Source organism: Bacillus sp. FJAT-28004 (assembly GCF_001280845.1).
Classification (GTDB): Bacteria; Bacillota; Bacilli; order Paenibacillales; family Paenibacillaceae; genus Pristimantibacillus.
Genome location: NZ_LGHP01000001.1, coordinates 4,412,366 through 4,643,051, shown reverse-complemented (window position 1 = coordinate 4,643,051; position 230,686 = coordinate 4,412,366). Strand labels below are relative to the sequence as shown.

General features: G+C 44.7%; 203 protein-coding genes and 1 other annotated feature (2 of these 204 cut by a window edge). Of the genes, 60 read left to right on the top strand and 143 right to left on the bottom strand.

The genetic code is table 11. From position 1 onward, the window contains the following. The 6 genes from AC787_RS20215 to AC787_RS20190 all read right to left on the bottom strand — a co-directional run. Positions 1-370: the start of an ABC transporter substrate-binding protein gene (locus AC787_RS20215; protein ID WP_054026436.1), read on the bottom strand. The gene continues 1,145 nt to the left of window position 1, outside the view; the window shows 370 of its 1,515 coding nt (coding positions 1-370); the start codon lies at positions 368-370; the stop codon falls past the left edge of the window. Between the two features lie 92 nt (positions 371-462). Beyond that, entirely contained in the window at positions 463-1,728 is a 1,266-nt protein-coding gene (locus AC787_RS20210; protein WP_200930754.1) for a glycoside hydrolase family 125 protein, read from the bottom strand. A 245-nt stretch (positions 1,729-1,973) separates the two neighbouring features. Then, positions 1,974-3,635 carry an alpha-amylase family glycosyl hydrolase gene (locus tag AC787_RS20205; RefSeq protein ID WP_054026434.1) on the bottom strand — a complete coding sequence of 554 codons (1,662 nt, stop codon included), beginning with the start codon at positions 3,633-3,635 and terminating at the stop codon, positions 1,974-1,976. Positions 3,636-3,639: 4 nt separating this feature from the next. Further along, positions 3,640-4,479: a sugar ABC transporter permease gene (locus AC787_RS20200; RefSeq protein WP_054027166.1), complete on the bottom strand. Its 840-nt coding sequence runs from the start codon at positions 4,477-4,479 to the stop codon at positions 3,640-3,642. Between the two features lie 2 nt (positions 4,480-4,481). Then, positions 4,482-5,795 (bottom strand): carbohydrate ABC transporter permease, encoded by a 1,314-nt coding sequence (locus AC787_RS20195; protein WP_054026433.1) that lies wholly within the window; start codon positions 5,793-5,795, stop codon positions 4,482-4,484. A gap of 125 nt (positions 5,796-5,920) precedes the next feature. Further along, complete coding sequence (locus AC787_RS20190; RefSeq protein ID WP_054026432.1) at positions 5,921-7,237, bottom strand: maltose ABC transporter substrate-binding protein; 1,317 nt, start codon at positions 7,235-7,237, stop codon at positions 5,921-5,923. A 496-nt stretch (positions 7,238-7,733) separates the two neighbouring features. Here AC787_RS20190 and AC787_RS20185 point away from each other — a divergent pair, with 496 nt between their 5' ends. Then, on the top strand, positions 7,734-8,762 hold the full coding sequence (locus AC787_RS20185; protein ID WP_054026431.1) for a LacI family DNA-binding transcriptional regulator: 1,029 nt from the start codon (positions 7,734-7,736) through the stop codon (positions 8,760-8,762). A gap of 4 nt (positions 8,763-8,766) precedes the next feature. After that, positions 8,767-10,710: a glycoside hydrolase family 15 protein gene (locus tag AC787_RS20180; RefSeq protein WP_054026430.1), complete on the top strand. Its 1,944-nt coding sequence runs from the start codon at positions 8,767-8,769 to the stop codon at positions 10,708-10,710. Positions 10,711-10,792: 82 nt separating this feature from the next. On the opposite strand, the gene AC787_RS20175 is transcribed toward AC787_RS20180, so the two are convergent. Beyond that, a complete protein-coding gene (locus AC787_RS20175; protein ID WP_054026429.1) occupies positions 10,793-13,084 on the bottom strand; it encodes an alpha-amylase family glycosyl hydrolase in 2,292 nt (763 codons plus the stop codon). 148 nt (positions 13,085-13,232) lie between these two features. After that, positions 13,233-14,252: a LacI family DNA-binding transcriptional regulator gene (locus AC787_RS20170; protein ID WP_054026428.1), complete on the bottom strand. Its 1,020-nt coding sequence runs from the start codon at positions 14,250-14,252 to the stop codon at positions 13,233-13,235. Between the two features lie 410 nt (positions 14,253-14,662). On the opposite strand from AC787_RS20170, the gene AC787_RS20165 reads away from it, so the two are divergent. Continuing rightward, positions 14,663-15,109, top strand: coding sequence for a Dps family protein (locus tag AC787_RS20165; protein ID WP_054026427.1), 447 nt, complete (start codon positions 14,663-14,665; stop codon positions 15,107-15,109). A gap of 234 nt (positions 15,110-15,343) precedes the next feature. On the opposite strand, the gene AC787_RS20160 is transcribed toward AC787_RS20165, so the two are convergent. From AC787_RS20160 to AC787_RS20135, 6 genes are all read right to left on the bottom strand, one after another. Further along, on the bottom strand, positions 15,344-15,976 hold the full coding sequence (locus AC787_RS20160; protein WP_054026426.1) for a fumarylacetoacetate hydrolase family protein: 633 nt from the start codon (positions 15,974-15,976) through the stop codon (positions 15,344-15,346). 46 nt (positions 15,977-16,022) lie between these two features. Beyond that, a complete protein-coding gene (locus AC787_RS20155; RefSeq protein ID WP_054026425.1) occupies positions 16,023-17,963 on the bottom strand; it encodes an ABC-F family ATP-binding cassette domain-containing protein in 1,941 nt (646 codons plus the stop codon). A 237-nt stretch (positions 17,964-18,200) separates the two neighbouring features. Beyond that, positions 18,201-19,586 carry a class II fumarate hydratase gene (fumC, locus tag AC787_RS20150; protein ID WP_054026424.1) on the bottom strand — a complete coding sequence of 462 codons (1,386 nt, stop codon included), beginning with the start codon at positions 19,584-19,586 and terminating at the stop codon, positions 18,201-18,203. Between the two features lie 283 nt (positions 19,587-19,869). Then, positions 19,870-20,751 carry a glycoside hydrolase family 43 protein gene (locus AC787_RS20145; protein ID WP_321166135.1) on the bottom strand — a complete coding sequence of 294 codons (882 nt, stop codon included), beginning with the start codon at positions 20,749-20,751 and terminating at the stop codon, positions 19,870-19,872. 88 nt (positions 20,752-20,839) lie between these two features. After that, positions 20,840-21,508, bottom strand: a complete 669-nt coding sequence (locus AC787_RS20140) for a bifunctional 2-keto-4-hydroxyglutarate aldolase/2-keto-3-deoxy-6-phosphogluconate aldolase (protein WP_054026423.1) — start codon at positions 21,506-21,508, stop codon at positions 20,840-20,842. 98 nt (positions 21,509-21,606) lie between these two features. Beyond that, on the bottom strand, positions 21,607-21,918 hold the full coding sequence (locus tag AC787_RS20135; RefSeq protein WP_054026422.1) for a Dabb family protein: 312 nt from the start codon (positions 21,916-21,918) through the stop codon (positions 21,607-21,609). Positions 21,919-22,138: 220 nt separating this feature from the next. Between AC787_RS20135 and AC787_RS20130 the strand changes: the two genes are divergently transcribed. Further along, on the top strand, positions 22,139-22,807 hold the full coding sequence (locus AC787_RS20130) for a hypothetical protein (protein WP_054026421.1): 669 nt from the start codon (positions 22,139-22,141) through the stop codon (positions 22,805-22,807). Positions 22,808-24,428: 1,621 nt separating this feature from the next. Next, positions 24,429-25,559, top strand: a complete 1,131-nt coding sequence (locus AC787_RS20125) for a winged helix DNA-binding domain-containing protein (RefSeq protein ID WP_054026420.1) — start codon at positions 24,429-24,431, stop codon at positions 25,557-25,559. Between the two features lie 128 nt (positions 25,560-25,687). Here the strand turns inward: AC787_RS20125 and AC787_RS20120 are convergent, their stop codons facing one another. Beyond that, entirely contained in the window at positions 25,688-26,902 is a 1,215-nt protein-coding gene (locus AC787_RS20120) for a DUF418 domain-containing protein (RefSeq protein WP_152970660.1), read from the bottom strand. A 131-nt stretch (positions 26,903-27,033) separates the two neighbouring features. On the opposite strand from AC787_RS20120, the gene AC787_RS20115 reads away from it, so the two are divergent. After that, on the top strand, positions 27,034-27,783 hold the full coding sequence (locus AC787_RS20115) for a response regulator transcription factor (protein ID WP_054026419.1): 750 nt from the start codon (positions 27,034-27,036) through the stop codon (positions 27,781-27,783). Further along, on the top strand, positions 27,780-29,516 hold the full coding sequence (locus AC787_RS20110; RefSeq protein WP_054026418.1) for a sensor histidine kinase: 1,737 nt from the start codon (positions 27,780-27,782) through the stop codon (positions 29,514-29,516). Before AC787_RS20115 ends, AC787_RS20110 begins: the two co-directional genes overlap by 4 nt. Before the next feature lie 46 nt (positions 29,517-29,562). On the opposite strand, the gene AC787_RS20105 is transcribed toward AC787_RS20110, so the two are convergent. Continuing rightward, positions 29,563-30,750, bottom strand: a complete 1,188-nt coding sequence (locus AC787_RS20105; RefSeq protein ID WP_054026417.1) for an aminotransferase class I/II-fold pyridoxal phosphate-dependent enzyme — start codon at positions 30,748-30,750, stop codon at positions 29,563-29,565. Positions 30,751-30,802: 52 nt separating this feature from the next. Beyond that, positions 30,803-31,039 (bottom strand) — a binding site (T-box leader). Between the two features lie 244 nt (positions 31,040-31,283). Here AC787_RS20105 and AC787_RS20100 point away from each other — a divergent pair. Together AC787_RS20100 and AC787_RS20095 are read left to right on the top strand one after the other, a co-directional pair. Next, positions 31,284-31,973 (top strand): class I SAM-dependent methyltransferase, encoded by a 690-nt coding sequence (locus AC787_RS20100; protein ID WP_054026416.1) that lies wholly within the window; start codon positions 31,284-31,286, stop codon positions 31,971-31,973. A 103-nt stretch (positions 31,974-32,076) separates the two neighbouring features. Next, complete coding sequence (locus AC787_RS20095; protein ID WP_054026415.1) at positions 32,077-32,415, top strand: hypothetical protein; 339 nt, start codon at positions 32,077-32,079, stop codon at positions 32,413-32,415. Positions 32,416-32,512: 97 nt separating this feature from the next. Here the strand turns inward: AC787_RS20095 and AC787_RS20090 are convergent, their stop codons facing one another. Genes AC787_RS20090 through AC787_RS20075 form a run of 4 tightly spaced genes read right to left on the bottom strand, consistent with a single transcriptional unit; the run spans position 32,513 to position 35,971 of the window. Next, positions 32,513-32,749: an S-layer homology domain-containing protein gene (locus AC787_RS20090; protein ID WP_054026414.1), complete on the bottom strand. Its 237-nt coding sequence runs from the start codon at positions 32,747-32,749 to the stop codon at positions 32,513-32,515. A 35-nt stretch (positions 32,750-32,784) separates the two neighbouring features. Beyond that, the gene (locus AC787_RS20085) at positions 32,785-33,978 is read right to left on the bottom strand and encodes an MFS transporter (RefSeq protein ID WP_054026413.1); all 1,194 of its coding nucleotides are present in this window, start codon (positions 33,976-33,978) and stop codon (positions 32,785-32,787) included. A gap of 39 nt (positions 33,979-34,017) precedes the next feature. Continuing rightward, positions 34,018-35,148: a Gfo/Idh/MocA family oxidoreductase gene (locus AC787_RS20080; RefSeq protein WP_321166134.1), complete on the bottom strand. Its 1,131-nt coding sequence runs from the start codon at positions 35,146-35,148 to the stop codon at positions 34,018-34,020. Further along, positions 35,138-35,971, bottom strand: coding sequence for a sugar phosphate isomerase/epimerase family protein (locus AC787_RS20075; RefSeq protein WP_054026412.1), 834 nt, complete (start codon positions 35,969-35,971; stop codon positions 35,138-35,140). The genes AC787_RS20080 and AC787_RS20075 overlap by 11 nt, the downstream gene beginning before the upstream one ends. A 354-nt stretch (positions 35,972-36,325) precedes the next feature. Here AC787_RS20075 and AC787_RS20070 point away from each other — a divergent pair, with 354 nt between their 5' ends. From AC787_RS20070 to AC787_RS20040, 7 genes are all read left to right on the top strand, one after another. After that, positions 36,326-37,726, top strand: coding sequence for a stalk domain-containing protein (locus AC787_RS20070; RefSeq protein ID WP_054026411.1), 1,401 nt, complete (start codon positions 36,326-36,328; stop codon positions 37,724-37,726). A 19-nt stretch (positions 37,727-37,745) separates the two neighbouring features. Then, positions 37,746-38,609 carry a phosphate ABC transporter substrate-binding protein gene (locus AC787_RS20065; RefSeq protein WP_054026410.1) on the top strand — a complete coding sequence of 288 codons (864 nt, stop codon included), beginning with the start codon at positions 37,746-37,748 and terminating at the stop codon, positions 38,607-38,609. A gap of 223 nt (positions 38,610-38,832) precedes the next feature. Continuing rightward, complete coding sequence (gene pstC / locus AC787_RS20060) at positions 38,833-39,795, top strand: phosphate ABC transporter permease subunit PstC (RefSeq protein ID WP_054026409.1); 963 nt, start codon at positions 38,833-38,835, stop codon at positions 39,793-39,795. Positions 39,796-39,809: 14 nt separating this feature from the next. After that, the gene (gene pstA, locus AC787_RS20055; protein WP_054027162.1) at positions 39,810-40,700 is read left to right on the top strand and encodes a phosphate ABC transporter permease PstA; all 891 of its coding nucleotides are present in this window, start codon (positions 39,810-39,812) and stop codon (positions 40,698-40,700) included. A 173-nt stretch (positions 40,701-40,873) separates the two neighbouring features. Beyond that, positions 40,874-41,365 (top strand): DUF1648 domain-containing protein, encoded by a 492-nt coding sequence (locus AC787_RS20050; protein WP_054026408.1) that lies wholly within the window; start codon positions 40,874-40,876, stop codon positions 41,363-41,365. A gap of 94 nt (positions 41,366-41,459) precedes the next feature. Beyond that, positions 41,460-42,236: a 3'-5' exonuclease gene (locus AC787_RS20045; RefSeq protein WP_054026407.1), complete on the top strand. Its 777-nt coding sequence runs from the start codon at positions 41,460-41,462 to the stop codon at positions 42,234-42,236. Positions 42,237-42,348: 112 nt separating this feature from the next. After that, a complete protein-coding gene (locus AC787_RS20040) occupies positions 42,349-43,227 on the top strand; it encodes a DMT family transporter (protein WP_054027161.1) in 879 nt (292 codons plus the stop codon). A 59-nt stretch (positions 43,228-43,286) separates the two neighbouring features. On the opposite strand, the gene AC787_RS20035 is transcribed toward AC787_RS20040, so the two are convergent. Further along, positions 43,287-43,871, bottom strand: a complete 585-nt coding sequence (locus AC787_RS20035; RefSeq protein ID WP_054026406.1) for a LysE family transporter — start codon at positions 43,869-43,871, stop codon at positions 43,287-43,289. Between the two features lie 114 nt (positions 43,872-43,985). Between AC787_RS20035 and AC787_RS20030 the strand changes: the two genes are divergently transcribed. Beyond that, the gene (locus AC787_RS20030) at positions 43,986-44,540 is read left to right on the top strand and encodes a helix-turn-helix domain-containing protein (RefSeq protein WP_054026405.1); all 555 of its coding nucleotides are present in this window, start codon (positions 43,986-43,988) and stop codon (positions 44,538-44,540) included. Between the two features lie 62 nt (positions 44,541-44,602). Here AC787_RS20030 and AC787_RS20025 read toward each other — a convergent pair whose 3' ends face one another. Next, complete coding sequence (locus tag AC787_RS20025) at positions 44,603-46,252, bottom strand: RNA polymerase sigma factor (RefSeq protein ID WP_054026404.1); 1,650 nt, start codon at positions 46,250-46,252, stop codon at positions 44,603-44,605. A 191-nt stretch (positions 46,253-46,443) separates the two neighbouring features. Between AC787_RS20025 and AC787_RS20020 the strand changes: the two genes are divergently transcribed. Beyond that, the gene (locus AC787_RS20020; RefSeq protein ID WP_054026403.1) at positions 46,444-48,012 is read left to right on the top strand and encodes a class I adenylate-forming enzyme family protein; all 1,569 of its coding nucleotides are present in this window, start codon (positions 46,444-46,446) and stop codon (positions 48,010-48,012) included. A gap of 176 nt (positions 48,013-48,188) precedes the next feature. Here the strand turns inward: AC787_RS20020 and AC787_RS20015 are convergent, their stop codons facing one another. Next, a complete protein-coding gene (locus AC787_RS20015; protein WP_054026402.1) occupies positions 48,189-48,938 on the bottom strand; it encodes a LytR/AlgR family response regulator transcription factor in 750 nt (249 codons plus the stop codon). A 796-nt stretch (positions 48,939-49,734) separates the two neighbouring features. Here AC787_RS20015 and AC787_RS33800 point away from each other — a divergent pair. After that, a complete protein-coding gene (locus tag AC787_RS33800; protein ID WP_152970658.1) occupies positions 49,735-50,229 on the top strand; it encodes a hypothetical protein in 495 nt (164 codons plus the stop codon). A gap of 416 nt (positions 50,230-50,645) precedes the next feature. After that, entirely contained in the window at positions 50,646-50,894 is a 249-nt protein-coding gene (locus AC787_RS20010) for a hypothetical protein (protein WP_054026401.1), read from the top strand. A gap of 122 nt (positions 50,895-51,016) precedes the next feature. Here the strand turns inward: AC787_RS20010 and AC787_RS20005 are convergent, their stop codons facing one another. From AC787_RS20005 to AC787_RS19990, 4 genes are all read right to left on the bottom strand, one after another. Next, a complete protein-coding gene (locus tag AC787_RS20005; protein WP_054026400.1) occupies positions 51,017-51,568 on the bottom strand; it encodes a hypothetical protein in 552 nt (183 codons plus the stop codon). Continuing rightward, positions 51,568-51,984 (bottom strand): MerR family transcriptional regulator, encoded by a 417-nt coding sequence (locus tag AC787_RS20000; protein ID WP_054026399.1) that lies wholly within the window; start codon positions 51,982-51,984, stop codon positions 51,568-51,570. Before AC787_RS20000 ends, AC787_RS20005 begins: the two co-directional genes overlap by 1 nt. A gap of 119 nt (positions 51,985-52,103) precedes the next feature. Further along, complete coding sequence (locus tag AC787_RS19995) at positions 52,104-52,718, bottom strand: hypothetical protein (RefSeq protein WP_054026398.1); 615 nt, start codon at positions 52,716-52,718, stop codon at positions 52,104-52,106. 120 nt (positions 52,719-52,838) lie between these two features. Then, positions 52,839-60,071 (bottom strand): alpha-amylase family glycosyl hydrolase, encoded by a 7,233-nt coding sequence (locus tag AC787_RS19990; protein WP_054026397.1) that lies wholly within the window; start codon positions 60,069-60,071, stop codon positions 52,839-52,841. Positions 60,072-60,533: 462 nt separating this feature from the next. Here AC787_RS19990 and AC787_RS19985 point away from each other — a divergent pair, with 462 nt between their 5' ends. The 6 genes from AC787_RS19985 (at position 60,534) to AC787_RS19960 (ending at position 68,121) form a co-directional block, all read left to right on the top strand. After that, on the top strand, positions 60,534-61,229 hold the full coding sequence (locus AC787_RS19985) for a response regulator transcription factor (RefSeq protein ID WP_054026396.1): 696 nt from the start codon (positions 60,534-60,536) through the stop codon (positions 61,227-61,229). Next, on the top strand, positions 61,222-62,226 hold the full coding sequence (locus AC787_RS19980) for a sensor histidine kinase (RefSeq protein WP_054026395.1): 1,005 nt from the start codon (positions 61,222-61,224) through the stop codon (positions 62,224-62,226). Before AC787_RS19985 ends, AC787_RS19980 begins: the two co-directional genes overlap by 8 nt. Before the next feature lie 103 nt (positions 62,227-62,329). Continuing rightward, positions 62,330-63,091 (top strand): ABC transporter ATP-binding protein, encoded by a 762-nt coding sequence (locus tag AC787_RS19975; protein ID WP_054026394.1) that lies wholly within the window; start codon positions 62,330-62,332, stop codon positions 63,089-63,091. Then, positions 63,081-65,033 carry an FtsX-like permease family protein gene (locus AC787_RS19970; protein WP_054026393.1) on the top strand — a complete coding sequence of 651 codons (1,953 nt, stop codon included), beginning with the start codon at positions 63,081-63,083 and terminating at the stop codon, positions 65,031-65,033. Before AC787_RS19975 ends, AC787_RS19970 begins: the two co-directional genes overlap by 11 nt. A 159-nt stretch (positions 65,034-65,192) precedes the next feature. After that, positions 65,193-66,584: an aldehyde dehydrogenase gene (locus AC787_RS19965; RefSeq protein ID WP_054026392.1), complete on the top strand. Its 1,392-nt coding sequence runs from the start codon at positions 65,193-65,195 to the stop codon at positions 66,582-66,584. Positions 66,585-66,711: 127 nt separating this feature from the next. Beyond that, positions 66,712-68,121: a HEAT repeat domain-containing protein gene (locus tag AC787_RS19960; RefSeq protein ID WP_054026391.1), complete on the top strand. Its 1,410-nt coding sequence runs from the start codon at positions 66,712-66,714 to the stop codon at positions 68,119-68,121. 72 nt (positions 68,122-68,193) lie between these two features. Here AC787_RS19960 and AC787_RS19955 read toward each other — a convergent pair whose 3' ends face one another. The 3 genes from AC787_RS19955 to AC787_RS19945 form a co-directional block, all read right to left on the bottom strand. Continuing rightward, a complete protein-coding gene (locus AC787_RS19955; protein WP_054026390.1) occupies positions 68,194-69,021 on the bottom strand; it encodes an AraC family transcriptional regulator in 828 nt (275 codons plus the stop codon). 128 nt (positions 69,022-69,149) lie between these two features. After that, on the bottom strand, positions 69,150-69,764 hold the full coding sequence (gene wrbA, locus AC787_RS19950; RefSeq protein WP_054026389.1) for an NAD(P)H:quinone oxidoreductase: 615 nt from the start codon (positions 69,762-69,764) through the stop codon (positions 69,150-69,152). Positions 69,765-69,790: 26 nt separating this feature from the next. Beyond that, entirely contained in the window at positions 69,791-70,243 is a 453-nt protein-coding gene (locus AC787_RS19945; protein WP_054026388.1) for a MarR family winged helix-turn-helix transcriptional regulator, read from the bottom strand. 332 nt (positions 70,244-70,575) lie between these two features. On the opposite strand from AC787_RS19945, the gene AC787_RS19940 reads away from it, so the two are divergent. After that, positions 70,576-71,346, top strand: coding sequence for an exodeoxyribonuclease III (locus tag AC787_RS19940; protein WP_054027160.1), 771 nt, complete (start codon positions 70,576-70,578; stop codon positions 71,344-71,346). Between the two features lie 69 nt (positions 71,347-71,415). Here the strand turns inward: AC787_RS19940 and murI are convergent, their stop codons facing one another. The 3 genes from murI to AC787_RS19925 all read right to left on the bottom strand — a co-directional run bounded on the left by murI (position 71,416) and on the right by AC787_RS19925 (position 74,849). Then, positions 71,416-72,213 carry a glutamate racemase gene (gene murI / locus AC787_RS19935; RefSeq protein ID WP_054026387.1) on the bottom strand — a complete coding sequence of 266 codons (798 nt, stop codon included), beginning with the start codon at positions 72,211-72,213 and terminating at the stop codon, positions 71,416-71,418. A gap of 152 nt (positions 72,214-72,365) precedes the next feature. Continuing rightward, positions 72,366-74,252: an LTA synthase family protein gene (locus AC787_RS19930; protein WP_321166133.1), complete on the bottom strand. Its 1,887-nt coding sequence runs from the start codon at positions 74,250-74,252 to the stop codon at positions 72,366-72,368. A gap of 111 nt (positions 74,253-74,363) precedes the next feature. Further along, entirely contained in the window at positions 74,364-74,849 is a 486-nt protein-coding gene (locus AC787_RS19925; protein ID WP_054026386.1) for a RidA family protein, read from the bottom strand. A gap of 130 nt (positions 74,850-74,979) precedes the next feature. Here AC787_RS19925 and AC787_RS19920 point away from each other — a divergent pair, with 130 nt between their 5' ends. Both AC787_RS19920 and AC787_RS19915 read left to right on the top strand, forming a co-directional pair. Continuing rightward, positions 74,980-76,416, top strand: a complete 1,437-nt coding sequence (locus AC787_RS19920; protein ID WP_054026385.1) for a PLP-dependent aminotransferase family protein — start codon at positions 74,980-74,982, stop codon at positions 76,414-76,416. 15 nt (positions 76,417-76,431) lie between these two features. Continuing rightward, positions 76,432-77,277, top strand: coding sequence for a Cof-type HAD-IIB family hydrolase (locus AC787_RS19915; protein ID WP_054026384.1), 846 nt, complete (start codon positions 76,432-76,434; stop codon positions 77,275-77,277). Positions 77,278-77,712: 435 nt separating this feature from the next. Here the strand turns inward: AC787_RS19915 and mglC are convergent, their stop codons facing one another. The 7 genes from mglC to AC787_RS19880 all read right to left on the bottom strand — a co-directional run bounded on the left by mglC (position 77,713) and on the right by AC787_RS19880 (position 86,790). Beyond that, positions 77,713-78,729: a galactose/methyl galactoside ABC transporter permease MglC gene (gene mglC / locus AC787_RS19910; protein WP_054026383.1), complete on the bottom strand. Its 1,017-nt coding sequence runs from the start codon at positions 78,727-78,729 to the stop codon at positions 77,713-77,715. Between the two features lie 30 nt (positions 78,730-78,759). Then, on the bottom strand, positions 78,760-80,277 hold the full coding sequence (locus AC787_RS19905; RefSeq protein ID WP_054026382.1) for a sugar ABC transporter ATP-binding protein: 1,518 nt from the start codon (positions 80,275-80,277) through the stop codon (positions 78,760-78,762). A gap of 108 nt (positions 80,278-80,385) precedes the next feature. Further along, a complete protein-coding gene (locus AC787_RS19900) occupies positions 80,386-81,396 on the bottom strand; it encodes a galactose ABC transporter substrate-binding protein (RefSeq protein WP_054026381.1) in 1,011 nt (336 codons plus the stop codon). Positions 81,397-81,521: 125 nt separating this feature from the next. After that, on the bottom strand, positions 81,522-82,505 hold the full coding sequence (locus tag AC787_RS19895; RefSeq protein ID WP_054026380.1) for a substrate-binding domain-containing protein: 984 nt from the start codon (positions 82,503-82,505) through the stop codon (positions 81,522-81,524). Then, positions 82,498-84,255, bottom strand: a complete 1,758-nt coding sequence (locus AC787_RS19890; protein WP_054026379.1) for a sensor histidine kinase — start codon at positions 84,253-84,255, stop codon at positions 82,498-82,500. Before AC787_RS19890 ends, AC787_RS19895 begins: the two co-directional genes overlap by 8 nt. Then, positions 84,252-85,904 carry a response regulator gene (locus AC787_RS19885; RefSeq protein WP_054026378.1) on the bottom strand — a complete coding sequence of 551 codons (1,653 nt, stop codon included), beginning with the start codon at positions 85,902-85,904 and terminating at the stop codon, positions 84,252-84,254. The genes AC787_RS19890 and AC787_RS19885 overlap by 4 nt, the downstream gene beginning before the upstream one ends. 268 nt (positions 85,905-86,172) lie before the next feature. Then, on the bottom strand, positions 86,173-86,790 hold the full coding sequence (locus AC787_RS19880; RefSeq protein ID WP_054026377.1) for a hypothetical protein: 618 nt from the start codon (positions 86,788-86,790) through the stop codon (positions 86,173-86,175). A gap of 187 nt (positions 86,791-86,977) precedes the next feature. Between AC787_RS19880 and AC787_RS19875 the strand changes: the two genes are divergently transcribed. Next, the gene (locus AC787_RS19875; RefSeq protein ID WP_054026376.1) at positions 86,978-87,367 is read left to right on the top strand and encodes an SET domain-containing protein; all 390 of its coding nucleotides are present in this window, start codon (positions 86,978-86,980) and stop codon (positions 87,365-87,367) included. Positions 87,368-87,484: 117 nt separating this feature from the next. On the opposite strand, the gene AC787_RS19870 is transcribed toward AC787_RS19875, so the two are convergent. The 4 genes from AC787_RS19870 to AC787_RS19855 all read right to left on the bottom strand — a co-directional run bounded on the left by AC787_RS19870 (position 87,485) and on the right by AC787_RS19855 (position 90,837). Beyond that, positions 87,485-88,228, bottom strand: a complete 744-nt coding sequence (locus AC787_RS19870; protein WP_054026375.1) for an SDR family oxidoreductase — start codon at positions 88,226-88,228, stop codon at positions 87,485-87,487. 154 nt (positions 88,229-88,382) lie between these two features. Next, positions 88,383-89,009, bottom strand: a complete 627-nt coding sequence (locus AC787_RS19865) for a TetR family transcriptional regulator (protein ID WP_235561020.1) — start codon at positions 89,007-89,009, stop codon at positions 88,383-88,385. Positions 89,010-89,374: 365 nt separating this feature from the next. Beyond that, entirely contained in the window at positions 89,375-89,818 is a 444-nt protein-coding gene (locus AC787_RS19860; protein ID WP_054026374.1) for an OsmC family protein, read from the bottom strand. Between the two features lie 134 nt (positions 89,819-89,952). Beyond that, complete coding sequence (locus AC787_RS19855; RefSeq protein WP_054026373.1) at positions 89,953-90,837, bottom strand: helix-turn-helix domain-containing protein; 885 nt, start codon at positions 90,835-90,837, stop codon at positions 89,953-89,955. 307 nt (positions 90,838-91,144) lie between these two features. Here AC787_RS19855 and AC787_RS19850 point away from each other — a divergent pair, with 307 nt between their 5' ends. From AC787_RS19850 to AC787_RS19835, 4 genes are all read left to right on the top strand, one after another. Then, complete coding sequence (locus tag AC787_RS19850) at positions 91,145-92,305, top strand: GNAT family N-acetyltransferase (protein WP_054026372.1); 1,161 nt, start codon at positions 91,145-91,147, stop codon at positions 92,303-92,305. A gap of 76 nt (positions 92,306-92,381) precedes the next feature. Further along, positions 92,382-92,606: a hypothetical protein gene (locus AC787_RS19845; RefSeq protein ID WP_054027157.1), complete on the top strand. Its 225-nt coding sequence runs from the start codon at positions 92,382-92,384 to the stop codon at positions 92,604-92,606. Positions 92,607-92,762: 156 nt separating this feature from the next. After that, positions 92,763-94,379 carry an ABC transporter substrate-binding protein gene (locus AC787_RS19840; protein WP_054026371.1) on the top strand — a complete coding sequence of 539 codons (1,617 nt, stop codon included), beginning with the start codon at positions 92,763-92,765 and terminating at the stop codon, positions 94,377-94,379. A gap of 99 nt (positions 94,380-94,478) precedes the next feature. Beyond that, the gene (locus AC787_RS19835; RefSeq protein WP_321166132.1) at positions 94,479-95,471 is read left to right on the top strand and encodes an iron-hydroxamate ABC transporter substrate-binding protein; all 993 of its coding nucleotides are present in this window, start codon (positions 94,479-94,481) and stop codon (positions 95,469-95,471) included. A 66-nt stretch (positions 95,472-95,537) separates the two neighbouring features. Here AC787_RS19835 and AC787_RS19830 read toward each other — a convergent pair whose 3' ends face one another. From AC787_RS19830 to AC787_RS19810, 5 genes are read right to left on the bottom strand one after another with little or no spacing between them, the layout of a single operon-like run. Continuing rightward, complete coding sequence (locus tag AC787_RS19830; protein ID WP_200930721.1) at positions 95,538-97,394, bottom strand: oligopeptide ABC transporter substrate-binding protein; 1,857 nt, start codon at positions 97,392-97,394, stop codon at positions 95,538-95,540. Positions 97,395-97,409: 15 nt separating this feature from the next. Next, entirely contained in the window at positions 97,410-98,315 is a 906-nt protein-coding gene (locus AC787_RS19825) for an ABC transporter permease (protein ID WP_054026370.1), read from the bottom strand. A gap of 26 nt (positions 98,316-98,341) precedes the next feature. After that, complete coding sequence (opp4B, locus tag AC787_RS19820) at positions 98,342-99,304, bottom strand: oligopeptide ABC transporter permease (RefSeq protein WP_054026369.1); 963 nt, start codon at positions 99,302-99,304, stop codon at positions 98,342-98,344. 5 nt (positions 99,305-99,309) lie between these two features. Next, positions 99,310-100,245, bottom strand: coding sequence for an ABC transporter ATP-binding protein (locus tag AC787_RS19815; protein WP_054026368.1), 936 nt, complete (start codon positions 100,243-100,245; stop codon positions 99,310-99,312). Further along, entirely contained in the window at positions 100,232-101,245 is a 1,014-nt protein-coding gene (locus AC787_RS19810) for an ABC transporter ATP-binding protein (RefSeq protein ID WP_054026367.1), read from the bottom strand. The genes AC787_RS19815 and AC787_RS19810 overlap by 14 nt, the downstream gene beginning before the upstream one ends. Positions 101,246-101,800: 555 nt before the next feature. On the opposite strand from AC787_RS19810, the gene AC787_RS19805 reads away from it, so the two are divergent. Beyond that, positions 101,801-102,880: an AI-2E family transporter gene (locus AC787_RS19805; protein WP_054026366.1), complete on the top strand. Its 1,080-nt coding sequence runs from the start codon at positions 101,801-101,803 to the stop codon at positions 102,878-102,880. Positions 102,881-103,129: 249 nt separating this feature from the next. Here AC787_RS19805 and AC787_RS19800 read toward each other — a convergent pair whose 3' ends face one another. From AC787_RS19800 to AC787_RS19755, 10 genes are all read right to left on the bottom strand, one after another. Further along, positions 103,130-103,822 carry an ABC transporter permease gene (locus tag AC787_RS19800; protein WP_054026365.1) on the bottom strand — a complete coding sequence of 231 codons (693 nt, stop codon included), beginning with the start codon at positions 103,820-103,822 and terminating at the stop codon, positions 103,130-103,132. Then, positions 103,819-104,745 (bottom strand): ATP-binding cassette domain-containing protein, encoded by a 927-nt coding sequence (locus AC787_RS19795; RefSeq protein ID WP_054026364.1) that lies wholly within the window; start codon positions 104,743-104,745, stop codon positions 103,819-103,821. Before AC787_RS19795 ends, AC787_RS19800 begins: the two co-directional genes overlap by 4 nt. Positions 104,746-104,843: 98 nt before the next feature. Then, complete coding sequence (locus tag AC787_RS19790) at positions 104,844-105,776, bottom strand: sensor histidine kinase (protein WP_054026363.1); 933 nt, start codon at positions 105,774-105,776, stop codon at positions 104,844-104,846. Position 105,777: 1 nt separating this feature from the next. Further along, complete coding sequence (locus AC787_RS19785; protein WP_082361011.1) at positions 105,778-106,461, bottom strand: response regulator transcription factor; 684 nt, start codon at positions 106,459-106,461, stop codon at positions 105,778-105,780. Positions 106,462-106,623: 162 nt separating this feature from the next. Next, positions 106,624-107,505, bottom strand: a complete 882-nt coding sequence (locus AC787_RS19780; RefSeq protein ID WP_054026362.1) for a hypothetical protein — start codon at positions 107,503-107,505, stop codon at positions 106,624-106,626. 25 nt (positions 107,506-107,530) lie between these two features. Further along, a complete protein-coding gene (locus AC787_RS19775; RefSeq protein ID WP_054027153.1) occupies positions 107,531-109,960 on the bottom strand; it encodes a heavy metal translocating P-type ATPase in 2,430 nt (809 codons plus the stop codon). A 50-nt stretch (positions 109,961-110,010) separates the two neighbouring features. Beyond that, positions 110,011-110,214 (bottom strand): cation transporter, encoded by a 204-nt coding sequence (locus tag AC787_RS19770; protein WP_054026361.1) that lies wholly within the window; start codon positions 110,212-110,214, stop codon positions 110,011-110,013. Between the two features lie 481 nt (positions 110,215-110,695). Next, entirely contained in the window at positions 110,696-111,025 is a 330-nt protein-coding gene (locus AC787_RS19765; protein WP_054026360.1) for a metal-sensitive transcriptional regulator, read from the bottom strand. 117 nt (positions 111,026-111,142) lie between these two features. Continuing rightward, positions 111,143-112,573: an MFS transporter gene (locus tag AC787_RS19760; RefSeq protein ID WP_200930720.1), complete on the bottom strand. Its 1,431-nt coding sequence runs from the start codon at positions 112,571-112,573 to the stop codon at positions 111,143-111,145. A gap of 128 nt (positions 112,574-112,701) precedes the next feature. Beyond that, positions 112,702-113,022 (bottom strand): thioredoxin family protein, encoded by a 321-nt coding sequence (locus tag AC787_RS19755; protein WP_054026359.1) that lies wholly within the window; start codon positions 113,020-113,022, stop codon positions 112,702-112,704. Positions 113,023-113,311: 289 nt separating this feature from the next. Between AC787_RS19755 and AC787_RS19750 the strand changes: the two genes are divergently transcribed. Further along, positions 113,312-113,983, top strand: a complete 672-nt coding sequence (locus tag AC787_RS19750) for a DUF2306 domain-containing protein (protein ID WP_054026358.1) — start codon at positions 113,312-113,314, stop codon at positions 113,981-113,983. 62 nt (positions 113,984-114,045) lie between these two features. Here AC787_RS19750 and AC787_RS19745 read toward each other — a convergent pair whose 3' ends face one another. The 3 genes from AC787_RS19745 to AC787_RS19735 form a co-directional block, all read right to left on the bottom strand. Next, positions 114,046-114,477: a DUF6526 family protein gene (locus AC787_RS19745; RefSeq protein ID WP_054026357.1), complete on the bottom strand. Its 432-nt coding sequence runs from the start codon at positions 114,475-114,477 to the stop codon at positions 114,046-114,048. A gap of 27 nt (positions 114,478-114,504) precedes the next feature. Beyond that, a complete protein-coding gene (locus AC787_RS19740; RefSeq protein ID WP_054026356.1) occupies positions 114,505-114,867 on the bottom strand; it encodes a VOC family protein in 363 nt (120 codons plus the stop codon). 93 nt (positions 114,868-114,960) lie between these two features. Next, entirely contained in the window at positions 114,961-115,794 is an 834-nt protein-coding gene (locus tag AC787_RS19735) for a helix-turn-helix domain-containing protein (protein WP_054026355.1), read from the bottom strand. Positions 115,795-116,003: 209 nt separating this feature from the next. On the opposite strand from AC787_RS19735, the gene AC787_RS19730 reads away from it, so the two are divergent. Next, positions 116,004-117,089 carry a DUF3626 domain-containing protein gene (locus AC787_RS19730; protein WP_054026354.1) on the top strand — a complete coding sequence of 362 codons (1,086 nt, stop codon included), beginning with the start codon at positions 116,004-116,006 and terminating at the stop codon, positions 117,087-117,089. A 61-nt stretch (positions 117,090-117,150) separates the two neighbouring features. Here AC787_RS19730 and AC787_RS19725 read toward each other — a convergent pair whose 3' ends face one another. The 6 genes from AC787_RS19725 to AC787_RS19700 all read right to left on the bottom strand — a co-directional run bounded on the left by AC787_RS19725 (position 117,151) and on the right by AC787_RS19700 (position 126,231). Next, on the bottom strand, positions 117,151-118,749 hold the full coding sequence (locus AC787_RS19725) for a response regulator transcription factor (protein ID WP_054026353.1): 1,599 nt from the start codon (positions 118,747-118,749) through the stop codon (positions 117,151-117,153). Next, positions 118,724-120,676 carry a sensor histidine kinase gene (locus AC787_RS19720; protein ID WP_235561019.1) on the bottom strand — a complete coding sequence of 651 codons (1,953 nt, stop codon included), beginning with the start codon at positions 120,674-120,676 and terminating at the stop codon, positions 118,724-118,726. The genes AC787_RS19725 and AC787_RS19720 overlap by 26 nt, the downstream gene beginning before the upstream one ends. Before the next feature lie 99 nt (positions 120,677-120,775). Then, on the bottom strand, positions 120,776-122,440 hold the full coding sequence (locus AC787_RS19715) for an extracellular solute-binding protein (protein WP_054026351.1): 1,665 nt from the start codon (positions 122,438-122,440) through the stop codon (positions 120,776-120,778). A gap of 79 nt (positions 122,441-122,519) precedes the next feature. Continuing rightward, positions 122,520-123,344, bottom strand: a complete 825-nt coding sequence (locus AC787_RS19710; RefSeq protein ID WP_082361009.1) for a carbohydrate ABC transporter permease — start codon at positions 123,342-123,344, stop codon at positions 122,520-122,522. Positions 123,345-123,425: 81 nt separating this feature from the next. Then, on the bottom strand, positions 123,426-124,361 hold the full coding sequence (locus AC787_RS19705) for an ABC transporter permease (protein ID WP_235561088.1): 936 nt from the start codon (positions 124,359-124,361) through the stop codon (positions 123,426-123,428). A 244-nt stretch (positions 124,362-124,605) separates the two neighbouring features. After that, positions 124,606-126,231, bottom strand: a complete 1,626-nt coding sequence (locus AC787_RS19700) for a cellulase family glycosylhydrolase (RefSeq protein ID WP_054026348.1) — start codon at positions 126,229-126,231, stop codon at positions 124,606-124,608. A 209-nt stretch (positions 126,232-126,440) separates the two neighbouring features. On the opposite strand from AC787_RS19700, the gene AC787_RS19695 reads away from it, so the two are divergent. Beyond that, complete coding sequence (locus AC787_RS19695; protein WP_054026347.1) at positions 126,441-126,893, top strand: hypothetical protein; 453 nt, start codon at positions 126,441-126,443, stop codon at positions 126,891-126,893. On the opposite strand, the gene AC787_RS19690 is transcribed toward AC787_RS19695, so the two are convergent. Beyond that, on the bottom strand, positions 126,880-127,233 hold the full coding sequence (locus AC787_RS19690) for a DUF3221 domain-containing protein (RefSeq protein ID WP_054026346.1): 354 nt from the start codon (positions 127,231-127,233) through the stop codon (positions 126,880-126,882). The two genes, AC787_RS19695 and AC787_RS19690, sit on opposite strands and share 14 nt — an antisense overlap. A gap of 118 nt (positions 127,234-127,351) precedes the next feature. Here AC787_RS19690 and AC787_RS19685 point away from each other — a divergent pair, with 118 nt between their 5' ends. From AC787_RS19685 to AC787_RS19650, 8 genes are all read left to right on the top strand, one after another. Further along, a complete protein-coding gene (locus AC787_RS19685) occupies positions 127,352-128,536 on the top strand; it encodes a carboxylate--amine ligase (protein ID WP_054026345.1) in 1,185 nt (394 codons plus the stop codon). A gap of 225 nt (positions 128,537-128,761) precedes the next feature. Further along, entirely contained in the window at positions 128,762-130,417 is a 1,656-nt protein-coding gene (locus AC787_RS19680) for a M28 family peptidase (protein WP_054026344.1), read from the top strand. Between the two features lie 170 nt (positions 130,418-130,587). Continuing rightward, complete coding sequence (deoC, locus tag AC787_RS19675; protein WP_054026343.1) at positions 130,588-131,256, top strand: deoxyribose-phosphate aldolase; 669 nt, start codon at positions 130,588-130,590, stop codon at positions 131,254-131,256. Between the two features lie 55 nt (positions 131,257-131,311). Then, positions 131,312-131,704 carry a cytidine deaminase gene (locus AC787_RS19670; protein WP_054026342.1) on the top strand — a complete coding sequence of 131 codons (393 nt, stop codon included), beginning with the start codon at positions 131,312-131,314 and terminating at the stop codon, positions 131,702-131,704. A 76-nt stretch (positions 131,705-131,780) separates the two neighbouring features. After that, complete coding sequence (locus tag AC787_RS19665; protein WP_054026341.1) at positions 131,781-132,962, top strand: NupC/NupG family nucleoside CNT transporter; 1,182 nt, start codon at positions 131,781-131,783, stop codon at positions 132,960-132,962. A gap of 17 nt (positions 132,963-132,979) precedes the next feature. Continuing rightward, a complete protein-coding gene (deoB, locus tag AC787_RS19660) occupies positions 132,980-134,161 on the top strand; it encodes a phosphopentomutase (RefSeq protein WP_054026340.1) in 1,182 nt (393 codons plus the stop codon). Between the two features lie 21 nt (positions 134,162-134,182). Further along, entirely contained in the window at positions 134,183-134,890 is a 708-nt protein-coding gene (gene deoD, locus AC787_RS19655; RefSeq protein WP_054026339.1) for a purine-nucleoside phosphorylase, read from the top strand. Between the two features lie 41 nt (positions 134,891-134,931). Then, on the top strand, positions 134,932-136,233 hold the full coding sequence (locus tag AC787_RS19650) for a pyrimidine-nucleoside phosphorylase (RefSeq protein WP_054026338.1): 1,302 nt from the start codon (positions 134,932-134,934) through the stop codon (positions 136,231-136,233). A 97-nt stretch (positions 136,234-136,330) separates the two neighbouring features. On the opposite strand, the gene AC787_RS19645 is transcribed toward AC787_RS19650, so the two are convergent. From AC787_RS19645 to AC787_RS19610, 8 genes are all read right to left on the bottom strand, one after another. Beyond that, the gene (locus AC787_RS19645; protein ID WP_054026337.1) at positions 136,331-137,389 is read right to left on the bottom strand and encodes a serine hydrolase domain-containing protein; all 1,059 of its coding nucleotides are present in this window, start codon (positions 137,387-137,389) and stop codon (positions 136,331-136,333) included. Between the two features lie 126 nt (positions 137,390-137,515). Next, positions 137,516-137,953, bottom strand: a complete 438-nt coding sequence (locus AC787_RS19640) for a rhodanese-like domain-containing protein (protein WP_054026336.1) — start codon at positions 137,951-137,953, stop codon at positions 137,516-137,518. 110 nt (positions 137,954-138,063) lie between these two features. Then, complete coding sequence (locus AC787_RS19635; RefSeq protein WP_054026335.1) at positions 138,064-138,948, bottom strand: LysR family transcriptional regulator; 885 nt, start codon at positions 138,946-138,948, stop codon at positions 138,064-138,066. A 23-nt stretch (positions 138,949-138,971) separates the two neighbouring features. Next, on the bottom strand, positions 138,972-139,559 hold the full coding sequence (locus AC787_RS19630; protein WP_054026334.1) for a hypothetical protein: 588 nt from the start codon (positions 139,557-139,559) through the stop codon (positions 138,972-138,974). Between the two features lie 111 nt (positions 139,560-139,670). Continuing rightward, positions 139,671-140,486 (bottom strand): prephenate dehydratase, encoded by an 816-nt coding sequence (gene pheA, locus AC787_RS19625; RefSeq protein ID WP_082360862.1) that lies wholly within the window; start codon positions 140,484-140,486, stop codon positions 139,671-139,673. Positions 140,487-140,488: 2 nt separating this feature from the next. After that, positions 140,489-140,923, bottom strand: coding sequence for a GNAT family N-acetyltransferase (locus AC787_RS19620; protein WP_054026333.1), 435 nt, complete (start codon positions 140,921-140,923; stop codon positions 140,489-140,491). Beyond that, positions 140,913-141,383, bottom strand: a complete 471-nt coding sequence (locus tag AC787_RS19615) for a hypothetical protein (protein WP_054026332.1) — start codon at positions 141,381-141,383, stop codon at positions 140,913-140,915. Before AC787_RS19615 ends, AC787_RS19620 begins: the two co-directional genes overlap by 11 nt. 78 nt (positions 141,384-141,461) lie before the next feature. Beyond that, positions 141,462-142,397: an AraC family transcriptional regulator gene (locus AC787_RS19610; protein ID WP_054026331.1), complete on the bottom strand. Its 936-nt coding sequence runs from the start codon at positions 142,395-142,397 to the stop codon at positions 141,462-141,464. Between the two features lie 152 nt (positions 142,398-142,549). Here AC787_RS19610 and AC787_RS19605 point away from each other — a divergent pair, with 152 nt between their 5' ends. Beyond that, positions 142,550-144,157 (top strand): glycoside hydrolase family 43 protein, encoded by a 1,608-nt coding sequence (locus tag AC787_RS19605; RefSeq protein ID WP_054026330.1) that lies wholly within the window; start codon positions 142,550-142,552, stop codon positions 144,155-144,157. A 155-nt stretch (positions 144,158-144,312) separates the two neighbouring features. Here AC787_RS19605 and AC787_RS19600 read toward each other — a convergent pair whose 3' ends face one another. From AC787_RS19600 to AC787_RS19580, 5 genes are all read right to left on the bottom strand, one after another. Beyond that, positions 144,313-145,197, bottom strand: a complete 885-nt coding sequence (locus AC787_RS19600) for a carbohydrate ABC transporter permease (RefSeq protein WP_054026329.1) — start codon at positions 145,195-145,197, stop codon at positions 144,313-144,315. Between the two features lie 13 nt (positions 145,198-145,210). Beyond that, entirely contained in the window at positions 145,211-146,092 is an 882-nt protein-coding gene (locus AC787_RS19595; RefSeq protein WP_054026328.1) for a carbohydrate ABC transporter permease, read from the bottom strand. Positions 146,093-146,186: 94 nt separating this feature from the next. Next, positions 146,187-147,518, bottom strand: coding sequence for an extracellular solute-binding protein (locus tag AC787_RS19590; RefSeq protein WP_054026327.1), 1,332 nt, complete (start codon positions 147,516-147,518; stop codon positions 146,187-146,189). A gap of 106 nt (positions 147,519-147,624) precedes the next feature. Continuing rightward, positions 147,625-148,416 (bottom strand): response regulator transcription factor, encoded by a 792-nt coding sequence (locus tag AC787_RS19585; RefSeq protein ID WP_054026326.1) that lies wholly within the window; start codon positions 148,414-148,416, stop codon positions 147,625-147,627. Next, complete coding sequence (locus tag AC787_RS19580) at positions 148,391-150,175, bottom strand: sensor histidine kinase (protein WP_054026325.1); 1,785 nt, start codon at positions 150,173-150,175, stop codon at positions 148,391-148,393. The genes AC787_RS19585 and AC787_RS19580 overlap by 26 nt, the downstream gene beginning before the upstream one ends. A gap of 261 nt (positions 150,176-150,436) precedes the next feature. Between AC787_RS19580 and AC787_RS19575 the strand changes: the two genes are divergently transcribed. Then, on the top strand, positions 150,437-150,829 hold the full coding sequence (locus AC787_RS19575) for a GGDEF domain-containing protein (protein WP_054026324.1): 393 nt from the start codon (positions 150,437-150,439) through the stop codon (positions 150,827-150,829). A gap of 83 nt (positions 150,830-150,912) precedes the next feature. Here AC787_RS19575 and AC787_RS19570 read toward each other — a convergent pair whose 3' ends face one another. Further along, positions 150,913-151,425 carry a GNAT family N-acetyltransferase gene (locus AC787_RS19570; RefSeq protein WP_054026323.1) on the bottom strand — a complete coding sequence of 171 codons (513 nt, stop codon included), beginning with the start codon at positions 151,423-151,425 and terminating at the stop codon, positions 150,913-150,915. Between the two features lie 29 nt (positions 151,426-151,454). Beyond that, on the bottom strand, positions 151,455-152,402 hold the full coding sequence (locus AC787_RS19565) for a phosphotransferase enzyme family protein (RefSeq protein ID WP_414730990.1): 948 nt from the start codon (positions 152,400-152,402) through the stop codon (positions 151,455-151,457). A gap of 184 nt (positions 152,403-152,586) precedes the next feature. Between AC787_RS19565 and AC787_RS19560 the strand changes: the two genes are divergently transcribed. Then, a complete protein-coding gene (locus AC787_RS19560) occupies positions 152,587-153,426 on the top strand; it encodes an ROK family protein (protein WP_054026321.1) in 840 nt (279 codons plus the stop codon). 151 nt (positions 153,427-153,577) lie between these two features. Here the strand turns inward: AC787_RS19560 and AC787_RS19555 are convergent, their stop codons facing one another. The 11 genes from AC787_RS19555 to AC787_RS19505 all read right to left on the bottom strand — a co-directional run bounded on the left by AC787_RS19555 (position 153,578) and on the right by AC787_RS19505 (position 163,465). Next, entirely contained in the window at positions 153,578-153,919 is a 342-nt protein-coding gene (locus AC787_RS19555) for a DUF1801 domain-containing protein (protein WP_054026320.1), read from the bottom strand. A 91-nt stretch (positions 153,920-154,010) separates the two neighbouring features. Next, positions 154,011-154,445: a YciI family protein gene (locus tag AC787_RS19550; protein WP_054026319.1), complete on the bottom strand. Its 435-nt coding sequence runs from the start codon at positions 154,443-154,445 to the stop codon at positions 154,011-154,013. Between the two features lie 92 nt (positions 154,446-154,537). Further along, positions 154,538-155,827, bottom strand: a complete 1,290-nt coding sequence (locus AC787_RS19545; protein ID WP_054026318.1) for an RNA polymerase sigma factor — start codon at positions 155,825-155,827, stop codon at positions 154,538-154,540. Beyond that, entirely contained in the window at positions 155,824-156,258 is a 435-nt protein-coding gene (locus AC787_RS19540; RefSeq protein WP_054026317.1) for a YciI family protein, read from the bottom strand. The genes AC787_RS19545 and AC787_RS19540 overlap by 4 nt, the downstream gene beginning before the upstream one ends. A 370-nt stretch (positions 156,259-156,628) precedes the next feature. Further along, complete coding sequence (locus AC787_RS19535; RefSeq protein ID WP_054026316.1) at positions 156,629-157,387, bottom strand: aminoglycoside adenylyltransferase domain-containing protein; 759 nt, start codon at positions 157,385-157,387, stop codon at positions 156,629-156,631. Next, the gene (locus AC787_RS19530) at positions 157,384-157,968 is read right to left on the bottom strand and encodes a GNAT family N-acetyltransferase (RefSeq protein WP_054026315.1); all 585 of its coding nucleotides are present in this window, start codon (positions 157,966-157,968) and stop codon (positions 157,384-157,386) included. Before AC787_RS19530 ends, AC787_RS19535 begins: the two co-directional genes overlap by 4 nt. Positions 157,969-158,167: 199 nt before the next feature. After that, entirely contained in the window at positions 158,168-159,217 is a 1,050-nt protein-coding gene (locus AC787_RS19525; RefSeq protein WP_054026314.1) for a Gfo/Idh/MocA family protein, read from the bottom strand. Next, positions 159,214-159,966, bottom strand: coding sequence for a ThuA domain-containing protein (locus AC787_RS19520; protein ID WP_054026313.1), 753 nt, complete (start codon positions 159,964-159,966; stop codon positions 159,214-159,216). The genes AC787_RS19525 and AC787_RS19520 overlap by 4 nt, the downstream gene beginning before the upstream one ends. 24 nt (positions 159,967-159,990) lie before the next feature. Further along, positions 159,991-161,580 (bottom strand): extracellular solute-binding protein, encoded by a 1,590-nt coding sequence (locus tag AC787_RS19515; protein ID WP_235561018.1) that lies wholly within the window; start codon positions 161,578-161,580, stop codon positions 159,991-159,993. Positions 161,581-161,623: 43 nt separating this feature from the next. Next, entirely contained in the window at positions 161,624-162,529 is a 906-nt protein-coding gene (locus tag AC787_RS19510; protein ID WP_235561087.1) for a carbohydrate ABC transporter permease, read from the bottom strand. A gap of 27 nt (positions 162,530-162,556) precedes the next feature. Beyond that, the gene (locus AC787_RS19505) at positions 162,557-163,465 is read right to left on the bottom strand and encodes an ABC transporter permease (RefSeq protein ID WP_054027150.1); all 909 of its coding nucleotides are present in this window, start codon (positions 163,463-163,465) and stop codon (positions 162,557-162,559) included. 334 nt (positions 163,466-163,799) lie between these two features. Between AC787_RS19505 and AC787_RS19500 the strand changes: the two genes are divergently transcribed. Beyond that, positions 163,800-165,536, top strand: a complete 1,737-nt coding sequence (locus AC787_RS19500) for a sensor histidine kinase (RefSeq protein WP_321166131.1) — start codon at positions 163,800-163,802, stop codon at positions 165,534-165,536. Positions 165,537-165,551: 15 nt separating this feature from the next. Continuing rightward, positions 165,552-167,138, top strand: coding sequence for a response regulator transcription factor (locus AC787_RS19495; RefSeq protein WP_054026310.1), 1,587 nt, complete (start codon positions 165,552-165,554; stop codon positions 167,136-167,138). Between the two features lie 399 nt (positions 167,139-167,537). On the opposite strand, the gene AC787_RS19490 is transcribed toward AC787_RS19495, so the two are convergent. Genes AC787_RS19490 through AC787_RS19475 form a run of 4 tightly spaced genes read right to left on the bottom strand, consistent with a single transcriptional unit; the run spans position 167,538 to position 171,214 of the window. Beyond that, positions 167,538-167,900: a response regulator gene (locus AC787_RS19490; protein WP_054026309.1), complete on the bottom strand. Its 363-nt coding sequence runs from the start codon at positions 167,898-167,900 to the stop codon at positions 167,538-167,540. Beyond that, entirely contained in the window at positions 167,893-169,602 is a 1,710-nt protein-coding gene (locus AC787_RS19485; RefSeq protein ID WP_054026308.1) for a hybrid sensor histidine kinase/response regulator, read from the bottom strand. Before AC787_RS19485 ends, AC787_RS19490 begins: the two co-directional genes overlap by 8 nt. Positions 169,603-169,610: 8 nt before the next feature. Further along, a complete protein-coding gene (locus AC787_RS19480; protein WP_235561086.1) occupies positions 169,611-170,141 on the bottom strand; it encodes a heme NO-binding domain-containing protein in 531 nt (176 codons plus the stop codon). An 8-nt stretch (positions 170,142-170,149) separates the two neighbouring features. After that, complete coding sequence (locus AC787_RS19475; RefSeq protein WP_054026306.1) at positions 170,150-171,214, bottom strand: HD-GYP domain-containing protein; 1,065 nt, start codon at positions 171,212-171,214, stop codon at positions 170,150-170,152. Positions 171,215-171,408: 194 nt separating this feature from the next. On the opposite strand from AC787_RS19475, the gene AC787_RS19470 reads away from it, so the two are divergent. Next, on the top strand, positions 171,409-172,971 hold the full coding sequence (locus AC787_RS19470) for an MHYT domain-containing protein (RefSeq protein WP_054026305.1): 1,563 nt from the start codon (positions 171,409-171,411) through the stop codon (positions 172,969-172,971). Between the two features lie 100 nt (positions 172,972-173,071). Here the strand turns inward: AC787_RS19470 and AC787_RS19465 are convergent, their stop codons facing one another. The 3 genes from AC787_RS19465 to AC787_RS19455 form a co-directional block, all read right to left on the bottom strand. Then, the gene (locus AC787_RS19465; RefSeq protein WP_054026304.1) at positions 173,072-174,058 is read right to left on the bottom strand and encodes an ABC transporter substrate-binding protein; all 987 of its coding nucleotides are present in this window, start codon (positions 174,056-174,058) and stop codon (positions 173,072-173,074) included. Between the two features lie 124 nt (positions 174,059-174,182). Continuing rightward, positions 174,183-175,820, bottom strand: coding sequence for a helix-turn-helix domain-containing protein (locus AC787_RS19460; protein ID WP_054026303.1), 1,638 nt, complete (start codon positions 175,818-175,820; stop codon positions 174,183-174,185). Between the two features lie 156 nt (positions 175,821-175,976). Then, positions 175,977-176,969 (bottom strand): ABC transporter substrate-binding protein, encoded by a 993-nt coding sequence (locus tag AC787_RS19455; RefSeq protein ID WP_054026302.1) that lies wholly within the window; start codon positions 176,967-176,969, stop codon positions 175,977-175,979. Positions 176,970-177,383: 414 nt separating this feature from the next. On the opposite strand from AC787_RS19455, the gene AC787_RS19450 reads away from it, so the two are divergent. After that, positions 177,384-178,493 (top strand): LysM peptidoglycan-binding domain-containing protein, encoded by a 1,110-nt coding sequence (locus AC787_RS19450; RefSeq protein WP_054026301.1) that lies wholly within the window; start codon positions 177,384-177,386, stop codon positions 178,491-178,493. Positions 178,494-178,617: 124 nt separating this feature from the next. Here AC787_RS19450 and AC787_RS19445 read toward each other — a convergent pair whose 3' ends face one another. The 4 genes from AC787_RS19445 to AC787_RS19430 form a co-directional block, all read right to left on the bottom strand. Further along, a complete protein-coding gene (locus AC787_RS19445; protein WP_054026300.1) occupies positions 178,618-179,373 on the bottom strand; it encodes a YheC/YheD family protein in 756 nt (251 codons plus the stop codon). A gap of 248 nt (positions 179,374-179,621) precedes the next feature. Further along, positions 179,622-181,229 carry a hypothetical protein gene (locus tag AC787_RS19440; protein WP_054026299.1) on the bottom strand — a complete coding sequence of 536 codons (1,608 nt, stop codon included), beginning with the start codon at positions 181,227-181,229 and terminating at the stop codon, positions 179,622-179,624. Then, positions 181,213-181,929 (bottom strand): ATP-binding cassette domain-containing protein, encoded by a 717-nt coding sequence (locus tag AC787_RS19435; protein WP_054027148.1) that lies wholly within the window; start codon positions 181,927-181,929, stop codon positions 181,213-181,215. Before AC787_RS19435 ends, AC787_RS19440 begins: the two co-directional genes overlap by 17 nt. Before the next feature lie 181 nt (positions 181,930-182,110). Beyond that, positions 182,111-183,415, bottom strand: coding sequence for a hypothetical protein (locus AC787_RS19430; RefSeq protein WP_152970656.1), 1,305 nt, complete (start codon positions 183,413-183,415; stop codon positions 182,111-182,113). A gap of 332 nt (positions 183,416-183,747) precedes the next feature. Here AC787_RS19430 and AC787_RS19420 point away from each other — a divergent pair, with 332 nt between their 5' ends. Then, positions 183,748-184,212 (top strand): SRPBCC family protein, encoded by a 465-nt coding sequence (locus tag AC787_RS19420; protein WP_054026296.1) that lies wholly within the window; start codon positions 183,748-183,750, stop codon positions 184,210-184,212. A 173-nt stretch (positions 184,213-184,385) separates the two neighbouring features. Here AC787_RS19420 and AC787_RS19415 read toward each other — a convergent pair whose 3' ends face one another. The 4 genes from AC787_RS19415 to AC787_RS19400 form a co-directional block, all read right to left on the bottom strand. Next, positions 184,386-184,841 (bottom strand): hypothetical protein, encoded by a 456-nt coding sequence (locus tag AC787_RS19415; protein ID WP_054026295.1) that lies wholly within the window; start codon positions 184,839-184,841, stop codon positions 184,386-184,388. A 102-nt stretch (positions 184,842-184,943) separates the two neighbouring features. Then, the gene (locus AC787_RS19410; protein ID WP_054026294.1) at positions 184,944-186,776 is read right to left on the bottom strand and encodes an ABC transporter substrate-binding protein; all 1,833 of its coding nucleotides are present in this window, start codon (positions 186,774-186,776) and stop codon (positions 184,944-184,946) included. A 121-nt stretch (positions 186,777-186,897) separates the two neighbouring features. Continuing rightward, complete coding sequence (locus AC787_RS19405) at positions 186,898-188,406, bottom strand: ABC transporter permease (protein WP_054026293.1); 1,509 nt, start codon at positions 188,404-188,406, stop codon at positions 186,898-186,900. Between the two features lie 14 nt (positions 188,407-188,420). Then, complete coding sequence (locus AC787_RS19400; protein WP_054026292.1) at positions 188,421-189,863, bottom strand: ABC transporter permease; 1,443 nt, start codon at positions 189,861-189,863, stop codon at positions 188,421-188,423. 217 nt (positions 189,864-190,080) lie between these two features. Here AC787_RS19400 and AC787_RS35225 point away from each other — a divergent pair, with 217 nt between their 5' ends. Next, positions 190,081-191,817, top strand: a complete 1,737-nt coding sequence (locus AC787_RS35225; RefSeq protein ID WP_054026291.1) for an ABC transporter ATP-binding protein — start codon at positions 190,081-190,083, stop codon at positions 191,815-191,817. A gap of 272 nt (positions 191,818-192,089) precedes the next feature. Here AC787_RS35225 and AC787_RS19390 read toward each other — a convergent pair whose 3' ends face one another. Further along, positions 192,090-192,476 (bottom strand): hypothetical protein, encoded by a 387-nt coding sequence (locus AC787_RS19390; protein ID WP_054026290.1) that lies wholly within the window; start codon positions 192,474-192,476, stop codon positions 192,090-192,092. A 193-nt stretch (positions 192,477-192,669) separates the two neighbouring features. Here AC787_RS19390 and AC787_RS19385 point away from each other — a divergent pair, with 193 nt between their 5' ends. After that, positions 192,670-192,993, top strand: coding sequence for a 2Fe-2S iron-sulfur cluster-binding protein (locus AC787_RS19385; protein ID WP_054026289.1), 324 nt, complete (start codon positions 192,670-192,672; stop codon positions 192,991-192,993). Between the two features lie 204 nt (positions 192,994-193,197). Here the strand turns inward: AC787_RS19385 and AC787_RS19380 are convergent, their stop codons facing one another. The 18 genes from AC787_RS19380 to AC787_RS34865 form a co-directional block, all read right to left on the bottom strand. Continuing rightward, a complete protein-coding gene (locus tag AC787_RS19380; RefSeq protein ID WP_054026288.1) occupies positions 193,198-193,908 on the bottom strand; it encodes a lysoplasmalogenase in 711 nt (236 codons plus the stop codon). A 312-nt stretch (positions 193,909-194,220) separates the two neighbouring features. Further along, positions 194,221-195,255 carry a substrate-binding domain-containing protein gene (locus tag AC787_RS19375; protein WP_054026287.1) on the bottom strand — a complete coding sequence of 345 codons (1,035 nt, stop codon included), beginning with the start codon at positions 195,253-195,255 and terminating at the stop codon, positions 194,221-194,223. Between the two features lie 54 nt (positions 195,256-195,309). After that, positions 195,310-195,759, bottom strand: coding sequence for a hypothetical protein (locus tag AC787_RS19370; protein WP_054026286.1), 450 nt, complete (start codon positions 195,757-195,759; stop codon positions 195,310-195,312). Positions 195,760-195,765: 6 nt separating this feature from the next. Continuing rightward, the gene (locus AC787_RS19365) at positions 195,766-196,077 is read right to left on the bottom strand and encodes a hypothetical protein (protein WP_054026285.1); all 312 of its coding nucleotides are present in this window, start codon (positions 196,075-196,077) and stop codon (positions 195,766-195,768) included. Next, on the bottom strand, positions 196,074-197,087 hold the full coding sequence (locus AC787_RS19360; RefSeq protein WP_152970716.1) for an ABC transporter ATP-binding protein: 1,014 nt from the start codon (positions 197,085-197,087) through the stop codon (positions 196,074-196,076). Before AC787_RS19360 ends, AC787_RS19365 begins: the two co-directional genes overlap by 4 nt. Then, positions 197,083-198,156, bottom strand: a complete 1,074-nt coding sequence (locus tag AC787_RS19355) for an ABC transporter ATP-binding protein (RefSeq protein WP_054026283.1) — start codon at positions 198,154-198,156, stop codon at positions 197,083-197,085. The genes AC787_RS19360 and AC787_RS19355 overlap by 5 nt, the downstream gene beginning before the upstream one ends. Before the next feature lie 12 nt (positions 198,157-198,168). Then, positions 198,169-199,326, bottom strand: a complete 1,158-nt coding sequence (locus AC787_RS19350) for an ABC transporter permease (protein ID WP_200930719.1) — start codon at positions 199,324-199,326, stop codon at positions 198,169-198,171. Next, entirely contained in the window at positions 199,323-200,321 is a 999-nt protein-coding gene (locus AC787_RS19345) for an ABC transporter permease (RefSeq protein ID WP_054026282.1), read from the bottom strand. Before AC787_RS19345 ends, AC787_RS19350 begins: the two co-directional genes overlap by 4 nt. 93 nt (positions 200,322-200,414) lie before the next feature. Beyond that, a complete protein-coding gene (locus AC787_RS19340; protein WP_054026281.1) occupies positions 200,415-202,415 on the bottom strand; it encodes an ABC transporter substrate-binding protein in 2,001 nt (666 codons plus the stop codon). A 247-nt stretch (positions 202,416-202,662) separates the two neighbouring features. Further along, positions 202,663-203,541: a helix-turn-helix domain-containing protein gene (locus AC787_RS19335; protein WP_054026280.1), complete on the bottom strand. Its 879-nt coding sequence runs from the start codon at positions 203,539-203,541 to the stop codon at positions 202,663-202,665. Positions 203,542-203,730: 189 nt separating this feature from the next. Beyond that, entirely contained in the window at positions 203,731-204,795 is a 1,065-nt protein-coding gene (locus tag AC787_RS19330) for a Gfo/Idh/MocA family protein (protein ID WP_054026279.1), read from the bottom strand. Between the two features lie 292 nt (positions 204,796-205,087). Next, complete coding sequence (locus tag AC787_RS19325; RefSeq protein WP_054026278.1) at positions 205,088-206,347, bottom strand: MFS transporter; 1,260 nt, start codon at positions 206,345-206,347, stop codon at positions 205,088-205,090. Positions 206,348-206,629: 282 nt separating this feature from the next. Beyond that, positions 206,630-208,009: a hypothetical protein gene (locus AC787_RS19320; protein WP_054026277.1), complete on the bottom strand. Its 1,380-nt coding sequence runs from the start codon at positions 208,007-208,009 to the stop codon at positions 206,630-206,632. 457 nt (positions 208,010-208,466) lie between these two features. Continuing rightward, positions 208,467-209,303 (bottom strand): sulfurtransferase, encoded by an 837-nt coding sequence (locus tag AC787_RS19315; RefSeq protein WP_054026276.1) that lies wholly within the window; start codon positions 209,301-209,303, stop codon positions 208,467-208,469. Between the two features lie 265 nt (positions 209,304-209,568). Further along, complete coding sequence (gene trpB / locus AC787_RS19310) at positions 209,569-210,729, bottom strand: tryptophan synthase subunit beta (RefSeq protein ID WP_054026275.1); 1,161 nt, start codon at positions 210,727-210,729, stop codon at positions 209,569-209,571. Between the two features lie 462 nt (positions 210,730-211,191). Next, positions 211,192-211,785, bottom strand: a complete 594-nt coding sequence (locus tag AC787_RS19305) for a DJ-1/PfpI family protein (protein ID WP_054026274.1) — start codon at positions 211,783-211,785, stop codon at positions 211,192-211,194. A gap of 181 nt (positions 211,786-211,966) precedes the next feature. Continuing rightward, positions 211,967-212,233, bottom strand: coding sequence for a hypothetical protein (locus AC787_RS34870; protein WP_235561017.1), 267 nt, complete (start codon positions 212,231-212,233; stop codon positions 211,967-211,969). Next, positions 212,194-212,511: a 50S ribosomal protein L25 gene (locus AC787_RS34865; protein WP_235561016.1), complete on the bottom strand. Its 318-nt coding sequence runs from the start codon at positions 212,509-212,511 to the stop codon at positions 212,194-212,196. The genes AC787_RS34870 and AC787_RS34865 overlap by 40 nt, the downstream gene beginning before the upstream one ends. 662 nt (positions 212,512-213,173) lie before the next feature. On the opposite strand from AC787_RS34865, the gene AC787_RS19295 reads away from it, so the two are divergent. Further along, entirely contained in the window at positions 213,174-214,253 is a 1,080-nt protein-coding gene (locus AC787_RS19295; protein WP_054026273.1) for an NAD(P)/FAD-dependent oxidoreductase, read from the top strand. 379 nt (positions 214,254-214,632) lie between these two features. Here AC787_RS19295 and AC787_RS19290 read toward each other — a convergent pair whose 3' ends face one another. After that, positions 214,633-214,935, bottom strand: coding sequence for an alpha/beta fold hydrolase (locus tag AC787_RS19290; protein ID WP_054026272.1), 303 nt, complete (start codon positions 214,933-214,935; stop codon positions 214,633-214,635). A 141-nt stretch (positions 214,936-215,076) separates the two neighbouring features. Here AC787_RS19290 and AC787_RS19285 point away from each other — a divergent pair, with 141 nt between their 5' ends. Continuing rightward, the gene (locus AC787_RS19285) at positions 215,077-215,280 is read left to right on the top strand and encodes a DUF378 domain-containing protein (protein WP_054026271.1); all 204 of its coding nucleotides are present in this window, start codon (positions 215,077-215,079) and stop codon (positions 215,278-215,280) included. A 480-nt stretch (positions 215,281-215,760) separates the two neighbouring features. Here AC787_RS19285 and AC787_RS19280 read toward each other — a convergent pair whose 3' ends face one another. The 3 genes from AC787_RS19280 to AC787_RS19270 form a co-directional block, all read right to left on the bottom strand. Continuing rightward, positions 215,761-216,600: a phosphotransferase family protein gene (locus tag AC787_RS19280; RefSeq protein WP_054026270.1), complete on the bottom strand. Its 840-nt coding sequence runs from the start codon at positions 216,598-216,600 to the stop codon at positions 215,761-215,763. A gap of 99 nt (positions 216,601-216,699) precedes the next feature. Beyond that, complete coding sequence (locus tag AC787_RS19275; RefSeq protein WP_054026269.1) at positions 216,700-218,310, bottom strand: helix-turn-helix domain-containing protein; 1,611 nt, start codon at positions 218,308-218,310, stop codon at positions 216,700-216,702. 108 nt (positions 218,311-218,418) lie between these two features. Next, complete coding sequence (locus AC787_RS19270) at positions 218,419-219,438, bottom strand: ABC transporter substrate-binding protein (protein ID WP_054026268.1); 1,020 nt, start codon at positions 219,436-219,438, stop codon at positions 218,419-218,421. 1,196 nt (positions 219,439-220,634) lie between these two features. On the opposite strand from AC787_RS19270, the gene AC787_RS19260 reads away from it, so the two are divergent. Together AC787_RS19260 and AC787_RS19255 are read left to right on the top strand one after the other, a co-directional pair. After that, on the top strand, positions 220,635-221,252 hold the full coding sequence (locus AC787_RS19260; protein WP_054026266.1) for a DUF4258 domain-containing protein: 618 nt from the start codon (positions 220,635-220,637) through the stop codon (positions 221,250-221,252). Positions 221,253-221,344: 92 nt separating this feature from the next. Beyond that, complete coding sequence (locus AC787_RS19255; protein ID WP_054026265.1) at positions 221,345-221,746, top strand: hypothetical protein; 402 nt, start codon at positions 221,345-221,347, stop codon at positions 221,744-221,746. 83 nt (positions 221,747-221,829) lie between these two features. On the opposite strand, the gene AC787_RS19250 is transcribed toward AC787_RS19255, so the two are convergent. The 10 genes from AC787_RS19250 to AC787_RS19205 all read right to left on the bottom strand — a co-directional run. After that, complete coding sequence (locus tag AC787_RS19250) at positions 221,830-222,075, bottom strand: hypothetical protein (RefSeq protein ID WP_054026264.1); 246 nt, start codon at positions 222,073-222,075, stop codon at positions 221,830-221,832. Between the two features lie 48 nt (positions 222,076-222,123). Then, positions 222,124-222,981, bottom strand: coding sequence for an alpha/beta hydrolase family protein (locus AC787_RS19245; protein WP_235561014.1), 858 nt, complete (start codon positions 222,979-222,981; stop codon positions 222,124-222,126). Between the two features lie 139 nt (positions 222,982-223,120). Further along, entirely contained in the window at positions 223,121-224,362 is a 1,242-nt protein-coding gene (locus tag AC787_RS19240; RefSeq protein WP_054026263.1) for a molybdopterin-dependent oxidoreductase, read from the bottom strand. Further along, positions 224,359-225,468, bottom strand: coding sequence for a sensor histidine kinase (locus tag AC787_RS19235; protein WP_063847546.1), 1,110 nt, complete (start codon positions 225,466-225,468; stop codon positions 224,359-224,361). Before AC787_RS19235 ends, AC787_RS19240 begins: the two co-directional genes overlap by 4 nt. Then, positions 225,465-226,211, bottom strand: a complete 747-nt coding sequence (locus AC787_RS19230; protein WP_082360857.1) for a response regulator transcription factor — start codon at positions 226,209-226,211, stop codon at positions 225,465-225,467. Before AC787_RS19230 ends, AC787_RS19235 begins: the two co-directional genes overlap by 4 nt. A gap of 284 nt (positions 226,212-226,495) precedes the next feature. Further along, a complete protein-coding gene (locus AC787_RS19225; RefSeq protein ID WP_054026261.1) occupies positions 226,496-226,696 on the bottom strand; it encodes a hypothetical protein in 201 nt (66 codons plus the stop codon). Positions 226,697-227,321: 625 nt separating this feature from the next. Next, positions 227,322-228,608 carry an NCS2 family permease gene (locus tag AC787_RS19220; RefSeq protein WP_152970655.1) on the bottom strand — a complete coding sequence of 429 codons (1,287 nt, stop codon included), beginning with the start codon at positions 228,606-228,608 and terminating at the stop codon, positions 227,322-227,324. 14 nt (positions 228,609-228,622) lie between these two features. After that, on the bottom strand, positions 228,623-229,576 hold the full coding sequence (locus AC787_RS19215; protein ID WP_054026260.1) for an ABC transporter permease: 954 nt from the start codon (positions 229,574-229,576) through the stop codon (positions 228,623-228,625). Between the two features lie 3 nt (positions 229,577-229,579). After that, positions 229,580-230,650 (bottom strand): ABC transporter permease, encoded by a 1,071-nt coding sequence (locus AC787_RS19210; protein ID WP_054026259.1) that lies wholly within the window; start codon positions 230,648-230,650, stop codon positions 229,580-229,582. After that, positions 230,643-230,686, bottom strand: partial view of an ABC transporter ATP-binding protein gene (locus AC787_RS19205; protein WP_054026258.1) — the 3' portion only. 1,492 nt of this gene lie beyond the right edge of the window; only the last 44 of its 1,536 coding nucleotides appear in the window; its start codon lies beyond the right edge, outside the window — the gene reads right to left on this strand; the stop codon is at positions 230,643-230,645. Before AC787_RS19205 ends, AC787_RS19210 begins: the two co-directional genes overlap by 8 nt.

Sequence of the window (230,686 nt, the reverse complement as noted above, 5' to 3'; positions counted from 1 at the left end):
CCGCAGCGCCAAACTCTTCTTCCGAGTGTTTTCTCAGCTCGATTTTCACGTTATACGTTTCTTCTACCCACTTGATACGGTCAATAATAGCGTTGGCGTGATCAGAGCTTCCTTCTGCTGGAAACCATCTGTTTGCATTGTTGTCAGCTACGATAAACTTATAGCCGCCTAGATCTTTTACAGGAGGGGCTCCATTATCTGCTGGAGCTTCTGGGCTCGGCGATGTTGTGTTTCCTGTGTTTTCTGACTTGTTTGTAGGCTCGGTAGTTTCTTTGTTTTTTCCTCCGCCATTATTACTTGAGCATGCACTCGCAATGATGGAAATAATGAGGACACATACTGCCAGCAAATACAATCTTTTTTGTTTCATTTTTTCTGCCCCTTTCAAATCTTATATTTGTCATGCGGGTCTAGCCAGCAATGAAGCTAGATCCGCTCTAACACAAAGGAATGAAAAACCGATTAAAAGAGATGCTGTTTCTTTTCTTCTACGAGCTTATAAATAAGTTCACCGAGTAGGCTGTTGGCCCATGCAAACCACGGCCGTGTGAATTCATTAGGATTATCTACATTGAAGCCCTCATGCATAAAGCCGGTTCCGCCATCTGATTTGATTATCGTTCTTAGGAGCTCTTGTATTTCTGCGTCGTTGTCTGAAGTTAGCGCTTGCATGACAAGGCTTATATGCCATATGTAATTCGTGGGAGTATGCGGACTTCCAATTCCTTTAGCTGCTTTTCCTGCAAAGTAGTAAGGATTCTCATCACTCAAAATAAACCTTCTTGTATTCTGATAGATAATATCCTCTTTGCTTGTATAACCAAGATAAGGAATCGACAATAAGCTAGGTACATTAGCATCATCCATCAGATTGTAATTCCCTAGACCATCTGTTTCGTAAGCGTATATTTCGCCATACGTTTCGTGCTTGTATATGCCAAAAGTTTTTATGCCTGCATCGATTTCGCCGCCTAGTTTTTTTGCAGCGAGTTCCAATGTTTCGTCTTTGTATATGTTTTGGGCGATCTCTTCTACGTATCTCAGAACAACAACTGCAAACATATTCGCGGGAATGAGGTAATGGTATTTGCAGGAATCGTCACTCGGTCTAAATCCCGACCATGTCATGCCTGTATACGCTGTTGTACTCCCTTTTCCATCGTTGCTTAGCGTATCCGACTCTGGACAATTAAATCTTTGGAAGCTATAGCTCGATTGTTCAGCATGTTTCTGTTCAACAGTCCATAGCGCGATAATTTTGTTAACCGCTTCTTTAAAGGCGTCATCAAACATTTCCGTTCTGTTTGTTGCCTTCCAGTAAAGATAAGCGAGCTGTATCGGATAACATAGGGAATCAATTTCATATTTCCTTTCCCATACCCATGGATTCCCCTCGGTTATATCTCCAGTGTGTCCACTGTTATCCGGCCCTTTATTGAATGCGTTTGCATAAGGATCAATCTGGATGTATTGCATCTGCCTTTTGATAAGTCCTTCTATCATTTTCTGATAGTGATTGTCTGAAACCGCCAGCGGAATGTAATGTCGAACCTGAGCAGAGGAATCACGCAGCCACATAGCTGGTATATCACCCGTAAAAACAAAAGTGGTACCATCCTCAAGCCTTTCCGTCGTGGTCTCCAACGTATTGTAAAAGCAGTTTTTATAAAACTTAACGATTTCAGGCCACTGTTCCAGAGATGAAATTACTGCGTCGCTCTTTTTCATATCGGTAATAGACAGATTCATTCGCAAACATTCCCTCCTAATGATGGTCCTCTGCAGGTTGGATAAACTCTCGTGATAAGCGCTTACAAATAGTATATTATAAACAATATGTCAACATGTCAATATACCAACCAGTAATTTCCTTAATTTTTTTTGAAAAAACTTACACAAATCGACTGGAATCGCATTGAAACGCACAAAAAAAAGAGGGAGCAGCACCTAAGGTGCAATTCCCTCTTTACGTATTATTTTAATATAACGGTGCTGTAAGCCGGAAGGAAAAGCTTCCCTTTATCCAGCTTTGATTCATCACTGCTCGAGTGAATGATTCCCTCGAATGGTCCAAAGTTTTTGGATGGCTGCAGATCCGTTGTTTGCTCATCGCCCGATAGATTGTGCACGACAAGCACTCTCTCGTTAGCAATGACGCGAACATATACACTTAACTTCTGATTAGCAGGTTCTAACTTAAACTCCGCTATTCCGCCATTGCGCAAAGCAGGCTCCTCGTTCCGCCACTTGATGAGCTCGCGATAATGATTTAGCAGCGAATTCTCATCTGCCGTCTGTGCCTGAACGGATAGACCATCGGACTTCTCATTGTATCTCGATTTCTCCCAAGTTGTTTGCCCCTCGCCACCAGTTGAAACGCTGTACCAAGGCATTGGCTCGCGAATATACTCGTCCGGCTTGGCCCCTCTCATGCCCAGCTCCTCACCATAATAAAGGTAGGGCGTGCCTGGCAGAGTAAGCAGCATAGCGGCAGCCATCTTGGCATGATCGATATTGCCATTCAAGACCGTCATTACACGATTCTGATCATGATTGCTGAGGAATGGCGCATCAACAAACGCACCGCCGGATGATTTCTCGTAAACACCGTATGCGCGTCCTAGGGAAAAGGCAAGATCAGCATCCTTCTCTGTATCAGCTGCGCTAAGCAAGCGACCAGCTAGATCAAAGTGGAATGCGGAGTTCAGCGCTTGATCGAAATAAGGCGCAATGACCGTCAATGAATCCCATACCTCGCCGATCAGATAAGCATCTGGGTTTACTTTGTTCATGCCTGCACGGAACTCTTGCCACCATGCCTTATTTTTCGCTTGAATCTCAGGCGTACTGGCCGTCGATGCAAAGTCACCGTAAATATGCTTTGCCGCATCAAGGCGGAATCCGTCCAGTCCTTGCTCCAGCCAGTATTGCCCGATCTTAATCATTTCCTCGCGAACCTTCGGCTCATCGAAATTCAGATCCGGCATACCTTCCCAGAAGATCCCTAAATAGTTGAGGCTGCCATAGCTATGCCATGGATCACCGCCAACCGCTCCATCCGCTCTAACCTTCTCACCTTGCTTAGCGAAAGTATACCAGCTTCGGTAAGGGCTATTCTCATCCTTTAATGCTTCCTTAAACCAAAGATGCTCCTTGCTCGAATGATTAACGATAAAATCCATTATGACTTTAATATCGCGCTTATGCGCTTCTTGAAGCAGCTGCTTCAAATCATCCAGCGTACCGTACTCTGGATTAATGGCATAATAATCAGTCGTATCATAACCATGGTAGCTGGGCGAAGTATTAATCGGCATAAGCCAAATACCGCTAACGCCGAGCTCCTGTAAGTAATCGAGCTTAGCCGCAACACCATTCAAATCGCCGATTCCATCTCCGTTCGTATCATAGAAGGAACGAACAAATATTTCATAGTATACGTCGCCAGGCTGCTCATCTACCGTATAAGCTGCAGTGGCAGTTTCCCCGTTCACACCTTCTTTATCAACTTCAGCAGAAGATATAACACTTGGCTTATTATCCTTCGCCACTTCCTCTGAAGAGCAAGCGGCGAGCATAATAAAGATTAGCGAGCATAACAGGACTGTCGCATAACGCAAACGGCTGTGGTTCATTCTCTTATCCTTTCGAAGCGCCAGACATCAGTCCTTGTACAAGGAAGCGCTGCAAGAAGATGAATAGGAGAGTGATCGGAATCGCAATCAACACCGCACCCGCAGCAAACAGCGTGAAGTTGCTGTTCTGATAATTGCTTACCAGATCCCACATCCCTACAGCAAGTGTCCAGTTGTCTTTGCTTCGAAGAACCAATCTCGCAAAGATAAAGTCTACCCATGAACCAGCAAATGTAGTCAGCGCCACATAGGTTAACATTGGACGCGACAGCGGAAGCATGATTTTTATAAACACCTGTAGATGAGTTGCTCCGTCGATCCGAGCCGCTTCATCCAAGCTCCGAGGAATCGTATCGTAAAAGCCTTTAACGACAAAGCCGCCAAGCACTGCACCAGCAGAATATACGATAATGAGCGCCGCATGTGTATCGAGCAGGTTAAGCTGCAATAAGAAAATAAAGATTGCGATCATACTCATGAAGCCAGGGAACATGCCCAGTACAAGCATAATCGTAAGTGTCATCTTACGGCCGCGGAAGCGGAAGCGCGACAACGCGTACATGCTGAGCGTGACCAGAATCGTAGAGAAGATCATCGTCAACGTTGCAATTTTGAGCGTATTCACGTACCAAACACCGTATTGGAAACTTGGATTCGTAAATAACTCCTTATAATGAACAATCGTAAATGTATCAGGAATAAGACTGTCGCTAAACAGAGCCGTGCCCGGGCGAAGCGAGGATAGCAGCACCCAAAGAGCAGGATAGATAGCGCACACAGCTATAAATATCAGAACGACATAGCTAAGCGTCAGGCGCACAATATTGGCGGTTTTCCGGCCCATTTTCATTGAATCATATCCTCCTCTTTAAATGACCGTGAGCGGCGATAGTTATAAATAGAGAACGACGCTACGATCAAGAAAATGATGATACCGATCGCGGATGCCATATTGAACTGACTGTTGTTCAGCGTTAGCTTATACAACCAGGTTACAAGCAAGTCCGTGCTGCCGGCGTACTGGTAATCACCTTTAACCGGGTCACCGTTCGTGAGCAAGAAAATAACGTTAAAGTTATTCATGTTGCCAGCGAACTGTGTAATCAGAATCGGTGCCGTCGAGAACAAAATAAATGGCATCGTAATAATACGGAATTTCTGTATGCCTGTTGCGCCGTCAACATCGGCAGCTTCGTACAGGTCTTTCGGAATTGCAGTCAATACGCCTAGAATAAGTACCATTGAAACCGGGATACCAATCCACATATTAACGATAATAACGGTTACCTTTGCCCAAAATGGATCTGTCAGCCAAGGCAGCTTGCCCATACCAAAAAACTTTAAGTATTGATTGATCGGACCAAATTGTCCATTAAACAAATTTCTCATGACGAGCAAGGAAATCAATTGCGGAATGGCATAAGGAATAATGAACAATGTCCGCCATAGCTTCTTAAAACGAATGCCTTTTTGCTCAATTAGCAGCGCAACTAACAAGCCGCCGAAATACGTCGTTACCGTTGCAATAACAGCCCATACAATCGTCCAAGTAAATACGCCAACGAATGTATGGCTCCACGTTTTCAAAGTCAATAGATTAGCAAACGTTTGGAAGCCTACCCAGTCAACCAGCTTAGCCGGCGGAATATGATCAGGCGATGCGTAGTTGGTGAAAGCAAGCATAACCATGAAGATAATCGGCATGATCGTTAGAAACAATACACCGAGCGCTGGAAGTGTAAGCAGTAAGTGCGGAAAATTACGATCCGTAACATAAGCCCACGTCTTCCGAAAGCTTGCTGGCGCCACTCCTGCGTCTCTTTGCTTGCCGTTCAGATAAGCATCGCGGATATTCATAACATAGATAAAGACAAAAAGCGCGAATAAAATTAACGTAATTAATCCACTAATCAACAGAAAGATCGAATGATCCCCTTCTACACGAACACTGATTTTACCAATTTTCTCAAGCCCTTGCGTTTTCTCTCCGAGCGTTACGACTCCCCAAATTGCTCTTCCTAAATTAGGAATAAAATACATCAGCGCCGCTGCTTCAACAGCGAGCATAATTAAGCCCTTAATAAATTGACGGTTATACAATTGCCCAAGACCCATTACGAGTAACGACAATATAGCCGCGGTGCTGCGATGACGATTCATCCCGCCTGGCTCCCTTCCTCTCATCTAAAAAAAACAACTTGCCGATTCCAATATGGAAATAACGGCTTATAAAACATCGGTTCACCCGCCGAAGGAATTCGGCGGGTGAAACCGTTGATATGATGTTATTTCGATGCCGCTGCGCCGTTGTTAGCGTCTTTAATTTGTTGCACGGCATTGTCCAAAGCTGCTTTTGCATCTTTGCCAGAGTTCCAAACATCAGCAAATGCTGCTCCGATAGGAGTCCATACGTTACCCATCTCAGGGATGGATGGCATTGGTGTTGATTGATTGAATTGCTCTAGGAAGCCTTTAACAATTTCATTTCCTTGCACGGCAGGATCTGCTGCTGCTTCAGTGTTCGCAGGAATAGCACCTGTTAGTTCAAAGTTTTTCAATTGCGCTTCTTTCGTTGATGCGTAGTAAGAGAATAGACGCGCTGCATTCGGATATTTCGAGAACGAGTTAACATACCAAGCTTTAATACCAGAGAAAGAAGAAGCCGGTTGACCGTTAATACTCGGCAATGGTGCTACACCAAAATCAATGCCTGCATTTCTGTAATCGCCGATCGCCCATGGGCCGTTAATATCCATTGCCAGTGTTCCGCCAATGAACAAGCCTTTTTTAATATCGTAGTTGATATCGCCAGAGTTGAGTGGCAAGATGCTGTCTTTTAGTGAACCGTAGTATTTCAAACCAGCAATTGCGCCTTCTGTGTTGAGGCCGATATCTTCTTTGTTCTGACCGTTATCGCCATACACATAACCGCCTGTTGAGATAAACGGATAGCTGAAGTAGAAGTTACCTACATCCCACATTAGACCGTACTTGTTGTTTTTCGTGTCGTTAAACGTTTTTGAGAATGCAACCACCTCATCAAACGTTTTTGGAACTTCAGTGATTAGTGCTTTGTTATAAAATAGTGCGTATGTTTCTACCGAACGCGGGTATCCGTAAAGTACCCCGTCATAGGATACTGCATTTACTGCAATTTCCGAGTTCGCACTTCTTGATTGCTCTTCATAGTAATCATTCGGCAATACCAATCCTGCCGTAACCGCTTTACCAAGGTTGTCATGCGGGAAAAGTACAACGTCTGCGCCAAGACCCGCTGGGCCGTCTGTAACCAGCTTATTTACTTGATCGCCTGCACCGATTTCCTCGAATTTAATTTCGATACCATATTTTGCAGTGAATTCCTTCGCGATTGCTTCAACGAAAGGACGCTCTTCTTTACTTTCCCAAACAAGCAGTGATGCGCCCTCTTCAGGAACGATCTCTTCTGCTGCATTTCCTTCATTGGTGTTAGCCGGTGTATTATTCGTTGGAGCATTTGTTGCGTTCCCAGTTTTCTCTGTGTTCTCTGCCTTATTTGTTCCACCACATGCTGAAACAATAAACAAAGCTGTTATTAATGACATTACAAACCACTTTTTCATGCTAGGTGATCCCCCTCCATAATGTGTTTCATGCCTTTTTTTTGAATTCGCGGCGTTCCAACAATTCCTCAAGCATTTTTCCTAACACGCTGCATTCGCACAAACGCCGTATTCATCGTTCTGAAACGCTTATTTCCATCATAAAATGGTAAGCTCGGCTATGCGCAAACGTTTGTACAAATCGCACTAGAAAATGGTTTGCAAGCGGTATTTATACCGTTTCGCACCTGAAAACATGATAGAATTGTTTTGAAAGCGTTCTATTCGTGGATTCATCATACAACAATGTGCATGGTTTGTTAAAACGTTTGCACAGTTCAATATTCCGGAAAAATATTAAGTTATCTTCTATTTACTTCGATTTACTCTTTCTCATTCAGTTTTTCAATATTTGTGAAACGCTTACTTTAGATATATATTTACTTTTAGGCAACAGTTGCATTAGGATGAAGCATATAAAGCAAGCACGTTTGCGCGGGTGGGGGTTCAACTTAATATGATAACCATTAAAGATATTGCAAAAGCTGCAGGGGTATCTCCTTCCACTGTATCAAGGGTCGTCTCTAATCACCCTAGAATTAGCAAAGCGACCTCTCAGAAGGTTAAACGGTATATGGAAGAAATGGGCTACCATCCCAATGTGATGGCGAAGAGCCTAGTATCAAAAACAACTCAAACATTAGCCATTATGCTGCCTCGTCCAGCTGAAGAGCTCTTTCAGGACTTCTTCTTCGGCGAATTGCTACGCGGAATTCTGACGCAATCGACACGAGCCGGATATGATATGCTCCTTACCGCGGCAACCTCGCCAAGCGACGAGACGGAAACCGTATCACGCCTTGTATTCGGACGAAGAGTTGATGGCGTCATTTTGTTATCTTCTCGGGTAAATGACCCCTTAATCGACCTATTGGACAAACATAAGTTTCCTACCGTATTAATAGGCCGTACAGAAGATCGGCCTAACATTTTATCCGTCGACAATAACAATGAACAAGCAGCCTATGATGCCACACAACATCTCATTGTCCAAGGCCACGAAAGAATCGGCTTCGTTAGCGGACCGCCATCACTTACAGTTGCACATGACCGGATGGAAGGTTACCGCAGAGCTATGTCTGAGGCTCGCTTGCCCGTAAGATCAGAATGGATTGTTGAAGGCGAGTTTCTTCAGCAAAGCGGCTATCGTGCGATGTCGTTCATGATGAGCTTGCCCGAGAGACCTAGCGGCCTAGTTGTGATTGACGATGTAGTCGGATTCGGCGTACTGCGCGGCTTGACTGAGCTTGGGTATAAAGTGCCGGATGACCTCAGCATCGTAAGCTTCAATAACATCGCATTATCCGAGCTTGCCACACCGCCGATCAGCTCCATTGATATCGGAACCTATCAGCTCGGCTATACCGCATCACAAATGCTGATTCGCCTTATTCAAGAAGAAAGCATACACCAGAACAGAATGATTATTCCTCATAGGCTAATCGTACGCGAATCATCTATTCAAACCGTATCCAAAAGGAGTTGACAGCGTGTCAAATAAAAAACCATTTTTAGTGGATGCCATCATCGGCAATTCCAAGTTTCTCGCATCGCTTGGCCGCACAGGCAAAATGTATCGTCTGTGGTGGCCGAACATTGATTTGCCCCAGCATGTAGACGCTATCCGTACAGGAATTCAGTGGGAGCAATCTCCTGTTTCCTGGTTTGATGAAGAAACGAACGGCTTCACTCATGAGACAGCTTATGTTGCAAAAACGAATATTTTGCGAGTCAACGCAAGGTCCGAGCAGCAGCCCGTTCAAGTAGACAGCTTGCATTTTGCTGTTCCTAATCAAGATATTATCGTTCGTGAATATACTTTCACGAACGTAAGCGATCAAGCTGCCTCCTTCTCGTTTATCGTTCATTCCTCGTTCCTAGTAAGCGAGAATAACCTATACAACACAACAATGTTTAATGCCGCTGAAGACTCCTTGGTTCACTTTCGCCATAAGTACTATTTTGCGCTCTCGAGTGCAAACGTATGCACTGGTTACCAATCGGGAATTCATTGGGATACCGTTCAGCAAGGTCAGCTAAATGGCAATAACATTGATATGAGACCAGATGGTGCTTTGAACTGGCGCATTGATGAGCTAGCAGCTGGCGCATCCGTGACCATTCCTGTCTATTTAACAGCCGGCCATGACGAAGAAAGCGTACTGCAACAAATGCGGACTGCAAAAAGCAAATCAAGCGCAGAATGGGTCCAAGAAACAACGACCTACTGGCATGATTTTTTAGCTGCCGCTACCCCTTGCCCTATCGATGACAACGAAATCTCAGATCTATATGACCGCTCCTTGCTTATGTTTAAGCTCATGTCCGATGAGCAAACGGGAAGCATTATTGCCGCTCCCGAATTCGATGAGAATTTCACGCGCTGCGGGGGTTATTCATTCTGTTGGGGCCGAGATGCCGCATTCATTACAACTGCGCTTGATAAAGCAGGTCTTAGTTCACTTTCCGACAGCTTCTACGCATGGACGCTTTCTGCGCAATCACCCGATGGCTCATGGCAGCAGCGCCACTATCATGATGGCAGCTTAGCACCGTCATGGGGTCTGCAAATTGATGAAGGCTCGTCGATTCTTTGGGGAATGTGGCAGCATTATTTGGAGAAAAAGGATAATGATTTTGCCAAGCAGGTATGGCCTGCCGTAGAAAAAGGAGCTTACTTCTTGATCAGCTTCCTCGATGCAGATAGCGGTTTGCCGAAACCGAGCATCGACCTATGGGAAGAACGTGAAGCATCACATACCTACTCTTCTGCTGCTGTATACGGCGGTTTGACGGCTGCTGCGAGCTTTGCAGAGCTTGCAGGTAGACTTGAACTAGCAGCCGAATGGACGGCTGCTGCGGAGCGGATTTCATCAGCTATCAAAGAGCTATGCTGGAATGAAGAAGGCGGTAGATTCTACCGTGGAGTAGACCTAACCGTAAACGCAGGCAAATACGAGCAAGCTTTGGCAGCAGGCTCGACTGGTCATGTGACTGAAAGCAATAAAGGCTACAAGAAGCATGTACTTGACCATGATGCTGTAATCGATATCAGCTTGCTCGGCATCGCTGTACCGTTTGGAGCTGTTCCTGCGGACGACGACACTATGCGTCGCACGGCTGATGCAGTAGAAGCTGCTTTGACTGTACCAGGCGTTGGCGGCATTAAGCGCTATGAGGACGATATCTATATTGGTGGCAATCCATGGATTCTCACTACCTTATGGCTTGCTCACTATCGCATTCAAACCGGAAGCATTAACGAAGCAAAGCAATTGCTGAAATGGGCGATGGATCATCGTACGGAGACTGGCCTCTTGCCTGAGCAAGTAGACAAAAATACAGGCGAAACGGCATGGGTTGTCCCGCTTACTTGGTCGCATGCAATGTTTATCTTGACGATCTTCATGCTTGCGGAAGCTGAAGAAAAGTAATAAATATCAAAACCCGACGGTTGCATGAACCGTCGGGTTTTTTGATGCTTTATTGATGCAAAAATCAAATGGCGTTTTTACATCATGACCAATTGTAAACGGCTGTGTCAGACGTGCCCGTCGAACTTGATGGAGAGGTAAATGAGCGATTCGTTCCACTCTCCCAGATTACATTGCCGAGGCTGTCCTTCTTAATGAACTTGAATTCGAAAGTCATCCCTTTTGGCACGCTTACTGGCAGGAACCATACTGGATAGTTCGGATTCATCATCGCTTCAGTCGATTTAGCCGCATCCCAGCTGCCGAGCTCAGGAATGCTGCCGACGATATGAATATTCTGGCCAACTGCCGTTGTGGCATTGACCTTAAAGATGACCTGAACCTGATCACCTGACAGTACTTCATAAGTAAAGCTATTGCTGACATTCGTCCCTTTTGTCACCGTAATGCTACGTGGGCCGGCTGCTACAGCTGGAACTACTGCTTCGATAAAATTGTCATTGTTAGAAACAATCGTCGCTGCCACCGTACCAAATTTCACGGTAGCCGATCCACCTAAGCCTGTTCCGTAAATATAAACCGTATTTCCAGGACGGCCTGAGGTAGAAACGACATCTCCAATTCTCGGAACGGTTGTGCCCAGCGATGGATTGTATGCCAAAATATTAACTTCGCCGCCTGAGAGCGTGAAGCTGGAAATTTTATTTTGACCAGATACGCTCGTAACCGTATTCGACGCGCCCGTAAGCAAGCCGGACAATGCATCCGTGTATGTTCCTGTCGGCAAAGTTGTATTCATTGCAGGGACCGTATACGAAATATCTGGCTGTCTATTTACAGCCACAATGACTTGCTTGTCGTAGAACTGACGTTGATAAACGAGAACATTGTCTGTGCTGTACAGAATAGAAGTAGTACCATACGCGATTGCTTCATTGGACTGACGCAATGCCGAAAGATTCTTGATCACTTTAAAAGCAGTTGTCGTCTCATCGAAAGCAGCTGCCTTCTGCATAAATGAACGGCCAGCAATATCGCTGCTGTCCGCGGAGGACAAGTACTGCTCCGTGCCGTAATAAATATTCGGTGTTCCTCGTGATGTCAGAAGCGTTGCCAGCGCAGCATGATAAGGCTTATTATTCGACTGAATGTAGCGGAACCGTGTAACATCATGGTTGTCAAGGAATGTTACCGCTTGATTCTCATAGGAATAATCGTTACTCGTTTGTGTTAGCATAGTACCGAAGGTAGACATCGTCTCAGAGAAGTTGCCGAAAGCATTCGTTGCAGAACGGTAAAATTCAAAATCAAGGTTATTCACCCCTGTACGGTCAGGGAAGGTGCGGAATTCATCATATTTTGGATCAGGCCTGCTTATAAAAAATTCACCAAAATGAGTGAGCGGTCCGCCTGCGGCTGAGTCTATCACATCTTTAAGACCTTTCGCAAATGCAGGATTCATATGCAGCGTAGCATCATGCCGGAAGCCATCGACACCTTTTGATTTCCAGAACGTCGCAGCTTTCTCCAAATGTGCTACCACATTGGCATTCTCTTGCGAGAAATCAGCAAGCGAGCCCAGTTCCTTATGACGGAAGCCGTAACGTGAATTGTCGCCAGCGCGATCGCCCAATCCGTGAAACCAGCCGTTCACATCATTGTTAGGATCGGCAATTAGATTTTCTACTTTGCCATCGTTGTTATAATCGTAAGGGTTTCCTGCAGCATCAAATGTATAATTGCCGCTTGCATCTTTATCCGGCTCGTAAAGCTTGCCGTCTTCCGGTGAATTGCCGTTTGTCGGGTTTTTCCAGCGGCTCGTATGATTCGTTACAAAATCAATGACCAGCTTCATTCCTTGATTATGGAGCGCGTCACGAAGATTCTCAAAGTCCTTCATCAGCCCAAAATGCTTATTGGTAGCAAAATAATTGCGGACGTGGTAGCCATGAAAACTCGTCCATTTATCCATGCTGCCGCCAGGCTGGTAATCCTCGATTACGGTGTCCCTATTCCCGTAGGGAGCGGATATCCAAACTGCTGTTATACCCATATTTTTCAAATAAGGAATTTTGTCTATGATCCCTTGCCAATCTCCACCTTGATAAAGCTTTAAATCATTGCCATCCCCTTTTCCATCGCCATTCGCATCATCAAATAAAGCAGCGGAGGAGCCAGAAGGAATATTATTGCTCGTGTTGCCATCATAAAATCGATCCGTAATAATTTGATACACCGTATCCTTTGGCGTAACCGGACTTAGCGCAGACGATGCCGTTAATGCCTCCACCTCTTTTGGATTAACACTAATTGCCGGCAATACGAGCGCTGCTGCTAATACGAGCAAAGCAAAACTTTTCCCTATAATCTTCATCCATTCAACACTCCCCACTATTTTGAAATGCAGATTTATCACCTAGCGCAATAAAGATACTATCCGATAAGACGCATCATTTAACCTAGGCCCCTAGAAGTTTGTCATCACCCCCTTCATAAACTGCTGCTGATCCTTAAGATTCTGTTCATTTCTTTTCTGCTGTACTTTGCCTGATGGTAAGCTCGACTCCGATCACGACCTTCCGGTCTACTTCGGGCTCGTTTTCCATTTGTGCAATTAATAATTTCACAGCCATCTGCCCTTTGAGCACAATATCCTGATGAACGGTCGTTAGACCCGGTACCATATAACGGCTGTTTTGATTATCGTCAAAGCCCATAACCGAGACATCACGCGGCACAACGATGCCGAGATCATGCAAACCCTTAATCAGACCAATGGCAAGCACATCCGACAAAGCAAATACAGCCGTAATATCCTGCCCTCGCGAAACGATTTGCGAAGCCGTACGATAACCGCCTATGGAGGATGTCGGCACCTCGAAAACACGGTCACTATGGTAATTCATGCCTGCTTCCTTTAGCGCTTTCTTGTAGCCAAGCCAACGTCTATGATTAACGCCTTCCTTGAGCAATGCTCCGGTCAATAATGCGATATTCTGATGACCAAGTGATAGTAGATGTTTCGTGCCGATATAGCCACCTAGCTCATCATCCAATCCAACCTGATACAGATCATCGTTTTTCAAATAGCTATCCATAAACACACAAGGTACATTCAGCTGTTGAATTCGCTCATAAATAGGAGAGTCTTCAAATACTCCGATAACAATCAAACCATCCAAATGACGTTCACGAACGAAGGAAAAGTTTTCATCAGGCTCGACGCCAACAAGAAGGACATGAAGCTTTTCATTTCGAGCTCCTTCTTCGATTCCCGTAACAAGCTGCCAATAAAACGGATTATCATGCAGCCTGCCTTTCTCCAAGAAAGGAACAATTACAGCTATTAATGATGATTTCTTATCCTTCAAATTGCGAGCAGACATGCTTGGAGTGAAGTTCATCTCCTCGATAGCTGCACGAACCAACTGAATCGTATTCGGCGCTACTCTGCCCGTTCCGTTCAGTACGTTGGATACTGTAGCAATCGATACTTTTGCGCGTTTTGCAACATCTTTAATCGTTATTCGTTCCTGACTCATGACGAACCACCTTTACAATAATTAAACGTTTCATCTTACTGATTTACTTATTAATAAAGAGTTTATATAAGGAAATAATTAAAGTTACCATCCTATTGATTAAACGTTTCATCTTATAATTCATACTATATTTTATCCTGTATATTTATGTCAATCTTTATTTTGTAAGCGCTATATTTTCTCGAATCAGCTGAATCTTCCACTCCACTAAAGATAAAATTAGCCCCATTTGCAATCTACATGTTTCATTTCTTACAAATTGGTGTATACATATTGACAGACATCAACTAGTTTGTAATAATTATAAACAAGGAGTTAGTCTAATTTAACTCAGTGTTCGAAATCACATTTCCATTTTTGTATTCACAGACTACAAATAGCGCAAACTACCATCAGAAAGGATGATCATTATGACAACACCTACAACTGTACAACAACACTTGAACCGCCAAATCGCCAACTGGAGCGTACTTTACATCAAGCTTCACAATTATCATTGGTATGTGAAGGGCTCCCAGTTTTTCACTTTGCATGCAAAGTTCCAAGAACTTTATGAAGAGGCTGCGCTTCATGTAGATGAAATCGCAGAACGCTTGCTTGCCGTGAAGGGTACGCCTATTGCAACGATGAAAGATTATTTGAAAACCTCGAGCATCGAGGAAGCATCGAATAAAGAAGATGCGACGCAGATGGTTGAGCAGCTAATTAAGGATTTCACAACCATTATCGGTGAACTTAAAGAAGGCATGGAAGCAGCGCAAAAGGCTGGCGACGAAACAACAGCGGACATGCTCCTAGCTATTCATACGACACTTGAGAAACATGTATGGATGCTCACCGCTTTTAATGGCAAATAATTTTAGTTCGTTCTATGCAAAAAAAGGAGCTTCGGCAGTTTATTCGCTGCCGACGCTCCTTTCCTTGTTGAATAAGTGGATAAAATTCTATCGTATAGAACTAACTTTAATCATTGCTCATTTGGGTTACATAAAAAAAACAGTTCTTCCAAGTAGGGAAGAACTGTCTTTTCATACAAATCTATTTATGCTAGCTAAATAATAAAGCTTGAGTGACATTATGCCTTTGTTAACTTAAACAAGCTTTATGCTGCAGCTGCCTGCAGCATTGCCTGCCCATAATGCTTGCAGCTGGTCGCCGTCATGCAAAGCGGCTACTCCTGCTGGAGTTCCTGTAAAGATAAGATCGCCGGCTCCAAGCCCGTAATTTTCTCCTACGAATTGAATTAACTCCGATACAGCGAATAACATATCACTAGCTTTGCCACGCTGAGCCTCTTCTCCATTTCGGATGAGTACAAACTCATTCTCAGCAAGCGCAGCTGCGCCCGGATAAGGCAGCCATTCGCCAAGCGGAGCCGAGTTTTTGAAGCCTTTGGCAGCAAGCCAAGGCTGTCCCTTTGCCTTCAACTTCGACTGGACATCACGAAGCGTCAGATCAAGGCCAAGCGCCATGGCATCAATACATTGCTCCGGATCGATGCCTGTTTCATAAGCACGGCCGATTCGCAGCACGATTTCCAGTTCAAAGTGCACCTCGCCCACATTTCCCGGAAGCGCTACAGCGTTGCCGGACATCGGAACAATAGCATGAGTCGGCTTCGTAAACACAAGCGGCTTATCCGGAACCTCATTTCCAAGCTCCAAGGCGTGAAGCCTATAATTTCGGCCGATACAATAAATATTGCGAATCTCATTGCTGCTCATGAACATTGCCGCCTTTCTATATTCATCTATAATGAATAGGTTTCGTTTACTTCTGGGCAGCGATTTGCTCAGCCAATTCGTTCAGCTCTGCCCAGCGGTCCATCAGCTTCTCCAGCTTTTCTTCCAGCTGCTGCTGCTCTGCTGCCAGCTCAAGCAGCCTTGAAGAATCGCTGCTTGCCTCTTCCATACGCGTGGCAATTTCGCTAATATCGTTTTCGGCAGCCTCAATCCAGCCATCGATTTGCTCAAAATCCTTTTGATCCTTATAGGACATTTTGAGTGTACGTCCTTTGACCGCTGGCTTCGCTGCTGCTTCTGTACTTTTAGCTTCTGCGCCCGCCGATGGTTTAGATGCAGCTGCACCGTTAGATGTCGGCGCTCCAGTGCCAAACTTCTCAACAAACGCTTGGTAATCTGAATAATTGCCCGTGTGATGGTTAATAACACCGTTACCCTCGAAGGCAATAATTTTGTCTACCGTCCGATCCAGGAAGTACCGATCATGAGAGACGACGAACACAACGCCTGGGAAATCATCTAGATAATCCTCCAGCACCGTAAGAGTGGAAATATCCAAATCATTCGTCGGCTCATCCAGCAGCAGTACATTTGGCGCATTCATTAACACGCGCAATAGCTGCAAGCGCCGCTTCTCGCCGCCGGACAGCTTCGAAATCGGCGTCCACTGCATCGTAGGCGAGAATAGGAAACGCTCTAGCATTTGACCCGCCGATATGGTTGAGCCATCAGCCGTCTTCACCTGCTCAGCGCCCTCACGAATGTATTCAATCACCCGCAAGGATTGATCCATTTCCTCATGCTCTTGAGAGAACCAGCCAAGCTTAACCGTTGCACCTAGATCAACTGTTCCTTCATCTGGTGTTAATTGCCCCGTAATCAGCTTCATTAGCGTCGACTTCCCGCTTCCGTTGCGTCCGACGATGCCTACCCGATCCTCTGGAACGGCAATATAACTGAAATCACGAATGAGAGTCCGATCGCCAAAGCTTTTCTTTACATCTTCCATTTCAATGATCTTCCGTCCCAGCCTAGTTGAAGCTACCGATACGTCCATCTTCCCGCCTGCTTGCTTTGGCGCATCTGCCTTAAGCGCTTCGAAGCGATCGATACGCGCCTTCTGCTTCGTCGATCTTGCCTTTGCCCCTCGTCTGATCCACGCAAGTTCATTGCGCAGCAGGTTCTGACGTTTGGACTCCGTCGATGCTTCCCGCTCCTCGCGGTCAAGCTTCAGCTCAAGGAAACGACTGTAGTTCGCTTGATAGAAATGGGCTTGGCCCTTATCAAGCTCGATGACGCGGTTGCTGACACGATCAAGGAAATAGCGATCATGCGTAATCATGAGCAGCGCGCCTCTACGTTTTTGTAACATGCCTTCGAGCCAAGCTACGGAATCATTATCGATATGGTTCGTAGGCTCATCCAGAATGAGCACATCGGAAGGCAGCAGCAATGCAGCAGCCATAGCGACACGCTTGCGCTGACCGCCGGACAATGTCTCTACCTTCGCATCAAAATCATTAATGCCAAGCTTCGACAACGCCATCTTCGCATCACTCTCGAGCTGCCATGCATCCAGCTCATCCATAAGCTGGTTAGCCTTGATCAGCTTATCCTGCAGCGCTACATCGCTCGGCTTCAGCTCGATTGCTTCCATTGCCGCAGCATATGCTTGAACTGCTCTTAGCTGAGGAGAATCTCCACCAAGAACATGCTCCAGCGTCGTTTCGTTTGGAGCAAATACCGGATCCTGCGCCAGCATTCTAACCGTTACACGGTTGCCGATCGACACCATGCCTGAATCAGCCTGTTCCAAGCCGGCAATCACCTTAAGAAAGGTCGATTTCCCCGTGCCGTTCACACCAATGATGCCGACTTTATCGCCATCCTCAACGCCGAATGTTACATTTTCGAACAATAGCTTCTCGCCATAGCTCTTCGTTATATGTTCAACAGACAATAAATGCATGAGACAAACCTACTTTTTTGGAATAGTATTGCTGCGATTGCAGCCCCTCGTATCATACCATAAAAAGCCCGTATCTTCACTTTGCTCGCGCCTTAGCCTCAGCATCGTTTCAATTAAGGAATACAGTGCGCTGCTCAAATGCTGCAAACCGCTCTAACACGAACCCCGGTACACAAAAAAAAGATCAGCACCTTGTCCAATAAGACAAGAGCTGATCCTTTCATATCTAGCTATTTATTAACGTTTTCCGATCATGTTCTCTGGACGAACAAATTCATCGAATTGCTCTGAAGTAAGCAAACCGCTAGCGATAGCCGACTCCTTCAACGTTAGTCCTTTTTTGTGAGCGTTTTTGGCAATAGCAGCAGCATTCTCGTAGCCAATATGCGGATTAAGCGCTGTAACAAGCATAAGAGACTGATCTAGATTGCGTTTGATTGTCGCTTCGTTCGGCTCGATACCCACCGCACAGTTATCATTGAATGAAACCATGCCATCAGCAAGAAGAGCTACCGATTGCAGGAAGTTATAGATGATAACTGGTTTGAATACATTTAGCTCGAAGTTGCCTTGGCTGGCTGCCATCGAGATAGCCGTATCATTTCCGATGACTTGGCATACTGCCATTGTCAAAGCTTCACTTTGTGTTGGATTGACTTTACCTGGCATGATCGAGCTGCCCGGCTCGTTCTCTGGGATTGAAATTTCACCAATACCACAGCGAGGGCCGCTTGCAAGCCATCTTACATCGTTTGCGATTTTCATCAAATCAGCTGCTAGCGCTTTAACTGCACCATGTGTGTATACGATTTGGTCATGGCTTGTAAGCGAGTGGAATTTGTTTTCCGCTGTTACAAATGTTTTGCCCGTAAGCGCCGTAACTTCTTCTGCAACCGCAACTGCAAAATCAGGGTGAGCGTTAAGGCCAGTACCAACCGCTGTGCCGCCAAGCGCCAGATCACGCATCGTTTCTACGCTTTGAACAAGCATCGCGCGCGTTCTATCCAGCATCGAATACCAGCCGCTAATTTCTTGACCGAGCGTAATTGGCGTAGCATCTTGAAGATGAGTACGTCCGATTTTTACAATATCGTTAAACTTCTCTGCTTTCGCGCGAAGCGTGCCATTCAGCAAATCAAGCGATGGAAGCAAGCGATCCTCGAGCGCGATTACACCAGCAATATGCATCGCTGCAGGGAATGTATCGTTCGAGCTTTGTGAGCGGTTTACGTCATCATTCGGGTGGATGCGTAATTCGCTTCCACGTTCAGCAAGCAAGCCGTTCGCACGGTTAGCAATAACCTCATTCACGTTCATATTCGTTTGCGTGCCGCTGCCTGTTTGCCATACGACTAATGGAAAGTGCTCATCCCATTTGCCTGCAACGATTTCGTCAACCGCTTCGCCGATAATCGCTGATTTAGCCGCATCCAAAACACCAAGCTTCTCATTGGCTTGCGCTGCTGCTTTTTTAATATAAGCCATCGCGTACACGACTTCGATCGGCATGCGCTCACCGCTAATTTTGAAGTTTTGCAAGCTGCGTTGCGTTTGTGCGCCCCATAGCTTATCCGCAGGAACCTGAATTTCACCCATTGTGTCCTTCTCAATCCGATAATCCATTAATAGAACGACTCCTTTAATCAATTGTTTTGTCTCTTTATGACCCTGTTTCTGTTATAACGCTAATCCTGTTCAGAATCAAGCAATGAGGGGTAAATCGACTAGATGAAATTGTACAAGTGTATAACGTGTGAGCATTTTCGAACTCGGCAGGCTTTTTGCATATGGAAAGCCCAAGCCCTGCACCGCTGTATTCAAAGCTACTATCCGGTGCATGTAATTGAGAAAACGGTTTAAAAAGCATGACCAACTGTGGCAGCGCAAACGAAACCTCTTGCTTCCATTATGCTTTTCGCTGCAGCGTACCGTTCTTCTCTTCGATTTCAATAAATACGGCTCTTTCATCCGGCTCATGATTTGGCGTGTGCATGGCGAGCATAAGCTGTCCTTCCAATGAACGGAATAACATGCCGTGTCCACCGTCCTGTGGGAAAAGCGTCTCAGTATACTGCGTCCAAGGCCCTTCGATTTTTCCGCTGACTGAACGTGCTATGCCGATAGCGTAGCCATTTTTCGAACCGCTTGACCAAAGCATAAGCAGCTCGCCTGCTTGATTAAGATAAAGATAAGGTCCGTCTGTTATATAGTTGTTATGATCATCTCCAAAAGGAATAGCCCAAGGCGCTTCCGATGCAGAGAAGAGTATGATCGGCTCCCCAGCTGCTTCTTTTAAATCTGCCGTTAACGGGATAGCACACATTTTCCCATCATTCACTTGCACCCACTCTTGGCAAAATACCATCCACGGCGTTCCATCCTCGTCGATATGCAGCGTACCGTCAAGACATTCCCACGCAGCTGGGGTAACAGGCTTATCCGTAAGTGGAACAAAAGGCCCTAGAGGGCTATCCGATATTAAAACCTGCGTTGCCCGCCGCTTATCCTCAGACTTAAAGGAAGCAAACATATAGTAACTGTTATTGTAAATAAACACTTCAGGTGCCCAAAAATGATGATCAGACCAAAAGCCCGGTGCCGGTCTGAATGCTGGATAAGGCCCGTCCCATTTCTCAAGGTCGGTGCTTTTGTACGTATCAAATCCCGTTCCAGGATCTGACCATACATTCTCATCCGTTGTACCGTATAGGTAATAACATTTCTCTTGCTCATTAACGAGGATGAATGGATCACGAATTCGAATTTGTTCGCGGTTAAGCATCGGCATTGGATGGATTTCCCCCTCTAATCTAGTCACCTAAATACGAATGTCCAAAAAAAGAACCTGACAGAGGCAGCCTCCATCAGGTATTTGGTTAAAGCCCTTTTGCTTCGCGGTAAGCTGCGATATAGGCAGCCGCTTTCTTCTCAATGAGTGAGAAGTCACCCGTTTTTACAGCGTCCTTCGTTAGATCAGATCCGATACCAACCGCTACCGCGCCCGCTTTGATCCAATCCTTTAAGTTATCGAGCGATACGCCGCCAGTAGGCATTACGTTAGCCTGCGGCAAAGGCCCTTTTATTGAAGGAATCACACTTGGTGAGTACAAGTTTCCTGGGAACAGCTTCACGATATCAACGCCTAGCTCCAGAGCGGTTTGAATTTCGTGGATGGTCATTGTGCCCGGCAAAATAGGAACCGCGTAGCGATTGCAAAGCTTGATCGTATCCGGATTAAGTGCTGGAGAAACCACATATTCCGCCCCCGCCAATATAGCAGCGCGTGCCGTTTCTGGATCAAGTACAGTGCCCACGCCAATAATAGCAAAGTTGTCAGCATCAGGAGACACGGAGCTTGAATATTCCTTCGATAATTGCTCGATGGCACGTAGCGCGAATGGCACCGTCATCGTAATTTCAATCGCTTTGATTCCGCCTTTAATTGCACGGCGTGACATTTCCACAACTTCCTCTGGCGAGTCTGCACGCAATACCGCCACAACACCGGCATCCGTCAACTGCTGGAGAATTCTAAGCTTTTTCATCCGCTAGTCCCTCTTCCCATTATGTTCGTATTTGTTCGAAAATGTGTTATCTATACCGCTCATTATATGTCGTTTTAGCCAAATCTTCAATGACTGTTCTACTTCGCGTAATCGATTTCAAGAAACTTTTCCACTTCCGTCACCCAACGTTCATTTACAAACTGCACATGCAGTGGATGCTCGTTATAAGCGTCGTAATCAGCCTGATTCGCGAACTCCATCGCGAAGCCGTGACGGTAGTCATTTTTCCCGCTTACTTGCTTATACACTTGAAAGTTCACTACAGACGGGATCGAAGTAAGAATCCGTTGTCCATCCTCCAAAAACTGCTGCTCCTCCGCAGAACCTTGTTCATGCTTCAAGTTAAAAATGACGGAGTGCAAAATCCAGTCTTTTGTTTGCGTCGTCATACGTTTCACTCCTTCTTCTATATGAAATGGTATCATTCCTATAAAAATAACATAAACAAGCCACCTAATGAAACGCTTTACGTTACAATCTCTTGGATATTATGGAAGGGGAGCTAGGTGTGTACGATATAAAATGATATACTTTTTGTAGACGAAGAACGTCCTGAAGCCAAGTAATGGCTTTAGGGCGTTTTTTATTTTTAGAAGGAGGCTTGTTCGCATGAGTGAATTTGAGCAACGCTACAATGAATTTCTTGAGTATCATGAACAGCAGCGATCCGGCGAGCGCAGAGGCAGACTGGTAAGAGGACATGGTTTTGCCGAGAAACTACTGCTTCAAAACGTATGGTGGCCCCTTTTCGGAACCTTCGACAACCTGCACCCCGAATACGAAATCTATGATTGGAATCGTAAATCTCAGTTTTTAGATTTCGCTTATTTGACAGACTTTGGCCGCTTCGGGCTAGAATGTGATGGTTATCAAAGCCATATCAAAGATATGGATAGGGAGAAGCATAGCTATGCCGTAAATCGCGACAATTTTTTAACAGGTATGGGATGGAAAATGCTGCATTTCACATTTGACGATGTACAGCGCCGTCCTGAAATTTGTCGCATGCTGCTGCAGCTCGCTCTCGCCCCTCATTTAATACGCAACGATTTAAACCAAACCATCAATCATAAAGAACGGGAGGTTCTCCAACTCGCTTGGTCATTAGGACGCAAAATACGCCCCAAGGACGTTCAGGACCATTTCCAAATTAATTTTCGCACCGCCCGCAGCAGACTGCATTCACTAGTTGCTAAAAAACTGCTGAGTCCTATGATTAACGGTAAAGATATTCGCAGCTATGAGTTGGTTGAAGGATCATTAGAAAAACTTATTTAAGGATACTAAGGAAACTTAGCTACATTGCAGTTAGTGCAACGTAGCATCCACTTTTCCTGCAACTCCTCGGCTACGTTGTACTTTCTGCAATAGAACCATCCATTTGAGCCCCATTTACTTCATTAGAGTCCTATTCTATTGCAATACTGCAACGTAGCTCCTTCTTCTGGACTTCATGTGAGGTATCTATTGCACAAAGTGCAGTAGATACCTCTTTCCTTTCCCTCTCCTCTTCTCCCATGGCATACTTTGTACGATTAGCTCCTCCATCTCTAATTGCATCAGCTTTTCTTAACTCATCCTAAACACACTTAGTTTTTGAACTGTTGCATCCTTAGCTGTCCTCACTTTTGTACTCAACCTCAAGTAGTCCTCACTTTGGAAACCTCCAAGTATCTGCCAGTGTAACTCGACGTTCTCATCTCATTGAAACAAGCCTCACAATTATTAACCAACCTCGCTCATCTCACTTCAACTAGCCTCACAATTACTCACCAGCCTTTGCTCATCTCACTTCAACTAGCCTCACAATTATTAACCAACCTCGCTCATCTCACTTCAACTAGCCTCACAATTACTCACCAGCCTTTGCTCATCGCAACAAACTCTGCCAAGTAACCATTTCTAGATTCACCCCCTACATTGCAGTTAGTGCAACGTGGCGTCCACTTTTCCTGCAACTCCTCAGCTACGTTGTACTTTCTGCAATAGAATCATCCATTTGAGCCCCATTTACTTCGTTAAAGTCATATTCTATTGCAATACTGCAACGTAGCTCCTTCCTCAGGACTTCATGTGAGGTATCTATTGCACAAAGTGCAGTAGATACCTCTTTCCTTCCCATCTCCTCTTCTCCCATGGCATACTTTGTACGTCGTTCTTTGCCTCACGCTAAATCACATCAAAAACAAACTCTGCCAAGTAACCATTTCTAGATTCCCCCCTACATTGCAGTTAGTGCAACGTAGCGTCCACTTTTCCTGCAACTCCTCGGCTACGTTGTACTTTCTGCAATAGAATCATCCATTTGAGCCCCATTTACTTCATCAGAGTCCTATTCTATTGCAATACTGCAACGTAGCTCCTTTCTCTGGACTTCTCTATTGCACAAAGTGCAGTAGATACCTCTTTCCTTCCCCTCTCCTCTTCTCCCATGGCATACTTTGTACGTCGTTCTTTGCCTTACGCCAAATCACATCAAAACAAACTCTGCCAAGTAACCATTTCTAGATTACCCCCCTACATTGCAGTTAGTGCAACGTGGCATCCACTTTTCCTGCAACTCCTCAGCTACGTTGTACTTTCTGCAATAGAATCATCCATTTGAGCCCCATTTACTTCATTAGAGTCCTATTCTATTGCAATACTGCAACGTAGCTCCTTTCTCTGGACTTCATGTGAGGTATCTATTGCACAAAGTGCAGTAGATACCTCACGACTACTCGTTCACGCTATATTGTGTCTCCTCGCGTTCAACATCCCTGGCTAAACACACCCTACTTATCACCTTACAGCAAAACATCTCAGATACACCTAACCTAATGTTGTCAGGATTGATACGGTATAATAAAGTTTATAATGAGGAATAGACGAATCGTAAATGTGGAGGGGGATTTGTGGTATGAGTTCATCTAGGCGAGCTAAGGGTGCAACGGGGCCAGTTTTAGAAACGCGCCAACTAAATAGAGCTTTGCTTGAGCGGCAAATGCTGCTGCGAAGATCAAATGTATCCGTGCTGGAAGCCATCCGGCAATTGGTAGCGATTCAGTCGCAAGCGCCTAACCCGCCCTATTTCGCGCTATGGACACGGCTTGAGAACTTCCAACAGGAGCAGCTCTCCGCGCTCATTACTGAGCGGCAGGTCGTGCGTATTGCACTCATGCGCTCTACGATTCATCTGGTCAGTGCGAGTGACTGCTTGGAAATGCGCCCCTTGCTTCAGCCTGTTTTGGAAAAAGGTATGGTTAGTACATACGGAAAAATGCTGCAAAACACAGACCTAGAAGCTATCATCGAAGCTGGTCGTACGTTAGTGGAGGAGCAGCCTCGCACTTTCAATGAACTAGGCAATCTGCTCGCGTTACAGTGGCCTAATGTTGAACAATCAGCCCTTAGCGCTGTCATTCGAACCTTTGTTCCGCTCGTCCAAATACCGCCTCGCGGTGTATGGGGCCTTAGTGGTCAAGCTACACATACATCTGCGGAAGCTTGGCTTGGTCTATCGCTTGCGAATTCTCCTTCCTTGGAGGAGATGCTGCTGCGTTACCTTGGCGCCTATGGCCCAGCAACGATTAAAGATATGCAAATTTGGTCTGGACTAAGCAAGCTCCGCGAGACAGTCGAGCAGCTGCGCCCAAGGCTACGTACCTTCTCCGACGAGAAGGGCAACGAGCTGTTTGACCTGCCGGATGCCCCCTTGCCGCCCGCTGACACGATAGCTCCGCCGCGATTTCTATCCGAGTTCGATAATATGCTGCTATCCTACTCTGACCGCAGCCGTATTTTGGATGAAAAGTATAAACCACTGGTGTTCACGATTAACGGCATTATTCGCTCTACATTTCTAATTGACGGATTCGTACGCGGCACGTGGAAAATAGAGCAAAAAAAAGATTCAGCTGCTCTCATCATTCAATCGTTCGAAAAGCTAAGTCCAGCAGATCATGATGCATTAGTAGAAGAAGGTTACAAGCTGCTAACATTCGCGGCAGGCGACTCCCTCACGCATGACATTCAGTTCAACCCCCTATAACAAGCATGACAACCTAGAAGCAATCCGCCTATCATACTCTACATACATAACAAAAAAAGGAGCAGCTTTTGACAGCCGCTCCTTCCACACTCCAATCCACATAGTAAAACGTCTGCCCCTCGACACGCTTACAAACCAGCGTTAACTGCCTGCCCATCTGCTATTTTTTTCGAAACCCGTGCTTTCCCGCCAAACGACCAATAAGTTACTACTCGTAGCAGCCGCTCAAACGGACCATTTTTGAACCAGAACAACATGAAGCTGGATACGACTGCCTGAACGGCATAAATGGCTATCCCAAGCAGCACACCGTTAAGCACACCGATCTTTCCGAACCAGCCTAAAGCATAACCATAAAATATAGTCGTACAAATGACCGTCTGCATCAAATAGTTAGTCATTGACATCCGTCCCACCGATTCAAATGCCATAATAATGTAGGAGCGTTTGGATAAATAGGACATGACGAGCGCAAGTCCAAAAATATACCCGAATGCCAGCAATTGCGCACCCAAGGTCAATAATACGCCGCTCCAAGCCCACTCTGGTTGAAGCACAGCCACACCTTTCGATAAAAGACCCAGCGGCAGCAGGATGCCGCCCATCCATGCATACCTGCGTCTCTCTCGTTTAGGATTATGAAACCATTGCTTATTAGCAGCCGCTATCCCAAATAAAAACATCGGCAGCAGCATAAACGGCATCATAACCATAATCACCGCCATGACCGCCGCAGGTAATTCTAACGGATCTTCATCCTGGCGAAAATTCATAATTTCCTGGTACGTTCCCTCGCCATATACGGTTATAGACTCTACCACATATTCCTGCATACGAGCTTTCTCTTTCGGTGTCTCTTTCTCCATTCCGAAGCTTATGCCCGCCATTAAGAGGCTCAAAATAACTCCCCAGATCATAAGCGTCTTTGCCTTCCGTTTGATAAACAACAATAAACAAAATCCCGCAATCCCATACGCTAGTAAAATATCACCCTCCCAAAGGAGCATGCTATGCATGATGCCTAATCCCATCAGCATAAAAAAGCGCCGTACCATATACCTGGCCGGCTTAAGCCCCTTCGCGACCAGTCCCTCGCGCAGCTTATACAGACTGTAGCCGAATAAGAACATAAAGATCGGCATAAAGCTGCCTTCCACCGCTATCTTCAGTACTTGGTGCGACACTTCGTCCAGCTGAGTTGGATTAAAAAGCTGCATTTCTTCTTTCCCATAAATGCCATATTGAAAAATAAGCATGTTCGCAAGCAGTATGCCAAGCAAGCAGAAACCTCTGATCGCATCAATAACGCGAATTCGGTTTCCCGTTTCTATTTGATTTCCCATTCACCTCACCTCTTACACAATCATAAGGATTCCAGTTGAACTGCGAACAAACGGAATCATAACAGCAGCTTAATTTTTTTCATTTTTGTTCAACAGATGTTAAGGTTTGTGTGCTAGCATAAAACGGGGTGATGAACATGAATAACATAGTCATAGTGGAAGATGAACCTTCTATTGTAAAAATGCTGCAGCTGGTGCTTCAAAAGGAAGGCTTCCAGCATATCTATACGGCAGGTACCTGCCAAGAAGCTCTCGATACGATCGGTCGCTTCGGAGCCGATATCGTGCTGCTTGATGTTATGCTGCCCGACGGCAGCGGATTTGAGCTTTGCTCAAAAATTAGACAACTAGGCAATCCGCATATTTTATTTTTAACTGCCAAAGCATCCGATCTCGACATTTTGACCGGATTTGCTATGGGCGGCGATGACTATATAACGAAACCATTTAATCCTTTGGAGATTGCAGCTCGCATTAAAGCCAGGCTGCGCCGCATGGAAGAGGTGGATTCACCTTCATCACATTCAACCTTTGCTTCATCCTTAGCGGCAGCCTCTGCCTTCCATCAAATCTACCGATTCGGCCGCTTTCAGTTAAACGAAGCAGCTGGGGAACTATTAGTAGACAACCAGCCGGTCTCATGCCCTGCACAGGTTTTTCAGCTGCTGCTGTATTTCTGTAAAAACCCCGGTATTGTCTTCTCGAAGGGTCAGCTATATGAAGCGGTATGGGGCATTGACGGACTAGGAGACGACAATACGGTCATGGTTCATATCCGGCGAATACGGGAGAGAATTGAATGTGATCCCAGCATGCCTACGCATTTGCTCACCGTTCGTGGACTCGGCTATAAATTAGTTAAGGAGCCTGTCAGCCTATGAAGGTTCAACGCCGAATGGCCTTTCATTTTACGTATCAGCTCGTCGTTTATTCGATTCTCATTTTCGTTGCGATGATCGTGTTGTTCCTTGTCCTTATTAATAAAATTACGAACGAGGATCTCAAACGGAACTTTCCCGCCGGCGCGCTTAGTTCCATTGTCGCGGAAACCGATTATTCGAAAAAAAAGATTAAGATGACGACGCACTGGAAGAAGCTCATTGAAGAGCGTGATATGTGGCTGCAAGTCGTGGACGCCAAAGGCCAAGTTATTTATTCAGTCCATTCGCCTGACAATCATCCGACTTCTTATTCGATTACACAACTTTTAGCCATCCAGCAATCCGGAAAATTCGGTTCCTATACTGTCGATAACGAGCTCGATCTGACGTATTCTACTCCGCTGCTCTTTCTTCTTGGTTACAATAATCCGCAGCAAGAGAAGCTGACTGCTTGGTATATGGCCTACGAGCAGAATGGTCTAGTAAATGCGGCATATAAGAATGACCTGCTCACAGAGTTAAGGAAAACGAACAGCTATTTGCTGATTGTCGACCAAGCGGGCAAAAGTGTTCAAACGATCGGAGATCAAGCCTCAGCTATCGATGTATACGAGCCGCTGGAAGTATTGACTATGCAGCAAAAACCTGGAGATTACGACACAAACATTTATGTGTACCAGCCTGAAGATAGCCATATAACTTGGATTTTGCACACGCCAAACGAACTAAGAACGTTTACTAAACAACCCATCCTATCGGAAGCTATACGTCTCTTCATTTGGATAGGCGGCTCGCTGCTCCTACTATCACTCGCCATTTCGATGTGGCATGGCTATCGATATGGTCAGCCGCTCATCCTGTTCGCCGGATGGTTCGAGCGGATGGGCAATGGATTGTATGATGAGGTGCTTACGCCAAAGGATCGCAAAAAGGTATTCCGCCGCAGCGGCAAGCTTCGTATTCGCTACCGTCTCTATCGTGAAGTGATTGCGGCCTTCTACCAAATGGCCGAGCGACTGGCGCAAACGGAGAAGGATAGGCTCCAGCTTGAGAAAACGAGAGAGGAATGGATGACAGGCATCTCGCATGATTTGCGCACACCGCTCTCGACTATTCAGGGCTACGGCTATATTTTGGAAAGCTCCCCTGCACAGTGGAGCGATGAAGAGCTTCAGGACATGGGCAAAATGATTCGCGAAAAAAGCAACTACATGCTGGAGCTCATGAATGACTTCACGCATATTTATCAATTAAAGCATGGAGTCGTCCTTATGGATCGCCATGAAGTCGAGCTGGGTGAGCTTGTTAGACGATCGGTACTAAAATATGTGAATGATGCCACTCTTGCCGAAGTAGACTTTCATTACGAGGGTGACGCTCTTCCCGTTCCTATATACGGCAATGAAAAGTGGATGCAGCGGCTGATGGACAACCTGCTCTCCAACGCGGTGAAGCATAATCCTCCCGGCATAACCGTTACGGTGGCCTGCGGCCTGCTCAATGATGATGCATTCATCCGTGTCTCTGACAACGGAAGAGGCATGGATGAAGAGACCGTCCACAAGCTGTTCGAAAGGTATTACCGCGGCACAAATACAGAAGAATCAAGCAACGGCTCTGGCCTTGGCATGAGCATCGCCAAAATGATCGTAGAAGCACATAATGGCCGAATTGAGGTACGCTCAACGATTGGAGAAGGCACCTCAATCCGTATTTATTTTCCAAGCGATTGATCATCTTGCTTTAACAATGAAGGGAGCCTTTGACGGCTCCCCTTCTTTAATTTCCGGACATGCCCGAAGCCTTCAAGCAGCGATCTATACGCTCAAGCGCTTCGTTAAGTCTGGATACGGAAGACGCGTAGGAGCAGCGAATAAAGCCTTCCCCTCCTTGACCGAACACATGCCCAGGCACAGTAGCGACGCCTGCCTCAAACAATAGCTTTTGTGCAAAAGCATCGGAATCAAGTCCTGTATGCGCAATAGAAGGAAAAGCATAAAACGCGCCTCGCGGCTCATGACAGGGTAGACCGATTTCCCTTAAACCTTTTACAAACATTCGTCTGCGCTGAGCATACGCCTCTATCATCATATCCTTTTCCTCTAAGCCATTACGCAACGATTCTATCGCTGCAACCTGCCCAATAATAGGTGCGCACATTACGGTATACTGATGAATCTTAAGCATAGCAGCGATGAGCTCCTGATGGCCGCATGCATAGCCGATTCTCCACCCTGTCATCGCAAAAGCTTTGGAGAAGCCGCTAATAAGCAGTGTTCTATCCCTCATGCCCGGCAGCGAGGCAAAGCTCACATGTTTCGCATCATAGGTCAGCTCCGCATAAATTTCATCGGATATGACGATTAGATTATTTTCTTCTACAATCTTAGCAATTGGCAGCCACTCTTCATAAGTCATGATGGCACCTGTTGGATTGTTCGGATAGTTTATAATAAGCACCTTGGAGTGCGGGGTAAGCACTGCCTTCAGAGCTTCTGCCGTTAGTTTAAAATGATCCTCCGCAAACGTTTCAACCTCAACGACCTTCCCGCCATTTAACTGCGCGATCGGTGAATAGGCAATATAACTAGGAACAGGTACGATGATTTCATCATCCGGCGCTATTGATGCCCGCAGTGCAAGATCAATGGCTTCACTGCCGCCAACGGTAACAAGCACTTCATCCGCTGGCTCGTATTTCAGTTGAAACCCATTATATAAATAATTTGCAATCTCTTCTCTAAGTTCAATAAGTCCCGCATTTGATGTGTAGGATGTTTTTCCTTGCTCTAATGCACGGACGCAAGCCGCTCTTACATGCTCAGGCGTAACGAAGTCAGGTTCCCCGACGCCAAGCGAGATAATATCCTTATTGCCTTCAGCCAAGCTAAAAAACTTACGAATGCCCGAGGGCGGAATTTGCTGCACCATTGGCGAAATCATCTTGCTCATCGACCATGTCTCCATTACTTTTCCTCCTAAAATATGGTTAATAAAACGCAAAAGAGACCCATCCCTATAAAGGGACGAGTCTCTACCCGTGTTACCACCCTAGTTTCACGCCGAAGCGCGACACTCTGCTCATGTATCTAGCAATACATGTTCCCGTTAACGCTGGAAATGCGGCAGAGCTTACTCTCGTTCAGCCTGCTTCTCGGAGATGGCTTTCCGCTAGTACCCGAACGTTGGTTTTCAGCTGCCCCAACTCTCTGTTCGATCAGGCCCATAACGTACTCTTTCTCGTCATCGAATGTAAAAGCTATTTAACTTGTCATATGTGTTCATCAGTAATCTTAAAATTTTACCAATCGTACCATCAAAAACACGGTTGTGCAATACCCATTTTTTAACTGATAAAGATTATATCATTTATAGTTAAAACCTATAATTCATATTTGTTTTATATATTTCCATTATGAATAAAACATCTATAATATACATTTCAACCGGGCAAGGAAAGGCAATAAAGCGATCAGCCATTTATTCGAGGAGGCACTATTATGAATGAAAATGTGAAAAAACAGTTTGATGCTGTCGCATCCCAGTATGATCAACAGCGTCGCCAACTGATCCCCTGCTTTGATGAATTTTATGACATAGCAACCGATTTCGTTCACTGTGAGAGCAATGCCCCACGTATTCTCGACTTAGGCGCGGGAACGGGACTTTTCTCTTCCTTGATCCGCAGAAAATACCCAAATGCCTCTCTTACTCTAATCGACTTAAGCGAAGAAATGCTAAAGGAGGCGCAATCTCGCTTTGGAGTAGACCCAGCAGTCAGCTATATAGCGGCAGATTACTCAAGCTACCCTTATACGGAAAAATATGATGCGGTTATCTCCTCCTTGTCCATCCACCACCTGACGCATCCAGCTAAACGCGCCATGTTTCGTACCATTCATCAACTTTTAAAAGAAGGCGGAAGCTTCGTCAACGCCGATCAAGCAGCCGGTACAACGCCATATTGGGATCATTATTATATGACGAAATGGAAAGAAGCCATCTGGCAAAGCGGTTTAAACGCTGATGCGATTGAAGCGTCCATAAAACGCCGAAGTTTCGACATTAATGCAACCATAGTTGATCAGCTTGATTGGCTGAACGAGGCTGGATTTGTTAATTCCGACTGTGTATATAAAAATAATTGCTTTGCTGTTTTTGCCGCATTAAAGAGTAAAACATCTTCCTAATTCAACGCCACACAAGCACAATTGCAACAAATCGCTTGCATCTCCGTTAATTCCTAGTATAATACTAGGCATATATACAAAACGGTGATTGGAGTTGATCCGTATGACCTATTCCGAGAAACAGATCGCAGCAAAATGGGTTGATGATTATTTGGATCTTTATAACTTTGCTCTATCGATCGGAGATGCAGAGTGGCAGCAACAAATCCTTCAAAACTTGCACGCCAAAGATAACCATATTCGTCTCGAAATCGATCATGGTATTCGCGTCGATCTATGGCTTCGTTTCGATCAAATCAATCGTAAAATGCTTGATATTTACGAGCAGCTTCGGAATGCACAAAATTCCGAGCAGCAGAAGCAGCTAAGGGAAAAGGTTTGGGAGTTTAAGCTTCAACGGGTCATGATTGCCAGCAAGCTAAAAGCCCACTATGCGTTGTAAGGCGAAATCGAGTGACCTACCAAAAGTTTAATTAATTTCAGTATAAAAAAGGCAGTTAATTCGGCTAAAACAAGCCCCGATTAACTGCCTTTCCCTATTAAAGTCCTTCTTCAGTCGCTTCCTGCTCAGGAGCGGCATTTTCCTTATGCGCTTCAATAAAACTTTGTGCATCATACAGGTAAGCAGCCGCTTCAGCACGGGTTACAATATGCGCTGGATCAAAATTCCCCTCATCATTTAAGGACATAATTCTGTATAGGAGCGCACGCTGAATGGTCCCTTGGTATGCTTTCGTAATATCCTTTTCATCTTGAATATCATGATGTCCATTCACTTATTCGAACGACCATAAGACAAGAAAAGTTGCAGTTATCCAGCATGAGTGCTCATCGTGCTGCTCGTCTTCGTTTCCTTGCGCAGCCGTGCATACAATAAGGAGAAGCCCGCTATCCCTAGCGCTGCCATTATGCTGCATAATTGGTACATCGCCTGCGGACCTGTTTGCTCAAACACCCAGCCTCCGAGCAGTCCTGCCGCTATACCTGACAAGCCTCCCCAAGTGAGTGCATAAAGCGCCTGTCCTGAGGCTCTGAATTCGGCAGGCACAAGCAGTACAGCCAGCTGCGTGCCAATGTAGTAATAACCGCCAAATGTTAAGCAATGGAGCACTTGGATATAAATAATTTGCTGAGCACTGTCTGCGTTCGACATCAGGAACCAGCGCAGCGCGAACAGTATGCTGATAACAACGAGGCACAACACCATCGTTTTTGTGTTTTTTTTCAAATACCGATCAAGCAGTAAAAATACCGGTATTTCAAAGATGGATGACCAGAAGGCCGACCAACCGATTAATGAAGCTTCTCCGCCTAATTCTCTAATATAGAGCGCGATAAACGTCGTATTCATAGAGTTAGGAATAGAGATGACCAGTCCAATGATTAAAAATAATAAGAAGGAGCGGTTAACAAACATAGAACGGTAGTTAACCTTACCTGTAGGGGCCGCTCCCTTCGCTTCGCCTTTTGGCAGTGTAAAAGCAAATCCAAGCGAGACAAGCATCATTACCGAATAGATAATCCAGAGACGCTCGATGCCAATCTGTCCGATGACGGGTCCAGCCACCAAAGCCATAAACGCCCAGCCGAGTGAGCCGAACAAGCGAAAAGCACCGAATTTATGCTTCGTTCCCTCAATGCTGTTAAGAATCAGGCTGTTGCTCTGAGAAAATAACGGCATTTGAAAAAAGAAAAAGAACAGCATACAGGCGTAGATGATCGTATACGATTGATACAAAAATACGAGCTGCATGACAAGCATGCTGCCAATAAGCATCACAATCAGAATAAGCCTTACATTGCGGAAGCGATCGCTCAAATATCCCCATAACGGATTGGCGATGATGGAAACAACGGGACCACCCGCCATTAGCGCGCCGATCTCAAGTGTGGACATCCCAATGGATTGCAAATATACGACAAAAAACGTACTGTACACGGCAATCGCACCATATACGAAAAAATTAAAAGCTTTAATCAAATGAAAAGTACGATTCTGATTCATATCCAAGTTCCTCGTCTTGCTCTTTAGCTCAGCATGTCTTTAAAGCTCTACAGCGGAAGTACGTGCGCGCATGATGACTTCCTCGCTACTCACTTCCCGCCCAAGCTCCTCTGACATATAAATGCCTTCGCTAATCAGCATAGTATTCAGCGCAATTTCCGCTGTTGGCAGCAATGGCACCCTACCTTGCAGCGCCGCGATCCAGTGATGCTGGGATGAGCTATAGGCATCCTCATTCTCATATAAGCGATTTCTGCGCAGGTCCATTAAATCAAGGTCCAACGTGCTGTCCATATCCATATCACAAACCGTGTTATGGAAGCTGAAGGACTGAGCGTAGGGTCCTGTTTGTTCATTCGGCAAACGTACGCCGCCCTTGGAACCGGCGATACTGCTGCCCTCGAAGCCGCCAAGATGCACAGCCCACGCTTCCACAATATCAAGCGTCAAACCACCACTAAACCGAATGAAGCCTGTAGCCAACTCCTCAACATCAAAGCCGCTTATTTCCCTTCTCTCTTGCAGCATATCCGTCTCTTGATACACCTTCCCGGAAATTCTCTCAACCTGCGGATTGCCTAATAAATAGAGCAGCTGCGCAATGTGATAGACGCCCATGTCGAGCAACGCGCCTCCTGCCGCCGTTTCCTTGCGGGTAAAATAAGGCGTGCCATAACCATCAACAAACGGTCGATTTCTCCTGCGAAAGCCAGCCGAACGGGCATGGTACAGCTTGCCAAGCATTCCACCGTCAATTAATGTTTTTGCAGCTTTCGTATCTTTACCATATAACGTGTATAACTGCACATGCAATTGTTTTCCACATAAGTTCGCAGCATCGACCATTGCTTTGCCATCCGAATAGGTTCCTGCAATGGGTTTCTCGCAATAGACATGCAAGCCCGCTTGCAGTGCGGCGATCGTCACTGGCGCATGAAAATTGTTATGCAGGCACACGTCAACCGCGTCCAAATCGCCTTGTTTCAGCAGTTCTCTAAAATCAGCATAGGCATGCGGTATACCATAATGCTCGGCAACGCGTTTAGCTTCCGCTTCATTCAGGTCACATACAGCTACGAGCTCAGCGCCAGCGATATTCTTGTACTTATCGATATGCATTTTTCCAATCTGCCCTACGCCTATGATACCAATTCGTATTTTATTCATCATGTTGAGCCCCTCTGCCTGATTGTTGGTCTGCCTCGATCAGAAGCTTCTTTACCTTCGTAATAAGCAGCTCCGTCTCCATGTACTGATTGCTTGGCGCATTATATTCTACTCCCCAATACCCTTTGTAGCCTGATTCTTGCAGCATATGAATGGTCTCCAAGGCATGGGCACCGTCAGCTGTTTCCTCGTCAAAATGCGTATGGTAGGCCCAAGGAGCCACGATGCGATCTCCTTCTGCTTGATTCTCCTTCCACCGACCTAAATGCACGAGAAAACCAAAGGATGGATGATCAACTGTCTCTGCGAGACGCTTCATCTCATTTGGATTAAGTGACGCTCCCATATGATTCTCTGGTCCAATAAGAAAGCCATGGTCAGCTGCATAACTCGAAAACTCCTGGTATCTTTTAACCGTATATTCAAATTGCTCTTCGCCCATTGCTTCCCAGTTCTCGTAGCTGCCTCCCGTATCGATACGAACCGTCTCTGCGCCCAAAATAACAGAAGCACGCAAATGAACGAGCGCATTATCATACAAATGCTGACGCATTTCCTTGTCTGGGTCCCACAAATGAGCTCCATCAATCGCAAAATTAACGACCCGCACTTCTTTTTCATCAAGCGCTTCACGTATTTTGCGAATATAGCTTTCATCGGCCAGCTTCATAATAGGCTTGCTGCTGCGATCTATGAAAAAACCATTCCACAAATCGACCACATCCATGCGATACCGGAATTTTACCGTTTCCAAGTATCCGAAAATATCCATTTTCCCTTCCAAATACGTGTTGTTGAATGAATAACCTCCGATTGAAATGTTCATTGATTAGTCCTCCAATAAGTGAATAGATTTGCGAGCATACAACCATTATAAACCTCGTTCAAAAAAGGCTATGGTGCACTTTCTTCTTATAATGGGGGAAATTTCTACTTTATTCAGCCAGAAAGGAGGAGATGGAATGAGGCGCAAGACTCTTGAACTTTACAATTTCCATACATTTTCTAAATATTGGGATGATAATTCGTTGTTATGATCAGGTAGAAATAAACGATTCGCTACAAAATGTATTGATTTAGCGCTGCCTGGGAGGGATCAAGCTAACCATACATACCGACCACGTACGCCTTGGATTCTATTAATAAAAAAATACCCATTTGAGAAAGGTGACCCTATTCCATGCAAATGAAAAAAGCAATGGTAATCTCGATGATCGCAGCAGCAATTAGCGGGGCAGCAGTTACTCCGGTATTCGCACAAACAGCTTCAGCAAAGTACGCCGCACAAATGAACACAGCAAACTTTCTTGTTAATGCAAATCCGGTATCCGTTCGTACCGTAGTAGATGGCGGCGTTACACTCGCATCCGTTCGTGATATGACAAATGCCATTGGCGCTACTCTTCACATCAACAGTGATCATACCGTAGTTGTAAAGTTTGGCGATAATACGCTGAAGCTGAAAATCGCTGCAAAAACGATCACAGTGAACGGTGTTGCAACTGCCCTTCAGCATCCAGCTATCGAAGTTGCTTACTCCACTTTCATCGAGCCAGCTGCATTCGTTGAGGCGCTTGGCGGCACTTATGAGGACAACACCATACATACTGTTCAATTGCTAGATGGCGCTGAGCATGCCGTTTGGGTTAACTCAAACCAGCTCATCGTATCGAACACAGCTGGCGAGGGCCGCGAGGATTTCTTGGTTGACGCTGCTACCGGAAAATACGAGCTGCTGCTTGCATCCTCTGATACTTCCGAGCTTATTTTGTCTCCTGATGGCAAAAGCGTTGCTTACTCCGATGCGAATGGTGCGGTGTTCACGATTGATCTGAGCACAAAACAAGCGAAGCAAGTAAGTACGGACAGCTCAATCAAAAACGAACTGCAATGGTCGAAGGACGGCGCTTCCATCTTCTTCTTGCAAGGTGACAAAAGTTCTGTCATTGCCAAGCTAAATCTCGCTGACGGCAAAGTATCCAAAGTGCTGGAAGACAAAGTTGACTACAAAGCGAACCTTGAAGTATCCGCAGACGGCACGCAATTTGCTTTCTACGTCTTCAAGCAACCTAAAGTAACGGCCGACAGCAGCAAAGACGTTGAGCTTGATGATGTTGCTATTGATGCAACAGGCACTGAGCCGCAAATCTACTTCTATAACTCTGCCGTTGCTGATAATAAGCCCGTGCAGCTGACAAAAGATACAACGGATAAAGTTTTCCTTAAGCTGGCAGCAGACGGCTCCAAAGTGAGCTATGTTAGCGTAAGTGCAGACGAAGCAAGCGTTGGTCAACTTGTAACTGTGGACAATACAGGCAAAGCAAGTACGCCTCTCTTCGCTGACAAAGACGTTTACCAATTAGCTCAAGGCGGAAGCAATCTCTATCTGCTGACTGCTGACGGAAACAGCACTAACGCAATCTACGAGATTGACAGTGCAACGGGTACGAACAAACTTGTGCAAACCGTATCTGACAGTGCAACAGAGTTGGTCGTATCGGGCAGCTCGGATTTTGCAGCGCTTATTGATGGCCAACTGGTAGTATCCACGCAAGGCAAATGGAAAAACATCACAAACTAATTAATGGAGGTCATTCCTAATGAAATGGTTTAAACAATTAACAATCGCAGCGCTAATCGCCGTTATCGGCTTCAGTTCCGTTCCTGCATCAACTCCTACGGCTACCGCAGCTAGCAAACTTAGCGGCAAAATTGTCATCAACGGCTCCTCTGCTCTTCTGCCTTTAACACTTCAAGCATCAAATGAGTTCAAAAAATTGAATCCAAAAGTAAAAATTTCAGCTTCCGCAGCTGGATCGATTACTGGACCGCAAGCTGTACGCAAAGGCATCGCAGACATCGGAGCAGTTGACTGGGATGCATCTAAAGATGTTCCAGGCTTCAAAAAATTCGAAGGTCAAGTTGCTCATAAAGTAGCAATCATTCCATTCGCAGCTGTTGTAAACAAAAACGTAACTGCAACAAGCCTAACGACAAAAGACTTGCAAGGCATCTTCTCCGGTAAAATTAAAAACTGGAAAGAAGTAGGCGGCAAGGATGCTGATATCATCGTTGTAAACCGTACTTTCGGTTCTGGTACTCGTGTTAACTTCCAAGACAAAGCGCTTGATGGCACTGATTTCATGAGCAAAGGCGACAACTACAAAGAAGTAAAAACGAGCGGCGACATGAAGTCCGCCATTGAAACGACACCTAATGCTATTGGTTACATGGACCTTGCTTATGTAACAGACAAAATGACAGCTGTAAAAATCAACGACATCGCACCAACTGAAGCTAACGTTATTAACGGTAAATACAAAGTATGGGGTTACGGCTACTATATGACGAAAGGCGAGCCGACAGGCGCAACAAAGGAATTTATTAAATACGTGCAAAGCACAAAATTCCAAAACGGATCGCTTAAAAAGCTTAAATTCATTCCGATCTCAGCTATTAAATAGTTAAGCAGCTTTGACGGAGAAATATAAGATAAGTAGGAGCAAATGATATGCTTTCTTATATTTAAAAAAGAAGAGCGGTCGGCTTGCGCATAGGAGCGCTTAAGTCGACCGTTCCTTCCTTTAATAACCTAAATATTTATTCCCATTTATATTTCACTGCGAAGCACGCTTAGCTGCTCCATAGCCAGCTAGAGCCGGTTTCGCACAGAGGAGCCTATAATCTATGTTGGAATCCACTCATGCTGCAAGGCACCCGCGCCTCTCTTCTGAGCTCGGCAACGCGATCTTGACTGGCAGCAGCAAGCCGTTTGACCGGAGATCGCGCTTGTTTTTCACGAATCGTATGTTTCGTTACTTGTGCATAGCAGCAGCCGGTTTTGTATGCCTGATCCTCTTCCTCATCTTGCTGCTTATGTTCCGTACCGGCGTTTTGACGTTCAGCAATATTTCGCTGGCAGACTTCTTCTTTTCTACCGAATGGAATCCCGAGAATGAACAATATGGCGCGCTAATTTTCATATTTGGCACCTTTGCATTGACCGCGTTGACACTGCTGATCTGCGTACCTATTTCCTTAATCATTGCCGTATTTCTATCTGTCTTTGTACCGCCATGGCTCAAAAACATGCTTCGTCCAGTTCTTGACCTGCTCGTCGGCATCCCTTCCGTCGTCTATGGTTATTTGGGCTTGACCGTACTTATTCCTCTGATTCGAAATGTTACCGGAAGCGGCATGGGTGACGGCCTGCTCGCGGCAGCGCTCGTGCTTACGATTATGGTACTGCCTACTGTAAGCCGTATAAGTGATGATGCGATTAGCGCCGTACCAGCCAAATTCAGCGATGCTTCTTATGCTCTAGGCGCTACACGCTTCCAAACCGTATGGAGAGTGCTGCTTCCATCGGCCAAAAGCGGAATCATGTACGCCGTTATTCTCGGCATGGCGCGTGCAGTTGGTGAGACAATGGCCGTCGTTATGGTCATCGGCAATACGCCTCAACTGGCCGACAGCTTGCTCAAGCCTACCTCCGTTCTCACGAGCAACATCGTTATGCAAATTTCGAACGTTCCTTTTGATTCGACTTGGAACTATGCGCTCTACTTAATGGGCTTCCTGCTCCTCGTTATATCGCTGCTAATGATCGTTGCCATTCGCTGGCTTCAAAGAAAGGGGTCGCAAGCATGAAGCAAGCCTTAGATATGAATCCATTAGCAAACCCCTTTAGCAGCAAAAAAGGGCTTAACCGATTTAAAGATCGTTTATTCACAGGTGTTGTATGGTCGTTAGGCATTTTAATCATTGCGTTTATTTTTGGCCTACTTTATTTAATCTTGCAGGATGGTCTTCCAAAAATAACATGGAACTTTATATTCGGCTTGCCGAGCGAGATTGATGAAGGCGGCGGTATCGGACCGACCCTGCTGAACTCCTTCTACATCTTATTTATCTCTTTACTCATCTCTATTCCGCTCGGAATGGCAGCAGGCATTTATTTGGCCGAATTTGCACCCGACAATAAGCTGATCGGCTTCGTACGTGTTTGCGTAGAAGGACTCGCTTCCGTACCGTCTATCATTTTCGGCTTGTTCGGAATTGCTCTTTTCGTCGAATATTTCGAGATTGGCTTGACCATCCTTGGCGGCGCAGTCAGTCTAGCTTTTCTTAATTTGCCAGTACTAACCCGCGTAACAGAGGAGTCGATTCGTGCTGTACCGAAAGAGCTGAAGAGCGCTTCCTTCGCACTTGGCGGCACGCATTTGCAAACCATTACACGCGCTCTAATACCTGCTGCACTCAACGGCATCATAACGGGCATTTGCCTTGTTGCCGGTCGCGCATTCGGGGAAAGCGCCGTAATCATCCTCACTGCAGGCGTGACGACATCCGGTGAAATGTGGGATTTCAGCCTCTTCTCTCCTGGTGCCACACTTGCGGTTCACCTCTGGTATGTACAGTCCGAAGCCATTGTTGGCGACGCTCAGGAAATTGCTCAAAAAGCGGCGGCCGTGCTCGTATTTGTCGTACTGCTTATCAATTTGGTATTCCGTATCCCGCTATGGCTTAATTCCCGGCGTATGAAACGCTCTTAGAATGCTGACAGCCTGAACAAATACTTGATCGTATGTCTCCAGCTCAGCCATCTTCGGCTTAGGCTGGAGCTTCTTTTTTGGAAAAAAACTGTAAAAAAAGGTTACTATACGCAAAAGCATACGTTATAATTAAAAGGTACGCACATGACTAGAGAACAGGCGGTGCTGCCACGATGGCGAATTTACCTAAGCTTACCATTGCAAGATCAAACCTCGAAAAATGGCATGATGGAATAGCAATACTGCTTTTACTCTTCTCCTTTATCTATTCCATTGTAAAATGGTCTGATCTTCCGCAAACGATTGCCATTCATTTCAACGGAAGCGGCGAGGCTGACGGCTGGGGCAGCAAAGGATCACTAATTATTTTACCGACCATTGCACTCGTATTGTTTATTGGGCTTACGCTTTTACGCAAAATTCCTCATCAATTCAATTACATGACCACGATTACTGAGCAAAATGCCCCTTACCAATACAAAACCTCCATCCATCTGCTAAGTTGGATCAAGCTTGAAATTGTAGCATTATTCACTTATGTGCAATGGGCTGTCATCCAAGATGCATCCGGAGGCGCCTCATCGCTTGGCGTATGGCTGCTTCCTGTTGTCTTCGTCATTCTAATGGGTACCATTGTCTTTTATGTAATCAAATCAAAAAAATAAACCTGCTGCGACGTTCTACCATATTGTAGTTTCCATCTGGATAACTTTTTCTGATAGAATAGATAACACAGGCTATCTATCGGAGGTTACGATTTTGGACTACATTATATTGGATATTGAATTTAACGGACGAAAGTTTGCAAGCGAATTACCTATGGAGGTTATTGAAATTGGCGCGGTTCGTCTCAATCGTTCACTTGAACAGGTAGATGAATTTTCCACATTGATTAGACCGATTTATTTCTCCAAGCTGAACAGCTTCATTAAGAAAAAAACAGGCATTCCACAGGAAGACATCGACGTGGCAAGCCGATTCCCGAAAGTCATTGGGGATTTCACAGCATGGCTGAAAAAAAGCGACTCCTTCATGCTGTTCACTTGGGGCGGCGAGGATTTGAAGAGGATCGTCTACGATACGCGCATGCATAAGCTGGATGACAGCTTCTGGATGGCTGCCGATTATTTCGACCTATTAAAGGGTTATATTCGCTACAAGAACGTAACTAACGATGTCAGCGTCGAAGCTGCGCTCATTGATCTTGAAATAACGGCCGAAGGCTCAGCGCACCGGGCACTCGACGATGCTCGTATGACCGCTGAAGTGTTCCGTAAAATTTTTGACGAGCTGGATTTTGAGCTCAAACAGCAGTTCAAGGATATGTACACAAATGCAAAGGAACGCAGAATGGTAAAAAACGCGATTCGCTCCATGAACGCGCAGAAGATCGTTCCGCAGTGGGAAGTTTTCGCTGAACGTTATTTAGCGGGTAAAGCTTCGTTCGAGGACGTACGAAAAGTGACGGAGCTTCAGCAATATTTTGATGCAGAACTAGAAAAGGCTGGGAAAACATCAGCCGGACAAGCCGGATAGCCGCTCGAACTGTTCTCGTTTTGTCATAAATATAACAAAGCCCCCTGATCCTTCAATCGCAGATGCTGCGAATGGGCTCAGGGGGTTTATAAGTATGGGAGAAATTGCAACTATGAATCGCAGCACCAAGTCTTTTGCCACTTATGAATTACTATACATCATTGGTATCATCGCTATATCTTTTTCTTCCATTTTTGTTCGTTGGTCAAATGCTGACGTTGCCGTCATCGCCATGTACAGACTTTATTTAACCAACCTCCTTATGCTGCCGCTCGTCTTTAAATACCGCGCTGAATTGTTCCATCTCAGTGCCAAACAGTGGAGAATGCTAACCCTTTCCGGCGTGATGCTCGGCCTGCATTTCTTGTTATGGATGGCTTCACTGCGGCTAACCACGGTCGCAAGCTCTACCGTTATTTTGACGCTGGAACCGGTTATGGTCATGCTCGGCTCTTACTGGCTGTTCCGTATTAAGGCAAATCGCATGATGCTATGGGGTATGGGGATTGCAATTATCGGCTCCATCGTCATAGCATCGGGAGACTTTTCCCTCTCGAGAGATGCTCTTATCGGCGACGTTCTGTCCTTTCTAGGTGCGGCAGCAGTAGCAGTTCATATGATGATCGGCAAAGAATTGCGTAAGGATATGAGCGCATTTACTTATAATTTCTGGGTATTCGCACTTGCTGCTACTTCACTCGCCGTCTACAATCTCGTTCGCGGCAATTCCTTCACGGGCTACAGTCCGCAGGAATGGGGTATTTTCTTGCTGCTCGCGATCGTTCCGACGTTGTTCGGGCATTACTTGTTCAATTGGCTGCTGAAGCATATGAGTGCTGCAGCCGTATCGATGGCTGTCCTCGGTGAGCCAGTCATCGCATCAGTGCTCGCTTGGGCTCTATTAAAGGAAGCGTTGACGGCTTATCAGATGGCCGCCGGCGTACTCATCTTGTTTGGCGTATGGCTATTCATACGTCATGGCAAGGAGTAGAAACTAAGAGTTGCAGCAATTTTAGCTCAACTATCATGCCCTTCTGTTTGAACCATCCCCTACAAATGCATTGAAATTGCACTATAAATCAATAATAATCCCATGAATACATTGAACTTTTTCTCATGTCTAGAGAGGAACTTTTGAAATAATGCACCAAAAACAGCCCAGCAGGATGTTGCTACCAGTCCTACAAAGGCAAGGAAAATCGAAAACAATAATAAACTTATATTTGATTTGTAAAATGGCATGATGAACGTCGAAATCGCTGTAATCCCATATAATATCACCTTGAAATTAACGAATTGCAGCAGCATGCCAGATACAAATGAGTTCAGCTGCCCATGATTATCTCCATCACTATTGTGTGGTCTACTCTTCATAATTTTAAATGCAAGATAAGCCATATACAGGCTTCCTAACATATTCATTACAAATTTCATTTTAGGAACGAAGCTATATAATAACAGATTGAAATAACAACATAGCAGCATTAATAGTAAGAAACCAGTTGCTACACCAAACAGAAAACGAATAGACCTCTTCATTCCATATCGGCTCGCATTAGACATCGCCATGATGTTATTTGGCCCTGGCGTAAATGTGTTCACAATAACATAAATCAAAAAAGGAGTTAAAGCCATTATTTAAATCCGCCTCTCGTGTGCTATACTTGAACAAGATGTACTCTTTAACGTATATACGTTATGATTATACATTATGAACGCTATAGCGCACAATAGAGGAGGCTAGTTATTTTGGAAGACATTAATTATGTACTTGCCAATAACCTAAAACACCTGCGGGAACTACAAAAGCTTAGTCTTGATAAGGTTGCAGAAATGACAGGGGTCAGCAAAACGATGTTAGGACAAATCGAACGCGGCGAATCAAACCCTACTATTGGAACCGTTTGGAAAATAGCTAATGGTTTAAAAGTTTCATTCACTTCCCTCATTAACGAACCACAATCCGATACAGTTATCGTTCGCAAAAATGAAATACAAACACTAACAGAAGATAACGGTAGATTTCTGCTTTATCCGTTTTTCCCCTTTGAAGAAGGCAGACGTTTTGAAATGTATTCGGTTGATATGGAAATAGGCGCTTATTTGAGTTCTGAATCACACAAGGAAGGAACTCAGGAGTTTTTAACCGTGTTTGAGGGTGAGCTTACCGTTCGTGTAAATAATGAAGAATATACAGTGAAGACGGGCGATTCCATACGGTTTAAAGCAGATGCTCCCCATGTTTATCACAATTCAGGTAATTCCATTGTGAGAATCAGTATGGTGATTTATTATCCGTCTTAACAAGAGGCTGTTCCCAAAGTAGAATACTTTACTTTGGGAACAGCCCCTTTTGTGTTATTCAGCTACTGGTTGCTGGATGGAAATTGCCAAACTATTGTGGTAAGTCGTTTTTTCTCGGCATCGGCAGGCACAGCCAAAATATGTTTACGCTCCAAATATTCCATTACCGCAAAAACAAGCGTCATCCCATCATTCATTGCTTTGTACACAATCTCTTTGTCGGATATAAACGACGGTGCATCCTTCCTGCATACGGATATCATATCCTCATAGATCTGATCTACTTTCTTTTTAAAGCTGTTCTCATTAAATGCTTGATCCAATATACGGTTCAGCGCTTCATGCTGAGAGGCAGTAAAGAATGGAACCAAACATTCTAGATTACCGCTCTCCATGGACACAAAGCCTTTTTCGACCAATCTGCTAATTATGATCCGATCATATTCCGAGTGGGAAGCTCCGCTCTCTATAAGCTCTAGGACCCTTGATAAGTCATCCAGATCGGGAGCGTTAAAGTCTCTCCACGTCATACCCGACCACCATGACTCCATTTGAAGTCCGCCATGGTAATGGCTGTTGCGCGTTTTAATGCCATTCGTCGCATATTTGCGAACAATCTCATGATTAGGCAAGCTGCTGCGGTACTCCTCATCGCTATAAAGAATAGAAGCAGTCACAATATACTTCCCGCCATCTTTTCTTTCATCCGGCTGGTATTGCACATAATACGATTCATCCTTCACTTGATAGTACTGCGTCCAAATGGCATAAGGAATTAAAGTCCATAAAAGGAACGTTTCGTTCAAATGCGTGCCATGAAAAGCTAAAGCGCGTATTTCTTCCAATTTTCCCGCTACACATGCATATATTTCTTCCGCGAGCTCTTCTGCTTTGGATTTGAAATAGTCAGTTTCAGTGGATAGGCTGCGCATCGTTTCTATAATAAAGTTCGTCTGGTACTTCCCTTTGCCCACTTGCCGCACTAAATCCGATTTCTCCAACTTCTGAAGCTCATCCTCAACATAGGCGCTGGCAGCCCCGATTTTGCGCGCGATCTCTTCAATGGTCAAAGGCTTTTCATAAATTGTAACACAGATATTCGATATTAGCATGGAATTGAAATAACAGTTCGGCTCATTATTGGGGCCCGGTGTTCCACTGTGACCAACTATCATCCTTACTGGGTTATAGCTTAATCTATCGGCAGCTTGCTCCATTTTTATAGCCTCCTTCAGCTTTTTACGCACTTCAAAGAGATGCCACTTCACCGTCCCTGCTGCAATTTGCAAGCGCTTCGCGATCTGCTCGACACTCTGCCCCTCGTAATAATAATGAATGGTAATGTCTCGGTGTAGACGCGACAAATATGCGATTTCAAGCCGCATGTTTTCCAGCAACTCTTCCGTATCCTCCGCTAAGAGCTCAGTATTCGTGTTAGGTAGAGACGATATATGTTCGACATTCGAATGATTCCAATGGCGCTTTTCCTTCGCCAAATAATTGCTCCAAGTATAGCAGCAGATCGTGTGAACCCATGCGTCCATGTTGTTCACCTCCTTGCCTGTCTGAAGCGATCGGTACAACGCCAATAATATTTCCTGGGACAAATCCTTTGCATTTTGTTCATGTCCCGTTTTCGAGAGAGCAAAGCCGAATATTTTTCTCGAATAGCTTTGCAGAAGCGAATCGTCAAGTAGGTTTTGTGCTGTCATATGGCACCTCCTTTGGCAGTGGTATGGTATATAAGTAGCTGCAATGACGGATTGGTTGGTCATTTTATAAAAAAATGATTATTTTTCTATAAGGAAAAACAATTTGCTGCCAACGCTGCAACCTGTTACGTTTTAATAGCATAGTAAATTCATGGGTTTTGTCGATAATATTTCATTTAGGAGGTTATGATATGCTGCTTTCCAAAATATTGCCGAAGGCTGCTCAGATGCATCCAACGAATGACGCAACGAAGGATAAGATTGAAACCCTTACTTATGAACAGTTATTTAATAAGGTTAACCGTGTCGCACAAGGATTTCATGATCTTGCAATCAAGCCAGGTGATCGTATTGCCCTTCTTAGTCACCCGTCACCGTACCTCGCTATTGCCGAACTTGCTGCGGTTGCCATTGGTGCCATTCCTGTAACGATCTTTCCCGGATTAGCTGCAAATGAAATCAAACAAATTGTCCAAGATGCCGCTCCGGTTGCACTCGTCTACAGCTCCGAACAATCTCAGCTATTAGAATCCTTATCTTCACTGCCTATTGCACATTTTATATCATGCCGCTCAGATCATTCTCCCCTGTCATTGCAGTCTTTTATTACCGATTGTCCGTCTCTCTCGGAGTGGCATGAAGCAGACCTTGATGATATAGCGCTTATTATTTATACAGGCGGTACGACGGGCCGTTCCAAAGGCGTGATGCATTCACATCGCCATATTCGCAATTGGTCCTTTATGAACCTAGAGAGGGGCGGAGGACATCATCCTACTAAAAAATCAATCGTTATGAATCAAGCGCATTTAACTGGTCAGTTTATTTTGTGGACGACCTTATATGAAGGAGGATGTCTCATTTATCCGAATGACTACCCCGTTCGGGCTGAAGAGGTCGTTGACATCATTGAACGTGAACGAATCAAGTATCTGGGTACTGTCGGGCTATTATTCCGAGATATTGTCCATTTGGAAAATATCAAATCCCGCAGTCTCCACTCTATAGAAGGAATCTCATGCGGCGGAGCCCCCATCAATGAGAAATTATTTCACCAAGCATTAGATATTTTCCCAAACGCACAAATAACAGAAGTATATTCACAAACAGAAAGCGGTCAATTCATTAGTTTTTTAAACATAAACCAATGCTTCCATGCAGGTAAGCTAAACCGATTATTATCAGTGGGCAACCCTGCGAATATGCCATTTTTAGGACAAAAAGCATTCCATATACGTATCATCGACGACCTCGGTCATGATGTCAAACAAGGAGAAACAGGCGAAATTATTTGTAAGGGAGATCAAATCATGCTTGGTTACTGGAATAATCAAGAGGAAACGAACAAAACCTTGCGAAATGGTTGGCTCTATACAGGTGATTTAGGCAGGTTTGATGAGGATGGTTATTTATATCTCATGGATCGCAAAAAAGATATCATTATTGTAGACGGTTCAAATGTTTACTGTTCAGAAGTAGAGGAGGTACTAAGCAAACATCCCTCCATTCTTGAGGTCGCTGTAATAGGAACACCAATGTCAGATGATGGCGAAGAAGTAACCGCGGTGGTGTCCCTTAAAGACGATTCAGAACTGACTTTAGGTGATCTGAAGTTATTTTGTCTCGAACAGATCGCCGAGTTTAAAATACCTGCGCGATTAGAAATCGTTAAATCGCTCCCACGAACATCCGTTGGAAAACTGAACAAATCTGAACTGAGAAAACCGTATTGGCTTGGTAGAACACGTATGATTAACTAAAACGAATACAACATACTCAACTCAAACAGGCTTTACGTTGTTTATAACGACAAAAACTAAAAATGCACCTATCGTTATGGCGGTCTTTGGGAGACAATCATAACGCTGGGTGCATTCAAATCAAGATGCGAATATCGGCGAGGCGATCATATAAGTTCTCCTCGGATAATACGATGTCATCCCCCCCTATTTTCGAATGAATAACTTGAAAAGGCTTCTTTGAGCAATTTCAGTTTTGTTCGCCCGATAGGGTATGATTGTTGGTTTATCATTATAACATTATTGGTATTGAACATCTGAACATATTCCAAATTAACAATTACTGAGCGGTGAATATGTACAAATGAGCGCCCTAATTTTTGTGAATATTCGGTCAGTGAGCCTTTGAGAATATATTCTTCTTGCTCAGTGAACACAATGAGTCTTTTTTGACTCAAGATTTCTTTCGCTTTTACAATTGCTCTAATCTCCTTAATTCGTAATACTACCTGATTTTCGTCTGATTTAATAATTAGAAAGCGATTAAATGAAGAAAATATATAATTGCAAAGAGTTATCATTTTCTCTTTAAATAAATCATAAGTTATTGGTTTAAGAAAACATTGAAAAGGACGAATTTCAAAGCTTTCTAAAATATTACTTATATTATGACTTATAAAAATAATTTGAACATCTTGGCTATTCGGACAAGAACGTACGGATTTCGCAGTATCCAGCCAGTTTACTCCATCCTCTATATCCATATCAAGGATAAGTATATGTACATTTTCCATACCTATACAATTACAGTATTGAATTAGTTTTTCACCAGACTTAAAGTATTGGATATCAAAAACAAAAGAAATGTTATTTGAAATTTTTTTCAAGAAGATTTGTAACGATTCAATAGAAACAAGGTCATCTGTGCAAATAGCAACTCGAAACACCCTTTTCACTCTCCTAGTTATGACTTGTGCAGTTCGTTGAAATAACTGGTAGTTATGTTTCCACTCAGTCTTTAGCTGCTTTCTTCTCCCCTCCTTGCTTTGTTCAACCTTAGCTGTGGATCCTTAGAATTTCGTTAAAACTGACAAATTACTACTTTAATAAAAAAAATACGCTCTACTTTTCCCCTGTACAATACAGAAAACGCTGTAATTTTACCAAGATACGCAAAAAAAAAGCTTTCCGGGGTTCATACGTACCACGGAAAGCTTTTTCAACGACGAATTTCTTGAAACGGTACTCTTTGGGTGTCGTACCGAACAAAGGCTCCAAACAAAGGCGTGCCTCTGTGTCAAGACCAACATAGATTTCGTTTCGCAAGTCTTATTTCTGCTTAGGATTCTTTTATGCTCGCATGTTCATTTAACAGAAAATTATGAATATTCAAGAAAGATTAATGCAAGCTAGTGAATTGTAATAATTTGTTGTTTAGGTCTATTTTCAATGTTTTGACATATAATAATGCATTTTCTATCTTTTTTTTGATATTCTATTAATTGTTGAGACATTGATATGCTGGCCAGCCATCATTTAGTCTTACTTACTATAATCAAAGAAGAATAAATTAGTTATCTCAAGGCTTATCTGCCTATTTGAAGCTGCGAAGTTTGAGTAATTAACCAATAGCATTAAAATATATGTTTTTCCTTTTATGTAATTTTTCGAGTTTAAAGAGTGTTGTAATATTAAATAGCCAACTAGATCGCAGCAAAATACAAAAAAAATGGAGGAATATACATGAAGAAAAAACTTTTTTCTGCTATTTTGTCTTTAGCTTTAGCAACAATAATGGTAATTGCTGTACCTATTTCAGCATCTGCCATAGAATCTACTTCAGTTCGAGGATCCAAAATTTCAAGCCCTGTCGTTACAGGTGATACTACAAGCAGTGTAGAACAACCGCAAATTTCAACAAATAGTTTTATAGAGCCTCGTGACAATTACGTTGTATTAGATCAAAACGTAAGCACCGGTGGACATAGTTGGACCCAACCCTCAGGCTACTCTTCTTATCGCCTGTATGCAACAAATACTAGAAACGAAAAAATGCAAATTACAGTTTCATATGGCAGTAATTCATACTCATATGATATTGCCGCTAATAAATCTATAACAATCGTAGTCAACAATGCGGTGAGTGGAAATCACGACATAGATTTCACCACACCATCTGGAAGTGTGTCCGGCAAGGTAACTGTAAGGGTTTCTGACACAGAATTGCAACTACCTTAAACTAGTTCAATCAAATTAAATAGGACGACTCACTTCTGGTGAGCCGTCCTATTTAATTTGATTATTATTTTTGTATACAAACTGCTCGATTTGATCAATGAAGTAGCAGCAACGACTTCTGCTTATGCTTCTACTCCTCCTCCTACTTATAGTAGTTCAGATATGGGATTCGCCAATGCTTGGACGTTAGGTGATGGTGGTATGGGTAGTTTTTCCAATAGTGATACTGCTGGAAATTGGTCCGGGATTGATGTAAGACATAAAGGGAACGCAGTCTACTACAATTTAAACTTTTAATTTGGAAGTTACTTTAATTCCACTTTAAGGCAAATTTTCTCTGGCTAAGTTGTTACCGTTCAGCTTCAGCTTCTAGCTGAAGTTGAACGGTAACTCTAATACAATCGGAGGTTTCATTATTGAAAACTATAAAATATACCATTTGTTTTTGTATCTTTTCTATTGGTCTACATTGGCCATTAATTGGAGGGGGCTATGAATACGGCATCCAGTTAAAAAAAGAAGATAAGGTTTATCAGTTTTATCTGAATGAACAACTGGAGCCTATGGATAAAGATAATAAACAAATAGCCCAGCTTGTTCAAGAGTTCAAACCTGAAATAGCTGCATTATTTGAAAAAGCTAATGCAATGTGGGATTTAGAGTAGGTGACTTTTGATTCACTTCAAACAACATCTGAGCTACTATAATCGATGCCAGCAGATTTATTATCAAATTTCTTTATGGTCAAGGATGCTGCCTCTCATATGATCAACTAATGCTAATGTCATTAATTATCGTGGATGCGCGCTTGTGCAATCCCTTCAATTCGGTACTTTTTCTCCCACTCAGCATATTCATTGGATTCGATTCTAACCACTTTCGTTTGTGAATGATCTATAAATTCATATTCATGCTGCTCGTCAGAATGCTGCTGTGCTAAATGTTCTTTTATAAACGCTGCTGCTGCTTCATCGATGACCAAGCAATCCATCTCATCCTCAGAAACAACTATGATTGGCACATTATGTTCAACTCGAATAGGCTTATCTTTTTCATTATAAGTGATAGCTACGATGATGGTCTTCTCACCGCTCACTACTCGGCTTCTCGTAAATATTTCAACGATAATGTTATTTTCGATCAAAGGATTGGGTACGACAATTTCCTGAACAACCGACTCCTCATATCCACTTAGATTGTTTAGCCGATACATTCCGCTTGGCATCGTAATCTGAATACGAACATCACCCGCATGACTGATTGGAGAAATCTGAAGCCATAAATGATTCATGCCCTCTTCATTTTCCATGACTGATTTGGTGAACTTTGTGTTGATCATCACTTCATCTCTCCCTTCAGCATTTGAGAAATCGTCTCTACCATCTTCACTCGGAGTTCCGCCGATATCCGTGGACTCATCGAAAGAATAACGTCCTCATTAATGACATGGGTATCATTTGTGAGCATTTTTTTGGAGCGGTAAAGTTGAAGATTCTCGCCTATTTTTGAAATCTCATCTATAGAAAGCTCTTTTAACTTTTCTTGAATGGCCGCCAGCGTTTCTCCACTATGAATTAACGTGAGGATCGCACGGAAATAACAAATATGATTGGTTGTATAAGCCCTCTTGTTTCCAAAAAGCTCTAACGGAGGAACGATCCCGATCTGGGTATAGTACCTAACGGTTCTCAAATTCATCTCAGGATCATCCTTCTGAAGAATGTCCGCAACTTGCTTAGCTGTGAATGTGTCCATCTTTTCACTCCTTATGCTCAATCAACACTTAGGTAACAGTTCACTGTATTGGTTACAGTATACTGTAACTAAGTTTGTCATGTAAAGAGATAGATCGTTGTTGAACAAAAAGTTTTAGACTAATAAGTTGCCAACCATGGATAGCAAACATCTATTGATCGACGAGCAGCACGTTCGATGTACGCCACGATTTCTTCCAGCGTAACGATTTGTAATGGAGTATCAATATTTTCTGCAGGATACATAAAATCGTTTAGAGCTTCATCTTTCACTTTGCTAACCGATTCATAATTAAGCTCATCCAATTCAGGGACGTCATCACTTGCTTCCAAAGCTAGATACAGACCTTCCGTGGTGTATTTATCCGCCAGTTTTGCATTACATAAATAAAAATCTTTATGTAAATTTATATAAAAATCAGGCTCACTTCTCAATCGTTTTTTTAATCCGCTGTAATGCATGAAGTTTGCCCACTGTTCATCTGCCACTAAATGAGTTAAATACCCAATATAAAAAGGATCTGATAAATGTTCATGGTATTTTGCAATAAATCGTCCGTATTCAGATGGGGCTCCGTCTGAAAAAGCATATCTTGCCCCCTTAAAATGCGTGTCCTCTTTACTTTCATCACTATCTGGGGCAATAGAACCCAATAAGATCCTACCTCTATCACTAATATTTAGCTCCATACCCACACGATCAGCCACTAATAAATGCATGAACCGAGAACCCAAATGAATACCTCCTATTTACCTTCATCTCCTAAAAAATATTACCAAATTATGATAATAAAAAATAGCCGGGTCCCCCAATAAGGAGGACCCAGCTTTCTTAACTTTCACATTTGGACTCTTTTATTTGCTCAAAAGCTTGTAGATGACCTGCGCGCTTTCTGCACGCGTCATTTTCCCCTTCGGCACAAATGTTTCGTTTTCTCTGCCTTCAACCAGCCCTAGCTTAGCAGCCGCCGCAACAGATGCTTCCGCCCACTTGCTAATTTGGCTGCGGTCAGTGAATGTTGCTTCTTCCGCCGCTGAAGCAGCAGCAGTTCCTTTCCTTACCTCATAAGCTCGCATAATCAAAACAGCCATTTCCTCACGGCTTATCGTTTCGTTTGGCGCAAACTTCGTGTCACTGCGTCCTTTTATAAGGCCAAGCTTGCTCGCTGTCGCTACATAAGCGGAATACCATTTGCCCGCTTCAACATCGCTATAGCTTGCCGTGCCTTCTGCTTTCTCGCCAAGTGCGCGGATAAGCATAGCAGTAAATTCAGCTCTAGTTACGTTCGCCTGCGGTGCAAACTGCGTCTCATTGATGCCCGACACAATGTGCTTGGCAGCCAGTGATTTAATAGCTGTGTTAGCCCAGTGACTCGCTGGAACATCCGTAAACGATTTATCGTATTCTAGGACAGCATATTTGCTGAAATGGAATACCTCCGCCGTTATCACCTCGCCCTTAAGCGTTCCTCCGATGTATTCCAGCTTGCCATCTTCACTCACATAATAGATGCCAACGATGTCTTTGTTTGCATTCGCGTTAAGCTGGAAGTTGAGTATGATCGGCTTCTCAAACTTCGTAACCGGAATCACTTTCCCAACCTTCGTTACGATGCTTAAGTTGAAATCATAAACTAGAGATCCCGCTTTTAGCTTAGCTTGAACATCCTGGGTTCGGTCAACCAAGGCGTCCACATCTGCTGTCTTCAACGCTTTCGCCTCGAATACGATACGAGCCCCATCCGCTTCACTCACAGACACAAGTCCATTCATGGATGCCAATAGTTCATTCGACAGCGTCATCGTAATGCCAGCTGCCTTCAGTTCCAAGTTATTGCCTGCCAGTACTGCTGCTGCATCAAGCGGCAATTGCACCAAATGTTTCCCATCGGCTATTTGCACCGACACTTTACCGTCCTTGCCGCTGCGCAAGGTTTTATTATCAATCACTTGGACGTCAGCTGGCTGTGGAGTACTCGGCGCCATAGGTGTTGGAACATTATCCACAACCTCGCTCAAAATAACCGTTCCGCCTTCGTTTCTGCCCGGCACTTCAACCGTCACCTGCCGGTTATCCTTCACCGTGTAAAGTGTTCCGCTGTACTCATCCTTTGCCTTAGCTCCAGCTGTGAAAGGAACTTCCAGCGCAACCGACTTGCTCTCTACGGCTGTGTTAATAATCGTTACAATATTTACGCCGTTAAATTGTTTATTAAATGCTAAATATGCTAATGCATCCGATCCAGCAAGCTTGGTACGCAAGCCTTTGGAATAAACCTTCGAGAACTTCGCCCGAATATTGAGCAGCTTCTCGTAGTGATCATGCAGCGCTTGTTCTGTCGTCAACTGATCCCATGGCATATCCGAACGATTTTCGCTAAATAATCCTGCGCCCATGTCGCGAGCATTAGGTCCTGAGCGCCCAAGCTCCTCGCCGTAATAAATAACGGGCTGGCCTTTCGCCGTGATTTGAAGAGCTGCTGCGATTTTCAGCTTCCCTTTGTCTCCGTTCACAAATTCAGACAGGAAGCCGTCCTCGTCATGGCTGCTTAGGAACTGACCCATCGTAGTCGTGTTATCCAGCTTCGTTTCGCGGTCTGCCAGATAAGCATCAACGATATCAATCTTTCCGTCCGTAAAATCTTTCGCTCTGTTATTAAAGCTGAAATCGAGCAAACTATCCATTTGGCCGCTGCGCAGCATACCGCCGTCTCCGTCGATCGTACCGCCAAAATTTTCACCGATCAGCTTGAAGCTAGGATCGATTGTTGTTAACGCATTTTTGAACGCCTTCCACGTCGTGCTCTCCACATGCTTGACTGTATCTACACGGAAGAAATCGATCGTGTCACCGCGGTCTGTTCGAGCACGTTCCAACCAGCCTGCTTGCCATTCAATGATTTTCTCACGTACGGCTGGGTCCTCGGTCTTGAAGTCTGGCAGGCCATCTAGTTCTCCCTCAATTGGATTAATGTTCGCTTGAACACCATTCGTTCTCAACATACCCGCAAAGCGAGCTTTGTCCTCCGGTGTAATGCCCGGTCTGCTTTCATCTGCTTTCAAGCCGTAGCCTGTATGGTTTAGCACCACGTCGACCATCACTTTGATGCCCATGTCATGTGCCTTGTTAATTAGCTCCTTGAACGTGTCCATATCGCCTAGATGCTCATCAAGCTTCGTGAAATCTTTTGCCCAATAACCATGGTAGCCGTACTGCTTAGAGTTAAAATCCACACCTTTGTTGAAGTCGATATTATCGACGATTGGAGTAATCCACAGCGTATTAATGCCAAGTTCCTGCAAATAATCCAGCTTGTCGATCATGCCTCGGAAATCGCCGCCGTGGTAAGCTTCTAGGTGATCTTTATCCACATCGGCATTATTCGTGGAATCGCCATCCGCAAACCGATCGGTTAGCGCAAAATAGATGCGAGCTTCATCCCAATCAAAGTCGAGATTGCCTGCAAATGTTCTTGCTTTTACCGTTACGGTTCCTGTATGCGTGTGCTTGTTGCCATATTCATCAATGAGTGTAACTGGTATTTCTTTTACTCCCGCTGTAACCGTGTCTTTCACGGCAATCGTTTGTGCAAGCAGCTTAGTGTCGATAGGCACCTTAGCTAACCCGCCTACTGCCGTTAAGTCCATATACCCTTCAGTAAATGCAACTTCTTCTGATGCTGATGCCTGTATTTTGAGCACCGCGCTTTCATGGTACGAAATCTCAGCTGGATTAACCGATGTCGTCATCGTTACGACCGGCTTCCGATACGTAATGATTGATTTGCCATTGGTTGTATTTTTGGGATCGGTTATTTCAACGGCTGCTTCGTCCTTCTTCTTCACAAGGAAGGTATATTCATATGTGCCGCCTTCTACATTAGCAAGTGAATAAGTAAACCACTCCTTTGTAGCATCATAAACCATTTCATGCTCTGCGCCATTCACTTTAACCTTAACCTCGGTTAAATCGCTTGAGCGTCCATTTTCAAATAAAACATCATCCCGATACTGGAATGTAATGCCTCCATCTTTTAGAACAGGTCCGATAATGGTTGGCAAAATATCCAGCTGATTGACCATACTCGTTATATTTACTTTCGTATAAGCAGACCCTGGCGAGATCGGAATCACGCGATCATCTGGTATATCCTGCTTCGCTGTGTCCCAGTCTGTTCCTTTACGAAGTACGAAGCCCACATTGGTCGCATCCTGCGAAATCTCAAGCACGACTGTTGCAATGCCATTTTCGATCTTATCAAAATTAATTTGATCATTTTTCACACCAGTATTCCATATCCACATATTCCAGTCCTGATAGTTTTTATCCGGACGAATGTAGTTGATTTGGACATACCGTTTGATTGATTCCGTTTTTACAGCAACTACAGCGCTCGCGGATATTCCGTTGTACGTAGCTGTGATTATTGCATTTCCTAAGCTGTTTGCCTTAACAAGGCCGCCTGTTGTTACAGAGGCAATTTCGGGCTTATTCGAAGAATATACAACGCCGCTCGTTACTTTTCTTTTGCTGCCGTCACTGTATTTCGCATAGACTACCGTTTGATGGGTCGTTCCAACCTGCAGCGGGTAGTTCGCGCTATCCAGCTCAAGCGCGTTTAGCACAGGTGCCGCAGCCTCCATCTTAATAATGACTGCGGTCAACGGCTCAAGCGTAATCGAGCTCGCTGTCAGCTCAAAGCCGGATGGCGCAGAAACCGCCGTAATCCCCGCTTCATCATTATCTACAAGCACTGTGCCTGCAGTTAAATCCTCTGTTAACGTAAGCGTTCTTGCTGTACGATCAGCATTCATAAATACATAATAATTGCCGGTTCCGTCTGTTGCTTTATTTTTGTAGCCGATCACAAGATCGTTATCTTTCATTTCCGTCGCAGGAATGAGTGTGACATTGGAATCAACTAGATCCTTTTCTCCTAAACGGAAGGCATCCGTATGTTTCCGTAGCTCGATCAATCCTGCTGTGTACTCCTTCGTTACATGATTGACCGGATATTGCTCGGCGTTAGTAGCCTTCTGCCAGTCAAATTTATTGATTGCATCGGAGGAATCATAGGAATCATGAATGAAATAACCAAAAGCTTTTCCAGCTTCATCTTTAAGCTCGTGAAATTTGTCACCCTTCGGCGTGCCTTCTCCAAGCCATTGCTTGGTTCTGCCATATTCTTGACCAGCATGAAGGAAAGCCGTACCTTGCGAGGTTAGAATGAGCAAATTGCCAAGACGTATCCTTTTATGAATTTCCAGATCATTAGCCGCTATAGCCGGGTCTTTCTTAATCGACTGGGCAATAACATCATACAGCGGCAGGTTGTCATGCGCTTCAATATACTGCACCATGTCTCCTGGATCATCGGCAGGTGTATTGCCAGGCTGCCCTTTAATGTTATTCAAAATAGTAGCAATGCTTCTTGCTCCGCCTGTAATAAATCTCGGTTCGCCCTCTGAACCGAACCCTGATTTCAATTCATTACGAATCTCATCGGAGAAAACCCCTACGTTATCCGTTTTGTCCATCCATGCTTGGTCCGCGCCTTTATCCTTCAAAGCAGGATCCGAAGCCGCTCCCCCGAATGTTTTCCAGCCTTCACCGATGAATAATACATTCGGATTAATACTCGCTGCTGCATCGTACGCGTTCTGAACGGAATCATATGTGGCATCGCCCATCATATCCCAGCGCATACCGTCAATTTTGTATTCATCGAACCAATACTTAACGGAATCAACCATCAGCTTCTCCGCCATCTTGTGCGAGGTCGCCAGATTGTTGCCGAATCCGCCGATGTTGTTGCCATTTGCATCTTGGAATGCGTAGTAGTTAGGTACGATATCGTTTAAGAAACTCGCTTTCGCCATATGGGTGTAGACCACATCAAGCACGACCCCCATACCTTCATCATGGATGGCATCAATTAATCCCTTTAATTCTTTCACTCTCAGCTCAGGATCTGCCGCATCTTCCGAATATGCGCCATCTGGAGAGAAGTAGCTGTGCGGATCATAACCCCAGTTATATTCATTATTGATTGCCGAATACTCTGTTTCTCTTGTGCCCATGCTCGCTTCGTCTCCATAATACCAAGCCATAACTGGAAGCAATTGAATATGGGTAACACCTAACGATTTAATATAAGCGAGCTTATCCTTGAACGCGCTGTAGGAGCCCCATCTCGCATTAAGATCATTAGCAACTAATGGATCGGACGTAAAGTCTCTAATATGCGCCTCCCATATAATCGCGTCTTCTCGTTTCTCATAACCATCAATTTGTGCAAAATCATAGTCTGCGACAGGATCGGTTTCACTAAGATCCACAATTGCAGCTTTGCCAACCGCATCGCCATCAGGGCCCGTTTCCCCTTTTGTATTCACTCTAAACTCAGCCATCGATTTCGCATACGGGTCGAGGACTTGTTTAGCAACACCGTCATTCGTCACTTCATATTGATAAAAATACCCCTTTAAATCAGTAATGCCTTTACCAGTTAGATAAGATGGCGCAATAGCTGCTGTCCAAACGCCCTTGTCGCCTTTTGTTAAATCTACACTACCGACAAGAAGGGTAGAGTTATCTTTATCGTATACATTGGCTACGACAGAGCTTGCTTTTGGCGCCCATAGCTTCAAAACCACATTGCCAAAGCTATAGCTCGCCCCAAGATCATTTCCCTCGTAGTTGTAAAGCTCATCAAGCATTCTCCAGCCCGTAGTGGTCAAAACCGTTTTCCCTTTGTAGGTGACGCTCAGAGGTGCCTGATCCGTCTGAAAGTTTGCCCACAGCGTAACTGTTTTTTTGTCTTCATTTAACGTGACTTGATTAACCGCAACGGCTGCTCCGCTCTTATCGGTAATCGTGATCATTTTGTTCATTTCATCCGCCGTTAGACCGGCAGTCGTCGCAAACCTGAGAAGAAGCTTGTTTACAGATACAATCTCTGCGGAAACAAGCCCTTTTGACAGCTCCGGCTCCTTCCAGTATACGGTATCCGAGTTTTCCATAATCCAAATCTCATTCACTGCGGGGGAGCTTATCGCTACCGCTTTATCTCCGGCATCCTTGGCACCATCGGATCGATTAACGATAAGGAGGCCCACTTTCTGAGCATTCGCGGCAAGCGGTATGTCTACATAGGCACCGTAGCTGTCTCTCTTAGTATCTGGGAAAGCGGTTGCGCCAAGCGGCCAGCCCGCTGATGGAGTTGCAACATGCTCCCATGTCCAAACCCCGTATTTTTCATAGTTAGCATCTGCCCGATTGTAATGAATGCGCAGATGGTTAGCAGGGATCGGATCGATATTCGGGTCAACCGGATCTGGACTCGGACTCGGTTCAACAGGGGCTTCGAAATCTGCTGTTACCACTTCTGTATTCGTATTGTATTTAAACGTTACCGGAAGATCGGCAGGAAGACTAAGCAATTGATCATCCTTTGGATAAGCCTTATCATCCCAACTCGATCCAAGCACGATTTTGAATTTGTAATCCCCTTTGGGTACATTTTTCGTTATCGTGTAGACACCATCCAAATCGGCATCAGTCAAAAGGGATTGTGCCGATTCCGGTGCCCAGTTACTGGGTTCACCTAATGGAATCTGCAGACTCCCAACAATACGAGGCAGCTTGTCGCTGGCTATCGGCTTGTAATAGGTAGAATCCGCAATTTTATGCGTGTCGTGGTTATAATAAAAGGTCACTTCCTTTGCTTCGGAGAGTGTCAGCTTAATATTTCCGCCGCTATCCACACCGTTTGGATTCGTGTAATTACCAAAGCCGTAGCTTTCCAACCAGCCTTCATTTAGAGCAACTTTATATTCATATGTGCCCGCTGGCAGCGTGGCGGTAAATGTATAATAACCGCTGCCGCTATCGATCATCTTGGTTACCTCAGCTTTTGGGTCCCAATTCTCGCTATTACCGAGCCCCTTCTGCAAGTCGCCGACAAGAACAACCTGAGTAGGCGCCGCGGCGTTCGTTTGGAGCGGTATCGCACCCACTATCGACCAGATCATAGCTGCAATAAGCATGATAGACATCATTTTCTTTCGATTTAAAGCAAAGCCCATTTGGATGAACCTCCTCAAAGTATTATCATTGCGCCTTCCAATCATCAAATCACACCCTTCTGACAGCACCCTAATTCGTTAAAACAACACCTCCTAACTTCTGTCTAAACAGCTATAGAAATAATGCAAGCGTTTGCACAAATCACATAATAAATGCAAACTTTTTAACCGCATCCTCTACAACAGCTATACCAGTCATAAAAGTGCAATGAAAGCGTTTGCTGATTCCCATATTAATACTCAAAATAAAGCGCCGTCAATTGTTTTTCTCACCTTTTCCCTGTTTCGACATGTATATTCACCTTTTTCTCTCGTAATGACAACGTTTGCACAAAAAGTTGCACAACCTTTTTATCTCATCCCCACTCTCTATTCGGCACTTTGTTTCATGCCATTTATGGCATGCATAGGGATTTTCCTATACAATTCATAGTAATAAACTTTTAAAAAAGCGGTGACCTTATGTTCAAAATATTGTTAATTGAAGATGATACGACGTTATTTAACGAGATAAAAGACAGATTATCGCAGTGGTCCTATGAAGTACATGGCATTCCGGATTTCGAAAAAGTGATTCAACAATTTACAGCGATTAAGCCGGACTTGGTGATCATAGATATTCAACTTCCCAAATTCGATGGATTTCATTGGTGTAGAATGATACGTTCCCACTCCAACATCCCGATCATCTTCCTGTCCTCGCGAGATCACCCGACGGATATCGTCATGTCCATGCAGCTTGGAGCGGATGATTATATTCAAAAGCCCTTTCACTTCGATGTGCTCATTGTAAAAATACAAGCTATTCTCAGGCGAGTATACAATTACAATACAGACAATATCGAGCTTAAAACCTGGTGTGATGCAACGGTCGATTATGAAAAAAACATGGTCTCCAATGATAAAGGATCCATTGAGCTTACAAAAAATGAGGTCTTTATTTTAAAAATGCTCATTGAACGTAAAAATAAAATTGTAAGCCGTGAAGAGTTGATTAATAGCTTATGGGACGATAAGCGGTTCGTCAGTGACAACACACTTACCGTAAATGTAAACCGGCTGCGCAAAAGGCTCGATGAAATCGAACTTGGCCGATTTGTTGAGACGAAGGTTGGACAAGGCTATATGGCTGTTGAAGAGGGACATGAATATGATTAGAAAATATATAGTGGAAAGACGCAGTTGGATTCTGTTGTTTATTATTTTGCAGCTGCTGATCCTTTTTTGTGCCTATGTAGATTCAACCATTCCAATACAATCAATGGTCTATCTATTCTATTTATCATCGATCATTTTTATCATCCATTTCATCATCCGATATCATAAAGAAACAAGGTTCATCAGGAGCTTGGAGGAGCAGGAGAATAGCCTGGATACTACGAGTATGGCTGAGCCGGAGAGCCCCTTTGAGAAAGTCATCGAAAAAAGCATGACGAATCAAGTGGAACTGCTAAAGCAGGCTGCTTTGGAAAATCGGATGATTTTGGAGCATGAGAAGGATGAGTTGTTATCTTGGATACACGAGGTAAAAACACCGCTAACCGCAATGCGTCTCATGATTGACCGCATACAGGATGAAGGAATGAAAACGCATTTGACGTATGAATGGCTGCGAATTCACCTCCTGCTTGACCAACAGCTCCATCAGAGACGCATACCGTTTATCGAAAATGATATCTATATTGAAAATACCGATTTGGAAACGATCATCTTCGATGAAATTAAGACGCTGCAATCATGGTGTATTCAGAAGGGTATCGGCTTTGATATCCAATTGGATGAACCGAAAGCGCTGAGCGATGCGAAATGGCTCTCTTTTATCATCAGGCAGATTCTAACCAATGCCGTAAAATATAGCCCGCCATCCGAAATCGTCATCAAGAGCTATCAGCGGGATCAACAGACAATCCTTGAAATTATAGACTATGGACGCGGCATCGACCCTAGGGATCTGCCTCGCATTTTCGATAAAGGCTTTACATCGACGACGGTGCACCAAGACAGCGCCGCAACGGGCATGGGATTGTATTTGGCTCAAAAAGCAGCTCAATCGCTGTTGATCCGTGTCCTTGTCAAATCCGAGCTTGGAACAGGAACAACGTTCACCTTAACTTTCCCGCAGCGAAATGAATTCGTGCGTATCACAAGCATGTGACAACTTTGTCACATGCTTCTATTATTTGTTCGTTCATTCGAAGGAACAAATCGGACATTCGATTTACAATACAAGTAATAGACCTAGGGAGAGTGTTAATAAGATGTTCATTCTGGAAGCAACTAAAATCCATAAAATTTATGGAAACAAATTCAACAAGCAGGAAGTATTATGCGGGCTGGATATTAGTATCGAAAAAGGGGAATTCGTCAGCATCATGGGCGCATCAGGCTCAGGAAAGACGACCTTGCTTAACGTACTTTCATCGATTGACCACATTAGCAGCGGCTCGATTAAAATCGAAGGGAAAGTTATTTCTGGATTAAAAGAAAAACAATTGGCTGAATTTCGCAAAAATCGTTTAGGCTTTATTTTTCAGGAATACAACTTATTAGATACGCTAACGGTTAAAGAAAATATTTTATTGCCACTGTCGATTACCAAGACGCCAAAAAAAGAAGCTGAGCGTAAATTTCAGGCGGTAGCGACCGAACTTGGCATTTATGAACTCCGTGATAAGTACCCGAATGAAATATCTGGTGGTCAAAAACAACGTACATCCGCTGCAAGAGCCTTCATTCATGAGCCAAGCATTATTTTCGCTGACGAACCGACAGGTGCCCTAGATTCCAAATCCGCCTCCGATTTACTGAACAAGCTGAGCGGTTTAAATCAAAAAAGGCAAGCTACAATCGCCATGGTAACTCACGATCCGGTGGCTGCCAGCTATTGCAGTAGAGTCATCTTCATCAAGGATGGACAAATCTATTCTCAGCTTTATAAGGGGGAACAAACCAGGCAAAACTTCTTCAACGATATTATGGCAACACAAAGTGTGCTAAGCGGGGTGCACCATGAGCATTAATCAACTGATGTTTCGCAATCTGAAAAAGAATTTAAAAAACTATTATCTCTATGTATTTGCTCTCATTTTTAGCGCTGCTCTTTATTTCGCCTTTGTCACTCTGCAGTATGACCCTGCCATGGATGCGGCGAAAGGTTCTGTCAAGGGGGCTGCCGCCATTAAGACTGCGTCTTATTTGCTCGTCGGAATCGTTTCTATCTTTCTGCTGTACGCCAATACCATCTTTATTAAAAGGCGCAGCAAGGAAATCGGTTTGTTTCAGCTTATAGGAATGACCAAAAATAAAATATTTCGTATTTTGACGCTTGAAAACTTTTTTCTTTATTTTGGCTCCATCCTACTTGGGGTGCTGGTCGGATTTTCTGTCTCCAAATTAATTATTATGATTTTATTTAAAACGATCGGTGTTGAGGTGGCCGCAAAGCTGCATTTCTCCACTCAAGCGTTTACCCAAACCTTGATTATATTTTTGGTTATTTATCTTTTGATTATGTTGATGAACTATTTATTTATTAAGAAACAAACTATTTTATCCCTATTTAGAGTGACTTCAGTAACAGAAGGAAAAGCAAGAAGAGTGTCTGTGTTTGAAATGTTGATCGGCATTGCTGGATTGCTGTTGATTGCCCTAGGCTACTATATTTCTTCAGAGCTGTTCGGCGGTAAATTTGTGACGATGACCGCGCTGTTTGCTGCCATGATCGGCATACTCAGCTCCGTCATCCTTGGAACCTTCCTTTTCTATAAAGGATCGGTCAGCTTTATTTTCAACATCATACGAAAGCAGAAAAACGGCTACCTCAACATTAATGAAACCTTATCGCTCTCGTCCATTATGTTTCGTATGAAATCGAATGCGGTGCTGCTCACAATCATTACGACCGTGTCCGCGCTTGCTATCGGCTTATTGTCCTTAAGCTATATCTCTTATTACTCTGCGGAAAAATCAGCCGAAAACAATGTTCCCGAACATTTTGCATTCACTAACCTTCAGGATGCGGAGCAGTTTAAAGAAGCTCTAAACAAAAACAAGCTGTCGTATACCGAAAAAACGATTCCTGTCATTCAGGTAGATGTCAATGTGGAGAGCATTATGAATAACAATCTTGAAGGGGTAAGCGCGAATGTGGATACGAGCATGATGACCTTGCCCGCTGTCAGCGAAAAATCTGTTAACGGCATTAATCTGTCTCAAGACGAGGTCTATCTCTCCGGTTACAGCAATATGCTCAAACAGTTTATGTCTTTGAAGGACTCAGGACCCGTAAAGCTAGTGAATCCATCTGAAAGTATTTCACAACAATATATCGGACTTAAGGATCAACCTATCGTCTCATGGTGGTTTAAAAGCGGTGGATTGCCTGTTGTCATCGTAGACGATTCTGTTTTCGAGCGCTTGAATACTCATCTCGATCCGGCTATTCAGAAGAAATCTTCCATTTATATCGGAATTAATATGAAAGAACGTGCTGATGTAAAAGAAGCGAATCAACTATTCAATGAAATGAAATTTTCCGAAGACAACAAAAATGATTCCCAGCTTAATACAAGCGACCAGCAGAAACAAACGATGGGTTTGATTATGTTTATCGTTGCTTTCCTTGGATTAACCTTCCTCATTACATCCGGCAACATTCTTTATTTTAAGCAGATGGGCGAAAGCGAAGAGGAAAAGCCGAATTATACGATTCTCAGAAAGCTTGGCTTCACAAGGGCTGATTTGATAAGGGGAATAAAAATAAAACAAATGTTTAACTTCGGTATCCCATTAGTGGTAGGGCTGGTTCACAGCTATTTTGCAGTCAAATCCGGATGGTTCTTTTTCGGCACAGAGCTCTTGACACCGATGATCATTGTCATGCTGCTATATACCGTCCTGTACTCGATATTCGGAATCCTTTCCGTCCACTATTACAAAAAGATCATTAAAGAAGCACTTTAATACGATCTAAATAGGATATCCCTCCTTGATTTTTTGAGGAGGGATATCCTGTTTTCTTTGTGTGTTAATCTGCAAAAAAATGAAATTACAAACCCAATTTCCAAGTGGAAGTTCAATTCATTACCTGTTAAGATGTGGGTATGTAAGGAGGGTTGCGGAATGAGTTCATTAAGAGCAGAAGATATTGAACAAATTGTTCTAGAGCAAAAAACATTTTTCGAACAGGGCCACACCAAGGATTTGCGCTTTAGGCTGAATCAATTGCAACGATTGATGCAAGCCATACAGCGTCATGAACAGGAAATCGTCGAGGCGCTTTACCAAGACCTTCGCAAAAGCGAATTAGAGACCCATATGACAGAAATTATTATCGTGATCAATAGCATTCGCCATGTCATAAAGCATCTCAAAAAATGGATGAAGCCGCAAAAGGTGAAAACACCAATTTATCTGTTCCCATCTACAAGCCGTATAATGAAGGAGCCTTATGGTACAGCTTTAATTATTGGACCATTCAACTACCCGTTCCAGCTTGTTATCGAGCCGCTTATCGGGGCTATCGCCGCTGGTAATTGCGCCATCCTCAAACCATCCGAAAGCTCGCCGAATGTTTCAGCTTTAATAAGCAAAATTATAAGTGAAACTTTTGATCCAACCTACATTAGAGTTATTGAGGGTGAGAAGGAAACGACCTCTTTACTCATCCACGCGCCGGTTGATTATATTTTTTTCACGGGGAGCATCGCGGTCGGCAAAATCGTTATGGAGGCTGCTGCCAAAAATCTTGTCCCTGTCACGCTGGAGCTCGGAGGCAAAAGCCCTGTCATCGTTGACTCGACCGCTGATCTTACGATTGCTGCCAAGCGGATTATGTGGGGCAAATTGATGAATACCGGCCAAACCTGTATTTCGCCTGACTATGTACTGGCACATGCGGATATTAAGGATACACTGATCGAAAAAATGAAGGAAGTCATTAACGCCTTCTACGGATCTCATATACAAAACAACAAGGATTATGGACGAATCATCAATCAGCGTCAATTTGACAGGCTTGCTTCCATTCTGGAGCAAGACAAAGCAAGCATCGTTTATGGAGGAGGCACGGACCGCGCTGACCTCTTTATCGAACCGACGATACTGGACAACATCTCGTGGGATAGCGCAGCAATGTCAGAAGAATTATTTGGCCCTATTCTGCCTGTCATAGAATACCGCGATATCAACGAGGCCATTCGAAGCATTAACGCTCTACCAAAACCCCTTTCTCTCTACTTGTTTACTGCAAACAAGGCAATTGAGGATGAGGTCATGAGCCGTGTTTCCTTCGGCGGCGGCTGTATTAACGATACGATTATGCATATCTCTAACCCCTATCTGCCATTTGGCGGCGTAGGCAGCTCGGGCGTAGGAGCCTATCATGGCAAATATAGCTTCGATCTGTTCTCGCATCAGAAGAGTATTTTGAAGAAAAGCACCAAGCTTGAGCTTGGACTCGTGTTCCCTCCTTATGCAGGAAAATTAAAAAATATTAAAAAGCTGCTCAAATAAGCAGCTTCAATACCTCTTTGTAAGGAAGTTAGTTTTATGCAAGCTTCACTTAGTTTCGTGTATGTAGCATTAGTCTGACTTCTCATATAATCGGTGTATCACCAAAACCTTAGGAGGCATCGATCATATGAATCAATCACCACTACTACTAACTGACGAGCAAATGCAAAAATTTATAACAGAAGGTTTTCTCATTCTAAAAACGAATTTTCCGGAGTCCTTCCATCAAGCCATGACCGCTGAGCTTGGAAAAGTATATGACGAGGAAGGCAATCCCGGCAATAACCTACTGCCGCGCGTCCGAGAAATTCAGCAAGCCTTCGATAGCCCTGTTATTACAGGCGCATTAACAAGCGTACTGGGTCCAAACTACATGCTTCATGCCCATCGGCATGGTCACTTTAATGCACAGCCTGTTGCAGGCGGCTGGCATAAGGACAGCTACTGGGGCTACTCCCGTATGCGCAACCACCATCCATGGTGGGCTATGATTATGTATTTCCCGCAAAACACGCCAATTGAGCTTGGACCTACTTCGGTTGTGCCTGGCACACAAAATTATGAATCACGTACCTTCGCATCTGACGATGTTCAAGGTGAAGCTTTCGCTAGCGGCGAAGCAGGTACTTTTGCGCTCATCCATTATGATATCTGGCACCGTTCAACACCGAATATTTTAGGCAATGCTCGTTATATGCTTAAATTTGAATTTATGCGTACAGCCGCTCCTTCCAAGCCTTCTTGGAATAATCTGATTTCCGAGTGGAAAGAGCCTGCTGACCTTGCTCTACCAATAGCGAACCACGAAGATATGTGGGAAGAAACATGGAACTGGCTGTCGGGTAAACTAGGCAGTCTAGCAAACTCTGGGGAAGCAGACGAGCAGCAAATAGCAAAATTAGCAACAGCCTTGGAAGATAGCTTCGAACCAACTGCATTGAATGCCGCCTATGAACTTGCCAAATATGGCGCTCCAGGTGTAGAGGTACTTCTTGCAGGACTTCATCATGAGAGAATAGACGTATCTCGCACATCCGCTTACGGACTTTCCGTTGCAGGATCAGATGCTGTAAACGGGTTGATCGACGCGCTAGAGAGCGATCGCATTGAGACTGTTCAGCATGCTATATTCGCACTTGGCGAGCTTCGCAGCTTCGCTGAATCTGCACTTCCAAAGCTCGCTGAGCTTTTATCTCACAGCGACGCGACGGTACGTATTGCAGTCGTTGATACATTAGGCATTTTGTCCAATTCTTCAGAAATCGCAGTTAAGGCGCTTACAGCTTCCTTGGCCGACGAGGATGTTCAAGTACGATTTACAGCTGGACTCTCCTTATCCCGTATGGGCGCTTCGGCGGCGGAGGCTGTTCCTGCATTAGCAGCAGCACTCGATGATGAGAACCGTTATGTAAGAGCACATGCCTTAGAAGCGCTGCGCTATATCGGCACGGATGAAGCAAAGGATATTCTGATCAAGTCACTATTCAATTCCCGCTGGTGTTCAACAACTACGCCTGCAAACAGCTTTTATCCTTGATTCCATGTGGATAAATTAAGAAAAGGACAGCGACCCATTCGCTGTCCTTTTGACTTTGTAGATATTCTAAATTTATTTCAGAGAAAGCTCCCTGTATTCGCTCGGTGACAAAGCCATATACTCTTTGAACAAACGAGAGAAATACGTGGCATCCATTCCTAGTGACTCTGCTATGGCCGAGATGCTTAGCGAAGTAAATGATAGCAGCTGTCGTCCCTTGTCCATACGCTTGCGATTCACATATTGAATGGGCGAAAGCCCCGTCGTATTTTTGAACATGCGTATAAAATAATTAGGGTGAAAATGTACAAGCTGTGCGAGTGTATCCACTGTAATATTTTCCGATAAATGCTCCTCTATATAAGTGAGCACCACATTCAATTTCTCAAATGAACTGGTCGCCGGCGTTTTGACTGTAACCTGTTCAGCCTGCTCCAGCATCATCGCCATAATCTCAAGAAACGATGACTGCACCTGCAGCTCGGATGTCCAGTCCTCACTCTTATAATGCTGCACAAGCCTTTCAAATTTCCCCTTCAGGTCTGCATGATCGGATATGGAAATCATGACGGGCATTTCAAGCAGTTGAAATAGGTTGAAATTATCTATTTGGGCAGTGAAATGACACCAGTATTTTCCGTAGGTATTCGTATTGATTGTACCGTATGATTGCACGACATCAGCGGGCAGCAAGCACAGGTCGCCGGGCTTCGGATAATAAGTTTGGTTACCGACCTTAATATACCCCTCACCCTCCTGGATATAATAAAGCTTATTCACATCCGTCGTATAATTGTCGTCCTTCCACGAAATCGGCACCTTCGTATACTCTGCTACGGCAACATGCAATTTCAAACCGCTCATGTAGGATTTCCAAAATGTACTTTTGCTTGCGTTCACCGTTATTCCCGCCTTTCAAGGCTGTCATTCCATCTATTCATCGAAGAAAGCTAACATTACCATACCATAATAGCACAAAAAAGAGGCAGTATCGCTCTCTGCCTCTTTCATTTATTATTCGTTCCAGCTTATGCTTGAGCCAGACCTTGCTTCACCCACTGCGCAACATTCACCGTGCGCTTCGCTTGATATTCAACTGCCGCTTTTACATCCTCAACCATTTTCCCGCCTTGCACCGTCACGCTCGTACCATATGGATTGCCGCCGGCTTCAAAGGTCACAGGGCTCGAATAACCTGGTGCAGCTACTATTGCTCCCCAATGGTACATTGAGGTATATAGACCAAGAATGGTTTGCTCTTGGCCGCCATGAGCGTTCTGAGCAGAAGTCATTCCGCTAACGACTTTATTGACTAACTTGCCGTTAAACCATAGTGATCCTGTCGAATCAAGAAACTGCTTAACAGGACCAGGGATACCGCCAAAACGAGATGGAATACTGAAAATAATCGCGTCAGCCCATTCCAGATCCTTGTATGTAACCTCCGGTATATCTTGAGTAGCTGCAACATGAGTTCTCCAAATTGGGTTGGCTTGGATGTCCTCCTCTTTTGCAAGCTCAGGTGTCTTCAAAATTTTCACTTCGGCTCCAGCTGCCTTCGCGCCTTCAGCAGCCCATTGCGCCATTTGATAATTCGTTCCCGTCACACTGTAATAAATAATAGCAAGATTAATAGCTGTCATTTTATTCATCTCCTTAAACTTTTATATTAATCGCCGAGTTGTTCTGCGCCAAGACCAATTTCTTTTAATAAGTCAATGAGCTTCACTTTGTCCTCATTGCTTACGAAACCGAGGTTTCGTGTAATAACATCCGCATGCTTCGGAAATATATCATCAAACAATATTTGCCCTGCTTCTGTAAGAATGACAATTGAACCTCTGCGGTCGGTAGCGTTTGGCTCTCGCCTCACATATCCTTTTTTCTCAAGCTTATCGACAACATAGGTAATGCTTCCACTTGGAATAGAGAACTTTTCGCTTATTTTCTGTATAGGATGAGGCCCTTTGCTGTATAGCAGCTCCAATATCATAAAATGTTCCTGACTTATGCCATGACTTTCAATATCCTTGCGTACATTGTCAGCGACTGCCTTCGATGCTTTGAACCATACACGAAACAATCTGAGATCAAGCTGGCTTTGCTCATCTTGTTGATACATGCTGAAGCCTCCTTGCTGTATTTATCTTTTAATCATAGTTCCTAGTTCTAGTGTGTTTTTATCCTAACATTAGGATAAAAGGTTGTCAACCAACTTTTACCACGCAAAAAAAAGACCGAGAACCTTCTCCGAATAGAGAATGTTTCGGCCCCAGCTGCTCCGTATTATGACTTATTATTTATATATAAACAAAGATAAGGTTGTCCAGCAGGAGTCTAATCTCCCTAGGGCAGTCTTTTTTTTGTCGAATAAACATTATGTTTCCATAAATCCTCTAACAGATATATGATAAACTATTACGTATGATAGAAAACGTTAGGAGATAGATGATGATCAAGCTAGTATCCTGGAACGTCAATGGTATAAGAGCATGCGTAACCAAAGGTTTTAACGATTATTTTAAGGATACGGATGCGGATATTTTTTGCCTGCAAGAAACGAAGCTGCAAGATGGACAAATAAGCATGGAGCTGGGTGAGGAGTACTCGCAATATTGGAATTACGCGATTAAAAAGGGTTACTCTGGCACAGCTGTTTTCACTCGGATAAAGCCCCTCTCCGTGCACTACGGCATTGAGGAAAATTCGGAGCCAGAAGGACGAGTCATTACGCTCGAGTTTGAGGGATTTTATCTGGTTACCGTATATACCCCTAATGCAAAACGCGACTTATCAAGGTTGGACTATAGAATGGAATGGGAAGATCGCTTCCGTGGTTATCTTCAGCAGCTTGATGCCTTGAAGCCTGTGATCGTTTGCGGTGATTTGAACGTAGCCCATCAGGAGATCGATCTTAAGCATCCGAAGCCTAATCTAGGCAACTCTGGCTTTACGCTTGAAGAGCGCGGCAAGATGACGGAGCTGCTGGCAACCGGCTTCCTCGATACGTTCAGATATTTTTACCCAGATCGTGCAGATGTATACAGCTGGTGGTCTTACATGATGAAGGTACGCGAGCGGAACGTCGGATGGCGGATCGATTATTTTTTAGCCTCATCGAGACTAAGCCCGCTGCTCATCGATGCGCAAATCGACACTCATATTTTAGGAAGCGATCATTGTCCGGTTCTGCTCACACTGGAAGAACCTCCAGCAATCATCTAATTGATAATATGATTACTAAAATAGGCGTACAACATTCTTAAAGAAATGTTGTACGCCTATTGTTTGTCATTAGCTTGGAAGAGTCTGTGTTAAGGTGTTTTTTTCACGTAAAATCGAAAGGGCCTTTTGCATTTTGTCCACGTAGGCAGGCTCTTGACCGGAGCACATAAAGCGTACGTTCCCGTTTCCGCCACCACCTGCGATACCATAGCGGTTCAATAATGCGGATAGACGTTTCACCGTTCCCACATTCCCATCTACAATCTCGATATGAGCAGGAAGCAGCTCCCTCAATATATCCTTATAGAAAGGGTAATGCGTGCAGCCGAGTACAATAATACCGTAATTGTTCAAATCATAGTCCGCGAGCTTTGCCCGAAAATATTCATTGATGATCTGCTTATCGAATTGCAGCGCCTCACAATAACGTACAAGCTCCGGCAGAGGCAGTGAATCCACGATTCCCATCTCATCCACGCGTGACACGAGCGCATAGTATTTAGGCAGTTGAAGCGTTAACTGCGTTGCGAACACGAGCACCCTTTTGCCTGTTGCACGGTTCATTTCTACTGCTGGTTTGACAGCAGGCTCCATACCGACAATGGGCAGAGAATAACGCTCTCTTAAATCGTTAATCGCAATACTGGTTGCTGTATTGCAAGCAACGACCAATGCATCTATGCCCTCTTCCATCATTAAACCTACCGTATCAAAAATATACGATTTCACGTCCTCCTCTGGCTTCGTCCCATAAGGAACATGGAGTGTGTCCGCCATATAAAGAAAATCCTTATCAGGTAGTCTTTGGAGTGCTTCCGCTAATACGGTAAGCCCGCCAAGCCCTGAATCAAAAAAACCAATTCGCATGTCTCATCGATTCCTTACGTTTATTGGAATAGAGTATCGGATGTAGCTATATCCATATTACCTCATTGCCTGCCTCCATAAAAGCTTATAATTGCATTTACGAAGAAAAAAACGCCTCAAGTCCGGATGGACAAGAGGCGCTTAATCTGCTTCTATGGTGCCCGCTTCGGCAGCAGCCGGACATATTCATCCGAAAGCTTCATCAGCTCCAGTATATAATCGTAATCTCCGCGATATTTGCTGAAGTCAGCCACTGGCTTTTTCGTTCTAATATCGATCGCGGTCCCGTCCTCAAAACCTTTGCCTGGTATGAAAAAAATGTCATTATTGAAAAACGACCCCGTCGGAAAATAATACCTCACACCAATAACATTTTGAGAAGTATTAAGCAAATCATGACCAAATGTCGTAAAAGCTTTATCATCCAGTGATATGCCTAGCAAATTAGTTACGGTAGGCATAATATCTACCTGACCACCTACCTGATTAACTATCTTCCCCTCTGCGCCTGGTACATGAACAATAAGCGGGATGTTGAGGCGGCTAATTTGTCCATCATACGTTATGCCAAGCTGCTCGCTAACCCATGCAGGATCATTATCTGTCGTCTGTAAACCAGCGTGATCGCCGTATGCGACCAAAACCGTGTTTTCCCACATACCGCTCGCTTTGAGCCCATCAATAAAACGGCCGAGTTCATAATCCGTATAATTTAATGCCGTCAAATAATTACCTAGCTGTGTTCCTTCCAAGGAGTCAGGCATCGTAATATGCTGAAGCTCCGTTGGAACCTTGAAAGGATGATGACTGGATGTGGTTACGAATTGGGCATAAAACGACTTGTCTTGCTTCTTCATTTCCTGAAGCTTTTCAAGTCCCACCCTGTAAAGTTCCTGATCAGAAGCCCCGAAGGAATTAAAATGGTCATTATCAAATGATGGCTTATCATAGTATGTCGTAAAACCTAGTGCAGGATACATTCGGTTGCGATCCCAAAATGTCACATCATTAATATGAAACGTGTTGGAATCGTACCCGATTTCTCCAAGCAGTCTCGGAAGACTAGGTAACACTCGGTCGCCGTAGCCTGTCGACATCGCGATATCACCGGTCGGGTAAATGGATGTATTCGACATGAATTCAGCGTCCGATGTGTTGCCTTGTCCTATTTGTTGAAAAACATGTGGAAAGTAGAAGCTTTCCTTAGCTAGCTGATTAAGCACGGGTGTAACCACCTGACCACCGACAGAGAGGTTGATTGCAAAGTTTTGAAATGCCTCCATCTGTATAACGATAACATTTTTCCCTTTGGCAAACCCGAAATAATTGGGTGTACCTGCAACAACCATATCTCCAGCTTGGTCAAAATAAGAGGATTTGAGTGCTACCGCTTCAGCCCCCGTCTCTTCCACATTTCCATTCTCCAGTGCAGCCTGTTCTTTGCTCGCCTTAATGGCTGCCGCTACCTGATAATCGATATAACCTAAATTCTCAGCTTTCACGATCTCATTCGGAATCGTATTCGCGGACCAAATGAAACCACCCGAGATCGCAACGCACAGAACAGCTGCAATTGCTGTGTACAATGGTTTTGCAATCCGCTTGCGTCCATCGCTGTGTATGCCTCTGACTCGTTTAACGATATATATAACAGCCAAGACGGCAACATCTAAAAAGTAGATATAATAAGAAGGTAAAATAATGGACCCTACACTTGTCCGAACCTGCAGTACCTGGTCAAGTCCATGCAGCGCGGTATAAGTAGGCACTGTCCCGTAGTAGCTGAAATAAACCGTTGATGCAAATAACAGCAGGGAAAGCACTGCATTTACGAGCCCAAACACGGCTCCTCTCCACCTCGCAAAGGTGATCAGATCCAGTAGCAGAAGCAACGCTAGTACAGCTGCCGCATCCGGCAGCAAGCTCTCCACCTGTATGCCCTGAAAGACGAAATGGCGAAACAGGAGCATTTTCAACATCATAAGGATGAATACAACGATAAACAGTGATCTGTCGTAACGTTTGGGAAAAAACTTCAAGACTCTCACTCCTTAGAAATAAACACTTTCTTTTAAATAGAAAAAAACCGTCATCACCTGACGGCCTTCCTAAACTTTAATGTTAAGGCAATATTAAAGCAAATGCAACGGCTAATAATTAGAAGACTTTATCCGAGGGGCCACTTCAAAAATAGAATCTACAATGATCGGCAGCTGATTTCTTAATGAGCTCGCTCCCATGACCGAACGGGCATGAATTCCCCTCTCGCCAAATACCTCCAGCATCAAATCGGAAAAGCCATCAAGCACCTTATGATGCTCTTCATAGCTCGGATCAGCATTCACAAAACCTTGCACCTTTACGACGCGGGTCACAAGATCCAGCTGATCCAATGTAGTTTTTAATACGGCGAGAACTTCAATTCCTGCCTGCCTAGCCAATTGATAACCTTCTGCTGTCGTGAGCTCGTTGCCAAGCTTACCTTTGATCGTCGCAGCTGGTCCTTTACCGGATACAAACAGAAGTCCATTTGAAAATACGCAGTTAGCATATTTAGCTGCGGGCTCGCTCGCCTTCGGAAGAAAAATACCTAATGCCGTTAATCTTCTTTCAATGGTTCCTTCTACTTGAGGCATAACAACCCCTTCTTTCTATTTATATTTCTTGTTATTGATGGAAGCCTATTCCAAAGTTTATACTAGAATTGACCTCTAACACAGTGTCAGATTTATATCAATTTTAAGGGTCAGATCGTGTGGGGATAAGATGGATATCAACCTTTCAGAAGAAGAGCAAGGCCCTGTTTATTTGGTTTTATACCGACATATTCGCGGACTCATACAATCTGGTGCTCTAGAGAATGGAACGAAGCTTCCTTCTATACGATCGCTGCGCGAGCAAACAAAGCTTAGTAAAACAACCATCGAAACGGCGTATCACATGCTGCTGGTAGAAGGTTATGTTCTTAGCAAGCCGCGCGCTGGTCTATTTGTTATACAATCGCAATTAAAACCTGAAGCCATTGAGTTGCGTAAGGAAGCTCCAGCAGAGCAGGCTCGCCCTCATCGTCATTCGATACCGAATGCTAGCTATAACGGTTCTGTCGTTGATTTCAACCTGCTCGCTGTAGACGGAGAATCGTTCCCCATTCGCGCATGGAAATCTGTTCTCCATGAAGCATTATCCCTTCACGCTAATTATGTTCATCAGTATGGGGACCCACGAGGCGAGTACAATTTGCGTCTGCAATTAACCCACTATTTGAAGCGTTCAAGAGGCGTCAATTGTACTCCTGAGCAAATCATCATCGGGTCAGGCTTTTCTTACAGCACACACATTCTCTCTAGGCTGCTAAACCCCGCCTCTACCATTGCAGTCGAAGAAGCCGGCATCGCTCAGGTTAGAGCTACCTTCCAGCAGCATAGCTTCAACGTTGCTCCTGTTCCAATCAATGACAATGAACGCTTGATTGCTGAATTAGAAAACAAACGAATTCGAATCTTATACGTCACTCCCTCACATCGACCTACAGGGAGCCCCTTGCTCTACTCAACTAGGCAGCTGCTGCTTAAATGGGCGAGCACGAACAGCGCCTATATCATTGAGGATGATTACGACGGAGAGTTTCGCTATACTGGCAGAACACTCCCTTCCCTTCAAGGATTAGATCATCAAGGCAACGTCATCTATATCGGAACATTTTCCAAAGCCTTCACACCCGCCCTGCGTATGAATTATATGGTTATACCTGTGCAACTGCTCAGCAAGCTGCAATCCATAGAACATACACTTACAAGTCCATCACGTATCGACCAGTGGGCCATGCAGTTGTTCATGGAACGAGGGCATTGGTACAGGCATGTAAGGAAGGTTCGTCATCTTTATCGTAAAAAGCGTGCAAAGCTGATTCATTTCATTAACACGTATTTGCCTGTGTATGTTCAGATCATTGGAGAGTCTGCGGGGATGCACGTCGAAATAGTCGTTCAAACGACAAGCAGTGCCGAAGAGTTAGTTAAACTGGCTGCTGCCGAAGATGTTTACGTATATGCTTCACAGGATGCGTCCATCCTACAGGGTCGTGTTCCAAGACTCTATTTGGGTTTCGGCGGGCTTAACGAAAGAGACATGGAACGAGGGGTTCGCTTGCTCGCGAAGGCATGGGCAGGAGCAGCAGCTCCTCCATCCGCTAATAATGAATAGCTGGGGGCGTTATGAATGACAAATAAGCATTTCCTTACGGATCTCGACGGAACGCTGCTTCAATCGGATGCTACCTTGTCCGAGTATACAATTAACGTCATATGCAACGCGATGAAGCAAGGTATCATCATTAGTTATGCAACGGCAAGAAGCTATATTAGCTCTAACAAAATCGTATCTGTTATTCCGTGGAAATATCCGATTATTTTATATAATGGCGCTGTTATCTTTGATCCTGTCTCATCGAAAGTCATAGGCGGATATTGGCTGGATAACGAAACTACAAATCAAATTATTGAAATAGGGAGAAAACAAGGTTTGATTCCCTTTTTGTTCGCGCTTGACGAAGAGGATAAAGAACGAGTATTTCACGAGAAGCTGCTTCGAATGGGCGACTTAACCTTTTACGAGAGCCGCCCTAATGATCCTCGTTTTGGAGAAATGCTGCTGCTCGAATGCTCCGATGCTTTTAGAACACTTATCGTTACCTATATTGGATTGCTGCATGAGCTTGAGCCACTTAAAGATGAAGTACAGCGTAGATTCGGCAATCAGGTTCATATCCACCTCATGAAGGATCAGTACATAGAAAATCATTATTTTCTGGAGTTTAGTCACAGCAAGGCAAATAAAAAGGAAGGGTTGAAGCAATGGGCTGAGCTGATGCATTGCATGCCTGAGGACGTCACGGCATTCGGAGACAATCTCAATGACTTAGGAATGTTTGAAACAGCAGGAACTAAGGTCGCCGTTTCCAATGCACATCCCAATCTCATTGCGCTATCCACGCTAGTCGTAGAGAGCAACGATGAGGATGGCGTGGCAAAGTATATTCATCGTGTGACTAAGGGGCAGTACTAAAGCTATTAACCTATGAACTTATTAACCTATAAACGTATAAACCTACATGACTAGGAGAATTACCGCTGAAAATTGGTCGCCACTGCACAAAGTGCATTAGAAACCTGACATAAGGGCCTAATAAAGGAGCTGGGTTGCAGAAATGCAATAGTAATAGCTTGCAATTTGAAATATGAGCTACTGTGTTAGGTTTCTATTGCAGTAACTGCAGTCTAGCACCAGCGTTACTGTTATAAAGGGCGGTACGTTGCACAAAGTACAATGGGAGCCCGCCGGCTGCATGGGATACTAAGATTATAAAAGTTAATTCGAGGTTAATTCGAAGTAAGTATACTTTTGCTGTTTGTGAACATATGTACTTACCTCATACGACATAAAAAAAGAAGCCGCCCGAGGTCATCGACCTCCAGGGACAGCTTCTTCTTCCTTCTCGTCTTACTTTTTCGCTACATATTTGCGAATATCGAAAGCTACAGCAACAACGATGATCAAACCTTTGATAATCAGCTGCCAGTTAGGATTAATACCGATGTAAGTCAAACCATAGTTGATGACGGTGAAAATGAGCACACCTGCGATGATCCCCTTCACTCTGCCTACGCCGCCAGTCGTCGAAACACCGCCGACAACGCAAGCCGCAATCGCATCAAGCTCATACATATTGCCGTAGTTGTTCGAAGCTCCGCCCGTACGCGCTGCTTCAAGCACACCAGCCAAGCCGTACAAAGCGCCAGCAATCGCATAAATCCACATCAAGTTCTTTGCCACGTTGATACCGGATACGTGCGCAGCTTGAATGTTGCCGCCGATTGCGTACATATTTTTGCCGAGACGTGTTTTATTGAATACAACCCATACGATGAAGGCTACAAAAATAGCGATCAATACGATATAAGGGATGGAGAATTGTCCACTTCCCAGCGCACCTGTTCCGATTTCTGTGAAGTCCTTGCGCAAGCCGCCAATCGGCTGCGAGTTGTTCGGTGGCATATCGAAGTAAAGAGAGTTCGCACCGTACACTGCAACCATCGTACCTAGTGTAGCGATAAAAGGCGGCACATTAAACTTCGCTACGATTAAACCGTTCAATAGTCCAACCAACAAACCAACCGTAATAGCGATGATGATCGGGATGATTACCCATAGCTCAGGCAAGTTAGGGAAAAACTTGCTTGCATACTCAGGCATTTGCAGCATCGATGCGGATACAACCGCACTGAGTCCGACTACACGACCAGCCGACAAGTCTGTTCCCGCTGTTATAAGTACAAAAGCCGCGCCAAGCGCAATAATCACTCGTGTCGATGATTGCACCATCATATCTCTAAGCGTTGTAATAGACAAAAAGTTTGCATCAATAATGGCGATTCCTAAAATTAATGCGACAAGTACAATCCAAATGGCATTTTGCGAAAATGCATTTTTTATTTTTAAACCTTTAGTTGCTTCCATTGCCGTGAACCTCCTTTAAATCCTTCATCATTAGCCCGTCTGTGCAGCAAGCCGCATAATACTTTGCTCGGTCGCCATATTGCCTTCAAGAATACCTGTGGCACGTCCTTCCGACATCACTATAATGCGATCCGACATACCAATAAGCTCTGGCATCTCAGACGAAATCATAATAATGCTTTTCCCTTGCTTTGCTAGCTCAATAATAATGTTGTAAATCTCATATTTAGCGCCGATATCAATGCCCCGTGTTGGTTCGTCCAGCAGTAAAATATCTGGATTCGTAAGCAGCCAACGAGCTAGAAGCACTTTCTGCTGATTACCGCCGGATAGGTTACGAATAAGCTGATCAACAGACGGCGTTTTTGTTTTGAATTTCTCTACGCCTTTTGCTGCCTCCGATCTCATCTTCGACTCATTTAGGAAGCCGAAGCGATTTTGATATAAATCCAGATTAGCGATCGCGGTGTTCTCCGTCACGGACAAAACCGGGAAAATTCCCGTTACTCGGCGCTCCTCGGTTAGCAGTGCAATTTTGTGGCGTTTAGCATCGATTGGCGACTTAATCGTAATCGGCTTGCCATTTTTGTAGATGATACCCGATTTCACGGAACGAAGTCCGAACAAAGCTTCAACTAGTTCAGTACGCTGCGCGCCAACCAGTCCGCCTATTCCGAGAATCTCACCTTTTCTCAGATCGAATGATACATCCTTGAAGGAATGCGCATGCGGCGAAGTTAACCCTTCTACGCGCAGCATGACCTCTCCGGGCTTGTTCGTACGCTCTGGGAATCGATCAGATAAATCACGCCCTACCATTCTAGTAATAATCGTATCGATGGTCAGCTCAGGTGCTGGCCAAGTACCAATATATTTGCCGTCACGCATAATCGTCACATCATCGGAGATACGCAAAATTTCTTCCATTTTGTGCGAAATATAAATAATCGAAACGCCCCGTGCCCGCAGCTTATTGATAATGTCGAACAGTTGCTCTACCTCATTGCCTGTGAGCGACGAGGTGGGCTCATCCATTACGATAATTTTTGAATTGAAGGATACCGCTTTGGCAATTTCGAGCGATTGAATTTTGGAGACCGATAATTCACCGACTAGCTGGTTCGGATCGATGGTCATATTCAAATCCTCGAACAGCTGAGCTGTGTCGCGGTACATCTTTTTATGATCAATGAACCGGAATGGCGCAATGCCTCTTACCGGAAATCTGCCAAGCCAAATGTTCTCCATCACGCTGCGCTGCGGCACCGGATGCAGCTCCTGATGAATCATGGAGACGCCGTAGTTCAAAGCGTCCTTGGAGTTTTTAATGTCAACCTTTTGTTCATCGAGAATGATCTCACCGTTATCCGGCTTGTATATGCCAAACAAGCATTTCATCAATGTAGATTTGCCTGCACCGTTCTCACCCATAAGCGCATGAACCGTGCCAGGTCGTACTTTTAATGTTACATCATCTAGCGCCTTAACACCTGGAAACGTTTTGGTAATCCCGTTCATTTCAAGCAAATATGGATGCTGCTTTGCCATCGTATAGCCTCCCTTTGTCCAGCCCGCCAAGCAAGCGGGCGAAAAAAAACAGGGGCAACGCAAGTGACGTTATTCCCCCGCTCTTGATCATCCATCGTACTGCTTATACTATTTGCTCTCTTGCGTTACCTTTTGATATGGAATCCAAACATATTTGCCATCTGTAATTTCAAAGCCTGTATTTTCTTTCGTTGGTGTTTCGCCTGCGGCAAGTACACGCATAAGCTCAACGGTTGCTTTACCTTGGTTAGTCGCATCGTTCAGAACAGTACCGAGCAAAGTGCCTTCTTTTAACGCTTGATTAGCAGGATCTGTTGCATCAACGCCGACAACCGGCATAAATTTATTGTCTTTAAAGTAGCCAGCAGCTTTCAATGCTTCAATCGCACCAAGCGCCATGTCATCGTTGTTTGCTAGAACGGCTTCAATGCTGTCGCCTTTTGAAGCAAGGAACGCTGCCATTTTCTCTTGGCCTTTTACACGATCCCACATCGCTGTATCTTCCGCTACCTTCTCCACTTTAATGCCAGCATCTTGAATCGCTTGTACGGAGAATTTCGTCCGCAGCTCAGCATCTTGATGTCCCGGCTCGCCTTTCAGCATTACATATTGGAGCACGCCGTCACCGTTCTTATCCGCTTCCGGATGTGCTTTCCAGTACTCAGCGATGATCTCGCCTTCCATTGTTCCTGATTCTTCAGCTTTGGCGCCTACAAAAAAGGCTTTGTCCCATTTCGCCAAATCATCAGCAAGCGGCTCGCGGTTAATGAATACAACTGGAATATTAGCTTTTTGTGCTTTATCGATAACGATGCCAGCAGCTGTACGGTCAACCGGGTTAACTGCCATTGCTTTTACTTTCTTCGTAATAAACAAATCAACTTTATCATTTTGTGTTGGCTGTGAGTTTTGGCTATCTACGATATCTACTGCCAATTTGCCTTCCGCCGCAGTATCGATTGCGCTGCGCACGCCACTCATAAATGTGTCATCAAATTTATAAATGGCTACGCCCGCTTTAGGCAAGCTGCTTGAGCTTCCCTCTCCATTCGCGCTTCCGCAACCTGCTGCTGTAACTGCCACTGCTCCAATAACGAGCGCTGCTGTCCACTTTTTCATAATTTATATCCCCCTGGTAGATGAATTAACTACTGCTTCATTATGTCGTAATTTCGGAGGGATTCACATGTAATATCCTCATCACTTTTATTAAAATCCTCATCTATTTGCATAATAATTTAGCATTATTGCACGACGGGGAACAATAACTTCTGATTTTTCAGCCAAAACATGTTCTCTTCCGTTATGAGCTCCATACTCATTTCAACCCGTTCGGGGACCGTTTCTCCCTCTGCTGCTGCCAACGCATGCTTGACGCTAAGATAGCCCATACTGAATGGATTTTGCACGATAAGTGACTGCAGCTGATTTTCCTGAAGCAGCTCTAGCAGCTCCGGTGAACTATCGAAGCCTACTAATTTAATTTTATTGCCCACTTGCCTGCGTTTCAGCTCATGCGCCGCTCCAATCGTCGTTTCTGTGTTGAGTGCTAATATGCCGTCTACTTTCTGCTTATCTAAAATACTGCTGACGGTCTGTTCACATGCCTGATACTCCTCTGAGCACAATTGACTGCCTACAAGGTGGAGACCCTCATATTCTTCAACGGCATCGCGAATGCCCCGCTCCCTAAGTACACCGTTAATTCCGCCCTTGCTGTACGTTACAATGGCAACCTCGCCTTTGCCTCCAAGCTGTTTGGCGATTTCCCGCAGCGCTTCTTTTCCAGCCATATAATTGTCCATTCCCACATAAGATACCGTCTTACCCGACGTTAGCAAGCTGTCCATTGCGATAACGGGAATATTCCGCTTCGCAGCTTCCTTCAAAAAAGGCTCAAATGCCGCATCATCATTCGCACCTAGTACAATTGCATCAGGATGAGTCTCTAGCGATTGCATAGCTGACTGAAGCTGCCCTTCGATGTCCCCCTCATCCGCACCGGCTGAGACATGAAGAGTAATGCCAAATTCCTTGACGGCGGCTTGCGCGCCCATCGTCACGTTTTTCCAGTAGTCGCCTTTGCTTGTTCGAAGAATAAGCTGTATTGTCTTCCCAGCCTTCTCCTTCTTTGGCTCATCTGTTCCTGGGTAAAGCGCGGAATATAATAAAAGGACAGCTATGATGAGGAGCAGCCCGCTAATGACCTTTCCTTTGATATTAACCATTATGCTTCTCCCCTCCTTCAGCTTGCTGAAGTGTAAGGGCAGGGAAACGAATCGTGACGGTTGTGCCAACTTCCTGCTCACTCTCGAAATGCAAACCATAAGAAGGACCGAAGAACAGTCGAATTCTCTCCTGCACATTCATAACTCCTACACCCGATCCCTTCGAGCTTACGACTGTACCTGCAAGAACTTTACTCATTCTCTCCTCCGACATGCCAAGCCCATTATCCGCGATCTTTACAACAATATCACTGCCATCGAGCCTCATCGAAACGGTAATATGCCCCTTGTCAACAGAAGGCTCAATGCCATGCACGAGCGCATTCTCAATCAGAGGCTGAACAATAAGCTTTAAGGTTGCAAGTGACAATGCCTCTTGCTGTAAATCAAAGGAATACTCGAATTTATTTTTGAAACGCATTTGCTGGATAACCAAATAGTTTCGTGCATGCTCCATCTCGTCCGCTAGCGTGATTAGGCTTTTCCCTTTGCCTATACTAATTCGAAACAGCTTGGACAACGAGGTAATTGTCGTTATAACCTCTTCATTCTTGTTCATGCCAACCATGCGCACGACCGTATTTAACGTGTTGTATAGAAAATGCGGATTGATCTGCGCTTGCAGCGCTTCCAGCTCATACTTTCGCTTGCTTTCCTGTTCCGTTACAATTCGGTCCATCAATTGTTTGATCGTTCCGATCATAATGTTGTACCGATCTGCAAGACGCTTGATCTCAAGCGGGCCCTCGCCACTGGCCGCCAGGTTGAAATCGCCCCGCTCTACGCTTTTCATTGAAAGCTCCAGCCGCTTTATTGGCCTTGATATGCGCCGAGCTACTAAGCTCGATAATAAAAACACGATAAGTGCAAAAGCGATGAGCAGCTTCGTCATCGAACGGTTCAACTGCCAGCTTGTCGTCATCACCTCGTCCAAGTAGGATACGCCAACAACCTTCCAGCCGACATTGCCAATCGTTTGAACGCTGACCATTTTAGCCACATCCGTAGAATCATCAATAAAACTGCCATAAGTATGCTTAAGCGCCAGCTCCACATTCTCCGCCTTCAGCTTTGCATAGATGAGCTCAAGCTGCGGATGGTACACGATGTTGCCCGCCGACTCATCAAGCAAATACACATATCCCTTTTGCCCTAGGCTAACTCGTTCGGACAGCTCATCAATCGTGTTGAAATTGACATCCATCAGCAAAACGCCATTGACCTGCTTGCCCTGATGCTGGACCGTGATGCTTTTGCTCATCGATACGACCCATCTGAACTGCTGCTTGTACAAATTTTGAACATGAGGGAGTGAGATGGATAAATGTCCTTCCGAATCGAGTGCGCTTCGGAACCAACCTTCCTCCGTCACTTTCAGCGTTTCCTTCAATTCGACGTTCGGCAAATCAATGAGCAGCTGACCCTTGTCATCGAATAAGACAAGCGATACCGTATCGGTCCGCGTGGACATCATTGACTCAAGCTGGCGGCGCATCCCATCAGACTCTACATCATCGCTTTGACCGATTGCATGATGCATCATGTTGAATAAATCGGACGTAACCTCCACATAATTTTCAAGATTGTAGCTCACTTGGTCAACGATTTGCTGTGAATTGCGAAAAGCATTTTCCTTTGCGGTAGCAGAGAAACGGCCGTATAGCACAAAGCTGACAATCAATATAATAAAAACGGAAAATAACGTAAAAGAGACGGTTAAAATAAACTGAATGCTTTTGCGGTTCATCATTTCTCCTGTCCCGACAAGCCGCTTCGATATTCTTTGGCAGACGATCCGGCGTACTTCTTAAAGCTGAGGCTAAAATAATTTGGATCGGCAAATCCGATCTTTTCAGCAATTTCAAACGCTTTGAGATCCGTCGTGCGAAGCAGCTCCTTCGCCTGTTCCATTCGAAGCTGCAGCAAATAGGTGCCGTACGTCATTTTCAGCTCTTTTTTGAATAAACCACTGAAATAGCCTGTACTAATATGCAAATGAGCGCATAGCTTCGCTATAGACAAATCACTCTCGTGATAATGTTCTTTCGTATAGTTAATGGCATCCTCTACGATTTGTTTGTATGTATGCTGCCTCCGACTGGCGATACGACTGCGTACCTTAGCACATAACTCTCCAAACCATGCCTTTGTTTCCTGCATGCTGTTCAGCTTCTGGTATTGATTCAATATGCCCCATCCGCCTGCGAAAATATCATCATTATCGCTCTCATAAGCTTTGGTCAATTTGATAATCGCCGTCACCATTTCGAGCAAATAATGCTGGTACTCGTGAACAGGAGCCTGAACGCGGGAAATTTCGTCAAACAACCCATCAATAACTTCCTCCAGCTCTTTCTCCGTTCCGAGCTTCACCGTTCGAACTAGATTTTGTTCCTTCCATTCGTCGAAGAGGAGCTTGTCGTGCATACGAGTTTCCATATCATCAATACAAATAATCAGATTGTTGCCGAGAATACGCCGGTAATCTAGTGCGACCATTGCCGCCTCATAGGCATATTTGAGGTTTCCAATATCTCGTGTGAATGTTCCGACGCCGATCATGACCGGGAAACGCAAAAACTTCTCAATGCTTTGCAAAATTTCCTTTAGTGCATCCTGTGTCTGCTCCATAACCCGTTCTTTATCCGGTCGCGGGCTTACCGTGAACAATACAACTTGATCTTGATGAATAAAAACTTTGCCAAGCTCATGCCTCGCCCATATTTCACTCGCAATGTTGCAGACGGAGAACAGCTTTAAGTCCAGATCGGTCGACGCTGCTAGTGAATGGGAGGCTGGTTTAGCATCTGCTTCATTCTGATGATCAGAGTGGTTGACAGCAATGATCGATACGACATACCCTTCACCATTCAGCTCCATCCCGTATTTCGCTGCTTTTATAGATATGTCCTTATGAGGCTGCTTGCGAGTGATTAAGGAGGAAAGGAATTTCTCGCGAACGATGGGCAGGCTTGTGCGGTAATGCTCCTCCAGAAGCTCGATATTGCTCCGCTTCTCCCGCTCCTCATCCATGCGCTTCGCCACTTCCGCAATCGTGTCCGTCAGCTGCCTTGCCGAGAACGGTTTCAAAACATAAGCTTCTACCTGCAAATGTATGGCCTGCTTCGCATATTCAAATTCATCATGACCCGATAAGATGACAATACGTGTAATGGGGTACATCTTTCTCGCCCAATCCGAGAGTTCCAATCCATTCATAAAAGGCATGCTAATATCCGTAATGAGCACGTCAGGCTCCATTTTCTCAAAAATCTCCATCGCTTCCTTACCGTTCCCTGCCGTCCTCACTTCTGTGAACCCGCAGCTCTTCCAATCAATCTCTCCCATTAATCCTTCCGTAACTTCTGGCTCGTCATCGACGAGCAGCAGCTTGTACATATGGATCCCTCCAAAATCGTTACTTTTTGGCGAAGCGCCTGTTCAAAGAACTCGTTTCACCACTCCCCATTTAACCATATTTTTCATTAAAGTAAATAAGAGATCCATGGATTAGGTTAGGGTATGTCATTCTTATAGCTTATTATTCATACGTGAAGAGGACTCTTGAAGCCTATGACAGCATAGAAAAAGGCCGAGATCCTCAAGAGGAGAAATCGGCTTTTTTTTGCACATAATCAACTAATAAATGAACAGCCCTTTATTACATTTATCGACGACGGCGTGCCCGCCTAACGACAATCCCAATGGTCATGAAGAGCGCTAGCGCGCCTATGATGAGCTGCAGCTTCGATGCTCCACTTTCTTTAGACACTTCATTAGCAGCATCCCCGTTACCTGGAAAAAGCTCACCAGCGCTTAAGGGTAACGGATCATAACCTTTCCCCAGAACCTTCAACTCATCTCCCGCTGTAGAGACGGGCTTCGTTAAATCGCACATCCCTGTTTCAAGCTCTCCTGATCTGTCATAAGCAGACACGATATAGGCATCACCGACTTTAAAGCCGTCATAGCCGCAGCTCGCAGAGCTCATCGCTGTATAAATTGCTGTCTGCTGCTTCAACTCCCCTTTCCATACCGTTGATACCTCAAAGTCAACTTGAACTAGATCAGCAGTGGACATCGTTTTTTTCTGTTTGGGAGGTGTTACTTTGATTACTTTACCTGTGAAAACGGCGGTCTTGCGATCAAGTTCTTCTTTTACATGCGTCTCTGCGGACGGCTGCATTGCGCACGAGCATGCAAAGACCGCTTTTGGCTTTGCTATAAGAGCTGTACTTAACATCATTACCCCACATAAAAGATAAAGCAGCATTTTTTTGTGCATCATCATCACCTCTTAACTTAAACGGGCTAAAAATAATAAATGTTTCCATAATGATGTACGGATATTAAATAACGTTTCCCTAAGTCGCTGGCTATTTACTCATTATATTGATATATTACCTAAGGTGAGCGAGCTTTGATACAATGATAATGAGCTCCTTAGACTAAAGAACGCGTAGGTGACTAACATGATTGAGGTAAAGACTTCTAAGCTTAGCGACGGAGAGTTTAATAGAGGAGTATTTGCGAAGGTTGATATTGCAAAAGGCGTTCTGTTCCATGAAGCCCCGGTCATTCCTTTTCCGAACGAGGAGCATGAGCATATAGAGAAGACCATGCTTGCTGACTATGTGTTTGAGTATGGTGCTAATCACACTGCTATCTTGCTTGGATACGGCATGTTATTCAACCATTCCTATACCCCAAATGCGTATCACGATCTTGATTTTGACAATCATGTCGTAAACTTCTTTACTTACTCGGACGTAAAAGCTGGCGAAGAGCTGCTTATCAACTATAACGTCGATAACGATGATCCTATGTGGTTTGATGAGAAAGTGAATGAGGACGAAAAATAGCAAGTGAACTGTCAGCCCTTATTCTAAGCTTCATGGCCTAACAAAAGACGAGTCCGTACCGCACACGCTGCTGAACGGACTCGTCTTTTTTTTTCACAACAAAAACCATCCTCTCTCTTAAACGAACCCGCCATTCACCCGAATAGTCTGACCTGTCATCCACTGTGATTCCCTACCTGACAAAAACAGCACCACACCCGATATATCCTCAGGCTCACCCAGTCTTCCGAACGCATTCATACTTGCAATACCCGCTATTTGCTCCTCTGTTTTGCCCACCTTAAAGAGCTCTGTGTTAACAGGACCAGGTGCGATTGCATTAATGGTTATGCCTTTTGGACCAAGCTCCTTCGCTAGCTGGCGAGTTATCTGTTCAACAGCTCCTTTCGTTGCTGCATAAACGCTGTAGGTTGGAAACATTGAACCAATAACCGAGGTTGAGAAGTTGATAATTCGCCCGTTGCGGTTCATATGCAATGCCGCTTGTTGGCAAGCAAAAAATGTGCCCTTCACATTAATAGCGAATTGCTTGTCGAAGTCTTCCTCCGTCATATTGGCTATAGGTTTCGTAATCATAATACCCGCGTTATTAACAAGGATGTCGACTTGCCCGAAAGCTTCTAATGTTTTGCTGAACATAACCTCTACTTCCGCCACGATACTTATGTCAGCTTGAATGGCTATTGCTTCACCACCTAAACGGTTAATACCATTCACTACTTCCTCAGCTTTACTAGGGTTGCTCGCGAAATTCACTACAACCTTCGCGCCATGACTTGCTAGCTTCTCAGCAATTTCCCGTCCAATCCCTCTAGACGCCCCCGTTACCAAAGCAACTTTCCCAGCCAATTTGTTTTGCATCATTTTCCCTCCTAGGAATGTGCTTACTTATATTTTGATTATATTCGCCATACAAACAAATATCAAGTGACAGTATTTAATATTTGTCATTTCATTTAGCGAAAAATAGAAAAGCCCCTCTGATTAAAAATCATCATAAGGGGCCTTCATACGTTCACTTATTAAATGATAGGATTCCACTAAGCAGTAGATTCCATACGATATCGAACTCCGCATCCGTGTTTTCTGCCAACCATTCATTGGCATGTGCGGGATGATGAAATTTCGACGTTGCGTAAAAGACTGCCTTAGCTAGGCTCTCCGCATGTCCAGACTTGAATTCGCTCGATCGAATCCCTTCATCAATAATCTGTGCGATCTGCCCGATCAAGCGTTGAACATGATCGGTGATCATTTCAACCGCATTTACGGTGACAGCCGCGTACATCGCAAACATCTCTGAATCATTGGCAGCATAGTTTCGCTTGCTGCGGATGAGCGTTTCCATCCATAAACGCAAGCGCTCTGAAGAGCTGCCTCCGGTTTGATTAGCTATCGCTTCTAATGGAAGTGCGATGCATCTCTCGAGCCAACGCCCGGTTACCGCTTCACGCAATGCAGCTTTACTGGCAAAATGGCGATACAGTGTCCCATGGCTTACTTGCAGCACCTTAGCTACATCCACAACCGAGCTTTTATCGGGTCCGTAACGCCTAAGCACCTGTTCGGCTGCATCTAAAATCGTTTCCTTATTCAATGGAAGATCATTTGTCATATTGGGCAGCGAGCAAGCATTCTTCATCCGATTTGCAGAATGATTCTATTGCTCAGCACTATCCCCCTCTCGGTGATTTTTAGCTTACTATATCAGTTTGTGAGGATAATGACAATATTGTTATTTTGTTATTCGTTCCTATCATGGTATAAAAACAGCCGAGTTCTACTTCCATTAGGAAAAAGAGTTCGGCTGCTTTACTTGTTAAACATTTGTATATTTCGCTCCAGCATTTACAAGAGCATCGATTAGAGACTGCATCTTCGATGAATTAGCAAGGTTTGAGCAACTAACACTTCTAGTAAGTTAAATGTTTCCTTTATTCATAGAAAAGAAACCCGGCCTACTTTATCTTTTATGTATAAACGATCTATGATAACGATAAGCTTCGATTAATTATCGATAATGATGCTTTCTAATTTCACGTTAACTGGATTTGCGATTGTATCGCCTACTGGACATTTGCTCTCCAGAAATTTCACAAACTCCTCGACCTTTTCTTTTGGTGAATCGGTTTTGATTCGGAACGTATAGCGGATATCAGAGTAACCAGGACGGACATCGGATTTATTGAAAAATCCATCAAGATCAATATCGCCTTCTACCTCTACGCTGAAATCATCGAGTTTCACATCAAACTTGGGTGCATAGACTCTAGCAACAATAGATTGGCAAGCTCCCAAGGAAGCAAGAAGTGCTTCGACTGGATTCATCCCTGTATCCGTTCCACCCAAGCTTTTCGGCTCATCTATGGTTAGTTCGAAATGTCTAGATTTGGTTATCACTTTTACTCCCTCTTGCAAATGAGCACTCGCTTTAAAAGTTTGAACAGCCATTTTGTATTCTCCTTTACATGCTTCGTTATTTGTCCATATCTAACAGTATTCCAACTTATTTACTTGGTATTATATGATTATTCACAAATTATGTCAATCCCTGGAATCTTAAGATGAATCTATTCTACCTTGAACTATTCTTCGAATGACAGATTAGACGGACCATCCAGTATTTCGCTCTCTATCTCCAGGTTGGTCGTAGGCACGCTAAGGTCTACCTCTTCAAACTTGAAGCTGTCCACCCACACCTGTCCTTTACCCATAAGCAGAACTCCGATTGATATGCTCGCGCTATTCTCTGGAATATCGAGGACAATAGCGTAATGATTCCAGCCAGTATCACCGAAAATCCTCCTGTTATTCATGTTATCGAATTGAAGTACATCCTGTGCCTGATTGTCTACTCTCATCCACAAGCCGCAATACTCCTCTACCCCACTTGTCTTCACAAAACCTGTGAACCGCATTCTCCGTCCGATATAATTTTGAGCTTTAAATTGTTGCATCATCGTAGCAAATTGTTCTGGCTCCTCCGGAGTGAGTGCCTTCAAGTACCCAGATGCATTGCCTTGATGAACAATACTGCGATCTACTCCCATCTCATAGTTTTGAGGGTGACTTCCAGTAAGAAACCAGTCTTTCACAGATGAAGCTTGTTTCATCCTATCTCCTCCTAATGTGGTATGCGTATGTGGTGTAAATACTTTACGGTAACGGCCCGGCGGCATGCTGTACATTTTTTTGAAAGCTCTTGTAAATGCTTCCTGACTTTCAAAATGACAGTAAAGCGAAATATTTATGATGGATTCCTCGGAGTATAGAAGCAGTCTAGATGCATAACAGAGTCGACGGCTTCTCAAATAATCCGCAATGTTAATGCCCACTTCCTTCCGGAATAAACGATGAAAATGATATAGAGAAAAACCAACGTGTGCTGCTATTTGTTCCAGCGTAATCTCTTCCTGAAGATGGCTTTCCATGTATTGAATACTTTTTTGAATGATGTCGTGAGTGCTCAAAGGGGCGCCCTCCTTTGACATTAGAATAGCAGATGAAAGAGGTCTGTTTTTGATATTTTTTGCTAAGTTGGCTATTAGAACTCTGATCTGTAATGTTTAAATATAAATAAACTTCACCTTGCTTCGCTTGTATGAGCTATTCATAATGAATGTAGACATAAATATGACAGCATCCTAGAGCTTGGCCTCTACTACGTTAAAAGGAGTGATGATGTTTGAATACGTACAAACAAATCAAAAAGCATGTGAGAGGTTTATATTTATAGTTGGATAAACCTCTCATCAGCTTCTGGGAGGAAATACAGAAATGTTTGAGTCCAAAACCATGAATCAAGGAACGGAACTTGCTAGCGAACAGTTTACTAAAGCAGCAGAGCTTTTCGGAGCTTTGAAGCATCATTTATCGATACAAGGTGTCATTAAGGGTGTTTTGCACGGTAGAGTTTTCATGTCCATTGACAGCGCAACTGCTGTATTAACAAGCCCTCAAGGTATTTTTCTAGGCGGCAGCCCTGAGAACCATTTGTTTTTTGAGGAAGTTAACCAGCTGTTTAAAGAGGAACTATTGCCGAAGCTTGCGGCGATCGGACGGTTGGATTATGTACTGTTCTATCCTTCAGAAGAGAAATGGGAAAACATGCTCAGTCTGGTGATGAAAGATCTATTGCCTTTACGAAGCGGCCGAATGACTTTTACCCACGATCTAGATGTAATAGACACAAAGCTTGCTGATCATATTTTTCCGGTAAATGGCAGCTTGCTTAGGAGGCAAGACTTAATTGGGCTAGATGGAGTCATACGCGAAATCCAAGGAGGCTGGTCTTCCTTGGAAGCTTATGAGGAGAGCGGTTTCGGGTGTGTTGCCATTCAAGATACCGATGAAGGTCAGGCCATCATCAGCTGGTGCCTTACAGATTGGGTAGTCGGGGATGAGTGTGAGTTCGGCATTGAAACAGATGAACACTATCGCGGCAATGGATGGGCGCGAAAGACAGCATTAGGCGCGCTGGCACTCGCCAAGATGCGAGGTATAGCAAGGGTTGGCTGGCAATGTTGGTCTAGCAATATAGGCTCGCAGCGAACAGCTTTAGCAGTAGGGTTCAAGCTTCTGATTGACTTCCCCGTTCTGTTTGGGTGGAACCTCCCTTTAAATAATCTCCTTGTCAATGGTAACCATTATATGCGCGGAGATACGAGATATGGCGTAGATCGAGACTATGCACGAGCGGCTTGGAGCTATGCACAAGCACTTGATCAGGGCTGGGATTGGAATGGAGATGCCGCACTTTATTGGAATGCAGCTTGCTTATTCTATTTAACCGGTGAGAAGGAACGTGCCTTACAGTATTATAAAAGAGCTATAGAAAAAGGGTGGCAGGATATTCATAAGCCCCATTATCATGATCATGTCTATAGAGAAGCGGACAGCGAGCAGATTGCTCGTATTTTTGCAGAGGCATGTAAGTAACCGAACTTCACCTCAGTTACCCTCCACGAATGTCTAACATACAATGGATGGTGGAGGTGATTATTTTATGCTTCAAATGTCGTGGTATTCGAAGGCACTCGGATTAATCGGCCAGCCTGTCGGTGTATCATTGGTGAATGGGCAAGGTGTAACGGGGGTTTTATGCAGCATTACCGGCAGCAATTTAGTTGTGCAAGAATATTTGTATCAAAGCCAATTTGCTACTAAACAGTACCCCTTTAATACGATCCAGGATGTTAATCCCTTTCCTGGCTGCAGCATTCCTAGTCCATTGTTCTGATTTCTAATCATAGATCGCTTAAGATAAAGAGCTGCTGAAGGGTCAATCCTTTGCAGCTCTTTTTTTTTCTGGAAGAGCCTCATTTGTTGTAATTGAGAAACATTATCAGTTATAATGATGGAAGTCGATGGATTTATTATCATCCGGAAAGAGTGAATGCTGAATATGTCCCCCACTGCTTGCGAAGAAATGTCCCTTACTCCGCATTTATTTTATATGCCCGTCCGAATAACTAGATTGGATACTGAATTGCTAGACAGCTCCTATGAAGAAGCAAAGTCCCTTCCGCGTATTCTCATCGTGTGGAGCGGTGAAGCCTTGTTATATATCAACGATCAGCAGTATGAGATATCCCGTGGAAGCGTCGTTCTATGTGATTCCGGCCAACGTTTAAAATTGAAGCCATCCACCTCGCTGCGTGGAATCCAGATTACATACCGCTGCTTGACTGCGGATGGCTCCGAGCAACGAGGTCTCTTTCATCCTGAGCCGCTGCATCGCTGCCTTGTCGGAATCTTAAGACTGGCTGGCGAACTAGAGAAAGTCTGGAGAGAGCCGCAACTAAGCGGTCCGTTTCGGACGCAGCAGCTATGGATTGAGCTCCTGGAAGAACTGTACCAAGAGCTGTCAGCCATGAAGCAACCATCCATTTACTGGCTTGAACAAACGCTGCATTATATGGAGACGCATTATAATAAAGACCTGACGAGAGAACAAATGGCTGAACAGGCCAATGTAAGCCAAGAGCATTTCTCACGTACCTTCCGCAAAAATACAGGGCGCACCTTCAATGCCTATCTGACCCTGTTGAGAATTCGCAGCGCTCAGCGCCGCATCTTAGTCGGAGCTCCTGACCTGAATACTCTCGCACAAGAAGTCGGTTATAAGGAGGGCTTATATTTAAGCCGCAAATTCAAAGAAGCCGTCGGGCTTTCCCCAACCGCTTATCAACGCAAGCACAAGCGAATCGCTGCACTGAATCTAAATCATACGGCAAGCCTGATGGCGCTAGGCATCATCCCAGAGCTTGGCGTCTACACCTCCTGGCTGGAGTATTCAAGTAAAAAATTGCTTGTAGACACCAGTCAGAAGTTTAATCCATACGGACAAACCCCCTCGACATATTATGAAGCGATCGCTGCCGCCAGGCCTGATGTGATTATCAGCTACAGCGCGGCAGAGGTGAATAAGAGCCTGCTTCCTCTCGCGCCAGTGCTGGAATTGCCTTTTATGACGATGAACTGGCGCGAACAGTTCCTTATGATTGCCGACATTGTGGACAGACGACAGAAAGCGGAAGCGTGGCTTGCATACTACGATCAGTTGATCATCCGGAGCAACCATAGGCTTGATCGAGAGCTTGGCTGTCGGGGTACCGCAATTGTATGGGAGATTGATACGAGCAAAGCTTATTGCTGCAGCAGCAGTTACGGCAGAGGCTGCCAAATTCTTTATGATGATCTCGGATTTCGGCCTCCCTCAGAATTGCTGGAACAAGGCATTTCCACACGCGGTTATGTGGAAGTAGATATCGAGGCCATTGCATCTTATCCCGCGGACCATATTTTCATTACAGCATTGCCTTCGTATCCGGGTGATCAGCGACACGTTGATCGTTTGTTTCGTTCCCCTCGCTGGCAGGAACTTAAGGCCGTTCGGCATAAACAGGTCTACCTGCTTAACCAGCCTGAAATGTTTTGCGGCTACGACCCGATCTCCTCGCAAGCGCAGCTTAGAGAGCTGCTTCGTGCGCTGACATCACGTCACAAATAGGCATGACCACACATCATTTTAGTGCATAGTCATTTACAAGTTTACACGGTAAAGTGTTACTGAGAATGATTATCGTTTTTAAATGAGGAGGATATTACATTGTTTTCTTTACATCAGAAGCCATACAGCAAGCGAAGTTTAGTTTTTACCGTTTCATTAATGCTATTATTTGCAGTTCTCGTCTCCGGCTGTGGAGCGGAGCAAGCTCCGAGCAACGCTGCCGGCGCTCAATCGAAGAACACCGAAGAAGCTGCACCGGAAGCGCCACAATTCAAGACGGTATCCACGGTTAATGGCGACATCGAAATTCCGGTTCATCCGAAGCGGATTGTAGCCGAAGAATATTTGGGCAGCTTGATTGCACTGGATGTCATCCCGGTAGGATCCCCCGGTGTTACGATAGAGAACTACTATTTCAAAGAAGCGCTAGCTGGTGTTGCAGATACAGGTGTTTACGGGAAACCGTCCGCTGAAAACATTATCAGCCTCTCCCCCGATCTCATCATTACCGGCAACGGAGACAGCTACGAGCAGCTCAGTAAAATTGCGCCAACTGTAGTCATTCCGTACGGAGAGCTAAAAAATGCTCACGAGGAGTTGACCTATTTTGGAGACTTACTCGGTCAAGAGGACGAGGCTAAAGCATGGCTAGAAGAATATGACCTTCGCATAGCCACAGCTAAATCGAAGGTCGATAAAGCCATTCCTGAGGGTGCAACCTTCTCCATAATGGAGTACAGCGATAAAACGACTTGGGTTTACGGAGATAACTTCGGTCGCGGCGGCCAACCCATCTATCAAACGTTAGGCCGCAAACCCCCTGTCGGTATCGCGGATGAAATCATGAAGAAGCAGTGGGCTGAAATTTCATCGGAAATGCTGCCGACGTATGCTGGAGATTATATTATTATGACATCCAACACACGTACGTTAGAAGAATTTCAGAACGATCCGATCTGGGGCAATCTTCCGGCCGTAAAGAATGGACAAATCTACATTTGGCCTGAAGATCGATCCTGGTATTATGACCCCATCGCAGTTCTTGCCCAATCTGAAGAACTATCAGAATGGCTCGTGAATCGGGGCAAATAAAACGAAAAAAAGCCTTCAAAACCACTGATAACGTGGCTTTGAGGGCTTTTTTAACTACGATATGTTTTACTTAGCTACAACCGGTTTATCTTGGGATACAGCAAGTTGATAAAGATATAGGTCCGTTCCATCTCCAATCCCATAGTTCAGTATCCGTTTATTAACTGGAACGATTATAGCACGATACAAAGTCGGGAATACAGGAATCTCTTTCACCATCAGTTCCTGCCACTCCTTGTAGATGCCTTGACGTACCTTCACATCAAAGGCTGCTTCTGAAATACCATCCTTGAGCAATTTATCCTGTTCGTCACTAGCATAACGAGGGAAGTTATAGATAGCCTCGCGGCCGTACAAGCCTGATGGATCAACGTCAATACCTACAGACCATGCACCTTGGTACACATCAACCTTTGGATCATCTTCGCCGTTGGAACCAACGCGGTCATAGAATGTATTGAATTCCACCATTTCCAGCTGAACGTTCAAGCCGATAGCTTGCCATGACTGAACATAATATTGAGCGAGTGGCTGTGCAATATCCCCGCCCGTCATGGAGATAAAGTTAATGACTAACTCACTTCCATCCGGTTTCGTACGGAATTTGCCATCCATTTTATATCCGGCATCGTCCAAAATTTTCTTGGCTAACTCTGGATCGAAGGCAAGGCCTTTATTTGTAGCATCATGGTACTCAGGATGGGAAGGCGGAATGAGAGTCGTCGCATTCCAGCGCAAGCCGTGATAGAATTTTTTGCCGACCTGATCGTTATCAACTGCATGCCACATCGCTTTGCGTAAATTCACATCGCCCATTTTAGCTTTTGCATCAGGAACGACCTTCCCCGCCGTCGCATCCCACTTGCCTAGTTTAAAACCAATGTACGTATATGCACGGTCAATTGCTCCTAAATATTCAAGGTTTGATAAATTCGCGTTATCCGGGTATTGATCAACTGGGAATGAGTCAACGAGATCGACTCCTCCGCTTTTCAGTTGTTGAACGATAGTTGTAGGACTAATTACTTTGAGAACAACCTCATCCAAGGCAGGTTCTCCGCGCCAGTAATCTGTATTTTTCTCATAAACGACAGATTCTCCAGGAACGATGCTTTTCACTTTAAACGGCCCAAAGCCGATTGGTTTCTCACGAACCTCCGGGGAGGAAGAAATCTTAGCTACGTCCATATTTCCGAAGATATGTTTAGCTAATGGATAAGTCCATACACCACCAGTCAGTAAAGATGGTGTGGATTGAATGTAAGTAATTTTGATTTTTTTCTCACTAAGTACTTCTATGCCAGAAATTGTTTTTGCTTTTCCATCATGGAACTCCGCCATCCCTACGATGTTGGTGAAACTGGAGTCATACCGAGGTCCGTCATATTTCGGGTTGCCAATGACCTCATGGGCAAATAACAAATCCTCAGCAGTTACTGGTTTGCCATCGTGCCAGTTTACGTTGTCACGAATCGTTAGAGTAAACGATTTGCCGTCTTCAGACACTTCATAGGTTGCAGCCCCATCATTTGTGTATACATAGCTTTTATCCCAAGTAAGCAGCCCTTCATCGAACCAGGATAACACTTGGGAATCGGGATCTCCTGAATAAAAAGTGAAGTTTAACGTTCCTTCAAAAGGCGTATCCGATACAAGTCCGAATGTGATGGAGCCTCCCTTAATTGCTTCGCCCTCATTCTTCTTCACATTACTGAAATCCTCAATTGAATAGAGACCATCATCAGGAGCAGGTTTCTCGGTTTCAGCTGGAGCCGCACTCTCAGTCGGCTTCACCGCACCATCAGTCGGGCTCGGCGTGTCTACTTTCCCGTTATTAGATGAACAAGCTGCAAGAAAGACGAGAATTGCCACCATAAGCGGTAAAAATAAAGACCTTGAAAACATAGTTTTCTTCTTCACCATCGTTTTCCTCCTTTATTATCCTTTTCTTTGTCTTGCATCCGTCGCACGCTTTAGCGCTTGACCGACATTGTTTATACTCAACATCAGTACTAGAATCAGTATCGATGCGGGTAACCATATCCACCATCTAATCTCTAGCGTTTGCGGGTCTCTAGCATAACTGACTAACGTACCCAAGCTGGGCATGCTCTCGGGAAAACCGAAGCCGAGGAATGAGAGTCCAGACTCCAAACCGATATTCGCCGCCAAGTTCAATGTCATCGTTACAATAATAATGGAACTTAAATTTGGTAATACTTGTACCATCATGATTTTAAAGTTAGACGAGCCTAACGTTTTTGATGCTTGAACATAATCAAGCTCCTTCTCCTGCAGCGCTTTCGAACGAATCAATCTTGCAATCCCCATCCATAGAAAAGCTGTCATAATAAGCGAGAAAGACCAGATATTATATTTTGGCACGGCCGTAACAAACGCAATAACGATCATTAAAGTCGGCAATATCATAAAAAAGTCTACAAATCTCATAAAGATATTGTCTACCGTACCTCCGAAATAACCAGAAATGAGTCCTATGAAAACGCCAATTACACCTGTAAATGCAGTAACAATAAAAGCTATGGATAATGAATTCCGAGTTCCGATAATTAACTGCCCAAAAACATCGCGTCCTCCATAATCCGTACCTAGCCAATATTCGGCCGACGGCGGCTGTTTCAGTGCGAATAAATCAACCGTTACAATTTGTTCCTGATTTAGAACAAGAGATATCCCGTAAACAGACAAAATGACTAAGCTTAAAAAGATTAGCGATGCAAAAGCCAACTTATCTCGTACGATTTCCCGCCAGATAATATTCCAGCTTGACGGGCTTTTGTCCGGTCCCGGAAGCGCGGTTATAGGGATGTTAGTCTTTCTCATTTCTTTCACCTCAACGTCTCGAGTTCTTATTTAATTCGAATACGAGGATCAACAATACTTAAAACAATGTCAGAGATTAATGCTCCGAGAATAGAGGCCACTCCATACAATAAAACAAGTGCAGTAACGACACTGAAATCCCGAAGCGAGATGGAGCTTAAGAATAACTCACCCATTCCCGGATAACTGAAGATGCCCTCAATGAACACCGTACCTCCAATAAGCCCTGTAATTTCGTAACCAAAAAATGCTGCGATCGGCAATAACGAATTTCTTAAAATATGGCGATTATAAACGCGGGATTCTGAGGCACCCTTTGCTCTTGCCGTTATAATGAAATCCTTTTGCTTCGTATCGATAATCTCGCTTCGAAGATATTGGACGGTTGTCACGGTCGCAATGAGTGCCATCGATACGGATGGAAGCAGTAAATGATAAAATTTGCTCATAACATGTTGGAGGGTACCAGGTTCCATCCCTGGAGCAACGCTTCCTCCCGTTGGAAACCAACCAAAATGAAAACCGAACACCCATAACATCACTAAAGCGAATATAAAAAGCGGGGCAGCAAATCCAATATAGGTATACCCTGTAATAAATCGATCAGCCCACGTGTCGTTATAGCGACCGCTTATAATTCCAAGCGGTATAGCTATGATGTAGGTAAGTACTAACGTAACGATGGATAACCAAACGGTATTCATCATGCGCTGACCAATCAGATCAGACACCGGCATTTTGAAGCGAAACGATTGCCCGAAGTCACCTTGAATAGCTTTTGTAATCCAGTCCCAATACTGCACATACCACGGATTGTTTAGCCCCAGCCTCTCACGCTGTGCATCCAGCGCAGCTGGGTCTATACTCGGATCGAGCAGGCCAGTCAGCGCATCCCCCGGCATGGCCTTGGCCATTATAAATACGAGAATGCTTAATAATATAATTTGAGGAATCATAATGACTATTCTTCTTACAACTGTGCGCCACATCGTCCTCACCCTTTCCCAGGCAAAGCCACGAAATGTGTTTCTGAAATCGATTTTAACGGATATGCCAAGCCATCCTCGTCAAAATAGTTCTCATAGGCTTGTTCATATTCCGCCTTCACCGATTTCCGAAACGAGTATTTTTCCTCCCGCTTCGTTGGATCAATATCAGGTATAGCCGAGATAAGGCGCTTTGTATATATATGCTGTGGATCATTGAAAATATCGGCTGTCGTCCCTCGTTCAACGTAACGACCTTTATACATAATGCCAATATGATCGCACATATGCCGGATAATGCCGAGATCATGACTAATTAATAAATAGGTAAGGTTTAGTTCCTTCTGAATGTCCTGCATGAAGTTTAGCACCTGCGCTTGAACAGATACGTCCAGCGCCGACACCGGTTCATCGGCAATAATTAGCTTCGGTTTCAGAGCAATGGCTCTGGCAATCCCAATTCTTTGCCTTTGACCTCCCGAAAACTCGTGAGGGTATTTATATATGGATTCAGGGCTTAAGCCCACTTGTTCCAATAACTGTTGTACACTGCGCTTCTCTTCTGCAGCAGACTGTTTCTCAAAATTTCGTAAGGGCTCGGAGATAATGTCTAGCACGCGTTTTTTCGGGTTCAAGGAAGAATAGGGGTCTTGGAAAATCATTTGAATGTCTCTATGAAAACCAGAATGTCTTTGAAGCCCACCTGCCGCTAGCTGACGTCCTTCGAAGAGAACGTTGCCTGATGTAATGGCATTTAATCCTATGATGGCTCTGCCTGTCGTGGTCTTGCCAGAGCCGGACTCACCTACTAAACCATAGGTCTGTCCCTGCTCCATGGAGAAATGTATGCCGTCTACCGCTTTGATCGGTTGACCCTTTCTACTAAAAAGACCTCCACGATTCGGAAAATGTACCTTTAGATCGCTGATCTCAAGAAATGACATGTTGATGATCCTCCTTCTGATCAGGGAAGTGGAAGTGCTTATAGCAGCTGCATCTAACGAAATGGCCCGGAGAAACTTCATGCATTTCCGGGTGCGCTTCATGTGCAGCATCAGCAATCCAGGGCATCCTCGATCGGAAACGGCAGCCCTGCCTTGGGAGGTTCTGAAGAGACGGCACAATTCCCTGAATAACATGGAGCTTAGACTTTGCTTCACTAGCAGTAGGAATGGATTGCAACAACGATCTGGTATAAGGATGCTGCGCTTTAGAGATGAGCGTGTAAATATCAGCAATTTCAACAATTTGTCCGGCATACATAACAGCGACTCGGTCAGCCATTTCTGCAACAACACCTAAGTCATGTGTAATTAAAACAATGCCGGCCTTGCTTTCGTCCTTCAACTGTCTCAGCAAATCTAGAATTTGCAGTTGTATCGTTACATCAAGCGCGGTAGTAGGTTCATCAGCAATCAATAGCTTAGGATTATTTGCAATCGCTATCGCAATAATGACACGCTGTCTCATTCCTCCGGATAATTCATGAGGGTAACGCCCATAGGTATGCTCAGGACGAGGAATTCCGACTTTAGTTAACAGTTCGATCGCCCTGTCCGCCCTTTCCTTCTTCGAGTACCTAGGTTGATGCAGGAGAATAACCTCTTCAATCTGGGAGCCTACGATCATGAGGGGATTTAATGCTGATAAAGGATCTTGAAAGATCATACCTATTTCTTTTCCCCTCAGCTTATTCAGCATGGAAGGTGACATATGAGCAATGTCCTGTCCCTGGTAATAAATATTCCCCTCTATCTTTGCTCTCGTATGGAGGCCCATGATAGAATAGGCTAGCGCACTCTTGCCAGAGCCTGATTCCCCAACAATCGCAAGAACCTCATTTTCTCTTACCGTTAGCGTCACATCATCCACTGCTGCATAATAATGATCCGCAATACGAAAAGAGGTCGTTAAATTCTCAATTTTCAGCAGTTCTTTATTCAATGGAATCCTCCTAACGTAATCATACTAAAGACCTAATATTCTAAATTTTCTGACTTTTAATAGGATAGAAAACCACTTCTGATATAAATTTAAATCAATATAGCTACCACTTTAATGCATATTCAATATATATATTCTTGTTTTTGGATTTCATTACCTATTTGGTTCATATACTAATGTCAATTTTAAACACTGTCAAGTATTAATGTGATGTATTTTATACTAGTATGATAATTGTTTGTTATATTTATAATGTAATATAATTACATTAATTTAAGTTGTGTTTTCTTTTTGTAAATATAATTTCCATATCCGATACCAGTGCATTCGTTATTTTAAATTTATCAAAGAAATTTTTAACAAATGAATCTCTTGTAAACTATTTTTCAATATTAATTTATTGGTTATATTCCTCTATGTTTTTATGCGATAATATGTACATATTCATTTGACATAGAGCTGGAACTTGAAGTTTCCCAAAGTCTAAACGAATTTATTAATGGCAATAATAATATTCAATACTAAAAATAATTCGCACAAAATGGAGTGAGCCTCTTGATCTCGTTGAACCGATTTCTCAAAATTTGTATCGCTGTAATCTTAGTCCTTGCCATTATTTATTTAGCATCACTTGTCGATTTTATTTTCAAGCCCTTCGTTTCTTTATTTAGCATTATTATGATCCCGTTGATGTTAGCTTCTTTTTTCTATTATCTATTGCGCCCGCTTGTAAACTGGATGGAGAGGCCTAAGTTAAAGAGACCGTGGGTTATTATCATTATTTATTTAGCAGCTGCTGTGCTATTTGGTTTATTTATAGTGGGGGTATTTCCTTCACTGCGTACTCAGTTTTTCAATTTAGTAAACAATGCACCTAACCTTTTCAATTCATTAGGCAAACAGTTGCAAGAGTTGGATCAGAACGGGTTTTTAGCGGATATTTTACCGGAAGATGTAAGTCCATTTTCAAGACTGACTGAATATCTGAACAAAGGATTCTCATTTTTGACTAACTATTTAACAGGGATGTTTTCTTTTATTTCTAATTTCGCGCTCGTTTTGTTTACCTTCCCGATTCTTCTCTTTTACATGTTGAAGGAGGGGGATAAATTCGGTCAGAAAATCGTTAGTTTCATGCCTAAGCGGTACCGTGAGGATGGCAATAAAGCTATGCAGGATATTGATCTTGCTCTTAGCGGGTTCATTGTGGGGAGAGTCGTTGTTAACCTGGCACTCGGCGTACTCATGTATATCGGCTTCCTCATTATTGGCCTGCCATACGCCCTTCTACTGACTGTAGTTGCCGTTATTATGAACTTTATTCCTTTTATAGGCGCCATTCTGTCTGCAGTACCCATCGTCATTATTGGCTTAATTGAATCACCCTCCGTCGCCATTTGGTCGTTAGTGGTCATTCTTGTCTCACAGCAAATACAGGATAATATTTTGTCACCTTATATTTTCGGAAAACAGTTGGATATTCACCCTCTCACCACCATATTATTAGTGCTTGTTGGCAGTGACGCATTCGGAATCATCGGAGTGATCATTATTATACCGGTATATATGATGGTAAAAATCGTTGTTACGAAGGTATATCAGCTGTTCTTCAAACAGAAGTGGGAAGATGCATAAATATTAACCTTAACAAGCAAATGGGGATCACATAAATGTGGCCCCCATTTGCTTACCCGTAGCCTTTTCTGATTTCTTTTTTGCCAAAATCATATTGCAGCTATCCACCTCCAAACGACACTCTAGTTTTTCTTGCTCCTATAATCTATGTCAATTAATAGGGCTTGGTGTTTAATATAGGTTCAAAATAAAAAATACAAAGCATAGAGGTCACGCCCTACCATGCTCTGTATTTATGTTAAATCTCCTCTACAAAACATCCGTTTGCTCGATATTTCGAACCGTCGCCCAGGCGATTGCCACGCCAATAGCGGCTAAACCAAGCGGAATATAAATGATTGTTGCGAGGGAAAAAACAGGATTACTCGAACTCGTCAGCATGACGATTAAGAGTGAGGACAGAATAGTTGCAGGCACCGAATGCTTGCGCATGCCGAAATAAAGCGGAACTAAACTTGCTCCTGCTGCTGCAAAGGCAAAAGTTACAATACTCGTTAGTTGCGAACCATAGTCCAATGCCACCGGTGCTTCTTCTATAATATGAAAAAAATGATTAATGCCTATAATCGTAGACAAAGTGAAAATATGCGAGATAACGATCGCTATAAACGTAAGTAGAGCGACAATCGCCAGCTTGGCTGCAAGCAGCTTTTTGCGACTGACCGGGTACATGAACATAACAAAAATGGTTTTTTTCTTATATTCATCAATAATTAATTTACTAATTAGAACGGAAGCCATTACAATAAACGTCGATCTAACCATCGCGCCAATTATAATATACAACTCTCCCATATTAGCGAGCTCGTATTTCCCTTCCACTCCCTCAAAGTAACTGATCATGAACATCAGCATAACGATAACGACGTTCGCTATGATCGCTGCCTTCACGTACCAACCTAATCCCATTTTCGCTATTTCCAGCTTCATTAGCTTGATCATGGATGCTTCACCTCGTCTCCTTGAATCAAATCGAGGAAATACTGCTCCAATGAAGTATACTTCTTGTTCAGTGACTCGATGCTCACATCGTTTAACGCTAGCGCCTTCGAAATTGTTGTCTGCATTGCTCCCGATTCGAAAATGCGAATCATATTTTCATTTATAATTTTAAAATTAGTGAGCTTGAGTTCGTTGGCTAGAACGGCGCATGCCTTTGTCCGATCAGGCGTTATGAGCTCGATATATTCCGAATTCTGGCCCCTGACATCTGCCATCGAAACCTGCTTAATTAGTCTGCCGCCGCTGATTACGCCAATCGTATTGGCCATTTGTTCTATTTCACTAAGTAAATGACTCGATATGAGGATAGTAACCCCATAATCTGTACTTAACATCTGGAGCAGATTGCGAATTTCCTTAATACCGGCAGGATCAAGCCCATTAATCGGCTCATCCAGTATGAGCAATTCAGGTCTGTTCATAATCGCTCTTGCGATCGCCAATCTTTGCTTCATCCCGAGCGAAAAGTTTTTTACCGCTTTATCATCGACGTTACGCAGCGCGACCATATCGAGTACCTCACCAATGACCTTGTCATCATGGTAGCCCATATACTCATTGTGCAGCTGCAGGTTTTGCTTGGCTGTCAGCTTTTCATAAAAAACCGGCATCTCGATGATGCTCCCCATTCTTCTAAACACATCATACGTGGAAGGCGTCAACGGCTTATTAAACAATTCGATTTGCCCAGCAGTAGGTTTAATTAAATTCGTGAGCATTTTCATAACCGTCGTTTTTCCCGCACCATTTGGACCAAGGAAGCCGTATATTTCGCCCTTCCGCACACTCATACTCACATTGCTAACGACTTCCCTGCCATCGAATGCTTTGGTCAAGCCGCCTGTTCTTAAAATATATTCCACTTGTTCTCTCCTTCTTTCTACGTTGTAACTAATTCTCAGTTTATCGAAGACCTTTATCTTATTTGTTGCTTATTTCTAACAAATATCTTACTTTGCGATTAGGTCATGCGTTTGAGCTTAATCGTAAACGTCGTTTTCTCGAACGGGACGCTTTGCAATGTGATCTCGCCATTCATTTCCTCCACGAGTCTTTTCGTAATCGTTAAGCCCAGTCCACTCCCCTGAAAAGCCTTGTTCCTAGACTCCTCCAAAGTAAACATCCTTTCAAAAACAAGCTCCTGATTCCGAGAACTAATTCCTTTCCCGCAATCCGAAACGTCGATCATAACGTGTGTCTCGTCACAGCTCACCGCAATGCCTATCCTTTTTCCGTCACTGCCGTAACGAATAGCATTGGACAATAAATTGCTGAGCACTCGCTCCAACGCTTCCTCATTCCCTAAAGCGTAGATCGTTTCTTCTGGAATTTGAATATCTGCCTCATAGCCACTCGCCTGCACCATATCGTAAAAGGACAAAATACTTTTTTTGCATAGCTCGTTTATATGTATTCGCGATAGCGGAATGTCTTTATCACCCGCTTCTAACCTGGCAAGATCGAAGAAACCATTCATCAGCTTAATAATCTCCAGCGTTTTCTCATGGATTAGCAGCAGAAGACGTTCTCTTTCTTCAGGTTCCATCTCGCGGCTGCCTTGTATCATTTCGGCATAGCCGAGCACGACGGTTAGCGGGGTTTTCAAATCATGCGAAAAATTAGCGAGCATTTTCTTCATGGAGCGATTCGTTTTAGTAAACTGCGCCAGCTTATTCTGGTTATCAACGAAGAGACGGTTCAACTGCACCAGCAAAGACTTCAGTTCACGATCATCGATCATAAGCAGCAGCTTCTCATACGAACGTTGTTCACGTTGCCAGCTTATCTGTTCCGATATATAGCGTATACTCGAACTTCTCCCCCGCTGCATTTGATACTGAATGACATTTAAGATAGCGAGTATGACAATGATACCTACTAAACTATAAACCATATTAAAATTCTCCCAGCTTATATCCGATGCCCCATAACGTCTTTATATATTGTGGTGACGATGGATCGTCTTCGATCTTCTCTCTCAAGCGGCTAATGTGAACGTTTATGACGTTCTCATCTCCAAAATAGTCATCGTTCCAAACCGACCTGTATATTTGTTCCTTCGTAAACACTTTAGTCGGGTTCATCGTTAAAAGCTTAATGATCTGCCATTCCTTTGAAGTAAGCTTAATCGACTTACCCCGTTTGCTTACATCAATATTATCCGTATCTATCGTAAGCTCATGAACGCGAAGAACATTGGGTACTGCCTGCTCCCGAACACCTGAGTATTGCGTAGCTCTGCGAATCACCGCCTTTACCCTTGCAAGCAGTTCGATCATCGAGAACGGTTTGGCCAAATAATCATCCGCTCCGAAACCGAGTCCTAATGCTTTGTCCACGTCGCCATCCTTAGCAGATAAAATGAGGACCGGAAGCAGACTATGCTCCCTAATCTTCTTCAGAAAATCAATGCCACTAAGCTTTGGAAGCATGACATCCAGCAATACCAAATCATACGTTTCCTGAGAAAATAACCGCAATGCTTCTTCTCCATCTGCCGCATGTACGATATGAAAGCCTTCTAACGTCAAATAAGCCTCTACCATTTCGCTAATCGATCGGTCGTCTTCTACCAGCAATATGCGTTGTTTCAAGCTGCACACCTATCCTATCTATGTAAAGTCGTTAAATATAATCAATCTATTTCCTTACTATACCATAGGCTATTTGTGCCGGATGACATGAACATTGTCCGATAACTAAAAAAAGCCCGCGATTTTCATCGCGGACTTGAGATTACATTATTTCACTTCAACTACAAAAGGACTGATAAAAGTTTTACCGTTTCGTTGAAATTGTCCCCAGATCTTATATACGCCGGTACTCGGGAAAGTCGTCATGAATTTCGCATCCGGGCCTTTCGCTTTTTCCTCCATCGGGTGTACATGCAAATACTGCTCTGTATCCTCGCTTAGGATCACAACGTGCCCAACAGCGCCTAGGTAAGGCTCTAGATCCGTTATCGGATCTTTGGACTTCGCATCCGAAAGTTTGAAGTTCAACTCCATTTCTTTGCCGGCTTCCGGATGATTGTTTTCGAGTGTGATTTCTACCCCGTCCACGATCACGGAATGTTGATCCGATGGTTTAATCGGAACTTGTTCAGCGGCTAGCCCTTCCACCTTGATCCATTCGGACTTCGTTGTGGCGGATCCGCCGGTAGGAATATAGTCGGCGAATAACTTATAATCTCCACCGGAAGGGAACGATGTCGTGATTTCGAATTGCCCATTCCCTTTGTATTCCGGATGGATGTGGTCAAAGTAAGCTAAATCTTTGCTAACCACGATGAGATGGAGCTTCTTCTCGTGATTAATATCGAATTCCTCGATGGCCTTCCCGTCCGTATCTTGAATTTGTACGGTTATTAAGGTATTCTCTCCGGATTTCGGCGTTTCTTCAGACCATTTCCAGTCGGCATTCGTCTCTACCTTCTTCGTCTCGCCAGCATGTTCTTCTCCGTGAGCTTCTCCGTGCTCTCCGGCACTAGATGCAGCGGGTGATGCTGCTAGAGAATTCCCGCCATGAGCACCATGAGTATCTGTTTCTTGTTTATTTTGTTTTCCGCAAGCAGCAACAAGAACTAGTGCCACTAGCAATCCGATCAAATAAATTCGTTTCATTTTAGCCTCCATAATATGAATAACTTCATACTTTTGCTCTTTGTAGACGCAGCGCATTCAGCACAACGGAGACGGAGCTTAAAGCCATAGCTGCTCCGGCGAGCCATGGTGCAAGGAATCCAAGCGCTGCGATCGGGATGCCGATGACATTATAAGCAAGCGCCCAGAACAAGTTTTGCTTAATGTTTACCATCGTTTTCTTACTCATCGAGATCGCGTCCGGAATACTGTTCAAGTCCCCGCGCATTAAAGTAACATCCGCGGCCTCCATGGCCACGTCGGTTCCCGTTCCGATCGCCATCCCGATATCCGCAATTGCCAATGCCGGCGCATCGTTAATTCCATCTCCAACCATTGCGACCTTCTTACCGCTTTCTTGCAATCGCTTGACCTCGTTGGCTTTACCATCCGGCAGCACTTCCGCCAGCACATGGTCGATTCCAACTTGGCTCGCAATGGCTTTCGCCGTACGTTCATTGTCGCCTGTCATCATCACGACTTCCAAACCGAGCTGCTTTAATCTGGCAACTGCCTGCTTTGATGTATCTTTAATCGTGTCCGCTACGGCTACCATACCAGCGTACTTCCCGTTAACCGCAACCAGCATCGCTGTTTTTCCAACCGACTCCAGTCGGCTCATTTCCTCAAAAGCGGACTCCGCGTTCACGTTAGCTTTCGCCAATAACTTTCGGGTTCCTATTAGCAATTCGTTCCCTTGAACTGTAGCTTCAATGCCAAACCCAGGTATCGCTTGAAAGGAATCTGTCGATGGGAGAGAAATACCTTGCTCTTGAATGCCAGCCACGATCGCTTCCGCTAACGGATGCTCCGAGTTTTTCTCCGCTGCAGCAATCCAGGACAAGAGCTGTTCCCGATTATAGCCTTGCTCAATCCGAACATCGGTCAATTCCGGCTTGCCTTTCGTTACCGTTCCCGTTTTATCCAATATAATAGTGCTAATGCGATGCGTGGATTCTAAATGCTCGCCGCCTTTGAACAAAATACCGAGTTCAGCGGATCGACCCGAACCAGCCATGATCGATGTTGGCGTAGCCAGACCTAGCGCACACGGGCATGCTATAACCAGAACGGCAATTGCCTTCTCCAACGCCTCTGCGAAATTGCCTGCATCGACAGCGAAGTACCAGATCAAGAAAGTGACGATCGCGATCCCAACGACGATCGGGACGAATATTCCCGAAATTACGTCGGCTACCCTTTGAATCGGCGCTTTCGAGCCTTGCGCTTCTTCTACGACTTTGATGATTTGGGAAAGCGCCGTTTCTTTGCCGACTTTGGTCGCTCTAACTTTAAGCACGCCGTTTTTGTTCAGCGTTGCTCCAATGACTTGATCTCCTGTCTGCTTATCTACCGGGATACTTTCACCGGTTAACATCGATTCATCGACTGCCGATAACCCTTCAAGCACTACACCATCGACTGGCACTTTCTCGCCAGGTTTAACGAGGAATACATCTCCAGCTACTACGTCTTCTACCGGAATACTAACTTCCTGACCATCCCGTATAACGATAGCCGACTTGGCTTGTAAGCCCATCAATGCTTTGATCGCTTCGGAAGATCGGCCTTTCGCCAGTGTCTCGAATAATTTACCCAGCAAGATTAACGTGATCAGCACGGCACTCGTCTCATAATACATCTCAACTTGATGATGTGCGGATGCATTTAATGATTCGATGGTTAAGTAAACACTATAGAAGTAGGCAGCAGATGTGCCGAGCGCTACCAATACATCCATATTCGCACTGCCGTTGCGCAGCGCCTTGTAAGCTCCGACATAGAATCGGCTGCCAATAATGAACTGTACCGGAGTGGCTAATATCAATTGGAACCATGGATTCATGAAAATCTCAGGTACCCATATCCATGACGTAAAGGAGAAATGCCCAACCATAGCCCAGAGAAGCGGCAAAGAGAGAATAGCTGATACAATCAACCGGATCTGCAGGCTGCGAACTTCCTTTTTCTTATGATCGCTTTCATTCGTCTGCTCGCTCTTCGGTTTAGCTTTATAGCCGATCTGTTCGACTTTCTTGATCATATCCGCAGCACTTGTCATGGATGGAATAAATTCCACATGTGCCGTCTCCAAAGCTAAGTTTACCGTCGCTTTTACGCCGCTCATTTTGTTAAGGCCCTTCTCGATGCGCGTGGCGCATGCTGCGCAGGTCATGCCTACAATATCGAAGTCAATGGACTCCTTTACCGTACCGTATCCCAGGGCTTGAATTTTCTGTTCCAATTGGGACATGTTGACTTGAGAAGGGTCAAAGTTGACCGATGCTTGCTCCATGGCGAAGTTCACGTTTGCTTGTGCAACGCCTTCCAGCTTATTCAGGCCTTTCTCTATACGGCTCGCACATGCTGCGCAAGTCATGCCAGTGATTTGTAGTGTGGCTTGTTGGTTAGATACTGCTTGATTAGAACTGCTCATGATCATCACCTATTCTTCTGTCGTATTACCATCTTAACTATGTGACGTTTTTATTTCACGACATCGTAACCCTGTTTCTCAATCGTTTCGACAATGGCATCCAATGAGATTTCACTGTCGTCATACACCAATTCAACCAGGCCTGCGGCTCGATCGACAGTCGCTTTTGCACCGAGAGTTTCGACTGCACCTTCAATCCTACGAACACAACTGCCACAAGTCATTCCTTCTACATTTAACATTACGTTTTTCATTTTTAATTCCTCCGTCTCATTTATTTCGTTAATTTGTTTACCGTAATAAGTAGTTCGTCAATCACTTGAAGCTCAGCCGATTGAATTCTCTTCAACTCTTGGTTATGAACGAGCATCTTCATCATCTTCATAAATCAATATACAATACCCCCCTATAGTATATAAAAGACAAAATAATAAATTATTCATTGATGACTTCCTTTAAATTGATTCGGCCGATCAATAAAGTGGTTCGCTTGTTCCAAGGGCGCAACCTGCATATCTGATTTTAGACCTGCCTTGGCCAACTCTTCCTCCGCTTCTGTTCCATTGAGAGTGGCGTTGCTAAGGCTAAATTGCGAAGTGTCATGCTCCAACATATCCTTTGTAATTAAAGGTAACGCTTATGAGTATAGAATACCCCCGTACCCTATATATTGTCAAGTGAAGTAGATGAAAAAAATTTAAAAGCAAATGTACACAAGCACATTTGCTCCGATTATCATTTCATTAGTTTATTTATTGTCGTCAGCAATTCATCGATGGCTCCATGTTCGCCCGATTGAATTTTTTCAACGACACAGCTTTTCATATGGTTCTCGAGAAGTAATTTTCCGACGCCGCCCAGAGCCGATTGAACCGAAGCGATTTGATTGAGTACATCATCGCAGTACGTATCTTTTTCGATTAACCCTTTGATGCCTCGAATTTGCCCTTCAATTCGGTTCAGGCGGCTGGTCAGGTTTTTCTTGATCTTCTCGGAGTGATGGCTTTGTTGATGGTGGTGATGATGTTCATGTCCAGCGGATTCAACCGTTAATTCCTTTTCCATGGCTTATCCCTCCCCCTTATGCCCTATTATACCCCCTAACCCTATCCCATGCAAAGCTCTGATAGAACAGCAAATCAGCCGTGAATAACACGACTGATTATTATGTCTATCTCATTTTCAATTCTCTGACGTTTTCCCTTTACGGATGAAAATCAATGCAATAAGTGCACCGACGATAGCTATGATAGCTGCTCCAACGAATGCGGAGTGAAAACCCGTATTTAATGCCGCGATTTGATCGATCCCTTTATCCAACTCCCCTTTCGTCCAGGAAGAAGATACGGCAACCATGACAGCTAATCCAATGGCTGAACCAATCTGATAACTCATATTGGATAAGCCCGACGCCAAACCGGATTCTTCCGGCCTTGCCCCCGACAAGGAGGCAATCGTTGCCGGGATATAAGCCATTGACATGCCAAGTGCCCCGAGTAGAGAAGCCCACAGTACGTTGGTAACGAAGTTTCCTCCTTCTGGCGTATTCCCAGCGAACAGCAACAGTGATCCCGCTAATATAAGCATACCAATTACGAGGTTTCCTTTAATGCCGAACTTGCCGACAAGCCTTCCCATGACTCCGACCATCAAGATCATGATGAGGATCGTCATCGGCACCAGAGCAATCCCACCCATAAATGCCGAATAGTTCAGAACCTGTTGAAGATACAGATTCAAGAAAAACCAAAGCGGAATCCAAGCACCTGCAAGAGTTGCCAAAATGATATTGCTCGCAAGTAGATTCGGAGCTCTAAATATCCGTAGAGGTACGAGCGGTTCCTTTTTCTTCGCTTGCACGATCAGAAACAGAATGAACAGTACAGCAGCAATAGCCAATAAACCGAATGTTTGTGCTCCCCATCCGTTATGCTCCGAAGTGACGATCGCATATACCGCCAGCACCAATGCAGCCGTGACCGTCAGTGATCCCAAGAGATCGATGCTGCCCTTACTTTTCGTTCCTTTTGGAAGGACATACAGACTGTACAAAATAGCGAACAAGCCAACGGGGATGTTGATCAGGAATGTCCAATTCCAACTGAGCCATTCCGTAATGACTCCTCCGAGGAAAACCCCAGCCGTACCGCCTGCTGCTGCGGATGCTCCCCAGAAGCCGAAAGCTTTGTTTAACTCCTTAGGGTTAGCGACAAATAGTTGCATGATGATGGTCAATGCTGCTGGAGCGATTAGCGCTGATCCAAATCCTTGAAGGGCGCGGCCGATATTCATCGACTCCTCGGACCAAGCTAATCCGGCTAACAGCGAAGCAAGTGACAAGATTATAAACCCGAGCATAAACATCTTGCGTTGACCGAATAGATCGGAAAGTCGGCCTCCTAGTAACAATAATCCCCCGAAGAAAATGACATAAGCATTAAATACCCATTGCAGGTTGTTTTGCGAGTAACCAAGTGCTTCTTTAATCGCTGGGAGAGCAACCCCGATGATAGATGTGTCCATGATAACCATGAACTGGGCCAAACATAGCAAGAACAATGCCTTCCATCTTAGCGGATTCGCATTAATCATAGCATTTGAATTTCCTGACATTTCGTATTCCTCCTTGATTTGATTTACATTCGTATAGTATACCCCCCTACCCTATATTGTCAACAACTTTTTCCATAAAAAAACTGCTGACTTTGGATCAGCAGTAGACTTGATTTGATTAAAATAGGTTATGGGATGAGCTGATTGATGGCTCCTGTTAACGTTTCTTTGGGTACGAATCCTGTCACTTTCCCGACTAGCTGACCCTTTTTGTAAATAAACAGAGCTGGTAAATTCATGACTCCCATTTGCTCTGTCACTTTCGTTTCCGTCGCTACATCCACCATGGCCACCGTTACTTTACCTGCATAAGCTTGATCGATGTCCTCTAGAATCGGCTTCATTTGTTTACAGAGCGAACACCATTCTGCCCAAAATTCCACCAAGACGGCATCTTGTTCGGAAACCACCTTATCGTAAGTGTTGTCCGATAAATTTAAGATAGTCATTGCTATATCCCTCCTATTGTGTAACTTACTCTGATAAGTACATAACCACCACACGCAACGCACAGTTTGACAAACACTATAATAACCCAAATATCGCCAAATTAAAATTTAAGATCGGAACTCTAAAGTTCTATTGGTATGTCATCCGACAATTTGGTCTTTGTCTGCAGATCGGTCCATTAGACTTGAGGCGGAGTCGCAGCTCAGTCGCCAGCCGCTTGAGGCGGAATAAGCTTAAATGATACATTTTAATTAACAGTAAATGACAATGAAATTCGGAGGTAAACTGATGCGTGTACGAGGAAGTACGGTTCATTCGTGGTCACTTGGAATATTGGCTTTTTTGGCGTTAGTGGTTGGGGCATACGCCTTGTTTTTGTATGGATCGCCTGACGGCATTAGGGACCAGGGCTTTGTCACAGAAAAAGGAAGCATGCCTGACTTGTGGTACAGCGTTCTATGGGGCCATGCCGTTTCTGCTGGAATAGCGATTGCAATCGGTTGGTTTCAGTTCATCAAGCGGTTTCGGCATCGCTCACCAAACACGCACCGCATGATCGGCTATATTTATGCTGCAATGCTTGTAATTGGCGGCATCACCGGCCTGTATCTCGCTTTTTATGCGAACGGCGGGTTGATCGCAAAGGTTGGCTTCGGCACATTATCTATTCTATGGCTGTATTCCCTTTATCGCGCGTTAAAAAGCATTATCGTCCACCGGAATAAGGCTGAGCATGGACGCTGGATGGCAAGAAATTATGCACTTACCTGCGCAGCAATTACTCTCCGCTTGTATACTGCACTCGCAGCTGGCATTTGGAAAATAACCGATACGAATGACTCGTTCTTCGTTATTGCTTGGATTTGCTGGGTACCAAATCTATTGTTTATTGAAATGATAATGAGTAGAAAAAGGCGTATAGGCATGACGCAAGAGACTGGTATTCATCCAAAGATGTAAACAGAAAAAGAGCAAGGATGGCTGCAACCCATCCTTGCTCTTTTCTTATTATCGTCCTGCTTTTAAACGCGGTTATGATCCGCTCTCCACTTCGTAATGGATTTCTTGATCGTCCTAGAATCCATTCCTGCTTCGGTAGCCTTCACGCATAATGCAGGAAAACCATCATCCTCCGCAAAACGCAGGGCAATGATTTGCTGCACGCTAAGTTTTGTATCCAACGGTTTGCCTGTAAGCCTGAAATGCCGAAAATTCTCCTCATGAACAATGCTGCGATCCTGAAGTTTTGTTGCGAACTGACGAACAACAGCCACCATTAGAACTACACATACGGAAAGACCAAAAATTAATAGCGAAGAGAAACTGAATTGCTCTTTAAATATATGAACAATCGACGCGATAAATAGGATAAGCGCAATGGGCGCCAGTATAAAATGATACAAAGGTGCATATTGCCCATGGTTCTCATAGCTTTGCGTTTTCACATTGCTCATAACGATTCCCCCAATGTAATGTCTAGTTCATTCTTTTTTGAAAAACTGAATCACGCCAAAAGCAAGACCTTCAGAGTCCTCACAATAAGCAAAATCGCCAATTTCAGGAATTTCCATCTTGGCGGAGGCAACTTTGCCACCTGCCCGCTCGACCTTGCCCAAATATTCATCCAGATCCGCCACGGTAATTGAATTAACGGTTCGCAGTGCCTCTTCTGTAGAGCTGCGCATCAGCCCACCGTCAATACCTTCCTCACCATCTTCGCCCGTAATGATTATCCAGTAGCCCTCCATCATCTCTTGGAACTTCCAACCAAAAACCTCTTCGTAAAATGACATTTTTTTCTCTGGATTTCTAGTCTCTATTTCAAAATGAATAACGCGTGACATGACGTTCACTCCTCTTTTTGCAGTAGTCTGATAAGACTCTACAAAAAGAATAGCCATAAACCGTGAATTTTGCTTCTTCTAGTTTGCTATCTTTTATCCCTTCAGCCTATTAAGAAAAGCTTGAACGAGAACGGGAATGGAAATCAATATAGGCGGATCATAAAACTTTGGAGGTCGAAGGGTAACATTGGATTCGCCTTTAGCTACACCATCTGTTATAGTGATTTTCCCACTCGCCTTGCCACGCCAAGAGTGCTGCGGATGCAGGTACTCATCGAGAGAAGCATCCCATGCAAATGCGATAGACATGATATAGTACGTTCCATCGGGAACATCCGGTATAATGTATGCTCCTGACTCAAAAACCATTGTGCATCCCACAGGCTTGCCCATAGGAATTGGCCTAGGAAACAAGCCAATACAAATCACGCCATGAAGCGATTCTGACGCCTTAACATTCCCCTCTATGGCTGAAAGCGCCTTAATGCCCTCTGGCAAACGAATGGATCGAAGTTCATTGAGCCCAAGCAACCTGCTCTCTATAAAATGTCTAAACTGCTGCGGTGAAAGACCGATAAAACTTGAGAATTTGGAAGAAAAGGTGCTAAAACTGCTGTATCCCACCGTTTGACCTACTTCAGTAGCTGATAAAGTAGATTTCAGTAGCAGCTTTTTACTCCATTGAAAGCGAAGAGCAGATAAATACAGCCGAGGCGGAATGCCTGTGGTGGAGCGAAAGATACGATCAAAATGAAAAGGACTGTACGAAATAAGCTTTGCCAGCATTCCCGTCGAAAGAGTCGAATCTTCCATACGTTCTACCATCTGAACAATTGCTGCTTTTACAGCGACTTCATGATCAGATTCCGTCGTTTGCTTCAAACCTGCCGTCTTTTTTTCGTAAACTTCTTGAACGGATTGATTCACACCATTACTACCCCACCTCTGCCATGTAGTCTACCTATTAGAATAATTAAACATGGTGACATTGAATACTTACAACATATGTAAATCATTATACATTATAACTTTCTATTGTCAGAAAAAATAAAGTATTTTTAATAACGCTATCTGTATTTCCCTTACTGTCCATCTTGTATTAAGATTCTATAAAAAGGGAAGGGACTCTTCTGCCTATGGAATTATCGAGGGCTCAGCAATTAGCTCAAGAGTATATAACAAATTACGCAAGAAGCCGCAAAAATGAGGTAGAGCAAACAATTAGGGAAATCCTTCAAATGTCCAGCATCGAGCTGAAGACATTTGAAGATGCTATCATTAAACTAAAATCTCATGCAAGTATTGCGCTGCACTTTCACCCAGATCGATTAGATCCGACCATGAAAAGCGTTGCTGAAGCACTACTTGAGCAGGGAATTTATAAAAGCCAGTTTGAGACTTTCCTATCGAATGGAAGTGTATCAGCATTTTCAGGTGGTGAACGAGACGTTTGGGAAAATAAAATGTTTGGCGGAGCGTACCAAATAAATGGCTCAACCAATAGCGAGCGGCCCAAGTATGGGGCACTCAATGTCATGTTACATCCCGATGGACCTGCTCCACGTTTTGGATCATGCTATTTTCTTTTATCCACTGAGGTCTCTCATCGTTGCACTTATACTTATTTGGATTCTCACCAAGACCCCAAGGAAAAAGGGACGTATAAGGAATTTGACCTCATTTTGGCTGCTCTCATGAGGGATGCGTTCTATAGTAATTTTTCCATTGGTGAAAGCAATCTGACGGCTCGAAAGTTAATCGACCATATGCTCGTCAATCTTGAGAAACCATTCCAAAATCCATCAAACAAAGAGCCAACTCGAAATCTTGACCACTATATCGAAGCTCAGGTTCATGGTGACATTTCTCTTAAAGAAGACGTAAAGACGCTTGTTGCCGATCCATCATTTAAGGGCACCCATACAGGACGAATTTTAGAACAGCTATGTTTAAAGTATTCAATTGATCTTTACTGGCACATGGGCTTTACCCTTTTAGTTGATGAGGTTCCTATGAATTTTAGAGGTCCTTCGATGCCTTCACTAGCCAAAAGAATTGCGCAAAGTGATTTTATTGATGTTAATATGATTGGCTCAGCAGCTCTGGACTTGAAACAAAATCCAAGTAATTGGAGCGATAGAGGAACCTACAAAGAAGTTCTGCAAGAATTAAAATTACTCTGGCATGTTTTAGTGAGATATGGAAAGCCAATGGAAAAGTGAAAGTTAGCGTAATCGGAGGTAAACGGAAAATAAAAAAAGAGGAGCCCGCAGCTCCTCCCCTCTAAACCTTATGTTCTACCGATTCTTTGCTCTGATCAGCATCCGATCTCACCTTGATCCGATATTCCTGCGGCGATATTCCCTCAAGCTCCTTAAACACTCGAGAAAATTGCTTGCTATTCTCAAAGCCGACGGCGCTGCCGATTTCCTGCATCTTCTGATTGCCTTCGAGCAGCAGTTCCTTGCTCTTGCGAATACGCACTTTTTTCAGAAACAATACAAAATTTTCTCCCGTATGAACCTTGAACGCCTCACTGAAGTAGGAATAATTAAGGCCAACATAATTGCTCACGACAGCCATATTAAGCGGGCGATAATAATTTCCCTCCATATAAGCGACCGCCGCTTTAATCTCCGAATGCTCGCTATAAGCAGAGCGAATGCCTCTGACATAATCATTCACGCTTGAGAGCAGCAGCTCCAAGCTCCGATAATAGTCATGAAAGCTGCGGAAATTATCCATGCTGCCTACTTTACGATATAGCTTCAGTACTTCGATTGACTCTTCACCATAGATGCGAAAAACTTCATCCAGAACCTGCTCATTGATCATTTTCCCTACAAGCTTTAAATACCCAATATCAACGTCAGGTATATCCTCTGTATGGAATATCAGCTTCAGCAGCTCTTGAACTTCCCGTTCCCGATCGGTACCCAGCATATTGCCAAGCTTACGAATTTCTTCTTCTGGCACCGGGTAATACTGCCGCTTCGCTCGAATATCTTCATGGTGCAGCAGACGACAATTCGAATAAATGAATGAATATTGAAGGGCTTCAGAAGCCTGCTTATAGCAGTGAAACAAATCTTCTATTTCATTCCCCTCAGCGCTTATCCCCATGCGCAGTCCGTCCAGTTCCTTCCCTCCAACCTGCCTAAACAATTCCTCGAACTGATAGCGCGGGCTTCCGATCAGAACAAGCTTGCTCTCACTATCTAGAAACGAGACATCCATAACACCCTTGATCGGATGCATCATTTTCTCCACCAGCAGCTTAAACTCTTCTTTGTTCATAGAGTCGCCGCTCTCCGATTTATAGTTCAAGACGGCAACGGTAAACGGACTGGTTATTTGCTCAAATCCGATTTTGGATTCCAGATCATTTGCAATATCATAGGCAGGGTCATCTTGTCTAAACCATTCCTTCAGCCTGTTTATCCGCAGCTGTTCACGGTAGGTATCGCTTACAGCTACCCGCTCAGCAAGTTCAGCTTGCGCTTGCAGCGTATTTTCGCTTTTTGTGAGCGATTCAAACAGCTCATCCCGCCGTATAGGCTTGAGCAAATAATCTTTAACCTGATATTCTATAGCAGCCTTAGCATACGAGAAATCATCATAACCGCTTAAAATAATAAATATCGGTTTTTGCACTGGCTCAGCCTCTTGGGTAAGTCGCTTAATGAGTTCGATCCCATCCATGACAGGCATGCGAATATCTGTAATAACGATATCCGCCCGTTCACTTCGATATTGAGTTAGAGCATCTTCTCCATGAATAGCCGTTCGAATATGATATAATTCTGGAAATTCTCTCTCTATCATGGTTTTGAGCCCTAATCGGATATTTTTCTCGTCATCTACGATTAGCATTGTTCTCATATCCGGAACTTCCTCCCATCAACAGCACCTTAGGAAGGGTAATCACTACCTCTGTAAAATGCCCTTCTCTGCTATATACATGTAATCCATATTGCTTGCCATAATAAAGCCGAATACGCTGATGAACATTGCGCAGACCAATTCCAAACGCTTGTTTTCCGTTGCCAGCTTTTTTTTCTGAAGATATCCCGTTACTATTATCGGTGTGAATCATTTCATTTAACCGCTCCAAGCGAGCCGCTTTAATACCCATGCCATTATCTCTCAGCCTGATAATAATGCCTGCATCCTCATTCTCATCCTCAGAAACATTAATCAAGATCGTACTTTGGCTCTCTTCCACCCCAGTCCATGCATGTTTCACTGCATTTTCTATGATCGGCTGCAGAGACATCTTAAGCACTTCAATCTCCAGCAGCTTCGAGGGAATATTAAGCTCAAGCTGAATCGGTTCATCGAAGCGAATATTCATGACGGCAATATAATTCTGAATATGGCGAAGCTCATCTTGCAAGCTTACATATTCACCAGACCACTTGAAATTATAACGCATCATCCCGCCAAGTGATGTAAGTGAATCGGATATCGTCCGCTGATTTTCCATCTCTGCCAGCATCTTAATATTCTCAAGCGTGTTATACAAAAAATGAGAGTCTATCTGACTATGCAAGGTACGCAGCTCCGCCTCTTTCGTTAACGCTTGCTTCTTAACTCCCTGTGCAATCAACTCATTAATCGTATGAATTAATTTGTTAAAATGATGCGCAAGCTCGCCTATTTCCCCGCCTCCCCCCAAAGGAAGTCCAGTAGGCATTTCTCCTCTTCTTACTTTCTTCATTGCCTCTGTGAGACGACTCAGATTTTTGAGAATAAAGGAGTTCATTAAATACGTAATGAAGGATAATAAACCGATCAAAATAATATTAGCGGCGATGATTTGTCGCTCTGCTCTGGATACACGTTCATCAACGTTTTTTAATGATACGACGTTCAAAATATGCGCACTGGCTTGTTCCACAGGTGTGGAGACCAGCAAGTAAGGATGCTTATTGACTGAAAATCGCTTTTCCTTATCCCCACGCTCATTCATTTCACTGAACTCTTTCAAAATAGCTTGATGAAGCTCTGGATCACTACCGACAAACGGTTGATTATTATCCATAAAAATAGTTCCGTTGCCATCAGCAAGCATCATCTGTGATCCGTCATCCTTAATATTGGCAAACGCTTTAGGCGAGAACTGCTTCAGCAGCATTTCAACTTGAATAATCCCAATTCGCTTACCTCCAGCATGCACGAGGCGAAGGAGTGATACCTTCGGCATTTGAGCATTAACATCCGTCACGTAGCGATGCAAAATGTCTAGGTCCTGCTCTTTGAATATCCACATTTCCTTGCCATCCAATTGATCCAGCTTAGCGAACCATGGCTCTTTCTGAATCCGGCGTTCATGGAAGATAATCGGCCAAATTTCAGATATATGATCATTATTTGCAAATAGTCGAAGATGGGCAATGTTTGGATTGTTGATTTGAATGTTGATCATATCGGTAAGCGCACCACGATATAAGTCGAGGAGCTCTTCAACAGGAAGTTCATCTTCCTTTGAGACATAATCCAAAATTTCAGATTTCGATAATGTGAGCTGGGCAGCCCGTTCCATAGCTTCAATCTGATTTAAAACATTCACTTTCTCCATTTCAAGCAAGTAATGGCTTTGCTTAAAGGTATCGTTAATATAGCTATCCCTGATCTGATTAAAGAGATAGTTCGATACGCCGATGCTAGGAATTAACAGGATGATGATATAAGCGGCTACGAGTCGACTTTGCATCGATCTGTGTCCCAGCCAATTCGTTACAGATTGAAGATGTAACCGAAATTTTCTGCCCATAATGCTCTCACTTCCGCTCTGTATTTCACTCACTATTCATAGTTCCCTATGCGACAAAAAGCACCCCAGACCGTTTCCGGTTCTGGAGTACCTTTCGCTGGGGGAGTCCCCTAAGTGGTAGAAATGATCATATTATTTTGCTGCGTTCAACTTTGCAACATTTTCTTCGTATTTCTTTTGTTTGTAGGCTTGTACTTTGGTGAATCCAAGTGATTCACGTTTCGTTAGGTAATCGCCCCAAATTTTATCGAAATCCGCTTCGGATTTTGCAAGCACTAGTTTTGGCAGTACTTTACCAAACTCTTGATCTATTTTCGTGTTCATAATACCTTCGGCTGAAGTGCCAGTTGGGTTGAGTTGGTCAAATTCCGACAAGCTCTTCGCTTTGCCGCGTGTCCAGTCTTCCAATTGCTTGAATGGCTCAACAGCTGGTGGAGACCAGATTGGCGTTAGGTTCGTATCCATCATCATCCAGAACGTGTGGGATGCGCCAAGCTGTTTATCAAAAGCGCCACGATCTGTATTCAATAGTTTCAATGTTTCTGGCAAGAACTGATCTTTGCCATCAATGTTATCCCAAGTTACGCCTTGTTTACCGAAGAACGTATCATGCTGTCCTTCTTCCGAGATCAAGTAGTCTAGGAAACGAATAGCGCGTGCTTTGTCTTTCACATCTTTGGAGATGAGTGTAACTGTCCAACCTGAGATCGATGGACCAGCAAGTGTCGGCTGATCAAGGTTAGTATTAGCAGGACCGTCTACAGCAATGTAGATGGAGTTCGGGTCATTTGCAAATAGTGCATTTTGTTGGTTTGCAAGGTCAGATCTAGAGTAAAGCATTGCGAAATAACGGCCTTGTGCAATTTTCTCTTCCATTTGCGGGCGCTTGTCAATAAAGATATCTTTTGACAACAAGCCGTCTTCGTTCGCTTGACGCATTGTTTTGAGCCATTTTACGTATTCAGGATCTGTATTTCGATCATACAGCTGACCATCTTTGTCGTAAGGAATAGCAAGGAAATTCTGAATATAATGTTGAAGCGACGCGTTGCCTGTATCGTTGAAATCATACATGCCTAGCGGAATAAGCGGTTGGCCGTTCACATCAGGATACATTTTTTTCGCATCCTCAAGTGCTTTCAAGAAGCCTTCTGGCGTACGCATATCCGGCTTACCTAGTGCTTCATACATATCTTTGCGCACAAGGAAGGTTTGTGTGGATGTAATGTTGTCTCCGAATTTCTCATAGTCCTTAGGTGATGAGGAAGAATTCGGATAGCCATACACATTGCCGTTTTCTTGTTTGTACCAAGAAAGTTTAGCAGGGTCTGTTACTTTGTAGAAGTAAGGGTCATATTGATCAGCAAGCTCGTTCAGCGGAAGGACTAGATCGCCTTCGATCATTTTCTTAACCGCATCTTCATACCAGCCTAGTGTAATAAAATCAGGCAAAGTGCCCGAAGCGATCATCGTATTCATCTTCTCTGCTTCGTTGCCGGCTGGAACGATGAAGTTAATGTTAACGCCTGTTTTTTCAGTAATATATTTCGAAGTCGCATCTACGCCCCATTTGTTAGGGAACCAAGAGAAGTTGATGTACCAATCGAACGTAATCGGGCTTTTATCCACTTCCCAGCCCTTATCGTCCTGAGTAAGCTTCACTTGCTCAGCAGGAGCGACATTGCCCTCTTCCTTGCCATTGTTTTTGTTGCCGCCTGAAGAGCAAGCGGTCGTAAAGACTAGAACGGTTGCGACCATCAGCATCAATAGATTTTTGAGCTTAAGCTTCTTGTTCATGTTTGTCTTCCCCTTCTCTGTATGAATAATTATATATGCAATCCTCTGCTCGATAAAGGGCGGAAGGTACTGCCATAAGTTAACCTTTAATCGAACCGATCATCATTCCTTTTACAAAATACTTCTGTAGGAACGGATAAGCGATAACGATTGGAAGGGTCGTGACAACCATCGTAGCCAGCTTGATGGATTGCGTAGTAACAGATTTTCCTATGCCTCCAGGAATAGCGGCCAACATTTGGCTAGAGCTGGACTGAGCTACAATCCGGTACAAATAGGTTTGTATCGGCTGCATGTCCATGTTGTTCATGTAAATTACGCCGGCAAAGTAATCATTCCATTGGTATACCCCGTGGAACAAAGCGATTGTAGCGATAACCGGCATCGATACTGGCAAAATCACTCGTATAAATATCGACCAGTCATTTGCCCCGTCAATTTTGGCAGCTTCCTCAAGGCCATCCGGAATATCCCGGAAGAAGGTCATGAAGATAATGAGATCGAAGAAACTGAACATAGCTGGAATAATATAGACCATGAAATTATCCAGCAAATTCAAATCTCTCATAAGCAGGTAGGTCGGGATTAGACCGCCGCCGAAGAATAAGGTAACCGTTCCGAAGAGAATATATATTTTGCCGCCAATGAGGCCCTTGCGTGAGAACGCATAAGCAACCATCGCCGTAAAAAATACGTGAAGCGCAGTGCCAAGCAATGTTTTGGCTACGGTAATTCCCATCGCAGTCATGATGCCGCTGCTTTGGAAAACCGCGTCGAAGCTCTCGATGCTGAATACCCGCGGCCACCAGTAGATCCCGCCGCGCATGCCGTCCTGCCCTTCATTAAAGGCATTGACCAGCACATACCAAATCGGATATAGGGTCGCGAAGCAAATGAGCAGCATTCCGAAATTATTGAAGATATCGAAGAATGCTTCTCCCTTTGTTTTACGTTTAATATTAAACACGGTTAGTCGCCTCCGTTTCTAGAAAAGTGAAGTATCGTTCATTTTTTTGGTTACGCGGTTTGCAATTAGCAATAGAATTAATGCGATTAAAGACTTAAACAATCCGACTGCGGTGGAGTAAGAATAACGTCCTTGCTGCATACCCGTCTGATAGACATAAATATCGATAACGTTGCTTGCGCTCTCGTTCAATGAGTTGCGCAGGACCAGAATCTGATCGAAGTTGGAGTTAAGCACGCCGCTCACTGCAAGAATGAACAAGATGGAGATCGTTGCTTTGATGCTTGGCAAAGTGACGTACCACATTTTTTGAAAGCGTCCCGCTCCATCAATGGTTGCCGCTTCGTACAATTCCGGTGATACGCTGGCAATAGCCGCAAGATAGATAATGGCGGACCAGCCAAGCTCTTTCCATATATCTGATGTAATAATGATACTCCAGAAGTAACTAGGCTCTGCCAAATAGGAGATCGGCTCGTCGATGAAGTTCAGAGCAAGCAGCACGTTGTTAATGATCCCTACGTCCGAAAGCCAAGTTGCAAGAATGCCGCCGAGAATAACCCATGACAAAAAGTGAGGCAAATAAGAAATCGTCTGAATCGCCTTTTTGAAGCCTACAGAACGAACCTCGTTCAGAAACAATGCAAAAATAATAGGCAGTGGAAATCCGATCGCCAGTTTAATAAGACTGATGCCGAGTGTATTTCTCATGACATCAACAAAGCTCTCATCCTGGAAAAACTCCTTAAAGTGCATGAAGCCTACCCAAGGCGCTTCGCTAATGGATTTAACAATGTTGAATTCTTTAAAGGCGATAATAACTCCATACATAGGAACGTAGTTGAATATAATCATCCATAGCACGCCTAGTAACGCCATAATTTGAATGTGCCGTTGGCTGTACAACTTTTTGAACCATCTGCTTCTTGCTGCCTTTGTGTCCGCAGCAGGCAAGGAAGCTGGCGCTGAACCTAGCTGTGTTTTCAAAATAATAACCCCCATGCTGTTGAAAATCTGATGTAAGCCTTTGCATTTCTTATACTTTAATTGTAGATCGTTGATCCCTATCTCGTAAGGCTTTAGATTTCGTATTCAGGTGACCATTTTTCGGTTTTGGGTGAATCATGTCGTTTTTTGCGCACAAAAAAATGTGATGCTGGCAGAAGCTGCCCCACATCACATTTATGTTTTTTTCATTTTAGTTAGCAAAAGAAAATTCAAGCCAATCTAAATCCACTTGACCACTCAAGACACGAATGATAACACGAACCGCACCCGTTGTCAGATGAATGTCCCTTAGAAGCAAGCTCTCCGTCCACTCCTCACCGCTTACCTCACAGATCACGGGCTCGTGGCCTTCTAGTTCAATAGATAATGTTACTTGACCCGCAGCTGTCAGCAGCCTCGCATGCAGATCGAATGACCTTGCTTTAACACACAAAGCATCGTATGCAAGCCAATCACCTTGATGCAGCTCCACACAGAGCGTATTATCCTCCGCCCAAACTTTGCCGCCCTCTGAATGGTAGCTTGGTATATCGGTCTTGCCCGTAATCATTCTCATGGGAACCCCGTCACCTGCACGCAGCCCAGTTTTGTTCTCTTTCTTGCTCACAATGCTGAAGCCGGCGCCCTCACCCTGACCATAAAATTCAGCAGGAATCTGAAGTGGAAGGTGACGCAGCAGCGAACGTGATATTCCCGGATAAGCATCGCAATTTTCTACTTTAAGATTATCGAGGTATTTATTTAAAATCGCTTCCGCAGTTGCTTCGTCCGGTTTAGCGCCTCCCTCCAAATAAGCCGTCAGCAGATTCCACCCTTCCGGCATACGAATAGAGTACGGGGAATTCGATGTACTCATCTTCTTCCATGTCCAGAAATTCCACGAAATTTGGTGATCTTCGAACATCTGGAATGCACCGCTGTACCACTGTGCGTTATTCTCTCCGCCTTCACCCATGAAGATCGGCACATTCCATTCCTCTCGCTTATCCAAATACTTTTGGATGCTCTCCGTGTCAGGGTTGTTCCAATATTTATGGAATTGCAGCATTAAATTATCATCAAATTTTTCGGTGAAAACACTCCAGTCCGTTGACCAATGGACACCTTCAATAATAATCATATGACGCTTGTCCACTTCACGAATGGCTGCTGTAATTTCCTTGTGCAGCGGCTCCACCAAATCATTGTACTGGCTGAACCAGTCTGGAAGAGGTTCATTAAAGAGGTCGTATCCAGCTATAATCCAATCATCCTTGTAACGTTCTGCGAACATTCGCCAAATCGCGATCGTCAGCTCTTGGTTACGGCGATCGGTAAATAGCTCCGGCAAGTCATTCTCGGAATCATCAATGTTCGCTCCCGTTTGGCCGCCCGGTGCTCCATGCAGATCCAAAATGACATAAAGCTTGTACGTTCTGCACCATTCAATAATTTGGTGAATTCGTGCGAGCCTCTTTTCATTAAAGGTGACCTCATCGCCTTGTTCCAAAATACCGCGTGCATTAATTGGAAGCCGAACCGAATTAAAGCCCTGCTTCGCAACTTCGCGGACATCAATTTCATCCACATAACGTTCCACATAAGTATCCCAGAAAAGAGCTGCTTTCTCTTCCCCGATTAAATCCTTCACCATCGCCTCGATTTTGCGCGGACGGTCTCCGCCTTGCGGGAACTTCCACATGTAGCCTTCAGGCAGCAGCCAACTACCAAAACCTACACCTCTCAGCACAATTTCTTTGCCATCGCCATTGATGATCCTTTTTCCATCGGCTCTAATGAAACCGCTTACGTCATTGTTGTTGCTATGCACGCTCATAATCGGATTGCCTCCTTATATGTATATATTAGAACTCTTATCGTAACTCCCTCAAAATATAGCACAAGACCGCAACTTACGGTGAGCATTCCGAAAAACGGAGTACATATCCGAAAGGCGCAACCTTAACAATCATTGTTGAGTCTATACTTTTATATGTATTTGATTCAAAGCAGCAGCATTATTATCTTGGAGGTGTGATATAGGTTATGTCAAAAATAAAACCAGCTTTATTCATCTTAATGTGTTTGATCATCTTAGGCGGATGTTCAAAAGATACAAATATCAAAGAAAATAAGTTTATTTTAGAAGATGTAATTACAGCGATTGAATCTCAAAAGTTGGAGCTAATATCCTATGGTATAACAGGTTATCCTTTGAAATTAATCGATGTTATTCCTCAGGTGTATTCTGTGGGAACGCCAGTTGGAGAAGAACAAAATGACCCTGAATTTATACACTTTTATATCTTTCAATCTGAAAAAGATCGTATTAATGGGGCTGAAGAATTTAATAAGCAAACAGAAAATGCCGCTTCCAAATCCTTTGCAAAATTATATCAGGAAGGAAATGTTCTGATCGTCTTCTGGAGTGACATCCAGGATAATACACGACTAGACAAACCTATTGAAACGGCGTTTGAGCAGCTCAAGAATACCTAATAATCTCATCCGCTACCGCCTGAGGAGGAGACGACAGCATCGTGTATCCCTTTGTTTTGATCGTTACTCTTTCACCAATCTTCAGGTCATTATATAGATCCTTATCATCAACATGAATAATCATCACATCATTTTGATCGTCGTTATTCAAAAAATCAGAAAGCGATTTTGTTTTAGCTTCTTTTTTTGAGATGTTATAGACAACAAATAGGGTTGGAACGTCATTGCTATTGAGTTGTTTCTCTAAGATGTAATCGCCTTTTTCTGATGTTTTACTAAAGACAATTACTAACCCACAGACAGCAATTGCTAATACCAAATAAGCTAACCATTTTCTCATTTTTCCCCTCCTTTTCGGAATATTAGACGCTTTGAATAAAGTTATGGTTGCGTTATAGTAAAGAAACAACACGAATGACATAAATATTTTATATCATGAAGGAAGCGAGTGTTTTTTCGTGCAAAATAAAGCTGTCATACTCGGCTCAAACTTTTATACAGGTTTAAGCATTATAAGAGGCCTCGGATCCAAGGGCATCTATACGGTCGCTATGGATCATTCCAAAGAAAATACATACGGCGCTAAATCCAAATACTTAAGCGAGCAAATCATTGTTCCTCACTATAGAGACCAGAAAGAACAGCTTTTGCAATATTTAATCGACTATGCCAAAAAACAGGAATCGAAGCCTGTCCTATTTCCGAGTGTTGATCCTTATGTTGAATTCATTGATTCTTATTTGGACGAGCTTAAAAACTACTACCATATCAATATGAACGTTCAAGGCTTTTGGAGCAATATAATGGACAAGGAGTACCTGCATTCTCTTGCGACAAAGCACGGTGTATTAGTACCCGAATCCATCGGCCCTAATGAAGAACGGTTTGAAGAACGAGTGGTTGCTGAAATCGGTTTTCCATGTATTGTGAAGCCCACAGATTCCCCTTCTTTTGTAAGCTTGTTCCGAGCCAAAATATTCACCTGCAATAACTTAGACGAAATGAGAGCCGCAATCGAGAAATCGACACAAGCCAAACTTGAGGTTATCGTGCAAAGAATTATTCCCGGTTTCGATGACCATGTCTATACGTTTGACGCTTACTTGGATCAGAGCTCCAAAGTGACCCACTGGGTCACCTGCCAAAAACTAAGGCAATTTCCGATTAACTTTGGCGCATCATCCTTTACAAAGCAAAAGTACATAGAAGAGCTTTACCACGTCGGAGCCCCCTTTCTAGAAGCGATTGGCTACAAGGGTTTCGCTGAAATTGAATTCAAGAAGGATGCAGTAACCGGAAAATATTATTTGCTGGAGATCAATGCAAGAACGACTACACTAGACCCCCTACTTAGAAAATGCGGCGTAAACTTCCCTCTGCTCACCTACAATGAGCTTGTCGGGAAGCCTATCGGAAGCCATGCGGTTACAAGCGATACAGGGATCGCCTTCTGCTTTTTGTTTGAGGATCTTATCTCATCGCGCGATTATATTAGAGCCAAACAGCTAGGCTTGCTGCCGATCGTTAAATCCCATTTTGTAAAAAGAGCCCCTGCCATCTGGAGTCTAAGTGACCCCGCGCCTGCCGTTTCATTCTCCTATATGGTTTTCAAAAAAATCATAAGAAAAGTATCGAGGCAATAGAGTAAAGAAAAACAGTTCGCCCTCAAACGAGGTGCGAACTGTTTTTGTGTGGTGCATAATTTCAACGTATAGCATATTCCCCCCTTCAGCTTCCAATAACTCCTTCATAAAATTAAAATAATAGGTATAAAATGTAATTTTATGATATAAAGAACTTAAGTGTTCCTATATAAAACCGCTATTTCCTAATTTGAAATTCAATGTGAAGCAGGGGGTTTGTCTGAAATGTATTCCGTCATGGGAAGACCACTTCTTACATGGGCTGCTTTCATCGTGTATGTGGCCGTCATTATTACGGTTATCTTTTTTATAATGCAAAGCACCCCATCCACTGCGGTCATACCCAACCAAGCACCGGCTAACCAATTTTCCGCGGAACGGGTTTACGAGGATTTGAAGTCATTTGCACAAAAACCACGGCATCCCGGAACAGAATACCATGAAGAAGCCAAGAACTACATTATCAATACGATTCGAATGATGGATATACCGGTAATGATTGAAAGTTCTACCGTCATGCATGAGGGTAAAGAGCTCCCCATTCAAAACATTGTTGCAACCGTAGAAGGCTCCGAACCAGGCAAAACGACGATGATGATGGCACATTATGACTCGGTCGAAGAAGGCCCTGGTGTGAATGACGATGCCGTAAATGTTGGCGTTATTTTGGAAGTTATGCGCGTGCTTAAACAAGAAAAGCAATTGAAAAACACGATTACCTTTCTCATTACTGACGGAGAAGAAGCTGGACTTTATGGGGCCATGGAGTATGTAAAAAAGCATACGATGGATAATATTGGGGTTGTTGTCAATTTGGAAGCCCGCGGTTTCAAGGGTCCCATCCTGCTTTATCAAACAATCGGACCGAGCGGCAAAGCGATTCAATTATTCAATGAGCATGTAGAAAGCCCCTATGCATTCTCCTTCCTGTCCGACTTGTACACCATTTTGCCTCATGATACTGATTTAACCGCGTTTAATAATAATGGGGTTATCGGATTAAACTTAGCCTATATTGAAGGTGCGGGGGTTTACCATACCCAAAAAGATGATTTAAACCATGTGGATTTACCAACCGTTCAGAACATGGGTGAGCATGCCGTTTCAATAATCAAGGCGTTTGGAGCCTATGATCTTACCACACTTTCAAATGAAGAGGATCAGGCTTTCTTTAACCTTGTCGGCAAAAAACTTATCGTTTATCCCGTTTCTTGGAACTATGCACTTACTGCAATCGCATTATTGCTTGGCGCCGCAGCTGTTCTGTATGGGATAAATAAAAAAATAGTTCATCTACGAAAAAGCATTAGATGGAGTTTATTTGTTGTCACCTGCACGATATTGCTCTACATTTTCGGAACGTTTTTCTATATCGCCTTCAGCATTTACGAATTTCAAGGAATAGCTGGTGCTCTTCTTATCTTTTTGGCTATCGCAGCTATCCTAATCTGCTTAATGATTTGGGTGCTTAAGAAACTTAAAACAATGACCAGAATGAAAAGGCTCGCTAAAGGACTGTCCGTCATCGATATCATCGTTGGTGCTATGCTCATCATGGCGATACTTACTGTTATGACAACATTCTTTTTGCCAGGAAGCCATTATTTGACTGCAATACCTTTAGCTTTATGTTCTATTAGCCTATTAGGCTATCTCTTGCTCAGCAGATTCGTCCTTGCAAGCATGATCCTCTCCATCCTTACTGCGGTACCTCTTACTCTTCTTTTGTATCCGGCCTTGCGGTTATTATTCATTGGCTTCGGAGTGCAAGGCAGTCATTATTTGCTCATTATTTTATGTCTTTTTGTCCCACTTGCTATACCAGCATTCATGAACCTTGAAGCGAAACCTTTAGAATCGAATGCAAACAACATAAATTAATGAAAGCCGGGAAACCTCTAATAGAAGGTTTCTCGGCTTTTATTTATTTCTGCTTCCTTAATCCAATATGAGGATTGAACATTTGTTCATTTATGATTTTACATATGTTCAAAGTCGTGTTATTATAGTCCTGAAATTAAGCATTCGTATAAGGGGAAGGTGAACTGGCTATGTTAAATTTGTCTGGAATGATTGATCATACGCTTTTGCGTGCAGACGCAACAAAGTCTGAGATTACAAAATTAACGACTGAAGCGAAAAAATATAGTTTTGCTTCCGTTTGCGTCAATCCAACTTGGGTTGCTTATTCTGCTGAGCAGTTGGCAAACAGCACCGTTAAAGTTTGTACGGTAATCGGATTTCCGCTAGGGGCTGCCACTACTGAAACGAAAGCCTTTGAAGCCAAAAACGCTATTGCAAGTGGAGCGACTGAGGTTGATATGGTCATCAACATCGGTGCGTTAAAAGATGGTGATGATGATTTTGTACAAAAAGATATTCAAGCCGTTGTTGAAGCAGCTGCAGGTAAAGCTCTTGTAAAAGTAATTATCGAAGCATCGCTTCTTACAGACGATGAAAAGGTACGTGCTTGTCAGTTGTCTGCTAAAGCGGGTGCGGATTTCGTGAAAACATCGACAGGCTTCTCTACTGGCGGAGCAACTGCTGAAGACGTTGCGCTTATGCGTAAAACGGTTGGGGACAAGCTCGGAGTAAAAGCTTCCGGAGGCATTCGCAATCTTGAGGATATGGAAAAAATGATTGCAGCAGGCGCATCAAGAATCGGTGCCAGCTCAGGTGTGAAGATTATGGAAGGCGAGCAATCGACCTCTTCTTACTAAATAATAGATATGATGGTGCTGCTCCTTGCTGGAGCAGCTTACAGGAGGTAGACCGATGAAGGATCAGTTGATTAAAGAAGCGATTGAAGCGCGTCAACATGCTCATATCCCCTACTCACATTTTGCTGTTGGGGCCGCTTTACTAACAGGCAGCAAACGCATTTACCGAGGCTGCAATATTGAGAACGCATCGTTTGGATTAACCAATTGCGCTGAGCGAACTGCTATTTTCAAAGCGGTATCGGAAGGCGATCGCATTATTGAGGCCATTGCAGTAGTAGCGGATACCGAAGGTCCCGTCTCTCCATGCGGCGCTTGTCGCCAAGTATTAGCAGAATTTTGTGATGAGAATACAAAAATTTATTTGACGAATCTCCACGGACATACCGAGGAATGGACAATGGCACAACTGCTTCCAGGTGCTTTTCGAGCATCTGATATGAAATAGTAATCTGTGAATCTATTGTAAGCGCTTCATAGTAACTCTAAACTCGCACAATACTAACTTACTAGGAGAATGAACCATGAAATTTTTAATCGCTATATTAGGTTTGCTTGTTGTTCTTGGACTATCGTACATCGCCAGCAATGACAAAAAGAACATTCGCTTCAAACCATTAGTTATCATGGTCATCCTACAGGTGATTTTAGCTTTCGTTTTATTGAATACCGTTGCAGGTGCTGTTTTAATTAAAGGCTTCTCCAGTATGTTCGAGAAATTGCTTGGGTATGCCCACACAGGAATTGAATTCGTATTTGGCGGCCTTCTAAATGAAGGACAGTTTTCTTTCTTTTTAAGTGTACTGCTGCCGATCGTTTTTATTTCAGCTCTCATTGGCATATTGCAATATATCAAGGTTCTGCCGTTCATCGTCAAATATATCGGTCTTGTCTTGAGCAAAATAAACGGAATGGGAAAATTGGAGTCCTATAACGCGGTCGCTTCTGCTATTCTGGGACAATCAGAGGTATTCATTTCCGTTAAAAAGCAAATTGGGTTACTGCCTAAACATCGGTTGTATACGTTATGTGCCTCGGCAATGTCTACGGTATCGATGTCAATTGTCGGCTCATACATGCAAATACTCGATCCCAAATATGTTGTAACGGCGCTTGTGCTTAATCTGTTTGGCGGCTTTATCATTGCTTCCATTCTCAACCCTTATAAGGTCGAGCCAGAAGAAGATATTTTGCAAGTGCAAGACGAAGAAAAACAATCATTTTTTGAAGTGTTAGGCGAATATATATTAGACGGCTTCAAGGTCGCTGTCATAGTCGCAGCTATGCTCATTGGTTTTATCGCAATGATCGCGCTCGTTAATGGACTTTTCAGCGGTATCATCGGCATTTCGTTCCAAGAATTGTTAGGTTATATCTTTGCTCCCTTTGCTTTTATCATGGGTGTTCCATGGAAAGATGCAGTCGACGCAGGAAGCATTATGGCAACAAAAATGGTATCCAACGAGTTTGTAGCTATGCTCGAGTTAGAGAAATATCCTAATTTGTCCGCACGCGCTGTCGGCATTGTATCTGTATTCTTAGTTTCATTCGCTAACTTCTCATCGATCGGCATCATCGCCGGTGCCGTTAAAGGTCTGCATGAAAAACAAGGCAACGTAGTGGCTCGATTTGGGTTAAAATTGTTGTACGGGGCTACTTTAGTTAGCGTCTTGTCAGCAATTATTGCCGGACTGTTTATTAAATAACAAGGAGCCTAAAACCAATGAACAAGTTTCAAAGAATTCATCTTGTTGTCCTGGACTCGGTAGGCATCGGCCAGTCGCCGGATGCAGCTAGCTTCGGAGATATTAATGTGGATACACTCGGCCATATCGCCCGGGAATGCGGAGGTCTGGAGATGCCTAATATGGCCAAGCTCGGATTATCCAACATTAAGGAAATTGCTGGAGTGAAGGTCGCAGACCAGCCCCTTGCTTATTATACAAAAATGCAAGAAGCGTCAAACGGCAAAGATACAATGACTGGTCATTGGGAGATCATGGGGCTTCATATTGCAGTACCCTTTCGCGTCTTCGCAGACGGTTTTCCGCCGGAATTAATTGATCGCATTGAAGCGCATACCGGTCGCAAGGTTATTGGAAACAAACCTGCCAGCGGCACCGAAATTATCGACGAGCTTGGCGAAGAGCATATGCAGACTGGTGCACTAATTGTATACACCTCTGCTGATTCCGTACTGCAAATTGCTGCTCATGAAGATGTGGTTCCGCTATCTGAGCTATATGAAATTTGTGAATATTGCCGAGAAATCACATTGGACGATCCCTACATGCTCGGGAGAATTATTGCACGTCCTTTTGTCGGTGAACCGGGTCATTTCAAAAGGACATCCAATCGCCATGACTATGCATTGAAGCCATTTGGTCCAACTGTGATGAATGAACTAAAAGATGCTGGATTTGATGTCATCGCTCTTGGTAAAATATCCGATATATACGATGGTGAAGGTGTTACGAAAACCGTGCGCACCGTATCCAATGCAGACGGCATGGATCAATTCATCGCGACCATAGACGAATCGTTTACGGGAATTAGCTTCTTGAACCTGGTTGATTTTGATGCTCTATTCGGACATCGCCGCGATCCAAAAGGTTATGGACAAGCATTAGAAGAATATGATGCTCGTTTGCCAGAGGTTTTCGCCAAATTGACAGATCAGGACTTGCTCATCATCACTGCAGATCACGGCAATGACCCGACTTATCATGGAACGGATCACACTCGCGAATATGTGCCTCTGCTTGCATACTCGCCTCGTTTTCAACAAACCGGACAGGCTCTTCCTATAAGTGAAACCTTTGCAGATATTGGGGCAACCATTGCTGAAAACTTCGGCGTAAAGATGCCTGCGCACGGAAGCAGCTTTTTGGGACGATTAAAATAACGAATAAAAAGGAGAATGTTCATGAGCGTTCATATTGGAGCCGAACAAGGCCAAATTGCAGAAACGATTTTATTGCCGGGAGATCCGCTGAGAGCTAAATATATTGCTGATACGTATTTGGAGGATGTTATCTGCTATAACGAAGTCAGAGGCATGCTAGGCTTTACGGGTACTTATCAAGGACATCGCATATCCGTGCAGGGAACAGGAATGGGTGTCCCTTCTATTAGTATTTATGTGAATGAATTGATTCGGGATTACGGCGTAAAAAATCTGGTGCGCGTAGGCACTTGCGGTGCTATGCAGGAAAGCGTGCACGTTCGTGAAGTCATTTTGGCACAAGCAGCATGTACGGACTCCAGCGTTAATCGTCATGTTTTTGGCGGTTATGATTTCTCGCCGATTGGCAGCTTCTCCTTGCTAAAGGCAGCATATGAGCGCGGTATTGCAAAAGGACTAAAACTGCATGTGGGCAATATTTTTTGCTCGGACACTTTCTACCGAGATGATAAAACGATTGTTCAAAGACTAATGGATCACGGTGTTCTAGGTGTGGAAATGGAAACAACAGCACTTTATACATTGGCAGCGAAATATGGCGTCAACGCTTTAACGATTTTAACCGTGAGTGACCACCTGCTGACTGGTGAAGAAACGAGCTCGGCAGAACGTCAAAGCACCTTTAACGATATGATGGAAGTCGCTCTTGAAACCGTAACTTCACTATAATCCTTCTTTAAAATACACGATGACAGCGAGGAGACAATACAATGAGAATGGTTGATCTAATTGAGAAAAAACGGGACGGCGAAGAACTTACGACTGAGGAAATCAACTTTATTATAGAAGGCTATACGAAGGATGAAATTCCAGACTATCAGGTTAGCGCCTTGGCAATGGCTATCTTCTTCAAGGATATGACAGAGCGCGAACGCGCTGACTTAACCATGGCGATCGTGAATTCCGGCGATACGATTGACCTATCAGCGATTGAAGGCGTGAAGGTAGATAAACACTCCACGGGTGGGGTTGGCGATACGACTACGCTCGTACTGGCACCACTCGTTGCTGCACTGGATATCCCCGTTGCCAAAATGTCAGGTCGCGGCCTTGGACATACTGGCGGTACAATCGATAAACTAGAAGCCATTGCAGGATTCCATGTTGAAATCGACAAAGATGAATTCGTGAACTTAGTGAACAAGGATAAAATTGCAGTTATCGGACAATCCGGCAATTTGACGCCAGCTGATAAGAAGCTATATGCTTTGCGGGATGTTACAGCAACCGTCAATTCCATTCCGCTCATTGCTAGCTCTATTATGAGCAAGAAAATCGCTGCCGGCTCGGATGCTATCGTGCTGGACGTAAAAACCGGCGCTGGCGCGTTCATGAAAACCGTTGAAGATGCCAAAGAGCTTGCGCATGCCATGGTAAGCATCGGCAATAACGTTGGCCGCAAGACGATGGCCGTCATCTCGGATATGAGTCAGCCGCTCGGCTTTGCTATCGGCAATGCGCTTGAAGTAAAAGAAGCGATTGATACGCTGCAAGGAAAAGGGCCTAAAGACTTGGAAGAACTATGTCTTGCGCTAGGCAGTCAAATGGTGTTTCTGGCGAATAAAGCTAGTTCACTGGAAGAAGCCGAGGAACTGCTGAAGGAAGTTATCCGCAACGGCAAAGCGCTTGATAAATTCAAATCATTTATCGCTAATCAAGGCGGTGATCCGTCTGTTGTGGATCATCCCGAGAAATTGCCGCAAGCCGCTTATCTCATTGAGGTACCTGCCAAAGCAGATGGCGTTGTCACTGAAATTATCGCCGATGAGATCGGTACCGCAGCTATGCTGCTTGGTGCTGGACGGGCGACTAAGGAATCGGAAATTGATTTGGCTGTAGGACTCATGCTGAACAAAAAAATCGGTGATTCGGTCAAAACAGGTGAATCACTCGTTACGATTCATTCCAATCGTGAGAACGTCGATGACGTGCTTAAGATCATTTACGAAAACATTCGTATCGGCAGCTCTGTGACGCCGCCCGTACTCGTCTACGGTATTGTTACTGAGTAAAATAACTAAATAATCATAACAAAAGAGGACTGTTACACTTGCCCTTCGGCAACGATAACAGTCCTCTTCTTTGATTTCTGCCAGTATAGGCAGGGGTTTAATTACCGGCAGCCAATAACAGCTGCTCTGCTTTCCAATGCAGTTCCCATACGTTGCAGGTTTGATTTGCCAATATAATGCTGGTCGAATCGATCTCCGGGTAGTAGGCAAAGATAGCTGCTACACCTGCATTTGAACCTTCTTTATACATCCGAATAAGCTTACCATCATTATGATAGAGAAAATGAAAACCATACCCGTTTACGATTTTACCCCAATCATATTTTTGTTCGATTGCAGACTGCGGCTTCATGATCTCAGTCGTCATCTCTTCGGATAATAACTTTCCATTAACCAATGCACGCATGAACAAATCAAGGTCGCCGACTGTAGTAAAGGCACCTCCATCAGAAGTACCCATTGGCGGAAATGAATATATATTTTTACGCCACGCTGCTACATTTTGATCGTCATAGATGGCGGCGTAGCCTTCAGCAATTGGAGCATCCCCCTCATCTTTTGAGATAAATGCTGTGTTCTGCATCCCGCAAGCACGAAATATATGTTGATCGACAAAACTTCGATAGTTTTCATTGGTCACTTTTTCAATCGCAAGTCCTAGCAGCACAAATGCGCAGTTATTATAGCTGACGTCAGATCCAGCCTTGAATTTTGGTTCCTTGTAAGCAAACTGAGGAATAAAATCAATACAATTTCTTATCGAATAGTTGGGTTTGCTTATGAACAAATCTTCGTAGCTCTCCCCCATCTCTTCATCTGCATCATCGGCAATCCCGGAGGTATGAGTGAGTAAATGAGCGATTGTAACGTCACTTGGTATTTGAGTGCCAGCGAGATCGATAATAGCCGTAATTCGGTCTTCCAGTTTTATCTTGCCTTTTTCCACTAGCTGTAGAATGGCTACTGCCGTAAACAATTTGGTGATCGATGCTGTATCGAACATCGTATTCATCTGATTAGCCACTTTAAATCCTCTATGAGCTAGGCCATACGCCCGGGCGAATATGACCTTGCCTCTTCTGTTCACAAAACCCGTACCAGAGAAATGATGATGCTCGTGATATTGATCAAATAAGGAAACGAACTCTTTTTCCATTTCTAAAACCCTCTCATGATTAGCATAGCTTCATTTTACCATTTGCCTATTACCTATTTTGATAAAATTTAACTATAATGATTTGTTATCGAGGTTTTAGCAGTAATGGGAGCTGCCGTTTGTTCATTATCCAATCAAGGGAGCTGATTCACATAACGTGCCTTCTACCTCGTTGCCTTCCTTGCGCCAGTATTCCATTCCGCCAAGCATCTCCTTTACCTTAAAGCCTAACCCCGATAAACGAGCTGCACCTTTGGCGCCTCCATTGCACGCAGGGCCCCAGCAGTATACGACAATGACTTGTTCTTTCGAGAAAGATTTGGTCCGCTCTTCATTAATTAAGTTGGATGGCAGGTTAATCGCTCCCGGAATATGGCACTCTTTATAAGCTTTAGCGCTGCGAACATCGATCAGCAGAAAATCATTAACTCCCCGCTTCATATCATTGCATACGTCAGAAACATCTGTTTCCACAGCTAGTTTGTTCATATAATGACGATGAATATCCTCCGGCGAAGCTGTGGGTGTTTCAAGTACAAGAGATACATATTGTTCGTTTTCCATTTCCACTACCTCCATTTGAGCTGTTATATTTAAGTAGTTCGGCTTCTTAGATATAATGTAGCACAGCCAAAGACAATGGAGTTATCGATAGGAATCTATACTATACTTCATTAATTTTGATAATTGGTACCGCAAATAAGCTCCAAAAAACCAGTAAATGCTCTCGATTTCCACTTTTTCTTGGCGTAAATGAGCTGTGTATAAAACTTACAATCTTGATGCGCGAAGGGAACAGCAATCAATTGGCCTTTCTGAACGGCATCTGCAACCACGATACGTGGCAGCAATGCAACACCAAGGCCATAAATGACACACTGCTTAATCGCTTCCAAATTGCCAAACTCATACGATAATGTATAGTTTATTTGGTTATGTTTGAGCGCTTTGAGCAGCATCGCCCGATAGGTGCAGCCATCCTCTGTTAAGATCATCGATTCGCTTTCCAAATCTTGCACCTGAACGTTATCATAGCTTCCGAATCGATGATCGGGACTTGCAATGATGACTAGCTCTTCTTCTCTCAATATGCAGCTATGAAGCTCAGGGTCCGTGAACGGAGGATCTAAAATTATCCCGAGATCTAGAGCTCCCTCTTTTACACACTCGATAATAAAAGGCTCGTTTCCTGGCTGTATCACAACGTTAACCTCCGGGTAACTTAGGCGATAAGCTTGAAGGTGCGGCGGGAGAAAAAAAGCTGCTAACGTCTCAATCGTTCCAATGGATAGCGTACCCTTCGATTGTTTGGAAATAACCTCTTTCGATTCTTCATGCAGCCTAACGATATCGTTGGCATATTGCAATAGGGCTTCTCCAGCCATCGTAAGCCTCATTTTCCTCCCAAATCGCTCCACCAGAACTGTCCCATAGGATTCCTCAAGCTTCTGAATCTGGGTCGTAATACTCGATTGCGCATAACCCAGTGTTTCAGCAGCTCGTGTGAAGCTCCCCCACTTCGCTACCTCGCGAAAGGTTTTTAAATACGTTAATTCCAAGCGGAACACCCCCTTCCACAAAATTAATAACGTCCTAGGAGCATACGCAAACCAACGATGATGATTGACGGCAATAATAACATATCACTCTTTCCCCAGACAGGAGAACTGTGATTTGGCGATTGTATCGTGTAATCTTTCGATTGTGCAAAAGTTTGCAAATGATTTTGCAAGGAGTCCTTTTCACCATTTGGCAATCCAACAACGACCTCCCCATCTACTACTGCAGACGCCGTTATCCAGCTTGGTGAATACAATTTAAGATTAGGAGGTACATCTGCTAAGAAAAAGACGTATTCCTCGCCTTTCTTGAACTTCATTGAAAAATCAGGACATGTATTTCCAGCTGGATATTTACTTCTATTATCTATCGTTTCTGGTAAATAGATGGTTTGTGGCGCTTGATCCGGTCCTGCATATGAAATGACATCCAGCGTTACTTTTCTACCGTCTTCACTACTATCAGCCACCTTACCATAAACCATAGCCTTCGACTCATATGCATCTTCAAATTTCCAAGGGAGAGGCGAGCAAGCATGGACAAAATTAGCCTTCATCAAAATAAATAAACAGATGCAGCTAACCGTTAGCAGTACTACTTTATTTCTCATGATCATCACTCCCGTTCATTCTTATAGCCTATAACGATGGAATGGAAATATTTGTTGCTGAGCAAAAAAGGGAATCACAAGTGATTCCCTTTTTACAGAAGCTTAATCCCGTTAAAGAATAGTTGTCGAATAACTTCCTACAATATGCACCTGATGCCCGAACGTTTCAAATATTTTCATCGCTTTATTCATACGCGGCTCATCCTGTACCATTTCCGTTTCGATTAAAAAGCGATATGTCCCTAACTGCTTGCCAGTGGGGCGCGATTCAATCCAAGTAAGGTTAATGCCTAGTGCGGAGAAAACATTTAGAATGGATGACAATACACCGGGAAATTCATTGTTTGGTGTTATCAATAGCATGGTCTTCATTTGTTCTTTGCCGGAAGGCATTTTTTTGCTGACAACAATAAATCGGGTGTGATTAGCTGAATGGTCTTGAATTTCACTATCGAGTATTTTCAAGCGATATTGCTCTGCTACCGATTTCGAAGCAATTGCCGCGACCGTAAGCGATTCTTTAATAGATTGAGCGGCCTTCGCTGTACTATCTGTATATTCCGTTTTTAAGTGATTGCGTTTAATGAACTCCCTGCACTGGTTAATAGCTGGATTTATAGATCTAACCGTAGTGATCTCATTGATATCAGCCTCAGGATTTCCAATCAAATGAAGGGATACCGTAAAAACCAGATCCGCTTCAATGTGAAGATTGTACATTAATAAACCGTCAATGGTCATGTGAATGTTGCCTGCAATTGAATTTTCAATCGGAACAATACATTTATCCACTTCTTCCGAATGAACAGCTTCCAATACATCCAATATCGATTCGTGCATAACCCATTCGGTTGAATCAGCAAAATATTGATGGGCAGCTTCTTCCGAAAAGGTTCCCTTGGGACCTAAATAAGCAACTTTAATCATACTCAAACCCTCCGTGAACTAATATCTTTTCGAAAATAATAATGCTTGCTGCCCAGAGGGGCATCTTCAAAAACCGCCACTTCTTTATATCCATTTTTCTTATAAAACTCCGGCGCTTGAAAACTAAACGTATTTAGTTTAATGAAGGTGCATTTTTTCTCTTTGGCTATTTTCTCTATTTGGGATAACAGCTGACTTCCAAGCCCTGTGCCTCTAAGTGCATGATCTACCCACAATATATCGACCTCTATCCAATTCCAGCAAAAAACGCTTAATAGTCCACCAATGATCTTACCTTCGTCATCCTTTATCGTCAGGTTTATTTCCTCATAATTGTTCTTCAGATCATCAGGCACATGTCCATGATTATACTCAATTAGTTTTCTTTTCACGTATTCACTTTCTTCTTTGGTTCCATATGCTATTTCAGCTGCCACTATTTCCACCGCCAAATACGATAATATAATTATCCAAATCCTTTACCGCAAACTCTTTCCACTTTCTGCTGCCCATATCCTCTACTATTGGCTCGTACGCTATGATTGCGCCTTTGGCTCTGAACTCCTCATACAAGGATTGCACTCCAGCGAAATCAGAGTAAGCGTACGTATCCCAGCTCGCCAGCGGACCAGCCCAGTCGGAAGGATAATCCATTTGCGACGGCTTTACATTCGGCCTGACATCTTCTGCTTTCTCTGCTTGCTGCAGTAAAAAACCTACCCCTTCTCGCTCAGCATGTCCCCATCCATCGATGGCAAAACCTAATATATGTTCATAATATTCCTTTGCTTTCTCTAAATCGGATACCAATCTGACTTGAAGAGCCTTTTTAATATGTGCTTTTGCTTTGCTAGAGACTTCCTCGCCTCTATCTGGCATAGCTAACTGAGCTCTCATTTACACAACTCTCCTTTGTTCTATACTTGTCACAGCGGGACAGCTGATCGGGAATCCCGTTTAAATCCCATTTTCCAATTATAGTATATTTTTTATAGAAGAAGAAGATTTGGCATGATGTATAGAAAACGATACCGTTTTACTGCGGAAGCTGCTTGGCGACTCCCCCGTCCAACGTTTGAACTGCCTGCTGAAGTGAGCAATATTATGGTAGCCAAGCTTTGCCGATATCGACTCGACCGTTTCTTCCGGATTCATCAGCAGCAGCTTCGCTTTTTTCAGCATCAAAGTGGACAAATATTGACGGGGAGACACGCCATACATCTGGGTAAACATGCGATTGACCGATGACATGCTGTAACCCACCGAATCCGCAATTAATTTTATCGTCTCCATCTCGTCCTCCTGCCCTCTTCTGCTTGCCGCACCTTCAACCGTACACTCCAGCATACTCGCAATCTGTGCTGCTGCAGCCGATTTCCGTGCACCAGCCTCATCACCGCGATTAAGCTCAGACAGCGTACCGCTTAATCCGGCAAACAGTTCAAATAAAGCGGACAAAATATTCATGCGAGACTCGACTCGTACGACTGACTCTTCGGAGGTTAATGCCATTAATTTATCCAATGCTGGCTTGATTGCTACTGCCAGCTCACTGCCAGCCTCGTGAAAACAATGGCTGTTGCGAATAAGTAGCTCACGGAAAGACCTTTCATCGACGTCAAAATGCAAGCAGTAATAGGTCATTTCATCATTACAAACGACGGAGCTTTCATGATTGTCCCCCGGATTGAGCAATATAAGATCACCTGGGCCTTGCTTATAGGCATGTCCGTTAACCTTCATCTCCTGCGTTCCCGACAATACGAGATTCACTTCAAATAGAGGATGCTTATGCAGCGGATATTTCCAATCCGGATCAACCGTACGCCAGTGTGCTGCAAAAACACGGAAGGTGGAATCCATATCAGGCAGCATAAATTCTTTCCTAGTGGACTCTATTTTTATTTGCATAAGCGCGCATTTCTCCTTCCTTATTTGCAGGCCCAAAAATATGATTGATTTGGGTAAATATCAACATGGTATGGATATGGGAACGGGTTAAAATCATTGCTATGATATAGATAGTATAGATTACATTTCATTTCCTAAAAAGGAGAAAAGATATGACTGCCATCCAAAATCCGATTTTACCTGGCTTTAATCCAGACCCCTGTATCTGCCGTGTAGGAGAAGACTACTATATTGCGGTTTCAACCTTCGAATGGTTTCCCGGCGTCGGCATTTACCACTCTAAGGATTTAAAAAACTGGAGGCTTGCCTCAAGACCTTTAAGTAGGCTCAGCCAGCTGAACATGATGGGCAATCCTGATTCTGGCGGTATTTGGGCTCCCGCACTATCCTATAGTGACAATAAATTTTGGCTCATCTATACCGATGTGAAAGTGACCGAAGGACAATGGAAAGACTGCCACAACTATTTGGTTACCTGCGACACGATTGATGGCGAATGGTCCGAGCCCATTCATGTGAATAGCTCCGGCTTCGATCCATCGTTGTTCCATGACGAGGACGGCAAAAAGTATTTTGTAAACATGATGTGGGATCAACGGGTCGGCCATCACAACTTCTATGGTATTTTGCTACAGGAATACAGCGCGAGTGAGCAGAAGCTAATCGGCAAACCTGAAATTATTTTCAAAGGAACCGATATTAAGCTGACCGAAGCTCCTCATCTCTATAAAATGAATGGCTACTATTACTTGCTTACGGCTGAGGGCGGCACCAAATATGAGCATCAGGCGACCATCGCTCGCTCCAAACAGCTTACCGGACCATATGAGGTGCATCCAGAAAATCCGTTAATCTCATCGTTCCATGCACCGCGTATTCCATTGCAAAAGGCTGGCCATGCTTCTATCGTTCAAACGCATACGGGCGAGTGGTTCTTAGTGCATCTAGTTGGACGACCTCTCTCCAGAGAAGGCCAGCCGCTGCTTGATCCGCGTGGATACTGCCCGCTTGGCAGAGAAACAGCTATTCAGCGGCTCGAATGGCGCAATGATTGGCCTTATGTCGTTGGCGGCAACCAGCCTTCCCTTGTCATTGAAGGACCGAACATTCCAGAAGTGAAATGGGAGCGCGATTATCCAGTTAAGGACGATTTCGATAGCAGCACGCTAAATCTGCATTTCCAAAGCCTGCGCATCCCTTTAGGAGATCAAATTGTTTCTTTGACCGATAACCCTGGACATCTTCGTCTATACGGCAAAGAATCATTGACTTCCAAATTTACGCAGTCATTTATCGCAAGGAGATGGCAGCATTTCAACTTTACAGCTGAAACAAAAATCGCATTTCAACCGACGTCCTTCCAACAATCAGCTGGGCTTGTGAACTACTACAACACGCAAAACTGGACATCTTGCCAAATCTCATGGAATGAGGAAAAGGGAAGAATTTTGCAGCTTGTTGCATGCGATAATTTTTCGTTCTCTGAGCCGCTTCAAGGAAACGAAATAGCGATTCCAGAAGACGTTGCCTATGTGCATATTCGTGTTGACGTAGAGAATACACTGTACTACTATTCTTATTCGTTTGATGGCAAGAGCTGGACTCGTCTGCCTGTAAACTTCGAATGCTACAAGCTATCGGATGACTACATTCAAGGCGGCGGCTTCTTCACAGGCGCATTCGTCGGCATGCAGTGTCAGGATACATCGGGACGCAGCCTGCATGCAGACTTTGATTATTTTATATACGACAATCATTAATGAAGCAAGTAAGCTTTTGGGAGCTGAGCATCGTTCCTAAGAGCTTTCTTTTTTTTATACTTTACATAAACGAAAGAACCTCCATAATCACTGCTGTGATTGGAGGTTCTTGAACGATTCAAATACTGCCAAGCGAACGACGTCCATCATCAGCTTTAGCCTTTGACTGAACCTGCCGCTATGCCTTCAACGATACGATCGCTTAAGAATAGGAATGCAATCAATATTGGCAATATACTAATCATTAATGTAGCGCCGATTGCGCCCCAGTCCGTCGTATACTGCCCGATGAAGTTTTGCACGCCGACCGTCAGCGTTTTATAGGCATCTGAGCTTATAAATGTATTAACGAAAATAAATTCATTCCAATTATAAATCATGTTAATAATGCCTGTCGTTGCGATAACAGAGCCTGTCATCGGCAGTACGATTCGGAAAAATATTTTGTTCACGGAGCAGCCGTCAATAACCGCCGCTTCTTCTACCTCACGCGGCAAAGCATAATAGAAGCCAAGCAGGATCATAATCGTGATCGGCATATTGAACGCTACATAAGACAAAATAAGCGACAACGGATGATCAATGAGATGTATTTTGTTGAATATGCTGAACAACGGAATGAGCGTCGAATGCACCGGAATCATCATCGCAACCATGAATAAACCGAGTACAAAAGAGCTTCCCTTCCACTTCAGCCTTGTTATCGCGTAGGTAACCAGGCTGCCTAATACAATCGTAAGCACCGTCGCTACAACCGTAATCCATACGCTGTTGAAAAAGTAAACATCAATATTTCCAGCACTCCATACCTTCTCGTAATTTTCCCACCTAGGATTCATAGGCAGTGACAACGGAGGAAGATTGAATACTTCCTGATTGTTTTTAAGCGAGAAAAACAGCAGCCATACGAGCGGGAAAATTTGCAATATGGCAACGACCGATAACACGATATATAGTACGGAATAACCCAGTTTGCTTGCTATCCAAGCGCCGGAGCTTTTGTTTCCGTTCCTCAGCTGTCCTGCAGTTCCGTGCATCATGAAGCTTCCCTCCTTACGAATATTGAATCGTATCTTTTGTAGCAGTCAATTTTCGGATTATCCAAGTTACGATGAGACAGATGATAAGCAGGAAGAAGCCAATTGCACTGCCATAGCCAAAGTCATATGCCCGGAAAGCTTGGTGATACATGTACGATGCCATCACTTCACTGGAGCCATTTGGCCCTCCATCTGTCATGACGTAGATCAGATCAAAGTATTTTAGCGAGCCAACAACTGCCAGCACGATCGTTACTTTAATGACCTCCATCGCCAGCGGAAGCTTGATTTTGTAAGCGATTTGAAAGGCATTCGCACCGTCGATCTTCGCCGCTTCCTCAAGTGAAGCCGGGATGTTCTTAAGCGCAGCGTAATAAATTAAAATATAAAAGCCCGCATACTGCCAGAGGATTGGAATGAATAAAGCAAACAATACCAGTGAAGACTCAGCCAGCCATGCGGGAGGATTTGCAAACCCAATGGATTCGAGAAAGCTGTTCAGAATCCCATTCGTTGGATGATAAATTTTCAGCCAAAGCTGTGCAATCGCTACGGACGACAGCAGCATCGGAATCAAATATATTTTGCGAAAAAAATTGACGCCCTTTAGTTTGGCGGACAACACCATAGCAATAACTAAATAGAGAATGAGACTAAGTGTTGAAAAAACAGCTAACATAAGCGAATGACCGGCGCTGTTCCAAAACATTTTATCCTTAATTAGAGCTTGATAATTATCCAAACCAATAAACTTCATTGCTCCAATGCCATTCCACTGGTTTAATCCATAATAGCCAGTCAGAACGATTGGAATGTATACAATAGCTAATATCAGAAGCAGGGAAGGCAGCACATACAGTGCAATGATTCTTTTGTTCGACATGACCTTATCCAAATTAGCCGACTCCTTTCTCATTCTCAAGCAGTAAGCGTTTACCCGGCATCATATGCCGGGTAAACGGCTTCCCTGCTCCCTATTCTAGAAGCTGTCAGTTTCCTTTGGAAATGGCCGCATCATGCTCTTCAGAGAATTTCTCTGGTGTCACTGCTTTGCCGAATAACGCTTGAATTTGATTGAGATGCGTTTCTGCGGCATTTGCTTGCATTTGTACATCTGCAAACAAGGTAATGCTGCTAGCTTTGTTCATTTCATTGAACAGATCTACATATAGCTGAGGCAGCTCAAGCTTGGAAGTATCCACCTTCGTTGCTGGAATAACACCTGCTCCAGTAACGGATTGCTCGCCCCATTTTTCCACAAAATATTCTACGAAAGCTTTCGCTTCTGCTTTGACATTTGAGCTTTCTGAAACGAACAATCCAACGCCTGGTCCACCTACCCAGCTGTTGATATCGCCTTTGCCGCCTTCAACCGTTGGGAACTTGAAGAAACCAACGCTGTCGCGGAACTCTTTAGGAATATCTTCATTCGTTGTGAAGTTAGGAAGCTCCCACGTACCCATCATGTACATAGCCGCTTTGCTGTTCAGAAACTCTGATTTTGCTTCTTCGTTTGACAGGCCGTTAAAGCCTTTTACGAATGCATTGCTGTCTACTAGCGATTGTACCTCACTAGCCGCTTTTACTAGGTTTTCATCCTTGAAAGATCCTGAGCCGCTAATTGCCTTGGACAATGCTTCTTGTCCTGCAAAACGATCTGCAAGGTACATGTACCACAAAGATCCAGTCCAGCGATCCTTGTTGCCAAGAGCGATTGGCGCGACACCGTTTTCAGAGAGCGTTTTCACAACTTGCTTAAATTGCTCATAGGTTTGCGGCACTTCCAGCTTGTATTTCTCAAAAAGCGCTTTATTGTAATATACCGGTGAAATATTGAATTCGAGCGGCAAACCATACGTTTTACCGTCTACAGCATAAGCCTCTGTTGTGCCGCTGACGAATTTGCCATTAAGATTTCCGCTAAGCAAATCATCCAGCGGTGTAAACAGCTTGCCCTCTACATACGGTTGAAGGAAGCCCGCTGCCCAAGTAACGCCTACATCCGGCAGTTGGTTTGATGCTGAAAGCACTTTCAACTTATTTTTATATTGTTCGTTGTCCAATACTTCTTGTTTGATCGTAACGTTAGGGTTCTCTTTTTGATATTCAGAAATGATTTGATTCACAATTTTGTTTTGTCCAGCCGATACACCCTCAGGCCATAAGTGCATAAAGTTAACCGTTACTTTCTCGGAACCGCTTCCATTTGCACCATTCTTTGAATCCTCTTTACCGCCATTGTTCGAATTTTGACCGCAGCCTGCTGCAACAACTGCAAGACATAGAGTCAATAGGAGAATCGTCCATTTCTTTTTGAACACGTTTACAACCCCTTTTCTGCTGGTGATAGATTTGAATCTTACAAATCCATTTTATCAACACGATGTCAGCATCGTAAGGGTACATGAATTGGGGAAAATACTACTTTTATTGGATTGTCTCCTCGGAATGAGCGATCGTTCTTCGATATTGACCCGGGCTAGTTCCTTCAAGCGAACGAAAAACTTTCACAAAATATTTCGCCGTTTGATAACCGACTTGTTCAGCAATATCAGCAATCGCAAGTCTTGTCGTAGACAGTAATTCCTTAGCTCTCTGCACCCTTTTTCTCGTTAAATAATCGCTAAACGTAAGCCCCGTCTGCTCCTTAAAGAGCACGCTGAGATAGCTTGCATTCATATGCAAATGCTCTGCTGTATCGCGCATAGTGAGCGGCTTCTGCCAATTGTCTTTTAAATACTGAATCGCTTCTTGCACCTGCGGGCTATAGCGGTCTTCTTCCTGCGCAATATCCAGCAGCTTCGGGTCCATTAGCTTCTCCATGCGCTCAATCCGGTGTTTGCTTTCTTCTCTTTTCATAGCAAGCTCTACCGCTTTAATAAGTTTAGTTTTATCCAAAGGCTTGAGCAGATATTCGACCACGCCAAACTGCAGCGCCTTCTGTGCGTAATCAAACTCAGGGTGACCCGAAATAATGATGACGATAGGAGGATGCAGCAGCTGCTCGTTTATTCGCTCCACTAAATCCAAGCCTCCGATTTCAGGCATGCGTATATCGGTGATTAGCAAATTCGCCTCGTTATGCTTCAGCCACTCCATCGCTTCTATCCCATTGGATGCGGTCTCTATCCGATATTGTCCAGCCGACCATGCTTCAAGCACTTTGCGTACGCCTTCCCTCGTTCTCGGTTCATCATCCACGATCAGTATGGTTTTCAATTGGAATTTCCCTCCCATGTTCATTCGGTATCTCAAAGGCAACGGTTGTGCCGCTGCCGATCTCGCTCTTTATTTCCAAGCCGTTGGTTTCCAAATGATAATAAAGCAGCAATCTCCGCTCCACATTGCTTATGCCAACCCCAGTTCCTTTGGAGGAAGTTTGATGCTGGCCTTTGTCCATTGCTGCGTACAAAGCCCGAATTTTCTCCTCATCCATGCCTGGTCCATTATCCGTCACTGCAATGCGAGTATAACCCGTCCGCTCAGACGGCTCGACCCGAATAACAACGGTGCCTGCCCCAATTCGCTGCTCAACGCCGTGCAGAATAGCATTTTCCACGAGCGGTTGAATAAGAAGCTTAGGAATCGGCACGCTGCGGCAATTTTCTTCCGATTCCACCTTCCATGCCAGCCTATCAATCATGCGCATATCCATTATTTTCAAATACCGCTGCGCATGCTCAAGCTCATCACCGATCGTTACCCATTCATCCTCATCCGCGTGTGAAATGACATATCGGAACAAACCAGACATTGCAATAACAACATCCGCCAGCTCCTCTTCGCCTTTCTCATCCAGCGCCCAATAAAAGGCTTCCAGTGTATTAAACAAAAAGTGCGGATTAATTTGCGCTTGCAGCGCCTTCAGCTCCGTCCGGCTTTGAACAATTTCCTTCTGATAAACAACATCAATGAGCTCATTCAAAGAGCCAACCATCTGATTATACGTATTATTAAGCTCATTAATTTCCATCGTTTTGGACGTAACCGGTATCGGCTTCAAGGTCCCGAACTTCGCATTGCGCATCACTTTAATCAAATTCAATATCGGGCGAGTAATCATCGTTGATAAAATAAAAGTTAAAATAAGAAATAACATGCCGCCTACTAAAATCGAAACAATAATAACGGTACGTAAAATCGAAATGCCCTCGGCAGCATACTTTATCGGCGTTAAAATAATAATTTTCCAGCCGGTCATTTCCGATTTTTTCTCAATGGCCATGAAACGTTCTCCGTCCAGCGCTACCGTCTCATCCCCCTGATTAAGCATCTTCTCAACGTCTACTTCCTTCGAAAAATCGGAGGTAATGGTCTGGTTCTCGGCATCGAATAAACCCATCATTTCGCTGGAGCTATTGTCAGCATTACCATTCGATTCCGTGAGCTCAAAATATTTTTTATCAATTTGCACCATCAAATACCCTGCATGCGAGAAGGAATGGTCAATAAGCCGAACATGGCGAATCGCAATGATGGAATCGGGGTACCTCGGGTCCATTCCGAACCAGACCAACCTGCCTCTTCCCTTGTCCACAAGGCTAAGCCAGTCCATAGATACCCGGTTGTCCAAGCTTATATCCGTAAGCGGGAACAGCATTCGATAGTCCGTTGTATACAGCTCCAACGAGCGAATCCCCGTTGCATAAGCTTCTTGCTTTCGTATCTCCTGCTGAAGGGATTGACGCTCTTCAAAGCTGATCTTGCGTCCTTGCACTTCTTGTGCCATCAACCGCTGGATCGTTGCGTTTGTTGCTACCTGCATCGTGAACGTATCGATCTGCCGCAGCAGCACATCCAGCTTGCCTGTCGCTTGAACAGCCGTTTGTTGAATATGTTTTTCCGCATTGTTGCGCAGCAGAACGGAAACTTGATCATACGTAAAAAAGCCGACCGCCCCCAGCACGATAACCATAACGAGCATGAAGCCAAGGAAAATTTGATTACGCAATGTATTCATTTGTCCGAAACGATTCATGCCTACACTCCTTGTCCCATTCATTTCGTTTTTACTATACACAATTAAGATAATAAAAAGAAAGCCCTATCATTTCCACTGCTAATATATTAATTAATTAGATTAATAATCCATTGTTCACTGTAATCAGATATAATGATCATAAGCTTATGGCATATCAGAGGATCTACTTACTAATCATCTTAGAGAGGGGAATTCCGATGACCGTTGATTTCCTAGTACGCAATAACGTAAATGTTTTAGGCAAAGGTGAACAAACGATTGTGTTTAATTATCAATATTGATCGTTTTAAAAGCATTAACGATACCTATGGGCATCAGGTCGGTGATTTGGTTCTTACAGAGCTGGCACAACTACTCGTATCCACTTCGAGAGAAGACGACATTGTGGCTCGATTTGGAGGAGAGGAATTCGTCATTATTATTCCTAATACCAATCTGGAGAATGCCATATTAGCAGCCGAAAGGTATCGCAGCAAGACTGAAACAGCTAATTGGGGAGAATATCATGTGACCGTTAGTATTGGCGCAGCAACGATTACGCAGGAGGATACCGATCAATCCTTGCTTCAAAAAGCTGATCAAGCGCTTTACAACTCCAAAAAAAGCGGGAGAAACCGGGTCACACACTACTCCAATTTGGAGGAGGGTTAATCGCTTGTTCCCCATTCTAAAAATAGGAAATAGACCGAGAACCATATTATTGAATGGTTTCGGTCTATTTTGATTTCTAATTTTCATATAGTTCGATTCAAGTAATAATAAAAAAGCCCATCTCTTAATTCTGCTTCCTTCTCAAAATGCAGCCTATTCAGCAGTTGAATGGATTTTCCATTTTGCTGTTCCACGGTGGCTTCGATCATCGATAAACCCATCTGTTCAAATCCATAGGCTATTACAGGGAGCAGCGCTTCTTGCATTAACCCCTTTCCCCAGAATTCCTTAGCTAAATCAAATCCTATTTCTGCTTTAGGCTGCGCTCCTTGAACCCAGCAATGGAAACCGCAAGTTCCAACGAGTCTATGATCCTTTTTACTGAAAATACCCCATCGGCAGCCCTTATCATCGATGTGATATTGAATAATCTCTCTGGCCTCGTTTAAATTTTCACATGGGTTGATATCCATAAATCTGGTCACATTTTCATCCGAAAAATGCTTATATATTGCTTCAGAATCATCTAAAGTCAAAATAGAAAGCCTCAAACGTTCTGTCTCTAGTTCAGGAAATACAAAATCATAAGCAGTCAATTCACAACACCTCCGCTCAGCTAACCTTTTTACAAAAAGTGATCATACTCCATTCGCATTCTATATAAATTGATGATTCGAACTTGTTCCTCACTTAATTGTTCATGATTCCAATACATATGCATCAAGTTGTATTCAAACAGCTGTTTCAATTTCAAAAAAAGAGGCAATGTATCGACCATCTCCTTAGATAGATCGTGCTCTTCTCTATATCCATCAAGGAGAGCTTCCGTAATGGACTGTCGATAGTCCTTTATGTTCCCTCCGCCTGAGAATGAGAATTCCATAGCAGAATAAATAGGCACAGCTAAATCAAAAATATTAAAATGTTTTTCACAATCTTGGAAATCAATCATCGTAATTTCAGAGCCGTCCACTAAGATGTTTTCTAGCCATAAATCACCGTGGATCAGTCCGTAGTTTGAATTATTTTTAGGCAAACCCTTAATCTCTGTTAAAAGACGATCTGCCATTTCTCGTATGGCTGTTTCTTCCTTCGGGATATGTGTGAGAAAATCATATTCCTTATTTTCGTACCAATCCTTAAGATGTGCCGTAGACTCAAGATAGGACTGGGTTACACGATGCATCTTGCCTATTTGTTTTCCAACCTTTTTAAGTACAGATTTGTTCCACTCCGCCCGTGGCAAATGAATGCCCGCCGAAGCTTTATATACAACGGCCAGCTTTTCTTCATCCAGCATGATCTTTTCAATATATTGATGATTAGAAGATAGGACAGCTTCAGAAGCGCCAACGCCTTGATGGCATAAAAAATTCGTCCAGCTTACTTCCTCTAACTGCTCGTGATAGGTTTTATAATTCGTTATTCGAACAAAAAAGGTTTCCTGCTTAGCAAGACAACGATAGATTTCATTGGTTACCGTTTCCACCTTATAACAACCAATAGAATAAGCTTCCTTAAGAAATTTCAATATATTTTCTTCCATATTTGTATTCGCCTCTTTATAAATAATTATCTAAACCACTTCTTTAGATTACCACTTATAAACAGCCGACTCCGATCAAATACAATTATACTTGTTCTTGGCATGGCCAAAATACTCTTATTGCAGCTATTTTCTATAATTTATATAAAATGGATATTTTTTTGGAAATAGTAGACTTCTTACTCTACCCTATAATAGGAGTGACTATGGTATGAATTCATATGTTGGCATCGAAATAGACGGCGGTCAGATGTACATGATGGCGGATACGCCAAATGGCTGTCTAGAGCATATTTTTCCTATCGCCAGAGATTGCTCGCTGCTCGAGCTGCAGCAGGAGGTCGAAGCTTTTGTAGCCAAGCTGACTTATACACCAAGCGGCATCGGCATCGGTATGCCGGGACTCGTTGTTGGTACGGATAAAGTAGAGCTAAGTCATGTTTTACCTGTGTTAAACGGAGCTACAGCAGATATGTTTACGACAGCAGCAGGCATTCCTGTAGCATTCATTAACGACGTTAAGGCTGCAACGCTGGCCGAGGCTGCACATTATCAGGACAACCATACCGTTGCGGTCATTATGTCTGATGCCTTCATCGCAGCAGGTGTAGTAGCCTCAGGCGAATTGCTGCTTGGTGCGAAGGGCTGGAGCGGTGAGCTCGGCTATATGATCCTTACCGTGAATGGCAAGCCAGCACTGCTCGATACTCTCGCCAGTGGTTACGCGATTACGAACCAAGCCGGCATAGATGATGCGGCAGTGCGTGAGCGGCTAGAAGCAGGCGATTCGCAGGTGACTGCGCTTATACGCCAAGCAGGGCAATATTTTGGCTACGCTTTAACTAACCTGCTTCATCTGTATAATCCCGATGTCATCGTGATTGGCGGCAGTACTCCGACATATAAAGGCTATATGGAAGCTGCCAAGGCTGCTCTTGAAGAACATGCGCTGCCTGAATTGTTAAAGTGCTGTAATCTAACAGAACCTAAGATTCATAACCGGGTCATCGCATTTGGCGTTAGAGAGTGGATAAGGAAGCTTACACAATAACCATATTTTCTGTTCTTTATTTACTCATAAAGAACAGAAAAGCCGGACACCATTCGAGTGAATGGTGCCCGGCCTTCTTATAGCTGCTCCTTATGTTGCTTCCCGCAAAAAAGAGCACCAGCAAGGTGCTCTTCTCATTCAAAATACATTCTTATAGTGTCGAGGCGGCCTGGCCAACTAACGACGTCAATTGATCATAATCAACTTTATTCCCCTGTTTAAGCTTAATGGTTTTCCGTTCAGGAGGACCGTCAAACAATGGCTCCGGAAACGATAGCTCACTTGCGTTAAAGATCGTAAAGCTCACCGCATCCTTCGAAGTAGAAATAACGGCAGCGTATTTTCCATTTTTCAAAAAATGAGGTTTCTTATACTGAATGCGCTCCTGAACGTCTGGGATAGCTCCATGAACAAGCTTGCGCAGCTCAAAACTCAGCTCCACTTGCCAAGGCTCTTTTATCGCTGCGATAAAATCTGTTACGTCTTGATTCATTTATTATTTCTCCTTTGTAATTGAAATTCTACCCGACTCTATCATTACGTCGAACGAGGATTAACTAAATCGACAGCTTCATAAAAAAAACTCAACTTTTATTTAGAATGTCAATTTGGTCTCTCAAATCCGCTTCCAGTGCCATCATTCTTGAGCCTTGCAGCAATTTCGTATCTTCAAGAAGCAGGCGCAGCTCAATTTCACCCTCGCCGCCGTAGGCTGGATTTGGCATACGCATCGCAAATGCAATGGCTTCTTCCTCCGATTTCACATCAATCAGCGTATATCCCGCAATTATTCCTTTTACCTCCGCAAAAGGACCGACTACAACATTCGGCTTCTCTCCGTATTCGGAATACGTGATCCGCAGTCCGCTCGAGCTGGGCTGCAGACCTTCAGCAGCTAAGAGCACACCTGCCTCAGCAAGAGAATCATTGAACGAAGCCATCTCATCCATAAGCTGTCGATCGGGCTTCACACCAGCTTCAGATTGCTTGGTTGCTTTAACAATCAACATATATCGCATATATATTTCCTCCCTATCGCTTGAGAACGGGGTGATTTCAAACCATCCTCTACTTCAGCAACGAATGGGGAGCTTCATAATCGACATGATCGTTATTTTTCATGATCTTCATTTTCTTTATCCGCTTCTAAAGACAAGCACTCGGCAGCACGATTCAGCAGAAGCTCGCGCTCGCGAGCGTTACGTGTCAACGAAGCAGCACGCTCAAACTCTGTGCGCGCCTCATCCATTCGGCCCAATTTAACCAGAAGATCTCCCCGGACGCTCGGCAGCAAATGATAGTCTTTTAACGATGCTGCGGATGTTAGCTCATCAACAATTTGAAGGCCGAACGCAGGACCGAAAGCCATTGCAATCGCTACCGCCCGATTTAATTCTACGATAGGGGACGGCATGACGCGCGACAAAGCTTCATATAAAGCGGCAATACGCGCCCAATCGGTCTCCGATGCCATCCGAGCTTTAGCATGGCACGCAGTAATCGCAGCTTGAAGCGCGTAAGGACCAAGCGGACGGCCGAGCTTTTGCGCTCGCTCAAGAGCGGCTAAGCCTCGGCGGATGAGCAGCTGATCCCATAAACTGCGGTTTTGATCCATCAGAAGAATCGGTTCGCCCGCAGCATTTACCCGTGTTTTGAAGCGTGACGATTGGAATTCCATTAAAGCAGCCAAACCATGCACTTCAGGCTCGGCGGGTGCAATTTCCGCCAGGATACGCCCTAGCCTTAGCGCTTCCTGGCAGAGCAGCGGTCGAAACCAGCTGCCGCCGGATGTCGCCGTATACCCCTCATTAAACATTAAATAGATCACTTCGAGTACAGTAGAGAGTCGTTCCTTGAGCTCATCGCCTACAGGAACCTCGAAACCAACTCGCAAGCTGCTTAACGTACGTTTCGCTCGAACAATCCGCTGTGCAATAGTCGACTCTGAAACAAGATAAGCATGTGCGATTTCATCCGTGGTAAGTCCTCCAAGCAAGCGCAGCGTCAAAGCTACTCTCGCCTCCTGAGATAGTGCAGGATGACATGTTGTGAAAATCAAGCGCAGGAGATCATCTCCGACCTCTCCATCCATCGCTATATGAATATCTTCCTCGGTATATAAGACCGTTCCTCGTCCAAACTCTTCATATTTCTGGTCGCGCAGCTTGCTCCTCCTAATCATATCAATCGCACGGCGTTTCGCTGCAGTCATAAGCCATGCTCCTGGATTATCCGGAATTCCGCTTTCCGGCCACTTCTCTAGTGCAATAATAAGCGCATCCTGTGCAAGGTCTTCCGCAAGGCCGACGTCGCGAACCATCCGCGCCAGCCCGGCTATAAGCTTGGCTGATTCAATACGCCAGATGGCATCAATTGTACGATGGACTGCAGACTGGCTCACGATTTTTTAGACCTCTCCATCTGTTCTCGAAACGCGGCTTCCATAGCCAGCGTTTCCGGATTTTGAGTCAAATCCATCGCATCAAGCACCTGCCGCAGCTCAATTTCGCCCTCGCCATTACCGTGAGGGTCCGGCATACGCATTGCCCATTCAATCGCTTCTTCCCTGGAATTCACCTCAATAAGCGTATAACCCGCTATTATCTCTTTGGCCTCAGTGAAAGGACCGTCAATTACTTTTGGCTTTTCACCGGGATTTGGATAGGAAATTCGTATGCCGTTCGAGCTTGCTTGAAGCCCATCCGCAGCGAGCAGCACGCCAGCCTTAGCCAATTCCTCGTTATAGCGAAGCATCGCTTCAAGTAGCTCCTGACTTGGCATAACCCCTGCCTCGGAATCCTTAGTACCCTTGACGATCATCATAAATCGCATATGTATGCCCTCCTGATTTTATAATGGAACCTCAATTATCCCTTTTTGCACAGTCGATAATCACATCCTTATTTAAACGACGAATAACAATGTGCTAAATCGACTTAGCGAGCTAAAATAATGCTAAATAAATTCATCATGTTGTCCGAACCCAGATCATTCCAGTTATTTATTCTTCATATCTAAATAAAATTCCTTTTATCTTAATCATGCGACTTGAAGCCAAATAAAAGCCTCTATGTCCGCTGCTTCTTCAATAGAGAAGAATCGAGGGAATTAGAGGCTCTGGTGTCCGTTAGCAAATATAATTTTGGGTATTTAACTATTAATCACATCAATGATTTAAGTCTATTCTTAACTTACGCCTCGCTCATATCAACTGCTTTATTTCACGTAACATATTGTCTGCAAAAGCTGCTAAAAGTTCAGGATCAAACTCTTGCTTACCTGTAACTCCGGTGTACTCGTCTAGGCACTTCCTAACCAAGTCTTGGTACTCATTCGGTAATGCTTTGACTCCCCATTCTCCTCCTTCTTTTTTGGACGATATATTCCCATCTCTCAGATAGAACAGAACTCTACACAGGTTCAAGGTAATATACATTGGTTGATCCATAATGTCATCCGAAGCATCTTTAATATCATAATAAATGGAGGCCAGATAATACTTTCTATCGATAGGCTCATATAACTCAGCAAGCGACTTGCCATATAAGGTTTTCCCCCGATAATAGGCAACAACGAGCTGAGCTGCAAAGTCATTGTCTTCGTACCCGCCGCAAACATAATTCTCGTCTGATTGATACCTTTCCTTGTGGAAATCGGAATAATGCATTTCACATGGCGTAGGATAGACGAAGGCATTCAGGTGAGACTCCAAAATCACACTAAACTCCATTCCTCTCTCATTTGGCATTTCATCATCCAGCTCTAATACTAATTTTGCAATTCTCTTTTTGTTTTCCGCTGTCAAACTCTCTCTTATCACAACGATAAAATCGATATCACTTCTTTGGGGATGAAAACATCCCATAGCCAATGATCCATGTAAATAAATACCCGACAGATTTCCTTCAAGCTCTCCTTTAAACAAAAGAACAATTTTATCTAAGTACAGCTGCATGTTCATGCATCCCCCATCTTATCTTTTAATTCCTCGTTTTCAATCCCCGTTCTAACCTCATTATTAAATCTAAAAATCAATTTGTGCCCGTCGAATGTCATGCCAACCTCTTCTTCAAAATTACCCTTTGTATAGCCGGATACTGTTTTTCTCCAAAACTTTTGACCTACTATATTTTGCTCCATTGGATTAGTAAACAGCTCCCACTGGCCTTTAAACATCTCAAATACTTGAGTCGCGGCATTTTCTGCTATCCCTTTTCCTCTGTAAGGCTGCAGTATAAAGAAATCATTCACAAAATAGTCGACCCCTTTTGCACAATGAGGCGGTGTAGCAACAAGTATAAATCCCGCAGGAATATCATCAACCCTAATTAAGAAAGGGTACAGACAATCAGGCTTTTCCCACCAAATGTTCTGAACATCATATTGGTCCGTTAATGTTCTACACTCATTACTATCCTCAAAAATGCCATGTATGTTCGGCGTATGTCCGTAATGTCCGGATAAGTCGTGTAAATAAAGAGGATATAGATTTTTTATTACATAGGCTTCGTCTTGAGCAGCCAGCTTTACTTCTATTTTCATAACCTATCCCACTTTCGATCTGTGATTTAAATATCTATATGCTTCAAATTTATACCAGCATATGGTTACAATCAAGGTACAGTTTGACTGTAACTAAACGATTCGCTTTTTTGGGGCCGCTTCTACTAAAAGCAAAAAACCGGTTCAGCAAAGACTAGAATCGTCTTCACTGAACCGGAACAAGTTAATAAGAACAAATTTAGAGCTGTACGGTTGCTTTGGTTTCACTTGCCCTAATAATGGCATCCAATATTTCTTGATTGCGGTAGCCGTCCATAAAGCCAGCAATGCCATCCGGAACCGTTCCCTCAAGCAATGCCGTGAAATCGGCATACTGCGTAACTCTACAATGTGCAGGCACTTCGACAGTCACTCTCGCAATCTGTCCAGGAGTTTCCTCACGAATCCATATCAACTCATTTGGATTTAGCGTTGAAGCATGAAGCGTACCCGAATCTCCATAAATGGATACTTCGTGCTGGTTGCCCGATCCAATCGCATTGCGAGTCGTTTGGAAGACGCCCATAATATCGCCCTTCATACGAGCCTGGAAGCTCGCAAAGTCATCAACCTCGATTGTGACCATATTCCCGCTCGCTGGATCTTGCCGCTGGGGAATAATCGTATGCAGCTGTGCTGACAGCTCTTCGAACTCCCCAAAGAGAAAACGCGCCATATCGATCATATGCGAGCCCAGATCGCCAAGCGTCCCCGTGCCGGTAATGTCCTTGTTAAAGCGCCAGATATAAGGAACATTATTTGGTTCTGCGCCCCATCCCTGCAAATACTGGACACTAAAGCTGCGAACAGCTCCGATTTTACCCTCGCGCACAAGCTCTCGTACGTAACGGAAAGCAGGTGTGTAACGGTAGGTGAAAGCCATCATTGCTGGCACCGGCTGCTGTTCATACAATTCCAGAAGTGACTTAGCTTCCTCAAACTCACGGGTAAACGGTTTTTCTGCCATGAATGGCTTCCTTGCTTTCAAGCAAGCAAGGATAATTTCCGCATGGACGTTGTTTGGCGTAACGGACACTACTGCATCGACATCCGGGTCTTCAATTAGATTGGTGTAGTCCGAATATCGCTTGCCTTGAGCAACGTCAAGCTGTTCACCCACCTTGACTAACGCTTCTTCATACACATCGCTCACTGCAACGATCTCAAAGCGACCTTCCGCTTTCATCCACCTTATATGCTCCTGAGCCATCCCTCCCAAACCAATCAAACCGATACGAAATTTCCTCATACTTCGTTTACCTCTCTCGAGTCTGTCTTCGATTTAATAGGCTCCAGCGGAGATGCATTGCCATAAACAGGTTCGGCCGTTTGACTCGGCACTGCCCAGCGCACGCCGTTCTCGATTACCTTCTGGATTTCTTTATTGTAATAGGTCGGATACGTTTCATGGCCAGGACGGAAGTAGAAGATTTTCCCTTGTCCGCGGTGGTAAGTAACGCCGCTTCGGAACACTTCACCGCCTTCAAACCAAGAGACAAATACCAAATGATCAGGAGCCGGAATATTAAAATGCTCACCGTACATCTCTTCCTGCGGAAGCTCGATGTACTCGCCGAGTCCTGAAGCAATCGGATGAGCAGGGTCAATGACCCAAATCCGTTCCTTTTCATCTGCCTCGCGCCATTTTAGCTGCCCGGTCGGTGTGCCAAGCAGCTTGCTGAAAATTTTTGAGGCATGCCCCGAGTGCAGAACGATAAGTCCCATTCCCTTCAGCACTCTCTGGTACACCTTATCAACGACGGCCTCCTCAACCTCGTGATGTGCCAGGTGTCCCCACCAAATTAATACATCCGTCTGATTTAATACATGATCCGTCAGTCCATGCTCCGGTTCATCAAGAGTAGCTGTTCCGACTTCAAATCCAGCTTTCATTAGAAAATCTGCAATAGCGCCATGAATGCCGCTTGGGTAAATTCCACCGACAACTGGATTGTTTTTCTCATGACGATTTTCATTCCATACCGTTACTTTCACCATCACTTACAGGCTCCTTTACAACGATTACTTAACATTTGTGTAGCGTTTATAGGCATCACTGCGAATCTCTACCAATCGTTCAAGTCCCATACTGTTTAGCTGTTTAATGTACGCATCCCACTCCTGGTCGATGTTTCCTTTTATAATCCATTGAGCACGATTTGTTCTGACATAGCTGTCGATATCCGTAGTAAGCGTTGGAAGCTCTTTGAATTCCTCTACGTTGTACATAACATTCGGGAATGGCGTAGTTACATACTCACTTACGAGCTTGTCGATAGAGAGCTTCAGTCCGTCTCCGGTCGTTTCATCCAAAATAATGTTTTTCTCGAAGCTTGGGCTTACGTATTTAGGACCAAAATCACGGACCGATTGATCCCAGTACCATGCATCAGCGCTTGTGCCTTCCGGAGGAGTCAGCAGCGCATAATTGCCGTCGCCTTTTTTCTCAATAACGGTACCTATTGCACCCCAGAAATTTTGAATACTTGCTTCATTCGTGTAGAACTGATCCGCCCAGCGCGCAGCGACTTCTGGATTTTCATTAAACGTTGTAATCAGCATCTCATTGCGTCTTAAGCTTAATCCGACCGGGTCACCGGTTTGATAGCGTTGCCCATCAGGTCCAGCAATGGATGGAATAGCTGCATATTCATCTTTCCATTTGCCGAAAACAGCATCCGGTATCCATTGATTAGAGAAGCCGATCATAGCAGCATCAGGATTTTGCTGCTTTGCAGATAACATTGTGCTATCTTGCGTGAACAGCTCCTGATCGATCAAACCTTCCGAATACAATTTATGTGTCCATTTCAGCGCTTCTTTATATTCGTTCGATGTCGGGATGAAGACTGGCTCGCCGTCCTTAAGCATCATACTGTTGCCGTTCGAGTCTGTTATGCCGAATGGATTTAGAAAATCCATGCTAATGTCTACCGAGCCGCTAAAAGGAATTTCATCCGCTTTTCCGTTTTGGTTCGGGTCCTTTTCTTTGAACGCTTTGAACACATTGTACAAATCTTCAATATTATCAGGAACTTCAAGGCCGAGACGATCAAGCCAAGCTTTATTGATAACAGGTTGCATAGTCGACAATGGGCGCGATGGCAGCCTAGCAGGCAATGAATAAATTTTGCCGTCCGGGAATGTGCTGATTTGCTTCAGCTCTGGCGTTTCATCCATTGCTGCTTTAAGATTCGGCATGTATTTGTCGATATAGTCATCGAGCGGACGGAAATAGGATAAGTTGTTGACGATATCGGAATCCGAGAAAGCATTATCTCCAAAAATAATATCAGGAAGCTTGCCACTCGCCAGCATGATCGATTTTTGCTCGCCCCAGTCATTGGAGGACATGACTTGCCAGTTTATTTTAACGTTCGTTTCTTTTTCAAGATCCTGCAGCCATTTATTGTTTTTGAATGTATCTCCCATATTGCCCCAGCGAACGGTCAAAACATCCAGCGTGATTGGCGCCGTTACGATCGGCAGTCCTTCTTTGCTAAATTCGGACTCGGATTTGGCAGGAGCCTCCTCTTTTTTTCCAGCGCAACCCATAAGACTGATTAACATGCTTAAGCTTAGAACTAGTACAATGAACAATTTTTTCTTCATTTGAAAGTTCCCCCTATACATATTGTGAATGGCATATGGCTAATTACTTCACAGCGCCAATCATCACCCCCTGGTTGAAATATTTTTGAACGAACGGATACATGCACATGATTGGAAGCGTCGAGACGATTATAACGGAATAGCGCATCAGGTTGGCTAGGCGCATAGCAATGAGCGCTGCTTCGCCTGTTCCCATGCTCGACTGCATCTGGTTCGTAATTAATATGTTCCTCAAAACAAGCTGCAAGGGATACAAATCCTGATCCTTTAAGTAAATGAGTGCATTAAAATAGGAATTCCAATAGCCTACAGCCGTCCATAAGGCCAAAACCGATAGAATAGCTTTGGACAGCGGCAAAACAATCTGCACATAATACTTGAGGTTGCCGCAGCCATCCAGCTGCGCTGCTTCCCACAGATCGCCGGGAATGCTGGACTGGAAAAACGTACGCGCCACGATAATGTTAAAAACGGCAACGGAGAAAGGCAGCACCATAACAAGAAACGTGTCGTACAAATGAAAGTCGCGGATCGTCAGAAATGTAGGGATTAGACCGCCATTAAAAAACATCGTGAATATAAAAAATATGTTGATGCTCTTGCGGCCGACAAGATCCTTTCTGGATAGCGCATATGCCGCTGATACATTGATCGCCAAACTAATGATCGTCCCCACTACTGTATACAGGAGCGTATTTCGGTAGCCAATCCATATTTTGGAATGATTCAATAGCTCCTTATAGCCATCCAGTGTAAAGCCTTTTGGAAAAAGCCACATCTGACCATTAGCCACGGCGGCCGGATCACTGAATGATGCGATTACGATAAAATAAATCGGATAAACGATGAGAATCAGCATCACAATCGCAAACGAATATAACAACCATTCCATGACGTCCCAGGAACGCCTTTTTTGTTTATGTAATGCCGGTTGTGCCACGGTTTCCATTGCGCTCATCCGTATCCTTCCTTTCTGTTACCACAGGCTGTTTTCGCTGTATTTTTTGGCTGCCTGATTAACTAGAATCAGCAAAATGAAATTAATGATCGTATTAAACAGGTTGATGGCCGAGGAAAAGCTGTATTGGCTGCTCAGCATCCCGATTTTATAAACATAGGTAGCAATAACCTCGCTAGAGGAAATGTTCAAATTATTTTGCATGAGATAAACCTTTTCAAATCCGACACCGAGGAGCCCGCCAATTCGCAGGATCAGCAAAATAATAGCCGTCGGGAGCAGCATCGGAATATCAATGAAGCGAATTCTCTGCCAGCGGCTCGCTCCATCCACCTTCGCTGCTTCGTAAAGGCTTGGATCGACGGCCGATAACGCTGCAATAAAGATGATGCTATCCCAGCCGGCGTGCTGCCAAACATCCGTCCAAACGTAAACGCTGCTAAACCATTCAGCTGAGCCCATCAAATTAGGAGCTTCAGCTCCGAACAAGCGATAGATATTTCCTATAAGTCCGGTGCTCGGTGAGGATAAAATGAGGATCAGACCAACCATAACGACGGTAGAAATAAAATGCGGCATGTAGGTCACCGTCTGGAAAACATGCTTAAACCGGTTCACACGCATTTGATTGATCATCAGCGCGAGCATAATCGGTATTGGAAATGTGGCTATGCTATAGAAGCTAATAATCAGAGTGTTCTTAATCGTGCTGGAAAATTGATAGGAGTTGAAAAACTTCTCAAAATACTTTAACCCTGCCCAAGGACTATCCATGATTCCCAGAGCAGGACTGTAATCTTTAAAAGCAATCAGCACGCCATACATCGGCTTATAAGAAAAAAGCAGAAGCAGCACGACTGCAGGCAGCAGCAAAACATACAGGCCCCAGTTCTTTCTTATCCGGCCAATCGTTTGCTGCATATTCATGTTAAATTGGCTGGTCTTCAAAGAGATTCCCCCATCCTTCTTTCGTCTCCGTCCATGTTGCTTCGCCCTTCTCTCTTGCCTCTTTATTATAGATGCTGCTTTTAGAACAATTCGGACTTTTCTAAATGGCAATTCGGACTTTTCTCTTCATTCCTATAATGGTTTGTCGGCATGATCATATAAATAATAGAGAGGCTGACACTATCCAGACTTTCTTTCGTTTTTTTCGGACTTTCATGTAAAAACAGACAAGCGATACCTCTTATTATGCTGCGTTTGCATTATAATTGGTTTTACCAGCCGACAGTAAGTCCTAAAAAAGAGAGGAATCTGAATGAGACCTATGACAAAACGAACACCCGGCAAATCCTATCCGATTAGGCACTACGTGAAAGTGATGCTCTTGATTTTAGTCTCTGTATTAGTACTGGATTGTATTATTAGCATCGTCGCCATTTCAATGGTCAAGCAGCAAACGACAAGGTATTTGCAAAACACCGCTAATATGTATATCAATCAAATCAATCTTGATTTCTCCAATATTAATCAATACATGGGTTGGACGCTTGCAAACGATGAAAACGTAAAAAAGATGAAACAGTTTCGTTCCACGGATGCCGAATTTATAAAGGCAAATACGGAGCTGTACAAACGTTTCTCCGAGCTCCAGAAAAACTACGTGCAAAAATATAATTTCTTCATCTATTTAGAGGATCAAAAGTATTTTTTAAATTCCTCACCTACCAACCTGATGTACCCGGATTATCTATCATTAAAGAAACAAATTGCCTCCTATGTACAAGATAAAAATTCGCTTGAAAAATATTATTCCAATTGGTCCCTTATTCTTCTGAATAATAAACACTTCATCATTAATATCGTGCCGTTTCATGAAAGCTATCTCATTTGTATGATATCTGCCGATAATCTGATTAGTCCGCTCCGGCAAATGGATCTTGGCGGCAATGGGTTTGTTTCCTTAATCGATCATAATGGTTCGGTCATTAATAATCTTACGACGGATATGGACAATCAAGCCCGAAACAATGAACAAAAGAAAACGCTGCTTGGGCTGGTGCAGACCACAACGACCGTCAGTAAATCATTTGCAAACGCAACATTTGGAGTGAGAATGTTCATTAAGTTCGGAGCTTTTGAGAAAATCATGATTGCCCAGCTGCTCATTATGCTCCTTGCTGCGATTGTTGCTTGCACATTATGCGGCATCATGGTGTATTTCAACATTCTGATCCTAAGGCCGCTCAAAAACTTTTCATACAGCTTGACGCAGTTCAATGAAGACAGCAAACCGCTCGATCTCAAGATGAACAAGATTGTTGAGCTCGAATATGCCAATAAGCTGTTCAAAAACCTGCTTGAGCAAATTAGAATTTTCAAAATTGATATCTATGAGCATGAGATTGAAAAACAAAAGATCCAGCTGGATTATATGAAATTACAGATTAAACCTCACTTTTTTCTGAACTGCTTAACCAACATTCACAGCATGGCCCAAATGCAAATGTTCGAGGAAATTCAAAGCATGGCCATTTCAACGTCCAATTATTTTCGTTATATTTTTCAAAACGGGGAAGATTTCGTGAAGCTGGACGATGAGATTAATCATGTCCGTATATATTTGGAGATTCAAAAACATCGTTACAGAGATGCTTTCACGTACAGTATTAATCAAGGGGATGCCACGGGAAAGATGAGAATTCCGCCGTTAGTGCTTCAGACTTTCATAGAAAATTCAGTGAAATATGCCGTTTCGCGAGTAAATGAGGTGCAAATTAGGCTGGAGGTTGATCTAGAAAGGGAAACAGAGGAAGAGGTGGCTGTCATTCGTATATCTGATACAGGCCCTGGTTTTGACGCCGATATATTGGAGAGGCTCGAAAGCGGACAGCCACTTGATCAAACGGACGGTAACCATATCGGCATCACGAACACAATACAACGTCTGGAATACTTATACCGCCGCAAGGCGAAAGTCCACTTTTCCAATAGCGAGTCTGGAGGAGCTTGCGTGACCCTATACCTTCCTCATCCTACGCAGGATACACCGTGAAAGGAGTAACACATAATGAATGTACTGCTTGTAGATGACGACTATTTTGTCGTGACAGCACTAGAGAAGAAGGTTAATTGGCAGGCGCTATCGATCGATCATGTCTATACTGCTTTTAATATCGCCCATGCGCAGGAGCTGCTTACGCAGCATCCTATTCACATTTTGCTTTGCGACATCGAAATGCCGCAGGGCAGCGGGCTAGAACTGCTCGCTTGGATTCGCGAAGAGAAATATAATATTCAAACCATATTTCTAACCAATTACGCCGATTTCAACTATGCGCAAAAAGCGATCGAGCTGCAGAGCTTTGATTATTTCTTAAAACCAATTGAATTCGACAAGCTGACGCTTATTATTCAGAAGGCCATCTTCAAAGCCAATGAACAGCAAGGCGTCGCCAAGGCGGTCCAAGAAGGCTACTACTGGCAAAAAAATCAGAAAAATGTCCAGGAGCATTTTTGGCGCAAGCTCGTTACCGGGAAAACTACCTATTCTACCCCTGCTAACATTACCTATTTGATTGCAGAGCAAAATCTCCCTTACACATTGACAGATTTGGTGCTGCCCGTGCTTATTCATGTATTTCCTCATGAGGAAAGCCTGGAAAAAAAGGATAAGGATCTATTTGATTTTGCACTTATGAATGTGCTGCATGAGCTGTTCCAGAACACGCGCTTTACAGTCGAATCGATATTGGAGTTCAAGGAATCCAATTGGATGGCGATACTGAAATGGAAGGACATACCTGACTCCGGAATAATCGAAAGCATTTGCGCTACCTTCATTCAAAGAGCTAATACATTTCTCAGATGTGATGCAAGCTGCAATATAGCTAACACTGGAAAGCTAGAAGCTATCCATCACGTCATGAAAGACCTGCTTAGCATGAATGACAAGATCATTAAATATCGAAATCAAACCATTTTGCTAGAGCATTTCAATCAGCAGGAATCCTCTTATACACCGCCTAACTTAACGCTTTTGGAGCAGCTGCTGGAGCAAAATAAGCCGAGCTCCTTTCTCGCAGAAACGAGTGCATATTTGCATAATATCACCCATAAGCAAATGTTGAACGCTTCTGTGCTGAGCCTGTTTCGACTGGATATGGTTCAGCTTGTATATGCTTATCTCAAGAGCAAAGAAATTCAAGCACATAAAATGTATACGGGAAGAACCAATGATCAGATGTTTATGCAATCCTTGAACTCCATAGAGGATATGGAGAATTATCTTCAATATTTGGTGAATACGGCGACAGAGTACCGGAATTTCACGGAGCAGCCCAAGTCCGTCGTAGAAGAAATAAAGCAGCACATTCACGCCCATTGCGGTGATGAGCTGTCAAGAACGAGTCTGGCAGAAACTGTTTATCTTAATCCCGATTACTTGGCTCGATTGTTTAAGAAAGAGACGGGAATTTCATTAGGGAACTATATCATTCAAGCACGCATCAAGGTTGCCAAACATTTGCTTGAAACCACACAGTTATCGGTCAATACGATTGCCAGCAAAACCGGATACACGAACTACTCCTACTTTACCAAGCTATTCAAGCAGGAAATCGGTTGTACACCCAATGAGTTCAGGAAAAACCGTTAAAGTACGCTGCTGCCGCGCAAAGTGAGGGCTAGCAGAGAAGCTTTATTACCCTACATTGCAGAAACTACAATGTAAACCTGACACCACTCACCAAAAGCAGAGCTACATTGCAGTAAATGCAGTAGAAACAGGCATAAGTATGGCTAACTAGCTAATATGGTTGGTATCTACTGTATAAACTGCAGCGTAGCTGTGCGTCCTTCACTAAAAAAAGAATCCTATTGCATAAAGTGCAATGTAGAGAATAGATTTCATGATCAAGCAAAGAGTAAACAGGATTAAGGAAAAGGTTGGAAAATAAATGGTGGAATAGCAGGCGGATAGGACTAATGCTGTTCTTGAAAATACTTTCAGAGAGCATTGGTTCAATGCTCTCCTAATAACACGTGACCGACACACTTATGTTAAAAATACCTGAATCTTCTCAAGTAGCCGGTTCCATTCCACAGGTTTTGTATCAAAATCATCGCATCCTGCATCAAAAGCCATTTCCCGATCACTGGCCATTGCATGAGCGGTCAAGGCGATAATCGGGATATGACTTGTCTCCTGAGCCGCTTTCAGTTCCCGCGTAGCGTCCCAGCCGTCGATGACGGGCAAGCTCATATCCATCAAAATAAGATCAGGCGATTCCGACTGAGCCATCTCTATGCCTTGAAGGCCATCTGATGCCATAACCACTTGATAACCTTTGCGAATCAAGCGACGCGACAACATATCACGATTCATCTCATTGTCTTCGACCAACAAAATTTTATGCACGTTCTCCCCCCTCTGCAAGCGATAGGGTAATCAAATGGCGAACTTCATGTAAGAGTGCCTTTCGGTCCAGATGCCCCTTTTGCACAATATTTTCTACGCAACCATTGAGCCTCCGCCGATCTTCTTCCGTTATACTCTTCGCAGTCACGACGACGACCGGAATGGATCGCCATTCCTCATGCTCGCGCATCGCCGCAACAAACTCAAAGCCGTCCATTTCCGGCATCATGAGATCTAATAAAATTAAATGAGGAGCTTCTTCTGTCATGCGTTGCAGCGCGTGATGTCCGTTACCAGCCCTAGTCACGCGGTAGCCCTCCCGCTTCAGCAGCTTCGTTATCATGTCACTTGTCACTGCATCATCTTCGATGACTAATACAGAATGCGACTGTCTCTCCGGTATATATTTATCTAAAGTGGAGATCAATCGCTCCCGATAAATCGGCTTAGTCAGAAACTCCGATGCGCCAAGCGCATAAGCCAAATGCTGCTCGTCCATCATGGAGATCATCACGACAGGAATATGCGCCAGCTCGGGATCATTCTTAAGCGCAGCCAGCACGTTCCAGCCGTCCATACCGGGCATGAGCACATCAAGGGCGATGACTGCCGGTTTCAGCTGCTTCGCTAAGCGGATACCCTCTTGCCCTGATTGGGCGAGCAGTACGTTCCACTCCTCATTTCCCAAATAATGCTGCATTAACCGAAGCATAGCTGGATCATCATCGATAACGAGGACAGTCCCAGTCCCTTCTACTGCAATGCTACCATTACTATGTATTATGGCGTTTAGTGGTTCTGGTTCCATATGCTCCAGTAGAGGAAGCCAGATGGTGAATGTTGCACCTTCTCCTAACACGCTGCTCGCACTTATGTTGCCACCCATCATGTAGCATAGGCTTTGACTAATAGCCAGCCCTAGACCGGTACCGCCATATTTTCTCGTTGTCGACGAATCCGCTTGCTTGAAGGCTTGAAAAGCTTGATCCATCTGCTCTGATGTCATCCCGATTCCAGTATCTTGTACACGGAAAGCTATGCCCGGCAAGCCCGCTTCGCTTTCAAATTGCACTTTCAGCTTTATCGTTCCGTCCTTCGTGAACTTGCTTGCGTTGCTGAGCAAATTAAAGAGGATTTGACGCAGCTTCGTTATGTCCGTTTTGATCGAGCCTTCTGTGCATTCTACTTGGATTTCGTTCTTATTAACTTCCATTAGCGGATGTATGGTCGTCACAATGTCATGAATAATGCTCGGAATATCGCATTGCTCTAGGTACAGCTCCATCTTGCCTGCTTCAATTTTGGATAGATCGAGTATATCGTTTATGAGCGTGAGCAAATGCTTGCCCGCATTATTGATCTTGTTGAGATCATCGGCAAAAGCAGGTTCGCCCATCTCTTCCATGTCTTCCTGCAGCATTTCGCTATAACCGATAATAGCGTTCAGTGGAGTCCGCAATTCATGGCTCATGCTCGCGAGAAATTGACTTTTGATCTGATTCGCTTCAACAGCTTCATCGCGAGCTTTGGACAGCTCAAGCGTACGCTCTTTGACAAGCTCCTCCAATTGATCATTTAGTTGCCGCAGCTCTTGGTTCACATAATAGATTTCACGGGTTTTTTCCTCCGCAATTTGTTCTGCAGCAAGACGAGCCTTCTTCTCCCGTTCAAGCTGCCGCCGGACTACATCAATATCATCCATAGCATGTTTCACTCCACTTTGGTTAATTCAAAACGGGCAGACGTTCCATCGATCAAATCGAATCTCTTCACTTCGATTACTTCCCCATAATGCGCCACGCATCCTAAAATAAGTCCCTCTGCCAAATCAGCAAAAGGCCGTGAGGAGCTGTACGTCATAATCAAAGTACCTGGTATGGAAGTATCATATTGAAAGGCTGGAAGCTCCGCTCCCGGATAAAGCTTACGCACTTCGACATGGATATAGCTATCCACCTTTTGCAAAAATTCAAATACGGAGCTGTTCTCCACCATAAAGTCAGGATGCTTGTCTAACAACTGACCAAATAAATATTCCCCGAATGTCCGAACGAGATCAGGCACAGGGATATTTGTTCGAGCGTTAAGCTCCACAACCAGCTTAATCATCTCATGGTGGTCATAAGTGCCAACCGATGTGTAGCTGCCTCCCGAAGGCAACTCCGCTGCTTCAATAATCTCATCTACCAGCTTCAAGGAAAACTTGTTTTCTACCATTTCCAAAAAAGAAGTAAATACCATTCCTTTCACTACTGAACACCCTCTCGTTTTCTTTCATCATCGCTGCTATTCTCTATAACGCGCAGAAAGGCCTCAACGACTCGAGGATCGAAATGTACTCCGCTCTGAATCATGATTTCAGCAACTGCTTCTTCTTGTGTCCACGCTCGCTTATACGGGCGCTCATGCGTTAGTGCATCGTAAAAATCAGCGATCGCTACGATTCGTCCGGCAAGTGGAATGTTTTCCCCGCCAAGTCCATTCGGATAACCTGTCCCATTCCATTTCTCATGGTGAGACAGTGCGATGCTTTTGGCCAATTGCAAGACTGGGAACTGGCTGCCCTCCAAAATGCTGGCGCCAATTTCCGTGTGCAGCTGCATCTTTGCGAATTCCTCAGGCATGAACCTTCCCGGCTTCAGTAAGATGCTGTCAGAGATGCCGATCTTCCCGATATCATGCAAAGGTGCTGCCCGTTTAATAAGCTCTGCTTCCTCTGCAGGCAGACCTAATTCGTATGCAACTCTTCCGGACAGCTCACCAACTCGCTGCGTATGCTGCCCCGTCTCATCATCACGATATTCCGCGGTGCGCCCCAGTACGTTCAAAATTTCATTTTTGGCCCGTTCAATCTCTTTGGTACGTTCTCGAACTCGCTGCTCCAAATTGTAGTTTTGCTCTTGAAGCTGCAGATGATAGTATCTTGTCTTCAAAAAGTTTTGAATGCGCAGCACCACTTCCATCCTATCGAATGGTTTCGTAATAAAATCGTTGGCGCCTTCATGGAGTACCCGCGTTCTTGCTTCGGGTGTAACATCAGCTGTTAGAACAAGAACCGGCAAATAATCGCCTTCCTGCTTCCATTTTTTCAAATGTTGCAGCGCCGATATCCCATCCATAACAGGCATATGTAAATCTAATAAAATAATATCCGGTTGATTTGCTCGATATAGCGTCTCTAGCTGCGTTGCATCCGTTGTCGTGAATAAATTCGTATAACCCGCCCGTGACAATATGCGCTCCAAAAGACTAATATTATATTCCTGATCGTCTACGATTAAAAACTTTGCGGTTTTCCTCCATAGCTCATCCATTATTTATCCTCATTTGTTCATCTGTTATTAGATAATCTTTCCATACTTGCTATCATTATAGTTCATCATTCGACATTAATCGAGAGACTTCTTGCGAGTCGTTTTTTTTGAAACGAGTGATGAAGAAGGGAAATTCTCACATTTTGTCGAAATGTAACCATTGCCATAATGAACTAGGTAGGAGTGGGAAACAAATGAATCATACTCATGGAACATACGATATCGTATTGGTCATCTTTTCTTATATCGTTGCCGTCGTTGCTTCTTATACGATGCTTGATTTGGTCGGAAGAATTAGTACATCGCATGAGCGAAGGCGCTTCATATGGGTCCTCTTTGGCGCTTGTGCAATGGGAATGGGCATTTGGTCGATGCATTTTGTTGGGATGCTCGCCTTTTCATTGCCAGTTCCCATCGCTTATCATATGCCAACTGTTATTCTTTCGGTTGTTGTTGCCATAGTGGCCTCTTTTTTTGCCCTTCATATCGTGGGTAGAAATCAGCTATCGCTGCGTCAATTGCTGAGCGGGGGAATATTGCTGGCAAGCGGAATTGTTGCGATGCATTATATCGGTATGGCCGCTATGATGATTGATATCGAGTACGATCCTATATATGTTTCGTTATCTATCATTATTGCTGTTCTAGCCTCAATTGCAGCATTGTGGCTTTCGTTTTATTTCCGCAAAAGCGGTGAAAATACGCGCGTGCAACTATGGAAGAAGCTTGGCAGCGGATTATTAATGGGAGCAGCGGTAGTTGGCATGCATTACATCGGCATGATGGCCGCACATTTCGAAATAGGGAATATCCATTTACGCAAAGCGGGATCTGGCATGATCCTGAATCAACATTGGCTGGCTTATATCATTTCAGGAGGAACTCTATTTACATTAGGACTGTCTCTTATCGGAATCTACATTTCCAATAAGTTCTCCTTCAAAGACTCTGAGATTCATAAAATAAATCAGGAATTGCGGCAGCTCAACGAGCACTTGGAGCAAATGGTCAAAGAACGGACATCTCAGCTGGAGAAGGCGCATGATGAAGCGATCAAGGCAAATCGGATCAAGAGCCAGTTCCTTGCCAATATGAGCCATGAGCTTCGGACACCGCTGAACGCCATCATCGGCTATAGCGAAATGTTGATGGAGGAGGCAGAAGAGCTTGGTGAGCAGACGTTTGTAGAAGATTTAGGCAAAATCGGGAAAAGCGGAAAACATCTACTCTCCCTTATCAACGATATTTTGGACATTTCAAAAATTGAGGAAGGCAAGATGGAGATACATTACGAGACGTTCGAGGTATATGATTTGGTTCAAGATGTCATTACAACGATAAAGCCCCTTATTGAAAGCAATGGGAACCAGCTGCAAACGCACCATATGCGAGGTGAGATGGAGGCTGATGTTACAAAGCTGCGCCAAATTCTATTGAATTTGCTAAGCAATGCAAGTAAATTCACGCATAGCGGAGCTATTCAATTTAACGTTTATGTTGAAGTTAAAGAAGGAAAACCAGGTTATAGTTTCCTCATTAAAGATTCAGGCATCGGCATGAGCCCTGAGCATCTGGACAAATTATTTCAACCGTTCACACAAGCCGATGCTTCCACGACTCGTAAATATGGCGGTACAGGGCTTGGGCTTGCCATAAGTAGCCGATTCTGCTCCATTATGGGCGGACATATTACAGTTCAGAGCGAACCTGGGGTGGGAAGCATCTTCATTTGTTGGATTCCGATCTCGCGAACCTAATAAAGCGCCGGTTTCCTCTTTACGAGGTTTTTCCGGCGCTTCTTTTTGAATGCTTTTATCGAGATCATTCTTACGGCTATAGACACAGAATGCCTAACCTTTAATTCCCTTTACTTTCGAATGCTTTAAGAACAACGTCTATTGCATAGTTGTTCGCAAGCGGAGACATGCCCAGACTGAACCATTCCTTACCGCCCATCACATACACCTGGTTGTTCTTAACCGCCTTCATGTTTTTCCATAGCGCGCTATTCAACATGTCTTTATATGATTGTTGGATGACTTCATTATTCTCGTCGTCCAACTGTACAATGAGATGGTCAGGATTGTATTCAGGCAATTTCTCCAGCGATATAGAGAGAGACTGCTCTGTCTGAGGGAAGTTCGCAATCGGCTTAAGCCCCAGCGTCTTGTGAATAAAGCTTCCGCGATCGATGTTTTCGCCGTAAAGGACAACTGACTTTGGCATAATCATCATGTACATGACGGTTTCGTCACCAACGAGAGTATCAAGTTTTGCCTTAGCTGCCGCTTCCTGATCAACTAAGTCTTGTATGACCTTATCCGCGACATCCTCCTTGTTAAGTACTTTTCCAATATCCTTCAGTTCATCACGCCAGTCATCACGCTGCGGCAGCAACACTGTCGGCGCAATTTTGGTTAGCTGATCGTAGTCTTTATCCGACCACCATGCAGGTGCGATAATAAGATCAGGCTCAGCTGCTAATATCATCTCAAAATCAGGCGTTTCCGCAATGCCCATTTTCTGCACATCTTTGAAAGGCTCTTGCAAGTACGAAGGAAAATCTGCATGATAATTTTGCACCGCGATCGGAGTAACCCCCAAGGCTTGTAGAAATTCCGGATATACGACGGAAAGTCCAATGACCCTGCGCGGGTTCGAAGGAATGGTAATCTCACCCTTCTCGCTGGCTACGACACGAACACTATCCGATGCCGCGTCGGTTGCTTTATTTGCCGAACCGTCTGTCTCTTTCGTAGACCCATTGTTCGCTGAACAAGCAGCCATCACCAACATCATCAGCACGGCAACGATTATCAACGGTCCTATTTTTGAATATCTCATTTCTTCTATACTCCCCCTGAGCGTTCGATGTTCATTATTCCTCATTTGAAAATGAGAATCACTATCACTACTAGCAGTATAAAGGAAAGTCGTTTGTCCGCCTATCGACGATCTCGCCAACATTTTATGCACGATTCCGCCAAAACTTTAACACTTCGTCCAAAACCAGATCTTGCGTGAACGCTGTATATTCCGTCCAAGGATATGGTGGAAGATGATCAATCCGCTTGTTTCTAACCGGCTTCATGCTCCCCCATGATTCTGCTTGCCTAAGGTCTTGCCAGGTTGCTTGTGACTGAGCGTCTTCGTCCACGATGAGCAGCAGCCTGTCCGCATCCGTATGCACAAGCTCCTCTCGCGTCAATTGTTGATCATTAAGCCCCCTATCCACCTCCGTTGCAGGCAAGATATGAAGATCGTCGTAAAATACCTCGCCAAGGCTCCGATTTGCTAACACGCTAATGTTCTTTCTGGATATTCTCACAATGAGCAGGCGCTCATTATACAATAAGCTTTTGGTTTGCTCCCGAACGGCTGCCACTTTTCGTTCATACCGCCCTAGCCATACTTCTGCTTCTGCGGATTTACCTAGCTTTTTCGCGATCAATTCTAAATGCATGCGCCAATCGTTCTCCAACCACGGCACGAAATAAGTCGAGGTTATCCTATCAAGCTTCTTCTGCGTTTCTGAGCTGGAGAAACCTTCTAGCCCGATGATAAAGTCCGGGTTATCGCTTTCGATTTGCTCTATTTTCGCATCATCATCTTTCGCAAGGGGCAGCACCGCATTCGTCTCGTATTTCCTCCGGTAATATTCGACCCAAGGATGATCAGCGGGAGCCGCATAAGGAGTAATGTTGAGCGCGAGAAGATTTCCGATCGTGCTTGCGTGAAACGCCACGATCTTTTGCCTCGCATTTCTCATGAACGCCGCCGGCGGTGTACCTGTTACTTGCTTGAATTTGCGACGAAAATAAACCTCATCCTGATAGCCAACATAGCTGGCGATATCCTTGAGCTGATAATCATGGTGAGGTCTCATCAGCTCCTGAGCTTGCCCAATTCGATATCTAGACAAATATTCGATAGCGCTGCAGCCATATCTTTGCTTAAACAACCTAATAAAATGCCGAGAGCTGATTCCTGCTTCCTTAGCTAACTGCTCAATCGTAAGATCCTCTCGATAATGTTGTTCGATATACGATTTCGCGAGTTCCAATTCCGCTTCAGCATTGTTGTCCAGTACGCGCTGGCCATCTCGCAACAGGCTGTACAGCAGTTCATAACATTCGATTTGTCCGCGCAGCCGCTGCATGTGGTCCTCGCTCCGCATAGACTTTGCCATCGCTTCACAAAGTGCGCTTATGACTATCATCGAGGATACAACGACTTCTCCTGCGATCGGAAACCTCATATTTCGGCCAAGTGGAACGTTCCGCTCTTGCTCAGCGGGCAATCCAGGCTGCTCAAACACATCGAAGCGCACAACGTATAACCCGCGCTCTCCCGAGTCCTGCATGGACGCCTCGACTAGCTGGCCAGGCGTGCATACATAGGCACTGCCCGCCCGCAGCTCGAAATACCGACCGTCTACAGTAATCCACCCCTTGCCTGATGCTGCAATGAGCAGCATATGCGACTCGATGAATTGCATCCGGAGCGACCAATTGCTAGAATGACTATTGTTTTTTTCGACTGCTCTAAGCTTGAACCACATGCTCCCCAGCAGTTCATAATTGCTCTTTTGCGGACTGTCGTACATACCGCTCACCACCTGTACCTCGTATTTACATGCTTACTATAGCATTGCGAAATAAATAAAGAACGCAACTCTTCTGAAAAAATCAGATGCTGCGTCCATTTTATATTACAGTTATTAAATTATAATCAATAGGCCATTATTTCAAGCTATCTTTTGTTACTTTTCCTGTGTCAATAGTTGGACAGCTTCCTGCAATTGAACTTCAATGTCATGAGGCGTGTAGCCTAACCAAGTATCCATACTAATATCGTAAATATGTTTATCCTTGACGGCCGTGAGATTTTTCCATAAAGAGCTTTCCTTGATTTCATCTAAACGTTTAGTCGTGTCCTCTCCCTCAAGTAAAGTAAGGAATACATAATCGGCGTCGTAATCTGGGAGAACCTCCAAAGAAATGGGAACTGCCCATAAATTCGAATCCTTCTCGATTTCCTGCTGCACGAGAGCAGGCGGAGTTAGTCCAAGCGCTTTATAGAGCGTGAAGCCCATGTTGCGCACGCCGTAGACGTAGAATTCTTTCGGATCCACTCTATAAATAGCAAATGTTTTACCTTCACCAATTTTGCCGATAATTTCATCTTTTGCTGTTTTAATTTTCTCGTCGAATTCTACTTTCCAAGCCGCTGCTTCCTGCTGACGATTCAGTATATCACCTATAACCTCAACATGTCCGAACACATCGTAGTCCATCCAAGGAACAACAACGGTGGGAGCTATTTTAGTTAGCTTGTCGTAGACATCCTTCTCAATGTCACCAGCAATAATCAAATCGGGCTCTAATGACACTATTTTCTCATAATTTATTTGATCTGCGCTCCCAACATCTTCGATGCCATCGAAGTCCGTGTCCGATGTCTCAAGCAAATGGCTTGATGCACCGATTGGTTTCAGACCTACCTTAAGCATATGGCTGGCATATTGCAAAGTAACGACTTTTTCCGGTTTGAGTGGAATATTCGTTTCTCCAAAGAAATGTTTGTATGCCCGCGTTTCAGTCGTATTTTCATTAGATGCCTTCTCGTTTTGCGGAACAGCGGCGTTCTTATCGTTATTTGATGTTGATTGTGGTTTTGTTTCTGCAGTACCGCATGCTGCAAGTGCTAAAACAAGTAGAAGCATACTCAAGCAAACTAATACATTTTTTTTCAAGATGATATCCCCCAGTAAATGATTAATATTACATTTTGGACGCAGCAAGGCTGACCTTTATTCCAGTATTGCTGGGCTAAAAGCTTCCTAGCATCCTGCTATTGATAAAGATTATCATTATTAATTAGACGCGTCAACAAAATAAAAATAGCTTATTTCCGTATGTTTAGTTCTTGTATAGAAACATAGAGTAAAATAGCCATTGTTGTATGAGGATTACCATTTAAACACGTTTTTTTGCGCTTAGCTCTATTAAACTCTACTTTTTTTGGAGCTATGCACAAAATGGTTGTATATGCGAGTTGCATCCGGAGCATTTTGCATACTGTTGAAATGGCTGTTTAGTCCCATTCCACATGTTGGAACATGTCGGATAAAATAGAATCAAGTTGAGAATAAAGGGGAACATACGCTTTGAATCAGAAAATTACTCGCAGCAATAACCGTCAAAAAGGCAGCTTTGTATCTTTGAAGAAAACCACTCTCATCTTCTACCTGGCAATCGTCATCATGCTCATTGCAATCTGCGGAGTGCTGTACGGCAAATATTTGAGTCTGCGCGATTTCAATCTCCAATCCGCTTTTGCTGAGAAACTTGAGCAATCAAATGAGCAGGCGCTCAATAATGAAACCGCTAACTCTAATTCAAGCAACGACGGAAATGGCGGGATTGAAACGATAGTAGACGACCCCATCCCCGCGGGAAGTGTAGACGTGGAAGATAAACAAGAACCGACGGAGGATAAGAAGGATACCACGAGTGGTGCCAAACCTACTGAGTCTGACTCTCCACCGGACAAAGAGACTATTAAAACACCAGAGACGTCTAAGCCCACACTGGTAGAAAAGCCCGATAAGGTGGAAAAGCCTGTACAAGAGCAAAAGGAAAGCGATAACAAGACAACAGGCTCCTCCAGTGAGAGCATAAAGCTCCCTACGACCTATATCGTTCAAAAAGGCGATACCTTGAGCTCAATATCCGAGAAATTTTATCACTCGAAGGACCATTATGCACTGCTGGCAGAGCATAATCATATTTTGTTAATTAATGATATGAAAGCTGGAGATAAGCTAACGATTCCTGCGTTATCCTCAAGCACCGGATCAACAGGCAGCAACCAGCAAGGTACAAAGGATTATTCCAAGATCACCCTGCCAGCAACCTATTTGGTTCAGGCTGGCGATACCCTGTCCAGCATATCCAAAATGTTTTATAAATCAAAGGAATATGTAAGTTATATTGCACAGGAAAATAAGATTGACAAGAACGCGGGATTGAAAGCAGGCAGTCATCTCATCATCCCTTCTCTTAAAAACTACAAGCAAGATGAAGATGATAACTCATGGGGCACATCACCTGGGTTCGAGACAACAGAACATACCGTTAAGAATGGTGAGACGCTCTACAGCATTTCCAAAACCTATTACGGCTCTAACAAATATGCGATGTTCATTGCCGATTTCAATCAAATCGTAGATATTGATAATGTAAAAGCCGGCACGGTACTAAAAATTCCTAAATGATCGGACAATTGAAAACCGACGCTCTCTTTCGTGAGATGCGTCGGTTTTTTTGTATGAGTTGGGTTATTTCCGTTCAGTCTGATGCTAACTTTCCCGCTAAGTAAGCCGTTAATAATGCTCAGCTCTATTTTTTTCTTCCATATTGCTTGGCATAGGATATAATCCGGCGATACATTTTTTTGTCATTTAGGTGCTTCAGCGGATAGAACTGCGGCCTCGTGTTCACCTCAAGAATCCAAGTATTTCCTTTATCGTCCAAGGCAACGTCGAGACCCAGCTCTCGAAACCCGCTGCTGTGTTTGTCAAATATGCTTCCTACGGATTTGCCTAGCTTCTTCAGTTCTGCTTCCTTACGTTTTATCCTAACCTTGCTGAACCCTGCTTTAGCAAGTGTATTCTGGAAATATCCAATCTGACCGCCTTGGTGATAGTTTGTTGCGACTTTCCCCTGCTTGCCTATTTTCGTGAAGAGCGCGCTGCTATTCCATACGCCATTGTTCGATTTTTGAACCATAACCCGAATGTCAAACGGACTGCCATTCACAGCGGCAAGTTTGATACCCTTCTGCAGTAAATAGGATTGCTTCTTCGCATATTTCATCAATTGCTGATAGAGGGCGTCGAACGTTGAGCAATTTTTTTTAACTGAGTTGTGTTGGTATTGATAACCGTTCCCTAGTTTTTTTATGCGAATAATATTAAAGCCGCCCGTGCCATTGGTAGGCTTGAAATAAACAGTTGAGAATTGAGAAAGTATGATTTTAAGATTGCTTCTACTAAAGAGTAAGGTCTTTGGAATATACTTCTGTACATTTACGTTGGTAAGCAGCCACTTCGTTTTTATCCATTTGCTCTTAACCGTAGTACTCTTATAACCCATAATACACAGCCCCCCCTCTTATCCCTAGCATATGTGGGGCTATTAATGTCTGATCGTGCTCCTGTCTAGTGGGTGAAAGTTGTACATGCAAATAAGGCTGATAGCCGCTCCATAGCATGAGCGTTATCAGCCTTTCTTTTATTGCCTCATTTACCTAGAAGACTCTCAACAAAATAAAATGATAGCGAATACGTTTGTTTTGGGGCAATCCATGGCCGTTGAGATTAGGCACCAGCATCACTACGCATTTATTTCACTCGAAATGTTCTCGGCCCGTATCTACGCACAAGCACAGGCGCAGCAGCTAAGTAAATAAGCGTCAACGTAACGATAATTATAGTGAATGATACAGCTGGCACTCGCAAAAATATACAAGCTCCGCTCGCTGCCGATATACCCATATTCACGACATAATAAAGCGGGTTTTTCACATTCAGCTCTGTAGAATACGGTTGAAAAATATAATACATAAACAAATGATGCACGGTGAAAAAAACGGACAGCGAAATAACACAGATCCAAAGCATGAGCAGTTCTCTGTTCAGCCACTCCCCACCCGCTGCTGCGGTGATCGCTGTCAGTGACACTCCAAAAGCTGCAGCAATGCTCAGGTTCAAGCTCATCACTTTTTTAAGCCGAATCAGAAAATGGCCAAAGGCTGAGCCGCGATAGAAGCTGTACCGCATCAAGCTAAGATCGCAGTTATAGAACATTGCCTTGCATATGTTCTCTCCTACGGACATGTAGTACATAATCAGAACTAGGAAAGGAAAAACCATTCCCACATTCCATTTCATGTTCTGCAGCTGATCACGAAATAGGAGCATGGTGATCACGCCTATCACACCGAAAGCGCCGACGATAACCAATCGCTTGTTAACCGGGCTGCTGATCAGGCTGCGATGTCTGAAGAAAAATAATGCGTTCAGATAAGCATAACCTTGCTTTGTCTCAAGCTTGCCCTGTTGGTTCAGATCCACTGTATAGTCGCTATCCTTCGACTTGACGCTCTTCTTCTGCGCATCCGTCACCATACGACCCAAATCCAGCAGAGGATCATCTCTTTTGGTTGCTGCATCAACCACTCCACTGTAACCGGAATAACGGGCCAGCTGAAAGGCTGCGAACAGGCCTCCCGCCACAATGACGATACAAACAGGCAGACTCAAAAGAAACGTTCCAGTAGGCACTACTTTGCCGAGCAGTAGCGGCAAATACGCAGCGGCATATCCGATTAGAATAACGATCCAAACGAGGGCAGTATGTTTTATTAGTACAATGCCCGTCTTCTCAAAAAGCTTAAGATGTGCGTACTCCGCGAGAATTCGCCACAGCGTGACCATAATCGTTAGCATAACCGCTTCTATGATGGAAGCTCCCGCGAGCGATCCGAACAAAAGCATGGCAGGCAGCAAATACAACAAAAAGGTGACGTAACGATAGGCTAGCGAAGCCTGCATATATCTCGTTCCAGACAATCTCATCAGCTTCACGGCTATGTATTTCTCCCGCTTTGGTTCAAGTACGGTCGCGCTGCTGACCGCTGCCACCACAAAGCTGATGATTGCAAAAATATGTACAAACTGCTGCAGTCGATCCTCCTCAGACAACCCTACTACTAATTCGGTCACAGGTAAGTATATAAGTATCCCCAGATACGCGAATCGGAGCATTAACCCCCAAAGCTGGGTGATAACCAGCGCTATTATGGAAACGGCCTTTTTGAAACCCAAATTGGCGTAGAAGCTGTTCCTCACTAGCTTGCCGATCAGCGGCAGCTTCTGAATGTAATAAATGAGCATGTTTGCCATAATGGATGTTCGAATGGCGAGCAGCGTATTAAGCGTTCTCAGCATGGGCTTCATCCTTCAGCAGGTTAATGACGGATTGCTCGAATTCCGCGCTGTGAAGCAGCTCTGATGGGACAGCAGACAATTTCCCTTTGTTCAATACAACCAGCTCATCACACAGATCAGAGGCCAATTGCAAAATATGCGTGGAGAAAATCAGAATGTGATCACGCTTCATCTCCCTCAACATATTTTTCATCTCCAGAGCAACTATGACATCGAAGGAGGTAAGCGGCTCATCAAGCAGAATAATTGGTGGTTTCGTTATGAGAAATAGCAGCATTTGCAGCTTGTTCTTCATTCCGTGCGAGTAGCCTTTAATCAGCAGGTGGCGATCTTCCATTGTCATGCTCATCATGTCAAAATAATAATCAATGCTCTTTTCCATCTGCAGCTTGCCTCGGTTAATATCCATAAAAAACTTCACGAACTCATAGCCTGTCAGAAACTCGGGCAGAATCGGCAGCGAGTAAACGTATCCCACATCCTGCTCGCTTAGCTTCCTCGTACTCCCATTCACCTCCAGCAGCACTTGTCCGCCATCCATGTCCTTCTCTCCGCTCAAGCAATCGAACAACGTCGTCTTGCCTGCACCGTTGCGGCCGAGCAGACCATATATCTTCCCTTTTTCAAAAGTAAATCCGGCGCCTTGAAGCACCTGTTTATCCTCAAATCGCTTGATGATATTCTCAATGACCAGTCGCAATGACAGCTCCTCCATTCATTCCAAAATTATATCTCCTATTTGTGTACGAAAATGGGAATGAAAAGTCTCGAATGGTATTGGATCAACGAAATATTACGTGCCAGCGGCGGAGAAAATCGACAAGAAAGAGCAGCCAGCCCCCTTTGACGGGAAAGACGACTGCTCTGTAGTGCAAATTTACTTAGTCTATCAAGTACTCAAAGTAAAGCTCTTTTACCATGTCATTCTTGATGTCGATATAAAGATTAATGTAAAAATCATTAGATAGCGCATAGGCAAAGTTTCTCGGTGGAGTTCTCCCATCTTTTGCGATCTCGATAAATGGATAAACCTCATTAACCCTCTGGGCTGAATCTCCTACTTGAATGCCTAAGGATGTAGCGTATCGTTTGTCTGTTACTCGCATGTTGACCAGATAATAAATATCCCCTTTCGCAGAATACAACATTAATTCAAGCCCCTCGTAGGTTAGAGACTTCGTATACATGCCGTTAAAGGTGCCCGCATCTGGACCAAGCTGTTTAATGGATTGTTTAATCGGCTTTCCTAACGAGGCTAGCAGATCAACCTCATTTTCCTTATCACGCAAAGCGATATACTCCTCGCCTGCTTGAATAGCATGAAGAGGAATCTCTCCGGCAAGCTCATCTTCTATGTGAAAACTTGTAGGGTCTATCACTATACCTTGCTCGGTTAATGTATAGTTTACATCCATTGACCCGAATTTGATTTTTTCCGCGCCTGCTCCAATAACCGCATCGACCGTTGCATATGTGCGATCCCGCGGAGTCTGTACGGTGTACTTAATGGAATAGTTAAAATCGATTTTATCGCCCCAGGCTTCCATCATTTTAGAATCAACGGCCTTCTCGTAGATTTGTCCATTGACGTTTAGTCTTATCCAAACGTATCCGTTTAACTGTATGACCTGTGAATCTACGTTTTGTTCCAGATACTTCCCCGCAGATGGTACTGGCATTTCAGTCAAATCGCTGGCTTTTAATACATGCAGCTCTTGTGTCAGTACACCGCTTGGATTCGAATTGCTTAAAATAACGATCAGCTCATTAACGTCATCGTTATTGAGATCGGATAGCTGAAGTGTCGGAGCAAATGCTGGAGTGTCATCTGTTAAACGCCAATCAAAATGACGAACCTCACCAGTATCACTTTCGATAACCACTTGCGAATATCCGCCAGTTCCCTCTGATTCAGGCATTACATAAAGTCGGAATTGCTCATCCTCTGTTGTTGCAAGTGTCCGTTGCCTATTTTCCTCTGAAGTCTCTGTGGGATCAGGCGTATCCGTCTCCTGTGGAACTGCACTCGGAACCCCGATAACCGCTGTATCCTGCTCCGAGGATGGGCTCCATTCTATTCGAGGTAATAACAATACGCCAGCTCCAATGAGAATGACAATAACAGTAACCATCGATATAAACCTACCTAAACGGAATGCCTTGCGCTTGGATTGGCTTTTTATCATGATGAGTTCCACCTTTCATTAGCTTGCTCTCTGCAGATGAATGCTTAGAATACGCCAATGTTTCTCGGTGCTGATCTTCGATACATAGCAATAATGCTGCTTCTACATCAATCACATAGCTCTTATACCTATAGACTCCGTTTAGCATTGAAAAGTTTCCTGTATTTTACAATAAAAGATAATCGTAGGAATGTTTCTTCAGCAAGCTGTGTAACTGATTTATGCTAGGACTATAAGATTGTTCAAAATATGTTGCTTATACCTTCAATTACACAATTTTTGATCAATCATGTAGAATAGATTAACAGGACTTTAAATAGGGGGTAATTATTTTGAAACAATGGTCAAGAGAAATTGAGATAAACACTCCAATCGAACATGTATGGTCATATTTAGATGGTTCGTTAGAACAGATGCAAAAGATTATGCCTCAAGTGGTTGAGAATAAACCAGTCAACATTACTAAAGAAGTTGTCGGCAGTATATACCGTCAAAAGTATAAAGAAGGTAAACGCATCGAGGAATATGATGTCCATACTTTAGAATATTCAAATCATCCAAATGATAAGAAATTGAAGATTGGATTCACATTGGCAAACATCTTTGAGATCACAGCTTTATATGAATTGCATCGAGTAAATGATCAGAAAACAATGCTTAGATATACAGCAACCAATAAAGCATTGAAGTGGTTTGTGAAGCTGTTCATGCTATTTTCCACTGAGAAGGTTGTTGTTAAATTTCTGGAGAAAGTAAAAAATGTCGCTGAATCAGAGTATGTATCAAATAGACCATAATTGAGTTTTACCGTACACAGCTCGCCATGCGATGTTTCAACCATTAAAATGAAAACACAAAAAACTCGTCCAGTGCATTTTGAGCATTGGACGAGTTTTTTTGCGATTTTGCCGCCAACAATTAACGATTTACAGTAACGCCGTTGAATACTTTAAGATCCACCATCTAACTCTTATGCTTTAATAGGTTCGACCCTATACGAGTCTCTTCCTTCTGAATCTTGCTCCCCCTCATTAGGGGATAAAACCCATCCAAATGAAAGGACGGAAGCTAGACGCTGCGCGTCAACTTCTGACAAGTGGGCAATGACCGCTTCGTTCTCAGGCTCCAGGATAAGCTCCGCTTCTTGCTTCAGCGCGACGAGTATCCAGCTGTGAATGCCGCGAATCGTGTTGTACTTGATTTGGTAGCCGTTCGTTACGGCTTGTGCGAAGGTATCTTGCTCCTCATTCGCCAAGGCGGTTAAAGCGGTGTATTCGAAATGGAACTTGCTTTCATCCGTAGGCAAATTGCCTGCCTGCACTCTGCTAATGAGTTCAGCATCGGGCCAGCCGTATGCCTTCAGCGATTCCAACATCAGGGCATCCCATTGTGATAGTTTCGTTTCGGACTTGAATGTGTCAGCCATTCGTAATCTCTCCTTCGTGCTCGCGTGTGAGCAGTCCTATGTGAAAGAGACTGCCCCGGTCATCATGGATAACCGGAGGCAGCCTCTTGCCAATATTAAAAGTTACTTGCTTGCTTTGTAGGCGTTTAGGAATTCTTTCGCTTTCGCCGGATCGGCTTTCAGCTCCATGCCTGTATTGACAAGCGGGCTAAGCGTGGAGATGGCTTTGAACTTGTTGCCATTGTAGAAAGCCAAGATCTCATCCTGGTTAATGGAGTAAAGAACAGCTTTCCGCAGGTCTGCGCTTTCCGCGACTGGGCGGTTTTTTGTATTGAACAGCAAGTAAGAAACAGCGTTGCTCTGTACCGTTTGAAGCGCCAGCTTGCTGTCGCCCTTCACGACGTCGAATTTCGTCTCGGATACGCCGTAGTAGATATGAATCTCACCGCTGCGAAGCGCGGACAAGCTGCTGTCAGCGTCTTTGATAAAGCGGATTTTAATATTAGCGATATTTGGCTCATTGTCTGTGCCCTTCATGTATGCAGGGTTTTTGTAGAAAATCGCCTCGTAATCGTTTTTGGAGGACAAGATGTAAGGACCGCTTGTAAACAATGTGTTGTTATACGCGCTGCCTTCTGTTACCGTATTTTGGTCGCCGTAAGGAATATCTTTGTTCACATCGAATTTAGCTACGTCGTAGGTATTGATGCTCTCTACTTGTTTCTTGGACACGATACCTGCCGATTGGTGAGCCAAATAGTTCAGCACTTGAGGGAAAGGCTCAGTCGTCGTAAGCTTAACGACTTGGTATTTGCCCTCTTTGTTGTTTGCTTGCTTCTTATCCGATACGAGTGCGGATATTTTTGATCCAAGACCTTTTTCAAGAGCGGATTTCACATTGTCGCTGCCGCCGGAAACCTTAACAGCTTCTAGTGCTGCGGCATCCGTTACCAGCTCCACGTTATTGATATGCTCATGAAGAGTAAACGTACGGTGGTCAGGTACAGAGTTTTTGTCTTTCGCACGGTTTAGCGAGAAGATTACATCGTCAGCACCAACACGTTCGCCTGTATCTACTGCGAGCTTGTTTTTGATTTGAGCAAAGTTGATATCGTCTCTTAGGATAAAGTAATAATCAGAATTGCCTTCGGCAATGGCATGATTCAAAGATAGGGAACCTTCCGAAGTGATTTTATCATCATCTGTCAGATTCACTAGACGTACATACATATTGGTATTGATAATATTAATGGAGCCATCGTTGCCTTTGATCGGGTCAAGCGACGTCAGTGTCGGCATAGTCGACTGAAGCACTAGCGCATCCTTTGCGCGCTTCGCTGTGTCTTTAAAGTCAACGTCTTCCCAAGGAAGGGAACGGGACTTCGAGATGCGTACGGAGTCCTTGTTCAGAACGTCCTGGTTCAAAGCCTGTGCTTTCAGCGAGTTGTATAGAGGCGCGATATAAGCTTTATCGAAAACGAGCTGCTGCTCGAATTGCTTATAGGTTTCTGTATACTCTTCTGGCGTTTGAGCACCAGCGGCATCAATTAATTTATCGATCTCCGCATCAGCAAGGATGCTGTAGTCTCCGCCTGTTTTGAAGAGCGAACGTACCGCGTAGTCGGGATTGCCCGTAACGGTAGTCCAGCTGGACATAGCGATATCATAATTGCCGGCATCCTGCTGTGATTTGAAGCTGCCGTAATCAGCCTGTACGTTCAATTTAACTTTAAATCCGTTTTTAGTAAGCTGGTCGCGGACGATGTTAATGTCAGCCTCGTTAGAGCTCATGCCAAGCAGTTCTATGTCTACCGGGTTACTGTCGACGACTGCTTCTGTTCCTTGTGTTGGTGACGGTGATTCCGCCACGTCGTTTTTAGTCGTTAATTTGCATCCGCTGAGCATAATCGAAAGACTGATTAGCAACAATGCGGCGAATTTGCCTTTGTTCTTCATAGTTGTTTCCTCCTGGGTTATCGTTATCTTGTATGTTAACTCACATTCAGTTATCGGCCATTCATGTCTCGTAACGTAGAAGCCGATGGAATATGAATGAGGTTAAAAAAGGAATGAAATATTAATCCAGCTTCGGATCCAGCGCGTCGCGCAAACCGTCGCCAAGGAAGTTGAACGAGAGCACAAGCGCGATAATGGCAAGTCCCGGATAGACAGCCGTATAGGCATGCGTCTCGAGATAGGCACTTCCGAGCTTTAAAATATTGCCCCACTCCGGAATATGAGGCTCTACGCCGAGCCCCAAATAACTCAAGCTGCTGGTCGAGATGACCGCGGTGCCAATCGTCAGCGTAGATTTTACAATCATCGGCGCGATGGAGTTGGGTACGATATGCTTGAACAAAATAGTCCGGTCGCTGGAGCCGAAAGCTCTTGCAGCCTGTACATATTCCAACGTGGATACGAGCATGACATTGGCTCTCATTGTCCGGGCATAAGTCGGGATCGCGCCTACGCTCAATGCCAAAATTAAATTGACCGTACTTGCGCCAAATGCCGCGATAATGGCAATGGCAAGCAGAATGCCCGGTATCGCATAGAGGATATCTAATATCCTCATAATAATATTGTCCGTATGCCGCCCATAATAGCCAGATACTGCACCCAGCACGCCCCCGATCAGGACGGGTATGAGCGTTGACAACAGGCCGACGGCCAATGAGATGCGCGCGCCGAAGACGATACGCGAGAACAGGTCTCTTCCGAAGTTATCCGTCCCTAGCGGGTAAGCCAGCTCAGGAAATTGTAGAATTAAGCTATAGTTGTTCTCGATCGCAAGCCCGTAATCAAAGGTCAAGTAACTGGTTATGGACAATGTGAGCAGGAACAGGATGAAGAGCAGTCCCAGCATGGAAGTCGAGCTCCTCGACAGCCGGTCCACGACTTCTCCCACCTTGGAGCCGGATGAATAGCCCTTGTCCCGCAGCTTGGCAATCAGCAATAACCCAAGAAATAAAGCGAACAAGTTGCCGGATACCGATGTTAAAATAAGAATGCCGGCAACGAGTCCCATCCAGCGCGGCATAACTGCTTTATCTGCAAACTTGGCAACCAGGAGCAATGCTGCGAGCTGCAGGAGCGCGGCAACGATCAGCAGAAACATGCCGATTACGAACCCGTTAGCCACATAAGGCTTAAACAGATTGAGGGCTGACACCGCGAATACGAGCAGCGTCGTAAGCAGCGAATAAACAGCTAGCGTGTACGCCGCGCTTTTTTTCTGCTTGATGAGCTGGAACGCCGTGGTTGCAACGAACACGTTCGCGGTTAGAAGGCTTAACAGCAGTACATAACCAAGCATCCTTGTGGAACGTCTAATCGCGCCAAAACGGATAAGATCGCTTCGAATGAGCGCCCATACCGCCAGCTCGAGCAGCGCGAAGACAAAGTATGCGATGCTTGCAATGAGTACTGCAGGCTTAAATGACCCGTCGCCGGGAACATAACTGTTTAGCAGAAGAACAAGCCCCAGAGCAAGGGATACGATGCCAGCAAAGCTCGCCTGACCGTATTCTTGGCTGGATTTCAGCCTGAACCTGACTTCTTGCTTGGTGATTGTAGGATTCGTCAAGAGTAGCACCTGCTTTAGTATTGTTTCATTTTCGAACGGATTCTAGGATCAAAAAACGCATACATCAAATCGACGATAACATTCACGATGGAAATGGTAATGGCTGTGTAGACGACCCCTCCCATTACGCTAGGAATATCAGGAATGAACTGCTTATCTACAATATAACTGCCGATACCGCTAATATTGAATACTTTCTCCGTTACTGCCGCTCCGCCGAGCATACCGCCGAACTGCAAGCCGATGACCGTAATAATAGGGATTAGCGCATTGCCTACAGCATGCTTCCATATGACAGTTTTACGGGCAAGCCCTTTGGCCCTTGCGGTTGTAATGTAATCCTCATGGATAACTTCAAGCGTCGACGAACGGGTCATGCGAGCTACGGCAGCCGTTAATCCCGTTCCTAGAACGACGATCGGCATAATCGCGGACAGCCAGTTCGCGGGGTTATACGTTGCGGGCAGCCATGGAAGCTTAATTGAGAAATTCAGAATAAAAATAAGCGCCTGCCAGAAATTCGGAATCGACAATCCAAGCAAAGCAATGAACATAAAGGTATAATCAAAAAAGGAATTAGGTCTCGTAGCCGAAATAATGCCGATTGGCAGAGCGATCAATACAGCGATTAGCGTCGAGATAACCGTTAACGTTAGCGTCACCGGAAACTTATTCGCGATAGCTGTAGTAACATTCTCGTTGCCTGCGAAGGACTTGCCGAGATCGAAAGTAAATATGCCTCTAATCGTATCCCATAGCTGGACAAGGTAAGGTTGATCCAAACCGTACAGATGATTGAAGGCTGCGATTTGCTCGGCGGTCGCTGTTTCTCCTAATAAGTTAGCCGCTGGATTCATCGGCGATATATATAGGATTGTAAAAACGAGAAATGCGACACCTAGGATGACGAATACTGACATCACTATTCGTTCCGCAACATATTTCAAGTATGGCATCGAGTAGATTGCCAACAATACATACATTGGAAAACCGATAATTAGTGATAAGATGAAAAAAGCTGGATTCAAAGCTAACGCATGATACGTATCGCCAAACGAAAACTTCAGCCCGTTCTCGCCAGCAAGCTGTTTCTCCAGCTCATGATTGAACGATTCATTAAACTTGATCTCAGCCATCCGATTCGCTTCCAGTTCGGTCTGCTGTGCGCTGACGGTTTGTCCGAAGAAACGGTGCTTACGAATAAGCTGCTCTTTCGCCTCAAGCAACAGCTTGTCCCGGTGCCCGGTTGCAAGCAGCTTATTCCTCGTCTCCTCAGCGATAGCTTTGTATCCGTACTTGGATTTGCGATATTGATGAACGCCATACACGATGGCAGATACAGGAGCTCCTAACAGCAATAAAAGCAGACTGTAGGCCGGATGTAGTAACATTTTGCGGTAGATGGCGGCAATATGATCAACAAAGCCATTACCCGTTGCAGTTGCGTGCCCTTTCAAGCTAGTCCGCTTCCTTTCATTCTAGGAATTTTAAATTGCATTATTCCGATCAATATAGTAGATTTTATTTTATGGACTGGAATATGTCAATAACTTATAACTTTGTTACTTACTTTTTTTCATTATACATGATATAAGGAGTATCAGGTATAAATATGCTTCTCTCTTTAAATTACCCTATTCTTAATTGGAAAACCACAGAATTGCAGGTGCATATATGGATACATTATTACAAGTTAACGATTTATCGGTTTCTTTTTTCACCCGTAACAAAGAAATAGAAGCAGTCCGTCATGTCAGCTTCGAAGTCCGTAAAGGCGAGACGCTGGGAATCGTAGGCGAGTCCGGCAGCGGAAAGAGCGTTACAGCACGTACGATTATGCGGCTTCTGCCTTCTCCTCCTTCTATGGTGAAGAATGGCGAGGTACTTTTTCAGGGTCAAAATTTAGCCTTTAAAACCGACAAAGAAATGGAAGCCATACGCGGAAGGGATATTGGGATGATCTTTCAAGATCCCATGTCCTCCCTCAATCCGACGATGCGGATCGGCAATCAAATTGAAGAAAGCTTGATCAAGCATCAAAAGTTGGACAAGAAGCAAGCCCGTACTGAAGCGATAGAGATGCTGAAGCTCGTAGGCATTCCGAACAGCGAAGCCCGCTATCATCAGTATCCTCATGAATTCTCTGGCGGGATGCGTCAGCGGGTCATGATCGCCATTGCGCTGGCGTGCCGTCCTTCGCTGCTAATCGCGGATGAGCCGACAACGTCGCTTGACGTAACCATACAGGCACAGATCCTTAACCAGATGAAGGATATACAGAAGCAGCTGGGAACCTCCATTATTTTAATTACGCATGACCTCGGCGTCGTGGCCGGCATGTGTGACCGCGTCGTCGTGATGAAGGATGGGGAAATCGTCGAGACAGGGACAACGGAGCAAATTTTTGCAAATCCGCAGCATCCTTACACTGTTAAGCTTCTCCACGCATTACCTCGTTTAGACGAGAAGAAAAAAACGAAGTCAGTGCCTGCGATTGTTCAGCGGGAAGAAGGCGTGCCTTTGCTGCAGGTTCGCTCTTTGAAACAGTATTTTGATATGGGCAAAGGACAGATTGTTAAGGCGGTTAATGATATCAGCTTCGATATACAGGCAGGTGAAACGCTCGGCGTGGTGGGTGAATCGGGCAGCGGAAAGTCGACGACCGGCCGCACGATTCTCCGCTTAAACGAAGCGACGGGCGGTGAGGTGCTTTTCAAAGGAATACCTCTCCAGCAATTAAACCGCTCGGAGATGAAGACGATGCGGCGGCATATGGGAATGATCTTTCAGGATCCATACGCATCCCTGAACCCAAGACTTCGCATCATTGATATTATCGGCGAGGCGCTTGACGTACACGAAATAACGACCACCAAGCGGGATCGTCAGAGACGTGTCGAGGAGCTGCTTGAGATGGTTGGGCTAGATCCCTCTCATGCCATGCGGTACCCGCATGAGTTTTCCGGCGGCCAACGGCAGCGGATCGGAATTGCTCGGACGCTGGCCGTGGAGCCGGAATTTATCGTATGCGACGAGCCTTTGTCCGCTCTCGACGTTTCAATTCAAGCCCAGATCGTGAAGCTGCTGGAGGAACTCCAGCAAAGGCTTGGTCTGACGTACCTGTTCATTGCCCATGATCTATCGATGGTGAAGCATATTAGCGACCGCGTCGCGGTGATGTACAAAGGGAAGATCGTGGAGCTGGCCGAAAGCGAGGAGCTTTACGCGAACCCGATCCATGCCTATACGAAGTCGCTACTGGCGGCTATCCCTGTACCCGATCCCAAGGTTGAATCGCAGAAGAAACTAGTGACGCATGAGGAAGCTTCCAAAGCCGATCCCTATGGTCTCGAACACTCCGAATTCGTGGAAGTGAAAAAGGGCCACTGGGTAGCCATTGCAACCGGCTAAGCCGGCATAACAATAAAGAACCGTGACCCGTTAGATGAATGATCTTACGGGCCACGGTTCTTATTATTTTGGCTATAATACGATGATTCACCCGTGCTGTAAGTATCTTCATAGAACGAGTGTTGACTTCTAGACATAAAAATACATCGCAGCGTGTTGCGACCCACAATGCGATGTACTCCAAATATACATACTTTTTTTTGCCTCTCGGCACACCTTTTACCCTTCAGACCATCCGAAGAGGGATGTCCAAGATAGAAGTGCTATGCTTTTCAGCATTTCCACGTCTGTTTGACGATCCGTTTATTATTTACTTTGATACCGACCTCAACAGCCGTTATCGAAGATATTTTAATAAACGTTATGACTCCTTTTACATTAAGAATGACGCTGCCATCTGCAATACCCATATAAATCCCTACATGCGATGTTCCATCAAAATGAATCCGAATATTAGGTGTTCCCACGCCAATTCGCAGAAGAATATTTAAAGTACTGCTGTTGCTTCCACCACTTTTGCTTCCACCACTTTTGTGGCCGCAGCTTTTATTGCCTCCGCTCTTGTGACCTCCGCTTTTATCGCCATGGCTTCGGTTTTGTGAGCATTTGCAACCTGAGCTTCGGTCTCCCCCGCTCTTGCTTCCCCCTTTTCTCGACATTCCTATCATCTCCTTAATATTAATAGAATCACTTCTATCATATGGAGATTAATAGATTTTGGTGTGTATCCCGGCACCTCAATGGGCTAGGAAGAACGATATGACTATCGCATTGGACTTATTCACGATGGTAATGGTTTAATATAAGCAGGTTAGGAAAATATGAGGATAACAATCCGAGGAGGAATGGCCAATGCTGACGGTTCAAGTAGAAGGAAGAGACGCCATTCAGGCAGTTGAAGGCACGAAATTGGTGCTTGCACTAGAGGATAACGGGATCGACATCCTGCACAGATGCGGCGGCAATGCCAGGTGCACGACATGTGCCGTAGAGGTGCTCTCTGGGAATGCGGGCGAGATAGAAGAGGCAGAAGCGACAGTCCTCCGTAACAAAGGAATTGAAGATGCCGCTATCCGGTTATCTTGCCAAATTCGGCTACATAGCGATGTATCGGTCCGGCTTATCAAGACAGCGACTTCTACAGGCTTGGAGCCTGGCACTCGCCCCCAAGAGTGATCGAACCACCTCGTTTGAGGGCTCTCTGAGCCTGTCAAGACGGAAATCGCAACTCCATCCACTCTTTTAAACTGTGACCCATAAGAAGGATGCTTTGAAAAAAGTACTCCTCTTGTGGTCACAGTTCCACGGAAGGAAAGTCAGCGTTCACGACTGAATTTAACGCTTGCTCCAAGATCGATCAGGTGTTAACAATATACTTGATCACAAAGGGATGCTTTTATGCTTCGAGGTCGCCGCTCCAATATTCTTTACCTTCTGTACACTTGAAGCGATCAACAATTGAGCTGAGAAGTAGGTAGACATAATAAGGAGGCTTGAATAGGGCACATCTGCGACAAACTTATTCCAAGCCAGTATCGAATCAGATGCAACGAACAGGATCGCACCAACAACCGCAAACGTATTGCGACTCATAATTGCCGTAAAGCACATCACACCAATAACGGTAATGTAGACAACGACGGGAATCCATAACCCGCTTAAACTCTCATCCCCCGAAATACGCTCATAAAAGCGACTGCCTAGCAGCACAGAGTATATGACGATAATCAAACCCGCAAGTACACTGAACCAGCTCATTCCCGATTGCTGCTTAAACCAACGAGCGACCATTGCTGTCACATAGAACAAATGCCCCGTTAGAAAAGCACCCAATCCAAATACAAACCACGGATCATCGGGAAGCAGCAGGAACGCATCTCCCAATAGGCTAAAAAGCAGCCCTGTCAGAATCAGCTTCCTATAAACCGCTTGGTCATGTCCATCTGGTACACTGCAAATAACGAGTGTAATAATGAGTGCCATTGGCAGCAGCTTAAATATCCAATGCAGCACCGTGCTTTCCACTGATAACGTGGCAAGATGAATCAAACCTGTGCACACAATAAGTCCCAGCAACCAACTTCTACGCATATGCAATCCCCCTTATTCCATCACTTTACCCGAACCTATAAACGATGTAAACGCTGACATTAACACGAATAATTTTGATTATTTAAAGTGGAACAACGTAATCCGTGGTTTCTGACTAACTTCTCGGATTTCCACATATGCAAACAAATAAACCGCCACAGGTATGCAGCCTGTATGGCGATTTATGTTCTCCCTGGCCCGAGCTAACTTCAGCGGCGTTTTCCCATTTCTGTCCCTAGTCTGAATGTCCGCACCATTTTCTATCAGAATTAAACAGCAGCTATATTTCCACTGCTAACAACTCTATGTATGTTACCTTCCAATGGGCAAAACCGAGTCACGATAGATTAACTTGCACGGGAGCGATACAAATGACGAGACGTGATCTTCAAGCAGCATATGGACGGCTCGTTTCCCCATATCCTTAAAAGGTTGAACCACGCTGCTAAGCGGTACTCGAAGGTGAGCTGAGGAAGGCACCTCTCCCATTACAAAGAGAGACAAATCCTCCGGGATATTCACCCCATTCTCCAAAGCCCATCCCAGTACGGAGAGAGCCGACATGTAGTCGGCTGCAAAAACGGCTGTACATTCGGGATTTTTTTTCATCCAGCTTCCGAATACGTTAACAATATCCTTCTGGCGTTCCGGTCGGTAAACCATCCAATCCGGTTGCGCCGACAACCCGTATTCCGCTAAAGCATCCGCGTACCCTCTTACTTTAAGATAATAATTCGATAGATCTCGCTGTAGTCCAAACAATAGGATCTGCCGATGACCATGTTCAAGCAAATGACTAATCGCCTTATGGGTACCTTCCCGCGTGTCGGAGTTGACCCACTTGGCTTCCGGAAAAGCAAACTCGGATCCTAGCACAACAAAACGGTCTCCGCGCTCAAGCGCTTCCGCCAAAAAAGGATAATCGGATAGTGCCGGTGTAATGACAATCCATTCATCCAGGCGTTCAAATCTCCTGCTGTCATTTAAATCGATAAACTGAACCGAATATCCTTCTGTCCCAGCCGCTAAACGGATTCCTTCCATCATGGCTTGCACGGAATAGTAGACGCTTCCTTTGACATTGCAGAGGAGAACTGAAATGGTACGAAGTTGGATGTTATCCTCGACGGGTGAAGAGCTTACAAACGTCCCTTTTCCTTTCTCCGCGTACAACTTCCCTTCCAAAATCAACTCTTGGATCGCGCGGTTCAAGGTAGCCCAGCTGCAGCCGAATTTCTCGGTGAGCGCCCAACGGCCAGGAAGCAGATCATTCGGGAGAAGCTGCTTCGTTCGGATTTGCCGGGCTATTTCCCGCTTGATCGAAAGATATTGTGGAACATTATCCATAGGTTCCTCCCTTGAGTACAATCACGCTTCCAGACTACATCACGCTGTACTCAATCAAATCCTCCTGCTTCGTGTTTTTCTATAGAAAAATAACAACATAGCGGCTATCACCACTTCCCCTAAAATCGTAAGCGCTTCTGAAGTCGAAAACTGCAGTCCACCGATCGGAAAAAGTGCTACTTGAGAAAATAAAAGCAGAAAAATCAGAACCGCATTTATCAGCATGAACTTGTTCCATATTTGTCCTTGAATCCCGCTGTTGTATAACTTGAATTGAATGAAAAATACGCTTGTCAGCCATAGCAAGCCGAATGAGAGAAAAGCGAAGGTCTGAATGGCATCCCACGACCAGGTGCTGATCCCGCTTATGATCAAGAGTTGGGCGACCAGTGTGCGTAGTGACAGCCACAGGGCTAAACCAATCAGAGACGGCAATATGGTTAAGAGCCAAGATAAGAGCATGGCGTGCGCTTTACGCCGTTCTTTCTCGATAATTGAATCCATATTCGACTATTCCTCCACCTGTACTTTCACTATTTCCAGCTTGGACAGCAGCAAAGCACGGGTTTCCTCACTGTCGACAAGCCTGGTTTTGCGAACATATTCCATTAATTTATTTAGTTTCTTCTTAATACGTGCAGAGTTCCTTCCCTCGTTCAACCATTCTTCCGGCAGGTTACTCGTTTCTGTGATGTGCTCAAGAATTCGATGCTTTCTCCCGACCGTGTAGTTGACTAAGGTCCGAATCATCCATACGGTTCCCAAAATGAAAGCAATCATCGCAATCAAGTATAAGAGAATAGCACCGACAATTGGAGTCATGATTTCACCACTCCCTGAAGCGCCAACTCATCGGCTAGGTGACAGGCGACAAAATGATCCGGTCCGACCTCTCTCCATTCCGGTTTTTCCTTCCTGCATACATCCTGAGCATACTGGCAGCGAGGATGGAAGTAACACCCTGACGGCGGATTGGACGGGTTAGCGACTTCGCCGGACAATACGATGCGAGCAGCTTTCTTACGCGGATCCGGAATCGGCTTAGCCGATAGCAGTGCTTCGGTATAAGGATGCTTGGGCTGTTTAAACATATCGTCCGTTTTCGCAGTTTCGACCATGCGTCCAACATACATGACGCCTACACGATCGGATATATGCTGTATGACGCCCAAATCATGGGATATAAACAAATAACTGAGGCCTAGTCGCTTCTGCAAATCTCGAAGTAGATTCAGAATCTGTGCCTGAACCGAAACATCGAGCGCGCTAACAGCCTCATCACATACGATAAACCTGGGATTAGTCGCCAATGCACGGGCAATGCCAATCCGTTGCCGTTGTCCTCCGCTGAATGCGTGTGGGTATCGCTCCAGGTGCCTGCTGCTTAAGCCAACCATCTCCACAAGTTCCTTGACGCGCTCTCTAAGCGCTTCCCCTCTGGCCATACCGTTACAGACGAGCGGTTCGCCGACGATATTCTCAACCGTCATTCGGGGATTGAGAGATGAATACGGATCCTGGAAGATCAGCTGGATATCCCTGCGGAACCTCCTAAGTTCTTTGGAATCGAGACCATTCAAATCCTTCATTTCCCCGTCCCGATCTCTAAAAAGTGTTACACCCTCAGACGGCTCGATCGCCCGCAGTACACAACGTCCAAGCGTTGTTTTACCGCATCCCGATTCACCGACAAGACCAAATGTTTCACCTTCCCGAATGTAGAAATTTACGTCGTCAACCGCTTTTACAAAACCTACCGTCCGCTGTAGAAATCCCTTTTTGATCACAAAATATTTCTTCAGGGATTGGACATTCAGGATCTCTTCGCTAATGCTCATTGCCGACACCCCCGAGGTTTTGTTCTTCTGCAAACAGACATCTCACGTAATGGTTTTCGCTCACCATAAATAGAGGGATATCCGTCACATTGCACACACCTTCCTCCGCTCTTGGACACCGGGAATAAAATCCGCAGCCTTCCGGAAGGTTCATCGGAAAAGGTACGGTTCCTTCAATGGATTCCAAACGTTTGTTTCTGCTGGAAACGGAAGGAATAGAGTGTAACAAAGCTTTCGTATAGGGATGCCGTGCGCCATAGAAAAGCGTATCCACATCGGTATATTCTACGACTTTACCTAAATACATTACTGCGACATCATCGGACATCTCTGCGATTACACCCAGATCATGGGTAATAAAAATGACGGATGTCCCCGTATTTTCCTTCAGCTCGTTGATTAGTTGCAGTACCTGAGCCTGAACGGTCACGTCTAGTGCCGTAGTCGGTTCGTCTGCAATGAGTATATTCGGATGGGACGCCAGGGCCATGGCGATCATCGCCCGTTGTCTCATCCCGCCGGACAGTTGATGCGGAAATTCGTTCATCCGCTGCTCAGGATTGGACATGCCGACGCTTTGAAGCGTCTCAAGCGCTATGCTTCTGGCCTCCGAATCATCTTTTGTCCGATGGAGAAGAACGGCCTCAATGATCTGATTACCAACCGTATGAATAGGTGAGAACGCCTTCATTGGCTCCTGGAAGATCATCGCGATCTCTCCGCCTCGGATACTTCGGATTTCTTTTCCCCTGTCATCGAGTTTAACTAAGTCGACCGTCTCCGAATTGCCCGCGCTCCCCCGCTTTAATAGAATCTGGCCCTCCACTGTTCCCGGAAGCGGCACGATGCGGAGCAGCGCCTGAGAAGTAACGCTTTTGCCGCACCCGCTCTCTCCGACGATGCCCAGCGTCTTCCCTTTTCGAATCGTGAGGTTCACGCCGTCTACTGATTTTAGCTTTCCTTCATTAAGATGGAAATGGACCTTTAAGTCTTTAACCTCCAGAATAACGTCCGAGTTTGCAGCGCCAGCGCCGGCGAATTGTTTTTTTACATCCACACTCATGGATAGCCCTCCTTATTTGTAGGGGTCGGCTGCATCACGAAGGCCGTCTCCGAGAAAGTTGAACATCAGCACCGTCAATATGATAAGTGAAGTAGGCCACAACAACCAAGGGTGGTAAGCCAGCGTCTCCAGATTCTGAGCATCCTGGAGGAGGACGCCCCAACTGACCACCGGCGGCATCAGTCCGATTCCGAGAAAGCTGAGCGCGGTTTCACCGAGTATGGTAGCCGGGATTGATAACGTTATACTGACAATGATATAGCTGGCAAAGGAAGGCAGAAGGTGTTTGGTCACAATCCGCATGTCACTCGCTCCTGCCAAACGAGCCGCCATCGTAAAGTCTTCTTCTCGCAAGGATAAGATTTTACCCCTTACGACCCTAGCAAGTCCCGTCCATCCTATGATCGAGAAAATGATAATCATGCCAAAATAAATCTCCAGCGCTGACCAGTTTCGCGGCATTGCCGCAGCTAAGGCCATCCATAACGGGATGGTGGGGATACAGATCAACAGATCGATCGTACGCTGTATGACGGTATCCGTAAGACCTCCAAGGTAGCCGGAAAGGCCCCCGAGCAGTAATCCGAGTACCAGAGTAAAGACAATTCCAAGAATACCGAAAGCCAGAGAGACCCTCCCTCCATAAAGCATTCGCGTCAGGAGGTCACGGCCGAGATCGTCGGTTCCCGCTAGAAACATCGGGGCATTAGGATCTTTGGTCCCGAATAAATGAATGTCTGAATTAAATAAACCCCACATTTTATATTCCGGGCCTTTTATGAAAAAATGAATATAATACGGCTTGGATTTATCCTCTTGGAAAGTACGGCGAAACGTCTTTTGATCCATCGACATATTCATGTCGTATACGAAGGGACGGAGGCTGAATCCCGTTTCCTTGCTGTAAAAGTGAATGCCCTGTGGCGGCGCATTCTTGTATTCGGAAAATCGTTCTAGCGGAACTTTCGGTGACAAAAACTCACAGAAGATGGCGGTCAGATACAAGAGAATCAGCACGATCGCCGCAAACATAGCCATCTTATGTTTCTTGAATTTCCACCACATCAGCTGCCATTGCGAGGCAACTTCGAAAGCTTCCATTTTTTCAGGCTTCTTAGTTGTTTTTGATCTAAACCGGTACGACTTCCATTTTTCAAGTACTGTATTCAATCCGCAACCCCCCCAAAACGAATCCGCGGGTCAAGCCACGCTAGTAGAATGTCGGACAGCAGCGTTCCGAGAACCGTCAATACACTAAGGATGAGCAGGAAGCTACCGGCTAGATACATATCTTGGAACATCAGAGCACGCAAGAGGATTGGCCCCGTCGTCGGGGTATTCAGAACAATTGATACGATCGCTTCACCCGAAATGAGTGCGGGCAGCGTCCAGCCGATCGTGCTGATCAGTGGATTTATCGCCATCCGAACCGGGTACTTATACAGCAACTTCCCTTCTTCGACCCCTTTGGCACGCGCCGTTATGACATACTGCTTCGATAGTTCGTCAAGCAGCATGCCGCGCATGACCCGGATGAGTCCCGCTGTACCGGACATGCCGATCAGGACGACGGGTAGAACAAGCCTGGGAAGCATGTCAAGCACTTTGGCCATGCTCCAAGGGGCATCCACGTATTCCGGTGAGAATAGTCCTGTTATCGACACGCCTGTATTGACAAATACGACATAAAGGATGAGCAAGGCGATCAGAAAACCAGGAACCGCAAGTCCGATGAAGCCAATGAAAGTAAACACATAATCCAATATCGAATACTGGTGGGTGGCGGAATAAATCCCGATCGGAATTGCAACAATCCAAACGAAAATTAATGAAATGACTGAAATGACCATTGTCAGCAAAAGACGATCACCAAGCACTTCGGACACGGGTAGATTCCATTGGAAAGACCTTCCCAGGTCCCCCTCCAGCAGCATGTTTTTCATCCAGATCAGATACTGCATGATAAAAGGCTGATCCAGGCCGTACTGTCTCTGCAAATTTAGAATGGTGCCTTCATCTACGGCCGTACCTGACAACTCCAACTGCTGAATATAGGTTTCAAGAAAATCTCCAGGAGGCAGTTGGATAATGAAAAAGACAATAATGCTGATCGCGATGAGCAGCGGAATCAACTGCAGCACACGGTTGCCTATGTAGTTGAGCATTGTTTTCCTCCTTTGGTAGTTATCAGGCTGCGAAAAGGGTAAGCCCAGGCGACTGACGCTTCCGCAGCGTCTGGGCTTTATGGACTCGTTTCCTTACTCGGCGTAGAAGAACTGTTCGCCGCTGAAGTTCGCTGCGATCGCGAATGCTTGATCATTCGGGATGTTTTTCAACTTACTGTTCACGATCAGTGGCTGCTTCACATTCTCAATGTGAACGAAATAATAATACTTCTCGCCCATAACCTTCTTCAGTTCCTCGAACGTCGCTCTCGCGTCTTCGGGTTTGCTGATAGACGATTTATCAATCATATTAAAGAATTCACTTGCTTCATCCGACGGCTTAACGCCTTTTTTGCCTCCCGACGTATGGTACAGATCCCATGCGGGGGCCCATATGCTCTGACCCCAATCGCCATAATACCAGAGCGGGGTAGTGGTCCAGATCATCGTAGCCTTCAATTCGTTCGCTTCACGGCGTTTACCCCAAAGCGTCTGGTCGATCGTTTTCATCTGAACATCAAGCCCGAGCTGCTTCCACATCTCTACGATTAATTCCGTCAGCGGTACGATATCGGGCGCCTGAGCCCCGACTTCAAACGGAATCGTAAACTTCTTGCCGTCCGGTCCTTGCCGAAAGCCGTCCGGTCCTTTCTTCATTCCCATCTCATCCAACAACTTATTGGCTTCTTCAATGTTATAAGTAGGATCTTCAATTTTAGAAGGTTCCGCAAATCCGAAGTAAATGGTATCAATAACCTCATCACGGTCAATCGCCATGTTCAGAGCTTTGCGGAAACGAACGTCCTGCACAACCTTTTGCCAATTTGTGTCTTTATGCGATAAATTGAGGTGTATGTCACTTGGCGTTACGTGCATGTTCGACAGCAGTGCCGAGTATCCATTCTTCTCGTTTTCCTTGTACAAAGGCATCTTTACCAGTGCAGCTGATTCACGCGAAAAATCGACTTCGCCGGCAATGGTTTTGAGTGTGACCATTTCGATGTCCTGCACGAGCGTGCTTTGAATCGTGTCGATGTACGGAAGCTGATTGCCTGCCGGATCCACTTTGAAGTAATAAGGGTTCCGTTCGAACGTAGCGTTCGTTTTCGTTTTCTTCACGAACATCCAAGGATACAGCACGGGGTATCCAACGGCTTTCGAATTGGTCAGTTCCCAGTTCGTAATATCTTTATCATTAAAGAGGTTTACCCACTCGCCTTTCTGGAAGCCTAACTTTTTGATTTCCGGTTCCAAGGCAGCCAAATCAGTATATTTAGTGTGGAACTGCTTCAGATAATGCGCCGGTCGAATCAGTTCGGTGTAACCCCTCCAGCCCTGGATCGCAAGACGGATTAGCAATCCACCATATGGCTGGTCAAAAGAGATCTTGAAGGTATACTCATCAACGAGTTCAAATTTCATAGGCGTCCCAGAAGCGCTTCCACCTGAATTCAGCCAACCAGGGAAAATCGGAGTAAGCTCCTTGTTGAACAAAATGTCTTCAACGGTAAACCTGACATCCTCCGTCGTTACCGGATTGCCGTCCGACCACTTCAAGCCTTTACGCATGAAGAAGGTGAATGTCTTCTCATCCTCGCTCATCTCGTAGTCCTTCAGTACGTTCCCTGTAATTTCTTCGCCCAAAATACCAGGGGTGTTCAGCAGCGGCTCATTGCTCATGACGAACACATCCGCATCCCAATCCACAGCGGACGTTACGGTCCGAAGCGTGCCGCCGTATTTGCCGATTTCGTATTTGAGTTGGGAAGTCGGTAATTCATTCGTGATTTTATAGTCTTCCGGAAGCCTTTCTTTAACCGGCAGAAGCGACTTGGAATCTAATAGGGGAGACTGTTTGAAATCCGTAATTATCGCGGGTACTCCGGCAGTATCACCGGTACCGCCTCCGCCTGCCTCGTCAGCCTGTTCTTCCTTGCCTGCGACAGGTTCGGTTTTTTCCGTATTCGTAACTTTGTTCACAGGATCGGAGGACGTTTCCACACCTCCGCCGCTGAGGCATCCGCTTAACACCGTGGTAAAAGTAAACATCATGACGAAAAGCAATGACAACCCTTTAATCATTTTCCTTTTCATAGACATCCTCCTTTTTTTCATAAGTTTTTGGCGGTTCCCACCTCGTCAAAATAGTAAGCGCTTACAAACTGAAGTAAAAGTCTGTAAACTTATATATATATGTATATATTTGACCGAGTGGAAACTTGGATCGGACACCTCCATTCATGCTTTTTTTTTTAACATGACTCGGAACGAATATTATTTTGTTACGCTTTTATCATACAAAAGGAATGTCATAGCGTATTTACGAAAATAGCAGATAAACTTACACTTTTTCTAGTTTTTGATCGGGAAGCTGCCTGAATTCTCTCGGTGTAAGTCCGGTTTCTTTTTTGAAGTTGTTGCTAAAATAATGAATGCTCGCATACCCCAAGCTTTCGGCGATCGAATCGATCGGATCCCCTTGCAGCAGCGCCTGCTTCGCTTGTTTGATTCGCTCGTCTATCAGATATTGCTTGGGATTCTTGCCGACTTCGCTATAGAAAAGCCACGTAAAATAATTTGGATGGTATCCGCATAGCTTAGCCAGTTCCGCCACGGACCATAATTTTGCCGATTGCTCTCGCATGATAGCCAGCGCAGGCTCTATTTTGCTGACGAGCTCCCCGGATTCCCGATTCCCCAGATTTCTGACAATAACCGTAATCAGCTCCATCAACAGAGCCCTCAGTACAAACGGGTAGCCAACATACTCGTTTTGATATTCCTTCACGATTCTCATCATTAATGATTCCACCCCGGCAATGGAAAAATGATGCGGAATTGTGATATCACCGCAGCCGAAAACTGTCAGCTGACAGGAATCGGCTTTCTCCCTTATCTCTTCCGGTGACGCATCCCGGATCAGATAATCGGGGTGAACCGGTTCCAAGGAGGATTCATTCCATGAAAAATGTAAACTGAAAAATTCAGTCGGACGGATCACTGAGAGGACATGAGGGGTTTTTGACCCGTAAAAGACACATTCCCCGGGCAGGATCGGGTAGCGATCCGGGCCCAGCTGCAGCAGTGCTTCCCCCGATATGACACAGAAAAATTGCGAGTCCGGAATTACACGCGGTCCCCAACTGTCACCCGGCTCAGAATACGAGCGGCTTGCAAAATTAACAGTAGGGGTAAGACCAAATAAAGTCCCAATGTGCATAAACATTTCTCCTCCCACGCTTCGCAAAAATATTGAGTATGCGTTCATCTCTCTGCTGTGGACAAGTAGGATATCATCACTGTGTTACCTGGTACGGCAGCCCCCATAAAAGTTCGACCCGCCGCACCTTAATGTTTAGTCACTTGATATCACTTCACCCTCCTTTCATCCCCATATTTTCATTTGCGCTCACACCTCTGCGATGGCAGGATCGTCCAGTCGGACTCGTCGTCCTTCGCGAGTTGATACATAGCTGGCCAAAACCATCCGCAGTGAAGTTCGCCCTTCCTCGGCCGTCGCGATAGGGCTCCGTTCACCCTTCATAAATTCTGCCAGCGGTTTTGCCAACCCGCGAATTCGAAATCCGTGATTCGCGGGGCTTTCGATATCGCTTGCCGTCCAGGAACCCGCCTGAGCATCAAACCGCTTGAGCCCTGCCGAACCATCCGGACGCGGCACATTACAGCTGGGCACATCCCCGTAGTTTTGCACTATCGTTCCATTTTCGCAGATAATCTCCATCGTGTTCTCCGCTGCCGTACATGTAAAGGAGCAGTTCACTTCGGCGATCGGGCCTCCCGCGTACCTGTAAATCACAATTCCGTTATCCATTGGAATTCTCGGGTTATAAAGCGATTCAACTTCTGCGGTTACCGTCTCTGGAACACCGAGCAAAAAGTGGAGAAAATCGACCGGATGCGATGAATCGTCCGCCCAGATGTCCCGGTTGAGAACAGGATTGACATGCCATGACTCGGCAAACTCGGTATTCAATCCCATTGGAAGCCCATGCCTGCGCCGGACCATGAAGACCTTCCCGAGTTCACCGCTCTCCAGCCACTTTTTCATTTGAATATTTTGTGGATCCACCCTCATTTGCCAGGCCATCGTGAATGGAATCCCGTGCTTATTTACGGCTTCAACGATCCGGTCCGCTTCAGCTAGGGTAAGCGCCATCGGCTTTTGCAGCACTACTGCTTTCCCTCGGGCAGCCGCCTGTTCCACCAGGTCGACGTGCATGGATGTCTCCGACGCCACCACAACCGCTTGAATGTCATCACGGTCCAACAGTTCTTCGATGTTGGTATAAATGTCCAGTCCGAACGCACTCCTTGCAGCTTCCAACCTTTGCAAATCATGATCCCAGCCGGCAAGCACTTTAATGCCGTGCTCCTTTTTTCCCCATTCTTCACAGTAAGCATTGACATGTCCATGGGCAAATCCCAGAATCCCTACACCAATCGGTAAATTCATCAAATCTCCTCCGCCTTCAAATTGATCATACCTTTATAGGAAACGTTTCCTGGTTTCATCTTAATCAACATACCGACAGGTTTCATGGCTGATCTTGACAATAACCATTTCGATCCAGACCAATTCGACCTCTGGCAGTTCCCAGCGGCAGTGAAATTCGCCGTTATGGTGTTCAGTCGTCCTAAAAAGAAAAATGACGTACAAAACTGTTGTCAGCTTGTACGTCATTTTTAGAGAGAATTAATTACTTTGATCATATGCAGAATGTCTTTAACCTGTCACAGCGTATTTCTCACTCCTGCTCCTGTGACGCTTCCTTGATTACCGGCATTCCGGCTTCAACCAAACGTTTGTTACTAATGAAGAAAATGGACAGTATTACAATAAAAAAACCTGTTCCAACAAGTAGCCATTCAATCTCGATTGCATCCGAAAGCGGACCGAATATCAGCATCCCGATTGGCATCATAGAAGTCGATATCATACCAAACACGCCGAATATGCGTCCTAAGTAATCCGGATCTACCTTCTCCTGCAGCATGACGGTCGTTGGTGTATTAAAGATTGGTATTGCAACGCCGAATACAGCCATCATAGCCAGGTAGATCCAAAATACAGGTATAATACCCAAAGCTAACGTACAAACGCCCATAATCAAGGCAGCTAAAGTCATCGTATATACTTTGTTGCGGAATCCGCCCCATGATGCGATAATTGCTCCGCCAGCCATCATACCGATAGAGAAAGCAATTTCAATGGCTGTTAATCGCCAATAGTCATCTCCGAAGCTGCGTGTCACTTGCAACGGTGTTAAAAATGCAGCCGGCGCCATCAACACAAAGAAAAAGGCGAAAAAAATAAAAAAGGTTTTGAGAAAACTGTGGTTTTTAATGTAGCTCAAACCCTGTTTAAAATCATCCAAGTAGCTAGTCGTTTGCTTATCAGTCGCCTTTTTATGCAAAGGTATTTTTAAAAAGGTAAATAACGTAAAGATCGCTATCGCCGCTGTGACAACATCGATAAAGAAAATAACTTCGATTGTTGCCATTGTGAGCAGCGTCGCACTTACGATAGGTGCAACAAACATCATGAGCGCTTGAAGACTTCCGTTTATTCCATTTACCTTCGTCAGCTTATCCTCTGGTACGATCTGGGGTAATATTGTCCCAACTGCAGGCGTTTGAATGCCCGCTCCTAGCGCGCGAACAGCAGCAATGGCAAACAACAACCAAATTTCGTCATAGCCCAGCAAAAATGTAATGGCTAGAAGCAGTGTGACAATGGCAATCATGGCATCTGCTATTATAATAAGATATTTTCGGTTGAAACGGTCCGCCCACACACCTGCAAATGGAGATAACAGAAAGGTTGGAATGAATCCGCAAATAATAAATAACGTCATCATCATACCCGATTTTGTTGTGAGCGTAACGTACCACATAATCGCATATTGAACTAATGCAGAGCCAAATAACGAAAATGTTTGACTACTCAGAAAGATAATAATATCTCGTTTCCAATGTTTTTTATCATGGTCTTCGGTTGGTGTCATTATCTTTATCTTACTCCCTTCTTCTCTGTATTTTTCTATCATTGATATCTGACTTTCTTATAGTAAGTAATTGCCCAACTGGATATGTCTAATCCTAATTGCAGTACAAGTTTCTAGGTTGAATCTGTGCTGATTATGTACAAATATGTATTAGACTCCCATTTTCTTGTTGAATCTAATCATAATTGTTTCTCTAAATACATGTCTATAGCCTGCTCCAACTGGAATATGGGTAATAAAAAAAAGCTGCCGAATGAACTCTTCAGCAGCTGAAACCATCGTTTATTGAACAGATACGTTATGATGCTCTCCAGAGCCAGCAGCAATCACGGCATAGGATCTGATACAACCGTTTACATCAAACTCCTGCTCGGCGGGAATAAGAACTCCATTATGCAGTAATTGTGTATGCTCCCCAGCAAATACAGCCTTCCATAGCACCCTATCCTGACCGTCATTACATAATTCGGTTGTTTCATATCCGAAATGCTTTACAGCTATCGTACATCCAAGTATCGGCAGTTCGGTCAGTTCCGCCCAGTCAAGATGAGGGCTTAGTCTGGAAACCGTAGTAATCATGTCTTGTCCATTGGCAGATACGCCCATCAAGCCAGTTGCGATAGAACCCACCACGCAATAGGAAACCTCCGGATATTCACGCCGGTCAAGCTTGGGATCTACTAGCTCGAGCAGTTCTTGCAGTCCGTATTCATGCTGCTCATATGGATAATAGATATCTGGCATGTAGGTCTTCGCCTCAACATTGGCTACTCCGCGGGAATGCATATCAGCCAGGGCTGCTGTTCTTTTGCGCAGATCCTGAACAGCTTCGAAATAAAGAGGCAGAAAGTTGGCCTCCGCTTGATGATTGGTATTATAAGTCCGATCCTGAAGCAGGGACCCGTAGAAGCTCGCCGTCTCTTCATTCCACCATTGCTGCTCATACTTCTGCTCCAATTGAGCGGCCAGCTGTTCATAATGCGCACTTGCCGCTGGATCAGACAAAAGCATTTTCATATGAGAGTATGCTCTGTAGCCAGCAATTTGCGCAGCAACCATATCTCCACCCGCAAGCGGCTGCAAGCCCACTTCATTATAGGAAGCAAGTCCGCGGCGACCGTATTCTGGATAATATTCTAGAATGCCATCCCCATCTTTATCCCATGTCTTCACATATTCGGTTACCGTTTTATCATAAAAATTCTGCAGCACTGGATGATCCAGGTACGTCCGATCCCCTGTCCACATATACTGGCGCCAGCAGGCAAATATAATATCAAAATTGGAAGGCAGGTTGTACCAGAAGTCCTGATCATCTGCATAATCAACTTCCGCTGGCTCGTCGTCCTTCGTGATTTCCCAATAGGTGCACCAATCACGGGTTAGGCTTATGTATTTGCCAAATTTCAGCATCATATTGAGTGTATGCGGCGCAAGTCCAAGAGCGGCAGCCCCCATACTGTGATGGGCGACATCTCGCATACAGAAGGCACTTCGTGCCGGAAGCGCAGCCTCATACCACAATCCAACAGCATCTTCCCCAAAATGCGCATAAGCCATTGCTTGTTCCCGCGCCCAGTTGAAGCCGTCATTTAATCGCTGATCCGAGCACTGAAAGGTTATCTTACCAGCGTGTTCTCTTTCGTCATTCATTACTGTCATTTAATCCACTCCTGTACCTGGTATTCTACTTTATGCTGCTTTACCACTATTTGTAATACGGTTCCCCACGTTTGATCTTAAACTGCCGTTAGTCGCATTACTACTGACAAGCCTTTTGTAAGAAAGTAGGCGAGTGACTATCGAGAGTTGGAACGCCTACGTAAATAACAGATGTAATTTAAATAACTCTCTATGTTTGCTGTAAAAACTTGTTGACTTCAATGTGAAAGGGCTGAATTACCGTATTGACCAGAGCCTTCAGATTAAGGAAGTTCGGACATCATAGTGTCTATTAAGAGTTTACAGCATGCACTCGGTTAAGACCATTTCATGAGCGTTTTCCAATTTTTTCGTTGACTTCGTGTTGACTCTGAACATAACAAATACATCGCCCAAGGCACTTGACCCACATGGCGATGTATTCAAATCATTCATACTGTTTTATGCCTCTCAGCACTTACTCCTCGCCAGTAGCGACAGGATTCTCAGGTCTGGAACTCCAATCGCTCCAGCTTCCCGCATACAAGCGCACTTTCGTGAAGCCTGCTTCCTGTAGCGCAATGACGTTTGGCGTGGCCGTGACGCCGGAGCCGCAATACACGATCAGATCGCCATTCTTGTCCAGATCATGGAACCGATCGGTTTGAGCGGCAACTTCCTTCCACGCGCCGGATTCCGTTAAACTATCTTTCCAGAAACGGTTAATCGCGCCCGGAATGTGGCCTGCGACGCGGTCGATCGGCTCGACCTCGCCACGGTAGCGAGGAGCTTCGCGCGAATCGATGAGCGTTACTCCCTCGCTGCCCAGCAGCTCCCTAACCTCATCCATTTCCACCAGCATATTGTGCTGCACCGTTGCAAGGTATGTCGCAGGCTGCACAACTTCCTTCTCGGTTGTTACCGGCAACCCTTTTTTGGCCCACGCCGAGAAGCCATTGTCCAGCACATAGACCTGCTCATGCCCCATATACTTCAGCAGCCACCACAGCCGGGAAGCCATCGCTCCGCCTTGATCGTCATAAGCGACCACAATCGAATCGTTGCCTATGCCTGTCCTACCGAACGTCACCGTCATTGCAAAAATATCCGGAAGCGGATGGCGTCCGCCATATTCCTCGACCTCACCGGACAGATCTTTCTCCAGATCCATATAAACAGCCCCCGGGATATGCGACTCCTCGTACGCTCTGAGCCCCGCATCGGGATCGTCCAAACGAAAACGGCAATCCGCGATGACTAGATTCGGCTCACCCAGTTTCTCCTTCAGCCATTCCAACGACACGATGTTATTCATTCCGACTCGCCTCTTTCGTTCATTTATGTAATCCATTATGGAACCTTTAGCCCTAGATTGCTCCGTTAGCCTTCATATCTATAGTATATGGTGTGATTCAAATCTTCAATGGAGCACTTCAGCCAATTATAAAACAAAGACCGGGAGTCTCTCCACTGAGGAGGCTCCCGGCCTGCTATTCCTACATCTAGATCACTTAGTTGCAATCGTGGTTTTTTTCGTCGTGCCGAACCCTATCTCGCATAGATGCAGTCGACGGTTGTTATTATTTAATCATCTGAAATACTTGCTCAACATCTTTGTCTCCGCGGCCGGAAAGGTTGATGATCAGGATCTGATCCTGATTCATCGTCGGCGCCAGCTTCTTGGCATAGGCAACCGCGTGCGCGCTCTCCAGGGCAGGGATAATTCCTTCCGTTCGGGAAAGTTCTTGGAACGCTTCCAGCACTTCCTCATTGGTAACCGTCGCATATTCGGCGCGCCCTGTCACCTTCAAGTGGCTATGTTCCGGCCCGATGCCCGGATAATCGAGCCCCGCGGCGATCGAATACGTCTTCCGCGGCTGACCTTCCTCGTCTAGCAGTACCAAGCACTTGAAGCCGTGAATCATGCCCGGAACGCCTTCCGTTAAGGTCGGGGCTTGATCGGGTTCAACGCCAATCAGGCGAACGCTCGGCTCGTCGATATAATGAGCGAATGCTCCAATCGCATTGCTGCCGCCGCCCGCACAGGCTACCACCGCATCAGGCAAACGGCCTTCCTTCTCCAAAATCTGCTGCTTCGACTCTTCGCTGATGACAGCCTGAAAATGCTTGACCATCGTCGGAAACGGATGCGGACCAACCGCGGAACCGAGCAAATAAAACGTATTTTTATAATTGCGAACCAGATCGCCCAGCGCTTCGTCCACGGCATCCTTCAGTCGACCCTGCCCCTTATCAACCGGCACGACAGTAGCACCGAGCAGCTCTATCCGGAACACGTTGAGCGCCTGGCGGCGCATATCCTCGGCTCCCATATAGATGACGCATTCCATATTAAACATGGCACAGGCCGTTGCCGTTGCGACCCCATGCTGTCCGGCACCAGTCTCGGCGATAATCCGCTTGGCGCCCATCCGCTTAGCGAGCAGAATCTGACCAATGGCGTTGTTGATCTTATGCGCCCCAGTATGATTCAGATCTTCGCGCTTCAAATAAATTTTGGGTCCTCCCCATGCTTTGGACAACCGCTCCGCATACGTCAGCGGGCTCTTGCGGCCAACATATTCACGCAGGTAATAGCTAAGCTCTTCCTGAAAGTCCGGATCTTCTCTGAACTTGTAAAATTGCTCGCTCAAATAGTTTAGCACTTCCTGCAATTCCGGTGGAACGAAGCTACCTCCGAATTCTCCGAAGTACCCCTCTTGCTGCAACTGTTGGTCCATAAGTAAGCGCCTCCATATAATAAAATGGTAATCTATCAAAACTATATTACCATAAATTTCTGTTATATTTTATATATGCGTTATGTTATCCGATAGAATGATAACAAAGCTGAATTACTAGATTTCATTAACCGGGCGCAGACAAAAACTCCTCGAATCCACAAGATTCAAGGAGTTTCCTTTTTTATTGATTGCTCAGAATCGGCTTGCCGTCATGACTTAAGCCTTCTCTTCGTCCCCCACCGCAACTGGATTCCCACTATCAGAAATTTATTCCGAATGTATTCTGCACGCATTCAGGATTTATTCCGCGCATGCAACGCTCCCTGCACTTTCATCAATGAGTTGTGCCTAGCCTAGCTAGGCGCGCATATGTCAAAAAAGACACCTCCACGGTGTCTTTTCCTTCTGCTATTCGTATGCAACGCTTGAAAGGCACTGGCGTTTTCGCTATATTATGAATTAATTCGTGGTTGAGGTTAGTTCCTTGTTCGACGTCCGGCCAAGCAGATTTAGAAATTCCCGCATAAATCCAGGGAGATCAGGCCATGCGTGACCAGATACTAAATTTCCGTCTACATGTAATGTCTCACTTGCATATTCTGCGCCGAGTGATTCGACTTCCAGCTTGCACGCATTGTATGCCGTTAACGTTCTGCCTTTGAAATAGGAACGATCGGGCAGCGCCAAAAATACCTGAGCACCGTGACAAATCGCGCCTACAGGCTTGTCCGCTTCCAGAAAGTGCTGGACAATTCGCGGAAGGTCTTGATCGTTGCGGATGAACTCAGGAGCACGTCCGCCTGGGATGATCAAGGCGTCGTAATCAGCAGGCTCCACGTCCGCAAAGGCTATATCAGACGGCAGCAGATGAGCTGGCTTCTCTGAATAAGTATCCCATCCCTCGATGAAGTCGTGGCATACCGTATTCAATGTCTTCTTCCTCGGAGAAGCGATCACCGCCTCGTAGCCCTCTTCCTTCAACCGATAGAATGGATAATAAACCTCCAGAACCTCTGCACCGTCGCCGGTTAGAATAAGCACGCGTTTGGACATTTTACCCTCTCCCAACTATAAATTTATGTAACACCTTTTTCTATTATGGGGATAATCTGCAAGCGCCGTCAATGGTCCTTAAGAACGGGAGGAAGATGTCAAATTACGCAAAAACACGTCGTACCAGCAGGTAAGCTGCAGAAACGACGTGTTTATAATAGTTGAAAACTAATAGGATGAGCTAAGGCTTCACTACAGATACGAGAAACTCGTTTTCATCGGAAATAAGTGTAACTTCTGATGACAAATCCAAATCCTTCACATAGACGGATTCACCGATATTCATACCGCTGATATCATATTCTATCACCGACGGCAAATGCCTTGGCAAAGCTTCTACCTCAATAAACTCGGACTGAAGTTGCACGACCCCGCCCTGCTTCATTCCGATTGGTTTGCCTATGAACTTTACCGGAATCTTTGTGCATACGATTTCGTTAGTCTGCACTTGCTGGAATCAACATGAATCAAGTCACGCGTTACCGGATCTCGCTGGAGATCCTCAAGCAGTACGGACACTGAATCTTTCCCATCAAGCTGTATATCGATAAAACCAGATGCACCTTGCTTCAACCACTTATGAAATTCTATCGTTGAAATATGAACCATCTTATTTTCTACATTTCTACCAAACACAATACCAGGCAGACGTCCTGATTTACGTAGATTACGAAGCCCTGATGTATTCAAATGTGTACGTTTCTCTGCTTGCATAAATGTTGTCATGCTTAACTCTCTCCTCTTTATTAAAAGATCTTTGCGCTGGTTCCTTAGTCGCTGAATCTTCCCCGATAGGGGATAAAGAGCGAAACATAGCATCACCACCTCCATGTTCTGCCGATTACGGCACAATACATTTAATGTAAAACTTCCGTGAATATACAGATAGGCACCCCACTTCGGAAAGTGGAATGCCTATATGTAACCCACACCATATCATAGAAACGTCACATTGTCTAATCAAGACGCTGGCCAATTACGGGCGAAGGGTCCGTTCATTGACATGCTTTATCAATTCCATGTAGCAATTCGGCCTTCTTTGTGTACATAAAGCGACGGGGTGCTGCATGTTTGGCAGGCCGTACAGCGTATCGAAAATCATACAAACAAACGCTCGGTTCACGGCTTTCTGAAAATGTTTTCAGGGAGCAAGTGTTGACTCCGTGTTGACTTCGAGACAAAAAAATACATCACCCAAGGTATACAGCCTATATGGCGATGTACTCAAATCTTAAATACTGCTATGTGCCTCTCAGCTCTCACTCTTCCCCCACCGCAACCGGATTCCCTTTATCAGAACTCCAATCACTCCAGCTGTCCTCATATGTTATGACGTCGGATTATTATGACGCCTATGCTACAATAAAGTGACAAAGGGGGAGTCATTATTGAGCAAACAAAAAATCGTGATTATTGGCGCAGGGATTGTCGGGGCGTCCTTGGCCTATCAGCTGGCCAAACGAAATCAAGATGTAACCGTTATTGAACGACACTCTGCCGCGGCGCGTGAAGTCACGGAAAAATCTTTTGCCTGGATACATACGACGCATAGGGTGGCTCCCGAATACTGGCATTTGTACGATGCGGCTTGTGAAGAATATCATGCGCTTCAGCAAGAGCTGCCCGAACTGAAAATTCATTGGCATGGAGCGCTGACTTGGGGCACTCCGCCCCTAAGGGAGCAACTCCACTTTCAAAAATTAAACCGGGAGCAGCTTGAGGCATTGGAGCCGAATCTGAAGGAATATCCGGATGAAGCGATGTTTGTCAGCGAAGAAGGTGCGGTGGACCCGATAGGGGTAACGGAGCTGTTGCTCAGCAAAGCGCGGGAGTACGGAGCAAAGGTTCAGTTCGGTACCAACGTTACACAGCTGCAGCAAGAAGACTCCCGCCTGGTCGGCGTCCATACGTCCAAGGGTTTTCTGGAGTCGGATATCGTGATATTGGCCGCAGGTACAGGCATACCCGAACTTTGCAACCCTTTAGGTTGTCCCGTACCGGTAACGCCGTCGCCTTCCATTCTGATTCGGATGAAAACTGCAAATAAGCTGATACGCACATTAATCTCAAATGCGCAATTTGAAGCGCGTCAACTGTCGGATCAAACGCTGCTGGCTGCGGAAGATTATATCGACGAGTCGGAGGAAAACGGACCAGAGGCGGTTGGTAAACGAGCGTTCGACACGTTGCGTCGCAGTCTGAAGGGCGGGAATCAATTAGAACTGGAAAGCATCCAGGTCGGGATGAGACCAATGCCTGAAGACGGTTATCCGATCGTGGGCTTCCATGATCACATAAAAGGGCTTTATCTGACAGTGATGCATTCTGCAATTACGCTGGCGCCGCTGATTGCGCGTCTGGCTACAAGTGAAATAATCGATCAGGAATCAAGAAGCGAATTAGACCCTTGTCGGCTCTCCCGTTTTAAGGACCACACGAGGGATGACCCCGCTGTTTCACGTGCGTGAGATTGTGAATCAAGTGGAGTCGCATGCACGTGCAAATTGCCCTCGATCCTCCTGGACACAAAGCAAAGGAGTACATCGTCACATGAGCGACGACGTACTCCATGTTACAACCTGTATAACTGCTTACGCCTTCTCCTCTTTCCCCCGTCGCTACCGGATTCCCCTCCACAGAACTCCAATCACTCCAGCTGTCGGATTCCCTTTTGGAACGGCTCCGTGAACACATTGGAACGCGCCGGTTCAAAGCCGGGGCAAAGTCATTTCGTTCATCATGTCCCCAATTAATCGATCATCCGTTTAATCTCGTCTGCGATCAGGCGAGGCTCGGTGTACATAACCAAATGCCCAGAATGCGGGGCTTCTACCAAGCGGCCGGCCGCTAATGAGGCCGCCGTTTGCCGATGGGATTCGTGAAGCGCAGGTCCAAACCTCCGATCCGCTGGTTCAACAAGTAAGCCAGATCATCAGCCATTCTAGCCAGCGTCCTTGGCATAAGCCCCGGTTCGCTCCTTCCGATACCCGTTCGGTCGTAGACGATGACTCGCGCATGTTCGGCGACAAGCGGCTGCACAAGCCCCCAAGTAGAGCGGGACAAGCCCATGCCCGATTCGAAAACGACAGTTAGTTTTCCTGCGCCTTTCTCCATATAACGCAACTGGCGCCCATGTGCATCAATCTCCATTAAACTCCGAAAAATGCAGCTTGTATGGCATATCCTGCGGCAGCTGCTCATAAACCTAAAGTATCAACCAAGAATCGGCACACCTCCATCAGACCGTTGCTCCAAAAAAAGTTGAGAACCCCATTAAGGAGGCTGTTTCTAATGAAGGTACTTAACGTCGTCAGTCTTATTCTGGTCATCCTCGGCGGCTTAAACTGGTTATCCGTAGGCTTGTTCAATTACGACGTCGTCAGTGAGCTTTTCGGGGGTACGGAGGAAGTTGGGTCACGAATCGTATATATCGTCGTTGGTGTCGCAGCACTTTATGCTCTCTCCTTTTTCTCAAAGGTATCAAGCGAGGATTAAAGAAAAACGACAGAAACCGCAGGACACGTCTGGGTTTACCTGATGTGTCCTGCGGTTTTTATGTTGTTCACTGAACTGCTCGCGGTTTTTTGAAAAGCTTGATTAAACGCAACTAGAGGCTGGGCTTATTCATTCAAAAAGTTCAATTTATGCTCTTTCTAGCAGCATGATGTCTGATTAGAGACAGCTCTTATCCTTTTATTTATTTCGAATCTTCATCATCTTAATAATCAAGATGATAATCAACAACCACTCCGTCCACGAGCGGCTTCGATCAATTCGCCTGTCTCCAACGCCCGTCTATCGATTTCGACCGAGCATTCGAAAGACGTTGAGTACACTCCCGTATGCATCAATGCTTGTTCAACACGCACATCCGCAAAGCTTTGGCCCTCACCCCTAAGCTTCTCCAACTGGAACCGGTGACATCGAGATCGCGCTGTTCGGCTTTAGATACTTAACCTATTACAGCCCTCTTCGCTAAAGCACAATAATGAGCTTATCCCTAATCAACGCAGCAAGCTTTTCCGCTTGTACGTCTGATAAGGCGCCCGATTGGAGCTGACGAGCGGCGACTGGAACGTACCAGGGGAATATTTCATCTTCTGTTACGCCAGACAGCATGCAATATTCATCAACTAATATACGGTAAGCCGTCTGCCTGGAGGATTCAAAGAATGCGTTAACGTCAGGCGGCGTTTCTGGGGGCAACACGGTATACAGGATCGTCACGCACACTTCTGCGATATCCGCCGCCGGGTTGCCGATTGCGGCATGCATCCAATCGATCATAACCGGTATACCTTCTCGCAAAATGAGATTATTGACGTTCGTGTCACCGTGGCATAGCAGCCGTTTATTAGGCAATTGATCCACATAAGCATGGAGGGCGGTTATTTCATCATCCGTCAGCAAGGCGGGCCGGCCGATGATTAGCTGCAAATGCTCCTTTTGCTCAGTAACAATCCCGCTGATGTCTCCTTTATGAATGTTATAAAGGACGCGAGCGAATTTCCTTAAATCGCTGTCTACATCGTCAAAATCGATTTTTTCAAACGCATACAGCTGTTCAAAAAATCGATTCACGAATGTCGATCCGACTACTTTCTCGAAGACGATACCAGGGCGATTATCCCACACGACTTGCTCGAACGGGCGCGCTGCCGGCAGTCCGCTTGCCCAAGCAGCAGAGCTGTTCCGATATTCGAGCTGAACAGATTCCAATGGCGTGCCAGCATGGAACAGCTTTACAACTTTGTCCTCTTCGCCCCACTCATGCACCTCACAGCTGGAGCCAATGCCTATGCATTTGCCTAGCATAATAAATCGTTGCCCCCTTAATTCGATTATCTTTTGTAAAATAATTGAATTCAAACCTATTCTTTGTTAGCGTACCACGCTTCCATTAACTTGAAAATATCAAAATAGGAGACCAGCCAAGATGTCATCCAATTGCCCATCGACGGCGAGGGGCGAGTACATCCACCATCTAGAATAAGGCAGAACTTTGACTCGGTTGTTACGAACAGCAGTCAAGTTCTGCCATCGTTCGGTTTGTACGAATTGGAAATACGATTCCTCGGCTTGCGGATCTTGGGCGTTTACCATAACGAAAATCCAATCGGCATCGTATTCAACGATCTTCTCAAAAGGCTGCGGCTCCGAAAAGGCGTTCGTGCCGTTATAGTCGTCTATGAAGCTTTGAACGAGCGGATGCGGAATGAACTGAAGCGAACGGTATAAGGTATGTCCGATATTGCGATCACCGGCCACCCGAAAGGAATCTCGTTCGATAACGAACGCTGCGCATGTCGGTTGGCTTCCAATATGAAGCCGCATCCATTCTTGGACCCGGCCGACCTTCTCCAGATGCGCGTACAGCCATGCCTGAGCAACCTGACGCATATCAAGAACCGCCGACACGCTGTTCAACTGCTGGTATACGTCATGGGATTGCCATGGAATCCGAACGACTTCCGCAATCTGCGAGAATTGCTCATATTCGCCCGTCGTCATATGCTCATAGCCTAATATGAAATCAGGTTCCATGGCGCGGACGGCTTCCATGTCGATCGGCGACCAAGCGAACGATTGGATGTCGGACAAAAGCGGGCGCACATAATCATTCCGATGAAGATGGTAGTCAGGCGCGCCGATCGGTGTAATCCCTAACGCTAGCAAGTGCGAGGTGTACAAAAGTCCGATGACGCGCGGCTGCCGATTCTTCGCATAGACGGACGGCGATACGCCTTCCTGCTGCTTGAACCTGCGGCTAAAATAAAATTCGTCGCGGAAGCCAACCTGATTCGCGACGGAAAACATGTCCTGTGATGAAGTTCTTAGCAGTTTCTTAGCTTTTTCGATACGAATCCGGTACAAATAGTCCATCGGGCTGCATCCCGCAACCTGTTTGAATAGATGAGAGTATTGTCTAACACCAATACAAGCCATGGCAGACAAGTCGGTTAACTTAATCGGAAGCTGAAAGTTCCTCTGCATATAGGAGATCGTTTGTTCCACGGCGTCTTTGGAATCGATAGGTTCCTCGCGGCTGACGATGGATAGAAAAGTGTGCAGCGCTTCCTGCAGTACGATGTTTCGTTTGAATTTGTCCAGCCCGGTGAAGGATGTTTTGAAGCCGCTTAGTGTATCCATCATCGAGATGAACGCAGACAAGGGATGAACGGAAACCGCTCGGTTCCCGAACTTGGACAAATCCTCTTCGCCTGGGTTCGTTCTTCCGCTTGTAGATATTTCAAAGGACAAGGCATGGACATGTAGTGTCTGCCCTGCTCCTTGGACGAATTCGACTCTAGTTTTAGGAGTATACAAGATGCACTGACCCTTGCGTATCGAGCAGGGGTTCCCGTCAATTAGGATCGTCCCTGCCCCTTGATGGCATAGCCATAGCATATGCGCAGCAGCTGCGAAAGGAGCTTGCGGAGCGCTTAAGTCATAACAGCAGACTTCGTGACCGCGCCACCGAAAATGCAGCTCATCGTAAGCCCCATCCATTCTCTCGTCTAACACGATTGAAGCCCCCTAAGTGATAACAATTCTCAATAAGTAATTGTACTATAGTTATGGAAAGCAGAAAAGACCCCTTCGTCATAGGGGTCTTCCTGTATGCCAATCTATTTACTTTTTGTTCTGGAATAAAGCGACTGCTTCGTCCAACAAGGCGTCGGTCGAGAATAACGTGTACGACCACCATTTGTCATGAGGGATGATGAAGACATTGCCTTTTTGGACTGCGGGCAGGCTCTTCCAAAGCGCCGATTTCTGCATTTGTTCGAAAAATTGCTGCGAACCAGGCTGGGTATCGTTTACTTTCACCAGAAGATAGTCGGAAGTCAGGTCGGGAAGCTTCTCCATCGACTGGCCCTCCGTATAGACCAAATAACCGCCATTCTTGTCGATTTGCTCTTGAATGTACGGCAGCCGCTTCAAGCCTAGCAGCTCATGAAGCACAAAACCTATATTTCGGTTGCCTGCCACTTGGAATGTGTCCTTGAAGATTTCGATCGCGACCACGGTCTCCCCTTCTCCGACAATCGATTTCATTTTTTCTTTGTTAGATGCAGCCTTCTCTTCGTGTTTCTTAATCCATACTTCCGCCTCTTCGTTCTTGTCGACGATATCGGCAACAAAACGCAATTGATCATACAAATTGGATTCCCAAGGATAGAGGACAGTGGGGGCGATTTTCTCCAGTTGCTCAACAACTTCCGGTGCTACGAATGAAGAAGCGATAATTAAGTCCGGCTCCAATGCGGTTACGGCTTCCATGTCGGGGGGATAATCTCCCGCAATCTGGATCTCACCCATATATTCGTTCAAATAATAATCTTGTTCGATTTCGTATTTAAGCCCACCAACGGGCGTTATGCCGAGAGCCAGCAACGGGGTTGTTGCGCTTACCGAGAAAATGCGCTGCGGGTTAACGGGAATTTCCTTGGTGCCCATCGAGTCCGTAAACGATTTGGTCTGAGGGGATGCAGGCGGTGACGCCTCTCCGCTCTCCGTCGCTTGAGCGGTATTCGAATTCGCGGCTGCAGGCCCGTTATCCGCTTGCTTGCCGCAACCTGCAACGATCAACATAATCAGTATGAAGCTTAGTCCGGCAATGAACATAGTTTTTGTGTTTCGAAGGTTCATGATGTTCTCCTCGCTTATTAGGTGGTAATGAGAATTGTTTTCACTCATTAGACTATACAAAAATGCAATCTTCATGGACATGGAGAAATAGGCGATTTTATTTATACAATATAGAAGAGCGTTCATTCTTTTGCAGGAGACGATGAGGCCGGAGGGCATGTAGACAAGTTCGGGTGTCGGGTCGATTACGGCGACGGAACAGCTATACTAGGGGCAAGAGCGTGGTCCGGGATTGCCTGTAAGTATTTTCAGGAATCTAGCGTTAACTCCGCGTTGATTTCGACGATCCCGAGCACAATGCAAAGAAGTACATCGCTCATGTGTCGATGTACTCCAAGACATATTCTATATATAACCGTCCTAAGCCTTCTCCTCGTCCCCACCGCAACCAGATTCTCATTATCCGAACTCCAATCACTCCAGCTGTCGGTTATGTACTGAAAGTTTTCAGATCGGAAGCTTTGGGCATATGCAGAGCAACGAGGCCACTAGGTTTCATTATGCCGTTGACGGTGGCGATCACAGGGCGTTTTCTCCACCTTGGGGTTCAAAGGCTCAGCGTTTCGCGCGCCAGTTCCATTGGTTCGGAAAGCAAGAAGGGCAACCAGGCGCAGGAAGTATATTCCAAAAAAATGGGTGGATCGTGCCGATTAGTCAACAAGTGAAAAAGTGCAAGACAGTAGAAATGCTTGACCCTCGCCAGAGCCAAGACAACCCGCAGACAGCAGAACCAAATCGAAGTACTGACTTAGATGACTTTAAATACAGCCCTCTCCCCCTACGCTCCAAGGCGTGGTTACTATTAAACTCTCGAATTAAGATCTTTTTGGTGGCGAACTGGGGTGACCCCCATACCGCTTATGAACGATTTCGTCGCTGAGCGCAGCGATTAATTGGCTTGACCTGCCAAGATGGATACCATGTGTTCAGATTGCATGCAAATTCCCTGTTCCTGCTCATATCTTTATTTTCGCTAAAAACGGGGTTTATTCCTGCGATGGTTAATCATTTTTCCATTTCCTCCATAAATAAAACCAGTTATATACATACAGAATTTCAACTACTTAATATTTCCAATTTTCACAAATATGTAACAATCAAACTTACCAAATAATTACTTTTTTATCCATCAATGGTATTATATTAATGTAACTGGCCAGTTATATAAAATTCTAAATACTTAGGAGATGTTTGCATTGAAACTTGTTTTTCGTAATTTTTCTATTGCTTTAGCATTAGTTATGTTCCTAAATCTTACTTTGGTAACTTCAATGTCCGCAAATTCTATTGAAAATCAGCCAAATCAAATCAATAAGATAACCGTTTCTGATGAATACGAGTCTGAAATGATTACCGCATTTAAAGCGTATGAAGAGGAAAAAGCAACTACGTCGTCTCAACTAGTAATAAACAACAACACTGATCCAATGGCCCGAGGATTACTCGGTCACTTACTTAAGTTAATTTTCAAAGACATGGTTAAAGACAGTGCTTCTGCTACTGTGAAAGCTACAGTTAGAAATGTTACCACTAAACTTACCTTGCATACTATGCAACGGGCAATAGAGAGAAATATTACTAATGTACTAATCGATAATGTTTTGGACGAAATCCCATCTGGGATACAATTAGTACAAAAATATGATGATCTTGATTTTAATTCTCGTATCATGTATGATCCAAACAATAAAGTCGTAGTTGTATTGGATAAGACTGCAAATACAATAATTACAACTTATGATGAAACTGGGAATTCAATAGAAACTAGAGTTAAAAACGGAAGATTGAAAGCGGCTACTTGGAAATTTAAATAAACCTTTATTGATTAATTAGAAATAGGTTCGTCCAGAGTGTTTTGGACGAATCCGTTTCTTATAAAGTCATAATTAATTTAGGAGATGAATATATGAAAATAACCCTTAGAGATTGCCAAGCAAACGATACATTTATTAATTTCTTATTTCTTTCACATACCCCGGATCCAGATGAAGGAAGCTACTTGGAAGTTTCCTTTTTCAACAATTCAAAGTTAGAAAGAACAAGTGAATTTGGTTGGGCTAATCGAGTTCTCTACAAATTCATTGAAATACTGAAGAATTTTCCTGTTAACGATCAAGATGGTCACTATTCCCATTTCGAAAAACATTTCAATTTAAGATGGATACATGAGAATGCAACAGGATATTATTTAATTATTATTGAAGATGTGGGGAACCTTTTTACTTTAAAGGTAACAAAAGATGACCTGGTGAATTTAGGTAAACAGCTCGAAATCGAAAGTTACAAGGCACCAAAATATTTAAAATAAAAGAAAGCATATTTATTTTGTGAAATAAATATGCTTTCTTTTTACTAGCGTAGATCTTTGATTATTCAGTATTAATCCAATACTCATTCAACAAGTTGATATAACTGCTGATATTGCCCAAGCCATTGCAGCAGCCAGCGCAGACGGGATGCCATCGCGCCGCCTTGATCGTCATAGGCGATAACTGCCGTATGATTGCCAATGCCAATCCGTCCAAGACCATCCGCCAGTACCCCCGGCTCAGGCAATGGATGACGATCGCCTTCTCCATTCGAACGCTTGGGACTAGAGAGATCCTCACTTAGCCCTGCCACTCGCATATCAATCATTTTTTCAGTATCTTAGTTTTCGCTCTCTTCACTTAATAGTAAGCTCTATCACTCCGACGGCCGCTGCAGCAGCAGCGCAAAAAAAGCTCCCGTTATTCCAATCGCTTTCTCCAAATCATCCGTCGTCCCTACAAAAGGATGCACCGCCCCAAAGGTATGGGTTGCTCCTTCCAGTGGCGAAAAACGATGGTGTGGCGCAGCTGCTTGGAGAAGATGGAATCCTGTAAGCAATCGCCCAGAATCCCCCGTTCCTTGAATGAATAACACAGGCGTTCGAAGCGACGCTGCCTTGGCAGTAATAGCGAAGCGCTCACGATTGCGATCCAAATCCTCAAAAAACACAGCGTTAATCGGCATTTCCTGCTTTGTCCTTGCATTCGTCACATAGCCTACCCCATCCCGCAATACTTGCTCGCGGAATTCTTCTCCAAACAGATTGGCTTTCGCTATTCCGTTCCATGTTACTACGCCGCGAATTTCAGGATGCTCGGATGCGAATATTACACTATTCCCGCCGCCACGGCTGTGCCCCACCAAGAAAATTTGCTGCTTATCCAGCTGATCATCAAGCGGAAGCCCTCCCTCGAGCACGGCTGTAAGCACAGCTGACAAATCCTTTTGCTCCTGCGAGTAGGTGTTCATCCCGAACTTATCCAGCTCGTCAAAATCATGTTCATTAACACCGTTAAACGAAAAGTTGAACTTAATAACCGCAAAGTCCTGGCCCGCGAATTGCTCAGCTGCATATGGGAAGAACGCCCAATCCTTGAACCCTTTAAAACCATGCACAAAGAGGAGGACCGGCTTGCGTCCCCCATCTTCCTTCACTCTTATATCGCCTCTAACATACACTCCCGGGTCCAGCTCCAACGTAAATGTCTGATGCAAAATACTCGCATTACTCAATAGCAGCACCTTCCCCGTCGCAATATTTAATTCTATAGTAGCTAGCTATTCACTCGGTTTATACAAGATATATCTATCCTGATCATATCACCAAAGTGCAGTATAGAGGTGGGATTACATGTAAAATAGTACAAAAAAACTACACCCAAGCATCGTTCGCATATCCGCGCTCCTCCCAGTACCCCACATGCTCGCCTTTAATCAGCTCAATCCGATTTAACCATTTCACTGACTTATAGGCATACATTTTCGGCACAATGAGACGAACCGGTCCGCCAAGATCACTCGGGATCGGCTTTCCATCATGCATAACTGCTACCATAACATCATCCATGTCGGCCTGCTCAAGCGTCAGCGTATCCGTATACACACCATCACCCGAGTAAAGCTTCACCGTTTCCGCTCCGGACTGCACACCCGCCATTTTCAACAGTTCTTTGAGTGGAATACCCTCCCACGTGTTTTTGTAAACGGACCAACCGGTCACACAATGAAAATCACTGACCTGTACCGTTCGCTTCAGTGCCACAAACTGTTTCCAATCCCACTTAAACGTCTTATCGACTAACCCGTCTATCGTAAAATTCCAATCCGCATTTGTAAAAGAGGGAATCGGCGTTACCGTGTATACACGGAATTGTCCAATGGCTCCGCCACCCATTGGCGGGGCCGAAGCAGGCAGCGGCTGCGGCGCTGGCAAAAGCATATTTGCATCATTTTCAATCAGCTTATCGATGCTCTGGCTTCCACCTACACTTCCAAGCGAAGTGCCGAGCCATTTCAGAAAAGAGGGCCCTATCGTAACGGCTAAACCAAGACCAATTGCACCGCGTATGAACGCTTTGCGCGTATAGACCGGCTGAGGCGCTCCCGCTGGGTGGATGACGCTCTCTTCCTTCTGCTCGTTTTTGACGGTACGGCGATTCGGCTCTTTCAGCCATTTGACCCGCGTGATAGAGTGATAAATGATATAAGGAAGACCAACCCATGTAAGGAGATCATGTATGACTAATGCCACATTAGATACGCTTGGTCCGACTGCTCTAAACTGCCACAGCAGCACGCCCGATCCGAACCAACCCAGCAATAAGCCTACCACGACGAGTACGTTAAATCTTTGCCAAGGCTTTTGCTTCAGCTGCTTCCAGTGCTTGCCTGCCAGCGCCAGATAATAGACAACAGGCAGGATGGAAGCTATACCAACGACTACATGCGCCCACTTTATCCAAACGCGAACCTCCCCAAGAACGCCGCGCCAGAAGCCGCCTACCAGTATAAGCCCGGTTAATGCCAAAATAACGACAATCCACCCGTTCCAAGCATGCAGCGAAACGAGCTTTTTACCATAACCCTTGCGAAGACGTTCCAACAGTCCGCTCATCGGCTTAGCCTCCAATTCTGCTCTATATCGTTTTTCGAAAAGACCTTACCCGCACCTTCCGCTGCCTCCTGCACCGTGAACCAAAATAAGCTCCCTTGATGACCTGACTGCTGCACGCCGATTTCCCCTCCATATTGCTCCACTAATAGCTTAGCTATGGAGAGTCCAAGCCCCGCGCCACCGCTATCCCGGCTTCGGGAACGGTCCGATCGGTAGAAGCGCTCGAATATCCGTTCTCTTTCTGCTTCCGGCACGCCTTCCCCCTCGTCAGAAACGGTAAAGCGGATATGCTTCTCCCGCTGCCCGTATCCTTCTTCCGCTTCTATTAAAATCAAACCGCCCTGCGGCGAATGCCTCACCGCATTTTCGAGCAAGTTTTGCAGTACGCGCTGCAAATGGCGCGGCTGCATCGTTAAACGAAGCGGATGCTCCGGCAGCTTCACTCGAAGCTGCAGCGATTTCTCATCCATAGGTTTCGTAAACCGCGGCAACAGCTCGACAAGCACATCTTCCGCATTCGCTGGCCGAAACGGCGCCGGCTCCCTCTGCTCCGCATCCAGCGTCGACAATTCGAACAAGTCCTGAATCAATTCGCCAAGCCTGACTGTCTCGCTCCGTATCGTCCCCAAATAGTGCTTAAACGTTTCCTCGTCCGAAATGACGCCATCCTCTAACGCTTCCACATATGACTGCACCGAAGCGAGCGGCGTACGCAGATCATGCGCCATGTTCGCAACGAGCTCACGCTGCGCCGATTCGGCTGCCTTTACCTGCCGGAAGCTTTCTTCCAAGCTGATGCCCATATGATTGAATTGTTCCGCAAGCTGCTTAAACTCCCTCAGACCGCCATGCTTCACCCGCGCCTCCAGGTCACCCGCCGCAATTCGCCCAGCCCCGTCGCCAATCCGGCGAACAGACGCCTCAAGCGGTCTCACGAGCAGAAAGTGCAAAAGGCCCGAAACCAATCCTGCTCCCATGGTCGCAAGCGTCAGCAAAATAAACTGCTCCTTGGACAGAAGCATATACCGGTAGAACGCCAGCAGCAAAATAATAATAAACGCGATACTGATCGTATTAGCCAGCAATAGGTAAGAGCGTAGCTTCATACGGCTGCTCCTTTGCCGTCCAGCTTATAGCCGATTCCCCATACCGTCTTAATCCAGCCTGGATCGGAAGGATTCTCCTCGATTTTCTCCCTCAAGCGGCGTATATGCACCGTAACGGTTGTCGTATCGCCATCATAAGCGACATCCCAAATCTGGTTAAGCAGCTGGCTTCGGGAAAATACCTTCCCTGGATACTGCGCAAGCAGATGCAGCATGTCAAATTCTTTGGCCGTGAGATCCGCCTCTGCTCCTTTAACCGTAACCCTTCTCTCCTGCGGAAAGATCGATAATCCGTCAAAATAAAGCGACTGCCCCGTCTCCGCGCTGCCGCTGCCTGACGTCTCCTTCCTCGGCTCCTTCGCCATGCTGCCTGCGAGAGAGCCCGACCTTCTCAAAATATTTTTAATGCGTAGGACGAGCTCCCGCGGACTAAACGGCTTCGTCATATAATCGTCCGCGCCCATCGTTAGACCGAGCAGCCGATCGGCCTCTTCTCCCAGCGCCGTAAGCATGATGATCGGTGTCTCCTCTTCCTGCCGAACCCGGTCGCATACCTCCAGCCCACCGAGCCTCGGCATCATCAAATCGAGCACGAGCAGGTCCGGACGATGCTCTCGCCATAGCTTCAGCGCCTCCTCGCCGTCTGCCGCTACCCAAACCGTCCATCCCTCACGCTCCAAATAACGCCGGCACACATCCGTTATATTCCGTTCGTCATCGGCCACTATTATTTTGGCGCTCAACGCAGGTCCCTCCCTCTCTCCTCCAACGTACATCCTCTTCCTGCATTATAACGCCGTTGGGAGGCGGATACGACTCTAGCTATCTTGTATAGTAATAATTCCCCCGCCATGAGGCGGAGGAATTGATTTATAAAACACAGCGAACCTTTAAAACCATACGATCAAGCTTGCTAGTTCTTATAAGGTTTCATCCGTTACAGTTTGTGCAACCGAATCACCACTCCTATAGCCGGCCAAACAGATACTTCGCTGAATCATCTCCCTAATTATTTCACCAATCCCCATTACATCTTTTCTTCAGTCATCATTTCATCCGTTTTCATTTCATCTTTCTTCATATCGTCAGTCTTCATCTCATCGGACTTCATCTCATCTTTCATTTCCGTTTGAGAGTTTTCTTTGCCCATGTTATTATTATTCGCGTTGCACGCGCTTAACACCAACATGCCCCCTAGTATTAGTGAAGACAAAATGTTTTTTTTCAAAATAATCTCCTCCTTGGAATATCCCATTGTTCTTCTACGGACCAATCATATCGAACAATGCTAACCATCCAAGAACAATACACTTTCGAAATCATTAGTAAACTATTACAAAAGTATTACATCTCCTCTACCCTCGTCAGAGTCCATTTTACAAACGATAGCATTGTGATTGACACAGATGCCGCTAACTACCACCGACAAAAACTCCAACTTCTAATATTTTCCACATCTTACTTAAGTAATAAGCCTTAGGAATTGTCTTTCCCATGAGGTAAGCCCATTAAAACGACCTAGCTTGCGAGCGATATAATCAAATCCCAAAAAACGTGATTGAATTATGCCACATCACAGCAGGCTATTGACTCTATGCTGATTCAGAGCATAAAAAAAATACACCACCCAAGGCATATTGCCTACTTAGCGATGTATTCAAATTCTACATATTGTATCCCAACTGCTTCCGCCATCAAATGAAAATGCCTGTTGCCAGCGTGCTTTCCAACCAATTAGGGTAGAAAACAAGGGGGCTGCGATTATCAAGCCATACCAGCGACCGCTGCTGCGCATCCTCATCAAAAGCACGTATCGTCAATAAAATGGTTCATTCGGGATACCTATTTTCCGCTTAAATCGAACCCAATATAAAATAAAGCAAGAAGAAAAATGCGATGACATACATCGTAATAGATACTTCTTTCCTTCGACCCGTAACCAGTTTCAGAATCGGGTAAGCAATGAAACCAAACGCAATCCCATTCGCGATACTAAAGGATAGCGGCATAATTGCCATCATCAGATAAGCGGGAAATGCTTCTGTAAAATCATTGAACGGAATCTCCTTAATGCTCTGAAACATAAGACAGCCAACAATGATGAGCACAGGAGCAATCGCACTGTTCGGGATTATTTTGAAAAGAGGAATGAGAAACAAAGCAGGAATAAACAGAAGTCCCGTTGTAAAAGAGGTTAGCCCCGTTCTCCCACCTGATGCTATGCCTGTGGCAGACTCAGCTGCTGTCGTCATCGGGCTGCAACCCAAAAGCCCTGCACTTATAACCGAAACAGAGTTAGCTTGAAAGGACTTGCGAAACTTCGCCTTGTCTGGAAGCATCCCTAGCTGCGCGCCCATATTCTGAAAAATAATGACCATCGATAACGAAAAAACAGCTGTCCAAAAATTAAGCGTGCCGATTCCACTAAAGTCCAAGGCAAAAAACAACTCACCATACCCATTAAAGGAAATACTGAAATCACGTAAAGTTGAAAAATCGACGATACCAAGCAGTGCACCAATGCCTGTGCCTGCGATAATGGCAATTAAGAAGCTGCCTTTTACATTTCGCATGAAAAGTGGTATCGCAATCAATAAAGTCAATATAGTCGTTAGGGCATAGGGATCACTCAGCTTCGCCAAAGTAACGAAAGTGCCTTCGCTCGCAACAATGATCCCCCCATTTTTTAATCCTAGAAAAGCAATAAAAAGACCGATACCGGCGGTCATAGCGTTAATCATCGACGTTGGGATCGAGCGCGATAAATAGTCGGCCCCTTTCGTTACCGCAGTTAACATAAATACGACACCTGCTAAAAATACTGCTGCAAGTGCTTGCTGCCACGAAAGCCCTAACGAGAATACCAAAGTAAAAACAAAAAATGCATTGTCCCCCATCCCAGGGACAAGAATTAACGGTGAATTCGCCCAAAGTGCCATCAGCATACAACCGATAAAAGAGCAGATTACCGTAACAATCGTAGCTGCTTCATAGGGCATGCCGGCTAGCTGCAAGATGGCTCCATTCACCGCAATGATATAGGCAACCGTCATAAATGAAGTCGTTCCTGCAACTAATTCCGTACGTACCGTCGAATTTTCTTTTTCAATATGGAACATTTTCTGCAATCGACTTACCAATGTATAACCACCTTTTATCGTTTCCCAACATCATAAGGTTCCCCTAATGCTTTGGGTGAACGAGCTTTCCCTACTGCTCCAATTAATACGAGTAATGTTAAAACATATGGAAGCATATAGAAGAACTCATTTGGAATGCTAGCAGCAAACTCAAAGATTTGCAATTGGTCCTTTGCTGCCTGGGCTAACCCAAAAAATAATGAAGCAAGCATCACACCAATAGGATTCCATTTTCCAAAAATAACAGCCGCAAGCGCAATATAGCCTTGTCCGGAAATGGTATTAAAAGCAAAGTTGCCATTTGAGGTAAGTACAATCGTTGCTCCGCCGAGTGCTGCAAGCGATCCACTTAAAATAACAGCGATGTAACGCGTGCGATTTACTTTTATTCCAACCGTATCTGCCGCACTTGGATGTTCGCCAACAGAGCGAAGCCTTAGTCCACCTGAAGTCTTAAACAAATAAGAGAATAGGACGATGACTAATGCAATGGCAATATAAGTAGTCGGATAGGCATTGAAGAACACATTGCCAATGAACGGAATATCGCTTAAATAGGGAATTGTCACCTTATGAAATACAGTGGTTAGAAGCGGTGTTTCTGCCGAGCCGTCAAAAAGTAATTTTACGAAAAAGAACGTTGAGCTTGCTGCGAGAATATTGATGACAACCCCGCTCACAACCTGATTCGCCTTAAACGTAATCGAGGCGACCGCATGAATGCTAGAAAAGATAATGGTAAATAGGAAGGCTCCGAGTAAGCCTAGCCAAGGTGAGAAACCGCCAAAGCCTGCTATTTCCGCATAATGAGTCGTTATTGCAGAGAAGAAAGCTCCCGATACCATAAACCCTTCCAGTCCAATATTAATGACTCCTGAGCGTTCGGAAATGAGTCCACCGAGTGCAGCAAAGATAAGGGCAGTTGAGAATACGAGCGTCCCATTCAGTAAATTGCCAATTACCTCCATCTGTCACACCTTCTTCTTTGATTTTAGTTTAATCGTCCGGAAAAGCAACTTAACAATGCCTGGTGCAGCAACAAAAAAGATAATAAAAGCAATAATCATCCGAATAATTTCGCCAGGCACCTCTGCACCAAAGCTCATGCCTTGTGAACCATAGGTAAGGCCCCCAATCAGGGACGCGGAGAGGAATACGCCAAGTGCGCTATTGCCGCCAAGCAAAGCTACCGCTATACCATCAAAACCAAGGCCTGATGAAACCGAGTTGATAGCCACATAGTTAAACACACCTAACACTTCAAAGGTACCAATCAAACCGCCAAATACGCCTGAAATAAACATGGTACGAACCATAACATTCGAAACCTTCATTCCTGCATATTTAGCAGCTTCAGAATTAAGTCCAACTGCCCGCAGCTCATAACCCCATGTGGTCTTGGTTAAATAGATGTGGTAAAAAACAACCGCAACAATCGCAATCACAAATCCCCAGTGGATACGTGCGCCATCCATCAGCTCAGAGAGCCAGCTAATTTGAATACTGGCTGATTCATGGATCAAGGCAGATCGTTGTGTACCTGCTTGCGGGATGAACGTCCGAATAATGTAATTCGCCAAATAAAGCGCAATAAAATTAAGCATGATGCTGGTAATCACTTCATTAATACCACGTTTTGCCTTAATATAACCCACAAGCGCTCCCCACATCCCGCCAAGCAAGGCGCCAACTAGGACAGCGAGCAGCGCATGCAGCAGAGGTGGCAGACTTAACTGTGTGCCTACAATTAAGGCGCCCAACGATCCCATAATAATCTGACCGTCTACGCCAATATTAAACATCCCGGAACGAAAAGCGATCGCTACGGCCAAACCGCTCATAATAAGCGGTACAATCGTACGCAAGGCTTCTCCAAAATCGTAACGGCTGCCAAATATTTTATCGATTAGGGATTTATAGGCCAGCACTGGATCGTAGCCGCCGATCCACATAATAATTGCGCCTAATAGCAGACCCATAATAATGGCAACAAGAGGGATAAGTGCAGATTCACGTTTGAAAATACTCATTATTTTATTCATGGATGCCTTCTCCTTCATGCTTGCCTGCCATCATCA

Excerpts from the sequence above, each read along its gene's own strand:
- AC787_RS20125 (WP_054026420.1), top strand. The coding sequence starts at position 24,429 with ATGAGTTCATCTAGGCGAGCTAAGGGTGCAACGGGGCCAGTTTTAGAA.
- AC787_RS19320 (WP_054026277.1), bottom strand. The coding sequence starts at position 208,009 with ATGACAGTAATGAATGACGAAAGAGAACACGCTGGTAAGATAACCTTT.
- AC787_RS20130 (WP_054026421.1), top strand. The coding sequence starts at position 22,139 with ATGAGTGAATTTGAGCAACGCTACAATGAATTTCTTGAGTATCATGAA.
- AC787_RS20075 (WP_054026412.1), bottom strand. The coding sequence starts at position 35,971 with ATGAACATTTCAATCGGAGGTTATTCATTCAACAACACGTATTTGGAA.
- AC787_RS19790 (WP_054026363.1), bottom strand. The coding sequence starts at position 105,776 with ATGGTTTATAGTTTAGTAGGTATCATTGTCATACTCGCTATCTTAAAT.
- AC787_RS19255 (WP_054026265.1), top strand. The coding sequence starts at position 221,345 with ATGAAAATAACCCTTAGAGATTGCCAAGCAAACGATACATTTATTAAT.
- AC787_RS19500 (WP_321166131.1), top strand. The coding sequence starts at position 163,800 with ATGAGACCTATGACAAAACGAACACCCGGCAAATCCTATCCGATTAGG.
- AC787_RS19980 (WP_054026395.1), top strand. The coding sequence starts at position 61,222 with ATGATTAGAAAATATATAGTGGAAAGACGCAGTTGGATTCTGTTGTTT.
- AC787_RS19325 (WP_054026278.1), bottom strand. The coding sequence starts at position 206,347 with ATGACACCAACCGAAGACCATGATAAAAAACATTGGAAACGAGATATT.
- AC787_RS19465 (WP_054026304.1), bottom strand. The coding sequence starts at position 174,058 with ATGAGATATTCAAAAATAGGACCGTTGATAATCGTTGCCGTGCTGATG.
- AC787_RS19460 (WP_054026303.1), bottom strand. The coding sequence starts at position 175,820 with ATGTACGACAGTCCGCAAAAGAGCAATTATGAACTGCTGGGGAGCATG.
- AC787_RS20120 (WP_152970660.1), bottom strand. The coding sequence starts at position 26,902 with ATGGGAAATCAAATAGAAACGGGAAACCGAATTCGCGTTATTGATGCG.
- AC787_RS19370 (WP_054026286.1), bottom strand. The coding sequence starts at position 195,759 with ATGGATTCAATTATCGAGAAAGAACGGCGTAAAGCGCACGCCATGCTC.
- AC787_RS19470 (WP_054026305.1), top strand. The coding sequence starts at position 171,409 with ATGAATCATACTCATGGAACATACGATATCGTATTGGTCATCTTTTCT.
- AC787_RS20025 (WP_054026404.1), bottom strand. The coding sequence starts at position 46,252 with ATGACAGCACAAAACCTACTTGACGATTCGCTTCTGCAAAGCTATTCG.
- AC787_RS19745 (WP_054026357.1), bottom strand. The coding sequence starts at position 114,477 with ATGAGCAATGTGAAAACGCAAAGCTATGAGAACCATGGGCAATATGCA.
- fumC (WP_054026424.1), bottom strand. The coding sequence starts at position 19,586 with ATGGATTATCGGATTGAGAAGGACACAATGGGTGAAATTCAGGTTCCT.
- AC787_RS19630 (WP_054026334.1), bottom strand. The coding sequence starts at position 139,559 with ATGAGAAATAAAGTAGTACTGCTAACGGTTAGCTGCATCTGTTTATTT.
- AC787_RS19975 (WP_054026394.1), top strand. The coding sequence starts at position 62,330 with ATGTTCATTCTGGAAGCAACTAAAATCCATAAAATTTATGGAAACAAA.
- AC787_RS19210 (WP_054026259.1), bottom strand. The coding sequence starts at position 230,650 with ATGAATAAAATAATGAGTATTTTCAAACGTGAATCTGCACTTATCCCT.
- AC787_RS19355 (WP_054026283.1), bottom strand. The coding sequence starts at position 198,156 with ATGAGTGTGGATGTAAAAAAACAATTCGCCGGCGCTGGCGCTGCAAAC.
- AC787_RS20065 (WP_054026410.1), top strand. The coding sequence starts at position 37,746 with ATGAAATGGTTTAAACAATTAACAATCGCAGCGCTAATCGCCGTTATC.
- AC787_RS19235 (WP_063847546.1), bottom strand. The coding sequence starts at position 225,468 with ATGAAGCTACGCTCTTACCTATTGCTGGCTAATACGATCAGTATCGCG.
- AC787_RS19730 (WP_054026354.1), top strand. The coding sequence starts at position 116,004 with ATGGAATTATCGAGGGCTCAGCAATTAGCTCAAGAGTATATAACAAAT.
- AC787_RS19440 (WP_054026299.1), bottom strand. The coding sequence starts at position 181,229 with ATGCTGAGAACGCTTAATACGCTGCTCGCCATTCGAACATCCATTATG.
- AC787_RS19700 (WP_054026348.1), bottom strand. The coding sequence starts at position 126,231 with ATGAGCGTGCATAGCAACAACAATGACGTAAGCGGTTTCATTAGAGCC.
- AC787_RS20035 (WP_054026406.1), bottom strand. The coding sequence starts at position 43,871 with ATGGCTTTAACTCCTTTTTTGATTTATGTTATTGTGAACACATTTACG.
- AC787_RS19365 (WP_054026285.1), bottom strand. The coding sequence starts at position 196,077 with ATGACTCCAATTGTCGGTGCTATTCTCTTATACTTGATTGCGATGATT.
- AC787_RS19495 (WP_054026310.1), top strand. The coding sequence starts at position 165,552 with ATGAATGTACTGCTTGTAGATGACGACTATTTTGTCGTGACAGCACTA.
- AC787_RS19600 (WP_054026329.1), bottom strand. The coding sequence starts at position 145,197 with ATGATGCACGGAACTGCAGGACAGCTGAGGAACGGAAACAAAAGCTCC.
- AC787_RS19770 (WP_054026361.1), bottom strand. The coding sequence starts at position 110,214 with ATGAAAAACGTAATGTTAAATGTAGAAGGAATGACTTGTGGCAGTTGT.
- AC787_RS19305 (WP_054026274.1), bottom strand. The coding sequence starts at position 211,785 with ATGTCCAAACGCGTGCTTATTCTAACCGGCGACGGTGCAGAGGTTCTG.
- AC787_RS19380 (WP_054026288.1), bottom strand. The coding sequence starts at position 193,908 with ATGCGTAGAAGTTGGTTGCTGGGACTTATTGTGTGCACAGGTTTGATT.
- AC787_RS19525 (WP_054026314.1), bottom strand. The coding sequence starts at position 159,217 with ATGAGGAAATTTCGTATCGGTTTGATTGGTTTGGGAGGGATGGCTCAG.
- AC787_RS19510 (WP_235561087.1), bottom strand. The coding sequence starts at position 162,529 with ATGGAAACCGTGGCACAACCGGCATTACATAAACAAAAAAGGCGTTCC.
- AC787_RS19670 (WP_054026342.1), top strand. The coding sequence starts at position 131,312 with ATGAAGGATCAGTTGATTAAAGAAGCGATTGAAGCGCGTCAACATGCT.
- AC787_RS19690 (WP_054026346.1), bottom strand. The coding sequence starts at position 127,233 with ATGAGAAAATGGTTAGCTTATTTGGTATTAGCAATTGCTGTCTGTGGG.
- AC787_RS19900 (WP_054026381.1), bottom strand. The coding sequence starts at position 81,396 with ATGAAAAAGTGGACAGCAGCGCTCGTTATTGGAGCAGTGGCAGTTACA.
- AC787_RS19430 (WP_152970656.1), bottom strand. The coding sequence starts at position 183,415 with ATGATAAAAAGCCAATCCAAGCGCAAGGCATTCCGTTTAGGTAGGTTT.
- AC787_RS19750 (WP_054026358.1), top strand. The coding sequence starts at position 113,312 with ATGCGTGTACGAGGAAGTACGGTTCATTCGTGGTCACTTGGAATATTG.
- AC787_RS19850 (WP_054026372.1), top strand. The coding sequence starts at position 91,145 with ATGTTTGAGTCCAAAACCATGAATCAAGGAACGGAACTTGCTAGCGAA.
- AC787_RS35225 (WP_054026291.1), top strand. The coding sequence starts at position 190,081 with ATGGATACATTATTACAAGTTAACGATTTATCGGTTTCTTTTTTCACC.
- AC787_RS19970 (WP_054026393.1), top strand. The coding sequence starts at position 63,081 with ATGAGCATTAATCAACTGATGTTTCGCAATCTGAAAAAGAATTTAAAA.
- AC787_RS19875 (WP_054026376.1), top strand. The coding sequence starts at position 86,978 with ATGATTGAGGTAAAGACTTCTAAGCTTAGCGACGGAGAGTTTAATAGA.
- AC787_RS20005 (WP_054026400.1), bottom strand. The coding sequence starts at position 51,568 with ATGATCAACACAAAGTTCACCAAATCAGTCATGGAAAATGAAGAGGGC.
- AC787_RS19315 (WP_054026276.1), bottom strand. The coding sequence starts at position 209,303 with ATGAATAACATCGTGTCGTTGGAATGGCTGAAGGAGAAACTGGGTGAG.
- AC787_RS20170 (WP_054026428.1), bottom strand. The coding sequence starts at position 14,252 with ATGAGTCAGGAACGAATAACGATTAAAGATGTTGCAAAACGCGCAAAA.
- AC787_RS19765 (WP_054026360.1), bottom strand. The coding sequence starts at position 111,025 with ATGGAAAAGGAATTAACGGTTGAATCCGCTGGACATGAACATCATCAC.
- AC787_RS19615 (WP_054026332.1), bottom strand. The coding sequence starts at position 141,383 with ATGAGAGCTCAGTTAGCTATGCCAGATAGAGGCGAGGAAGTCTCTAGC.
- AC787_RS19485 (WP_054026308.1), bottom strand. The coding sequence starts at position 169,602 with ATGGATGATATTGATGTAGTCCGGCGGCAGCTTGAACGGGAGAAGAAG.
- AC787_RS19560 (WP_054026321.1), top strand. The coding sequence starts at position 152,587 with ATGAATTCATATGTTGGCATCGAAATAGACGGCGGTCAGATGTACATG.
- AC787_RS19215 (WP_054026260.1), bottom strand. The coding sequence starts at position 229,576 with ATGGAGGTAATTGGCAATTTACTGAATGGGACGCTCGTATTCTCAACT.
- AC787_RS20100 (WP_054026416.1), top strand. The coding sequence starts at position 31,284 with ATGAATGAAAATGTGAAAAAACAGTTTGATGCTGTCGCATCCCAGTAT.
- AC787_RS19270 (WP_054026268.1), bottom strand. The coding sequence starts at position 219,438 with ATGAACCTTCGAAACACAAAAACTATGTTCATTGCCGGACTAAGCTTC.
- AC787_RS19650 (WP_054026338.1), top strand. The coding sequence starts at position 134,932 with ATGAGAATGGTTGATCTAATTGAGAAAAAACGGGACGGCGAAGAACTT.
- AC787_RS19475 (WP_054026306.1), bottom strand. The coding sequence starts at position 171,214 with ATGGATGAGCTATGGAGGAAAACCGCAAAGTTTTTAATCGTAGACGAT.
- AC787_RS19330 (WP_054026279.1), bottom strand. The coding sequence starts at position 204,795 with ATGAATTTACCGATTGGTGTAGGGATTCTGGGATTTGCCCATGGACAT.
- AC787_RS19640 (WP_054026336.1), bottom strand. The coding sequence starts at position 137,953 with ATGGAAAACGAACAATATGTATCTCTTGTACTTGAAACACCCACAGCT.
- AC787_RS19755 (WP_054026359.1), bottom strand. The coding sequence starts at position 113,022 with ATGACTATCTTAAATTTATCGGACAACACTTACGATAAGGTGGTTTCC.
- AC787_RS19555 (WP_054026320.1), bottom strand. The coding sequence starts at position 153,919 with ATGAATCAAGACGTAACAGATTTTATCGCAGCGATAAAAGAGCCTTGG.
- AC787_RS20200 (WP_054027166.1), bottom strand. The coding sequence starts at position 4,479 with ATGGGCCGGAAAACCGCCAATATTGTGCGCCTGACGCTTAGCTATGTC.
- AC787_RS19895 (WP_054026380.1), bottom strand. The coding sequence starts at position 82,505 with ATGGTTAATATCAAAGGAAAGGTCATTAGCGGGCTGCTCCTCATCATA.
- AC787_RS20140 (WP_054026423.1), bottom strand. The coding sequence starts at position 21,508 with ATGAAAAAGCTTAGAATTCTCCAGCAGTTGACGGATGCCGGTGTTGTG.
- AC787_RS19840 (WP_054026371.1), top strand. The coding sequence starts at position 92,763 with ATGCTGAATATGTCCCCCACTGCTTGCGAAGAAATGTCCCTTACTCCG.
- AC787_RS20050 (WP_054026408.1), top strand. The coding sequence starts at position 40,874 with ATGGCGAATTTACCTAAGCTTACCATTGCAAGATCAAACCTCGAAAAA.
- AC787_RS20105 (WP_054026417.1), bottom strand. The coding sequence starts at position 30,750 with ATGGAGACATGGTCGATGAGCAAGATGATTTCGCCAATGGTGCAGCAA.
- AC787_RS19990 (WP_054026397.1), bottom strand. The coding sequence starts at position 60,071 with ATGGGCTTTGCTTTAAATCGAAAGAAAATGATGTCTATCATGCTTATT.
- AC787_RS20110 (WP_054026418.1), top strand. The coding sequence starts at position 27,780 with ATGAAGGTTCAACGCCGAATGGCCTTTCATTTTACGTATCAGCTCGTC.
- AC787_RS19285 (WP_054026271.1), top strand. The coding sequence starts at position 215,077 with ATGAAGGTACTTAACGTCGTCAGTCTTATTCTGGTCATCCTCGGCGGC.
- AC787_RS19825 (WP_054026370.1), bottom strand. The coding sequence starts at position 98,315 with ATGAGAAAGACTAACATCCCTATAACCGCGCTTCCGGGACCGGACAAA.
- pstC (WP_054026409.1), top strand. The coding sequence starts at position 38,833 with ATGTTGGAATCCACTCATGCTGCAAGGCACCCGCGCCTCTCTTCTGAG.
- AC787_RS33800 (WP_152970658.1), top strand. The coding sequence starts at position 49,735 with ATGAAGAAAAAACTTTTTTCTGCTATTTTGTCTTTAGCTTTAGCAACA.
- AC787_RS19375 (WP_054026287.1), bottom strand. The coding sequence starts at position 195,255 with ATGGATAATGTTCCACAATATCTTTCGATCAAGCGGGAAATAGCCCGG.
- wrbA (WP_054026389.1), bottom strand. The coding sequence starts at position 69,764 with ATGACAGCTATTAATCTTGCTATTATTTATTACAGTGTGACGGGAACG.
- AC787_RS19415 (WP_054026295.1), bottom strand. The coding sequence starts at position 184,841 with ATGGCTGACACATTCAAGTCCGAAACGAAACTATCACAATGGGATGCC.
- AC787_RS19610 (WP_054026331.1), bottom strand. The coding sequence starts at position 142,397 with ATGCAAATAAAAATAGAGTCCACTAGGAAAGAATTTATGCTGCCTGAT.
- AC787_RS19885 (WP_054026378.1), bottom strand. The coding sequence starts at position 85,904 with ATGTACAAGCTGCTGCTCGTCGATGACGAGCCAGAAGTTACGGAAGGA.
- trpB (WP_054026275.1), bottom strand. The coding sequence starts at position 210,729 with ATGGACCAACAGTTGCAGCAAGAGGGGTACTTCGGAGAATTCGGAGGT.
- AC787_RS19445 (WP_054026300.1), bottom strand. The coding sequence starts at position 179,373 with ATGGGTTATAAGAGTACTACGGTTAAGAGCAAATGGATAAAAACGAAG.
- pheA (WP_082360862.1), bottom strand. The coding sequence starts at position 140,486 with ATGATTAAAGTTGCTTATTTAGGTCCCAAGGGAACCTTTTCGGAAGAA.
- AC787_RS19695 (WP_054026347.1), top strand. The coding sequence starts at position 126,441 with ATGTCAAAAATAAAACCAGCTTTATTCATCTTAATGTGTTTGATCATC.
- mglC (WP_054026383.1), bottom strand. The coding sequence starts at position 78,729 with ATGGAAGCAACTAAAGGTTTAAAAATAAAAAATGCATTTTCGCAAAAT.
- AC787_RS20210 (WP_200930754.1), bottom strand. The coding sequence starts at position 1,728 with ATGAAAAAGAGCGACGCAGTAATTTCATCTCTGGAACAGTGGCCTGAA.
- AC787_RS20070 (WP_054026411.1), top strand. The coding sequence starts at position 36,326 with ATGCAAATGAAAAAAGCAATGGTAATCTCGATGATCGCAGCAGCAATT.
- AC787_RS19985 (WP_054026396.1), top strand. The coding sequence starts at position 60,534 with ATGTTCAAAATATTGTTAATTGAAGATGATACGACGTTATTTAACGAG.
- murI (WP_054026387.1), bottom strand. The coding sequence starts at position 72,213 with ATGCGAATTGGTTTTTTTGATTCAGGGCTTGGCGGGCTTACCGTATTA.
- AC787_RS19905 (WP_054026382.1), bottom strand. The coding sequence starts at position 80,277 with ATGGCAAAGCAGCATCCATATTTGCTTGAAATGAACGGGATTACCAAA.
- AC787_RS20185 (WP_054026431.1), top strand. The coding sequence starts at position 7,734 with ATGATAACCATTAAAGATATTGCAAAAGCTGCAGGGGTATCTCCTTCC.
- AC787_RS19290 (WP_054026272.1), bottom strand. The coding sequence starts at position 214,935 with ATGGAGATTGATGCACATGGGCGCCAGTTGCGTTATATGGAGAAAGGC.
- AC787_RS19920 (WP_054026385.1), top strand. The coding sequence starts at position 74,980 with ATGGATATCAACCTTTCAGAAGAAGAGCAAGGCCCTGTTTATTTGGTT.
- AC787_RS19865 (WP_235561020.1), bottom strand. The coding sequence starts at position 89,009 with ATGAAGAATGCTTGCTCGCTGCCCAATATGACAAATGATCTTCCATTG.
- AC787_RS19390 (WP_054026290.1), bottom strand. The coding sequence starts at position 192,476 with ATGTCGAGAAAAGGGGGAAGCAAGAGCGGGGGAGACCGAAGCTCAGGT.
- AC787_RS19240 (WP_054026263.1), bottom strand. The coding sequence starts at position 224,362 with ATGAGCGGACTGTTGGAACGTCTTCGCAAGGGTTATGGTAAAAAGCTC.
- AC787_RS20000 (WP_054026399.1), bottom strand. The coding sequence starts at position 51,984 with ATGGACACATTCACAGCTAAGCAAGTTGCGGACATTCTTCAGAAGGAT.
- AC787_RS19480 (WP_235561086.1), bottom strand. The coding sequence starts at position 170,141 with ATGGTATTTACTTCTTTTTTGGAAATGGTAGAAAACAAGTTTTCCTTG.
- AC787_RS20190 (WP_054026432.1), bottom strand. The coding sequence starts at position 7,237 with ATGAAAAAGTGGTTTGTAATGTCATTAATAACAGCTTTGTTTATTGTT.
- AC787_RS19775 (WP_054027153.1), bottom strand. The coding sequence starts at position 109,960 with ATGAGCAGTTCTAATCAAGCAGTATCTAACCAACAAGCCACACTACAA.
- AC787_RS19860 (WP_054026374.1), bottom strand. The coding sequence starts at position 89,818 with ATGGCTGTTCAAACTTTTAAAGCGAGTGCTCATTTGCAAGAGGGAGTA.
- pstA (WP_054027162.1), top strand. The coding sequence starts at position 39,810 with ATGAATCCATTAGCAAACCCCTTTAGCAGCAAAAAAGGGCTTAACCGA.
- AC787_RS19780 (WP_054026362.1), bottom strand. The coding sequence starts at position 107,505 with ATGAAACGAATTTATTTGATCGGATTGCTAGTGGCACTAGTTCTTGTT.
- AC787_RS20040 (WP_054027161.1), top strand. The coding sequence starts at position 42,349 with ATGAATCGCAGCACCAAGTCTTTTGCCACTTATGAATTACTATACATC.
- AC787_RS19815 (WP_054026368.1), bottom strand. The coding sequence starts at position 100,245 with ATGTCATTTCTTGAGATCAGCGATCTAAAGGTACATTTTCCGAATCGT.
- AC787_RS20145 (WP_321166135.1), bottom strand. The coding sequence starts at position 20,751 with ATGCCGATGCTTAACCGCGAACAAATTCGAATTCGTGATCCATTCATC.
- AC787_RS20160 (WP_054026426.1), bottom strand. The coding sequence starts at position 15,976 with ATGAGCAGCAATGAGATTCGCAATATTTATTGTATCGGCCGAAATTAT.
- AC787_RS20205 (WP_054026434.1), bottom strand. The coding sequence starts at position 3,635 with ATGAACCACAGCCGTTTGCGTTATGCGACAGTCCTGTTATGCTCGCTA.
- AC787_RS19605 (WP_054026330.1), top strand. The coding sequence starts at position 142,550 with ATGACTGCCATCCAAAATCCGATTTTACCTGGCTTTAATCCAGACCCC.
- AC787_RS19665 (WP_054026341.1), top strand. The coding sequence starts at position 131,781 with ATGAAATTTTTAATCGCTATATTAGGTTTGCTTGTTGTTCTTGGACTA.
- AC787_RS19915 (WP_054026384.1), top strand. The coding sequence starts at position 76,432 with ATGACAAATAAGCATTTCCTTACGGATCTCGACGGAACGCTGCTTCAA.
- deoC (WP_054026343.1), top strand. The coding sequence starts at position 130,588 with ATGTTAAATTTGTCTGGAATGATTGATCATACGCTTTTGCGTGCAGAC.
- deoB (WP_054026340.1), top strand. The coding sequence starts at position 132,980 with ATGAACAAGTTTCAAAGAATTCATCTTGTTGTCCTGGACTCGGTAGGC.
- AC787_RS20135 (WP_054026422.1), bottom strand. The coding sequence starts at position 21,918 with ATGACGACGCAAACAAAAGACTGGATTTTGCACTCCGTCATTTTTAAC.
- AC787_RS19965 (WP_054026392.1), top strand. The coding sequence starts at position 65,193 with ATGAGTTCATTAAGAGCAGAAGATATTGAACAAATTGTTCTAGAGCAA.
- AC787_RS19845 (WP_054027157.1), top strand. The coding sequence starts at position 92,382 with ATGTCGTGGTATTCGAAGGCACTCGGATTAATCGGCCAGCCTGTCGGT.
- AC787_RS20115 (WP_054026419.1), top strand. The coding sequence starts at position 27,034 with ATGAACATGAATAACATAGTCATAGTGGAAGATGAACCTTCTATTGTA.
- AC787_RS20195 (WP_054026433.1), bottom strand. The coding sequence starts at position 5,795 with ATGAATCGTCATCGCAGCACCGCGGCTATATTGTCGTTACTCGTAATG.
- AC787_RS20165 (WP_054026427.1), top strand. The coding sequence starts at position 14,663 with ATGACAACACCTACAACTGTACAACAACACTTGAACCGCCAAATCGCC.
- deoD (WP_054026339.1), top strand. The coding sequence starts at position 134,183 with ATGAGCGTTCATATTGGAGCCGAACAAGGCCAAATTGCAGAAACGATT.
- AC787_RS19870 (WP_054026375.1), bottom strand. The coding sequence starts at position 88,228 with ATGCAAAACAAATTGGCTGGGAAAGTTGCTTTGGTAACGGGGGCGTCT.
- AC787_RS19335 (WP_054026280.1), bottom strand. The coding sequence starts at position 203,541 with ATGCACATTGGGACTTTATTTGGTCTTACCCCTACTGTTAATTTTGCA.
- AC787_RS19520 (WP_054026313.1), bottom strand. The coding sequence starts at position 159,966 with ATGGTGAAAGTAACGGTATGGAATGAAAATCGTCATGAGAAAAACAAT.
- AC787_RS20155 (WP_054026425.1), bottom strand. The coding sequence starts at position 17,963 with ATGCATTTATTGTCTGTTGAACATATAACGAAGAGCTATGGCGAGAAG.
- AC787_RS19960 (WP_054026391.1), top strand. The coding sequence starts at position 66,712 with ATGAATCAATCACCACTACTACTAACTGACGAGCAAATGCAAAAATTT.
- AC787_RS19760 (WP_200930720.1), bottom strand. The coding sequence starts at position 112,573 with ATGTCAGGAAATTCAAATGCTATGATTAATGCGAATCCGCTAAGATGG.
- AC787_RS19580 (WP_054026325.1), bottom strand. The coding sequence starts at position 150,175 with ATGAATCGTTTCGGACAAATGAATACATTGCGTAATCAAATTTTCCTT.
- AC787_RS19280 (WP_054026270.1), bottom strand. The coding sequence starts at position 216,600 with ATGCTAGGCAAATGCATAGGCATTGGCTCCAGCTGTGAGGTGCATGAG.
- AC787_RS19535 (WP_054026316.1), bottom strand. The coding sequence starts at position 157,387 with ATGAACATGCAGCTGTACTTAGATAAAATTGTTCTTTTGTTTAAAGGA.
- AC787_RS19385 (WP_054026289.1), top strand. The coding sequence starts at position 192,670 with ATGCTGACGGTTCAAGTAGAAGGAAGAGACGCCATTCAGGCAGTTGAA.
- AC787_RS19530 (WP_054026315.1), bottom strand. The coding sequence starts at position 157,968 with ATGAAAATAGAAGTAAAGCTGGCTGCTCAAGACGAAGCCTATGTAATA.
- AC787_RS19830 (WP_200930721.1), bottom strand. The coding sequence starts at position 97,394 with ATGGTGAAGAAGAAAACTATGTTTTCAAGGTCTTTATTTTTACCGCTT.
- AC787_RS20020 (WP_054026403.1), top strand. The coding sequence starts at position 46,444 with ATGCTGCTTTCCAAAATATTGCCGAAGGCTGCTCAGATGCATCCAACG.
- AC787_RS19800 (WP_054026365.1), bottom strand. The coding sequence starts at position 103,822 with ATGATCAAGCTAATGAAGCTGGAAATAGCGAAAATGGGATTAGGTTGG.
- AC787_RS19505 (WP_054027150.1), bottom strand. The coding sequence starts at position 163,465 with ATGAATATGCAGCAAACGATTGGCCGGATAAGAAAGAACTGGGGCCTG.
- AC787_RS19550 (WP_054026319.1), bottom strand. The coding sequence starts at position 154,445 with ATGCGATATATGTTGATTGTTAAAGCAACCAAGCAATCTGAAGCTGGT.
- AC787_RS20085 (WP_054026413.1), bottom strand. The coding sequence starts at position 33,978 with ATGAATCAGAATCGTACTTTTCATTTGATTAAAGCTTTTAATTTTTTC.
- AC787_RS19715 (WP_054026351.1), bottom strand. The coding sequence starts at position 122,440 with ATGAACAAGAAGCTTAAGCTCAAAAATCTATTGATGCTGATGGTCGCA.
- AC787_RS20095 (WP_054026415.1), top strand. The coding sequence starts at position 32,077 with ATGACCTATTCCGAGAAACAGATCGCAGCAAAATGGGTTGATGATTAT.
- AC787_RS19880 (WP_054026377.1), bottom strand. The coding sequence starts at position 86,790 with ATGCACAAAAAAATGCTGCTTTATCTTTTATGTGGGGTAATGATGTTA.
- AC787_RS19515 (WP_235561018.1), bottom strand. The coding sequence starts at position 161,580 with ATGAAGAAAAAATTGTTCATTGTACTAGTTCTAAGCTTAAGCATGTTA.
- AC787_RS19725 (WP_054026353.1), bottom strand. The coding sequence starts at position 118,749 with ATGAGAACAATGCTAATCGTAGATGACGAGAAAAATATCCGATTAGGG.
- AC787_RS19540 (WP_054026317.1), bottom strand. The coding sequence starts at position 156,258 with ATGCGATTTATGATGATCGTCAAGGGTACTAAGGATTCCGAGGCAGGG.
- AC787_RS19740 (WP_054026356.1), bottom strand. The coding sequence starts at position 114,867 with ATGTCACGCGTTATTCATTTTGAAATAGAGACTAGAAATCCAGAGAAA.
- AC787_RS19890 (WP_054026379.1), bottom strand. The coding sequence starts at position 84,255 with ATGATGAACCGCAAAAGCATTCAGTTTATTTTAACCGTCTCTTTTACG.
- AC787_RS19710 (WP_082361009.1), bottom strand. The coding sequence starts at position 123,344 with ATGCTGCTCATTTGCTTCGCGACCCTATATCCGATTTGGTATGTGCTG.
- AC787_RS34865 (WP_235561016.1), bottom strand. The coding sequence starts at position 212,511 with ATGACAACATTTATGCAAGCAGAGAAACGTACACATTTGAATACATCA.
- AC787_RS19925 (WP_054026386.1), bottom strand. The coding sequence starts at position 74,849 with ATGCCTCAAGTAGAAGGAACCATTGAAAGAAGATTAACGGCATTAGGT.
- AC787_RS19340 (WP_054026281.1), bottom strand. The coding sequence starts at position 202,415 with ATGAAAAGGAAAATGATTAAAGGGTTGTCATTGCTTTTCGTCATGATG.
- AC787_RS19680 (WP_054026344.1), top strand. The coding sequence starts at position 128,762 with ATGTATTCCGTCATGGGAAGACCACTTCTTACATGGGCTGCTTTCATC.
- opp4B (WP_054026369.1), bottom strand. The coding sequence starts at position 99,304 with ATGTGGCGCACAGTTGTAAGAAGAATAGTCATTATGATTCCTCAAATT.
- AC787_RS20080 (WP_321166134.1), bottom strand. The coding sequence starts at position 35,148 with ATGATGAATAAAATACGAATTGGTATCATAGGCGTAGGGCAGATTGGA.
- AC787_RS20175 (WP_054026429.1), bottom strand. The coding sequence starts at position 13,084 with ATGAAGATTATAGGGAAAAGTTTTGCTTTGCTCGTATTAGCAGCAGCG.
- AC787_RS19645 (WP_054026337.1), bottom strand. The coding sequence starts at position 137,389 with ATGGAAAAAGAGTTCGTTTCCTTATTTGATCAATATCACGAGCATCAT.
- AC787_RS19345 (WP_054026282.1), bottom strand. The coding sequence starts at position 200,321 with ATGCTCAACTACATAGGCAACCGTGTGCTGCAGTTGATTCCGCTGCTC.
- AC787_RS19945 (WP_054026388.1), bottom strand. The coding sequence starts at position 70,243 with ATGTATCAACAAGATGAGCAAAGCCAGCTTGATCTCAGATTGTTTCGT.
- AC787_RS19410 (WP_054026294.1), bottom strand. The coding sequence starts at position 186,776 with ATGAAGAACAAAGGCAAATTCGCCGCATTGTTGCTAATCAGTCTTTCG.
- AC787_RS19250 (WP_054026264.1), bottom strand. The coding sequence starts at position 222,075 with ATGATTGATATGCGAGTGGCAGGGCTAAGTGAGGATCTCTCTAGTCCC.